Here is a 230,686-nt window from a genome sequence, read left to right as displayed (position 1 = left end):
CCCAACGAAGCAAAAATTATCGTTCAGAAAGTAGTGTTGGCTGCAAAAGCAAGACAGGCTGCGAAAAAAGCCCGTGAAATGGTTCAGAGAAAATCTCCGATGGGAGGTTCCGGACTTCCGGGGAAATTATCCGACTGTTCTTCAAAAGATCCGGCAGAATCAGAAATTTTCTTGGTTGAGGGAGATTCCGCAGGTGGAACTGCAAAACAGGGACGTGACAGATTCTTTCAGGCAATTCTTCCGTTAAGAGGTAAAATTCTGAATGTTGAGAAATCAATGCTTCATAAAGTTTATGATAATGAAGAGATTAAAAATATTTATACCGCTTTAGGAGTTTCCGTAGGTACGGAAGAAGACAGCAAAGCGCTGAATATGGCAAAATTAAGATATCATAAAATCGTAATCATGACCGATGCCGATATTGATGGTTCTCACATCTCAACCTTAATCTTAACTTTCTTCTTCAGATACATGAAGGAACTGATTGAGAACGGCTATATTTATATTGCTCAGCCGCCTTTGTACTTATTGAAAAAAGGAAACAAAAAAGTATATGCTTATAACGAAAAAGAGCGTGAAGAATTTACTTTGGAAATGTCTCCGGATGGAAAAGGTGTTGAAGTTCAGCGTTATAAAGGTCTTGGAGAGATGAATCCTGAACAGCTTTGGGAAACGACTCTGAATCCTGAACACAGAATCCTGAAACAGGTAACCATCGACAATGCAGTAGAAGCAGACAGCGTATTTTCTATGTTGATGGGAGATGAGGTTCCGCCAAGAAGAGAATTTATAGAAAAGAATGCCAAATATGCGAAAATTGATGCATAATTGAATTCAAAAAATACGATTATAAAAGACTTCAGCAATGAAGTCTTTTTTTTTCAATATGAACCATTCAATACAATAAAAAATAATTTTGTCAGTTATAAGATTTCATTATTTTTGCTAAATTTTAATAACCATGATGAAAATACTTTGTATTGGAGCGCTTTCGATGGCTTCTTTTTATTACTCACAAAATTTTCCGGTTTCTGCTATTCCTGAGACTCTGAAGAAAAACGCAGATGCGGTGATCAGGAAAGATCTTACGACGATTCAGGTTAATAAAATTGATGATATCAGATATCAGTATTATACGGTGACCACTGTTTTGAATAAAGACGGCGACTCCGATGCGCAGATTTATATTCCTTATGAAAAAGGCAATAGTATTTCAGACATCAAGGTGAATATTTACGATGAATCCGGAAAGAAAATCAAGTCATTTTCCAAATCAGATTTTGGGGATTTTGCCAATAATAATCAGGGAACTTTCTATTCGGATAACCGAGTGATGGCTTTGTCTTATACGCCTACGCAATATCCTTACACTGTGGAATTTTCCTATCAGATCACAGATGAAAACACGGTTTTCCTGCCGGATTTTATTCCATTCAGATCAACCAATATTTCATTGGAAGAAGCTCAGATGAAGATCATCAACAAATCAGGCATCGAGCTTAAAACAAAAACATATCCTTCGGCTTATAACTATACTTCAGTTACAGAAAGCGATAATGCAGGAGAAAAAATATATTCTTATAAAAATGTTCCGGCTATTGATGATGCTTTTTTGCTTCCCCAACCGATAAAAATTTTGCCAAAAGTAAGTTTTGCGTTAACGAAATTCAATCTTGAAGGAAAACAGGGGAGTATAAACAACTGGGGTGAGTTCGGATCTTGGTATTACAACAGCATTTTACAGCCGGTTTCTTTATCAACGCCTGCAATTAAAGCGGAAGTTGCAGCATTGAATTTACAGGGAACAACAGAAGAAAAGGTAAAAAAACTGTATCAGTATATGCAGAGCAAGACAAGGTATATTTTTGTAGCCTTGGGAATCGGCGGTTGGCAGCCGATGCTTCCGGATGAAGTTCAGAAAAAAGGATATGGTGACTGCAAAGGATTAACGAATTACATGAAAACTTTACTGGATGAAGCCGGAATTCCGTCTTATTATTCGGTGATCAATTCAGGTTCTTCTCCAGTTTCATTTGATAAAGATTTTCCTAAAATGGGAGGAAACCATGTTATTCTGATGGTTCCTGCTGAAAAAGGAAATATCTGGCTGGAAAATACATCTCAGCAAATAGCTTTTAACCACCTAAGTTACGGAACCACAGAAAGAAATGTGCTTTCCATCAGAAAAAACGGAATTGAATTAATTGATACTCCGGTTTATGCAGCAGACCAAAGCAAAGAAAAACAGCTTTTAAAAATAAAGCTTAATGAAGACAACAGTATTTCCGGGGAAGGTAATTTTGCGTACACGGGAATTCAGTATGATAACAATCTCGTTCTGGCAACGATGTCACCAAAAGAAAGAAACGAAGCCATAAAAAATCTTTTGGATGTTCTTCATTTTGAAAAGATTGAAATGAAAAATTTCCTGAACGATAAAGACAATGCCGTTGCAAAGTTTGATCTTGATTTTAAAGCCAATAATTATTCTAAAAACGCAGGAAGCAGCATCATTTTCAGAGCAGTACCTATTTATTCAAACAATGTTTACAAAACAGACGAAAACAGGGAATTGCCTTTCGAATTAAGACAGTCTTTTCAGGATGAATACGAAATCAGCTTTGCGCTTCCTAAAAACTATAGAATAGAGGAACTTCCCGAGAATGTAACCTTAAATTCAGAATTCGGAACCTATCAGTTAAGCTTTGTAAAAAATGGCGAAGAACTGAAAGTCAGCCGAACCATAAGAATCAATAAAGGACTTTATCCTAAAGAAAAATATAACGATTACGTTAATTTCAGAAAAAAAGCCATTAACATCGACAACTCAAAAATTTTAATTTCTAAAATTTAACATGAAAAAAATATTTCTAGTGGCTTTCTGTTCAATGAATTTCATATTTGTTGAAGCTCAGAAGCATGAATTTCTTAACTATCCTAAATTTAATGATGCAGATCTTTCAAAGCAGAAATCAGCGTTGGATGAAAATGCACCTGCCGAAATTTTATTCAAATCGCTGCATTTCAGCATTGATAACAATACCGGAAATCTCGTGAAAAAAGCTTTTTACAGGGTGAAAATTTATGATAAGGACAAAGCAGAAGACTGGTTGAATCTTGAAATTCCGTTATACCAAAGCGGAAGCGATCAGGAAACCATTTCGAAGGTAAAAGCTTTCACATACAATCTGGAAAACGGTACTTCCGTAGCAACAAAAGTTGATAAAAGTTCAAAATATAAAAGTAAAGAGAGCAAATATGTTTCCATCACAAAATTTGCATTCCCGAATGTGAAAAACGGCTCTGTCATTGAATATCAGTATGAAGTAACTTCTCCGTTTCTCTATGTGGTTCCGGAAATCATGATCGAAACAGATACACCTTCGTTATACACGGAATATGTTTTAGACAGCCCTTCAAATATTGCTTATAATGTAAATTACACAGGTTTTCTGACGCCCAAATACAGAGAAGTGGAAGAAAGATTGATGTACGGAATGAATTACAGAACCTACCGCTTTGGATATGAAAATGTGAAAGGCTTTAAAACAGAAAAATTTGTAAACAACGACCGTAATTACAGAACAAAAATAAGTGCAGAACTTCACTCAACAAACTTCAGAGAGCTTAAATTGTATTCTTCGTCGTGGGAAAAGATCAAAGACAGATTGTATGAAAATGAAGATTTCGGAGGAGAATTAAAGAAGACAAGACTGGCAAAAGACAATATGCCTGCAAATATTTCAGGAATTTCAGGAGAGATAGAAAAAGCCAATGCTGTTTTTGATTATGTTAAAAATACCTTTACATGGAACAAAGACAGAGGGATTTATACAGAAGACGGTATCAAAAAAATGCTGGAAACAAAAACCGGAAATGCGGCAGAAATCAATCTTTTTCTGGTCATGATGCTTCGTGAAGCCGGAATTAAAGCAGATCCGCTTACGATTTCTACGGTGAGCAATGGTTTTATTAACATCGCTTCACCCAATGTTTCCAATATGAATTTTGTAATTGCTGCCATTCAGACAAAAGATGGTTTCCATTTGTATGATGCGACTTCAAAACAGTCTTCAATCGATCAGTTACCGCCAAGAGACTGGAACCAGTTCGGAATTTTGATGAATAAAGACAAAGTTCAGCAATTATCCATGATCAATGCAAAAACAAGTTTTACCTATCTTACGGCGGAGGCAAAAATTAATGCAGACGGAAGCATTTCGGGAACCTATTCCGATAAAGACACAGGAACGTATGCTATTTTTGCAAAAGAGAGTTATGACGATAATGCAGAGAAATACAAAAAGCAGTATAAAGATAATTTTGCGATAGACTTTACCAATATCGATTCAAAAGTACATGAAAATGGTGATTTTGAAAGCACCATGAAGTTTTCTTCCGAAAATTTAATCGACAGGATCGGAAAGAAAATGATTATCAATCCGATGTTGTTTTTAAATAAAAACTCAAATGAATTCGATCAGACAGAAGAAAGAAAATACCTTATCGATTTTACTTCGCCGTTCACCAGAATCAAGAAAATAGTTTTGGAAATTCCGGAAGGATATGCCATTGAAGAAATGCCGAAAAACAAAAAAATTGTAACCGACGATAAAGAAATCGAATACAGTTATATTGCTGAGCAAAAAGGAAACAAGATCGAAGTAATTTCCACCACTAAAGTTAAGAGTCCGAATTATGAGAAAGAATATTATCCGGCTTTTAAACAGATTTGGGGGGTGGCTTCCAAACAGGAAAACCAGGTCATCAGTCTTGTAAGAAAACAGTAATTAAATTTTTTTTTCAAAAATAATTTCAAACCATTCATTTTTTGAATGGTTTTTGCATTGAAGAAGGAAAATCAGAATTATGAAAAATACCATTGCGGTCTTGGCACTTTCTTCTTTCTTTATTTTTTCTGCCTGTAAAAAGACGGAAAGCAATAATATAAATGAAACAGAAGCTGCAGCTCCCGAAAAGTTTACAGTAGATTCCGTGAAAATTAGCGATTCCACGAAATTAAGCGATTCTTTAACCGTTAAATATACTTCCAAAATGTTGCTGTTCCCGACAGTAAAGGATAAAAAATTATTAGACAGCATTTATTTTACAGAAAAAAATATTGGCGATTTTTCCAGAGAAGGATTGCAGAATTATCTTCAAAAAAGTAAAAACGAATATTTTAATAACATCAGAAAAGATTCAAAAGACTGGATTTCAGATATTTCATTCTCTCAGGAATGGTATTCGGATACAGCAATGAAAGTAAAATCCAATACCAATGATTATCTCCATATAGAATACTTTTGGGCTTCTTATGAAGGAGGTGCACACGATAATTATGGTTATTCCGAAAGAGTTTTTGATCTTCAAAACAATAAAAAATTAGAATTAAAAGACATTACTTCCATGCCAAAGGAAAAACTGGAAGCCCTTTTAATGAAAAATATCAACAGAACCAACAGCGGAACAACAGATGATAAAGGAGAAGTTAATAATTCTGAAATGCTTTTGGTAGACAAAATTCCGGCAACGGAAAATTTTTATTTCGATGACAAAAACCTGTATTTCCATTACAGTCCGTACGAAATTACAGCTTTTGCAGCAGGAGATATTATAATCCCTGTTTCTTGGACAGAGCTTAAAGGAACTCTTACTCCAGAATTTATGAAAAGAATGAAAATTAAATAACAATCATGCTTCCACATCGGAAGCATTTTTTATTTTTGCACTAATGGAAAAAGTCGCTTTCATCATCAATCCTTTTTCGGCGAAAAAAAATTATCAGCCTTTTCTTAACGAACTGAAAGCAAAGGTGAAAGATCCTTTGTATTACATCTCCGAATCTATTCCCGGAACCGATCAGTTTATTCAGGATCATTTTAATACCGTGGAGATTTTTGTAGCCATCGGAGGCGACGGAACCATTTCTACCGTAGCCAGAAATCTCATCAACACAGAAAAAATTCTGGCGATTTTTCCGGCAGGTTCCGGAAACGGATTTTCCAACGAAACCCAGTTCAGCAAAAATCTGGATGAATTACTGGAAAAGATCAGAACCAAAAATTCCAGAAAGATTGATACGTTCACAGTAAATGACAGGCTTTCCATCAATGTTTCCGGAACCGGATTCGATGGCAAAGTCGTAAAGGAATTTGAAAAAACCACAAGAGGATTTAAAAATTATATCAAAGTCTCTTTTAAAACCTTTTTCAGCTACAAGCCAATCAAACTGAAGTTTTTTGACGAAAAATACAAGCAGTACAACGGGAAATATTTAATGGTAAACATCGCCAACACAAGACAATTTGGAAACAACGCTTATATTGCACCTCATGCAAGTAAAAGTGATGGTTTGGTGGATATGGTTCTTGTTAAAAAATTTCCTTTCTTCTATTCCATGCTTTTTGCGTTCAGAATGTTTACCAAAAAACTGAAACAGGACGATTACATTACTTATTTGCCTGTTTCCGAAATAGAATTTAAGGTGAATACCAAAGACTGGCATCTCGACGGAGAATTCAACAAAATAAAATCTCCGGTTCATGTAAAAGTTAAGCCATCAAGCTTAAGAATTTTAATCTAAAAACCGTCATTCCGGTAAAAAAGGAATTGTTATCTATTTAATTTTAGGAGCTGTTTCGCGCTTTCGCTACTCGCTTTTTTGGATTCGGCGGCGGCCACCCCCCCCCCGAATCCAAAAAAGAGCTCAGACAGACCGCTCAATCGCGGCTAGAATGAAAGTCATTATAAAAACTAAATCTGTTTCAGATTAAACAATGTCAGGCTAAACCTCCAGTTTTTTTTCCACTTCATTCGGATGATCCAGACAATATTGAAGCTGATCTTTATCCAGTTGTTTTTCCCAATTGGCAACCACTACCGTTGCAACAGAATTTCCGATTACGTTGGTTAAAGCACGGCATTCACTCATAAACTTATCGATTCCCAAAATCAGCGTCATTCCGGCAATCGGAATTTCAGGAACAACCGCTAATGTTGCCGCTAAAGTCACAAATCCCGCTCCCGTAACTCCGGCTGCACCTTTAGAACTCAGCATGGCAACCAAAAGAAGAATGATCTGTTTTTCAATTGGAAGATGGATGTTCAGAGCCTGGGCAATAAAAAGTGAAGCCAGCGTCATATAAATATTGGTTCCGTCGAGATTGAAAGAATATCCTGTAGGAACCACCAAACCGACAATCGCTCTTGAACAGCCTGCTTTTTCAAGCTTTTCCATTATTCCGGGAAGTGCAGATTCTGAAGAACTCGTTCCTAAAACCAGCAAAAGCTCCTCCTTCATATAATACATCAGCTTAAAAATATTAAAACCGTTGTACCAGGCGATAGCGCCTAAAACCAAAACCACAAATAATGCAGAAGTTATATAAAACGTTCCCACCAAAAAAATCAGATTCAAAACCGAATGAAGTCCGTATTTTCCAATGGTAAAAGCCATCGCTCCGAAGGCTCCGATCGGCGCCAGTTTCATCAGCATATGCACAATTTTAAAAACCGGAGTGGAAAGATCCTGTAAAAAATCCGTTACTTTCTGGCTCTTTTCTTTTGTTAAAACCAAAGCCACTCCCATTAAAATCGCAACAAGAAGAACCTGCAGAATATTATCTCCAACCAACGGACTGAAAAGCGTTTCCGGAATAATATTCATGATGAAACCCGTTAAAGTCGTTTCATGTGCTTTTTGCTGATATTGCGAAACATCGCCCGAAAGGGTAGAAGGATCAATATTAAGACCATGACCCGGCTGTAAGATATTTCCTACCACCAAACCGATAACCAATGCCAACGTTGAAAACGTAAAGAAATAAATCATTGCTTTAACCGCAATTCTGCCCACTTTCTTCAGATCAGTCATGTGCGCGATTCCTAAGGTGAGGGTAATGAAAATCACCGGAGCAATAATCATTTTCACGAGTTTGATGAATCCGTCGCCCAAAGGTTTCATTTTTTCACCAAGTTCCGGATAAAATCTTCCTAAAAGAATTCCCGCAACAATCGCAATAATAACCTGAAAATAAAGCTGGTGGTAAATTTTTTTTGCTTTCAAAAGAATATTGATTTTAAAAACCGAAAATTAGTGAAATTTGCTTTAAAATAATGACAAATGTCATGAATAGTTTCGGCTCGGGCGAAGCCCGAGCCGAAACCAAACTTATTTTAAATTTTTATATAATTTTAATGAAGCAAGAATCTCAAAAAACGGTCTCAAAATCCAGATTATTTTACTCTTCCCATTTTGACGAATAAAAACATTTGATAATCAATTAATTAATATGTTTTTGAGTCAGTTTTTTTAATTAACTACAAAAACGTCAACTATTCCACCGCCACAGAATCATCACCGCGTCCGTCTGCAACCGCATGAATATTTCCATTGTCATCAATCAGAATCATTTCTGTTCTTCCGATCTGGTTCCATTTTTCAGACTTATATCCTAATTTTTCCAGATCCTTAATCGTGGTTTCGGGGAAATTCTTTTCAAAAGCAACCGTTTCAGGAAGCCACTGATGATGAAATTTTGGAGCATTGACAGAAATATTCGCATTCTGCTTAAAATCGATCACATCAACAATAGCCTGATAAACAGAAGTAGGAATCGTCGTTCCTCCCGGAGTTCCGACTACCATGTAAGGTTTTCCGTTTTTCAGAACAATCGTTGGAGTCATCGAAGAAAGCATCCTTTTATTCGGCTGAATGGAATTTGCCTCTCCGCCAACCGCTCCAAACATATTCGGGACACCCGGTTTTATGGAAAAATCGTCCATTTCATTATTTAAGAAAAATCCTGCTCCCGAAACGACAACCTTACTTCCGTAATAACCATTCAAAGTAGTGGTTACTGCTGCTGCATTTCCATCCTTGTCAATCACTGAAATATGGGTCGTTTCTGTAGATTCTTTAGGTTGTTTGGTTATTTTCCCCACTTCCGCACTCGGAGTTGCTTTACTGAAACTGAAACTTTTCCATCGGTTCTTCAGATATTCGTCAGAAATCAGATAAGAAGTTTTATCCTGAATAAAATCGGGATCGCCCATATATTCCGCTCTGTCTGCATACGCTCTTCTTTCGGCTTCCACCATCACCTGAACAGCCTGTGTAGAATTTTGCTGATATTTTTCCAGATTTTCATAAGCTGCCATTTTCAGCATTTGCGCAAGAAGAAGTCCGCCGCTCGAAGGCAAAGGCATAGAAACCACCTGATTTCCTTTGTAATCAAATTCAAGTGCTTTTCTTTCGGCAACTTTATAATTTTTAAGATCTTCAGAAGTAATAATTCCGTTTCCTTTTTTCATTTCAGAAACCAGAAGTTCAGCTGTTTTTCCTTCGTAAAAGCCTTTTAAACCTTGTTTCTGAATCAACTTTAACGTTTCAGCCAAATCCTTCTGAACCAAAAGATCTCCGGCTTTCCAGGGAATATCTTTAACAAAAACAATGGAAGACTGATTGTGCTTCTGGAAATTCTGTTTATTGTTATTCAGTAAGTTAGCTTCCTGTTCGGTAATCGCAAATCCTTTTTCAGCAAGATCTATGGCGGGTTGAATTAGTTTCTCCATCGGAAGTTTACAGTATTTTAAAGTGGCAAAAAAACCAGCCACACTTCCCGGAATTCCAACAGCTAATCTTCCGTTTTGGGAAAGATCGGTATTGGCTTTACCGTTTTTGTCGACGTACATATCGCGGCTTGCTTTTTTAGGCGCCGTTTCACGATAATCGATTGTAAATTTTTCACCATTATTTTTTACACCAACCAAAAATCCGCCTCCGCCGATATTTCCCGCCTGCGGATAAACAACAGCAAGTGCATATTGCGTAGCAACAATTGCATCATACGCATTTCCTCCCATTTTCATCACTTTTGCTCCTGCTTCGCTTGCTAACGGATGTGCAGAAACAACCACTCCTTTATTTTTAACCTTCACTTCCTTCACAATAGTAATATCTGTGTATTGTGCTGAAATTGTGGTAGAAAATAAAATAAGTGAAACAATAATCTTTTTCATTTACAAAATTTATATTCGAATTTACGATTTTGTTTTAAGATAGGGGCTAAAATATTTACTTTTGCTTTCGATCAACAAATAAAAGTTAAAAATGAAATCCCACACGGAAAGAATACTTATTACAGGTGCTTTAGGACAGATCGGCACCGAGCTTACAAACAGACTTGTTGAAATTCACGGAGCAGAAAATGTTGTGGCTTCGGGACTCGACAGATGGCAAAAGGGAATTACCGCGGCAGGTCATTACGAAAGAATGGATGTTACCAATACCCAATTGGTAAGACAGGTGATTAAAGACTACGATATTACTACCGTTTATCATTTGGCTTCATTATTGTCGGGTACTTCAGAAAAGCAGCCCATTTTCGCATGGAAATTAAATCTGGAGCCCCTGCTTCATTTTTGTGAAATGGCAAAAGAAGGACTTATCCAAAAGATTTTCTGGCCGAGTTCCATTGCGGTTTTTGGAAAAGGAATTCCTAAAGAAAATGTGGAACAGGATGTTGTTTTAAATCCAACCACGGTTTACGGAATTTCTAAAATGGCGGGTGAGAAATGGTGCGAGTATTATTTTGATAAGCATGGAGTAGATGTAAGAAGCATCCGTTATCCGGGATTGATTTCATGGAAAACTCCTGCAGGTGGTGGAACTACAGATTATGCTGTTGAGATTTTTTATGAAGCCATCGAAGAAGGAAAATACACAAGTTTTATTTCCGAAAACACAGGAATGCCGATGTTGTATATGGATGATGCCATCAACGCAACCCTGAAATTAATGGAAGCTCCGAAAGAAAATCTTACCGTAAGATCTTCTTATAATTTAGGCGGAATGTCTTTCACGCCAAAAGAACTGGCTGAAGAAATTAAGAAAGAAATTCCGGAATTCGAGATCGATTATAAACCGGATTTCAGACAGGCAATCGCAGATTCCTGGCCGGCTTCAATTGATGACTCCGTAGCGAAAAAAGACTGGGGATTAAGCTATGATTTCGGGATTTCTGAAATGACAAAAGACATGATTAAAAATTTGAAAATCAAATTAACTAAAAATTAATTTATTTCAAGTTTTAATTTAAATAAGGGTTATTTTAACATCTGATTTTTAATTTATTATAAAAAATATCTAAAATTTAATTTAAATGATATTGTTCACATTTAACATTCTGAATATTGAAGCTGACTGTATAAAAGAGCAGTTTATTTCCGATGAAGAAAGGCTGAAAATTTCAGAAGATAATACAAAAGCAATACTTAGAATTTTAGACATTCATGATGTTAAAGCAAGTTTTTTTGTAGAGATTTCGATCGCTCAGAAACTTCAGAATTTAATAAAAGCAATTTCATTCCAAGGGCATGAAATTGCTTTTTATAATAAAAATTCTACCCTTCCGGAAATTGACGATGCTAAAAAATTTACTCAGGAATTTTTAGAAAAACAGATTCGCGGAATTCGTCAGAAAGACAATAAACTTCCACAGCAGGATTTAAAATTGCTGGAATTTAATTACGTTTCCAATATAGATAATGCCAATATTCTTTTCCCTTTCAAACGTCTGAAAAGAGATACGCAGATTAATGAGGAAGATGGATTGAGTATTGTTCCGGAAAGTATTTCTCCTTACAGTCAGCTTCCGTATAACGATTTTGTATTTCAGATGCTTCCGATGAAATATTATCAGAGCATGGTTTTTGAAACCCTGAAAAAAGATGATTTTGTTCTGATTTATCTCAATTCTTGGCAGTTTACAGATTTCCAGAAATATCCGTTTGATATTCCCTTTTACAGAAGGCTGAATTCGGGCAAAAAAATGGAGGACAAATTAGATGCCCTCCTGAGTTGGATCAACGAGAAAGAAATGGCTACTTCCCGTATGAAAGATTATATTTTTTAGGTTGCAGGAATTAGGTTGTACAGCTTAGCTAAAAACCTTAAACCAAAAACGCTGAACTTTAATTTTTTATGCCAGTTCAAAAAGCGTAATTTCAGGTAAAACGCCGACTCTTCCGGGATATCCCAAAACTCCGAAACCTCTATTTACATACAGCATTTTTCCTTCGCTTTCATATAAATCTGCCCATTTCGGGTATTTGTACTGAACAGGAGACCATTTTACGTTTTTAAGATCCAAACCAAACTGCATTCCGTGGGTATGTCCTGAAAGTGTTAAATGAACATTTGCAGGGTGTTTTTTCACCACATAATCAAAATGGGTAGGATCGTGGCTCATTAAGATTTTAACGGCAGATTCTGGAACACCTTTTAAGGCATCATCTAATCTTCCAAATTGCGGAAAAGGTTTCAGTCCCCAGTTTTCAACTCCTAAAATGTATATTTTTTCTCCGTTTTTTTCAATGATTCTGTGTTCGTTTCGAAGCATATCAAAACCGGCTTGTCTTTCGTAATCAATTAAGGTATCAAGATTTTTCTTTTTGGCTTCCGGAGAATCCCAGCTCACATAATCTGCGTAATCGTGGTTTCCGAGAACGGCAAATTTTCCGTCTTTTGCTTTGATTTTTGAAAATAAGGGAATGAATGGTTTGAATTCTTCAGCAACATTATTCACCATGTCTCCCGTAAAAAGAACCAGATCGGGATTCTGTTCGTTGATTAAGTCAATCGCATGCTGAAGCTTTCCCGGATCCGCAAAACTTCCACTGTGAACGTCTGAAATCTGTACGATTTTGTATCCTTTAAAGCTTTTGGGAAGATTCGCAAAATTCATTCTTACCCTTCTTACTTTATGGCGGTATTTTCCAAAGGTAATTCCATCGATAAAAAGAGCTGAAAGAACGCCTCCCAAACCTAATCCCATGATGCTTAAAAACTTTCTTCTTTCCGGGAAAAAGTTCTCCGATGGTCGGGTAAGCCCGATAAGATAACTTCCGGTTCTGAAAATATCATCGATTAATAAAAACAAAACGATAAAAACTTTGGGCAGAATAAAAATCAGGAACAGGGAGATCATAATCTGCGCACGCATCATGCTTCGGTCTGCTCTGCTGAAGTGGGAAACTTCGTAAGCGAAAAAACCATAAACCGCTAAAGAAATAATACAGTAGCCTATTTTGATCCAGTTGTTATCTGTTAAAGTTCTGATTGCCTGGTAAATGTAAATTTCCAGAAAAATAAAAACTGCCGCAATGATAAAAAAGTTTCTTTGCATAACTAAGTGTAAAAAAAGCACAAAGAATTAATTTCCCTGTGCTTTTTTATGTTTTAAATTAAATATTGTTAAGGAAATCTGTAAACGATCGCATTGATGTTCATTCCGGCTCCTACCGAAGTCATGACAATGTTACCTTTTTCTTTAAACGATTGACCCTCCATTTTTCCTTTAATTATTAAATCAAACATGGTAGGAATTGTGGCTACGGAAGAGTTTCCGAAATCCTGAATCGTCATTGGAGAGATAGAATGGTCGTAATCTTTCACATTATAAAGCTTGTGAAGCCTTTCGATCATCGCATAATCCATTTTTGCATTCGCCTGATGGATTAATATTTTGTTGATATCTTCGATGGAAAGACCTGCATCTTCAATAGTTTCTTTAATCGCAGCAGGAACGTTTTTCAACGCATATTCGTAGATTTTTCTTCCCTGCATTCTTACAAACAGACGAGTCTGGTCAGAATCTTTGTTGATGGACGGTCCGTTGGCAAGATAATCCAGTTCCAAACCGTTATCACAAATGGTGTTATGAGCGATGATTCCTAAATTTTCCTGATCTGTAGCCTGTACTACAACAGCTCCGGCTCCGTCTGCAAAGATCATTCTGTTTCTGTCGTGCGGATCTGTTACTCTGCTTAATGTTTCAGCTCCGATTACCAAAATGGTTTTAGCAACTTTAGCTTTAATTAAATTATTTGCTAAAATCATTGCTTCCACCCAACCCGGACATCCGAAAAGCATATCGTAAGTAACACATTTTCTGTTTTTAATGCCCAGTTTGTTCTTTACTCTCGCTGCCATTGTCGGCATGAAATCTGCGTATCCGTTTACGGTAACTTCTCCAAAATTACTCGCGTAAATGATATAATCCAGTTCCTCCTGATCTATTTTTGCATCTGCAATAGCAATTTTTGCAGCTTCGTAACCGATTTTTGAGTTGGAAAGATCATCTTCTATGAATCTTCTGTTTTCTATCTCTGTAATTTCTACAAATTTTGAGATCGTTTCCTCAGCAGGCTTGTCAATCTTCACCCCGTCTTCTGAATAAAACTCTGAATCTAGAAAAAAGTCTCTTCCGATAATTCTGCTGGGAAGGTAAGATCCAGAACCAATAATGATCGTATTCGGCATTCGTTTATATGATTTTTTTTAAAGATGCAAAGTTAATAATTAATATTAATAACAGAGAATTAAAAATATTACTAAATTTGCAAAAATTGTACTTTACAATCTTATGAAAAACAATCCTTCCTTAAAAGGCTTACTTATTGCAGTTGTGGCGTTTATCGTAGCCTTTGGGATTTATTTCCTTTTTTTAGCCAAAAAAAATTACTACGTAGTAGACAATCCTACGCCAGATACATTTTACTACAAAATCAATAACGGTTCGGAAGGTGTAATTGCCGGAGGACAGACGGTTTCTGTAGATCTCAATCAGGGAAAAAATTCTATAAAAGTTTTCGACAGAAATAAAAAACTATTGTTTGATTCAGCTTTTGAAGTAAAAAAAATAAGAGGTCTTATTAATATTGCTCATCAGGATTATTATATTAACGATCAGTATTATGGATATAATCTTAAAAAAGATTCATTACTTTTGGCATTGGATAAAACGATCATCGACGGAAAACCTTACTTTGGAGGCGCAAGACGTTTCAGTAAGCTGTTTACCGATGATTTTTATTATAATGTAGACGAAGATTATGATAAGATTATCAAAAATATCCAGAAGGTAGAATCGAGATCGAAGATCTTCAGAAAGCAGGATTACCTTAATTATTATAACGAATATTACAAGTTTTAAGTTTTGACAAAAGATATTACCAAAATTACGCCTTACAATACCGACGCTACTAAAAAGAGTCAGGTAGAAGATATGTTCGACAATATTGCACCGAAGTATGATCTTCTGAATCGTGTTTTATCGATGAAAATCGATGTGATGTGGAGAAATACGCTGGTGAAATGGATGAAAAAAGACAATCCGCAGGAAGTGCTGGATGTGGCTACAGGAACGGGAGATCTGGCTATTGCAGTGGAAAAAGGAACCGGCTCTAAAGTAATTGGTTTAGATTTATCGCAACAAATGTTAAATGTTGGCGTTATTAAAATAAAAAAACTTAAATTAGACGGCAAAATTTCCATGCAAAAAGGAGATGCGGAGAAGTTACTGTATGAAGATAACAGATTTGATGCGGTTTCCGTTGCATTCGGAGTAAGGAATTTTGAAAACCTTACCAAAGGTTTGGCAGAATTAAGAAGAGTAGTTAAAGATAACAAGAGTGTTTATATACTGGAGTTTTCAAAGGTTGAAGGGTTTATGGGACCATTGTATATGTTTTACTTTAAAAACATTTTACCTGCAATTGGCAGACTGGTTTCCAAAGATAACAGGGCGTATACATACCTTCCGGATTCTGTAAATGCTTTTCCTTATGGGGAAAAGATGAGACAAATTCTTTTAGATACAGGATTTAAAAAAGTTGAATATAAAAAACTAAGTTTAGGTATAGCCACAATTTATAAAGCAACAAAGTAACCTATGAATAAATTTTTATTAAGAGCACTGGTTTTAGCCTCAGTAAATGTTGCAGTTTTAGCAAACGCGCAATTCAGAACCCGAAACAGAATGGATAAGTTGGAAGACTTTGACGAGCAGAAATTCAGTTGGGGTTTTTATTTAAGTGGTAACAGACTAGACTACCGTATTGTTCTCAATCCAAGATATGGGATGTATAACAATCAGAATCTTGTTACATCTAAAGAAAGCTACAGTTTCGGTGCAGGTTTAATTGCAAAATGGAGGCTGAATGATTTCCTGGACGTAAGATTGGAACCGGGGTTACAATTTGGGCAGAGACAGCTTACTTTCAATACGCAGACCAACGACCAGTATGCTGCAGGTACTTTGACGAACGATCCTTTCATTCCGATGAAATTAACGGATAAAGACAGAATAAGAGATATTAAAACGACTTTAATAGACATTCCTGTATTATTGGAATTCCACGGAAACAGATGGTACAATTCCAGACCTTACGTTGCAACCGGGGTAAACTATATCGTAAACCTTCAGTCTAATGCAACTTCTACTGACGACAATATGCAGCAGGTTTTCAGATCTACTACGCACAACTTTGCATGGTCTGCAGAAATGGGAATTCAGTTTTATTTCAATAAATTTAAACTGACTCCTGCTGTAAGAGGAACTTTCATCATGAACAATGAGATTGTAGCAGATAATGCAACAACACCGCCTTACTGGACGTCTGCAATGTCTACTTTACAGACAAGAGCAATCTTCTTTGTACTGAAATTCGAATAAAAATTTACTATAAAATAGATCAGGGAGATGCATTTTGCGTCTCCTTTTTTGTTTCTGGGCAAAATATAGACCGTTTTATTTTTGTTAGTATTAATATTTTGTTATTTTTGCTAATAGTTAGAATATACAAAACCTGAAATGCTTCAAGATTTAGAAAACAATTTTTCAGAATTAGAAAAAAAGATTTTGCAGTTACAGAAAAATTACAAAAATCTTAGTGAAAGATTCTCGGAATTAAATGTTGAGCATGACGAACTGAAGAAGAAATATGATGAAGAAAGAAGAAAAAATCAGGTATTAGCAGAAGAACAAAAAAATATAAAACTTTATTCAGCAATATCAGGAAATCCTGAACATAACCGACTGATGAAAAACCACATCAACAGGTTGGTAAAAGAAATAGATTTCTGCATTGCGCAGCTTCAAAACAGTGGATTATAATGGAAGTAAGAAGAATTACCATTAATATAGCCGGAAGAGTATATCCGCTGAATGTACCGGCAGCAGAGGAAGAAACTCTGCGTAAAGTCGGGAAGCAGATAGAGAATATGATTAAAGATTTTGAACAGAATTTCGATGTGAGAGACAAACAGGATGCTTTAGCTATGTGTGCCCTGAAATTGGGAACCAATGCCGAAGTAGTGTCTGCGAACTACGATAAAACAATACAATCTACCAACGAAAGATTAGTAAAAATTAATCAGTCGTTGAACAATGAAACAGGGAAATAGATTTTTTTTCCCGAAAAAGCTGCCTACAATAATTCTAACACATTAAAGGTAAACTCAACGCTAAACAATTACCGAACAAATGTCCATTGAATGGCGTGCCGGTTCTCCGGATTACAGACAGTGGAAATCAGTTCAAATCGTGTTGATTAGGAGTTTACTCTCAATCTCTGGATTATTGTGGGCTTTTTTTATGTAAAATAATTAAAAGAATATGAATACAATTAAAACTCAATATAAATTATGATAGAAGTTATAATCGGCGTTGTTTGTTTATTAATCGGTGCTGCTGCAGGGATGTTTTTTTCCAAAAGCTCATTGAATACCAAAGCAAAATTTATTATAGATGATGCACAGAAAAATGCCGAAAACCTTATAGAAAAAGCCAATGTACAGGCTGAATCCATAAAGAAAGAAAAGAACCTTCAGGCAAAAGAAAAATTCCTTGAACTGAAATCTCAGCACGACGCAGACATTCAGGTAAGAGAAAAGAAAATGCAGGAAGTAGAAAAAAGAATCAAGGATAAGGAGCACAAGCTGAACGATGAGCTTAGCAAAACAGGAAAACTTGAAAAAGATCTGGACAAGCAGATTGCTGATTATGCTAAAAAAACAGAAATTTTAGAAAGAAAACAGCATGAACTAGACGTTGCAACCGCTAAAAAAGTTGAGATTTTAGAAAAAATTGCCAACTACACCGCTGAAGAAGCAAAAGCAGAATTGGTAGAAACCATGAAGGCGGAAGCGAAAACAAGAGCTCAGGCGCACGTTCAGAGCATTATGGAAGAAGCGCAGCTTAATGCAAAAAGCGAAGCAAGAAAAATCGTTATCCAGACCATTCAGAGAATCGGAACAGAACAGGCAATCGAAAATTCCGTTTCCGTTTTCAATATCGAATCGGATGAGGTAAAAGGAAGAATCATTGGTAGAGAAGGTAGAAATATTCGTGCTTTGGAAGCCGTTACAGGAGTGGAAATTATTGTGGACGATACTCCGGAAGCAATCCTTCTTTCATGTTTCGATCCGGTAAGAAGAGAAATCGCAAGATTATCCCTTCACAGATTGGTAACAGACGGTAGAATTCACCCGGCAAGAATCGAAGAAGTTGTAGAAAAAACAAGAAAGCAGATCGAAGAAGAGATCATTGAAGTAGGAAAAAGAACGATCATCGATTTAGGAATCCACGGATTACACCCTGAATTAATTAAAATCGTAGGTAGGATGAAATACCGTTCTTCTTACGGTCAAAACCTATTACAGCACTCAAGAGAAGTGGCAAATATTGCGGCGACAATGGCGGCTGAATTAGGCTTAAATGTAAAATTAGCGAAAAGAGCAGGACTTTTACACGATATCGGTAAAGTTCCGGAGCAGGAATCTGAACTTCCTCACGCTTTATTAGGTATGCAGTGGGCAGAAAAATACGGTGAAAATGCAGAAGTTGTAAATGCCATCGGAGCACACCACGACGAAGTGGAAATGACTTCACTATTGTCTCCGATCATTCAGGTTGCCGATGCAATCTCAGGAGCAAGACCGGGAGCAAGAAGACAGGTTCTTGAATCATATATCCAAAGACTGAAAGACCTTGAATCTGCAGCATTAAGTTTTGACGGAGTTTCTTCGGCTTATGCAATTCAGGCAGGGAGAGAGTTAAGAGTAATGGTAGAAAGCGGAAAAGTAAATGATGAAGTAGCTTCTCAGTTATCGTACGACATCTCAGAAAAAATTCAAAACGAACTTACTTATCCGGGACAGGTAAAAGTAACAGTAATCAGAGAAACGAGAGCTGTGAATATTGCGAGATAAGAATCAGAAAAAGATAATTCATAAAAACCTTTCAAGAAATTGGAAGGTTTTTTATTTTTATCAAAAAAAAATTTAAACTATTTACAGAATAAACCGCAAAAGAGGCAAAAGATAATAATAAAGCAAATTTCCAAAATGATCAAAGTGCTCAAAAGAATAAAAATCAAAGATTTTTATAAACTATTGTGATCTTTTTCATTTATAATCAACACTTTGAATAAAAGTTTAGTTCATCTTTTGCTACTTTTGTGGTTAAATAAAAAGTTTAAACAGACTTAAAATTTAAAACTCCAAAATGCAAGAACTTTCCACGTCTTCAAAACTGAAGTACATTTTTTCCATTCCTGTTATCATTTCCGCGTTAGGCTACTTTGTAGATATCTACGACTTACTTTTATTTGGGATCGTAAGAATTCCAAGTTTAAAAGCTTTAGGGCTGAATCCGGATGTAGACGGAACGTTTATTCTTAATGCACAGATGATTGGTTTACTATTGGGCGGAATTTTCTGGGGAATTTTCGGTGACAAGAAAGGAAGGCTTTCCGTTTTGTTCGGTTCTATTTTAGTCTATTCTTTGGCGAATATTGCTTGTGGATTTTTACCTTACTTCCCCAAAGATCATTTGGTGTATCAATATGCTGGATTAAGATTTATCGCAGGGATTGGATTAGCCGGAGAGCTCGGAGCAGGAATTACCCTTGTTTCTGAAAGCCTGCCGAAGAATTTAAGAGCGATCGGAACGTCCGTTGTCGCCGGTTTCGGACTAATGGGAGCCGTTGTAGCTCAGTTAACGGTAGAATTAGCAGGAGGATGGAATGTTTCTTACATCATCGGAGGAGTTTTGGGAATTCTGCTTTTATTTCTCAGAATCAGTGTTTCCGAATCCGGAATTTATAAAACCATGGAACATCAGTCGGTTTCCAAAGGAAATTTCCTGTCGTTTTTCACCAATAAAGACCGTTTAATGCGATATTTAAAATGCATTGCAATAGGATTACCCACCTGGTTTTGTATCGGTATTCTGGCGGTTTTAGCCAATCAGTTTGCTACCGAGCTGGGAATTGAAAATCTTAACCCCGGAAAAGCCATCATGTGGGCGTATGTCGGGATCTCTGCCGGAGATTTGGCAAGCGGTTTTATCTCTCATTTTTTAAAATCCAGAAAAATGGCGATCTTTTATATGTTGGTTTTTACGATTGTCGGAGTTGCACTGATGCTTTTCGGAAATACCGATACCGAAACAAAATATTACATCTTCTGCATATGGCTCGGATTGGGAACAGGATATTGGGCAATGTTTGTTACGCTGGCTGCGGAACAGTTTGGAACCAATATCAGAAACACCGCAACCACCACCATTCCGAATATGGTGCGCGGATTGGTTCCTGTAATGATTTTTGCATTTGATCTTTTCAAAAAAGATTTTTCGGTCATTATAAGCGCGGCAATTGTGGGAATTATTGTTTTCGGACTGGCTTTTTATGCTTCATTAACGGTCTCCGAAACTCACGATAAAGATCTGGAATTTACAGAATAATTTCTGCTGTTTAAGAAATAATAATCTCAAATTTTCGTTATCAGTTTTAATAAGCTTAAGAGAATAAATAAATTATCAAAAATAATAGTAAATTATGCTTTGAATAATGAATATTTGTTTAACTTTGGCACGCAACTAAAACTAACGTTTAACATCAAAAATCACATTACAATGCAAAATTTTTTGAAAAAAGCAACAAAATTAAAAAAAGCCGATCTTAAAAACATTACTGGAGGCGTAAGCGGAACACCGGATCTTTCAAAATGCGGATGCAGTTGTTCAGGATCTGTAACAGGACCATTTTATTGCGTTCAGTACATTGCTTGTCCGCAGGTTTATACCTGCTACGAAGCTATATAAGAACTTATTTCAATTAGAAATAAACATTTCCACATTTAATACGCAAAAGCCTTTTGGGATCTTCCAAAAGGTTTTTGTAATTAATAGATGTCTTGTTATGAAGCAAAAAATATTTTGGAGCTTTATCTCGCTTTCCGCACTCGCTATTTTCATTATTTGTGCTGCGGCAGCGAAGCTGCCGCAGCACAAATAATGAAAATGAGCTCAGACAATTGCTCCAATCGAGGCTAGGGTTGCAGGATCTCTTACGGCCATCAGTTAAAATTTAAAATATACAGCAAACTTCCGGTACTGATAAAAATCCACAGAAATACAGACAAAGCAAGAGGTTTGAAACCGATGGTTCTCAGAGTTTGTAAAGAAAGGGTAGAACCGATAAAAAACAACGTTAAATTTAACCCTGACTTCGCTAAAACAGTAATGGAAGAACTAAGTTCACCAACAAAAGGAAAATACGTATTCAGCAAAATAGCCACAATAAAATAACCGATAAACCATGGAATTTTCACTTTAGAACCCTTACTTTTAAAAATAAACATCGTAATCACAGAAACCGGAATAATCCACAATGCTCTGGCTAACTTTACCGTAGTAGCGATTTTAAGCGCTTCATTTCCGTATTTTCCTGCCGCTCCTACCACAGAACTCGTATCATGAATGCCGATCGCGCACCATAAACCGAACTGTTCCTGTGTAAGATGCAGCAAATGACCGATGGGCGGATAAATAAACAGTGCAACAGAATTCAATGTAAATACAATCGCAAGAGCCAGTGAAATCTGCTTCGTATTGGGTTTAATGATGGGAGAAATTGCTGCAATCGCACTTCCGCCACAGATGGCGGTTCCCGCAGAAATAAGATAAGACAAAGGTCTTTCAAGCTTAAGGAATTTTCCGGCAAAATATCCTAAAATCATCACAGTAAAAATGCTCATAACCGTTAAAATAAATCCGGATTTTCCGGCCTCCAAAGCTTCATCAAGTTTTAGCCCGAATCCCAAACCTACAATGGAAATCTGCAATAATAAATGAATATACTGATGCAGACTCTTTTCAAAAGGATTTCCGAGAAAAACCGCCAGTACAAATCCCAAAAGCAATGCAACAGGCGAAGAAACAATAGGAGTGAGGCATACAACTGCCAGTAATATGAAGATTATTTTCTTGGAAGTTTCATGAAATAGTAAACTTTTCATTGATAGGAATTTTAAATTAATGATTCAAAATTCCGACAATTATCATTACAAAGTAAATCGTATTTTGTTATACAGAATAACTTAAAGTTATAATTTAACTGCTGTTTTTTGTTAAATTTAAATCTGGCTGATAAATTTTAAGAACAGGCGGATCAGTTCAGATTGTTCACCTTTGGGAAGAATAAAATGAAAATTCCTTTCAATACTGAAATTTTTAACATCAATAATCGTCAGTTGATTGTTTTTTAATTCATTTAAAATCGTACTGATCGAAAGGAAAGCCAAAGCATCTGAATGCAAAAGATATTGTTTAATACTTTCGCTGCTTCCCAATTGCATTACAACATTCAGATTTTCAATAACAATTCCTTTTTCCTTCAATCTGTTTTGGATAAACTCCAGAGAACCGGAACCCTGTTCTCTTAAAACCAATTCCAGTTCGTACAAATCATTAATATTCAGAGTTTTATTGGCTAAAGGATGATTCGCTTTTGCAACCAGTACGATTTCATCAGCTTTAAATTTCTGATAATCAAAGTAGGCAGATTGAGATTCCCCTTCAATAATCCCGAGATCGATTTTCCCTTCCTTCAGCAATTCGGAAATCATTTCCGTATTGTGCGTAATCAATTCAATCTTAAGATCTTTGTAATAAGATTTGAATTTAGCTAAAATTTCCGGTAAAATATACTGAGCAACCGTGGTACTCGCTCCGATAATCAGTTTTCCCTGATGTTTTTGATTAATCTGATGAATCTCAAATTCAAGATCGCGATAAATATTCCTGATCTTTTCAGCATATTCAAACAAAATTTTTCCGCTTTGCGTCAGTTGAATAGAAGTTCCTTTTCTGTCAAATAGTTTAGTATTTAATTGATTTTCAATTTCTTTAATATGCTTTGTGACGGCAGGCTGCGAAATATTCAGTTCTTCCGAAGCTTTGGTAAAACTCGATCTGGAAGCAACGGTATGAAAAACTTTTAATCTGTAATCAAACATTGTGGTTGTTGGTTTTTAGTTGACGGTTGATGGTTTTTAATTATAGTAAAATTACAGCGTTAATTGCTGACAAATATCAACCATAAACGACTCTACAAATCCGAGAAATTTTTATCTTGAAGATGTTCAAATCTACGGTTTTTTGCTTCACCGATCTTTTGTTTTGTATAAATGCTGTTATTTCCTGAAAACAAATACGATACGATACACGCAATTGCCACATAGATTCCACATTCTGCTCCAAAAAGTTCAATTCCCATAAGCATACACGCAAGCGGAGTGTTGGTTGCGCCCGCAAAAACAGCCACAAATCCCATTCCGGCGAGCAAACCGAACGGAAGCGGAATAAATAATGATAATGCACTTCCTAAAGCTGCCCCGATAAAGAAAAGGGGAGTCACTTCACCGCCTTTAAATCCTGCTGAAAGCGTAATGATGGTAAAAATCATTTTGAAGGCAAAATCATAAAGCGGAAGCTGTTTTTCAAAAGATTCTACAATAGTCGGAATTCCCAATCCGATATATCTTGTAGTTCCCATTGCAAAAACGGCAACAGCAACAATAATTCCGCCGACAACCGGACGAAACGGAGGATATTTTATGTTAGATTTGAAGACAGAACCCGTAAAATGAATCATCCTGCTGAAAGCCGCAGCGCAGATTCCAAATAAAATTCCTGCCAAAACACTGTATAAAATCGGTAAAAATTCAAGTTTTGGAATAAGTTCGATATGATAGTGCGTATGTTTTGCTTTCCAGAGATTGGTAACAAGATCAGCCAAAACCGCAGAAGTAAAAGCCGGAAAAATAGCATTGTAACGAATCCGTCCGATCAGGAAAACTTCAAGTCCGAAAATCGCTCCGGCTAAAGGAGTTCCGAAAACCGAACCAAAACCTGCCGCAATAGCCGAAATCAGTAAAATTTTTCTGTCGTTTTTATCAAGTTTCAGGATTTTCGTCAGTTGATCGGAAATTGCTCCCGCCATTTGAAGCGCCGTTCCTTCACGACCTGCAGAACCTCCAAAAAAATGAGTGACCATCGTTCCTAAATAAACAAAAGGTGCCATTTTTAAAGGAATAATTTCCTTCGGTTCCTGAATATTTTCCAGAAGCAAATTGTTTCCTGCTTCCACATCTTTTCCGAAATAATGATACAAAAGTCCCGTTAAAAATCCACCAACAGGCAAAAACGCAATCAGCCAGAGATGATTTTCCCGGAAATCGGTTGCCCATTGCAGTGATGTTAAAAATCCGGCAGAAGCACTTCCTGCCAAAATCCCGATAATACTACTGATAAAAAGCCATTTCAGAATATAAGGGAAAGCTGGGTATTTCCTGAAGAAAAAACCAGTGTGAAATTTTATTGTACGGCTTAAATTTCTTTGATGTTGAGACATAATTTTCCTGATCAATTACTGTTAATAATCTTTTAATCAGGCGTCATCAGCTTTTGAAAAGCGGTTGGGTAAGGAAGAACACCATTTCCTTTTGTAGTGCAAAGATAAAAATTATAAATCATTTTTCAGAAGATATTTCTGCTTTTAAATCTTTGTTTACAGAACCGTCAAAAATTCTAAAGAAAAGGCTTCATTTCATCCTCAATCTGAGTTCTTAGTTCCATAAGACGTTTTGCATACTGTTCCTGTTGTTTTTCCTCTTCTGTTTCCGGAATCCATTTCGGAACGGGAAGTTTTTTTCCGTTTTCGTCTACGGCAACAAATACAATGATGCAGTGTGTTTTTTTATCGAAATTCGGCTGTTTCAGGTTTCTGGAAAATACATTGATGGAAATATGCATACTCGATGAACCTGTGTAAATAACCTGCGCTTCCACTTTTACAATTTCTCCGATTTTGATGGGTTCGTAGAAACGGATTCCGCCAACATATACTGTTACGGAGTAATTTCCGCTCCACGTTGTTGCACAGGCATAACCAGCCTGATCAATCCATTTCATGACGCTTCCTCCATGTACATTTCCACCGTAGTTGACATCTGAAGGTTCTGAAATAAACTGAAAAGTGATCGGTTTGTTGTCCATTCTTTTTAAAATTTGAATAAAGGTATTTATAATTTTTAAAATTTTGGATTAAATCTTACTTTTGAAGAATGAAAATGTTAAAATTTTCTCTTAATCCTCAAAATAAATCTCTCAATGAAAAAAGTATTTTACCTGAATACGTGTGGTACGTGTAAAAAAATAATGGCTGAGTTTGATCTTAAAGACTGGGAACTTCGGGAAATAAAAAAAACTCCTGTTACCAAAGAAGAGCTTGCAGAAATGTATGAAAAAACAAAGTCTTATGAAGCACTGTTCAGTAAAAAATCTACCCAGATCAAACAAAGGGATATAGATGTAAAATCTCTTTCGGAAGATGGTTTTAAAGATTTGCTGCTGGATCATTATTCTTTTTTGAAACGTCCCGTTTTCATTACCGATGATAATATTTTTGTTGGAAATGAAAAGAAGAATGTGGAAGCTTTGCGGGAGTTTTTTGTAGTATAGAAGTAAGATATATTTAATGGAAAAGCCTTAATTTTTCTGTAATTATAACGACTATTTTAAATATTTTTAAGGTTCAAACCTCACAGGTTTTAAAAACCTGTGAGGTTTTTTGGGCATGAAAAAGAGTAGACTTATGGATAAAAAGTTAAATTTTCCGGTAATAACTACAGTTATTTTAAATGCATTTATATTAATTGGGGCCGGTCATGGATTTGGTTTTTTATTCGTCTATGAAATTTTAAGCCTAAACTTTATTTTTACGGATTTCACTGCTTTTAACTGGAGTCACTATGACGAAAGATTGATGCCGGTATCCTTTTTGTCTTTAATTTTTCAGATATTACTTTTAATTTGTCTGAGAATAAAAGCAGGACGGCTGAAGAGAATTTTAATAACAACTTTTTCACTTCTTCTCCTATTGATATTTTTTTTTTTAGTTCAGGATTTTTCAAGATCGAACCTAGATAAATTCTCTTTAATCGGCGCAATTCCATTCTTTATATCATCTTTATTTTTGTTATTTAAAGTAAATTTTATAAAGAAGAGTTAAACTCTTCTTATATTGTCTTTATAACTTAAATCTCACAGGTTTTTAAAACCTGTGAGGTTTTTTCGGTATACTAAAAATTGCAGGAAGTCTCAAACAATTTACGGGAAGCGAACTGCAACTGACGGAAGTCTTAAACAAAACCGTTTTCAAAAATTAACTGTTATGTAATTCTGTAAAGCGATTTTCGTATGATCTTAAATATAAGTTTCTTTTTTTTAGACCATTATTATTCATCATTTTTAATTCGTCATTCTGATGAAAAGGAAGGTTTTCGGAAAGTTTTTCGGTGAATTTCTCCATTCCTGTACAATATTGATCGAGAAATTCATATTTTTCATTGACCGTAATTATTTCAAGACCGGATTGAATTTGATCCTGCAGAAAACGAATAGAGAACGAATTTACTTCTATAATATCTGAATATTTTAGGTATTGTTTTGGCTTTGATTCTTTTTTGAAATAAAATCCTTCTGCGTTATAACTGAAAATTCCGTCTTCTGAATAAAGTCTGTTCATCTCTTTTTCTGTTGATTCATAATCTGTTGGAAAATTTCCTGTCATTATTTTTGCAATGGTAAAACAGAGCGCAACAAAACAGCCGAAAATAATGAGATAAGAAATTCCTTCACTTTCAAAAACAGGATAGAAAATGTAAACTGAAATAAGTACAATGATACAAATGGATACCATTTTTTTCATCAGGAAAAATTTTTGTAATAGTACGAAAAAATGTATTGCAATATATTATTTTAGCCCGGATAGAAACGGCATCCTTTATTTTTTTGCCGGAGCTTCGCTCCGGTAAAAAAATAAAGATAGAGTGGATAGCCGGAAACAGCTTCAAAAAAATAACCGCCTCACAAATTCTGCAAGGCGGTTTTATATTCGTTAAAAAACAATCAGTTATACAAAAGGAGCTTTTACTACTTTGGCAGGAATGTTTTTATTTCTTACCTGAATGAAGATTTCAGAACCTAATTTGAAGTGAGGTTTATCTACATAAGCAAGACCTAAACCTACTTTTTTCATTGGAGACTGTGTTCCCGAAGTTACTTTTCCGATAACGTTTCCTTCTGCGTCTACAACAGGGTAGTCGTGTCTTGGAACCCCTTTATCCGTTAATTCAAAACCTACTAATTTTCTGGTAATGCCTTCTTCTTTTTGCTTGGCAAATGTCTCTTTAGACACAAAATCTTTATCAAATTTTGTAATCCATCCCAAACCTGCCTCAATAGGAGAAGTGGTATCATCGATATCGTTTCCGTAAAGGCAGAACCCTTTTTCAAGACGAAGTGTATCTCTTGCAGCCAGTCCGCAAGGAATAATTCCTTCTTCCGCACCTGCTTCAATAATAGCATCCCAAAGTTTTTCGGCAGATTCGTTTTTAAAATAGATCTCAAAACCTCCGCTTCCGGTGTAGCCTGTGTTGGAAATGATCACCTCACTTACTCCTGCAACAGAACCTACTGTAAAATGATAGTAAGGAATTTCAGAAAGGTTGGTTTCGGTTAATTTCTGAAGAATTTCAGTCGCTTTCGGTCCCTGAACTGCCAATAAAGACATTTCATCCGAAGCATTCGTCATCTTTGCCCCGAAAGTATTGTATTTGGAGATATGATCCCAGTCTTTATCAATATTTGAAGCATTGACAACTACGAAATATTTGTCGTCTTCCATTTTATAAACGATAAGATCGTCTACAATTCCTCCGTTTTCGTTAGGAAGACAAGAGTACTGTGCTTTTCCATTTTCCAGAGCGTCTACATTGTTGGTGGTTACATACTGCAAAAGCTCTTTAGAACCTTCCCCTTCAATGAAAAACTGTCCCATGTGAGACACATCAAACAAACCTGCCTTTTCTCTTACGGCAAAGTGTTCTTCAGTAACTCCGGAATATTGTACAGGCATTTCAAAACCTGCGAAAGGTACGATTTTAGCTCCCAAAGAAACGTGTTTGTCGTACAATGCTGTTTTCTTCATATTTAATTTTTATTTCTATTTCTTTATTTTAAAACTGTCGAAAGCCTCGTTGAAAAGCTTCATATAATTTCCGTTCCAGTACTTTTGTGTGCAGTTGATGGTAACGAGAAACAAATCTTTGTCTTTCTGAAAAACTTTGGTTATCCAGTGGAGTTTTTCGTGTTCATCATCATATTCGTAAAAATATTCTGTGTATCCTTTTTTTCCGCTTTTGCTTTTTATTTTCTTCTCGTCATCCGAAGACTTGTAAAGCGCGAGAATGAATTTTTTAGTTTCCGTTTTCGGAAGATTAAGATCGTGGTATTCTGAAATCGTAATGGCCCCAATTTCGTTGCCCGGGAAAATATTGATAATATCATTGTCGTTCGTTACTTTCCAGCCTTCCGGAAGCGTGATGGAATAATTGTCGTTTTCGTACACTTTTGTAGAGACAGACTGTGCGAAAAGTAAAGATCCGGTTACCAATGAGATGATAAGAAGAAACTTTTTCATGAATGTAGATGATGTTTATATTCTTCAAGAATGATTTTAAACCATTCTGTAAAGTTATCAGGATTTTCAGAAATTTCTTGGTTGAGATTTTCGAGAGAAATGTATCGTACTTCTTCCACTTCCTCTTTATTTAGATAGAATTCGCCTTCGAAAGTTCCTGTAAAAACGTGATCAAGTTCGTGTTCCCAAAGCCCATTTCCGACATCGGCTTTATAAATAAAATTAAATTTTTCCGAAAGCTCAACATCAATTCCCAATTCTTCCTTTACTCTTCTTTTGGCTCCTTCAAGATAAGTTTCTTCACTTCTCGGGTGTGAACAGACTGCATTGGTCCATTTCAGAGGAGAATGATATTTTCCGGAAGCCCTTTTCTGCAAAAGCATTTCGCCATTGCTGTTGAATAAAAAAACTGAAAAAGCGCGATGCAGTAAGCCGTTGATGTGCGCCTGCTGCTTTTCCATCAAGCCAAGAACTTTGTCTTCAGGATTTACTAAAACTACGAATTCTTCCATTCCTACAAATGTAAGTGTAATAAATGTATTTTGGAAATTTTTGGTGAAACATCATATTTTTTGATTTTAACCTGATGTGTTTCCTTTATATTTAAGATTTTGAATGAAATACAGAGATTCAGATTTTACAAAAGAGAAAAATTTTAATTAAAATTGTAGTAAAAGCAAATTAATTATTGATATTATTCATTAAATAAATGTTTTTAACGTAAAAATTTAATATAAAGCAAGTTTAACAAGCCTTTTTGATGCAAAAAATGTAACTTTGCAGTTCAAATTTTTATGATGGAATTAGAGTACATAGAACACATTAGTCCGATTCTTAAGGACGGCGTAAAAAACTATTTAATTGATATTGACGGAACCATTACAGAAGACGTTCCGAACGAAGAGCCTGAGAGAATGGTTACCTGTGAGCCTTTTCCGGATGCTCTGGAAACCATCAACAAATGGTATGACGAAGGTCACCAGATTTGTTTTTTCACGTCAAGAACAGAAAACTTAAAGCAAATTACCATAGACTGGCTGGATAAGCACGGATTTAAATATCACAGTGTTTTATGCGGAAAACCAAGAGGCGGAAATTACCACTGGATCGACAATCATCTGGTAAGAGCAACAAGATATAAAGGAAGATTTACAGACTTGGTTGAAAAACAGGTTACGATTGAAGTTTTCAAAGAAGACGAGTAAAAAAATAAGGAAAAAGATTAAACGATTAAATATTATGATAAATAGTTTTTAATCGTATTGATTTTCTCAAATATTAAATCTATAAAAGTTTTATGAAAGTTTTAGCAAACGACGGTTTGGATCAATCCGGTATTGATGCATTGAAAGAAAAAGGTTTTGAAGTAATTACGACAAAAGTTCCGCAGGAACAGTTGGTAGATTACATTAATGAGCACCAGATCCGTACGATTTTGGTACGCAGTGCAACACAGGTGAGAAAAGACATTATCGATAGCTGTCCTTCCATCGAAATCATCGGGAGAGGTGGAGTAGGAATGGATAATATTGATGTGGATTATGCAAGAGAAAAAGGAATTCATGTGATCAATACCCCTTCTGCATCTTCAGAATCGGTTGCTGAGCTGGTTTTTGCACACCTGTTTTCAGGAGCAAGATTTTTGCAGGATTCCAACAGAAAAATGCCTTTGGTAGGAGATACTGAGTTTGCCGGTCTGAAAAAAGCGTATGCAGCAGGAATTGAGCTGAAAGGTAAAACCATCGGAATTGTCGGAATGGGAAGAATAGGGCAGGAAGTTGCTAAAATAGCTTTAGGTCTTGGAATGAGAGTAATTGCCGCAGATAATAATGTAGGAAAAGCAAGCATTAAGGTTAAGTTTTATAACAACCAGTTCATTAATGTTGATATTGAAACAGAACCGCTTTATGATGTTCTGAAACATTCAGATTTTATCACCCTTCACGTTCCGGCTCAGAAAGACGGTTACATGATCGGGAAAAATGAATTTGAAATGATGAAAGACGGAGTAGCCATTGTAAACTGTTCAAGAGGCGGAGTAATTGACGAAGCCGCTTTAATTGAAGCTTTGAATTCCGGAAAAGTGAAGTTTGCAGGTTTGGATGTATTCATTAACGAACCGACTCCTTCAAAGGAAATTTTAAATCATCCGAAAATCTCCATGACGCCGCATACAGGTGCATCTACCCTGGAAGCGCAGGACAGAATCGGGCTTTCTCTGGCAGAACAGATTTCAAGTATTTTACAGATTCAGTAATTTTTTTGATAAAATATAAAAGCTCCGGCGCAACTTTGTTGCGCCGGAGTCTTGTTTTATAACGAATTTTTTAATTCTTCTTTTTCAGCTCATCACGAATTTCCGCAAGCAATTGTTCTGTTGCAGTAGGTGCAGCAGGAGCTTCAGGTGCGGCAGCTTCTTCTTTCTTCATTTTGTTGATTGCTTTTACCATAATAAATACAACAAGTGCCAGTAAAAGGAAATTAATGGCAACCGTAATAAAATTACCATACGCAAAAATAGCGGCATCAGGCGCAATCTCTTTCGCTTTGGCTAGAGTAGCTCCAGCCGGAATATTTTCAGCTCCTTTTCCCATTGCAAAATAGATACTGCTGAAATCCGGTTTTCCTACAATGGCAGCAACAATTGGCATAATTAAGTCATCGATAACGCTGGTTACAATTTTTCCGAAAGCTCCACCGATGATGACACCGACAGCAAGATCGAAAGCATTACCTTTAATCGCAAACTCTTTAAATTCTTTTACAAATCCCATAATTTATATTTTTTTAAGTATTATTTTCATAAAATATGGGTTTAAATTACAAAAAAAAATATAAATTTTGCCTTTTCATAACTAAATATTAATTAAATATGATAAAATATAAAAGTTTCTTAATTAAGAGATCCACATAATTCTTTTCAGAGCATTTAAAAATTCTTTTTCGTAAATTGCTTTTAATACAAAATACAAGATTAAATATGAAAATTTTTACAGCGGAACAGATTCGCAATGGGGATGAATATACAATAAAAAATGAACCGGTCTCTTCTGTTCAGCTTATGGAAAGAGCTGCGCAGGCTTGTGTTGACTGGATTTTTGAGAATTGTAAAAATCATAGAAATTTTGCAGTCTTTTGTGGTAAAGGCAACAACGGAGGCGATGGTTTCGCTATTGCGAGAATGCTTCATCTCAAAGGTTTTGATGTAGATGTTTTTACCAATACCAAAGCGAAATTTTCTTCGGATGCGGGAAATAATTTCAGGGAATTAAAAGAATTTTCGGGAGTTTCCGTCAAAGAATTTAAAGAAGCAAAAGAGTATAGGTTTGATAACAGAACGGTAATTATTGATGCTCTTTTCGGAACCGGTTTATCTAAAAATATTGAAGGAGAGTTTAAAGAACTTATTGATTTCTTAAATGAAAAAAATAATCTTAAAATTTCCATTGATGTTCCTTCCGGACTCTTCGCAGATGCTGTTTCTGCTGAAAATACCACTATTTTTAAGGCAGATTATACATTGAGTTTTCAGTTCTGGAAAAAAACTTTTCTTCATCCCGAAACCGGAAAATATGCGGGGAAAGTAAAAGTTCTGGATATTAATATAAGTGATGACTATATTGCAGAAACAAAAACAGAAGATTTTGTTATTAATGAAGATATAATCAAAGATATATTCAGACCGAGAAACGAGTTTTCTCACAAAGGGACTTACGGAAAAGTAATTATTGCAGGTGGAAGTTACGGAAAAATAGGTGCGGTGGTTCTTTCTGCAAAATCTGCCCTGAAATCAGGAGCCGGACTTACTTTTACACTGGCTCCAAAATGCGGATATGAAATTTTACAGACTTCGAATCCTGAAGCCATGTTTATCGAAGGAGGACATGATTTTATGGATCATTTTGAAGCTGATGAAAAGGCAGTTTACGGAATTGGTCCCGGTTTAGGAACAAACGAAGAAACCGCGAAGAGCTTTCTAAATTTTCTGAAAAATTATTCTCAGCCTTTAATTTTGGATGCCGATGCATTGAATATCATTTCACAGGATCAAAAAAATCTAAAGATTATTCCGAAAAACTCGATCATAACACCTCATCCGAAAGAGTTTGAAAGATTATTCAGAACTACCGAAAATTCTTTTGAAAGGGTAAAACTGGCTAAAAGTAAAGCCAAAGAACTTGGAATTTATATTGTTTTGAAAGATCATCATACACAGATCATCACGCCGGAAGGAGAAGTTTTTTACAATATTACAGGAAATTCAGGATTGGCGAAAGGCGGAAGCGGAGATATTTTAACCGGAATAATCACCTCCTTTTTAGCACAGCATTACTCAGAAAAAGAAGCTGCAATTTTAGGAGTCTGGTTTCACGGCAGAGCCGCAGAATTTGCTTCTGAAAAGCACTCTAAAGAATCTGTTCTTCCCACCAATATTATTGATGAATTCGGAACTGTTTTCAAAGAACTGAATGCAAAAGTGGAAAAAGCATTATAATTCGAAGATTTTTTTTACGATAAAAAATAAAGGCAAGTCTGGATTACAAACTTGCCTTTTTATATTAGAATTTTTCGCTTATTCAGGTTTTTCGTTTTCAGCCTGAGTAATTTTGAACTTTTTAGAAACGATCATAATAATTACTCCTGCAATCATAAACGGAATAGATAAAATCTGACCGGTGTTTAATCCTCCAAACTGGATGAATTCGTCACCTTGCGGCTCTTTAAGGAATTCTACAAAGAATCTGATTGCCCAAAGAATGATGAAAAACAATCCGAATAACCATCCCTGCTGATATTTTTTGTTGGTTTTTCTGTACAGAATCCACAGTAAAACGAAAAGGCAAACATATCCGAAAGCTTCAAATAACTGTGAAGGATATCGCGGAACTGTTACACCATATTCACTGCTCTGCTGTGGGAAAAGCAATGCAAAAGGAGAGTTGGGATCAACTGGTTTTCCGATGATTTCAGAGTTGAAAAAATTTCCCATTCTCACAAAAGCACCTCCCAAAGCAACCACAATTCCTAATCTGTCGTACACCCAAAAAGGATTTTTTCTGATGATTTTAAATGAATAATAAAGGGTTGTAAAAATTAAAGCAATCGTTGCACCGTGACTCGCCAGTCCTGAAAATCCGGTGAATTTCAAACCGTTTTTCGTGCTGATCGGTAAAAATACACTCCAGAAATCTTCTTTGAAAAGTTCGGGCTGATAAAAAATAACGTGCCCCATTCTTGCTCCTAGAATAGTTCCCAGTAAAGTCCATGTGAAAAGCGGTTCTAAATATTTCTGGTTTACATTATCGATTTTAAAGATTGTGTTCATTAAAATATATCCGAAACCGAATGCAAAAATGAACATCAGACTGTAAAAATGAAGTGTAACAGGTCCCAACTGAATTCCCTTTGTGGGATCCCAGATCTTAAAAGGAGTTTCCAGGCTGATGTTGTCTGATTCTGTAAGAGGTTTTGCTGTTTTTACTGCATATTTAAAGCTTCCGAGATTTTCTTTGGTTGCCGCAACATCAATCACTTTAAAATCTTTGTCTAAAAGCTGATAATGAACAAGCTTGTATTTCGCCAGTGTCGCAATGCTGTAATTTACATAAACAGGCTCGAAATTCGACTCATTCAGAATAACAAGCACATTTTCTTTAATAGGTTTGTCTGCAAATTCATTCAGATCCTGAACTTCAGTGGTCGAATAAATTTTTACCGGAACATCGGTAGAGTTTACTTTTAAAGTTCCGTCGGACATTCCATCCGGATAATTCTGCGCAACAAGACACTGGGTAATGAACGCAAAAATGACGAGATACATTCTGAAAAAAATATTACTCATTGTTATTTTTTTAGTAGTTGTTTATTTTAAATTTTACTTTTTTGGCGGTACAGGATCATATCCGCTTCCTCCCCACGGATGACATCTTGAAATTCTTTTTGCACCCAGCCAGAATCCTTTAAAAATACCGTGAACCTGAAGCGCTTTCACCATGTAATGCGAACAGGTAGGCTCATAACGGCAGTTTTTGGGAAGCAGGGGCGAAATAAACCACTGGTAAAATCTGATGAGAATTACCAAAGGAAAAGTGATGATTTTATTGAATGTAAGTTTCAAAACAATGCAAAAATAGGGTAAAAAATTGAAAATTAGTTTAAATTTGTTAGAAGTTTCGGGACGGTAAAAGTCTGTTCGGTGGTTTGTTTTTTTAATCTCTGCCGAATTTCTGTTCTTTATTCATTCCATTAGAAATGATTATTGTTCCGGACGATTTACATTAATATTTTACTTTTTTAAATCTGAAATTTTGAACCAAAATATCCCGTTAGCTGAAAAATTAAGACCCAAAACACTGGATGATGTTCTCGGGCAGGAACATTTAACCGGAGAAAAGGGGACGATCCGCAAAATGCTGGAAAACAATTCCCTGAATTCTCTTATTTTCTGGGGACCTCCCGGAACCGGAAAAACCACTCTGGCGGAAATTATTTCCGAAAAGTCGGGAAGGAAATTCTATAAGCTTTCTGCGGTTTCTTCGGGAGTGAAAGATGTAAGAGATGTAATTGAAGACGCCAAAAAGCAGAATCTTTTTTCCGGAAAATCGCCGATTTTGTTTATCGATGAAATTCACCGTTTCAATAAATCGCAGCAGGATTCTCTTCTTCATGCTGTAGAAAAAGGCTGGATTGTTCTGATTGGTGCGACAACCGAAAACCCGAGCTTTGAAGTGGTTTCGGCTTTGCTTTCCAGAAGTCAGGTCTACGTTTTAAAAGCATTAACTTATGAAAAACTGGAAGAACTGATTGATACAGCTTCCGAAAAATTCAATCAGGATGAAAAAACATCGTTCAAAATCATTGAAAAAGAAGCTTTTATCCAATATTCGGGAGGTGATGCAAGAAAGCTGATTAATTCTGTAGAGTTGGTTTTAAATCAATATAAAAATTCCAAAAAATCAGAAATTAAAAATGAAGATGTGCTGGAAGTTTTGCAGGAAACGATTGCACTTTATGATAAAAACGGAGAACAGCATTACGATATTATTTCGGCTTTCATTAAATCCATGCGCGGAAGTGATCCGAATGGAACCGTCTATTGGCTGGCTAGAATGATCGCGGGGGGAGAAGACATTAAATTTATTGCAAGAAGAATGCTGATTCTGGCTTCCGAAGATATCGGTCTTGCCAATCCGAATGCATTGGTGATCGCCAACAACTGTTTTCAGGCAGTGAACGTGATCGGAAATCCTGAAGCAAGAATTATCCTGAGTGAAACGGCGGTTTATCTTGCGGTTTCGCCAAAAAGCAATTCAACGTACATGGCGATTAATGAAGCCTTGGCATTGGTTAAAAAAACGGGAAATCTTCCTGTTCCTTTACACTTAAGAAATGCCCCTACAAAACTCATGAAAGATCTGGATTATGGGAAAGAATACAAATACGCGCATTCTTATGAAGGCAACTTTGTAGATCAGAGTTTTCTGCCGGAAGAAATTAAAGAGGTAAAATTGTACGAACCGGGAAACAACGCCACCGAAAAGAAGATCTACGAAGAATTAAAGAAAAAATGGAACAATAAATACTGAAACTATTCATTAACCGCAAAAGAGACAAAAGACAAACATCATAAATAACCTCAGTTCGGGATAATAAATAAATTTAAAAAAATTGATTTATAGCATTGTATTAATTTATCGCAAAGAAAAACAAAAGATTTTTTTACTTATTGAAAGTTGGTAAGCTAAACAAAGGCACTTCGTTTATTTAGAAAACACAAAAATGGTATTACTTTGATAAGTTTTACGCCTTTGTATATCTTAAAAGTTGAATTCTTGATAATTGAATCTCTTTGTTTAACCTTGCGGTTAAGAAGACTTATCCTAAACTCAGGTTAAATAATAAGAATATTTAAAGTTCTCAAAAGAAAAGCTTTAAGCAATATTACTGAAAAAGGATGCTCAAATTGGGCATCCTTTTCTTTAAATATGATCTGAGAAATTACTTTTTAGAAGTCGTTACCGATACCATTTTCTTACCGTTGCTGGTAACAACCTGTGCATTGTTGATGATGTCTCCGTATACCATCGTTTTTGTATTGGTAAACTCGTATCCGTCAATAAGTACCGGTGTATCTGCAGGAAGCCCGAACTGCGCATTCAGTTCGTTTACAGGCATTCTGTCTAATACAGGCTGATTGCTTTTCAGCTTATATTCTACCAATCCGTTATCTGCAATATAATCGAATTTTTTAAGGCTTTGCGGAAGTTCTGTCGAAGATTTGTAAGCTTTAGAGCTTTGTACAGAACTTTTATAATGAGTATTAAACATATCTACCGTTCCTACAATATCATTTGCCACTGCAAATTTTGTAGCTGTATTCTTCTGAGCAAACAGCGTAGCAGAAGATAATAATAAAAAAGAGTAGAGAATTTTTTTCATAATGTTTCTTGAATAAATGACTATTAAAAACTTGATAAATATAGGTATTTTTTACAAAATGTAAATAAAAATTCATAATATTTTAACGATTGTTTATCGATAAAAGTTTTTGTAAAATTATAAATTTTCAGTTTCCGGCTTATCTTCTTTCGTTTCCACCAGACTTTTAATTATTTTCTTAAGCCTTTGAAACAGAAATGAACTTAATAATAATATGACGCCCAGAATGATAAAAGCTATAATTCTGGATACATTATCCATTTCCCAGACATCATAGAGATACAGTTTCAGGATGGTAACGGCAACCAGTGCAAAACCGATTTTGCTGTATTCTGAAATATTATTCTTCAATCCTCTGTAAATAAAAATACAGGAAAGAACCGCCCAGATAATCGGAAGATAAAGAAGACCGAAGTGTTTTCTTAAAGCTTGGATGTCTGATGTTTTTTCGGCATTCAGCAAAATATAAATGTTGTACAATTCGAAGCTTAATGCAGTGATAACAGCAAGAGAAATCATCCAGTAAGATAATTTTACAGTAAAGAAGTGAGATCGTGGCAACACTTTCACCATAATGTAAATGAATGGAACCCAATAGAGAAGATAAAGTCCGTAAAAGCCAGACGATATTTTATGCAGCAGAAAATTGGAGACAATTCCCGGACCTGAAATTACTGTATCCAATATAATCAATACACAGAAAAGATAAATAAGATTGGTTTCCGCAGGTTTCGGGATTTCCAGTTTTTTCCTGAACAGTAGAATTGCAAAAATATAATACAGCGTAAAAATCATTCCGACACTGAAGATTACAATCCACGGCTGCGCTGAAATATGATACATGATTTCCAGCAGAATCGCAAAATAGATCACGCTGTAGCTTAATATCGAAAATAAATATTCAAAGAAATCATTAATTTTTTCGTCGTGACCGGGATGTTTTCTCAGTAAAAATAAATTGAAAAATGTGGTAACCAACGTCACAGAACTTGTAAGAAATACAGGATTGAAAACGATATTCAGGCTTTTTGCATCGATATATTCTGTCCAGGTGATGATCTGTGCAATGATGACCAAAGGAAAGAGAACATTAAAGCATTTTCTGAAAATTTCAAGGTTGGTTTTCTTCCATATATATAAAAGGAGTGTTGCTTCAATAGCCCAAACACTCGTAATGAGATGGGTCTTGAACTGCAATGCAACGGCTAAAGTTAAAAGACTTACCGTAACTGCGGCGAATACAGAATAATTTATTCCGAAATTCTTCTGAGAATATTCTATGAACAGTAAAACGGAATTCACCAAAGCAAAAATCAGCGGAAAAATAATCACAGGTTCATAGCCAAGCTGATCAAAAATATAAGCGAGTCCGATGATGTTGGTAAAGTTAATTAAAACAAGCATCAGAATATCGGAGGAAGACATAACTTCTTTCCTGAAGTAATTTTTTAAGGCAAAAAAATAGAAAATAAGGTATCCGGAAATATAAAAATAAATGCTTAAAAGCTGTGTGGTCTCAAAAGTCCAGTAGAAAAGATAAACATACGTAAAGATAAAAGCGATCCATCCGATACTCTTCCAGTTTTTAAGAAAAGCAACGGCAAGCATTCCAAGATTAAGAACGGTAATGTAAGTAAACAGAAACAGATAGTTGCTGTGTCCGGAACTTACCATCAACGGCGCTAAAAATCCTCCGAATAAAGAAAAGATAATAAGAATTTCACTTTTATAATAATAGGAGAGCGCAATACTCATTAATGTAATCAGGCAGGTTACGGAAAATGCAGTATTCTGGGAAAACAGATGATATTCGCGGAAAGCGATCGTTACCGTAAAGTACAACACAGCAATTCCGCCTCCGGTAATAATGGAAGAAAATACCGAATAGTTTTTCCTCAAAAAATGACCAAGCGAAATGATGACAGCTCCTAAAAAGAATCCGATTCCCACTCTCAGCGTTTCTCCGATCCAGTTTTTATCAATCGCATATTTTACGAAATAGCCGATTCCTAAAACCAATGTGAAGATCCCGATAATCGTTAAAGCATTTTGTTTCAGAAATTCGAAAATGATATTCATCCAGTCGTTTCCTTCCTGTTCAGGAATAATATCCTGCTCTGCATGAAGTGTAGGTTCTGCATTCTGTACAGCCAAAGAAATTTTCTCGTGGTTTTCTTCTTTTACTTCCGGCTTTTCAGCATTTAATTTTGAACTCAGTTCCGAAACTCTTTCCTCCAGTCTGCTGATTTTGCTGTTCAGATGAGTAAAGATGATCAGAATACATAGAATGAGGAGAATAACGATCGAATAAATCATTTTTAGACTTTTGGTTATATCAAATATAACAATAAACTTAATACCATATAATTAATCCGCCATCATCAGATGATATGGCGGATTAATTCTAAAGTAATATTTGAACTATAAAAAAATTAATTGGATACTTTATAAATATAGAATGAACCAGTGCTTGAACCTAATAAACCTAAATCCAGCAAAGAATTATTTGTAAGTCCGAAAGATATTTTGTCTCCTGCCTGAAGAGAATATAAAGAATTAATGCTTCCTTCAGAAATTGTTAAGCTCACCAATCCCAGATTGATCCCGCTGAATTCTCTTGTATCGATAATTGTTCCTGTTCCGGCTCTGTTTCTTAAAATCGCAATACTTGGAGGTGTGGTAAGTACTCCGGACTGAAGCCCTGTTCCGTATCTGAAAGTAAAGCCAATGGCATAGATTCCCGCAGATGGAACAGTATAACTACCATCGGAATCTGAGAAAAGAGATGAGGTTCCCGTTGTTTTTTCTGCCACTAAAAAGTTAACCGGTCTGAAACCGTTAGGCAGGATTCCGATATTAATAAGAGTAATTCCTGAAGTTTTTTTCGCTGAATATACCGAAGTATTTATTCCCGAATTAATAACATAATCTGAAATAACCTGTGGGGAAACCTGTACGACCTGAGCGTCTCCACCGGTATTCTGATTGACAGCAAGAACCTGATAACCCGGAAGAGTGGGAGCAGCAGGTGTTTGTCTGATTTTCATTGTTCCGTTAACATCAAGACTAGCCTGAGGATTCGGAGTACCAATACCAACCCATCCACTTTGAGAAAAAGCTAAAGTTGACATCGTCGCTAAAAGTAAGCTGTAGATTTTAGTTTTCATGCTATAAAATTTAAATTAGTTAATGGTTTTAGTCTCAGTTAGTTATTTTCAATTTACATCAAATAGTATGCAATAAATATGTTAAATGTTATTTTTTTTTCAACAATTGATGAAAAATTATTAAAAAAAACGCATTTATAACCCTATTGTATTGCTTTTTTTTGAAGATAAATTTCAATTATATTACATTATGAAAAATATGAAAATCAATATTTTATGAATGTAATTATAGTAAAGTTAGTTTTTTTTCTGCTTACCACCAAAAATAACTTATTAAATCTCTTTAATATGAAATATTTTAAAAAATTTACAAATATGTACTTATAAATTAACTCGTTAGAATATATTCTCTGTAATTTCCTAAGAAATCTACCTCTACATTCAGTGCTTTAAGCTCTTCCAAAGCGTTTTTGTAAAGTGCTGATTCCCAGATTCCGGATACATTGATGTAAAAAAAGTAATTTCCCAGACCTGTTTTCAGCGTTCTGGATTCTATCTTGCTGAGGTTCATCTTTCTCCATGCAAAAACAGACAACACCTGATGAAGACCTCCCGCATGATCTTCCGGAAGGGTAATCAGCAGACCGGATTTTTCTCCCAAAACTTCCAGATTTTTATTATCATAAGTTTCCAGCTTTTTTGAAATAACAATAAATCTCGTATGGTTTTGTTCAAAATCCTGTATGTTCCGGTGGATAATTTTCAGACCGTATAAATTGGCTGCAAACTGATTCGCAACCGCGGCAAGATTTCTGTCCGGATGTTCAGAAACGTGTTTTGCAGCAGCAGCAGTGGAAGAAAACTCCTGTTTCGGGATCTCCTTACATGTTTTATCCAGAAAATGAAAACTCTGCGCTAAAGCCTGCGGATGAGAGTATATTTTTTCGATATTTGTTTCATCACACATTGGATGAATCATCAGATGATGCGCAATCGGCATTACGGCTTCAGCCTGTATTTTTATATCCGGTGTTTTATAAAGATAATCCAGCGTCATGGAAACCGTTCCTTCGATGGAGTTTTCCAGCGGAACAACGGCTTTTTCAACCTCTCCGGCTTCTACCGCAGTAAAGCAGTCTAAAATATTGGTTTGTGGTAAAAGTTCTTCATTCGGGAAAAGCTGGGTGGCAGCAAGCTGTGTAAAACTTGCCTGCGGTCCCAAAAATGCAATCTTCATGATGTCTCTGTTATTATTTATTTAAATATAGCGAAATTTATATAAGCCGCTCAATTTGTACTTTTAAAAGTTTAATCTTCTGTGTATGTGCTTTTGTTTGTGTTATTCCTTCCAGTTCTCCTCAATCAGTTTCATCAGATAATCCGGACACTTCACCACTTTGTTGGTTTTGGCATCTAAAAAGAATAGAGTAGTAGAAGCTTCTGTGATCTTTATATTTTCTTCGTTGAAGATTTCATATTCAAATTCAATTCTCACTCCCGGAATTTTTTTTACATAGGTATGAATTTCTAATTTTTCATCATAAAAAGCAGGTCGTAAATACTTAATTTTATACTCGGAAACAGGCAGCCAAATTCCTTGATTTTCAATCTCATTATAAGACATTCCTATGCTTCGGAAAAGCTCCACTCTTCCAATTTCCAGATACTCGGCGTAGTTGCCGTAATAAACGTATTTCATAGGGTCTGTTTCTCCGTAACGTACTCTTAATGAGTGTGTTGTGTGTATCATTTTAAGCTTCTTTATATACATACAAATATATTTTTAAATAATCAATATCCACAATATTTTTTTTTAAGATAAAAAAATTAGACCTTTGTCGTCCTTCCAAAAAGTACTAACAACTAAGAATTAATCGGGGCATCAATTATGGATGAAAATTTAATGATGATATGGCAGAAGTGCCTTCAGTTCATGCGCGATAATCTCAACGCAGCTGAAGATAATTCTGATCTGAAAAAACTTGAAAAATCTTTCGATTTACTATTCGATAAGGTTCAGCCGATCTCATTGGTTGAAAATAACCTTACGCTTATGGTACCGAGTGATTTTTACAAGGAATATATTGAGGATAATTACCTGTCCTTGCTTTCGGCTGCCCTGAAGAAAAACATAGGAAAAGGAGTGAAATTATGGTATTCTGTAATGGAAAACAAGCCTGCCGGTTTGGAAAGACCCGTTACCATGAATATGAAAGGTAAATCTGTACCTACTCCGAAAGTACAGGAAACTATGCCGCAAGGTTTTTCTGCCAATATCGTGAATCCATTTGTGGTTCCGGGAATCCGAAAAGTAAATATTGATTCCAACTTAAAATCTGACTTCTCTTTCGATAATTATGTAGAAGGAGAAAGCAACAAATTTGCAGCTACTGTTGCAAGATCTATCGCTAAAAGACCGGGCGCAACGGCATTCAACCCATTATTTTTATACGGTGGTTACGGTGTAGGTAAAACACACTTAGGACAGGCTGTAGGTCTGGAAGTAAAAAGCCAGTTTCCGGATAAAGTAGTATTATATCTGTCTTCCGAAAAATTCATCCAACAGTTTATTTCGGCAGCAAAAGCACATAAGCAGACCGAGTTTGCGAATTTCTACCAGATGGTTGATGTTTTAATCATTGATGATATTCAGTTCCTTTCCGGAAAATCTGCAACACAGGACAGCTTCTTCCACATTTTCGATCATTTGCATCAGAACGGAAAACAGATTATCTTAACTTCAGATAAAGCTCCGGCAGATATTCTTGATATTCAGGACAGGATTGTTTCCCGATTCAAATGGGGACTTTCTGCAGAGATCAAATCTCCGGATATTTCAACAAGAAAGCAGATCATCATCGATAAATTAAGCAGAGACGGAATCGTTCTTCCCGATGATATGCTGGATTTCCTTGCTGCGGAAGCAAAAACAAACGTGAGAGAACTTATCGGAATCATAAATTCTGTTATTGCTTACTCTACCATTTATAAGCAGGATCTGAGCTTAACTTTGTTGAAGGATACCATTAATAAGATTGCATCCAACCAGAAAAAAGTCATCAACATTCCTTATATTCAGGAAGTGGTTTGCGATTATTTCGGAATCAAAAAAGAACAGCTTTTATCCAAAACAAGAAAAAGAGAAATTGCACTTCCAAGACAATTGGCGATGTATTTTTCCAAAGAGCTAACCAATGCCACTTTCACAAAGATCGGTGAGGAAATGGGCGGAAAAGACCATTCTACGGTAATGTACGCTTGTGATACCATCAAAGATGTTTCCAAGATCGACAAAGAAGTTAAAAAGTATGTGAAGGAATTGGGAGAGAGAATTAAACAGTAAGAAATAATTTAATTTAAATACAGAAAATGGAGAATAATTTTATTCTTCATTTTTTATTTAGTTTTGTTACCTGAAACATTAAAACCTGAGACTGAGATGAAAATATTAATGGTATGTCTGGGAAACATTTGCAGAAGTCCTTTAGCAGAAGGAATTATGAAAGCAAAGGCTCCTGAAAATTTTGTAATAGATTCTGCAGGAACTATTTCCATGCACGAAGGAAATCATCCCGACAAAAGAGCCATTAAAACCGCTTCAAACCACGGAATTGATATTTCGAAACAGAGATCCAGACCGATAACGCAGTCTGATTTTGAAACATTTGATAAAATCTACTGCATGGATGTGGATGTTTTGGCTGATGTGGTTTCTAAAGCTAAAAATGAAGAACAGCGAAAAAAAGTGTCTTTATTTCTTGAAGTTTTGGGCGATCATGAAAATGCTGAAGTTCCCGATCCTTATTGGGGAGATATGCAGGAATTTGAAGACGTCTATCATTTGCTGGATCGTGGCTGCGATGCTGTTTTAAATAAAATTTCAAAATAATTATGAAGAAATTTTTCGTCCTTTTTCTTTTTTACAGCAGTTTTGCTTTTGCCCAGACAAAAGATGAAATCGCCATCCGTACCATGATGGATGATTTTATGAACTGCATTAAAACCAGAGATGAGGCAAAGTTTGTATCGCTTTTTCAGGATCCGGTTCTCTGGACGGGAGTATATACAGATCGTACCTACAAAAAAGTGATAACAGAATATCCCGACGAAAAAATTTATTTTACAGATAATTACAAAGCCTTCATTAAAAGTTTTAAAGACAATAAATCGGAGGAAAAATTTGATAATATGAAAATTATCGAAGACGGATCTATTGCTTCCGCTAATTTCGATTACAGTTTCTGGCATGACGGCAAAATGCTGAACTGGGGAAAAGAAATCTGGACTTTAATGAAAACCGACGGCAAATGGAAAATTACTTCCGTTTCTTTTTCCATGGATCTTACAAAATATTACCCACAACCTTCTTTAAAAGAAAGAACAAAAAAATAAAATCATGCTTTTTTTACTTCCTGCTTATCTTTCGGAAAACACCTCTATTACGCATTTTTCACCGGTGATTAAAGAGTATATCATGCAGACCGATTACTTCTTCGTGGAAAATGAAAAAACTGCCAGAAAAGTGGTTAAATTTTTCGCTCCTGAAAAAAAACAGTCGGAGCTGAAACTTTTTTTGCTGGATAAATACACAGAAAATGCAGATATTAAAGAAGCGCAGCAACTGATGCTAAAAGGTCAGGATTTCGGCTTGCTTTCTGAAGCGGGACTTCCGTGCATTGCAGATCCGGGAAATCTGATGGTGAAATGGTGTCATGAGAAAAACATCCGCGTTATCCCGATTTCAGGACCTTCATCGATTATTTTAGCGCTAATTTCCAGTGGCTTTAACGGTCAGGAATTCACCTTCAACGGCTATCTTCCGATTGATAAAAGTGAAAAGAAGAAGCAGATTCTTCAGCTAGAAAGTCTGGTTCAGAAGACAGGATATTCGCAGATTTTTATGGAAACCCCTTACAGAAACAACGCCCTTTTTGAAGATCTGACTAAGTTTTTATCACCAAACACAAAGCTTTGCATCGCCGCCAATATCAACGATGCTGAACAGGAATTTATTAAAACAAAAACCATAAAAGAGTGGCAGAAGCAAAAACCGGAACTCCATAAAATTCCTGCGGTATTTGTTTTGGGAAAATAGAAGGTTTTGTAATCTCCCGCAGATTTTGCAGGTTGTTTATCTAAAAAAGACGCTTTCTTTGGTCAAGCTCAGGATAAACTCTAGGCTCAGCATGATATCTCTAATACTAACTTTTATTTTGTAGCGGTGTCAGACTGAGCTTGTCGAAGTCTTTGTAATGATCTGATATTGAAAACATTTTTATCATTTATTTTTTCTTCCTGTTTCTCCATTTTCTCCAAAGAAATACAGCTACAGGAATCAGCAGAAAGAAAGGCCAAAGCGAAATAATTCCTAAAAGAAAAGCCACAAAACTGTTCCAGCCTTCCGTTACCGAATCTCCGAAACGGCTTCCGAAACCAACCTTCGAAGTGGCGGAAGTTCTTGCTTTTTCTTTGTATAAAATAAGGTTTAAAGTGCTGTAATTCACGCGGTCGTCTATAAAACGAAGTCTGCCTTCCGAAACATCAATTTCATCTTCCAGTTCACGGATGTTTTCCTGAATTTCCAAAATGTCTTTCGTTGTTTTTGCACTTTTCAGCATATCTCTGTATTTCTCAAGATAAATCTTTTTATTGGCAAGTTTTATGGAAACATCAGTATATTCTTCCGTTATATCATCTGAAGAGATATTTTTATACAAAACCGAACCGACACCATCTGAAAAAGAATTCACCAAAGCATCGAAATTCTGATGAGGAACTCTGATGGTTAAATCGATATTTTCCTCATTATCATTATTCTGAAACTCTTCTTTCTGAATATAGGCTTTGTTACTTTTTACAATGCTACTAACCTGATCCTGAGCTTTTTTAATGTCTCCGACCTGAATTTTTAGATCGCCGTTTTTGATGATCTTTTTGGAAATGGTTAGATTGGTTTGAGAAGAAGAGGGATTGTTGTTAGAAGCTATTTTTTCCGAAATACTGTTTGGTGGCGGTGGTGCTTCTTCCTTTAGAAATGCTTTGTCGGTGTCGTTTGCCGTAATTTCCATTGCAACTGCGGCATCTGCAATTTTTTCAGATTTTCCACAATGGATAAGGATTAAACAGAATAACAGTAGAAATAATTTTTTCATGAATAAAAGTTTCGGGAACATGATCAAAAATCATGCTTAAAATTGTTTTAAAGGATGAATTTCTAATAAATATTTAAAATAATTGAAGATAATTTATGAATTTCTATTTTTAGCCTGATCGCAAATGAAAAATTGAATTTATTTTATATTTTTAATGAATGAAAAAGAGTCTTTTAGCTATCGTTTTTTTACCGTTTATGATGTTTGGTCAGGAAATTCTGAAACTTACCGATGAAATGGCGGTGAGATTATCTGAAAAGCCGCTTCATTGTATCAATCAGGAATATCCGAACAAAACGGCGCATATCATCAATAACGAAAAAGAAGTTCCTTTAAGTCCTAAAGATCTTCATCCCAGTTTTTATGGCTGCTTCGATTGGCACAGCTCTGTTCACGGACACTGGATGCTGCTTCGGCTGCTGAAAACAAAACCCGGTCTTTCCGTAGCAAAAGACATTGAAAACATTCTAGACAATTCATTTAAAAAAGAAAATTTACAGACCGAAGCCGATTATTTCACCAAATATCAGCTAACCGGAACATTCGAAAGAACGTACGGATGGGCTTGGTTATTGAAATTGGACGAAGAACTGACAACATGGAATCATCCCAAAGCAAAAATATGGCATGAGAATCTAAAGCCTCTTACCGATAAAATTTTAGCTTCGTGGAAGACTTTTTTGCCTAAACAAACCTACCCTAACAGAACGGGAGTTCATCCCAATACTGCTTTTGCAATGGTTTTTGCACTCGATTGGGCAAGAGCGACCGGAGATAAATATTTTGAAAATCAGCTTATTGAAAAAGCGAAATATTTTTATCTGAAAAATACAAAAACACCCGCTTATCTAGAACCGGACGGATCGGATTTCTTTTCGCCAAGTCTGGAAATTGCAGATCTCATGCGACGCGTTTTACCCCAAAAAGAATTTGTCGTATGGTTAAATAATTTCTATGAAAAGCGAAGCCTGGAAAATATTGAAAAAATTCCGGTGGTGAGTGATCTATCAGATTATCAGACGGTTCATTTGGTTGGTTTATCTTTTTCTAAAGCGTGGTGCATGAAAGGAATCGCTAAATCGCTTCCTGCAAATCATCCTTTGAAACAGAAATTTGAGAAAACAGCCAAAGTATTTTTAAACAACGGATTGCCATTGCTTTTTCAGGGAAATTACGGGGGAGATCATTGGTTGGCAAGTTTTGCCGTTTATGCTCTTGAAGATTAATAAGGTTAGAAGTTTGATGCCGGAAGAGGGAAGTTTTATATGCGCGACTTCAACGGTTGAAATAACTCTTGCTGGAAACACAATATAGTAAGAGGGAAGTTGTATAGCCTGAAAACCAACTTCCATCTTTAATCATCCGTTTCAGTTATCGATCATCAATTATCATTTATCATTCATCAATCATTACAATTAATATCTGATTCCCAGTTTTTTAAGAATAAAACTCAACAGCCAGATCGGTCCTACCAAAAGGAACTGCAAATCTTTCAGGAAAGAAGGTTTTTTGCCCTCAATCTTATGTCCTACAAACTGAAAAATCCACGTTATTACAAAAACAGCGAGGTAAACCATCCACGATTTTTCTTCAAAACGGATATTGATTCCATAAGCGAAACTTTCCATTAAAATCATCACGAAAAACATAATCAGACCGATTAAAAAAGAAAGTCTGGTGTAAAAAATGGTCACTAAAGCGATGGCAGCAAAGCTTATATAGCTGATTTCGCCGATGTACCTGAAGCCAATTGATTTTGAAGGAATGATAGAAATAAAACCTAAAATTGTCCAGAAAATTAAAGGAACACAGATCCAGTGGATCAGTTTATTGGTCGAGTTTCTGTGGCTTTCGGCGTATTCTGCAAATAGTAAATCAATTTTTCTCATATCATTAATTTGGAAAACACTAAAATAATAAATTTTTGTGATCGCTCAAGAGATTGCTTACATTTGTACTATGTCTGTCTTAGAAAAATTCGGGGTTGAAATCTTTACGCAACATAATATTTTCGAGAGAATTTCTGTCGATAAACCGTTCCGTCCTGATAATCCTGCGTTTATCTTTGTGAAAACCGGAAGCATTAAGCTGAAACAGCACTTCCGCGATCTTGAGCTTTCTGCCAATATGTTTATGGTGACGGATCCTCAGACGGTGTACGAAATGATCTCCATCAGTGATGATTTCCAGTCGAGAATGGTTTCTTACAAACGTGAATTTATCTCCGCCTTATCTTTGAAATTCAACAGATTAATTACTTACCGTTACTTCAGGCAGCAGATGAACATTGGTGTTCCTTTCGAACCGGATGAACTGGAAGTGGTCTGGAAAAGTGTTAATTTCCTGAAATATATTCTCGATTCTGAGACAGAAATGACCTACAAGAAAGAAATTGTTGAACATCTTTTTTCTGTTTTCTGTTATCAGATGGCAGGAATTATTTCCAAGGAAGACAGCAATTCTATGAGCCAGATGTCCAGACAGGAAGAAATTGTTTTTATTTTCCTGAATGATCTCGCGCAACACCACACCCATGAGCGAAGCGTGGAGTTCTATGCGCAACGTCAGTCGATTACAACCAGACATCTTTCGGCGGTTGTAAAAGAGATTACGGGAAAGTCGGCAAGCCAGATTATTTCACTGATTGTGATGAACGAGGCAAAAGTACTGCTGAACTCTTCAAATAAGCCGGTTTCGGAGATTTCCGGTATTCTCGGTTTTAGTGATCCTTATTCTTTTTCGCACTTTTTTAAAAAACATCTGGGCGAAAGTCCTTCTCAATACAGAAATCAGTTCGAAAACTAAAATCTTACATTTGAACATCTTTTTCCAATTCTTAAACATTTGTTTGAGTTTGTTGCTGCCGTACCTTTGTATCCGTAAAACAAGGTAAAATGGTTAAGAACATAAAAACAGCGCTATCACTCGTGATAGCCTTATTTCCTGCGCTGTTTTTTTCACAGGAAATAAAACAGCTCACTGTAGACGAAGTTGCCGAACTCGCGGTGCAGAATCATCAGCAACTGAAAGTTTCGGCACAGAATATCGACATTGCCAGACAGAATACGGAAGTGGTAAAACTACAGAAACTGCCGAACATTACAGCTTCTACCAGTCAGTTCTACTTAGGCGATGTGGTTGCGATCGACAAAGATTTCTTAAATTCCACTAATATTCCAATGCCGCACTACGGAAGTTCGTATGCGGTTCAGGCAACACAGCTTATTTTTAAAGGCGGATTGGTGAACAAATCTATTGAAATGGCGGGACTTCGTGAGCAGCTTTCCAAACTGGATCTGGAAAAGAATAAACAGGACGTAAAACTTCTGGTCATTTCAAATTATCTGGATATTTATAAAATTTTAAATCAGGAAGCAGTTTTTCAGAACAATAAAAAACTGGCTCAGGAAAGACTGAAAAATATTCAGAAATTTTATCAGCAGGGAATGGTGACGAGAAATGAGGTCATTCGTGGTGAACTGGCAATCAAAAATTTAGATCAGGGTATTTTAACGTTAAAAAACAATAAAAAAATTCTGAATTATAATTTAAGCATTGCTTTAGGATTACCCACTGATACTGAAATTGTTCCTGTAGAAAGTTTGCAGAACAAAGAATCGGGAATCGGGATCGAGTATTATGTAAATCTCGCTCATGACAGCAATCCTTTGCTGAAATCTGCGAAAACAAATATTGATGTTGCCGATAAAAATATTGAAATTATTAAAACCGACAGAATGCCTACGATTTCAGGTTTTGGAGGATATTCTCTGCAAAGACCGATTACAACAAGAAATCCTGTTCTGGATATGTATTCCGGTGGTTGGCAAACGGGGATTTCATTAAGTTACAATATTGATAATCTTTTTAAAACCAAAGAAAAAGTGAAGCTGGGAGAGCTGCAGAAAACGCAGGCGAATGATGCCATGACTTTAACGCAGCAGAATATTGATATGGCTGTAAATGCGGCGTATACCAAATATCAGGAATCTATTCAGCAGGCGGGAATTTTAAATGATGCTAAAAAACTGGCGGAAGAAAACTATAAAATTACCGAAGCTAAATATCTGAATCAGTTGGCGGTACAGGCAGAAATGATCGACGCGCAGAACCAAAAGTTACAATCGGAGCTTGATTATGCAAATGGAGAAATCAATGTGCTGTATCAGTATTATAATCTTTTAAAATCTACCGGAACACTTTAATATTTAAAATTTGAAAAACAAAATGGAAAACAAGGAACAAGATACACAAAATACAACTCAGGCTCCTGTCAATTCAGGAGCTGCAGCCAATAAAAAAGAACGAAAGAAAAACAGAATCAAAGCTGTCATTTCCAATATCGTGGTTTTTGCCGTGATTGGTTTTGGATTGTACTGGCTGATTGCGCAATATTTTCACATCGGTGATAAAACCTATACGGAAGCGGCTCAGGTTGAGGAATTTATCAACCCTATCAATACAAGAGTTTCAGCTTACATCAAAGAGATAAAATTCATTGAGCATCAAAAGGTTAAAAAAGGAGATACGCTTGTTGTATTGGATGACCGCGAAATTTTAACCCAGATCGGACAGGCGGAAGCTGCGTATCAAAATGCTTTGGCGCAAAGAGCGGCAACAAGTTCATCGGTGAATACGGTTTCCAATAACGTGAATGTAATGGAATCTAATATTGCGGGAGCAAAAGCAAGACTCTGGAATGCTGAGCAGAATTTAAACCGTTACAAAAACCTTCTAGCTTCCGAAGCGGTGACGAGACAGCAGTACGATCAGGTGAAAACGGAGTATGATGCACAAAAAGCGGCGTATCAGACTTTAATCAACCAGAAACAGTCGGCAAATCTTTCAACTGTAGAAGTGAAAAGTAAATTCGGGATCATTGATGCGGAAATTAAACGAACTAAATCCGCATTGGATATGGCGAAAATTAATCTTTCTTATACAGTAATTACCGCGCCTTATGACGGAGTGATGGGAAGAAGAACGATTTCTGAAGGACAGTTGATTCAGCCGGGACAACAGGTTGCGACGATTGTTTTGAACGGTCAGAAGTGGGTAACTGCCAATTTTCTGGAAAGTCAGATGCCGAATGTAAAAACAGGAGAAAAAATGATGATGACAGCCGATGCTTTGGGCGGAAAACAATTTGAAGGAGTGGTTACAGCGATTTCTGCGGCTACAGGTTCAAGATATTCTAATATTCCGACGGATAATTCTACCGGAAACTTCATTAAAGTTCAGCAGAGAATTCCTGTAAGAATTGAGTTTACGCCTTCCAATAAAAAAGAAGATATCGAAAAGCTGAGCGCAGGAATGAATATGAATATTGTGATTAAAAAATAAGAAGGACAGAAAGAGGATGAGGAAAACCGAGGCTAATGTGTTTGGAAAATCATACATCTTCAGACTTTCAGCCTTCAAATCAAATTTTAAAATATGTACAACAAAGGATTATACCGAGATTGGGTACCGAAACCTGTTCAGCTTTTACTGATCGTGCTTTTACTGGCGATCGTGATGCCTTTGGGCGGTGTTTACACAGGAAACATCAGTTATATGGTGGGCGGAACCGGTGCGCTTTCGGAAAATTATATTTTTGCGAATTATGCTTCCACGATCGGAATGGGAGCGGCAATGCCGATTGTTCTTAGACTGAAAATGCGGTTTAAGATCAGGGATAAAATTACGGTTGTTCTGGTTCTTTTGGGAATTTTAAATTACATCAATGCAACCACACTTCAGCCTTCTGTAATCATCGGAAGTTCTCTTCTGATCGGTTTCTTTAAAATGATTGTTGCGATCGAATTATTTTTACCCGTTATGGCAATGATCGGAAACCGTGGTGTTTTTTACGGTGTTTTTTATTCTTTTATTCTGATTATGAACCAGATTGCGGGATATTATGCCGTAGAAGTTTCGGTTTTGTATAACTGGCAGCAGTTTTTCGTGCTGATTTCGATTTTGTGTTTCGGACTGGCTGTTTTGCAGTGGATTTTTATGCACGATCAATATTTTGCTTTAAAAGTCCCGCTTCATTATATTGACTGGTTGAGTATTCTGCTATTTGTGGCAACGTTTATGTTTTCGGCGTATGTTTTTGCTTTTGGAAAACAGCAGGACTGGCTGAATTCTAAAAATATCATCAATGCATCAATTGGTGCTTTTGTAAGTTTTGCGCTTTTGGTGACCAGACAGACGCATCTGAAAAGACCTTATTTATCATTCAAAGTTTTTTCAAAAAGTAATGTTCTTCATGGTCTGTTTATGCTTCTTTGTCTGGGAATGTTTATGGCAACGGCAACGTTACAGAATATTTTTGCCGTCGGAGTTTTGGGATACGACCAATTAACCAATGCGAAGCTAAATCTTCTGATGATTCCCGGAATTGTAGTTGCCGGAATTGTGGCGATTATCTGGTTTAAAAGAGACAAACCTGTGAAAATGTATATTTTTTCCGGATTTGCAGCAATGTTGGGATATTCAGTTATTATGTATTTCTCGATGGTTTTGGAGTTTAATTATGACAACTGGTATCTTCCTTTATTCCTGAAAGGTTTTGGGATGACGGTACTTTTTATTTCCGTTTGGTATTACACGCTGGATAAGCTTGAACTTGATGATATGATGGCTGCCATCGGACTGGCTTTGGTCTGGAGAACTTTTATTACGATCGGTTTCTTTTCGGCGGTATTTTCATGGTTTCAGTACCGTTTTCAGGTGGAAAGTTTAGGAAATCTGGCGGTTTATATGGATGGATTAACGGTGAGTTCACAAAGTGTGGCTGCCAATCTTAAAGGAATTCAGCTCAATGCCATTATTGCTGCCAATAAAAAGATTTTCGGATATATCGTTATTGCCGGTTTCGGAATTTTAGGATATATTCTTACGCATCATTTTGGAAGAGAACGTTTTGTATCCACAAGATTTATAAAAGTGTTAAGCGGAAAATCTGTAATTGCCAGAAGAAGACTTTTGGAAAGAAAAAGATTATCCGAAGAAATAAAAGACGCAGCAGGTCCTGCGATGTAAAGAACCTTGTTTTTCATTTACTGAGTCAAAGCACCATTTTAATTGTAAAGTGGGGCTTTGCGTTTTTAGAAAGTTTAAAATTTTAATGTGGAAATTCCGAATGTTTATTTTAGTATTAAAACTTGTGATAAACTAATTTCAGAATTAACCACAAAAGGGACAAAAGATAATGTTAAAGCGAATTTCCAGAATAATCAAAGTGCTCAAAAGAATAAAAATCAAAGATTTTTAAAAACTATTGTGACCTTTTTCATCAACTTGAAATAAAAATTTAGTAGATCTTTTGCACCTTTTGCGGTTAAATAAAAGTTTAAGCAGACTTTTAGTTAAGTGCGTTTTTCACAATAGATGTTCATTTAAAAATTTCAAAAAACTTATCTTTGCATCAATATATTACGCTATGAAAGATTTAATGGGGAAAGCCATTTGGGATTTTTATCACAACGAAAATCCTGAAGATCTGCAGACCGAAACTTCTATTTCCGAACTGGATGAACTTCCTGTAAAATATCTGTTCCGTGATTTTGACGGAATGAATACAATTGAGCAAAAAGCTCTGCAACTTGCAAAAGGAAAAACGTTAGACATTGGAGCAGGAGCGGGTTCTCATGCTTTATATCTTCAGAATGAAAAAAATCTGGATGTTAAGGCATTGGATATTTCTCCGAAATCCATTGAAGTCTGCCGGTTAAGAGGAATAAAGAAAGCAGTTGCTGAAAATATGCTTCATTTTTCCGGAGAAACATTTGATACGATTCTTTTACTGATGAACGGCACAGGCATTTTCCAAAGTCTTCATGTGATTGATATTTATCTGAAAAAACTTTATTCGCTTTTGAATCCGAACGGTCAGATTTTAATCGACAGCACAGATATTCTGTATATGTTTGACGAAGATGAGGACGGCGGAGTTTATATTCCTGCGGAAGGATATTACGGCGAACTCGATTATATTGTTCATTATAAAGGAGAATCTGAAGATCCGATAAAATGGCTGTATCTGGATTTCAATACCTTAAAAAATGCAGCAGAGAATAATGGTTTTAAAATAGAAAAAGTGTTGCAGGAAGAGGATTCTTATCTGGCGAGGCTGACTAAGAAATAACTGGTTTTTGTCATTGCGAGGAGCAAAGCGACGAAGCAATCTTTTTATTAATAAACTCGTTCAAATTTTTTTATCACAAAAGAAGCAAAAGATTTAAACACTTTAGTTTCTTAAGTTTAATACTTAAATGAAAAAGAGCACATAAGTTAAAAAAAAAATCAAAGATTTTTTCTCTTTGCAGACTTTTGAAATACTTTAAATAAATCCCATAAAGTCTTTTGTCCCTTTTGCGGTTAAATTTAAAATTAGTTTAAACAACTTCAATCTTAATAACATAAATCAATCTTAATGTTTTAAATTTTAACCATTAAGATTCTGTTAAGGCTTTAAGAAAAGTTAAGTCTGAATGTTATTTTTTAAGTTTGAGATTGCTTCGTCGCTTTGCTCCTCGCAATGACAAATAAAAAATCCACATGAAGTTGAATTCACGTGGATTTATTTTTTATCTCAATATCGGATTATCCGATCTCAATACCATTTTCAACATTGCTGTCATCCGGCGTTACAAAAGATAATTTTCCGTCCGGTTTTGTAGTTAAAAGCAACATTCCCTGAGATTCAATTCCTCTGATTTTTCTTGGGGCAAGATTCAATAAAATCATAACCTGCTTTCCAACAACTTCTTCCGGGGTAAAGCTTTCTGCAATTCCTGAAACTACAGTTCTTACATCCACTCCTGTATCAACAGTTAGTTTCAGTAATTTATCTGCTTTCTCAACTTTTTCAGCTTCTAAAATAGTAGCTGTTCTTAAGTCGATTTTCATAAAATCATCAAAAGTGATTTCTTCTTTCATAGGTTTTGCGTTAGGGTTTGTTTTTTTATTGTTTTGCTTGGTGTCTTCCAATTTCTGGATTTGAGCTTCGATAACGCTGTCTTCAATAGGAGTAAATAAAAGTGGAGCATTTTCAATTTTATGACCAGCTTCAATATGTATCTCGGAATTTTTTAAATCTTCCCAATTCTTTTTCTCAATATTAAAGTAGCCAAATAATTTCTCTGCTGAGAAAGGCATGAACGGCTCACATAATTGGGCAACTACAGCGGCAATTTGTGCTCCGACAAACATTGCTTGACCAGCAATATTAACATCTTCTTTTATTGTTTTCCAAGGAGCTGCATTTTGAAGATACAAGTTACCATAATCAACAAGTTCCATGAATGAATTCAAAGAATTTCTAAATTCATACTTTTCTAAGTGATAGCTAACTTTTTCTATCGCAGTTTTAATAGCAGTTCTACTTTCTTCATCTAAAACTCCGTTTGGAACTTTTCCTTCAAAATTTTTGTTTGTGAAAGAAATTACTCTATTAATAAAATTTCCAAATTTATTTACCAGTTCAGAATTATTTTTCGTCTGGAAATCCTTCCACGTAAAATTGTTATCTTTAGTTTCAGGAGCGGAAGAAAGTAAGGCATATCTTAAAACATCCTGTTGTCCCGGGAAATCTTCCACATATTCGTGCGCCCAAACCGCCCAGTTTCTCGAGGTGGAAATTTTATCGTTCTCAAGATTAAGAAATTCAAAAGCAGGAACATTTTTAGGCATGATATAATCTCCGTGAGCCTTCATCATCGCTGGGAAAATAATACAGTGGAACACGATATTATCCTTTCCAATAAAGTGAACCAAATCACTTTCCTCGCTTTGCCAGTAATCTTTCCAGTTTTTTCCGTTTTTCTCCGCCCATTCTTTCGTGAAAGAGATATATCCGATTGGCGCATCGAACCAAACGTACAATACCTTTCCTTCCGCATTCGGGAGCGGAACCGGAACACCCCAGTTCAGGTCTCGGGTCATGGCGCGAGGTTTTAACCCATCATTTAACCATGATTTTACCTGTCCGTAAACGTTGGGTTTCCAGTCGTCTTTATGCCCTTCAATAATCCATTCGTTCAGGAAATCTTCGTAATCATTTAATGGTAAGTACCAGTTTTTTGTGTCTTTCAAAATAGGAACGTTTCCGCTTAACATGGATTTCGGATTAATCAATTCCGAAGGTGAAAGGGTAGTACCGCATTTTTCACACTGGTCTCCATAAGCGTTCTCATTGCCGCAGTTCGGGCAGGTTCCGACGATGTATCGGTCTGCTAAGAATTCTCCTGCCTGTTTGTCGAAATACTGCTCAGACATTTCTTCGGTGAATTTTCCTTTTTCATAAAGAACCTTAAAGAAATCCTGACTGGTTTCGTAGTGTTTCGGAGAGGTTGTTCTGGAATATTCATCAAAAGAAATCCCTAAATCTGAAAAAGATTTTTTAATGATTTCGTGGTATTTGTCTACAATATCCTGTGGTGTAACCCCTTCTTTTTTAGCTCTTATGGTAATAGGAATTCCGTGTTCATCGCTTCCGCAGATAAACGCTACATCTTTCCCCAATCTTCTCTGAAATCTCGCATATACATCCGCAGGAATATAAACACCTGCCAAATGCCCTATATGAACCGGTCCGTTTGCATATGGCAATGCCGCCGTAATCATCTTTCTGTTTGACATTTATAGTAAAGTTTTAGGGTGCAAAGATAAGCATTATCCATGAAAATCTGATATTGTCTGTATTTTGAAGCTTTACGGGTAATTTGAGGATGTCAAATATTACATTTAGTTAAACGATTGTTTAACTTTTTGTTAATTTTAAACCAGTATTATGTATTGCATATTTTAATGCAACGAATTGAAAAATAAATATTTAACTTAAATGGATCGTTTAATATACATAAATTTATGTTAATTTTAAATAAATTTATCATAATTATAATTTTTTTATAAATTGCATCGCAAGCAGGAATGCTTATTTAACAAGAACGAAACTATATAAAAGAAATATTGTGAAAAACTTTACAACGGTATTAAAAATTGCGCCTGCATTTTTATTAGCAAGTACAATGATTCATGCTCAAACAAAAGACTCTGCTACGAAAGAAAAAAAGATAGAAGAGGTTGTTTTGATTGGGTATGGAGCTAAAAAGAAAACAGATCTTACGGGATCTATTACAGCACTATCATCAGCCGATTTTAATAAAGGTGCCGTAGCAACCGCAGAAGGGCTTATCAATGGTCGTGCTTCCGGAGTTATCATCACGCAGTCAGGAACGCCGGGAAGTGAACCTGTAATTAGAGTACGGGGAGGATCTTCCTTAAATGCCAGTAACGAGCCTTTGCTTGTTGTAGATGGTTTACCTTTGGATGGAGTTTCATTATCTACCATTAATCCTAATGATATAGAATCCTTTTCTATATTGAAAGATGCTGCTTCAACAGCGATTTATGGATCCAGAGGATCTAATGGGGTTTTATTAATCACTACTAAAAAAGGAGGTAAAAAATTAAGAGTATCATTAAATGCTTTTACAACAGTTAATACTTTAGCTAAAAAAATTAAAGTATATAATGGTGAAGAATTTAGATCTCTAATTAATCAGTATGTTCCGGGCAAGGTTTCTCAATTAGGTACAGTTAATACAGACTGGCAAGATGAAATTTTTAAAACTTCTGTAACCAGTGATATTAATGCTTCGGTTTCCGGTAGTTTATTTGGTAAAGTACCAACTCGTTTTTCAGTAGACCATTTAGATAATACAGGATTATTAATTACTTCCGGTTTCAAAAGAACAACAGGAAATATTGCTATTAGCCCGAGTTTTTTTGACGATCATTTAAAATTTAATATTACAGGTACTTATTCTTATACTTTTAAGAATAATGCTGATGAAGGAGCAATAGGTAATGCACTTTCTATGAACCCGACACAATCCGTTTATGATAGTAATTCTATCTATGGAGATGGTTACTACGAAAATAAAGGGGGTAATTTTAATGCTACGACAGGAACATACAATCCTAATGGAGTAGCTAATCCTGTCGCTCAGTTAAGGAACAAACACGATATTCAAAATTTTAAAAGGTTTTTTGGAAATGTGAATATGGAATATAAATTCCATTTTTTGCCAGAACTGAAGTTAATTGCAAATGCTGGTCTGGATAGCAAGGAGCTTGATGGTCACGTTACAACAAATAAATATTCCAGAAACGGGTATTATTCTGTAAAAAATACTTTTGCTTATTATGGCTCGGAGTCTTTTTCCGGAGAAAGTCTATTGAATAAAAATGCTAATATACAGTTGGATTATTCAAAGACTTTTGGAAAATTTAATTTTGATATTATGGGAGGTTATGAATACCAAAATTATCATAAAACAAGTTTTACCACAGGTAATATTTTCTTATATTCTTTAGATCCTGCAAATAATTTCTATAATCCTGATTCTAAACCAGATGTTAATTTGCAGGCGTTTTTTGGTAGGCTAAATTTAGGATATGCAGGTAAATATCTAATTACTTTGAATTACAGAAGAGATGGATCTTCCCGCTTTAATAAAGAGAATAGATGGGGTAATTTCGGAGGTGTAGCAGCTGCTTGGAAAATTTCTGAAGAAAATTTTTTAAAAGGAAATTCTGCAATATCAGATCTTAAGCTAAGAGCTAGTATAGGAAAAACTGGTCAACAGGATATTGGAGACTATAGATATGATTATTTTAAGACTTATAATATTTCTTCAACTTTATTTTATCAGTTTGGAAACTCATTTTATCAAATTGCAAAAGCAAATGGGTATAATGAAAACTTAAAATGGGAAGAAAGTTTAAAATATAATCTGGGATTAGATTTTGGATTTGCTAACAATAGAGTAACAGGGACATTAGACTTTTATTTAGCAGATACCAAGGATTTATTATCTATTGTTCCTGAAGGGCCTTTAGAAAATTTGAGAATTATAGGTCCTAAAAATATAGGAAGATTACAGTCAAAAGGTATTGATTTAGGTCTGGATGTTAAAGCAGTAAAAAAGGAAAATTTCACATTAAACTTTAATTATAACTTAACCTATAATACGATAAAAATCAAAGAATTAGAGCTTGATAATATAGATAAAGGAGGTGTTGGTTTAGGTGCTTTTATTCAAACATTTACTACAGGATATTCTCCATATGCATTTAACGTTTACCAACAGGTTTATGATAGTAATGGTAAGCCGATAGAAGGAGCTTATGTAGACAGAAATAATGACGGAGTAATCACTTCTGCAGATAAATATATTTATAAGAAACCTCAGGCAGATGTAACAATGGGCTTTATGACTAATGCAACTTTTGGAAAACATATAGACTTTTCAATGGCTTGGAGAGCAAGCATAGGAAATTATGTATATGACCAAATTTCAGCAGATCGAGCTCAGTTGGGGAATATTAACAATACAGTGGACGGTACAATTAATAACGCTCCTGTGGACTTTAATAACACTAATTTCACATTTACTAATAAAGAATCGGATTACTACGTTAAAAATGGAAGTTTTGTTAAGTTGGATAATATAACACTTGGTTATACTTTTAACAAATTATTAAAGAATAACGGATCCATCAGATTATACACAGGTGTAAACAATGTGCTAATCATAACGAAGTATAAAAATTTAGATCCCGAGGTATTTAATAATGGAATAGATAATTCAATATATCCAAGAGCCAGAATGTTTACTTTTGGAATTAATGCTAACTTTTAAATGTAAGGAAAAATGAAACTAAATATATTAAAATTAAGAAACTTAGCGATAGCTAGTGCATTTCTTTTATCAATAACTTCTTGTCTCAATGATTTGGATGTTAAAGTAAATGATGATGAATTATATACTTCTGAGCAATTTTATGCGAATCCGGAGTCATATAAACAATTTTTAGCAAAAATTTATGCTGGTTTAGCGGTAACAGGACAAACTTCTCCTAATGGGAATTCAGACTTAGGAGCAGAAGCAGATGGAGGACCTAACGAGGGGTTTTCACAATACATCAGAGGATATTGGCAACTGCAGGAACTAACGACTGATGAGGCAATTATTGCATGGGGAGAGTCTGATAATCCGGGGATTAGAGACCTTAACTTCAATACTTGGAATGCAGATAACAAATTTAACGAAGCTTTTTTTGCAAGAATATTTTTTCAAGTAGGTTTGGTAAATGAATTTTTAAGAGAAACGACAGATGAAAAGTTATCTTCCAGAGGTGTTTCAGCAGATTTAAAGACCCAAATAAAAATTTTTCGTGCTGAAGCAAGATTTTTAAGAGCATTATCATACTATCATGCAATCGATATTTATGGCAAAATGCCATTTGCTACTGAAGATTATGTTATTGGCTCTGGAGTAAAGCCTCCAATGCAATCAAGAGAATATGTATTCAATTATATTATTGGAGAGTTAAATGATATAGATGCAGATTTAGTAGCTCCAAAAACAAACGAATATGGTAGAGCAGATAAAGCAGCTGCATGGATGTTAAAAGCCAAATTATATCAAAATGCTAAAGTTTATACAGGAGTTGATAAAAGTACTGAAGCTTTAACAGAAATTACAAAAGTTATTGGTTCACCTTATAAAATAGCAACTATACCTTATGCAAATTTATTCAAGGCGGATAATAATATCAATGGAGCACAGGATGAAGCCATTTTTCCTATTACTTTTGACGGAATAAAGACAAAAACCTACGGAGGAACAACATTTTTAATTCTGGCAAGTTGTGTAAAATCTGTAGGAGCTACATTAGGTGTCAATGATGGTTGGGCTGGTTTTAGAGCAAGACAAGAATTTATTCAATCTGTTGGAAGTGACGCTAGGGTTATGAAAGTTTCAGGAAATACTGATCCGGCTTCGATTTCTGACTATTCTAAATTTGAAGAAGGAACAAAATTGATTAAGTATTCAAACATAAAGTCAACTGGTGGAAACGGTAGTGATGGGATTTTTGCAGATGCTGATTTTGCTTTATTCAGAATGGGCGATGCGTATTTAATGTATGCAGAACTCGCAATCGTCAATGGAAAAGGAAGTACTGCTACTGCTTTAAATTACATTAATGCTTTAAGAACAAGGGCAGGTGTTACAAATATTTCAATGTCTGATATTAATGCTCTTACTAGTACAGATGCAAAAGAAATGTTTATTCTGAATGAAAGAGCGAAAGAGTTATACTGGGAAGGTACTAGAAGACAGGATTTAATTAGATTAAATCATTATGTTTCTGGTTATACATGGCAATGGAAAGGAGGTATCCAAAACGGAAACTCTATAGCTTCTACGAGAACCTTATTTCCTATTCCTAATAAATATTTAAATTTGAATTCTAACTTGTCACAAAATCCAGGGTATTAATTTTTTAAAAGTCATTATAATGAAAAAAATAATAAATTTTCTTTTCGCAGCTTTAGCCATTATGATGGTTTGGTCTTGTGATAAAGATGAAGATCAGGCTGTTTTATCTCTAAAATCTGCACCCATACTTAAGGCAAGCGCCAATACTTTATCATTATCAAGCGCAAACGCAAACAACAATGCTATTACTTTTACTATAACACCTGCTGAATACACGCCCGCGGTAGAAATTACAAATATTTTACAATTTGCAGTCTCAGGGACTAATTTTGCTTTAGTAAAAGAAGCAGGCTTAAGCAGTGGTATATTGTCCAAATCTTATACAGTTATAGAATTTAATGCTTTGATGCTAAATCTTGGATTGCCAACAGGTGTTGCTTCAAATGTAGATGTAAGATTAAAAACAACAGTAGGTAAAGGAACTCCTGTTTATTCAGAAGTACAGAAAATTTCTGTGAATCCATATGCTCTTATTTCTTATATGTATGCGCCAGGCGCTTATCAGGATTGGGATCCTCCAACAGCACAAGCTTTAAAATCTGCAACAAGTAATGGTATCTATATAGGTTATATTAACTTTAACGACCCTCTGAAATTAGAATTTAAAATTACTCCAATGAAAAACTGGTCTAATAGTTACGGCACTAGTAATAATTCGGATCTCATATATAATGGAGGAGGAAATTTGAAAGCCTTAACTACAGGAAGTCAAAAATTAACTGTAAATACAAACAACAATACGTTTACCTTAGCACCATATTCTTGGGCAGTTATTGGTTCAGCTACTCCAAATGGTTGGAATGATCCAGATACCGATTTAGTCTGGAACAGCACAACTGAAAAGTGGGAAGTTACAGTTGTACTTACAGCAGGTGAGATTAAATTCAGACTTAACAATACCTGGGGAACAAATTATGGAGATAATGGAAATAACGGAACATTAGATGCCGGAGGTGCAAATATCCCTATTACTATAGCTGGAACTTACAAAATTACATTTGATGAAGTTAATTTAGTTTATACAGCTATTAAATTATAATTTATTCTCAAATATTTACATAGCAAAGTGTTGCTTTTCGGCAACACTTTCTTTATTTTTAAAGTCTATAAATAGTCATTATGAAGAAAATTACAGCAGGAGCAATCATGCTCTCTATGATGTTTGCGGGTGTTAATGCACAATCTTTAAAATCGCCGGATGGGAAGTTCGAAATGGATTTTCAGTTGAAACAGGGCGTGCCTTATTACAATCTTAAATATAACGGGAAAACGATCGTCGAAGATTCCAAATTGGGACTCAGATTATTTAAAGATACTTCAATAAAATTTGCCTCAGAAATTGCAAAACCGGAAGATGTAAAATTTGATCTTAACAACGGTTTTATCAAAGTAGATGAAAAGCGTGATGCTAAGAACGAAACGTGGCAGCCGGTTTTAGGAGAAAAGAAAAACTACATCAATCATTACAATGAATTAGCGGTGACGCTTAATCAGATTTCTACAGACAGAAATATTGTTGTGAAGTTTAGACTGTTTAATGATGGTTTAGGTTTCAGATATGAATTTCCTCAGCAGAAAAACCTTAATTACTTTGTAATCAGAGAAGAAGATTCTGAAATTGATTTTCCTACAGATATGAAATCCTGGTGGATTGTTGCAGATTATGATTCTCAGGAATACCAGTATCAGGAAACAAAACTTTCTGAAATTCCTGCAAGATGGCCAAAAGCTGCAGATGCAAATGCTTCGCAGACTTTAATTAAAAATGCCGTTCAGTCGCCGGTAATGTTGAAGCAGGAAGGAAAAGAACCATTATACATCAATGTTGCTGAAGCTGCCGTTTTAGATTATCCGGCTTCTCACTTAGAAGTTGATGCACAGAATTTTAAATTAAAAACACATCTTACAGCAGACAGACAGGGTGCGAAAGGTTACATTCAGACTCCTTCCGTAACTCCCTGGAGAACCATTATCGTTGCTCCGAAAGCAGAAGAGGTGATGGATTCTAAAATGCTATTTAACCTTAACGAGCCAACAAAATATACCGATACTTCTTACATTCACCCAACAAAATACATGGGAGTATGGTGGGAAATGATCATCGGAAAATCTCAGTGGGCTTACGGACAGCCGGAATCGAATGTACGTCTTGGTGTAACAGATTTTTCTAAACTGACACCTAACGGAAAACACGGAGCCAACAATACAAAAGTGAAAGAATATATAGATTTCGCGTCAGAAAACGGTTTTCAGGGACTTTTAATTGAAGGATGGAATGTTGGTTGGGAAGACTGGTTCGGTCACTCAAAAGAATTTGTTTTCGATTTCATCACTCCTTATCCTGATTTCGATATCAAGATGTTAAACGATTACGCACATTCCAAAGGCATCAAACTGATCATGCACCACGAAACTTCAGGTTCTGCAACGAACTACGAAAGATGGGCAGACAAAGCGTATCAGTTAATGAACAAGTACGGTTATGATGCCGTGAAAACAGGGTACGTAGGAGATATGATCCCAAGAGGAGAACATCATTATTCTCAGTGGACAATCAACCATTTCTACAGAATTGCTGAAAAAGCCAACGAATATAAAATCATGATAAATTCCCATGAATCTGTCCGCCCTACAGGAGAAAGCAGAACATATCCAAACTACATTTCTGCGGAAGCAGCGCGTGGAACGGAATATGAAGCTTTCGGAGGAAATAATCCCGATCATCAGACCATTCTTCCGTTTACAAGATGGATGGGAGGTTCGATGGATTATACCCCGGGAATTTTCCAGACAAAACTGGATTACTATTTCCCTGGAGACAAGCGTTTCGTAAAAACAACTTTGGTAAAACAGTTAGCGCTTTATGTGGTAATGTATATGCCTCTTCAGATGGCGGCAGATTTGCCTGAAAATTACAAAAAGCACATGGATGCCTTCCAGTTTATCAAAGATGTTGCAGCAGATTGGGACGATACGAAAATCTTATCGGCAGAGCCGGGAGATTACATCATTACGGCAAGAAAAGCAAAAGGAACTGAAAACTGGTTTGTGGGCGGAATTACCGATGAAAACAAACGTGATTACACTGTAGATTTTTCTTTCTTAGATAAAGGTAAAAAATATGAAGCTGTGATTTATGAAGATGGAAAAGATGCGGATTACATCAACAATCCTCAAAGCTATAACATCTACAAAAAAGAAATCACAAGCAAATCTAAAATTAATTTTAAAATGGTACGAAGCGGAGGTTTTGCCATCTCTATCAAACCTGTAAAATAAATAATACAGAAACTGCTAATTCCTTAAAGGTATTTTCCTTTAAGGAATTTTTTTGGCAGAAAATAGATAGATTAATTTAATTTTCATTAAAGAAACAAATAATAGCAAGTACTTAGCTGCTATTATTTATGATAATTTGATTATCTTTAATTATATGAAAAATATGAAGAAAGCAATTTTGCTGATGATGATAACAACAGGACAATTAATATTTGCACAAAGTATCAGTCAGATTCTAAAAAATGAAGGAGCATTCAGAAAAGATACTGTTTTATCGGTTAAAAGTGATTCAAAAGAAACTCATTTACCGGTAATTATAATGAAAGGAAAAATAAAAGATCCCGTTTTTACTATTGTAGCAGGAATTCATGGCTACGAATATCCTCCTATCATTGCTGTTCAGGAAGTGATAAAAGAAATTGATCCCCAAAAACTAAAAGGAACACTAATCATCGTCCCGATAGCCAATGTTGAAGGATTTCAAAAACGTACCCCATTCATCAATCCTTTAGATAATAAAAATCTAAACAATGCATTTCCGGGATCAGAAGCCGGAACACCCACGGATCAGATAGCTCATCTTATCGCCAGAGAAATAATTTCAAACTCAACCGTATTTCTTGATATTCATGGGGGAGATGCAAACGAAGATCTGCTGCCCTTTATCTGCTACTATAATCGAAAAGACACCCCTGAAAACACAAAGAAGGCTTATGATTTATCACTCCGTTCTCAAATAAGACACATAGTTTCTTATCCTTACAACCTTTCACCTTCTGATCCTGCAAAATACGCATTCAAGCAGGCAACACAGCAGGGAATAACTGCATTAAGCATAGAAGCCGGTAAACTCGGAACTGTACAGAGAGAAAATGTAGAAATCATAAAAAGAGCAGTCTACAATATGTTAGAATACACAGGGAATTATAAAGAAAAAAAAATAAAAATCCAAAAAAGAAAAAACACAATAATTCTGGATCAGCAGGATTACATTAAAGTTCCGGAAAGCGGAATTTTTTACAGCCACCTCAAAAGCGGAGACAGAGTTCGAAAAAAACAGCTTTTAGGATACATTACCGACGAATTTGGAAACAAAAAGCAGAACATATTCTCAGACTCGGAAGGAACTATTTTATACAAAGTGGGAACCCCGCCAGTAAATAAAGGGGAAACCCTCTTCTGCATTGGATATTCCGAAAAAAAATGAACAGAAAATTAATAGGATTAAATAAATTCTCAGTAAAACATATAAATGAATAAAATATATACAATCATAACATTATCCGCAGCGGCATTTGCTTTTTCACAAAAGCCTCTCGATAAAGTAGAACCTGCATTCTGGTGGAAAGGAATGAAAAACCCGGAACTTCAGATTCTGGTGTATGGAAAAGATATTGCCAAAAACGAAATTGAGCTTTCAGACGGAGTTCAGATCAAAGATATTCAGAAAGTTGAAAATCCAAACTATATTTTCGTAACCGTTAATACCAATGAAATTAACGTTCCGAAGTTTAAAATCAATATTAAAAACGGAAAGAAAAATATAGGTTCTTACACGTATGAACTGAAGCAGAGAAATCCAAATTCAGCAAACAGGGAATCTTACTCTTCCAGAGACGTGATGTACCTCATCATGCCTGATCGTTTCGCAAATGGCGATGAAAAAAACGACTCCAGCCCGAATTTAACCGAAAAAGCAAACCGAAATCTTCCTAACGGCAGACACGGAGGAGATCTGCGTGGAGTCATCAACAATTTAGATTATATTCAGAACCTTGGAGCAACAGCAGTCTGGCTTACTCCCGTTAATGAGGACAACGAAAAAGTATATTCTTACCACGGATATGCACAGACAGATTTATACAAAATCGATCAGCGTTACGGAACCAACGAAGAGTATAAAGAACTTTCCCAAAAACTGAATCAGAGAAAAATGAAACTCGTGATGGATTATGTAACCAATCATTGGGGAGTTTCGCACTGGATAATCAAAGATCTGCCTACAAAAGACTGGATTCACTGGTTCAGTGATGGAGAAAATGGTTTTAAACGTTCCAATTATAAAACAACCACTCAGTTTGATACAAACGCTTCTGAGGTGGATAAAAAATTAGCTTTAGACGGATGGTTTGATACGACAATGCCCGATATTAACCAGAAAAACCCTTTGGTTCTAAAATATTTGACTCAGAATGCAATCTGGTGGATCGAGTATGCCGAATTGGGCGGTTTTCGGGTAGATACCTATCCTTACAATGACAAAGATGCCATGGCAAAATGGGCAAAAGCCATTACAGATGAATATCCTAATTTCAATATTGTAGGAGAAGCATGGCTGTATTCCAGCGCACATATCGCAGCATGGCAAAAAGATTCTAAAATAGGAGAGGCAGCAAATTATAATTCAAATCTTCCTTCTGTAATGGATTTTATGCTGTATTCTGATATGCCGAAAGCCTTGAAAGAAAAAGACGGTTGGGATTCCGGAATGGTAAAATTATACAATGTGTTTACCAGCGATTTCCTGTACCCGAATATCAATAACCTTTTGGTGTTTTTTGAAAATCACGATACCGAAAGATTTAACGAAGTTTTCAATGGAAATCCTGCGGAATATAAACTTGCTATGACCTTAATATCAACAGTTCGCGGAATTCCACAGCTATATTATGGTTCTGAAGTGGGAATGCGCGGCGACAAAAACAAAGGGGGCGATGCAGACATCAGAAGAGATTTTCCAGGCGGCTGGAAATCAGATAAGACCAATGCTTTCAATCCTTCATCTCAGACTCCTGAACAAAAAGAATTTTACGATTTTACCCAGAAGTTGCTGAACTGGAGAAAAGGCAAAGAAGTCATTCATACAGGAAAAACAAAGAATTTTGTTCCGCAGAATAATGTTTTTGTGTATTTTAGATACAACGAAAAAGAAAGCGTAATGGTCATTTTAAATAATAATGATGCGGAACAAACGATAGACGTGAAGCATTTCGCAGAATCCCTGAACGGTTTTTCAAAAGGGAAAGACATCATTTCCGGCAAAGAATTTCCGGTAAAGGACAATTTTAAAATTCCTGCAAAATCATCAATGGTTATTGAATTGAATTAAAACTAAGTTTCACAATTAAAATCTTTGTGATCTTACCTAAGTGAAACGCCTTTGCGAACTTAAAGACAGTTAGTACTTAAAAAGAAAACTTTGAGCTCTTTGCGTTAAAAAATAAAATTAAAGGTTTATAATTAAAAATGAAAAAAACAACAATATTCTTTACATTCATCCTATTTGTATTGAGTTTTACATCCATTTCTGCTCAGTCAAAATTCGATAAAGAAAAAACAGAAATCGGAACCATGCTCGACGGATTTAATGTCGCGGCAGCAAAAGCAGATTTTAACACTTACTTTAATTATTTTGCCGACGAATCTGTTTTTATCGGGACAGATGCTACAGAAGTCTGGGACAAAAAAGCCTTTATGGTTTGGGCAAAACCCTATTTCGATAAAAAGAAAACATGGAATTTTACTTCCCTGAAAAGAAATATTTACTTCAGCAAAGACGGAAAACTGGCTTGGTTTGATGAATTACTAGATACCCAGATGAAAATCTGCCGCGGTTCAGGAGTAGTGGAAAAAATCAACGGAATCTGGAAAGTAAAACAGTACGTACTCTCTGTAACCGTTCCAAATGAAGTTGTAGACAAAGTTGTCGCTGAAAAAGCACCAATCGAAGAGATGTTAATCCAAAAACTGAAGAAATAATGGCAGAAATGGTAGGAAAAGCAGATGCAGGAAAATTTGGAAAAGTAAAAAAGCCGAATTTATCCATGGCTCAGATCATCAATATGAGCATGGGATTCTTGGGAATCCAGATGGCTTTTGGTCTGCAAAATGGAAACGCAAGCCGGATTTTGGCAAATTTCGGAGCCGATGTACATGAATTATCATGGTTCTGGCTCGTAGCACCGGTAACAGGATTAATCGTTCAGCCGATCATCGGTCACATGGGAGATAATACATGGAGTCCGCTGGGAAGAAGAAAACCTTACTTTTTAATAGGAGCCGTTTTATGCGCCATCGGATTGGTAATGCTTCCCAATGCCGCTTCTGCAACACAAATGATGGCTGCAAACGTTTTACTGATGGCGGTTATTTTCCTTGCTATGATGGATGCTTCTATCAATGTGGCAATGGAACCTTTCCGTGCTCTGGTGGGAGATATGCTGCCAAAACATCAGGCGACGATTGGTTTTTCTGTTCAGACAATTTTGATAGGAATTGGAGCGGTAATTGGTTCGGATTTACCAAACTGGCTTACCAAACTGGGAATTTCCAACGAAGCATCAAAAGGATTTGTAGCAGATAATGTCATCTATTCTTTTTATATCGGAGCAGCCGTACTTATTTTATCAATTTTATATACAATTATTACCACCAAAGAATATTCTCCTGAAGAATTTGCTTCATTTGAAGGTGGAAAAGAAATCGTAGAAGAAAAATCCAAAATGTCGGATATTTTCAAAGATTTTGCCAATGCACCCTCCCAGATGAAGAAACTGGGAATTGTTCAGTTTTTCTCATGGTTTGCATTATTTACAATGTGGGTTTTTACAACCAGTGCTTTGGCGACGCATCATTTCGGGCTTTCCCCGGAAGATACCCATTCAGCGGAATTTAATAAAGCCGGAGATTTAACAGGAAGCCTGTTCGGAAGTTATAATTTCTACGCCATTTTCTTTGCGTTTGCGCTCACACCGATTGCCAAATTTATCGGTAAAAAACAGACTCACGCGCTGGCTTTGGCAAGTGGAGGTTTCGGGCTGATTTCCATGTACTTTATAAAAGACATAAATTACCTCTGGATTTCCATGGTCGGATTAGGTTTTGCATGGGCAAGTATTCTGGCAATGCCTTACGCGATGCTTATTGACTCAATTCCACAAAAGAAAATGGGCGTTTATATGGGAATTTTCAATTTCTTTATTGTAATTCCTCAAATCATTAACGGAGTTTTCGGAGGACCAATTGTAAGCAGAATTTTCGGTAAAATGGCAATAGATTATATTGTTGTGGGCGGAATCTGTATGGTTTTAGGAGCTGTTCTCACTCTTCTTTTCGTTAAATCTGAACATGATACTCCAAAAGAAATTGAAAAAGAAATTCAGCAGGTGCATTTCTGATAAAAAGAGAAATACTTCAGTTGATTTTCTAAAATTACCCAGGTTCGGAATAAAGATTGTAAAAAACTTGTTTAAACTAATTATAGAATTAACCGCAAAAACAAAGGATAATGTTAAAGCGAATTTCCAGAATAATCAAAGCGCTCAAAAGAATAAAAATCAAAGATTTTTAAAAAACTATGGTGAGCTTTTTCATTTATAATCACCAACTTTAAATAAAAAAAATTGTAGATCTTTTGTGACTTTTGTGGTTAAATAAATTAAAATATAAAAGCAATAGCTTAACTCATTCACGTTAAATTAAGAATAATCAAAATTTAAACACTTTTTATCCCGAATTCAGGTTAAAATATAACTCTAAATCTACCGGATCCGGTAGATTTTTTTATTGATGACGGCAAAAAATCAGAAAAACTTAAAAAAATACGATCCCGATATAGAGTCTTTAGGTAAATTTTAGACATCGTATTTTTATCTCACGTTAAAATTTGAAATTCAGCAGCTTATGGAATATTTTTCTTTTAATGAATATCGTAAAAAACACTGCTTTTTATAGATTTTTGATAATTTTCGGGCGGATTTTTTATGAAAAAGTAATTGTGTATCAAAATTAGTTTATACATTTGTATCGTTAAATACAAGCAAATGAGTAACTCAATTATTATTATTCTTGTCATTTTTGTCATTATCGGATTTTCGGTGATGGGCAATGGCTTGTGATAATTTTTGAAATTGAAATAATACAGACCATTCTCATCACGAGAATGGTTTTTTGTTTAAAGACCAACACCAAAATAAAATTAAAACAATATAGAATGTATTACAATGACGACAGTGTTCTCTTCTTTGATGGAGAATATGTGAAAGCAAAAGAAGCAAAGACCGATTTGTACGGTCAATCATTACACTACGGATATGCGGTTTTTGAAGGCATTAAATCCTACAAAACAGCCAATGGAACCAAAATTTTTAAAGTAAAAGAACATTACGACAGACTGAGAAAATCAGCAGAGGCGATGCATATGCCTTTCCATTATTCTACTGAGGAAATGGTAGAGACTACTTATAAATTGTTGGAAATTAATAATCTGAGTAACGCTTACATCCGTCCTTTAGTTATCTGCTCTCCCAATATGGCCCTTTCAAAAGGACAGAAAAGCTACCTTGTTATTGAAGCATGGAATTGGGATAACGGTTATCTGTCAAATAAACTGAGAATTATGACGTCCTCTTTTCAGCGCCCTAATCCGAAAGCATTTAAAATAGAAGCTAAAGTGAGCGGACATTACGTAAATTCTATTCTGGCAAGTCAGGAAGCGAAAGATAAAGGATTTGATGAGGCACTCGTTCTGGATGAAAAAGGAAATGTAGCAGAAAGCTCCGGCGCAAATGTATTCTATGAAAAAGACGGAAAACTATATACTCCTCAAAAAGGAAACATCTTGCCCGGTATTACAAGAGCCACAGTTTTCGAAATATGTAATCAGTTAGGGATTTCGTATGAAGAAAAATTATTTACACCGCAGGAAATGCAGGGTGCAGATGCTGCATTTTTCTGTGGAACAGCAGCAGAAATTGTCGCTGTGGAGTCTTTGAATGATATTCCTTTCAGAATGAATTGGGAAGACAGTTTATCAGCTAAAATTCAGCAGGCTTACCGTCATTTGGTCGTAGAAGAAAATTATTCATACCTGAAATTAAACCTGCAAAATGTGTAATACAGAACTGAACAAATACTCCAAAACCCTTACAAAAGACCCGACTCAGCCCGCAACTCAGGCAATGTTTTACGGTATTGGTTTCCAGAAAGAAGACTTTGACAAAGCCCAGATCGGAATTGCAAGCATGGGTTACGATGGCAACACCTGCAATATGCATCTCAACAGCCTCGCTGAAATCGTGAAAAAAGGAGTGAAAGAACAGAATTTGGTGGGTTTAATGTTTCATACCATAGGAATAAGCGACGGAATGACCAATGGTACAGACGGAATGCGCTATTCTCTGGTAAGCCGGGACATTATTGCAGATTCCATAGAAGCTGTATGCGCAGGACAGTATTACGATGGTTTGATCACCGTTCCCGGATGCGACAAAAATATGCCCGGTTCCCTCATCGCAATGGCAAGACTGAACCGACCTTCCATTATGGTATATGGCGGAAGTATTGCTCCCGGACATTACAAAGGTCAGGATCTGAACATTGTTTCGGCTTTTGAAGCTTTAGGAAATAAAATTGCCGGAAAAATTTCAGAAGAAGACTTTCAGGGAGTCATTCAAAACTCCTGTCCGAGTGCAGGAGCCTGTGGCGGAATGTACACCGCAAATACCATGGCTTCCGCTATTGAAGCTCTGGGGATGAGTCTTCCGTATTCTTCTTCCTATCCGGCGCTCAGTCGCGAGAAAAAAGAAGAATGCCAATTTGCGGGACATTACATCAGAATTCTTTTGGAAAAAGACATCAAACCTTCCGATATCATGACACCAAAAGCCTTTGAAAATGCTTTGAGACTGATTATGATTTTAGGCGGAAGCACCAATGCTGTACTGCATTTTATTGCCATTGCAAAATCAATAGGATACAATTTGACTTTGGATGATTTTCAGCGGATCAGCGATCAAACACCGTTTCTGGCAGACCTCAAACCCAGCGGAAAATATCTGATGGAAGACTTACATAAAGTAGGAGGAGTTCCGGCGGTGATGAAATACCTGTTGGATCTGGGACTTCTTCACGGAGATTGTCTTACAGTAACAGGAAAAACCATTGCAGAAAACCTCGAACATGTCACCTCCATTATTGAAAGAGATCAGCATATTATTCACGATATCAGAAATCCCATCAAAGAAACAGGACATATCAGAATACTATACGGAAATCTTGCTGAGAAAGGATCAGTAGCCAAAATCACAGGTAAAGAAGGAAACTATTTCAGAGGAACAGCCATTGTATTTGATGGCGAAAAAGAATTCATCAAAGGAATTGAAGACAAAAAAATCACAGAAGGAAACGTTGTCGTGATCAAAAACGAAGGTCCGAAAGGCGCTCCCGGAATGCCCGAAATGCTGAAGCCAACTTCCGCTTTAATGGGTTCCGGCTTAGGAAAAAATGTAGCACTGATAACAGACGGAAGATTCTCCGGAGGAACCCACGGTTTTGTTGTAGGACACATCACACCGGAAGCATTTGAAGGAGGACTGATTGGTCTTATACAGGACGGAGACCTCATCGAACTCGATGCAGAGAAAAATACCATCAATGCATTGTTGTCGGATGAAGAAATTACAAAAAGAAAAGCCGGTTTTCATCAGCCTGAATACAAAGTGAAAAGCGGAGTTCTTTATAAATATGCCAAATCTGTGGCAGATGCATCGCAGGGCTGCGTAACCGACCTGTAATCACAATTAAAATTGAAACATGATGAATACACTTGAAATAAATGAACAGAAAGATACCCGAAGTGCGGAAGCCATCGAAATATCAGGTTCCAAAGCAGTTTTAGAAGCTTTATTGCAGGAAAATGTAGACACTGTTTTCGGATATCCCGGTGGAGCAATTATGCCTATTTATGATGCTTTATACGATTATTCCGAAAAACTGAAACACATTCTCGTTCGTCACGAACAGGGCGCAGTTCATGCAGCACAGGGATTTGCAAGAGTATCAGGAAAAACGGGCGTTGTCTTTGCAACAAGTGGTCCCGGAGCCACCAATCTGGTGACAGGACTTGCAGATGCCATGATCGACAGTAACCCTGTAGTTTGCATTACAGGGCAGGTCTATGCTTCCTTGTTGGGAACAGATGCATTTCAGGAAACCGATGTTATCAATATCACCACACCGGTTACCAAATGGAACTATCAGGTTACCGATGCCGCAGAAATTCCTGAAGCCATTGCAAAAGCATTTTACATTGCAAACACCGGTCGTCCCGGTCCTGTTTTAATTGATATTACCAAAAATGCACAACTTCAGTTGTTCGATTATTTGGGCTATAAAAAATGCACTCACATCCGAAGTTATCGTCCCGAACCCGAGATCAGAAAAGAATATATTGAAAAAGCAGCACAGCTCATTAATCAGGCCAAAAAGCCATTCGTTCTTTTCGGACAGGGAGTAATTCTGGGGAAAGCGGAAGAAGAATTAAAATCTTTTATTGAGAAAATTAATCTTCCGGCAGCAGCTACCGTAATGGGACTGAGCGCGTTGCCTACCCATCATAAATTGCACGTAGGAATGTTGGGAATGCATGGAAATTACGCCCCCAACGTAATGACGAATGAATGCGATGTATTGATCGCCGTAGGAATGCGGTTTGATGACCGCGTTACCGGACGTCTCGATAAATACGCAAAACAGGCAAAGGTAATTCACCTTGATATTGATCCCGCAGAAATTGATAAAAATGTAAAAACAGCAGTTCCTGTTTGGGGCGACTGTAAAAAAACACTTCCTTTACTGACGGCACTTCTCAAAGAAAACGACCACTCAGAATGGGTAGAAAAATTCCGCGAACTGGAAAAAGAAGAAATAAAAGAAGTCATACATAATGAACTGAATCCCAATATAGATGCCATGACGATGGGAGAAGTTATCAGAGTATTAAACGAGCTTACCAACGGAGACGCCATTATCACAACAGACGTCGGTCAGCATCAGATGGTTGCTTGTCGATATGCCCGGTATAACCGTTCAAAATCCAGTGTCACTTCCGGAGGACTGGGAACAATGGGATTTGGTTTGCCGGCTGCTATCGGAGCTTGGTATGGCGCTCCCGAAAAAACAGTAGTGGCAATCATCGGAGATGGCGGATTTCAGATGACACTTCAGGAGTTGGGAACTATTATGCAGTTTGGGGCAAAAGTTAAAATTCTCATCCTCAATAACGAGTTTTTGGGAATGGTGAGACAATGGCAGCAATTATTCCACGACAGACGTTACTCATTCGTAAATATTACAAGCCCCGATTTTGTGGCAGTTGCCAAAGGATATTACATTGAAGGTGAAAAAATATCCGAAAGAAAAGATTTAAAAGCTGCCCTCGAAAAAATGCTCAGTCATAATGGGGCATACCTTCTCGAAGTGATGGTAGGAAAAGAAAACAATGTATTTCCGATGGTAGCACAGGGAACCTCAGTTTCGGAGATCAGACTAAAATAAAAAGAAAATGGAAAAAAAGGAATTTACCATCACATTATACACCGAAAATTCAGTGGGCTTAATCGGCAGAATATCGGGAATCTTCTCACGGAGAAAAATCAATATCGAGAGTCTGAATACCTCACCTTCAGAAGTAGAAGGCATTCACAGATTCACCATCGTTATTCAGGAGAACGAAGAAGTAGTGAAAAAACTTTGCCGGCAATTGGAAAAACAGATCGATGTAATGAAAGCCTATTACAATACAGACGATGAAATTGTATGGCAGGAACAGGCACTTTACAAAGTACCCGCAGATGTGGTTACCGAAAAAGTATATGTAGAGCGGCTGCTTCGTCAGTATGGCGCATCAACCGTAGTCATCCGTCAGGATTATATCGTGTTTGAAACAGCCGGACATCGTGAAGAAATAGACAGATTAACCGAAGAACTTAACAAATACGGTCTCATAGAATTTGTTCGCGGTGCCAGAATCGCCATCATTAAAAACAGTGCGGGAATCCACCAAAAAGTACTTCAGTTTGAAAACCGTGAACCCTCTCCGCATATTGTAGAGAATGAATATCTCGATAAGCGGGATGATGTTTTTACCATGTAATAGATCAGTCAAAAACATTTAAATCCTGAATTGAAATTGAATACAATGTTTTATTGTTTCAAAACATTCTTTCATTGTCCGTTTATTAATCTAAAGCTTCGACAGGCTCAGCTTGACATCGCTAGAAATCAAGCGTTTAGTATTAGAGGTGTCACACTGAGCTTGTCGAAGTGCCTGTTATAAATAATTGATTTTTATATCAGTGCATAGTAATAGGTTGTTTAACGGATATTCAAAAACATTCAAAACAAAACCTAAAATAAAAATATTAATCCTGAAAAGTAGTTACAGTAAACATTTTACTTAATACTTTTTACATTTTACCCAAAAATATGGCAAATTACTTCAATACTCTATCACTAAGAGAAAAATTGCATCAGCTTGGACAGGCAGAATTTATGGACAGTACACAATTTTCCGATGGTGTAGCAGCTTTAAAAGGAAAAAAAATAGTAATCGTAGGATGTGGCGCTCAGGGACTTAATCAGGGGCTTAACTTAAGAGACAGCGGACTAGATGTTTCCTATGCCCTCAGAAAAGAAGCCATCGACGAAAAAAGAGACTCGTGGAAAAATGCCACAGAAAACGGCTTTCACGTAGGAACATATCAGGAACTCATTCCTACAGCAGATCTAGTCATCAATTTAACCCCCGATAAACAGCATACTTCCGTAATCAGCACCGTACAGCCACTCATGAAAGAAGGGGCTACATTGTCCTATTCCCACGGATTCAACATCGTAGAAGAAGGAATGCAGATCCGTAAAGACCTCACCGTAATCATGGTTGCCCCGAAATGCCCCGGTTCCGAAGTCCGTGCAGAATACCTTCGAGGTTTTGGAGTACCCACACTTATTGCCGTACATCCCGAAAATGATCCTCAGGGAAAAGGATGGGCAGAAGCAAAAGCCTATTGTGTGGCAACTGGCGGACATAAAGCAGGAGTGTTAAAATCATCCTTTGTAGCAGAAGTAAAATCAGATTTAATGGGAGAACAGACCATTTTATGCGGGCTTTTACAAACCGGCTCCATTCTTTCCTTTGACAAAATGGTAGAAAAAGGCATTGATGCTGGTTATGCTTCCAAGCTCGTTCAGTACGGCGTTGAGGTGATCACAGAAGCACTGAAACACGGCGGTGTGAGCGGAATGCTGGACCGGCTTTCCAATCCTGCAAAAATTAAAGCATTTGAACTTTCCGAAGAATTGAAACACATCATGCGACCGCTTTTCCAGAAACATCAGGATGATATCATCTCCGGAGAATTTTCCAAAACCATGATGCAGGACTGGGAAAACGGAGATGCCAACCTTTTGAAATGGCGTGCGGAAACAGGCGAAACAGCCTTTGAAAAAACTCCGGCGGGAGACGTAAAAATCTCCGAACAGGAATATTTCGATCATTATCTCCTCATGTCCGCATTCATAAGAGCAGGCGTAGAACTCGCTTTCGAAACCATGGTGGAAGCAGGAATAAAACCGGAATCTGCCTATTACGAATCCCTGCACGAAGCTCCCCTCATTGCCAATACCATCGCCAGAAAAAAACTATTCGAGATGAACCGCGTGATTTCCGACACCGCAGAATATGGCTGCTACCTCTTCGATCAGGCTTGTAAACCCCTTTTGGCAGACTTCATGAAAAAAGTAGATACAGACCTCGCAGGAAAAAACTTCAACGAAGGAAAAGACGCGTCCGTAGACAATGCGCAATTGGTTCACGTTAACGACACCCTCAGAAACCATCCGGTAGAAACGGTCGGCAGAAAACTTCGTCAGGCAATGACGGCAATGAAATCCATAAAAACCGTATAAAAATTTTTTGGGGCAGCTATTTCCGCCCTCCGTTCCCGCTTTTTTCTTTTCTAGAAAAAGAAAAAGAGCTCCACTCAGGTCGGGCTGCGAGACATTTCCGTTTTCAGGAAATAAAGACCATAAAAAACCGGTAAAATAAATGAAGATGAATAAAACACTCACACTTCCCACACTCGAATCCGTCATACAGGCAAGAAAAAGCATCGAAAACATGGTGAATTACACCCCTTTGCAATACAACGCCCGTTTGTCGGAAAAATTTGATGCGCATATTTACCTTAAAAGAGAAGACTTACAGCCGGTGCGATCCTACAAATTAAGAGGCGCTTATCATAAAATAAAAACCCTTTTCAGCGAAGGCAAAACTTCAGAAGGAATAGTTTGTGCAAGTGCAGGGAATCACGCTCAGGGAGTCGCTTTTTCATGTAAGCAGCTCCAGATTAAGGGAACCATTTTCATGCCCGTAACCACACCAAAACAAAAGCTGGAACAGGTAGAAATGTTTGGCGGTCATTTTGTAGACATTAAACTCTTCGGAGACACCTTTGATGCATCCAAAAAAGCCGCTTTGGATTTTGCAGAAACTTCCGGTGCTGCCTTTATTCATCCTTTTGATGACGTTCAGATCATTGAAGGACAGGCAACAGTCGCACTCGAAATTTTAGAACAGAAAAAAGAAGCAACAAACTTTGTTTTTATTCCGATTGGCGGAGGAGGACTCGCTTCGGGAATTTCCACCGTATTTAAAGAACTTTCCGCAGAAACCCAACTCATAGGCGTAGAACCGAAAGGAGCGCCTTCCATGAAAACATCCATAGAAAACAAAATCAATACCGAGCTTACTGAAATTGATAGCTTTGTAGACGGAGCAGCCGTGAAAAAAGTAGGAGATTTAACATTTGAAATTTGCAGGAACACACTCTCAGATTGCATTTCCATAGACGAGGGAAAAATTTGTGAAACCATTCTTCAGCTTTACAATAAAGAGGCTATCGTACTGGAACCTGCCGGAGCATTATCAATCTCTGCATTGGAGCAGTATAAAACGCAGATTAGAGGAAAAAGTGTAGTGTGCATCGTCAGCGGAAGCAATAACGATATTACCAGAATGGAGGAAATTAAAGAACGCGCTTTGCTCTACAACGGTCTTAAGCACTACTTTATGGTAAAATTTCCACAGCGTCCCGGTGCTCTTAAAGATTTTGTCCTCAATGTATTGGGAACAAACGATGATATTACTCATTTTGAATACACCAAGAAAAACTCCAGAGAAACAGCTTTGGCAATCGTCGGAATCGAGCTTTCCGATTCATCAGACTTCGAAGGACTCAGACAGAGAATGCAGAATCTGGATTATTTTGAGTCCTATCTCAACGAAAATCCCGATGTTCTCAATATGCTTGTGTAATATCAAAAACAAACAATAAATCCCCTGAAAAGGCGGATTTTGTCGTTCTTATCTTACATCAACAGTTTAGCCGTTTATCTCCTGTACATTTGTATCATAAAATAAAAACATTATGAAAACAGTATATCATAAAGCAGACACAAGAGGCCACGCCAATCATGGATGGTTAAACTCTTACCACACATTCAGTTTTGCCAATTACCAAAACCCTGAAAGAACACACTTCGGAGTATTAAGAGTATTGAACGACGATACCGTTACGCAGGGAATGGGTTTCGGAACACATCCACACAGAGACATGGAAATTATTTCCATTCCGTTGGAAGGAGATCTGGAGCATAAAGATTCTATGGGAACTACAGCAGTCATTAAAAAAGGAGAAATTCAGGTAATGAGTGCCGGAACCGGAGTAATGCACAGCGAATACAACAAAAATAAAGATCAGGCGGTAAAATTCTTACAGATCTGGGTATTCCCGAGAGAAGTAGGAGTAGAACCAAGATACGATCAGCAAAGCATTAAAGAAGGTGAAAAAATAAACGGCTTCCAGCAGATCTTATCTCCAGACAAAAACGACGACGGCGTTTGGATTCATCAGGATGCATGGTTCAATCTTGCCAATTTTACCAAAGGAAACGGCAAAAACTACACGCTGAACAAAAAAGGAAACGGAGTTTATGCGTTTGTACTGAAAGGAAGCGCAAAAATCGGAGACCGTCTTTTAAATGAAAGAGACGGCTTAGGAATCTGGGATACCCAAAGTTTCAACATTGAAGCCGTAGAAGACGCAGAAATATTATTAATGGAAGTTCCGATGGAATTACCGTCATATCTCAAATAAACCCTTAATTTTGCACAACGAAAATTCCCCTCCTTTGGAGGGGTGGCAAAAATTCAGAATGAATTTTTGACGGGGTGGTTAAAAAAAATAAAATACATTAAAAATAGAACAATGAAAGTTTTAGCAATAGCAGGAAGCAATTCCGATACATCAATCAATAAAATGCTGGTTACTTACGCAGCTTCATTAATTCCGAATGCAGAAGTGGAAATCGTAGACATGAACGCTTTTGAAATGCCGATCTACAAACACCAGCGTGAAGTAGAAAGCGGAGTTCCGCAGGAAGCAAAAGACTTTGCCTCAAAAATCGACGGAGCAGATGTTTTACTGGTTTCTTTGGCAGAACATAACGGAACTTACTCTTCAGCATTCAAAAATGTATTCGACTGGACATCAAGAATTAAAGACAGAGCAGTATGGAATGAGAAACCAATGCTGCTAATGGCAACAGCTCCGGGAGCAAGAGGCGGTTTAGGCGTTTTGGAAGCTTCAGGAAAACGTTTTCCTCTTCACGGCGGAAATATTGTAGATAACTTCACACTGCCTTTCTTTAATGATAATTTTGATAAAGCAGCTCAGAAAATTTCTAACGAAGAGAAAGACAGTGAATTAAAAGAGAAAATTCAGAAAATTTCTGCCTTGGAATCTATTCTTGAAAAATAGATTTGAAAATTAATATAAAATTAATATCTTTGCAAAAAGGAAAAAAGATGAAAATTCAGACCACTTTTAAAGAATGTTTCTCCAAGAAAGGGAATATTGTGGACTCTGAAATTCTGAGATAAAACAACGGCCGATAATCTACCAAGATTGTCGGCTTTTTTGTTTTCTGAATTTGAATAAAAAGTAAAAATAAAATGTACCAATTCAGTAATGCAGAAATTTAACAATTCAAAACATTGTTACATTGCTAAACTGATACATTGTTAGATTATTAAAATACTATGAGCAACACGTACAAATCAGCAGGAGTAGACAAAGAAGAAGGATACAAAACCGTTGACAAGATCAAGAAAGCGGTCGGCGAAACACATAATTCCAATGTGTTGAACCATTTGGGAAGTTTTGGGGCATTCTATGAGATCGGAGGATACAAAAATCCTGTATTGGTTTCCGGAACAGACGGAGTGGGAACAAAGCTTAAAGTAGCTTTAGACTCAAAAAAATACGATTCTATCGGGGTAGACTGCTTCGCAATGTGTGCCAACGATATTCTTTGTCACGGGGCAAAACCATTATTTTTCCTTGATTATCTGGCTTGTGGAAAATTAGACTCCGAAATTGCCGCTGAAATCGTTTTAGGAATGGTAGAAGCCTGCAAAGACAATAACTGTGCATTAATCGGCGGAGAAACCGCAGAAATGCCGGGAATGTATCAGCCGGGAGATTACGATGTTGCAGGATTCTGCGTAGGAATCGTTGAAAAAGATCAGATTATTGATGGTTCAAAAATCAAAGCAGGAGACAAAATCATTGCGTTGCCAAGTTCAGGATTCCATTCCAACGGATTCTCTCTGGTAAGAAAAGTGTTCCCTGATTTCAACGAAGAATTCGAAGGAAAACCTTTGTACGAAACGCTTTTGGTTCCAACAAGACTGTATTACAAAGATATTCATAAAATTCTTGAAGAAGTAGAAGTTTCAGGGATTGCGCATATCACAGGCGGTGGTTTATACGAAAATATTCCGAGAATTATCGGTGACGGACTTTGCGCTTCAATCGACGCTTCAAAAATCCAGATTCCAAGCATTATGTTAGAATTGGAAAAAAGAGGAGGAGTTGCCCGTGAAGAAATGTTCGGAACATTCAACATGGGAGTAGGAATGATCGTTGTAGTGGATGCACAACACGCAGAAAAAGTATTGCATCTTTTAGACGATGCTTACGAAATCGGAGAGATTACAGAAGGAAGCGAAAAAATCAACTTGAAAATTACCAATTAGATAATGTATTCCATTTTCAAATTAACTAATTTTCAAATTGACTCATTATGAAGAATCTTGTCATACTCGTTTCAGGTTCAGGAACCAATCTTCAGAGAATCATCGATACCATTGATAATGGAGAAATCCGCAATGCAAAAGTATCGTTAGTGATTGCCGACAGAGAATGTTACGGACTGGAAAGAGCGAAAAATCATAACATAGAAAATATTCTGATTCCGAGAGGGAAGAACTTCAGTAATGAACTGGCTGAAAAAATTCCTCAAAATACAGACTTAATCGTTTTAGCAGGATTTTTATCCATCCTAAAACCTGAATTCTGTGAAAAATGGAACGGAAAAATAATCAATATTCATCCGGCTTTGCTTCCGAAATTCGGAGGAAAAGGAATGTGGGGACATCATGTTCACAACGCCGTGATCGAAGCAAAAGAAAAAGAAAGCGGAGCAACCGTACACTTTGTAACTTCAGGAATCGATGAAGGAGAAGCCATCCTTCAGAAATCATTCGAAATTACAGAAGACGATACTCCCGAAAGCGTAGCGGAAAAAGTTCACCTAATAGAATATGAAATTTTCCCAATTGCGATAAACAAAGTATTAAATAATAATTAGACATTAATTATTAGCGATACAAAAAATTCCCCTCCTTTGGAGGGGTGGCAAAAATTCAAAGAATTTTTGACGGGGTGGTTAAAAAACTAACAACAATGAAAGGCTTCAACAAGCTCAGCCTGACAACGCAAAATCTAACCACTTAGTTTGTCATTCCGTAGGAATCTAAGCTTAGTTGAGATGCTTTCAACATGACAAACAGAACGGAAAAATAGTTAGTATTAGAGATGTAGCGCTAAGCCAAGAGTTTATCCTGAGCTTATCGAAGGAAATAAATCATCTCTTTAATGAAAAACACATTTAGATTTTATTATTTCGAAAAACAGGAAAAATCTAAGTAAAAATAAAAAGACCGGAGGTGAAAGAACCGGTCTACAGTTTGAAATAGCTGTAAAAAGTAAAAAATCGAAAGTAAAATGAGCAAAAAAAGAGTTTTAATCAGTGTTTCTGACAAAAGCGGATTAACCGAATTCGCGCAGTTTTTGGAAGCCCAAAATTATGAATTGATTTCTACAGGAGGGACGTTCAAACATTTGAAAGACGCTGGTTTAAATCCGATTCAGATTGATGAGGTTACCAATTTCCCGGAAATGTTGGATGGAAGAGTGAAAACATTACACCCGAAAGTTCACGGTGGTTTGTTGGCGGTTCGTTCCAACGAAGAACACATGAATACCGTTCAGGAACACGGAATTGGACTGATTGACATGGTAATTGTGAATCTTTATCCTTTCTTCGAAAATGTAAACAAAAACATTTCTCTTCACGAAAAGGTAGAATTCATCGACATCGGAGGACCTTCAATGCTTCGTTCTGCAGCGAAAAACTTCGATTCGGTTACGGTAATCACGGATGTTGAAGATTATGCAACCGTAAAAATCGAAATGGAACAAAACGGTGACACATACATCGAAACACGTAAAAAACTCGCAGGAAAAGTATTCAACCTTACTTCGGCTTATGATGCAGCGATTTCAAGAATGCTTTTAGAAGAAGAATATCCAACCTATCTTAATGCTTCTTACAAAAAAGTTTCTGACTTAAGGTACGGTGAAAACCCGCATCAGACAGCAGCTTACTACGTTTCTACTTTCGAAAACGGAGCAATGAAAGATTTCGAACAGTTGGGAGGTAAAGAATTGTCTTTCAACAACCTTCGGGATATGGATCTTTGCTGGAAAGTAGTGACCGAGTTCAAAGAAGAAATGGCTTGTTGTGCAGTAAAACACTCTACACCTTGCGGAGTGGCGATCGGAACTTCAGCTCTGGAAACCTATCAGAAAACTTTCGAATGCGATCCGGTTTCCATCTTTGGCGGAATTGTTGCTATGAACTACAAAATCGATGCGGCAACCGCAGAAGAATTAAACAAAACCTTCCTTGAAATTGTAATGGCTCCTGAATTTGATGAAGAAGCACTTGAAATTTTAAGAAAGAAAAAGAACTTAAGAATTATAAAAATTGTCAATCCGGTTTCAGACAAACAGACCTGGGTGAAAATCGACGGAGGAATCCTTGTTCAGGACAACGACAGCATCTTTTCAGATGACATCAAAGTTGTCACAGAAACACAGCCTACGGAAGAGCAGAAAAAAGCATTATTGTTCTCTCAGAGAGTGGTAAAATATGTAAAATCCAATGCGATTGTCGTTTCCAACGGAATTCAGGCTTTCGGAATCGGAGGAGGACAGGTAAACAGAATCTGGGCAACTCAACAGGCGATCGAAAGAGCCAAAGAAAAATTCTCCGGCGACTTAGTATTGGCTTCAGATGCATTTTTCCCGTTCCGTGACGTAGTAGATTTCTGCGCTCAGGAAGGAATTACAGCAATCATCCAGCCGGGAGGAAGTGTAAAAGATCAGGACAGCATAGATGCCGCCAACGAACACAAAATCCCGATGATGTTTACCGGAATCAGACATTTTTTACATTAATAGTAAAGCAATTCGCCATTGGCTATTAGCGATTGGCTAAAATTATATTTTGAGATTGTATTTATAGCATCCAAAATTATATATTTGTAAATTATAGACTAGTTAATTAAATAAAGTATGAGAATATTAATCATAGGTGAAGGTGGAAGAGAATCTGCTTTGGCAGCAAAACTTCAGAATGACCCAAGAATTTCTAAAATGTTTTTTGCCAACGGAAACGCTACCACTGATGTTATTGGAAAAAATGTTCATTTATCAGAGATTAAAGAACTTAGAGATTTTGCCATCAAAGAAAAGGTAGACTTAACGATCGTTGGTCCCGAAGCTCCGCTTGTAGCAGGTTTGAAGGACGAATTCAAAAAACACGACCTTAAAGTTTTTGGTCCGAATCAGAAAGTTGCAAGTTTGGAAGGAAGTAAGGCTTTCTCTAAGAAATTCATGCAGACCTATGATATCAAAACGGCAAAAGCAGTAGTATTCGATTCCTATAATGAAGCTAAAGAATATGTGCAGACGCAGAAGTTTCCATTGGTTGTTAAAGCAAGTGGTTTAGCAGGCGGAAAAGGCGTGGTAATCTGCGATACATTGGAAGAAGCTGAAGCAACGATTCATGATTTTATGATCAGAAGAATCTACGGAGATGCAGGAATCCGTTTGGTAATCGAAGAATATTTAGAAGGATTTGAAGCCTCTATCATTGCATTCTCAAACGGGGAAAAATTATTCCCTTGTATAGCTGCAAAAGATTATAAAAAAGCCGGAAATGGCGATACAGGACCCAATACTGGAGGTATGGGAACCGTAGCTCCAAGTCCCGAATTTACTCAGGAACACTACGCAGATTTCGAAAAAAATATCTTAGAACCTACCATTAAAGGTCTTAAAGGAGAAGGGTTCAGCTTCAAAGGAATCATTTTCTTCGGATTAATGGTAACGAAAAACGGAACCTATCTTTTAGAATACAACATGAGATTCGGAGATCCTGAAACGCAGGTTTTAATGGCTTTAATGGAAAACAATCTTCTGGATGTTATTCAGGATTGTATGGACGGAAAAGACATCGAGCTTAAATTTAAAGACGAAAAAGCAGTTTGTCTTGTCATGTGTTCAGGAGGTTACCCAAGAAACATCGAAACAGGTTTCGAAATCGTGGGCGAAGATAAACTGAAATACAGCAAACTTTTATACGCAGGAGCCATCAGAAAAGGAGATAAAGTAGTTTCTAACGGTGGAAGAGTACTGAACATCGTGGCTACAGGAGCAACGTATGAAGATGCCCGCAAAAAAGTGTACGAAGATGCAAGTCATGTACATTTCGATTACGGCTTCTATAGAGAAGACATCGGAAAGTTTTAAAATAATGCCCTGATTTTTCGGGGCTTTTTTTGTTAGAAGCTATTTCCCGCTTTCCGCTGTATCTTTTTTGTCATTGCGAACAAAGTGAAGCAATATTTGGAACTTCTCAGCAATCGCAATAACAAAAAAGGATACCGCTGCAATCGGGGCTATAATTTCAGACAATTTTATAAAATCATTTATCAATCATTATTCATCAATTATAAAAAATGAACAACGGTATTATCATATTAGATTTCGGATCACAGTACAACCAGCTTATCGGGAGAAGAATCCGTGAGATGGGAGTATATTCTGAAATTCTACCATTCAATACACCTTTAGAAACCATTTTAAAAAAACAGCCGAAAGGAATTATCCTTTCCGGTGGACCAAGTTCTGTAAATGCAGAAAATGCCCATTTGGTTGAAAAAGAATTATACGAGCAGGGAATTCCGGTTCTGGGAATTTGCTACGGAATGCAGTTAACAGCACACCTTTTAGGCGGAAAAGTGCACAAAGGCGTAAAAGGTGAGTACGGAAAAGCACACCTTGAAATCGTAAAAGAATCGTCTTTATTAAAAGGCGTTACCAACAATTCTATAGTTTGGATGAGCCATTTCGACGAAGTGGGAGAACTGCCTGAAGGATTTGAACTGAATGCAAAATCCGGCGTAATCGCTTCCATCTCTAATGAAGATAAAAAAATCTACTGTGTACAGTTTCACCCAGAAGTTTCCCACACCGAAGAAGGAGGAAAAATGCTGGAAAATTTCGTTTTCGGAATCTGTAATGCAGAGAAAAACTGGAAACTGACCAATTACATCGAAAAAACCGTTGCGGAAATCCGTGAAAAAGTGGGAGATCAGAAAGTAATTCTCGGACTTTCTGGAGGAGTAGATTCTTCTGTAGCGGCAGTGTTAATTCACCGTGCAATTGGCGACCAGTTGACGTGTATCTTCGTAGACACAGGTTTACTGAGAAAAGACGAAGGCAAAAAAGTAATGGACAATTATGGAGAGCATTTCCATATGAACATTAAATTAGTGGATGCTTCCGAAAGATTTTTATCGAAATTAGCCGGAGTAGATGATCCTGAAGCGAAAAGAAAAATTATCGGAAACGAATTTATTCACGTTTTTGATGAAGAATCTCATAAAATTGAAGGTGCTAAATTCTTAGCACAGGGAACAATTTATCCGGATGTAATTGAAAGTCAGTCGGTAAACGGTCCTTCTGCGGTAATTAAATCGCACCATAACGTTGGCGGACTTCCTGAAGATATGGAATTCGAATTGCTTGAGCCTTTGAGAGAATTATTCAAGGATGAAGTAAGAAAAGTGGGCGAAGAATTGGGAATTCCTCATCATCTGGTTCACAGACATCCTTTCCCGGGTCCTGGATTGGGAATCAGGGTTTTAGGAGCAGTTGATGCAGAAAAAGTTAGAATTCTACAGGAAGCAGATGATATTTTCATTGAAGAATTATACAAAAATGATCTGTATGAAAAAGTTTCTCAGGCTTTCGTGGTGCTACTTCCGGTAAAATCTGTAGGCGTAATGGGTGATGAAAGAACATACGAATACACAGCAGTAGTTCGTTCCGCAAACACGATCGACTTCATGACCGCAACATGGAGCAGACTTCCTTACGAGTTTTTAGATACCGTTTCAAGCAGAATCATCAACGAAGTAAGAGGAATCAACAGAGTAGCTTATGATATTTCAAGCAAACCGCCTGCAACCATCGAGTGGGAATAATTTTGACTTGAATTTCAGATATAAATCCTGCCTTTTGGCGGGATTTTTTGTCTACCAATCCTGTCTCAGGAAAATTAATATGCTTAAAAGATAAATCAGGATAAGAAAAACAATTCCATTTAAGATATAAAGTAGAACTTTCCGATGATGCTGATGAATAATGTAAAAGTTAATAATTAGAATTAGTAAAATAACGGGAATAAATTCAAGGAAAAACTCAAGTTGAATACATATTGATAAAATTAGATAGATCCATGATATCAATAAAATAATTACAGAAATAGTTTTCATTAGTTTAATTTTTCAAATATAAAATCAGAAAAAATTTTAGAATAATCTTCACTGAAAAAGAACATTCTGCTTATTCCATCATATCTAGCTATTACAAACTTGATGTACTTGTAAGATTGTTTTTGTATTAAATAAAAGTCATTTAAAATCTGCTTTGTATTTTTTTTGGTATTTTCGTTTTTCGCAATATGATTTCTAAGTTCGTATAAACTAATCAGCTCATTTATAGGCAATAGATGATCGGTAAATGAAATATCAAAATTTTTCATCTTTGAATCATACTTTTGGATTTTGCTATAAATTAATTCCTTCATTTTTTTAATACTAACTTTTTTCACTAAATTTAAGTAAAATTACATCAAATGCAAATAGAAACACGACCACTGACGGTACAGGATTACGATGAATTAGTAATAACAATGAAACGTGCATATCCGCAAATGTCTGAGTCCATCTGGTCTAAAAAAAGTATAGAAAAACTCACAAGAATATTTCCAAAAGGACAGATCTGCATTACAGTGGATGGTAAATTAGCTGCGGTGGCGCTTTCCATTGTTGTAAATTATAATGAATTTGGTGATGATCATACATACAGTGATATCACAGGAAATTATACCTTCAATACCCATTCCGAGACAGGCGATGTTTTGTACGGAATTGAAGTCTTTGTAGATCCTGAATACCGCGAACTTCGTTTAGGCAGAAGATTGTACGATGCAAGAAAAGAACTTTGTGAACTTCTGAATCTGAAATCAATCGTTTTAGGTGGAAGAATTCCCAATTACCATAAACACAGTGATCTGTCACCAAGAGAATACATCAGAAGAGTAAGAGATAAAGAAATTTATGATCCGGTTCTGTCTTTTCAGTTGTCCAATAACTTTTTACCCATCAGAGTTTTAAAAAAATATCTTCCGGAAGACGAATCGTCCAAAGAAAACGCAGTTTTACTCCAATGGAACAATATTTATTACAGCAAAAAACCAAACACCATGCAGGACAGCATTATTCGTTTGGGATTGGTTCAATGGCAGATGAGACATTTTAAAGATGTGAATGCTTTTTATGAACAGGTTGAGTTCTTTGTTAACGTAATGGGCGATTATAAGTCGGATTTTGTATTATTTCCTGAACTATTCAATACCCCTTTGTTGGCTCCATTCAACAAACTTTCTGAAAGAGACAGTATGATTGAGCTGGCGAAATTAACCGAAGAGATCAAGATGAAAATCTCAGATTTGGCGATCAGTTATAATGTCAATATCATTTCCGGAAGTATGCCGGTTTTCGAAAATAATGATTTGTATAATGTAAGTTATCTTATTCATAGAGACGGTAGAGTGGATGAATACAGGAAAATTCATATCACACCCAACGAGAAAAAATATTACGGAATGAAAGGCGGAAACGAAATCCGTGTTTTCGATACCGACTGCGGAAAAATTGGTCTGGTAATTTGCTACGATGTTGAATTTCCGGAGCTTCCGAGAATTTTAGCCGATCAGGGAATGAAAATTCTTTTTGTACCTTATCTTACAGACACCCAAAATGCGTATATGAGAGTTCGTCATTGCGCGGCAGCGAGAGCAATTGAGAACGAATGTTACGTAGCGATTGCAGGTTGCGTAGGAAACCTTCCCGGAGTCAATAATATGGATATTCAGTTTGGTCAGGCTGCGGTTTTTACCCCTTCGGATTTTGCGTTTCCATCCAATGCGGTGAAAGGAGAAGCCACCCCGAATACAGAAATGACTTTAATTGTAGACGTCGACCTCAATTTATTGAAAGATCTTCACCATCACGGTTCCGTTCAGGTCATGAAAGATCGGAGAAAAGATTTATACGAAACCTATCTTAAATAAAAAAACGGGATGCTTTTACAGCATCCCGTTTTAAATTTTAGTTCGGACATAAAACAGCCAGACAGATCAATCCGGGACATCTTGGTCTTCCGTCATCTGGACAGCATTTGTTTGAGCAGTTTCTGACTAATTCGCCACCTGCGATACTTTTCATTTGTTCTCTTGAAACTTTTTTTAAATTTTTCATTTTAATAATTTTTAGAGTTGGTTTTAAATATTTTGTCATGGTAAAGTTAAAGAAAAAAATGTAATAAATTCATTTAGAGCTTTTTCCCGCTATCCACTGTATCTTTTTTGTTACGGCTTCCGCTTCACTCCAGCCGCAACAAAAAAGGATGTCGTTACTATCGGGGCTATGGTTGAAAGTTGCTTCATTAACATTAGGAAATAACCACAGAGTTTGTTAATTCTTAGAAATCTGTGCGCAAATCTTTCAGTTTTATAATTCTAATACTAAGTTCAGGTTCATACAGAAAAACAAACTATATTGAAAAGATTGAACAGCTTTATTATCATTTGCTGAATGAAATCGAAGATTCGAAGTCGTCAAACGCCATTGCGAACGAAAAATATTTTCAATGTTTTTAAATAAAATCTTCGCGATCTTTGTTTTAGGAAATAGATTCTTCAATCTGCTACGTTTCTTTCTAACATATTCAAAATTTGCGATAAGAAAAAACTTGCATTACACTGCTATCATTTGCTGAGTCAAACGCCGTTGCGAACGAAAAATATTTTCAATCCTTTTAAATAAAATCTTCGCGATCTCTGTATTTAAAATAGATTCTTCAATCTGCTACGCTTTTTTCAGGATGACAAATCGTATTTAATGAAATTTAATTCAAAAATTTGGAATACGAAAAACTTGCATAACACTGCTATCATTTGCTGAGTAGAACGCCATTGCGAACGAAAAATATTTTCAATCCTTTTAAATAAAATCTTCGCGATCTTTGTTTTAGGCAATAGATTCTTCAATCCGCTGCGCTTCTTTCAGGATGACAAATCGTATTTAATGAAATTTAATTCAAAAATTTGCAATAAGAAAAACTAGCATTACACTGCTATCATTTGCTGAGTAAAACGCCATTGCGAACAAAAAATATTTTCAATCATTTTTAATAAAATCTTCGAGATCTTTGCGTTTAATATAGATTCTTTAACCTTCTGCACTTCGATTAGAATGACAAATTGAAAGGCAAATTATAAAAAAAGCAATTTAAAATAGAAAATTAATTATTATCAATAGGAACAATTTTTGAACTAAATTGCAACTACATTTCAGACTATGTTCGATAAACAGCAAAGAAAATTAAAAAGATCTGCCCGGTTAATTTCCGTGTTAAGCAAATACGGCTTCAAAGATCTGTTGGCAAGAATGAACGGCGGAAATAAAGATGAAATTCCCGCCAATTCCGATGAAGTTGTATCAAAAGGAACTGTTTACGAGAGAATCCGGCTCGTTTTGGAAGAACTAGGACCAACTTTTGTGAAGCTCGGACAGTCTTTCAGCAACAGGGAAGATCTTCTTCCGCCGGAACTTCTTCAGGAACTACAGAAGCTTCAGGACAAAGTGGAAACGGTTGAAATGAATGTGGAAGAAATACTGGAAAACGAATTCAGTATTTCGGTGAAAGATCATTTTGCGGATATTCAGAAACAGCCTTTGGCGACAGCATCGATTGCGCAGGTTTATAAAGCAATATTAACAGATGGAACAGAGGTTATTCTGAAAATTAGAAAATCAGATGTTCAGTCTGTGATTGAAGACGATCTGCTGCTTATCAAAGATCTGGAAAAACTGGTCTCTTCCTATTCCGAAATAGGAGAGAAGCTCAATCTGAAACAGGCGATTTCCACCTTTGAAAAATCTTTACTGGAAGAAGTTTCGCTGATTAATGAAAAGGAAAATATCCTGCAGTTCATAAGAAATTTTAAAAACAGCAAAGAAACCTATGTTCCGAAAGTATACGAAGAATTTTCCAACAACAATGTACTCTGTATGGAGTTTATTGATGGAATTAAAGTAACGGATACAGCAACTCTTTTACAATACAATATTGATCCCGTGAACATTTCCGAAACGGGTCTCAGACTTTTTGTTTCCCAGATTTTAGACTATGGTTTTTTCCATGCAGATCCACACGCAGGAAATATTTTGGTGAAAAAAGACGGAAAAGTGGTTTTTATTGATTTCGGTGCAGTCGGAAAAATTCCTCCGAATGATAAAGAAGTCCTTGAAAATCTTATTGTAAGTTTTGTTGCCAAAAATCCGCATAAAATTGTCCGCTACCTGAAAAAAATGGCGATCAGTTATGAGATTCCGGATGAAAGAAGATTTGAAAATGATGTGGAAGATATTCTGAATTTCGTTCACAGCACCTCTCTGAAAGAAATTAATGCACAGGTCATCATCAATAAAATGAAAGATGTGCTGAAAGATAACCGTCTTCAGATGCCGGATTATTTTTATCTTTTATTCAAAGGAATCAGTCTTATTGAAGGAGTGGGAAGAACGATAAATCCTGATCTGGATGTGGTAAAAAGCCTTCATCCTTACACCAAAAAAATATTTACTAAAAAAATAAGTCCGAAAAATATTGTAAAAACAGGAATGGACAGAATGCTCATGTTTACAGATAATGTAGACGAAATTCCCAAAGAGCTGCGTTCCGTTTTACAGAAATTAGACGAAAATAAATTCACCGTTTCCAGCGAAATCAAAAATATAGAAAAGACGAATCAACTGATAAAATCGAGTATTATCAATCTTATTCTGGCAATGGTTTTAGGCGCAAATATCATCGCAACGGCTATTGTATTTTCTTCAGAATCGGGACCCAGAATAGGAGAATTGTCTTTGGTGGCAGTTTTAGGATTTATCTTTTCAATATTTCTGGTAATTGTTATTTTACTGAGGGTTACAAGGAAGTAAAACTTTCAATTCTAAAATAAAAACCCTGCAAGTTCAGGATTTTAGCATGGACTTGCAGGATAATATGATTTTAATAATTTAAATTTTGAAATTAGTTATAGACTCTGAATTCAAATGATCCGGCTTCTCCGTAAACATCGTAGTTTGATCCGTAAGAATCTACAATATCTACGTAAATAGTATCATTATCTATTCTACCGCTTAAGCAAAATCTCTGATCTTTTCCTACTGTTTTTTGGTTTATTACACTTACCGACCAAATTTTTCCGGAAGGAAAGGCTCCGTTTAAAGTACCGATAAATTCTCCTGTGCCTTTCTTGCTCCACACAATATCTCCAACGGTATTTTCAAACACGGTGAATTTTGGCTGTGCTGTAGATTCATCAAATACCAAAGATCCTGAATAAATTTTGTATGGTTTAACCTCTTGTAAATGCTTTCTCTGAACAAAATCTGTATCACTATTGGCCGGAAATACATTAATTCCTGAAATACCTGTTCTACGGTCTATTTTAGCAATATTTGAAAGATGTACAGAGTTGATGTTTGAATTACCAATGGTTGCGGTATTGTTCCCGTTTCCTGTTGTTGCGGCTCCAATTACGATTTCATTAGTAGATGTATTCTTATCTTTAAAGCCACTTCTGTTACCTATAACAACACTTTGAAAAACATTTTTGGAATTTCCGGTTGCCTCACCTATAAAAATACTTTTTTGTGCTTCTTCTACGTTTATCCCTGCCCCGGTTCCAATAGCGATCAATTCGTTCCATATATTAATATCATAGAAATTTCCTTTGAAACTTTGTAGTGCATAACAGCCTAGTATAACTGATGATCTTAAATTTAAAGAATTTTGAGCGATATCCTGACCAACGGCTACTATTCTGTCAACAATATTACTTGCATTTTTGAAGTTGTTGTGTCCGAGTATGGTGTTGATTCTTGATTTTCTTATATTTTGAAGATTATTATTACCAAAAACAAATGTTGTTGCAATAGAGTTTGCTTTTGATAAGGAATTGGTCCCAAAAACAGCATTATCAATACCTACTGCATATTTGGACGCAGAATTTTTACCGAAAGCGATATGATTGTCATTGCTGTTTGCTGTTCTCAGCTCAAATGTTACTCCATTGTTAAAATCTCTGACTTCATAAATGGACAATTGATTTTCATTATTTTTAATATGTTGTAAGGAAACATTTATCTCTCCGGTAATACTTGTTCCTTCTAAAGAAATATCGAAAAAATTATTGATATTATCCGTTATTTCAGTTAAATGGTTGTTTACTACCCATGAGTCATCATTTCCGCTGTCAAATATAAAACCAGTTTTGTATCCCCATGTCCCGGTATTACCAATATTTGAGTTGATGCTAAACAGGTAAGATTCTCCTGGAGTTAAACCTTCAAAAAGTCTGTAATTTCCGGCGGGAGAATTTTTAAGGATTAACTTTTTTGTTTTTACATCATATGATGCATTGGAATTTGGCGGTGAAGAAACTAAAGAAAGATTTACATTCTCAGCAGGAACTTTATTCAATTCGTCTTGAATATGATTAATAGATTTTCCCTGAATTCCAAAATATTTTTCTTTAAAATTCCCTTCTACTAAAGGTCTGTAATTGAAGTCTGGGCTTCCGTTTCCGTAATGCTCGTGAGAACCGATTAACAGGTTATGACTTGCAGGATGTCTTTTCGGGTCTTTATAAAATCCAAAACCTAACATGACATCATTATCTAAATAGGAATCATGCGTTTCGCCGGGATATTTTCCACTTGCATCGTAAATATTTCCTCCCATCACCAGGGAATTAAATATATAACGGTAATTTCTTACATTATATCCTGTAATTACAGAACTATGTATATCGCCTGCCCAGATTAGATTTCCGATAGTGACGTTATTAGTCATCATTTGTCTTAAATTAAAACCATTGGAGGCTATTGCAGTTCTGTTTTGGTTGCCATAAATTCCTTTAGCATTGGCAATATTGTTACCAAAGGCTGTTATTGAATCGCCAATCGGAATATCATTCAATTCATACAAACCAGTACCGAATAAACTGTAGTTTGTTCCATCAACAAAACCTTTCCCTAGTTTTGAACCGTAGGCAATTAACGAATCATGTGCAGGGTGTTCAGGTCTGTACTCTGTATTTCCTTTAAAATCAGAGAGAATATCAGTTCCCTGTAAAATGTATCTTGAAGAATATAATTTTTCGCTCTCATCTTTCCCAATATAATTCGGTAAGACATTCCATCCTGCAATAAAAGCATCATACATTGTTTTGTTTTCATGATCTTTGTTGTTTGTAATAACCCTTCTGCCAGAGTTTGTTGTATACTGCAAATAATGATCGTTGATGTATTGTTTTGAATAGACATTTCCTGTTAATCCACTTTCAGAATTGTCTATCGTGGCAATATTTGAAGGTAACTGATTAACATTTAATTTATTTTTCCAATTTTGGACGTTCTCACTGCTTAAATTGGAAGCGTCTAATTTGGCTAAACTGTTTTCATGAGCATTAGAAGAATTAAGGTGACTATTGAAGGCTTCTAAACTTGCTGTTTGATGAAAAAGTGCAGAAAGTCCTTCAATTGATGAAAGCGGAATAGATTCGCTTTTGTGAAAAAAAGAAGACCAGGATGCTGCAAATTCCTCTTCCGTAGGTGTTTTTCCTGTCTGAAACCAATATAGAATTGTATTTAAAGGTGTTGCCATTTTTTTTAATATTTTGTTAGTATTTGGTTGATAGATTTTAATTTGTGATAATATTAGTAAGTGATTTTAAATTTCGGGAACATGTAATCGTCCTTTCGGATCTCAGGATAATAATTTTGTTCATCAGATAAATCGATCTTATAATTTGATTTCGAATAGAAATCTTTTGCTGTTTTTTGACAATTGGCGAGAATTTTAGCAATTTCTTGTAACTTAGTTATTAATATTTCCATACTTTTGGTTGATTTAAAAAAGCAAATATAAACGATTTATTTCGTATAAAAAAATAAATATGCATCAAATTTCGCCTATAAAAAATAAAATTTTACAATACATTGAATATAAGGGTATTAGCAAATATAAATTTTATCAGGAAAGTGGTATTACAAGAGGGGTTTTGGATAAAGAAAGCGGAATAAGCGAAGATAATATAGCGAAATTTATCGCTTATGCGCCGGAAGTTGATCTGTCATGGCTTTTTTTAGATCAGGGAAAAATGCTTAAAAATAAAGAAATCGAAAAAACGTTTGAAATTGCTGATTTTAAAAATGGTAAAAAGCTTCAGCCTGAAATGGGAGACATTTCCGGAGATAAGCAATATGAAAAAGTTTTTAGTAAGCTGAAATATGATGATGAAATAAAGATTGTTGAAAACGGAATTCCTTTTTACAGCTTGCCGGTAAGCGCAGGAAAGCTTAATGAACTGCTAGAATTAACAGAAACACCTACCGGATATATCAATTTGCCCGGAGTTCACTGTGATGCCTTTTTTCCCATTGTTGGTGCATCATTTGAACCTTATATTAAAGCGGGAGATATAATAGGAATTAATTTTATAGATAAATGGGAAAATCTCGATCCGGATTGTATTTATCTAATTATCACTTATGATCAGAGAATGATCAAAAGATTAATGCATCATCCTGATGACAGTACATTGCTGATATGTATTTCTCCAAACTATAAAGAATTTACTATTGATAAATTTACTATCCGATATATTCATAAAGTAACATTTTGCGGACGTCCAATCTGATTATCATAAACCGTTGGACTTAATATTTTTTGTTTTAAAAGTTTTTATTGCATTTATAGACAAATTGAAAAATAAATTATATTTGTTCTTCAAAAAAATACAAATGCAACGCAGAAAATTTATTAAGAATACTTTAGCAGGTTTTCCCCTGATATTTTTAGCGCCTTCTTTACTGGCTAACTCATGCGCTTCTTCTGAGGATGAAGCTGATGATCCTAACGGAAAATCTGTCATCGTTATTGGAGCGGGGATTTCTGGTCTTGCTGCAGCCAAAAAATTGAAAGAAAAAGGCTTTGAGGTGACGGTTTTGGAAGCACAGGAAAAAGTGGGAGGCAGACTGAGAACCAACCGAAGTCTGGGTATTGCTTTTGATGAGGGAGCAAGCTGGATTCACGGAATCAATGGCAATCCGATAACAACTCTGGCTCAACAGGCAGGAATGCAGACTTTTGAAACGCTTGATGACAGCAGAAAATCCTATGATATTGGGGGAATTCTGCGTAGCGATACTGTATTTGACAATACAGAAACCGAATATTACAATATTCTTGCTGCTTTAAAAAATAACGGTAACTCTTCGCAAAGCTTTCAGACCGTTTTCCAAAATTTATATCCGGCTAAATTTAATGACAGATTATGGAAATTTTTCCTGTCTACCTATTTCACGTTCGACAGGGGCGATCTGGATAAAGTTTCATCATTGCTGTATGATGAAGGAGAAGAATTCGGAGGGGCAGAAAAAATAGCAACTAATGGTTATGATACGATTGCCAATTTCTTAGCTTCCGGACTTAATGTTAAATTTAACGAAAGAGTCACCAAAATAGATTACAGCAATACCAAAATAAAAATAACACACAACGGAATCATTTCGGAGGCAGATTATGTGATTGTAAGTGTTCCGCTGGGTGTTTTAAAAGCCAATAAAATTGAATTTCTTCCTTCACTTCCTGCTGCAAAGCAAAACGCTATCCAAAAAGTGGGAATGAATTGTGTAAATAAATTTCTTTTAATATGGAACACCGCTTTTTGGGATGATGTACAGTATATTTCCTACACACCGGAAACAAGGGATAAATTCAATTATTTTGTGAATGTAAAAAAGTTCCATCCGAATGTAAATGCGTTAATGACTTTTGCATACGCAGATTATGCAAGACAGACGGAAACAATGTCTGATTCTCAGGTTATCTCAGAAATTATGACTCATCTGAAAGATATTTACGGAAACAGCATTCCGAATCCGTTAAATTTGCTTTGTACCAAATGGCAGAACAATGAAAATTCTTTCGGTTCCTATTCCTATACGGCAGTCGGTACAGAAATGTCTCATTTCGATGATTTGGCAGAAGAGGTAAACGACAGACTTTTCTTTGCCGGAGAACACACGGAAGCAGATTATTTTTCAACCGCTCACGGTGCTTACTTAAGCGGAATTCGGGAAGCTGATAAAATTATAGCGCTGCTTTAAATGAAGTAATGGACTTAAATTATTTCTCTCCAATCCCAAAATCTTTCATCAGCTCAAATCCGTAATTTCTTAAAGTTGAAATAATTTCGACAGCTTTTTTACCGCGTTCTGTAATGTTGTATTCAGTTCTTGGAGGAACTTCCGGAAATATTTCCTTGGAAATAAAGCCGTCTTCCAGCAGTTCTTTTAAACTTTTAGAAAGCATCCTGTCTGAAATGTGGGGAATACTGTTAGCCAATTCCGAGTAACGCCATGCTTTATCTTTCAGACGCCAGAGAATAGGCATTTTATAGGTTCCGCCTATTTTGCTCATGGCAAATTCAACAGGATTGTGAAAAAGGTGCTTATCCGAAACAAAATCAGGCATACTTACATTTTTGTTAGTTTCTTACAAAGATAGCCATTATTGATTTTCATTTCTACTCAGATTTATCTTTGTTTTATCAAAATTAGAAATTTTAAAATCAAAAAAACAAAAAATGGAAAAAGTAAAAGAAGTAAATAGCTATGTTCATTTTCACGGAGCTCCCGTAAAAGGTAAAATTCTGATGGTGGCAAGCTCGCCAAGTGTGAGTAAACAAACCAATTGGGCAATCGGTTTCTGGGCAGCAGAATTAACGCATCCTTTAAGAGTTTTTCAGGAAGCAGGTTACGAGGTGGAACTGGTTTCAACAGAAGGCGGAAAACTGGAAATGGACGGATATTCCAATCCTTTGGACGAAAGTGGTTATTCTGCGCATGATGTTATTTCACTGGGTTATCTTCAACAGGATTCTTTCAAAAATATGCTTGAAAATACAAAAAAACTAACCGAAGTTGATGCAAAAAACTATGATGCTGTTTTTCTGGTTGGCGGACAGGGACCAATGTATACTTTCAGAGGAAATAAAGATCTGGAACAATTATTTGTGAGTTTTTACGAAAGCGGAAAGCCAAGCGCAGCGGTTTGCCATTCAACCACTTTATTACTGGAAGCTAAAAAATCAAACGGTGAATTGCTTGTAAAAGGAAAAACCTGGACAGGTTTTGCAGATGCTGAAGAAGAGTTTGCAGATCAGGCAGTCGGAATGAAAATTCAGCCGTACAGAATTGAAGAAGAAGCTAAAAAATTACAGGAAACAACATTTAAAGTAGCAGCTCCATTTAGTTCCTATGCTATTCAGGATGGTAATTTAATTACAGGACAGCAGCAAAATTCAGGGGCAGCAGTTGCAGAACTGGTTGTAGAACTATTAAATAGATAATGAGGTAAATTTCACGTTAAACTAAAAAAAATGAATATAGCAATCATCGACTCCGGAAATGTTGGCGGAGCTTTGGCTCAACAATGGATAAAAGCGGGGTATAACGTTTTGATAGGAGCGCAGTTTCCTTTAAGTGAAAAAAATATTTCCCTTGCAACAAAAATCGGGGAAGATCGCTTTACTGTGATCGAAAATGCGGTGAAGCAGTGTGAAGTTGTACTTATTGCAACACCTCCGACTGCCATTTTTGAAGTAATTGAACAGTTAGGCGATGTATCGGGAAAAGTCATTATTGATGCTACCAATGCCGTAATGAAATCTCCGGAACCTTACAAAACAGTGTATCACGCTTTGGCAGACAAAACCAACGCAGAAATCGTAAAATGTTTTAACACCACAGGTTTTGAAAATATGCTCGATCCGATATACAATGGTGAAGGAATCGATATGTTTATGGCGGGAGACAGCGAAAAAGCAAAAGAAATTGCCAAAAAACTGGCTTTGGATTGTGGTTTCGGTTCCTGTATAGATTTTGGAAAATCTGATAAAGTAGAACTTTTGGAAAAATTTGCGCTTTCGTGGATCAATCTCGCCATTATGCAGGGTTATGGAAGAGATTTGGCTTTTAAGATTATTAGAAGGTAATATCTGGAAATAATTTAAGCATGAAAGTTTAGGTTTATTTTTCTCAAAAATTAATTGTCTATCTTTGCAAAATGGAAAAACTCACTTTTGCAGATTTTGACCTTCCGGTTAAAATTCTTGATGTTTTAGCGGATCTTAATTTATTTGAACCTACCCCTATTCAGGAAAAGAGCTTAAAGCCAATACTTTCCGGACGTGATGTAATGGGGATTGCGCAGACGGGAACCGGAAAAACACTGGCGTATCTTTTACCGGTTCTTAAGACTTGGAAATACAATAAATCGGGAAATCCAACCGTTTTGGTGCTTGTTCCTACCAGAGAATTGGTGGTACAGGTTTCTGAAATCGTAGAAAAACTAACGGAAAATACTACTGCAAGAGTAATCGGGATTTACGGAGGAAAAAATATCAATACCCAGAAATTATTATTTGATAACGGATGTGATATTTTGGTAGGAACTCCCGGAAGAGTAATGGATTTGGCAATCGATAATGCCATTTCTTTAAAAGAAGTCCAGAAGCTGATTATTGATGAGTTTGATGAAATGCTGAACCTTGGTTTCAGACCACAGTTGACGCATATTTTCGAAATGATGAAGGAAAAAAGACAAAATATTCTTTTTTCTGCAACCATGACGGAATCCGTTGACGAAATGTTGGATGAGTACTTTGCGAGTCCGGTTGAAATTTCACTGGCAAAATCCGGAACGCCGCTTGAAAAAATTGAGCAGACTGCCTACAAAGTAGAGAATTTCAATACCAAGATCAATCTACTGGAGCATTTGCTGAAAACCGATACCGATATGTCGAAAGTATTGATTTTCACAAACAATAAAAGAAATGCAGATCTTTTATTCACAAAAATTGATGAGCTTTTCCCTGAGCAGTTTGATGTGATCCACTCCAATAAATCTCAGAATTACAGGCTAAAAGCAATGAAAAGCTTTGAAAATGAAGAGATCAAAGGGTTGATTACCACAGATGTTATGGCGAGAGGTCTTGATATTTCAGACATTACCCATGTTATCAATTTTGAAACGCCGGATATTCCGGAGCAGTATATTCACAGAATCGGTAGAACGGGTAGAGCGGACAAAGATGGTAAAGCCATAACTTTCGTTACCAAAAAAGAAGAAACTTTAGCTCTTGACATCGAATTACTGATGGACAAGGAACTGAAATACATTGATTTCCCAGACGGAGTGAAAATAAATCCTAAAAAGATTGCTTCTGAAGAGGAAACTGTGATCATGAAAAATCCTGTGAAGATTAAGCTGAATGAAGGAGGAGGAGCTTTTCACGAAAAGAAAGCGAAAAATACCAAAGAAAACTGGGGCGGACCTTCCAAAAGAAAAGCACCTAAAAAGTTTGGGGCGAACAGAGCACAGCAGAAATCAATATCTAAATCCAAAAGAAAGAAATAAAAAAACTCCCGAATTTTTCGGGAGTTTGCTTTTTATCGGGTTAAAACCAGAACTATTTTGTCATCGATTCCGTCTCCGTCTTCATCACTGTAATCTGAAACAATATGCATTTCATTAGTCGTAAGCTTCAGAACTTCACTGGATTCGCCGTCTATAACGATTTGTTTGTTCAGCGGGTCATAAGAATAAGAAGAAGTATCTGTTCCCAGATTTTCACAATTTCCGCTCATTCCATCATCAAAAATGTTGCTTACCATTGTATTGTTCGATTTAAAATCAAATGTACTTTTTTTGTAGCAGCTTGAAGAAGGATCATTGTAAATAGTGCTTCCGTTTTTTCCGGAAACTGCCATTTCTCTGGAAGGCTTCCAGACTCCTACAACTGATGCATAAACATCGTCATCATCACTTTTGCAGGCTGTGAAAAGAAAACCTGCTGAAATAGCAAGAAATAAGATTTTTTTCATGGTTTAAACTAATTTTTAAGGCTGCAAAGAAAAGGAAAAAAATTATTATACCGAAAAATTATTAAAAAATTTACCAATAATAATGTGTTTCAGGATGTTTCTCTTTTTACTTAAATTCGATCTTATTTTTATTTAAAATCTCCTTGAATTTTTCAAGTTTACCCTCTTCCTGCATTTTTTTATAGATATAACTTATCATAGTTTCTGCATCTGTTCTGTAAGGAGATTTTTGATTGTCATAAATTCTAAGAGCTTTTGCCATGTAATCTAAAGCTTTTTCATTTTCTTTTAAAGCATTAAAATAGATGTTACCCATTCCATAATATACTTCCGGATCTTCTGGATACATCTTATCCAGATCTTTATAAGCGTCAATAGCTTTCTGATATTCCTTTTTATAAATATAAGCTATAGGAATATTTTGTAAAGCCATTTTTCCTTTAGGATCCACTTCCAATGATTTTTTATAAGCTTCTAGAGCTTTGTCATAATCGCCTACTTTTCTGTACGTAATACCTAAATTATCCCAGGCATAAGTAAATTCAGGATCAATTTTTACAGCATTTTCATAATTCTTTATAGTTTCTTTCCAATCCTCCTTTTTTGACGCTGAAATTGCCATATTGTAAAATTCCAAAGCTTTATCATTTTTTGATAGTTTTTCAGACTTACTTTCTGCAATGTTTATAGCCTTTTTCAGACTTGAACAGTTTTTCATCAGGCTTCTTTCAATGGAGTTATAGTTTTCTCTATATTTCTCAGAATCCTTATTAGTGTCTAAATTAAGGGTTATATTCTTTTTAGTATCTGAATTTTTATTCTTTTTTGAAGATTCCTCCAATTCAGACAGTAAAATTCCAAGTTGCAGTGCAAGTGTATTTTTATCGATACATTCATGAATATCTTTAATTATAGATTTTTTTTCTTTATCAAAAAGACTTATTGAATCTACGCATTTACAAGTGTTTTCAGAGAGTTCATCGATCAGCTTTTGTTTTGTAGATTTTTCCTGTGCAGAAACAGATATGCAGAAAAGCATCGAAATTAAAATGGTTACTTGTTTTTTTATCATAGTTATAGTGTTTAAAAAATTATTTCATATAAGGATTCATCACAGAAGTCCATAATCTGTAGCCTTCCGGCGTCATGTGAAGCATATCTTCCACAAACAGGTCTTTTCTCACGTTTCCGTTTGTATCCTGCATTACCTTTGTGATGTCAATAAACGCTGCATTCGGCTGTTTTTTCATGAAATCGGAAATCTTTTTATTGGCTTCCTTCATTTGTGGCCAAAGTTTTTCGCGGCTTGGAGAATATTTGATGGAAATATAATCTACTTCAATTTTCGGGAATTTTGTGCGGATTTTTTTATAGAATGCTTTAAATCTTTCCACTACAACATCAGCTTTCAATTTATCGTTGTCGGCAAAATCGTTCTCACCACAGTAAATGATGATCTGTTTGGGTTGATAAGGATTTAAAAGATCCTCTGCATAATCATTCAGATCCGTTAATCTTGAGCCTCCGAAACCTCTGTTGATGATGGTTTTATCCGGAAAATAATTCGCAACATCCGTCCATTTAGTAAAAGACGAACTTCCTACTAAAAGAATTGCGTTTTTAGCAGGAGGATTTTCCAGATTCAGTTTCTTAAAATTTTGAATGTCCTGCCAAAACATCGGTTTTTCCTGTGCAAAAAACAGGGCAAAAGTCAGCATCAGAAATGCCGAAAAAATCTTCTTCATTGTTTTAATAATTTTAGTTGAATATTAAAATTTTCTTTTCAAGAAAAAACTCCCGAATTTTTCGAGAGTTTTCTTTTTTATCTTTTGTAGGTAATATATTCCGCATCCGGTATCGTATCGCCGTCTTGATCTATATTGCCGGACAATTGCTTTATTCTCATTTCAGAGCTTGTAAGAACTACGATTCTGTACTTCACAGCACTGTTTCCTGTGTAGGTAACGGTTAAATCTTTTGTTTCAGAATTATACTCATATTTACCTTCTACTTTCGCCACAACATTACAGTTTGTACCAGTTCCTCCATATGTTGTAAAAGAGGTATAATAATCTGTTCTGAACTCCAGTTTGTCATTCACAGAACATCCTGTAGGCGTTGTAGTACCGATTACAAATTTATCGTCTTTTCCTGATATCGTTTCTTTTTTACTGATCTTCCAATCACCTTTCATCATATCCATTTCATAACCCTGGATATCATCATCGTTACATGAAGTAAGCGCTAACGCTGAAAAGGCAAATAAAAGTAATTGTTTTTTCATTTTTACAAATTTAAGAATATGCTAAAATATAAATAAATTTGAAATATCTCTAATGAAATTAAGGTTTTTTAAACGATTGATTACAGAAAAAGCAAATTGGAACAAAAATTGTAAGAGGAAAGTTTATCCCTGTCTGGTTTATTTTTTACAGCATAGCAATAAACTTCCCTCTTCGGATCTGAAACTTTCGGCTTTTAATAGCTCATTTCCACAATTTTAGAAGCATCTTGAGGTGTCAGTTTTCTGTATTCTCCCAAACCAAGCCAGTTTCTCTCTGTGAAAGTTTTTTCCACTCTTTCAGCAGTACCTTTATAATCTTCTGTATAATCAGAAAGTTTCGTATCAATATGAAGGCTGTGGAAGAATTCTTCCAGCTTTTTGATTCCCAGTTCTGCTTTTTCATCAACCGTTCCGTCTTTAATTCCCCAGACTCTTTCCGCATACTGAGCCAGTTTACCTTTTTTGGTTTCGAAATTATAACGGTAATGAGACGGAGCAATAATGGCTAAAGTTCTTGCATGATCGATCCCGAAATAAGCCGTCAGTTCATGTCCCATTGCGTGAACCGCCCAGTCTGTAATCACACCCTTCTGAATCAGTCCGTTAAGAGCCATTGTACAGCACCACATGAAATTTCCGGCTGCGTCATAATCAAATTCCTCCGCCAGAACTTTCGGAGCCGTTTCCTGTATACTGATGAGAATACTTTCTGCAATTCTTTCCTGAAGATCTGCCGAAGAAGGAGCCGTCATATACTGTTCCAGAACGTGAGTATAAGCATCCGTTAAACCATTAACGATCTGTCTTTGCGGAATCGATCTCACCACTTCCGGATCCAGAACCGAGAATTGAGGAAATAATCCGGGACCTCCCGAAGACAATTTTTCGTTGGTTTCTCTTCTGGAAATCACGTACCCCGAATTCATCTCAGAACCGGTTGCAGGAAGCGTAAGAACAGTCCCGAAAGGCATTCCTTCCCCTTCAAAAGTTCTTACAGGTTTCGTAAGAATTTCCCACGGTTCCCCATCATAATTTGCAGCAGCGGAAAGAAATTTCGTTCCGTCGATTACAGATCCGCCTCCGACAGCCAAGAGAAAAGTAATATTATTTTCTTTGATAAAGCTCAAAGCATTAATCAATACTTCATATTCCGGATTGGCAGGAACGCCTCCGAATTCATGCACTTCATGACCTTTTAAAGCTTCTTTTACCTGATCGTAAACACCATTGTTTTTGATGCTTCCGCCTCCGTAAATCATTAAAATTTTGGCATCTGCGGGAATTTCTTTTGAAATTTTAGCAATTTCACCTTTTCCGAAAAGTATTTTGGTTGGATTTTTTAGTTCGAAATTAAGCATTGTTCTTAAATTTATTTGAATTCAAAATTACGCAATACCACACAAAAACTAAGTTAATAAAGTTTTAAAATTTTAATGATTCTCTTTTATTAAAACTATTGAATTTTGATGAATTATCATTAAAAGATCACGTAAGAAGAAAATCAAAAATTTTCAAAAACTGATGTGTTTTGAGTAAAGCTTAGAAATTATTTAAAATCTTATGTGACTTTGTGTTTAAAAAACTCTTTCATTCAATCTACAACACTGTCATTTTGAGCGCAACGAAGTGGAGTCGAAAAATCTCAAAAAACTTCATATGAATAGATTCTTCATTGCAAATTGCTTCGCAAAATACCATTCAGAATGACAGAGGAATTTAACCACAAAAGTCACAAAAGATGATGATAAAGCCAAATTTCAGAATAATAAAAGTTCTCAAAAGAATAAAAATCAGAGATTTTTAAAAACTATTGTGTACTTTTTCTATAATGTTTGTTAACTTTAATTAAGCCTAAAAATATTTTGTGGCTTTTGTGGTTCAAAAATTATATGTGTTTAATATTTAAAGGTTTCATTTTCAATAAATTAATCATTGAATAATCCTTTGCGAAATTCCATTCAGAATGACAGAGGAATTTAACCACAAAAGTCACAAAATATGATGATAAAGCCAAATTTCAGAATAATAAAAGGTCTCAAGAGAATAAAAATCAGAGATTTTTAAAAACTATTGTGTGCTTTTTCTATTATGCTTGTTAACTTTAATTAAGCCTAAGAATCTTTTGTGGCTTTTGTGGTAAAAAAGTATGTGTGTTTAATATTTAAAGGTTTCATTTTCAATAAATTGATCATTGAATAAGCCTTCACAAAATTTCATTCAGAATGACATAGGAATTTAACCACAAAAGTCACAAAAGATGATGATAAAGCCAAATTTCAGAATAATAAAAGGTCTCAAAAGAATAAAAAATCAGAGATTTTTAAAAACTATTGTGTGCTATCTCTATTATGATTGTTAACTTTAATTAAGCCTAAAAATCTTTTGTGGCTTTTGTGGTTAAAAAGTATGCGTATTTAATCTTAAAAGCTGTCATTATCAAGAGATTATTCATTGCATATTGCTTCGCAAAATTTCATTCTGAATACCAAAAAAATTAAAAAACTTTAATAAGCTCCATTACTTTTTACCTCCAATTTTCCTGTTTTTCTATTGATTTTAATGAAAAAAGATTCTTTAGTTTCAGAACCATTTTTAGATTTTGAAAGATACAGTGAAATGTGCTGATTTTCAATTTTATATGCACTTCCTAGTTGATTGGAACTGTCAACCGAATATCCGAAAGTATTGGCAATTAAAATAGCTTCCGGAAGATTGTCTACAAAACCGATAAAATCTCTCAACTGCTGTTCGTTTGAAAAGTATTTCGACCGGCTTTTTTCACAGGCTAAAATATAGGAATAGCAGTTTTCGCCGAGACATTTCTGAAAAAATCCTTTTTCGGGTGTAGGATCATTCAACGTCATCAGATCAGGCATCTGACTTTCGTAAATGATGGCTTTATCGGGATTGGGATTATTTCTGAGAACGCTCCAGTATTCGTATTTTTTATCCGGAACGATAAAAGGGTAGAGCAGTTCTGTATTATCAAGGATTTCCGGAATTTTTTTGAAGTCTGAAGGAACGGTTTTCTGGCTGAATATCCAACCTGAGCAAAGCAGTAAAACCGGAAATAATACTTTCATTCTTTTATTTTTGCAAATGTAGCGAACAGAAATTTACTGGAAAATAATTTTGTAGTAGCCGTTCTCGTCTTTCACATCAATTCCAATGCCAGTAAACGTGAGTTTGTTGATCTGAAAACCATCGCAGCCTCCTTTAAATTCTGATGACTGGATCGTAAAAGTGAAATTTTTAATATTGGAAGTAAAGGTATAATTTTTCGTTCCGTTGTAAGCACCCACATTTTCCAGAATAACCATATCATCATTGGTTTTCGTAAGCTGAATATTAGTCTGGTTTTCTTCTTTCACCGAATAATTGGTAAGCGTTCCGTCCGTTATTAGATTCACATCGTTGGAATCCACAAATTTAAAAGCAATCGGTTGTGGCGCATTGTAGCAGTCTTCGCCGCAGGCGGAGAAAAGGAGAAGGGGAAGTAGGAATAGGAGTATTTTTTTCATGGGATTATGGATTGATGGTTGGTGTAGAATAGGTATTTAAATTTTTATTTCAAAATTATTTCCTAACATCTTTGAATCTTAGTATAGTAATAAGTTTTTAAATAAATATAAAATTTATAGAGTGTTTTTTTCTAAATAATTCAAAATATTGTTTTTGATTGCTAACGGTAAGCATTCGGTACTTCCGCGAAAATTTAAAAAAGGTTTATAAGTAATACTCTTATATTTTAATTTTATATTTTGCTCAATTGACATTGCTAATTCTCCGCTTAATTTTTTTTCAAAAAGTGTGGTATAGGAGTATGGAATTTCGCCTCTTGTAACTCTATCATCAACACCTTTTATTGTAACTCCAAATTTTAAAAATCTTTCACTATTTCCATAAAGCTCTAATAAATAAACAAATTTTATTTTATCTGCCCATTCACTTTTGTGAAATCCACTTTTTCCTGTTTTATCACATTCGTCACATCCTCTTCTATCTGAATAATGAGCACGAGGTCTTAATTGAAAATCTCCATGTATTTTACATACAATAGTGACTTTAGTTTCTGTTGTTTTATATACAACTTTTGAATAATCATATTTGTCACCATGTACTTCAATTGAACGTTTTAAAAAATCTTCTAAAGTTGTTCTAGCCATAATTAATATTATCTTGGTTATTGAGAACAAATTTATATAATTTTCAACTAAATCCCATTTGAATTCCACCCAAAATCCCCTACATTTGTTATATGATACACGACCAACGCGCAGAAAAATTCAGGCAGATCGTGGAAAATAAGTTCCAGATCTACAATTCATTGTTTATGAGCCTGCCTTATGATAAAATGACGAATATCGGGATGCTGCTTCCGTTCCTTTGTGAAGAAAGCAAAATCGGCTATGAAGCCGGAAAAACGCCTGAAGAAATCGTTGAAGAATTCTTTAAAAATCATACCGATTTGCAGACCGAAGAACAGAAAACAGAACTGCTTTTCAAAATAATCCAATATATTGAAAGACAGGTGGTTTTGTTTGATAGTATTGAAGATGCTGCATTTCCGAACCTTCACTCCGAAAGTGATAACGGAACGGTAACCAATATGTACGAACGTTCGCTTCAGGATCATAAATTGGAAAAAGTGCGTGAAAAACTGAAAGATTTTGCCATTAAAATTGTGTTTACGGCTCACCCGACACAGTTTTACCCAAATTCTGTACAGAGAATCCTTCACGATCTCAGAAATGCTATTACAACCGATTCTATTACGAATATCGATATGCTTTTGCAGCAGTTGGGAAAAACACCGTTCGTCAATAAGGAAAAACCAACTCCGATTGATGAAGCGTTGAGCATCATTTATTATCTGAGATATGTATATTACGATACCATCGGAGAACTTTTCACGAAAATAAAAACGACATTCGAAAACGATCATTTTCATCTGCATGAAGATCTGATCCAGCTTGGATTCTGGCCGGGAGGAGACCGCGACGGAAATCCTTTTGTAACAGCAGAAGTCACGAAAAGAGTGGCGGAAGAACTGCATACTGCAATTTTAAAAGCCTATTACAACAACCTGAAATCGGTTCGAAGAAGATTGAGTTTCAGAGGTGTTTCGGAGGTTTTAACAAAACTGAGCAACGAACTGTATTCCGCGATTTTCAGGAATGAAAAAATTACGGCAGATGATATTATCAAAAGACTGGAAGAAGCCCAAAAAATCCTCGTGGAGCAGCACAATTCATTGTTCCTTGATCAGTTGGTGAATTTCAAAGACCGCGTGAAGATTTTCGGGACACATTTTGCGACTCTGGATGTTCGGCAGGACAGCAGAATTCATCAGAAAGTAATTGATGAGGTTTTTGCTAAAGTATTCGGAGCCATTGATGCTACGCAGGAAGAAAAATTCAATAAGTTAATTCAGGTTACTGAAAAAGTAAATCCGGATGATTTTGAAGATATTGTAAAAGATACTTTGCTTACGGTTTCCCAAATTTCACAAATCCAGCAACTGAACGGATTGAGAGGAATGAACCGTTATATTATTTCGAATTCCGATGCGGTAAAAGATGTGATGAATGTGTATGCGTTTTTCAAAGTCTGCGGTTACCAGGAAGATGAAATCAATATGGATATCGTTCCGCTTTTTGAAACAATGGAAGGTCTTGCCAACGCAGAAAATGTAATGAACGAATTGTACCAAAATCCTGTTTATAAAAAGCATCTGGAAAAAAGAGGAAATCATCAGACCATTATGCTGGGTTTCTCGGACGGAACGAAAGACGGAGGTTACCTGAAAGCCAACTGGGAAATTTATAAAGCCAAAGAAGTGTTAACGAAACTTTCCGAGCAAAACGGAATTAAGGTCGTGTTCTTCGACGGTCGAGGAGGACCTCCCGCAAGAGGAGGCGGAAAAACCCACGATTTCTATGCTTCACAGGGCAAAACCATTGCGAATAATAAAATTGAATTAACAATTCAGGGACAGACGATTACAAGCATTTTCGGAAATAAAGAACAGGCAAAATATAATTTCGAGCAACTTTTAACAGCCGGAGTGGAAAATGATGTTTTCAAAAATGCGAAAAAAGAACTAACAGAAAAAGAAAGGGCGTTAATTATTGAACTGGCTGAAATCAGTTATAAAAAATATTCAGATCTGAAAGCGCATCCTATGTTTGTTCCTTATTTGCAGGAAATGAGTACGCTTGAATATTACGGAAAAACTAATATCGGAAGCCGTCCGTCAAAAAGAGGAGGCGGAAGTGAGCTTAAATTTGAAGATTTAAGAGCGATTCCTTTTGTTGGATCATGGTCGCAGTTGAAGCAGAATGTTCCGGGATTCTTCGGATTTGGTTTTGCGATGCAGCAGTTGAAAGAACAGGGAAGATTTGATGAGGTAAGAGAATTGTACAGAGGTTCGGATTTCTTTAAAACGTTGGTTTTAAACTCGATGATGAGTATGAACAAGACCTATTTTCCTTTGACGTATTATATTAAAAACAACCCGAAATTCGGTGCATTCTGGAATGTTCTGTTTGATGAATACAATCTTTCCAAAAATATTATGCTGGAATTAACAGGCTTTAAAATGCTTCAGGAGGAAGATCCGCTTTCCAGAAAATCGGTGAAAATCCGCGAAAGAATTGTTTTGCCTCTGTTGAGCATTCAGCAATATGCATTAATGAAAATTCAGAAAGGGGAAGGCGATCTGGAAGCCTACGGAAAACTGGTGACGCGTTCTTTGTTTGGAAATATTAATGCGAGCAGAAATTCGGCATAGTAGAAAATAATACCAATTAGTCATTACTTAATTTAGAATACAATTAAAAAATTTCACGATAATTCTGGTCGTAAAAACAGGACAATTATTTATTGATTTTTAATTACCATGAAGGAAGAAAATATAGAACGGCTTAATTCTCTGTTTTCCAATTTAAAAACGGAAGAACAAAAACTGCAGGAAAGTCTTGCTAAGAAGAAAAGCGAGGAAGATATGTTTATTGAAGGGTTCAGAACGCTGAGTAAAAACCTCATCGAACCGAAAATGCAGGAATTCAGAAGGATGCTGAGAGAAAACGGATTTGGCTGTAAAGTAACTTTTAATGAAGAAAATAAAAACGGTTTGGGCGTCAATTCACAAACCCATATGAAACTTCAGATTTCCAGAAATGTGGAATCTAATTTTTATGCGAATGATAAATTTCCGCACATCATGTTCGTTGCCTATAAAAATCTGAAACGCATCGGAATTCATCAGGACACCATTTTTCAGAACGGAACGGGAACCGCTGCTTTCAAAGAGCAGAAATACACTCTGGAAACAATTACCGAAGAAAATATTGAAAAAGAAATTTTAGAATCGATTGAGAATATACTCATGAACAGATAGAATAAATTACCTGTCAATTATTTTATCATAAACCTTCTACAGGCTCATTATTACACCGTTGAAAATAACAGCCTGCATCGGAGAAGTCATACTGAGTTTGTGGAAGGATCTTTTTTACTTTAAAATTTAAAACTCTAAAAATTTTTGGTATACCAGAAAACAATTATTGCAAAAACAAAGGTGAGAATAAACCAGACAAAAGCCGTCACTATAATTCCTGCCACACCATACAGAATAATACTGAAGGTTTTGTTCGCGGTTCCTGAATTTTTCAACAGGGTATAAGTTTCGCCTTTAAAGAAACGAACTGCTAAAAATATCAGAAATCCAATACAGCTAACCGTAGAAAACAGCACCCCCATTAAAGGCTCAAAAATAGGTCCGCAAGATAAAACAGTCATCATTTTTATTAATTATTTACATTCAGGTGAAAATATCTCGGATCGGGATATTGAAATTCAAAATTCAGTTCTTCCATTAATTTTGCAGGGGAAATTATCCTTCCCTTCGCTCTCCTCTCCCCTTCATAAGCCAGATTTTTCTGCGCGTTGATTATTTCTTCTTTGTTGGGATGAATCGGAGCAACAATATTATAAACTTTAGCCTGAGATTTCTGGTCTAACATCTTTTCAACAACCGAACAGATGTCTGCATAATGAATATGATTCACCAACTGATCCGGATGGGATATATTGTAATTTTTCAGCAATCTTTCACCACCCATTAAACCGCCCAGTCTCAGAATATTGGTCTGAGGGAATTTCTCCAGCATAAAGTTTTCACTTTCCACTTCCGCTGCCGGAAGATCATCCTCCGAAAACTCTTTTTCGATATCCGGGTAAACGCCTGTGGAACTTGTATAAAAAATCTGACGGTTAAAATCTCCGATAAAACGAAGCAGGTTTTCTCTTTTTCCCGTCATCAGAATTCTGGAACCTCTTAATCCTGAAAAAGGAACGGCAACAATAATGGTGTCCAGTTCAGAAGCTATTTTCCACGGTTTCATGTCAGCATCAGTTTCATCTGGAAATTTTACAAGATCCGCATGATATCCTTTAGATTTCAAAACATCCAGTTTTGCTTCCGTTGTGGTGGTAGAAAAAATTTCATAGTTTTTCGACAGACGTTCCGCCAAATGGTTTCCCAACCAGCCACAGCCGATGATCCCGAGTTTCTTCATATTTTTTATTTCCTGAAAATTACAATTTTATTATGGTTTTTCAGCGCTGAAAATTGTAAAAAACAAGCTAAATATAATCGCTTTTTTTAACCGCAAAAGATAATGAGAAAGCCCAGTTTCAGAATAATTAAAGCCCTTAAAAGCATAAAAATCAAAGATTTTTAAAACTGTTGAGTTCTTTTATTCTTATGCGTGTTAACTTTAATAAAGCATCAAAATCTTTTGTGGTTAAAAAACATACACTTACATTTTAATCTGCAACACTGTCATTTTGAGCACAACGAAGTGGAGCCGAAAAATCTTAAAAAACTACATTTTAAAAGATTCTTCATTGCATAATGTTGCGCAAAATTCCATTCTGAATGACAGAGCAATTTTATTATTTTAAATATAACACATCAATCACATGAGTTTTTGTTTATTTTCAATACTTAGAAGATCACAGAAGAAGAAAATGATAGTTTTCTTTAATCTGGAAACGGAATGTTAATTTTTGTTTTAAATAGAGCAAATCTATTACGAAGGTCTTTTTAAAATCGATTTTTAGGTCTACCTTTAGTATAGACAAATTTTAACCTTATCAATATTAAAAAAATAAAAGATTTATGAGTTCAGCAAACAGTCCGTCATTTCATGAAATATTCAAATCCGAAAACGAAATTCCCGAAGAATATAAAGTTCCCGAAATTCATCAGCGGGAATACCTTCTCAATGGCGAATTGGTAGAATGGAACGGAGAGATGCAGAATATTTATTCTCCGGTCTGTATCCGTACAGAAAATGGTCTGGAGAGAAAACTGTTGGGAAGCATCCCGAATATCGGTCCTAATGAAGCTATGAAAGTTTTGGAAGCCTGCGTAAAAGCGTATGACAACGGACTGGGAGAGTGGCCAACAATGTCTGTGGAAGGGAGAATAAAATGTATGCAGAAATTTGTGTACTTAATGATTCAGCAGAGAGATCTTGTGATCAGATTGCTGATGTGGGAGATCGGGAAAACATTGGCAGATTCTACGAAAGAATTCGACAGAACGGTGGATTACATCAACCAGACGATTGATGCACTAAAAGATCTCGACAGAGAATCTTCCCGTTTTCAGCAGGCGGAAGGTACGATTGCCCAGATCCGAAGAGCGCCGCTTGGTGTGGTGTTAAGCATGGGACCTTTCAATTATCCTTTAAATGAAATCTTCACGACGCTTATTCCTGCGTTGATTATGGGAAATACCATTCTGTTTAAACTTCCAAAACATGGTGTTTTAGCGCACTATCCTTTATTAAATGCTTTTAAAGAAGCTTTCCCGAAAGGAACGGTAAATACGTTGTACGGAAAAGGTTCGGAAATCATCACGCCGATCATGGAAAGCGGGAAAGTGAATGTTCTTGCATTCATCGGATCGAGTAAAGTTGCGAACGGATTGAAAAAACTTCATCCGAAAGTTAATCGTTTAAGAGCGATTTTAAGTTTAGATGCTAAGAATGCGGCTATTGTTACAAAACACGCCAATCTGGATGTTGCGGTGAGTGAATGTATTTTGGGATCTCTTTCTTTTAACGGACAGAGATGCACCGCTTTAAAATTAATTTTCGTTCAGAAAGAAGTGGCAGAAGAATTTACCCGCAAATTAACGGAAGCCGTTTCGGCAATGAAACCGGGACTTCCTTGGGAAAAAGACGTAAAAATTACTCCGCTTCCGGAAGTCAATAAACCTTCTTATCTGAAAGAATGTATTGAAGATGCATTATCTAAAGGTGCTAAAGTTTTAAATGAAAACGGTGGTTTCACAGAAGAATCTTTCGTGTTTCCAGCAGTGGTTTATCCTGTAAATCATGAGATGAAACTGTATCATGAAGAGCAGTTCGGGCCTGTAATTCCGGTGGTTCCTTTTGATGATATTGAAGAGCCGATTGAGTATCAGGTTCATGCAGATCATGGAATGCAGGTGAGTATTTTCAGTGAAGATGCGATGGAAGTTTCCAGATTAATTGATCCTTTTGTGAATCTGGTAAGCCGAGTGAATATCAATTGTCAGGCTCAGCGCGGACCGGATGTTTTTCCGTTCACCGGAAGAAAAGACAGTGCGGAAGGAACGCTTTCTGTTTTTGATGCGCTTCGTTCGTTTTCAATCCGTTCTCTGGTTGCTGCAAAAGTTACAGAATCCAATAAAAATCTCCTGAACACGATTGTAAGAGGTCATGATTCTAATTTCCTGAGTACGGATTATATTTTTTAATCACTGATCTTTTAACCTGATTTTGAAATTTTATTAAAAGTTAACGGGCGTAAGAGTTTTTTTAACACATAAGTCAAATAAGATTTTATAATAATTTTAAGCTTTATATCAGAACACTTTAGTTTGTGAAAATCTTTGATTTTCTTCTTATGTGATCTTTTAAGTATCTCATTAAAATAAACTTATGTGACTTATGTGTTATATTTTTAAAATAGTAAAATCACTCTGTCATTCAGAATGAAATTTTGCGAAGCATTATGCAATGAAGAATCTCTTAAAAATGACAGTCTCGCAGATTGGAATGTAGAGTTTTTAAAAGTACATAAGCCACATAAGATTTTATAATAATTTCTAAACTTTATATCAGAACACATTAGTTTATGAAAATCTTTGATTTTCTTATTTTAAACAATTTGATTATTCTTAAGCTTAGCTTTATCATTATCTTTTGAGCCTTTTGGGGTTTAATTTGAAATTAGTTAAATAAAGACCATAAAACAAAATCCGCAATCTGAAAGGACTGCGGATTATTTGATTAGTAAAAATCAAAAACATATATTTGGAAGAAAAGTTATTTTTCCGTTAAAAATCTGCTGATAATACTGTTTAAATCATCTGCGTGGGTTACATTTAAACCGTGAGGCGCACCTTCAATGATAACAAATTCATTATTGGCAATTCCCTGTGCAGCCTGTTTTCCTGCAGTATCAATCGGGACAATATTATCCGAATCTCCGTGAACGATGAGTGTTCTTACGTTAACGTTGGCTAATTCGGGACGGAAATCTGTATTTGCCCAGCTTTCAGCACATTTTATGGTGGCAATAGGATTCGCGAAAGAAGCAATTGCCCAGTCGAAATCCAGTTGTTTCTGGCTTACAGGCTTTGAAAGCATTCCGAAATTATAAAAATCTTTGTGGAAAGATTCAAGGAAAGTGATTCGGTCTGTTTTCAGCGCATTCATGATCTCGTCCAGTTTTTCCTGCGGAACTCCGTCCGGATTGTCTTCTTTCTGTTTTACAATCGGAATGATGGATGAGATTAAAGCGACTTTGTCTACATTTTCTGAACCGTAATTCGTTAAATAACGCACGACTTCTCCACCTCCCATAGAAAATCCGAAAAGAATAACATTTTTAAGGTCTAACTGTGAGATGATTTCATGAAGGTCTTTTGCCAATCCGTCATAATCGTATCCGTCATAAGTTGGTGAAGATTTTCCGAACCCTTTTCTGTCGTATGCGATCACGCGATATCCTAAATTTAAAAGCACCGGAATCTGCATTTCCCACGATTTTCCGCTTAACGGCCATCCGTGGATTAAAATAATGGGTTGTCCGGATCCGAAATCTTCATAGTAAAGCTGAACGTTCTGATCGTCCTGTTTTGTAATGTAAGGCATATTTATATTTTTGGTGTTACTGATGAATTTCAAATATTAAGCCATAAATAACAATGTGGTATGTAAAAATTTAAAACAATTATTGTAATAAAATGCAGCATTTAGAAATATTGATAGAAATAGGCTTTAATCCATTTTAATAATCAGAAAGATTTAGCTGCAGCCAAAACATAAATTCATTTTGATTTGGAATCTTTACATCAGACAGAAGTCTGATACAATTAGTAAAATACAATCATTTGAATATTAAATGCTTTTAAAGCTTTTCATGATGAAATTACGCTGTTTTAAATAAAAAAAATGTAACATTTTTATGAACGGCAAACTAATTCTATAGAGCGTAAAATTATGACCTCATTAGAACACGAATTTTTAAGAGAAATAGAAAAACATAAAGGAATCATTTTTAAGATTTCTAAAATGTACATGGACGAAAAAGAAGACCGCGATGATCTTTTTCAGGAGATCATCTATCAGGTCTGGAAAGCGTATCCGAAATTTAAAGGAGAAAGCGAATTTTCGACATGGCTGTACAGAATTGCCCTGAATACGGCTATTATTTTCCTTAAAAATGAAAAAAGAAGGAATTTTATAGGAAATGAAGATTTTTCGGAATATAAAATCATACAGGAAGAATTTGATCATGAAAAAGAAGAAAAACTGAATGCCATGTACAAAGCCATTCATCAGTTGAATCCTATTGACAAAGCTTTTATTTTCTATTATCTCGAAGATTTTTCCGGAAAGCAGATTGCCGAACAAATGGGGATTTCCGAAGGAAATGTAAGAGTAAAAATGAACCGCGCCAAAAACAAGCTGAAAGATATCTTAAACGCAAATACACAATAACATTTAAATCAGACATCATGAATATAGACGACCTTAAAAATACATGGAATGAAGATCATTCTTTCGACGAAACCCCTGAAATAAGCATTGAGCAGAAAAACAGAATCCATCTTCCGCTGGAAAAAATCCGTAAAAATATGCGGATGGAATTTTGGTCCACCGTGGCTATTTTCGTTTTTGCTTTTGCCTTAATTGCTGTCTGTGCAGGATCTTTTAAGTTTAAATTTTACATCACGATTCTTATAGGATCCATGGTTTTTGTAACGTTTTTCTTCTACAGTCAGTTTTTTAAGCTGTATAAAAACATGAGCGAGACGATGATGAAAACGTATGACAGTTTGCAGGATCTTTTGCATCAGTTTAACCTGAATAAGCAGTACTATCTTTCTTTTTATCTGTCTTTTGTGCCGTTCTTGGTCTGTGAACTTATTATCGTCCTCGAATTTATTCCGCGACCGGTTCCTTTAACGGATATGCAAATTGCCATCGCGCTGATTTCTACCATGATCATCACCATGCCTTTGCTGTTTTTACTGGGGAAAGTCTGGTTCAATGGTTTCTACGGAAAATATATTAAACAGATTGAAACGCTTTTCTCTGAACTGAAAAAATAGGTTTCGGGGTTTTCTTGGTTTTCGGCGGCGAAGCCGCCGAAAACCAAGAAAACCTTTACTGCGTATAATAAGCCGGAAATTCACGCAAAATCGAATACAGATCCCGCCATTCAAAATAAGCCGGACTTGCTGAACTTACTTCTTCAAAGCCTTGATCTTCAAACAGTTTTTTGGTTCGGGTAACATGGAAATATTGGGAAACAACGATAATGCTTTTAAAATGTAATTTGGGTTCAAGTTTAAGCGTGTTTTCAACGGTTAATCTTGTGTTATCTCCTTTATTATCAACAATAATTACAGAATCCGGAACTCCATTATTAACAAGGAAATCCTTCATTTTGTCGCCTTCATAAAATCCTTCCTTTCCCAATCCGCCACTCACGAGAATCTTTTAGATTCTGTGTTGCTGATACAACGCAATTCCGGTTTCCAGACGTTTTTCAAGCTTTGTTGATAAAGTTCCGTCTTCATTTACTTTATTTCCTAAAATCACGGCAAGATCGGCACGTTTTCCCTGATCAGAAAGACCATCGGTAACAATATAAATGGAGTGAATGATAAACCATAAAAACAGAGACGTAATTATGATTTTTAAGATTTTTAAAATACTTTTTTGCATCAGTTATGGACGTTTTTCTTTTTCAATTTCGTTGATTATCCAATCCAGTTGCGGATCTTTTTTCTCAAGAATATCCTCCATGGTTTCAGAAACTTTTATATCGGGAACAACCCCCTTTTGAGTATCAGTAAACGTAATATTGGGCTGTACCAGAAGAACTCCTATAGGCAGATCGATCTTGGAATGAGGCAGTGTTTGATAAGAGTAAAATCCGGCAACCGTCCCGTCATTGGCTCCTCCGGTTTCCTCACCTACAAGAACTGCTTTTTTATCATTTTTAAGCTTTGAGGTTAAAATAGAAGATGCTGAAAAACTCGAGCCATTAATCAGCACAAAAACTTTCCCTTTAAAAACATCATTTTTGGGTTTAGATACTTTGTCGGCTCTTGTTTTGTAATAAAATTTGCCGTCTTTTTTATAAGTGCTGAAAGTCTGTCCGAAGAAAAATGCAGGATACATCAATGTTTTGAAAGCATACTGCAAAAAACCGGATTTTCTGAAATAATTGGTTTTCAGAGGCGACGATTTCGAGATTACCTGTGACGGTTTTATCAAAGTATAAGGTTCAGAACTCAGGTAAGAATACAGATTATTAATTTCTTCAAGCGAACCGCCGTAATTGTTCCGAATATCAATAATTAAATATTTTGCACCTGCTTTTTTAATCTTTCTGAACGTTTCCTTATAAAACTTCGAAGAAAAAACACCCGAAAAACTTTTCACCTGAATGTAAGCAACCGTACTGTCCTGATCTAAAAATTTAAAATTCCGGTTATAAGAATTGCTGAAAGCAACGTAATCATTCACTTTTTTCTCCTGCGTCCGTTTTTTGTTTTCCTTGTCTTTCTTAAGATCCTCTTCAGATTTTGATTCCCGCGTTATCTCGTAAGTCTTTTTTTCTCCTTTATAAACCGTTTCCAGAGTTGCGTGGTCTTCGTAGCCTTTTTCCGCAACATAATAATTGAAGAAAACATCTTTCAGGAAATAAGGCTGAAAAGTCGTATTGAAACCATCACTGCTGATCAGTTTTTTATATCGTTTAATATATTCAGAAACAGGAACCCTATCAATCGAGAGAATTTCAGTTCCCGTCTTTATATTTTGGATCGAATCTTTATTTTCGATAATGTAAAGTCTGTCGTTTTTCACATAATATTCAAAACGGCTGAACATTCCTTTTTTCCCTTCCAGCGTTTTAATTTCCTTTTTGCTAATTCTCTTGGACGGAATTCTCAGCGAAAGATGACCTTCACGGATTTCGGCAATCACAGGCTGCAATTTAAAATAAAACTGAAGTGGCGTAAGCGGCTCCTGAATCGTTTGTTTAAGACTGTCAAACTTAAAATCCAGTGTTTCTCTGGTGATGTACCAATAAAGATTTGGGTGCGTTTCCTTCAGTTTAGAATACGCAAAATCAACATCCTCTTTCAGCTTTTCGGGGGAAATACATACTTTCTGCTGCTCATTGTGCTTTTTTACAGACACACAAGAGCATAGCGAGACAATTAATATTAATATGAAATAATTTCTGAGGCGCATTTTCAATTTTACCAATGCTAAAATAATTACTTTAACATAATGAATTGTTGACGTTTACCAAAAACAATCAAAATATTTAAAATTTTAACATATTTCAAATTAAATAAAGCATTTTGGATTTCGCCACTTTGTATTAAACTTGTTTAAACTAATTTCAGAATTAACCGCAAAAGGGACAAAAGATGATGTTAAAGCGAATTTCTAAGATAATCAAAGCGCTCAAAAGAATAAAAATCAAAGATTTTTAAAAACTATTGTGTGTTCTTTTTCATTTATAATGATCAACTTTAAATAAAAAATTTAGTAGATCTTTTGTGACTTTTGCGGTTAAATAAAAGTTTAAACAAGACTTATTATTAAAATGAAGTTCTTTAAATTCATTTTAAATTTAACCTCAAAAGGTATGTTAATATGCAAATTATTTTTTAAATTTGTGTAAACTATTTTTTGGGAAAACTATTGTTTATCCCGTTCAGACAGGCGAAACCCTGTCTGTATTTTTATTTTCTTCATAATTGATATTGAATTCTTCCTCTTTTTTCCATTTAAGTATTCAACTTAAAAAACTAAAGTGTTACAATCGTTTGCATCTTTTGCGGTAAAAAAGTTTAGACAAGTTTAATAAATGAAACGCAATTGCGAACAAAAAACATTCACAAAAACTCCGAAAAAAAACTTTGCTAATTTGACGTTATAAACAATTACTAAAAATTGTTCAGATAAAAAATAAAGGAATTTCAGTTTTAAATCGTCATAGCTTATAAAGTCATACATTTGACAATTATTTCAAGAAATGGTTTATACAATTATTGCCGTCGCAATTTTAGTGGTTTTATTATATTTTGTAATTACAGGACAGGAAGTCTTTGGCGCGGAAGCAAAAGGAGAGAGGTTAAAAAGAATGCAGCATTCCGCTCATTACAGAGATGGTCAGTTTCAAAATCTCAGTGAAACACCCTCTCTTGCAGAAGGATATTCCATGCCGAAAGTAATATTCGATTTCTTTTTTGCTAAAAAAAATCCGCTTTTAAAGCCACTGAAAAATATTCCATCCATTCATACAGATTTAAAAAATCTTCCTAAAAATGAAGATATTTTTGTGTGGTTGGGACATTCTTCGTATTACATTCAAACCGATGGCGTTTCATTTCTTATTGATCCGGTGTTAAGTTCTTACGGTTCGCCGTTTAAGTTTTTCAACAAAGCCTTTTCCGGAGCTGATATTTTTAAGCCCGAAGATATTCCGGAGCTTGATTATCTGGTGATTACCCACGATCATTACGACCATCTGGATTATCCTACGGTAAAAGCCATTAAAAATAAAGTAAAAAAGGTCATTTTACCATTGGGAGTTGGCGCACATCTGGAAAGATGGGGATATCAACCGGAACAACTCATCGAAGACGAGTGGGGAAGTGAAGTTGTTTTAAAAAATAATATCAAAATAATTTATACTCCTGCAAGACATTTTTCAGGAAGAAAAGTAAAACGAAATGTCACACTCTGGACTTCCTATGTTCTGGAAACTCCAACAAAGAAACTGTTTTTAGGCGGAGACAGCGGCTACGATACCCATTTCAAAATGATCGGTGAAAAATACGGATCTTTCGATTATGCATTTATGGAGAACGGACAGTATAATGAAGCATGGAAATACATTCATGCGTTGCCGGAAGACGTTATTCAGGCAAGTATTGAGGTAAAAGCGAAAAATATCATTCCGGTGCATTCGTCCAAATTCGCATTGGCACTCCACGCTTGGAACGAACCATTGGAAAAAGTAACGAAATTCGGAAAAGATAAAAATCTTAATATTTTAACACCCATGATCGGCGAACCTGTTGATCTGAATGCTTCAGATAATAAGTTCAGAGTCTGGTGGAAAGACTAATTTACGCGTGCCAAATGTCTTTGTAACGGGCAGGATGATTTTCAAACTGCTGTCTTACAAAATCACATTCAGGATCTACCAGAAGATCTTTTTCTTCGGCATAGCGAACAAGTTCGTCCAGAAGCATTTTGGCGTAGCCTTTTCCTTCATGCTCCTCTTCAAGTTTGGTGTAGTAGACAATTAAAAGTCTGCCGTCGATCTCAATGGACATATAGCCCGACTTTTTTCCGTCAATAAGTATCTGCAATTCATCCTGATACGGAGATACTTCAAATTTTATATTTTCCATACAATTGAGATTTTTCGGTGATTGAAAAAGATTGGAGAACTTTTCTCCTTTTAAAATTACAAATTAAAACTGAAATCTGCGAAAATTTTAAGAATTTTTAAAACCGTTAAGAAAAATTTATGAGTAGATTATAAATATTAGGAAATTAATGATTTATACTTGATTTGTTGATCTTTAAAAATTATTAAAAATATTTTGGCATTCAAATTGAAAATTTCTGTACAGTAGAATTTAAATTGAATGAAAGATAAAAAAGTTAATCATAATAATGATGTTGGTAGGAACCTTTGGTTTATCCTACGCACAGACAGATTATTATAGCGATTACAGAAGAAGCATCTCAGATGTGAACTGGCAGAGCGTAATTTCAGATCTGGTGCTTTCAACAACACAGGCAAACCAGATTTATGCACTGAACAATCGTTACAAAGATTATGATTCCTGGAACAGAGTATATGATAATAATCCTGATTGATGGAGAAATGACCGTTATGTAGAGTTGGAAAGGATTTTAGGAAGGGACAAATATGCTAAATTTAAAAACAGATATTATAAAGGACAAAATCCTGTAGCAGTTTACAATAGAAATAAAAATAATGACAAACGCTATAAACACATGGATAAAAAAGCCAAAGCTTACAGGTACAAACACGGAAAAGGTCATCATTAAAACCAATTAATCAATTATATTTAATCTTAAATGGCTGGTCGAAAGATCAGTCGTTTTTATTTTATCTATAATGATTATTTCATGATCAGATTTATGTTTGAATTTTATAATTTTGAAGCATGGAATCTAATGAAACTGTAAAAGGATTTTATCAACGCGTCGGTCTGGAGTGCATCAAAACTCCCGGAGTAGGACATTTTAATGTCTTTTCACGCGAAAACTGCTCACTCATTACGCCGTACAGCAGAAGAGATTATTATAAAATTTCATTAATCATCGGGAAAGGAAAGCTGCATTATGCTGATAAATGGATCTATGTGGATCAGCCGGCTTTGCTTTTTTCGAATCCGGTAATTCCTTATTCTTGGGAAGCAGAAGATAATGATCAGAAAGGTTTCTTCTGCCTATTTACAGATCATTTTGTGCATGACGGAAACCGTCTGGGAAATCTTCAGGATTCCCAGCTCTTCAAAATTGGCGGAACTCCCGTCTTCTTTATCAATGAAGAACAGCAGAAAACCGTTGCCGATATCTTTATTAAAATGATGAACGAAATTCAGTCCGATTATCTTCATAAATATGATATGCTGCGTGCTTACCTTCATCTTCTGATTCATGAAACGATGAAAATGCATCCTGCAGAAAATTTTGAACCTTATCAGAATGCTTCGCAGAGAGTCGCTTCCTTATTCATGGAATTACTGGAAAGACAATTTCCGATTGACAGTCCCGAAAGATTTTTAAAACTTAAAAGTCCGGTAGATTATGCCGAAAGTCTTTCCATTCACGTCAATTCATTAAACCGTTCCGTAAAGGAAATTACGGGAAAAACGACAAGTCAGCAGATTGCGGCTAGAATTATTCAGGAAGCTCATGCCTTATTAAAACATACTGACTGGAATGTTTCTGAAATTGCCTACGGATTAGGCTTTGAAGAACCTGCCTATTTTACTAATTATTTTAAAAAACAAACCGGAATGACGCCCAATGCAGTAAGAACTGCGCTTGTTTGAATTTTATAATTCTTCGTTTGAATTCTATATTGAAATCATTCAGCGGCTGTTATAATTTTGTACTGTAACTTTAAAATCACAAGCTATCATGAAATTTAGAAAATTAGGAAACACCGGAAAAGAATTATCAGCTATCGGTTTAGGATGTATGGGAATGAGCTTTGCTTACGGACCTACAGATGAGCAGGAAAGCATTAAAACCCTTCATAAATCGTTGGATCTTGGCATCAACTTTTGGGATACAGCCGATATGTACGCCAACGGAGAAAATGAAAAACTGATTTCAAAAGTTTTGGTTCCGAACCGCGACAAAATTTTTATCGCAACCAAATTCGGATTCCGTTTTAAAGACGGACAAGCCGGTCACAGCGGTGCTTCGGGAACGTATTTCGACGGTTCACCTGAATGGATTAAAAAGGCGGTGGATTTAAGCCTTCAGCGCCTGAAAATTGATGAAATCGATTTGTATTATGCGCACAGAGTGGATCCGAATATTCCTGTGGAAGAAACGGTAGGAGCAATGGCAGATTTGGTAAAGGCTGGAAAAGTAAAATATTTAGGTTTATCCGAAGCTTCTGCGGAATCAATCAGAAAAGCAAATGAAATTTATCCGATTACCGCGCTGCAGTCAGAATATTCCCTGCTTACGAAAGATGTGGAGCGTGAAATTCTGCCTGTAATCCGTGAACTGGGAATCACTTTAGTGCCCTATTCACCTTTAGCACGGGGACTTTTTTCAAATATTAATGAAGCTCAGAGCTTTACGGATGGAGATTTCAGAAAATCTTTACCGCGTTATCAGGAAAAATATCTTGAAAATAACAGAAATTTAGCTCAGGAGATCAATGATTTTGCGGCTTCAAAAGGCGTAAAAGGAACTCAGCTTGCTTTAGCATGGGTTCTGAATCAGGGAGAGGATATCATTCCGATTCCGGGAACGAAACGCATCCAGTATCTCGAAGAAAATATTGAAGCAACTAAAATTGAGCTTTCAGAATCCGACCTGAAAACAATAAATTCGATCTTAAAAAAATATCCTGACGTTGGTGAAAGATACAGCGAAGGATCAATGAAATTAGTCAATAATTAAAATTGCATGAATTCAGATTTTCAGGATCTTTTTCCGGAAATCTGGATTGTCAATTGATAATTTTTAACATCAGCAATGGTTATCCTTAAAGAAAAAAACAAATTTATTGCTACGGTTTTAGCATTTGCCGTTATTCCGATGTCCGGATTGGCAACGGATATTTATCTGCCTTCTATGCCGAGTATGGCAACGGAACTGCATCAGACGGAAAGCAATATTCAGCTTACTTTATCCATATTTTTAATCAGTTACGGCCTTACCCAGTTTTTTGCCGGAAGTATTGTAGATTCTTTCGGAAGATATAAAGTTTCCATGATTTCTCTGGCACTTTTTGTCGCTTCTTTTTTAATTACTGCCACAACACAGAACATTTTTGTGATCTATGCAATGCGTGTTTTGCAGGGAGTTTTATCGGGGTTTGCTGTCGTTGCCAAGAGAGCTTTTTTTGTGGATGTTTATGAAGGAGAAGAGCGGAAACATTATCTCAGCATTATGACGATTGTCTGGTCGGTTGGACCTATTGTTGCTCCGTTTATCGGAGGATATCTGCAGAAAAACTTTGGATGGCAGTCAAATTTCTACGTTTTGGCAGGATATAGTTTACTGCTGCTGATTCTGGAATTTATTTTTTCCGGTGAAACCCTGAAGAAAAGAAATCCATTTCATTTGGAATTTCTGATTAAAGAATATAATTCCATGTTCAAAGCTAAAGATTTTTTCTACGGAATGATTATGTGCGGCTTGAGCTACTCAATGATTATGTTTTTTAATCTTTGTGGTTCCTTTATTATTGAGCATAAAATGGGCTATTCCGAAGTTGTGGCAGGATATGTTTCTCTTATTCTGGGTTTTGCATGGATGACGGGCGGATTTTTAGGAAAAGCATTAATTAACAAAGCTTTTTTACCGAAAATAAGAAATGCCAATTTTATTCAGTTGCTTCTGATTGCTGTTATGTTTGCAGCTTCCTATTTCTCCAATAATATTTACAGTCTGGTTGCTTTTGCTTTTTTAATTCATGTGACCGCAGGATTTATTTTCAACAATTATTTTTCATACTGTATCGGAAGGTTTCCCAATTCTGCCGGAATTGCAGGAGGTTTAACGGGTGGAGTAGCCTTCATTATTACTTCAGCATTAAGCTACGGAATTGCAGCATTCATAAAACCTCAGGTTCAGCTTCAGGTTGCGGAAGGCTATTTTATTCTGGGACTTTTAGGACTGGTTATTTTAAGCATGATTAAATTCAGAAAAGCTCATGCTTAAAAGTTTATATTTATTTAAATTTTCTACGACATAGTTTTCATAATAAATCCTCTCATTTTCGGGAGGATTTGTTTTTTACTTTTCATATTTTTAATAGAAAAAGCCCCTTTAGAAAAGGAGCTTCTGTTAAGTATATTGCTAAAAATCTCTTGCTTATATTTGTGTGATTGTGTATGTTCCTGTTGCGTTAAAATTAATATTAAACTCAATCTTATAATTTTTCGGCGTAGAGGTAACATTTGGAAAATTAATTGAAGCCCCACTTAAATCAAAAGATCCATCATTTAGGTTGTCTCCCAAATCGTCAGGTTCTGGTCCGTCATCAAGACGTACATAAAACGATGAACCATTGCCTGTAGTAACACCATATACATTAATAGTAAACTTTCCCGTTGAGGTATTATAAGCTACATTGGTTGTAGGCGGATTTCCGTTTGTTGAAGTAAACTTAAGTTTAGGAACTGTGTTGATAAAGCCAACCATAACTTCAGGACCAGTATCGTGGTCTAAATAAATCTGATAAAATCCATTAGAAGTAACATTAAAATTACTTCCGTTAGCTTCAATAGCACCGATAGCACTTGAACCGTAAGTTTGAGCACCGTTTCCTGGTGAAGCTAAAAATTTTATCTGGGTGTTAGCTTGCAGATATTTGTATCCTACTTTTGGAAGTCCATTTCCTCTTAAAAGTTCTGCAGTTGATGGATTAAACGAATTATATGATCCATACATATACAAATTGGAAGGTACTGTATTTCCTGCAGAGCTGGAATTTGTAGGTAAACTTAAAGTCCCGGAATCATTCACTCCTAAAGTATAACTTGTTCCATTAGGAGAAGTTAGCGTAATTCCCTGTCCTGCACCCGTTACAACTGTCTTGCTCACTTGTGCATAAGGAACGCTCATTAGCTGATTTACCCCAACATTCGTATAATTAGAACCTCCTGCAGGATCCATTTCCACCTTTACAAATTTGGCGTTGGTTCCCCAGTTGATCGCTCCGAAGTTTCCTGTAGTAGCCGTTCCCTGTCCGATGTTCAGGTTTACCAGACCTTTAGCGTTGGTCGTTTTGTTTTGTGTTTCTGTATATAAAACCGTTCCGTTGGCTGCATTATCCAGAATGCTAATTCTCAAAGAAACGTTTCCGTTAGCAATCGGAGCTCCTGCCGCATTGAAAGCAATCGTCTGATAGCTGAAAGCCTGCGGAACCTGTGCGCTTACTAAACTTGCTAAAAATAATCCTATAGTTGCGTAAAGCTTTTTCATGTTCAAATAGTTTTTTTAAGGTTTTTTAATAATTTTAATAGGTTTGATATCGGAGTTTTTGAAAACAATCATATAAACTCCCTGCTGAAGAGATCTCAGATCCAGTTGCTCAGAATCTAACTTGGTTTTAAACACAAGCTTTCCGGAAAGATCATAAATTTCTGCACCTTCAATTTTTGATTTTGAATTCAGTTTAACGTAAATGAAATCAGCAGTAGGATTGGGATAGATTTTCACATGGTCTTTTTCAAGTTCTGAAACACCCAAAACCTGTAAAACAGACTGGTAAAACATTCCCATTGTTCCAGAATTCGCTTTGTCGGGCTCCGTAGGAATCACATAAATTTCTCCCACCGAATGCGTAAAGTTATCCGCAGAAACCGCTCCCGAGTTCATATTCCCGATCACAGACTGGGCAAAACCAAAAAAAGGAACTCCGAATAAGAATAGAGTAATTTTTTTTCTCATGGTCAATAATTTTAAGGACTGCGAATATAAATAAATTTTCCATTACAAAAAGGTTTTTCAGACTTATGTTATTTTATTTCCGGTTTAATTATTTTTTAACCATTATTTGATGGGAAAAGTTTTCTTTTTTAGCTAAATTTGAAAAACAAAAAAATAAATTATGTCAAGTATTACATTAAAAGGAAACCCGGTAAACACAATAGGAAACCTTCCGTCAGTAGGAAGTACAATCAAAGATTTTGCTCTTTTAGATGCAGGACTGAATGTGAAAACTCTGGAAACTTTTGAAGGAAAGAAAAAAGTGTTCAACATTTTCCCGAGTATTGATACTCCGACTTGCGCATCATCCGCAAGAAAATTCAATGAAGAAGCTTCAGCTTTAGATAATACTGTTGTGATCAACGTATCTAAAGATTTGCCTTTTGCTTTGGGAAGATTCTGTGCTGCGGAAGGTCTGAACAATGTAGAAACCCTTTCGGATTTCAGAAGCAGTTTTGGAGACGATTACGAAGTAACCATTACAGATTCGCCTATGAAAGGACTTTTAAGCCGTGCTGTCATTGTAGCGGATGAAAACAATAAAGTGGTTTACACAGAGCAAGTATCAGAAATTGCAGATGAACCTGATTATCAGGCTGCATTAGCTGCATTGAAATAAAAACCGATCCATAAAAAATCGGAGTCCTGCACAGTCTGCAGGACTTTTTTCTTTCCTGTTTTCCATAAAATTACTGATCACAATCATTAAAAATTAAAAACTTTCCGCTTACCTTTACACAATGAAACGTTCCGGAACCGCAGATTTACCCCTTCACTATGGCAAAGTACCGCCATGGTTGTATGAACGGATGTCGATTCTCGGGCTTTCTATTGTTGAGGTAATTCTCATGGAGAATGGAAAAGACGAAGTTCTCCGCCGACTGGCAGATCCTTTCTGGTTTCAGAGTTTTGGCGCGGTGATGGGAATGGATTGGCATTCTTCAGGAATTACAACCTCCGTGATGGGAGCTTTGAAACGATCCATCAACCCAAATTCCCAATCATTGGGGTTGTATATTTGTGGCGGAAAGGGAAAATTTTCCCGCGAAACACCTTCAGAATTACTTCAGATTGCTGATAAAACAGGATTGAACGGAAATGATCTCGTAAAAGCCAGCAAACTTTCGGCGAAAGTAGATAACACCGCAATTCAGGATGGATATCAACTTTATCTGCATAATTTTATTCTGTCGGATAACGGAAACTGGAGCGTTGTTCAGCAGGGAATGCACGAATCGGACGGAACAGCAAGACGCTATCATTGGCATTCAGAAAATATTAAATCCTTTGTGGAAGAACCACACACCGGAATCAATGGAATTTCAAGAGGAACCATTTTAAACCTTACAGATGCAGAAGCTTCCGGGAACAGAAAAGGAATTCTGGAAATTTCCCACACCGATTCCGCAGAAATCATGAGCGATTTTTCAAGGCTAATTCTTCCTAATCATCACGATGTTCAGGCTTCTGATGTAGATTTGAAACGGCTTGGAGCTCTTTTATACGTAACGCGAGAGCAACAGCCGCAAAATTTCGAAGATTTACTCATGTTCGAAGGTGTCGGTCCGCGAACCATGCAGTCTTTGGCTTTGGTAAGCGAAGTTATTCACGGTGCACCGTCAAGATTCAAAGATCCTGCGAGATTTTCATTTGCTCATGGCGGAAAAGATGGTCATCCGTTTCCGGTTCCTACCAAAGTGTATGATGAAAGTTTGCAGATTTTAAAATCAGGAATCGAAAAATCCAAACTGGGAAATTCAGATAAATTAAAAACGTTAAATAAGCTTCACCAGATTATTGAATCTACTGAAAAGGATTTTACTCCCGATTTTGATATTCAGGAAGTAATTGAAGAAGAAAGACAGAATTCCTGGCGTTTTGGAGGTAAAACCGTTTTCGGAGATGCTAAGAAACCTTCGAATCCAAAACCTATTCAGCTTTCGTTGTTTTAAAATCTTCTAGTAATCCTTACGTTTTTATTTGGGGTAAATGGAAACGGTGAAATTCAGCGTTTGATTAGTAGATCATCTCACAAAATGTTATTTTCTTAGAGATTTACTTCATCATTTCCAATAAAAATTTTATTTTTAAAGCTTTGAAAAACATTCACTTGATGAGCAATAAAGCCTTAAAAATCTGCTACGATTTTCCTTTTTTTCTGGATGATGAGCTTGAGGAAATATTTCAGGCACATGAAAAAGTTTCTTTTCATAAAGGAGATTTTATACTGAAAGAAGGAAAAACCGCCAACGAATATTATATTCTGGAGAAAGGTCTTGCCCGCTCATTTGTCAACGATTTTGACGGAAATGATGTAACGATTAATTTTTTTGTCGAAAATGAAATCATCATTGAAGTTTCTTCACTGTTTCAGAGAATTCCCACTCAGGAAAATATTGTCTGCATTACAGACTGCGAATGCTGGAAGTTTGATTTTGAAACTTTTCAGGAACTGTTTCATAAAATCCCGAATCTCAGAGAATGGGGAAGAGCCTGGATGTCTCAGCAGCTTTTCATCGGGAAACAGCGTTCCGTAGAGATATTTACCCTTTCCGCAACCAGACGTTATCTCAATCTTTTAGAGCAGAAGCCGCATGTAGTACAGTTTGCTCCCTTAAAGCAGATTGCCTCATTTCTGGGAATTACAGATACTTCCTTAAGCAGAATCCGTAAAGAGCTGGTTTCCCATCCGAAGAAAATTTAAATCTTGTCTTATGGCAAGTTGATTTTTATTTTAACTTGATAACTTTGAGTATAATTTTAACAGAAAAAACAACAAAATGAAAATCAATCAGATTTACGTGAATCTTCCGGTGAAGGATGTACAGAAAACCAAAGAATTCTGGACAAAATTAGGCTTCCCAACTAATGATGAAATGTCAAACGATAAATCCGTTTGTGTTGTTATGAACGAAAATACCTATGTGATGTTTTTAACGGAAGAGTTTTTCCAGACTTTTTCAGAAAGACCGGTTCCGAAAGGAGATACAACGCAGGTTTTGGTCGCAATCAGTTTAGATACCCGTGAACAGGTAGATCAGATGGTAAATACCGCTGTGGCGAATGGTGCAACACAGCATGAAGAACCGCAGGATTACGGATGGATGTATCACAATTCCTTTTGGGATATCAACGGACATGGCTGGAATGTAATGTTTGCAGATCCATCCCAAATGCCTAAAGACTAAAATTTAAGTCAATACAATTAATTCTTACATCAATTTTTGTGAAATAAAATTTGTGCGGATATTCTTTGTCATTTTTAACAGAAATTCTCTTGAATGATCTAATATTAAAAAAATGATAAAATAGATTCTTCCTTCGTCAGAATGACAATTATACGTTTGATAAAAATACTAATCACACAAACGCTCTACACAAATTCCACAAATAGTATTCGTGTTATTCGTGAAAAATATTAGAGCAATTTGTGTTTAAAAACATCATTAAACAAATATATCCACAAGCTCTACAAATAACATTCGTGTTATTTGTGAAAAATATTAGAGCTATTTGTGTTTAAAATATTAATACACAAATTCCACAAATATTATTCGTGGTATTAGTGAAAAAATTAGTGCTATTAGTGTTTAACTAAAAAAAATAAAAAAATCATGGCTAAATTAAATCCTTACTTAAATTTTGATGGGAAAGCAGAAGAAGCTTTCAATTTTTACAAATCCGTTTTCGGCGGAGAATTCGTTGGTGAAATTTACAGAATGGGCAATGCTCCCGGAACTGAACATTTATCGGAAGAAGAAAAAAACAGAGTAATGCACATTGCACTTCCTGTAGGCGGAGATTTGCTCATGGCTTCAGACATCGTCCCAAGTTTTGGACAACAACTGAATGTGGGAAATAACAATTACGTTTCTGTTTTTCCAGATTCCAGAGAAGAAGCCGACAGACTTTTTAAAGGGCTTTCTGAAGGCGGAAATATAGAAATGCCGATTGAAGACCAATTTTGGGGAGACTATTTCGGAAGCTTTCAGGACAAATATGGTGTTCATTGGATGATCAATTATAACGAGGAATACGTAAAATAGACTTATCTTTAAACTGAATTATATTGAAAGGGCAACTTAGAATCAGTTGCCTTTTATACACTTAAAAATAATATGATGGAACCTATTCACATTGATATTACCATTCTGGCTCCCGTTCAGAAAGTCTGGGATTATTACAACGGACCGGAACATATTACAAAATGGAATTTTGCCCACGAATCCTGGGAATGCCCGAGCTCTGAAAACGACTTAAGGGTTGGCGGACAATTTAAAAACAGAATGGAAGCCAAAGATAAAAGTTTCGGATTCGATTTTGTGGGAACTTATGATGAAGTGATTCCGTATGAGAAGATCAGGTATCATATGGAAGACGGAAGAAAAGCAGAAGTAACTTTTGATAAGATGGATGAAAATACAACCAGCGTACAGATTATTTTCAATCCGGAAACACAGAATCCTGTCGAAATGCAGCGAGAAGGGTGGTACGCTATTCTGAACAATTTTCATAAGTACGTAGAAAACAATTAAGAACGATTTTAATTTTCAGAATCATGATCAATTTAGTAATAATGGCAAAATGTTTAAGTTCCATTTGCGCGGTGAGTCATGTTGTAAGCGGAACTTTTTTACAGGGAATTCTTTCTGCACCTGCGAGAAGAGCTTTGGCGAAAGAAAAAATCGATTCTCTGGAAAAACTTTCAGATTATTCTGAAAAAGAAATTATGCAGCTTCACGGTTTCGGAAAAAATGCGATGCAGAAACTCAAAGCTTATATGAAAGAAAACCATGTTTCCTTTAAAAATTGATATTGGACACAAACTGCACCAATATCAGCATAAATTTTCACTATAAATTTGGTTAAATGCTTCATCAACAATGCAGTTTCTGTCGAACCATTCGTGATTATTCGTGAAAAATATTTGCAGCTACTCGTGTTTAAGACAAAAAAAATAAATTTAAAATTATGAACAAAAATATTTTCCCATGTCTCTGGTACGATGGAGACGCGAAAGAATCGGCAGACTTTTACTGCAAAATATTTGACGGAAAAATTACCACAGATACTCCGATGGTAATGAACATCGAACTTTTTGGTCAGAAAATGATGCTTCTGAACGGGGGTCCGCATTTCAGGAAAAATGCTTCGGTTTCTTTTATGGTCATTTGCGAAACGGAAGATGAGGTACAACGATACTGGGATCAGTTATTGGAAGGCGGAACGGCTTTAATACCTTTGGATTCTTATTCCTGGAGCAAAAAATATGGATGGCTGAAAGATAAATATGACGTAACCTGGCAAATATTTTTAGGCGAAAAACAAAGCGACCAAAAGATTATTCCTACTTTGATGTTTATCCATGAAAATAATGGTAAAGCAATGGAAGCGATGGAATTGTACACTAAAGTTTTCCCGAATTCTAAAATCGGAAGTATTTTAAGATACGGCGATGGAAGTGAAGGACATCCGACTCCCGAACCTGCTGAAAATATTCAGCATGCCCATTTTGAAATTGATGGCTATAGTTTCTTCTGCATGGACAATTCTTACGATCATCAGTTCGATTTCAATGAAGGAATTTCAATGGTTGTAATGACTGATGATCAGGAACAAACCGATCATTACTGGAATGCCTTAACGATTGACGGAGGAAGGGAAAGTATGTGTGGCTGGCTGAAAGATAAATTTGGCTTCAGTTGGCAGATTGTTCCCAAAAGACTGCTTGAATTGATGAACGGATCAGATCCGGTAAAAGGGCAAAAAGTATTTCAGGCGATGATGGGAATGCAGAAAATTGTTATTCAGGATCTGGAAGACGCTTATAATTCTTAGTATTCAAAAAAAATAAGAAAGCAGAAGGTTTGAAGCTTTTTAACCGTTTAAAAACTTTCTGCTCATCTTCTTCAAATTCTTAATTTTCCTTTTCGGCTTGCTGTTTGATGGGTATTCATAAAAGATTTGCTTATGAAGACACAGAACAAGTCAGACTCAAAATCTAAAGTTCCTAAAGACGGACTTTATCCCGAAATTATACGGAAAAGCTATTTGGGAAGTAAAAAACTTCAAAATAATAAAGCGGTAATTTCCGGAGGAGACAGTGGAATAGGACAGGCAGTTGCGGTTCATTTTGCGAGAGAAGGAGCCGATGTTGCAGTTATTTATAAAGAAAGTGACAAGGATGCGAAAGAAACACAAAAACTCGTAGAAAAAGAAGGTCGAAAATGTATTTTGCTGAAAGGGGATGTTTCAAAAAAAACTTTCAGAACAAAATGTCTGGAGAAGATCAAAAAAGACTGGAAAACAGTGGATATTCTTGTAAACAATGTGGGAATTCAGTTCCCTAAAAATGACATTGAAAAGATTTCAGACGATCAGATCCGGAAAACCTTTGATACCAATATTGTTTCTATGATTGCTTTCACCAGAGATTTTTTATCATTAATGAAAAAAGGAGGGCGAATTATCTGTACCACATCTGTTACAGCATATCGGGGAAGTGATCATTTAATTGATTATTCAGCTACGAAAGGAGCGATTGCCACTTTCATCCGTTCTCTGGCTGTAAATATTGCTGAAAAAGGAATTTTGGTCAACGGCGTTGCTCCCGGTCCGATCTGGACTCCTCTTGTGAAGGAAACTTTCGACGATCTGTCAACTTTTGGAAAAGACAATCCGTTAAAAAGAGCAGGACAGCCATCGGAAGTTGCTCCGGCTTATGTTTTTCTGGCTTCGGAAGATTCCAGTTTTATAACGGGAGAAATCATTCATATTAATGGCGGAGACTTTGTAGGAGGATAAAATCTTAATTAAAATAACAGCTAGTTTGTACAGTTTTTTATGGAAAAATTACATTTTGATATTCAGATCAATGCGGAAGCGGAAAAAGTGTGGAGTGTACTCTGGGACGATTTTTCTTTCAGGCAATGGACTTCTGCATTTACGGAAGGCTCTTTTTATCAGGGAAATTTAAAAGAAAATGAGATCATTAAATTTCTGGATCCCCAAAACAACGGGATGTTCAGTAAAATTGTTACATTAATTCCCAATCAGGAAATTAAATTTCTCCATCTCGGTGAGATTTACAATGGAGTAGAAGCGCCGCAGAATTGGGGTGAAGCCACGGAAAGATACATTTTGACTGAAGATGAAAATACAACCCATCTGAAAGTGGAAATTCAGACTTCAAAAGAGTTTAAAAGCTTTTTCGAAGAAAAATTTCCGGATGCCCTTTCCAATGTGAAGCATTTATCCGAAAACCAACTCTAAACATTTAATAAAAACAATATGGAAACTTTATCTTACGAAATCATCATCAACGCTCCCAAAGAAAAAGTCTGGGACGTTTTGTGGAATGAAAATACATACAGTGAGTGGACAAAATTTTTTAATCCGAACTCTGCTTCTTTCATGAAATCTGACTGGAAAGTAAACGGGAAAACCTATTTTACAAATGCAGAAGGGGCAGGAATGGTTTCTACAATAGACAGTCTGGAAAAGCCGGATCAGATTGTTTTTAAACATTTGGGAATGCGAGATGAAGCAGGTAACGAAGATACAGAAAGCATGGAGGTGAAACAGTGGAGCGGCTGCTTTGAAAAATATTTTTTAACCGATTTTGATGGCAAAACAAAACTTCATGCCGAAGTTCAGACTGAAAAAGATTGGGAAGAGCATATGAATACAGGCTTTACAAAAGGTCTGCAAATTGTAAAAGAACTTGCTGAAAAATAATTATTTTCGATGATTGTCTAATTATTTTAAGTTATATTTACTGGCTATAAAATTACGATTAATCATAGTGTAAATTATCTACTGAAAACAAAAAGACATCTTATGAAATTACTCACCATTCTTTTTACAACATTCGTTTTGTCTTTAGTAGCAACCAAAATTTTTCAGGGCGACTGGAATTTTTTGTTTTCAGGAAATTTGGGAATGGCTGTTTTCATCATATTTACAGGATTTTCTCATTTTAAGTTCCAGCAAGGAATGGCAATGATGATTCCGGATTTTATCCCTTCAAAACTATTTTGGGTTTATTTTACAGGAATTATTGAGGTTGCAGCCGGAATCGGATTGATGATTCCTTCCATTCGTGAGCTGACTGCCATTTTATTGATTGTTTTTTACGTCTTGGTATTCATTGCCAATATCAATTCATCCCGAAAAAAGATCAATATTTTTAAAGCGGATTTCACAGGTCCCGGAATGACTTATCTGTATAAAGAAAGAATTCCGATGCAGATTATTTTAATTCTCTGGACTTGGTACTTCGGAATTTATCTGAATTAAAACATATCATTCACAATACAAACGAAAGGCTTAGCTTTTCGTTTTTTTGTTTAAACATTAGTAATGACCAAATTTTGCTTCACGAATTTCACAATCAGAAAAGAAAATATCTTGGATAATTTGTGTAATTAGTGAAAAAAAGTTTGCGTTATTCGTGTTTCAAAATACGGATGAATAAAAGAAAATTTTAATCTCTTAAAAATTATTTTAAATTTATTAAAGTAAAACAAAATTTTCAATCGTCATAGCAATATGGAGATTGTCGAAAAAATAACAATGCCACAGAAGGAGAAGGAAAATATCATCTCACAGACCGTTTCAAAGTACGGAGGAAAGCTGATGTCGTACATTCGTCCGAAAGTGAAAAATACGGAGGATGCGGAAGATATTCTGCAGGAAGTGTGGTATCAGTTCAGTAGTCTTACCAATCTTTCTGAGATTGTGAATGTTGGCGGTTGGCTGTACAGAGTAACGGCAAATAAAATCACGGACAAATACCGCAAAAAGAAAACCGAGAATCTTGAAGATTTCGTGTACGAAGATGAAGACGGCGATTTTTCCATTAAAGATATTCTGCTCATGGATGAAAGTGCAGGTCCCGAAATCAAAATGTTTCAGGATGAGATCTGGAAAAAACTTTTTGAAGCTCTGGATGAACTGCCGGAAAAACAAAGACTCGTCTACGTGGAAAACGAACTCAATGACAAAACCCTTCAGGAAATTGCGGATGAGCATGGCGAAAACATTAAAACGATTATCAGTCGTAAAAATTACGCCGTAAAACATTTAAGAAACCGATTGAAAAAATTATACGAAGATTTAAACAGTTAGTAAATAAAAAGATATGAATCATAAACATAAAAAAGGCTGGATTTTTCTGATTCTTTGTCCGCCATTGATTTTTTTAGGCGTTACATGGATCGTAATGGCACTCTGGAACTGCCTTCTCCCTGAAATTTTGGGAGTAAAATCAATCACGTTCTGGCAGGCAATGGGAATTCTTATTCTTAGTAAAATTCTTTTCGGAGGTTTCCATTTCGGAAAAGGAATGAGGGATTGTAAAGAAAAGAAGATGAGAGAAAAAATGATGCATCTTACACCCGAAGAAAGAGAAAAATTCAAAGAAGTCTGGAGAGACCGATGTTCAACAGTTTTTTTCAACAGGCACAACAGAACCAACGAATAGTAAAAATTTTAGAAGTAGTAAAGTAAAATGGAAATCTATTCGTCTATATAAAAAACAAGAAGTAGTAAAATTTAAAATTTTGAAAAAATGAAAAATTCAGTATTAAAAGGCGCTTTAGCTGCTTTAGCCGTAGTAGGAGTTGCAGCAGTTGTTAAAAAAGCAGCGCAGAGAAAAAGATTTGTAAAGGGTATTTTTGAGGAATACGGAATCAAAGAAAAATCTCCTTTCGGATTGGCGGATAAAATCAGAGAAATGAATGACGAGCAATATCAGGAGCTGAAAGGGAAGTTTAAAAAAGAATTCGCTTCAGGATGCCGCCACAGAGGTTTTGAAAGAAAAGAAAACGCTGCGGTAGCATAATAAAAGTAACTCAATTGAAATTGTTTAATTCCGGCTCGGGAAGCTTCGCTTCCCGAGCCGGAATTTTTTACAGTCATTGCGATGAGCAAAGAAGCGATCTCAGAAAATAGGGTTTCGGTTCAGGCGGCAAAGCCGCCTGAACCGAAACATTAAAAAGATTTAAAAAAACAAGCTTGAGATATTTTGATAAATATTCTAGAGATAGCGTTCCTACGGAACGCCGAACGTCCTCTTAATATGATTTCTACACAGATAAAACTCCAAAGAGTTTTTAGGAATTTTACTCAATATGATTTTTTGTTTTAAAGAAAAAGATTAAAAGCATAACATAAAATTATTCGAGATCTTTGTGAAATTATTCGTACCATTTGCGTTTAAAAAAGAAAATAAATTCCTTATTTTTGCATAGCTTAATGAAAGATTACTACTATTTTCTCGGGATTTCTCACGATGCTTCGGAAGAAGACATCAAAAAAGCCTATCGAAAATTATCTTTAAAATATCACCCTGACAAAAATGATAACGATGATTTTTTCGCAGACCGGTTCCGTGAAATTCAGGAAGCCTATGAAACATTGAGTGATAAAAGCAGAAGACATTCTTACGATCAGAATTTAGAAAGTCATCAGAAAAGCTTCCGGTACAATATTCCGCCTTCTATTAAAACTTTTACGGCAAACAAAATTCATGCGAAAAAAGGGGAGGAGATCATCATCAATTGGCAGACTCAAAATGCCGATGTGGTGAAAGTGTTACCTTTCGGACTGGAAAAATCTTATGGAGAAAGAGTTTTTAAAATAACGGAATTTAAAGACGGTAAATTCCAGATTTTGCTTCACGCTACGAATTCACTACTGCACAAAACAGCCGTTCAGGGCATTACGATTACCGAAGTTTTCGAAAACAATTCGGAAAAATTTAAAGATAAGGCAGAGGAATTATTTAAGTCACAGCCAAGAACTGTTGCAAATCCTCATGGACAGCCAAAAATCGCGAGAATTATTATCGGGATTGCCTTACTAATTCTGGCGGTCTATTTCCTGTTAAAAAGCTTTAATTAAGCCATTTTCTTTCTTCCCGGGCACTTTTTACATCTTTTTCCCTTTTTAAATTTTTTGCAGCATGACTTCTTATCGCCGCAATACATTTCTTCGGTATTCATTGAAAAAGCAGGAGCTAATGGAGCTACTTTGAAAGGAACGATCATATTCATGATGCAAATATATTAATTTAGAATAAATCCAGATAATAAATTTTAAAAAAAATTAATGATATATATCAAAGAGATTTAAATGATTGGCAATGATAATCAATAAAAAAGGACAAACATCAAATGTCTGTCCTTAAAAGTGACCGCAGAAGGATTCGAACCCTCACTGTCGGAGCCGAAATCCGAAGTTCTATCCATTAAACTATGCAGCCTATTTGAGTTGGAGGGTTTGAGACTAAGAGAGTTTTAAATCTGAATAAATAAACACTCAAACACAAAAACTCTCCCACCCTAAAACTCTAAAACGTAATCTTCACGCCTCCCAAAATCTGTGCACCCAGAACTTTATAGCCTTTGTACGTTTGATATTTTGAGCTCAGAAGATTATTTCCAAGCGCGAAAATACTGAAATTTTTGTGAATTTTATACTCTGCCGATAAATTTAAATCTGCATAACCTCCCACTTTATCGTTGGTGTTCTCTGTAGACTGATAGAACATGGGACTTCCAACTCCCTGAATCATAAATGAATTGGTAGTTCTGTCGCTGGCAAAAATACCTTTAAAACCTAATAATAATTTTTGATCCAGCATCGTATATTTTGCTCCGATTGTTGCCGTAACCAAAGGTACATTGTAGATATTTTCGTAGTTTTTAAGATCAAACTTGGTAAATTTCACTTCTCCGTCCAACACTAAATTTGCCAGAGGAAAATACTGTAAACTACCTTTGATGTCTCCTACATTTCCGTCATCATACACCGCAGAAAAAGTATTCGCGAAATTATAGGCAGAACGGTTTAGGGTGAAATTCGTGTCAAAAAGATCATTGGCCTTAAAGAACATAATATCTCTCATTTTTCCGTACCCTGCAGAAACATCATATTTAAAAGTTTCATCAATATCTCCTCTTAAACCTACATAAAAATGATATTTTGTTTCAGTTGGTCTTAAATACTGGTCAGAAACAATAAAAGGATTCTGCTGTAGTAAGTCTGAATAGGTATTCAGCTTTAAACCTCCGTCAACTCCTCCGTAAAATTTAAACTCCTGTGCTGCAGCAACCTGAAATTCAGCTTCCGGAAACCAATAGGTTTTGTTATTTTTCATTTGCTCAGCCATCAGATCATTCTGGTTTTTACCATTCAGAAACGCAAACTGCGATCCTAATTTCAGGTAAGAATCCCCTTTTCTGAAAGTAACTTTCGGACTCAGACTTGTATTGAAAAAGTTGGACGAATTTTTATCTCTGATTGAAAATTCAGTTTTTACCGTTTCCAAACCAACGCCTAAATCTGCATTCAGACTGATACCTGATTTGCCGATTTCAACCCCATGTTTCGAGAAATTCGCCAAAACGGAAGCCTGATTTTCCTGAGCATCAAAATGGTCTTTTAAAAATGAAGATTTCACCCTTACATCATTCAGAATTTCGTTCGAATAAAAATCATAATAACCGTTTACTTTAAACTGATTGACTCTTTGATCCAGATCAACATCATTGCTTGGAGTCAGAGCATAAATTCCGTAATAATTATAGCTGTTCAAACCATATTCCGCATTCAGATTGAATTTTCCTTTATCTCCGTAAGAATTCAGGAAAGCTCCTAAAGTGGTTGAACTCTGCTTAGAATCCCAGTCATATTCCTTTTTTAAACCCTGCGTTGAAAGAAAATGAGCATCCACTCCAACCTCAATTTTATTTTCCAGCGTTTTCGAAATATTTGCATCCCCCAGAATTTTACCGAAATTTCCCATTCCGAACTGGATGTAGTTATTCTGAGCCGAACCTTCAAATTTCGGGGTCACATCTGCTCCCTGAATTGTTGATGTTTTAAAATCCGAAACTGCAGGAACATCCGTAATGTTGTACTGTACTGGATTCTGAGATTTTTCTTCCGGCGGATAATTTTTAATGGTTTCTACCGAAGTTTTCTTTTTTTCGATCTTTTTTACTTCCGGTTCCCTTTTTTTATTGAGAATCAGTTTTTCTTCTTTGATCTGGGAAAACGCTACCGACGAAAACCCTAAAAATATGATGGATAATAATTGAATTCTTTTATTCATTACTTTTTGTATTAATAATGTACCAATTTATCAATGCAGCAATCTGGCAATGTATAGTTTGATTGGTAAACTGTTACATTGATAAATTGATACATTAAATATATTTTTACTTTTTAATCTGCTTTTTAACTTCCTTCGCTTCCGCTACAATTTCAGGGAAATCTTTATAATTCTCAATGATCTGATCACAGGTATAACTTGCCTGATAATTGTCTTTCAGACCAATATAGTTTTTCGCCATCAGAACAAGAGCTTTTGCCCCCCAATATTCTTCGGAAGCATAATTATTGGCTAATTTAAAGATCGTTTCATTAGAAGATTTAAACGCTTTTCCTTTGTTTTGATAATAAGCTTTCGCGTACAGAGATTCTGCGGCAACTGAGGTGTTTGAAGATTTTTCAAGAGAAGCATAAGCCGACTGTGCGTCTTTGTCTTTTCCTGAATTCATCAGACTTCTTGCCTTAATTACTTTTGCCGTCTCAATAACCGCTGCGGAGTTTTTATTGTTGGCAATCACCGCATCGGCTAATTTTTCGGCCTGAGAAAAGTTCTTTTCATCGGCATAAACTTTCATCAGTTCAACATTGGCGTAATTTTTAATGTTGACGTCTGATGAGTTTTTAATATTTTCAAGATATTTTTTAGCTTCAGCCGTATTCCCCTGATTGACATAGATTTGCGCTAAACGGGTTTGTGCATCATCCTGATAATCGTTCTGAACATTGGCAACTTCCTGTAAAACCAACAGTGCTTTTGTAGTATCTTTGGTCTGATAATAACTTTCACCAAGCTCATATTTTGCCTGATAAAGCCCTTCTCCGGTCGGATTCTGCGTTAAATATTTCTCGTAATATGAAATCGCGTTTTTGTAATCTTTCTTCGTGAAATACTGTTTTGCAGTCGATAAGTTAATTTCATCAATTTCTGATGCATCAATATTAACCCCTAAATTTCTTGCGAAAGTTTCATAGCCTGAAACATCCCCGTTTTTCGTGAAGATTGGTTTCGCCGCCTGAACAATTTTTTCAGCATAGGCTGTATTTTTGTACTGTTCGCCAAGCGATCTCAGTTCAGATAAAGCCTTATCACTCTGGTTCTGGTCAATGTAGTTTTGTGCTCTGTAAATCGATGCATTGGCAACCAAATCTTTATCAGATGAAGTTTTAATCACTTTATTAAAGTAATCATTTGAATTACTGAAATCGTCCTGTGCTGCGTAAGCTGTACCTATTTCGTATTGTGCATCGTCATAATAATCAGAATCCGGATATATGGATAAAAGGTTTTTCAGGTTGGTAATTTTCGCCTGAGTATCACCTTTAAATCCTAAAGCCATTGCTTTCTGATACAGTGTATAATCTGTTGCGTCTTCATTTTTATCATAAATGGCAATCGCTTCGTTCAGGTTATTGTTTGCGTAATTAATATCTGCCAAACGAAGTTCAGCATCATTTTTAAACTCAGGTTTCGGATTTGCTAAATATTGCTTAAAATACGTTTCAGCCTGATCAAATTTTTTAGATTTGAAATATGCATAGCCTAAATCATAAGGAAGCTGCTGCTTTTCAGGGAAATTTTCACCCAGTAATTTTTCATAACGGGCGATTGCGGAAGGATAATTTCCTTTCTGATAATACACCTGTCCTAACCAATATAAAGCTCTGTTGTTGAATTCTTTATTGATGTTAAATCCTAAACTTCTTAAGAAATAATTTTCCGCTTCATCATAATTTCCTTTGTTGAATTCTTCCGTTCCCAAAAGATAAGAAACTTCCTGATCGATTTTATTGATTTCCGGCGTTGAGCTCTGTAAACGGTCAATCGCGTTCAGCGTTTCCTTATAATTTCCGGAATATAAATAGGATTTCACCAAAAGCGATCTCATTTCCGAAGCATTCGCGCCGTTTTGGTTTTCATTAATATAATTCTGGATTACCGTCGAAGCACTTTCAAACGGATTTCCGATGTCGTAGCTTAATTTAGCGTATTGTTCATGCGCAAGCTTTTTCACATTCTTATCATAATTCATCTGATACGCAGAACGGAAAGCAGAAAGTGCTTCCTGTTTTTTACCAACCGCCAGATAAGCATTTCCAAGCTGATAATAAGCATTCTGAGCCAATGCAGAATTGCTGTTCAGTAATTGATTGTAATAAGAAACTGCTTCGTCATACTTTTTAAGCTGAGCCGCTACAAATCCCATCTCATAAAGATCGTTTTCAGACGGATTTTGCTGAACGCTCAGATAATCTTTCAAATGTGGGTACGCCGAAGTGTAATCATCTTTCATGAAATAACTTTCACCGATGATCTTATGAACTTCTGCTTTATAGGAATCTGAAATATCTTCATTCAGTAAAGCAGTTCCTTCGGAGATCGCTTTATCATAATCTTTGTCATTGTAGTACATCTGAACATAGTAAGGACGCACCAGTTTAGAATATTTCGGCTCTTCTTTAATGGAATCAAAATAACGGAACGCTTTATCATTCTGCCTGTTAGAATAATATAAATGTCCCAACATATAAGCAATATCGCCTTTTTGAGACTGATCTGCCGTTTTATAAGCTTCTTCCAGTGCATCTGTTGCACCTTTGGAATCGCCCATCATGAATTTAGCATAGCCCAGTTTCAGAATGTACTGTGTATTTTCTTCTTTGGAAAGCTGATACTGGTTTACTTTTTTCAGAGTTTCCAGAGCTTTGGCGAAATCTTTTTTAGCCAAATAATAATCAGCCAACGGTAAATTGGCCTGTGCAAAATAAGCAGAGTTCGGATATTCTTTCATGAAAGCGGTTAATCCTTCTTCCGCATGATTTTTCTGAAGAATGACGCCGATCACGTTATCAAAAAACTGCGCAGCTTCTTTCCTCGAACGCGACAAATGCTGATTGTAGAAATATTGTCTGGCGTATTCGTATTGTGAAGCGTTGTATATTTTGGTCTGATAAAGATTTTCAGCGAGATTGAATCTGTAGTTTTCTTTTTGGGTAAAGTACTGAGACTGTTGCGCATCGGAGATCCCGAAATACATTACAGCAGCCGCTAAAAGTATTTTTTTCGATTTCATTAATTTTAAATTTTAACATGAAGAAGCCTGAAAATCAGGTTCAGATATTTAAAATTACGGGAATTTTTATCCACAATTTATCAACGAAAATATTGAAAAGATATTGTATAAGCAAGCGTTTTAACACATTGTTAGTAACCAAAATTTTTTTTAAGACTTCTTAACTTTTTGATAAGAAAGATTAAGAAAATAAAAATTATTTCGGAGAAATAATTACATTTGCTTTTTTCGAATCAAATATAGAATTGAATGAATCAACTTTTTAGAAGAAAAATCTATTCAGATACAGACACATCTACTAGTTTATTGAGGGTTTTGGGTGTTTGGGACATCGTATTTTTTGGTATTGCCGCCATCATCGGAGCCGGAAGTTTCAGCAGTTTGGGCGAAGCCGTCTTCAGAGGAGGTCCCGGTGTGATCTTACTATATTTGATTTGTGGTTTTGCGTGCGGTTTTACAGCACTTTGCTACGCAGAATTTGCGAGCAGGATCCCGACTGCGGGTTCCGCATATACTTATGCTTATGCAAGTTTCGGGGAATTAATTGCCTGGATCATCGGTTGGGCGCTGATTATGGAATATTCTTTCGGAAATATCTATGTTGCCTTTTCGTGGTCCGATTATTTTACAAGTTTCCTGCACCGTTTAGGAATGCATATTCCTGATTATCTTACGTGCAGTTATACCGAAGCTAAGAAAGCTTTTATGAGCGGTTCCGAGAACAAAGAACTTATTAATGCATGGACGAATGCTCCGTTAATCGGAAGTTTAAAATTCATCGTTGATGTTCCGGCTTTGGTCATCAACGGATTGATTACATGGCTGTGTTATGTAGGAGTTAAGGAAAGTAAAAACTTCAATAACGCGTTGGTAATCCTGAAATTAGCGGTGATTGTTTTGGTGATTTTAGTAGGATTGGCTTACATCAATACAGATAACTGGACGCCTTTAAATCCGGAAACTCAGGTTACTTCTTTCATGCCGAATGGTTTTGCGGGGGTAATGAGTGCGGTTTCGGGAGTTTTCTTCGCTTATATCGGGTTTGATGCCTTAAGTGTACTTTCAGAAGAAACAAAAGATCCTCAGAAAACGCTTCCGAAGGGAATGATTATTTCTCTGGTATTGTGTACATTTATTTATATTGCTTTAACGTTGGTTCTTACCGGAATGGTGGATTACAGGAAATTTGACGGCGTTGGAGATCCGCTTTCCTTTATTTTTGAAAAAGGAAACGCCAATGTTGCATGGATGGAGCTTGTCGTGTCGTTTGTAGCGATTGTAGCCATTACAACCGTTCTTTTGGTGTTCCAGATGGGACAGCCGAGAATCTGGTACGCCATGAGCCGTGATGGACTGATGCCGCAGAAATTTCAGGAAGTACATCCGAAATATAAAACACCATCGTTTGCAACTTTAGTTACAGGAATTGTTGTCGGAATTCCGATTTTGTTTACCGATAAATCTTTCATCCTCGATTTCACAAGTATCGGAACTATTTTCGCGTTTGTTTTGGTATGCGCGGGAGTTTTAATGCTTCCGGCAAAAGAAAAGATCAAAGGAAGATTTCACTTGCCTTACGTGAACGGAAAGCTTATTTTCCCTCTTATTTTTATTGGCGGATTAGTGGTTTTCTATTTCTGGCAGCCTGATTTTTTCCATAATTTAATGGACTGGAAAGACCCTAAAGAAGGAGAATTCAGAGCTTCTATTTTCTTTTTTATTCTGGTTAATTTACTGCTTTGTGTATTGGCATTTGTTAAAAATCTATCTCTGATTCCGTTAATCGGTTTAAGCTCATGTTTATATCTTCTTACCGGAATGAGCCATGACAACTGGTTCTGGTTTGGACTGTGGTTTGCTATAGGTTTGGTAATTTATTTCTGCTACGGATACCGAAACAGCAAACTGGGTAAAGCTTAATTGTATGATGAAATATCTGCTTGTTTTTTCGCTTCTGATATTGGGAGGCTGTAAAAAGACATCTGATCATGAAGGCAATTCCCAAAGAAACCGTACAGAAGTAAAACGGAGTTATAAGGAATGTTTAACAGCAATTCATCAAAAGACAGAAGCAGAGAAAAAGCAGTATTTTTTTAAATTTATCAATAATGATGTTCCTCAATTCTGGGCAAAAACGCCATGGTCTTTTGCAGGAACTTCCAGAGAACCGAAGAAGGGAAGTATTGCCTGCGGATATTTTGTAACGAATACTTTATCGGATTACGGTTTTGATATCAACAGAACGTATCTTGCGCAGCAGGCTTCTTCTGTAATGATTAAAAAGCTTTGTACAGAGATAAAATATTTCAGCAAAAGACAGGATCTGGAGCATTATATTTTAGGGAAAAATAAAAATCAGGTATATCTTGTAGGACTGGATTTTCATACAGGTTACATTACCCGCGAAAACAGAGATACTTATTTTATTCATTCCAATTACATCAAGAATGAAGGTGTAATAAAGGAACTGACTAAAAATTCACGTGCATTGAATGCTTCTGAAACTTTTATGATTGGAACTTTAAAGTACAAATGATCATGTCAGAAAGAATTAAAACCTTCAAAGAGTTCTATGAATTTTATCTTACGGAACACAGTAAAACAGGAACCAGAATCTTTCATTTTCTGGGTACATTGCTTGTCTTTTTCGTCATAGGATATGTTATCAGCTCCGGAAAAGAACGGTTTCTCTGGTACGTCCCGATCTTCGGGTACGGATTCGCATGGTTCAGTCATGCAGTGATTGAAAAAAACAGACCTGCAACCTTCAAATATCCGCTCTGGTCGCTGATCTCAGATTTCAGACTTTTTTTCGAACTGCTGATCGGGAAACAGAAGTTTTGGGGAGTTTCAGATAAAAAAACTGCTGAAAAGTAAATTTTAAGATCATTTCACGGCACAGTAATTGCAACCCTGTCCTAAAATTTTATTTATGAAAAATTTCACAACATTTTTAAAAGTAACGTTTTCGGCAATTTTTGTTATGATTCTTACACAATGTACAACTTCTTCCAACGTTGCTGCTGCGAACGAAAAAACATTTATTGTAGGTCCTGAAACCGCAGACTGCACCGGAGTTGCACCCATGAAATGTCTTCAGGTAAAAGAAAACGCTTCAGATTCGTGGACGAATTTTTATACCAATATCGAAGGCTTCACTTATGAACCGGGTTATGAATATGTTTTAAAAGTAAAAACAGAAAAAATAGAAAATCCTCCGGCAGACGGATCTTCCATAAAATATACTTTGGTAAAGCAAATATCTAAAACTAAAAAATAAACAATAAAACCTCCGGAATTTCCGGAGGTTTTGCTTTATCTGTTGCTGTTTGTATTGTGATCGTGATCATTCGGCGGTTTGGGATAATTTCCTTTGGTTGCTTCTCCTACGGTATTGGCAGTGGTCATGGCGGCCACAAGATCATTCAGCATTCCGCTTGCTGCGGTGGGAGAATTGGGCAGTAAAACAAGATTGCTTCTGTTGCTTGCTCCTACGGAATGAAGCGTGTCATAATGCTGCGTTACAACAATAAGAGCAGAGGCTTCGTGAGAGTTGATATTAACGTTGTTCAGCATTCTTACAGATTCTTCCAGACCTTTTGCAATTTCTCTTCTCTGGTCTGCAATACCTTGTCCCTGCAGTTTTTTAGATTCTGCTTCGGCTTTTGCCACGGCTACAATTCTTATTCTCTGGGCTTCAGATTCGTATTCTGCGGCTGTTTTTTCTCTTTCGGCAGCGTTGATTCTGTTCATGGCGTGTTTTACCTGCTCATCCGGATCGATATCTGTAACCAGAGCTTTGATGATATCATATCCGTAACTCTGCATCGCTTCCTGAAGTTCTGCTTTTACAGCGATGGCAATATCATCTTTTTTTAAGAAAACATCATCCAGTTTTAATTTCGGAACTTCGGCTCTTACGACATCAAAAACATATGATGTAATCTGGTCGTGCGGACTTTCAAGCCTGTAAAAAGCATCCGCAACCTGTGTTCTGATAACCTGAAACTGTACGGAAATCTTCATTTTCACAAAAACATTATCCAGAGTCTTCGTATCAATCATTACATCCAGTTGCTGGATTCTGAGGTTCATTCTTTTTGCGATCCTGTCCAGATAAGGGATTTTAAGCTGTAAACCTGCATGACGGACGGAATGGAATTTTCCGAGTCGCTCTACAATTGCCGCGGTTTCCTGTTTCACTGTGAAAAAAGAAGCAAATAAGGTTACCAATCCGATAAAAACAATAATTCCTAAATATGTCATAATTTGATTTTTTTATGGGGTGTAAATTTTTAATTAACTGAAAAACATTTGTCTGTGTTTGTTTAAATATATAAAAAATAATTTAAACGTTACCGCTATGACAATGAACAGTTGATTTGCACGGAGAAAAAAGAAATTTACGGTGAGTTTAGGGCATAAAAAAACTTCAACAATTTTAAATTGAAGAAGTTTCTTATTTTTAAATCCTAATAGTCGTTTTTGTATAACTAAAAAGCAATTACACCGTCATTCCGATATCAATTCCTTTGATTTTCCGGTAAAGATCGGTTGCATAATTATCCGTCATTCCTGAAACAAAATCAATTATGCCCAAAACTTTCTGGTAATCGGTTCCATCGTCGTATACAAACTGTTTAGGTAATAGTTTTAACGCTTTTTTGTCGTAAGATTTTCTTTCATCATGTGATTTTAGAATAGAGGGAATAAAATGATCCAGCAATTCGTACATTACGTTATAACCTGCATTTTCAATTTCCACCACCGCTTTATGGTTGTAGATTTTTTCTATTGAGAAAGATTCAATATCCTGTAAAGCATTATTTTCAGACTTATAAATATCCAGAAGACCTTTTTCTAAATTTCCTTCCAGAATGGTATTAAAGTTATTTTTATAAAGCTCAATCGATTTGTTGATTAATGCATTGATTACTTTGGCTCTTAAATAAGAAATCTGTTCATTTTCATTTCCTATGGAATCCAGCTTGTCTTTTACCCGTTTTATATCGTCTGTTTCAGATTTTACCAATTCAAAAAACAGGTTTTTGCAGTCCGCGGTAGAAACGATTCCCAATCGGTGCGCATCTTCCATGTCGATAATATTGTAACAGATGTCATCTGCAGCTTCAACCAGCCAGACAAAAGGATGTCGCTTAAAAATATAAGGTTCTTCGCTTTCTGAAATTAAATTCGTGCCTTTTGCAATTTCAAGGAAAATATCTTTTTCGTTCTGAAAGAATCCGAACTTTTTACGGTGAATGATTCCTTTCTTTTTAGCAATCGCTTCACACGGATATTTGGCGATACTTGCCAAAGTAGAAAACGTAAGCTGAATTCCTCCCGCATCTTTTCCCTGCTGTTGCTGCGCAAGAACCCTTATTGCATTCGCATTTCCCTCAAAATTCACCAGATCCGCCCATTCTTTTTCATTGAATTTCGGTTTTAAATCAGATTCATTTCTTTCAAAATAACTCGCAATCGCATCTTCTCCGGAATGTCCGAAAGCGGGATTTCCGACATCGTGACACAGACACGCTGCTGCAATAACATTTCCTAAATTATGAAGGTAAAAATTTTTGGAATCTTCTGTAAGATCATTTTTAAATTCGTCATGAATAAACTCACCCATTACACTTCCCAGACTTCTTCCAACGGACGAAACTTCCAGTGAATGCGTTAAACGGTTGTGTACAAAAACACTTCCCGGAAGCGGAAAAACCTGCGTTTTATTCTGCAGTCTCCGGAAAGCCGAAGAGAAAATAATTCTGTCAAAATCCCTCTGAAAATCCGTTCTTGAAGCCTTTGTCTGTGGATTGTTTCCGGTACGCTGATTCGTGAAAATCTGGTTTAAGTTCATCATTTTTCAAAATTACTTCAAATTTTATTTTTTTCGAAAGAATAAGAAGAATTTTTCTGAAAAATATCGTGTTTCCCGCTTTTGTTTTTCCGTAAAATACCTGTGACATTTTGCAGATTTTCATCGTAATTTTAGGATCATTAACTCCAAAAAACTGAAATCATGTCCGAATTTTTTAAACAAATCCTTGGAAGCACGATTGTTACAGGATTTTTCACCGCAATAATTGCTTATTTCTTTCACAAAAGAACAGAAAAATACAATTCCGTTTTGAAAAGGGAATTTGAAGCGTTATCAAAAAAAGATACGGCTTATTTTGAATGGCGGAAAAATACCGTAGAATTGTTGGGGCAGGTTTACATTCATCTGAACCGTTTGAAGCTTGCTTTTCAGAACAAATATTCTAAAATACAGGAATATGACAGATTTTATGAAGATGAAATTATTTTAAAATCCAATCAGCACATCCGAGATCTGCTCATCAATAACGGTCATGCTTTACCACCTGAATTATTGGACGAAGCCACAAAACTGATCGAACATTTCGATGTTTGGTTAACGAAATACCATCAAACAAGAATTTTGGATAAAGATTTTAATTCAAAACAAATTTACGTGGGACCGGATGGTTTCCGCTTTCCTGAAAATGCCGAAAAACTGTTCAAAGAAAAATATGTTGAAATGTTTAATGAATTGCATAAATAAAAAAATTATCAATATTATTGTTCTAAATTTTAATTGATGAAGAAAATCTTTTTGCTGTTATTTCCAGTCTGTTTGTTTTCTCAGGAAAACTGTTTTGATGACGGGCAAAAACATTACCAATCAAGAATGGGTTTTTTAAATAGTACAGATACACGGGAATCTATTCTGTTTAATAATCCTTCACATGTAAAGTTTCAGGAAAACAGAAATAATACGAGTTATGAAAATGATGAAATGTATGGTTTTGGTGACTCACTTTCTCAGGAACTATCTATCAAAAAGCAGGCAGAAAATAAGGAAGGAAAGGAAAAATTTAGTTCTTTTTTTAATAACCAATTTAGCTACATTCAGTTTCAAAAAGAGAAAAATTCTTTGTATGCTTTTGCACAAAATTCTTTTGGCTATTGGCTTTTGGAAATAAAGAATAAAAAATCGAAAGCATATTATATTGGATTCAGTAAGAATACTTTTATCAATCGAAATCAAAAAGAAAAATTCATAAAGGATAATAAACTTTATCTGGATGGAAGTTTCCTTACTGTGAAATCAAAAATTCGGTTTGTAGAAATGGAAGCCGTAAAAGATTATCTAACTTTTGAAGTTAATCTTGATGACATAAAAAAAGATTCTGATAACGACGGATACAATGATTTTTTTGAAAAATTAATTTATTTGAATCCACAATCTAAAGATACTGATGGTGATGGAATTTCTGATTTTGACGATTTAAATCCTCTGCATAAGTCTGAAAAAGGTAAATTTATAAGTCTTTACGAAGAAATTATTGATCTGGATGCAAGCATTTATTGCAATTCGGAAAATCATTATTTGTTTGAATTATACGATTCGGATTGCGAATATTTTCAAAAAGTAAATCCTCAGAAAAGAAGAGTTTTGATTCTTTCAGAAACTCAAGCATATCAACTTAACGATGATTACAGAAGCTTATTGGGCACTTTTTATGGCAGAATAAAAAAAGGATCCGATGAAAAAACATTTTATATCCCTTATTCTGAAAAATCAAGCGGTGGCAGAATAATTGCAGAATTTAAAAATGAAAAATGGTCTATTTTTGAAGACCTGCAATATAAAATTTAAAATATGCCCGAAGGTCCACCGATTGTTCTGATGAAAGAAGATCTGCAGAAATTTGCAGGCGAAAAAGTAATGGAGGTAAAAGGAAATTCGATTACAGAAACTACAGAAATTAAAGATCATATTTTACGCGAAATAAAAACCTTCGGAAAGCAGACGTTTTTAATTTTTGATAAAGCCAATATCCGAATTCATCTGCTGATGTTTGGTTCTTACAGCTTATTTGAAAGAAAAGATCAGGCGCAGAATCTTCGTCTGGGTTTAACCTTTAAGAACGGTGGAATGTATTTTTATACCTGCAATGTAAAAACGGTAAAAGACAAATTCTTAAAAGATATTGATTGGGAAGCCGATATAATGAGTGATCTGTGGAATCCCGAAAAGGCAGAAGAAAGGCTGAAAGCTAATCCTGAAATGATGGTTTGTGATGCTTTGATGGATCAGGATATTTTCGCGGGAGTGGGGAATATTATTAAAAATGAGGCTTTGTTCAGAATTGGAGTTCATCCTGAAACTTTTATTAGAAATTTACCTTCAAAAAAATTAAAGGAACTGATTGCAGAAGCCAGAAATTACAGTTTCGATTTCAAGAAATGGAAAAAAGCGAATGTCCTGAGAAAACATTTTGAAGTGTATCATCAGGAAAAATGCCCAAAATGCGGTCTGGAAATTGTGAAAAAAGATACAGGAAAAGGGAAGAGAACGAGTTTTTTCTGTGAAAAAGATCAGAAATTGTATTAGAAAAATTAATCAGCCATGAAATTCACTTATATTTTAATTCCTCTTGTGTTGTTTTCCTGCAAGCAGTATGAAATTGATAGAAACTGTTTTGAAAGCGAAAATAAAAAAGAATCTCAATACAAAGAGTTTGAGTTGGATCAACCTGAAACCATTATCAAATCCAATCCGAAACATGTAAAATTTTCTGTCGATGCAAACGTTAAAAGTTTTGAGGAAGAACAGGATGAAATTAACAGTAATTTCTTTGATGAAAAGGAAAGCAAAAAGCGGATGGATGAATATGACCTGAAATTTTCTGAACTGGAGAAAAATTTTGGTGATCAGTTTTATTATAAAAATATTCAGAAAGAAAATGGTCTGATCTACGGAATTGGTGAAAACCAGTTCGGATACTGGCTTCTTGAAATTAAAAACAATATTCCCAATGCTTATTATCTGGGGTTGAGTAAGTTTACCTATCTTAATGAAAAGCAGCCTGAAATTTTTGTTTTCGGTAATAAAATAATACTTTCCGGAAGTTTTGTAAGAATAAGCGAAAATTGGGGATATCCCGAATTTCCATCAAAAGAGGCAGTAAAAGACAGGCTGGTTTTTGAAATTGATCTGAAAGAAGTTTTAAAAGACAGCGATAAAGACCGCTTTAATGACCTGTTTGAAAAATTGGTTTTGTTAAATCCGGATTCATCAGATACGGATAAAGACGGAATAAGTGATTTTACCGATAAAAATCCCCTGTACAAATCTGAAAAATCAAAGTTTTCGGATCTGTATTCTCAAATTGTTGACATGGATTACGAACAGTTTCATTTCTCTGAAAGCCATTACTTTTTCACAGGATATTTTTCTGACTGCGATTATTTTCAAAAGATGAATCCGGAAAGTATAAAAGTTCTTATTTATCCTGAAAAAGAACAGTTTCATTTAGAATCAGATTATCGTCTCGGAATGTTTCCTGATTATATCGGAAAGATTAAAAAAACCGATGATAAAGAACGGTTTCTGATCGATTACGGAAGTGGTGCGGGCGGCGGATTTATAGAAGCTGTTTTCAAAAGCGGTAAATGGACATTAAAAAAGACACAGACGATCGTAATTTGATTTATCAATCTCTGGATCTGATTCCTCTTTATAATTGAGTGAGTTTATATATTCCGCTTTTATCATTTTCTTATACTATCCGGAAAAAATTTTGGGAAATAATTATTTTTCTTCAAAATTTCTGTTATGTTAACAGAAAATCAGAAAAAATACTATCATTTTTCGTCCTGAAAAAAGCTGTTTTTTTTCTTTAATCTAAAAATTTTTATTCAAAAAAAAATATTCTAAAATGTGCCTTGTAGAGTTTCTATGCTAACATTTCTTAATATTGCGGAGGTTAAATATCAAAAATAAGTGAGATATTATTGTCCCCGAAAATGTTATTATGTATTGCATTTTTTCTTTTTTGGATTATCAACTTTTAAATACAAGCTGTGAAATAATTAACAGATCAATAATTTTTTACATATAAATCAAAAAAAGCCTTATTATTTTTTCATTTTTATATTAATTATTTGTAAACTATTTTTATCTAAATCTTAAACAAAAACCATTTAAAACACTGATATACATCATGATTATTTATTTTGGAACATTGTTTGAAAGTCGTAATATTGCAAATGTAAAATTGATAATAAATAGTCAAATAATTAAAAATTAAACAAAATGATCACTTACATCGGAATTGCAACATGTTTAGTAGTATTCGCCTCTTATTTTGCAGCAGCAAGAAGAGAAAGAAACTAATTTAGAAAGTTCTGATCTGGAGAAATTCAGTTCCTGAACAAAAAGACGAAATTATATTGTTATATGTTTTCAATCTGCAAAGATTGACTGCTCTTTTACTCAGCGTGAGTAAAAGGGCACAAAAAACATAGGACAAGATTTTACACTAAGGAAGACAAATTTTAATTTTTATAATAGCCGATAGAAAGTCGAACATTCATTTGTTCGGCTTTTTTGTTGGATAACCTTTATCTTTGCACATAATTTCAGCAAAATGAATCTGTACAATCTTATTATTCAAGACAAAGAAGAAGTTAGCCTTAATGATGTTTTCCTTGATCCCCAAAATAAAGAACAGCTTGTACAGCTTATTAAAGAAAATACATTTTCCAAAGAGCTTCTGGAATACGGACTTCCGGTAAACAACAAAATTCTTTTTCAGGGAAGTTCCGGCTGCGGAAAAACAATGACGGCAAAAGCCATTGCCAATGCTTTGGGAAAAAGCATTATTATCCTCAATTTAAGCAATATCGTTTCCTCCAGAATCGGGGAAACTTCCCAGAATATTAAAATGATCTTTGATAAAGCGGCAAGAGAAAGATCCGTCCTGTTCCTCGATGAGCTCGACCAGATAGGAAAAGCAAGAGGGAGCGACGATAAAGATGTGGGCGAAATGAGACGTCTCGTAAATACTCTTATTCAGTTGATTGATTATTTTCCGGAAAATGCCCTGCTTTTGTGTGCGACAAACCATCCTGAAATCATTGACACGGCTTTATTAAGACGTTTTCAGCTTAGAATAGATTATGCATTGCCTTCAAAACAATTTTTAGATGATTTTTACGACGATTTGCTTAAAAAATTTCCGACAGATTTAAGAAATATAGACAGGAAATATGATGTTTCTTTTGCTGAGGCGAAAGATCATGCTTTTACGGTGGTGAAAGGGAATTTGATTAAATCATTGGAAGCTAAAGCTGAAAAGGTATAGTTTGCTAAATGAAATCAGGATTTTTTTTAGTTTTTCTGATGTTTTTGCTTTCGTGCTCTGAAAAATATAGTGGAGAAATTACTTTTAAAAACTGTAAAGTCAACTATCCTTTACATGATGAGGAAAAAGAAAGAAAAATTAATGATGAAGCTGTTACAAATCAATGGAAGTATGAGTCTGCTTTGCGCGAATTAGCACTTTGTTTGTGTGATGAATACGATCGGAAACCTACTAAGGAAATCAAAGATAAGATTATTGAAATCTACAAGTATAAATTCGAATATTATAACAGAAATGATTCTTTTGAGAAAATAAATTTTGATTCTATTTTAATGAATAGGAAAAGAATTTTTGATCCGGCAATGATCATTGATTAATAAGATATTGTTTTATATTTGGAAATTATAAATTTAAATTTCAAATAAAACTTTAACCTTATGAAAACCAAAAGCCTGTTTGTCGCTTTATCTCTATTTACGTTCAGCTCTGTATTTTCTCAAAAAATCTTTAATGCTATTGAAAGTCAGGATATCGAAAAGATAACAAAATTATTAGAGAAAGGAGAAAATATAAATCAAAAATCAAAAGAGGGTATAACGCCTTTATATTCTGCAGTCGGAACAGGAAACGTAAAACTTGTTGAACTTTTAATAAAAAAAGGCGCCGATGTTAATGTGCCTTTAGAAAGCACTGCCACTCCGCTGAATTTTGCTTCTCAGGAAGGATTTATAAAAATTGTAGAATTACTTCTAAGCAATAAAGCAAATCCAAATTTTCAGGATGTTAACGGATGGACTGCATTACGTTTTGCCACAAGAAATAACAGACTTGAGGTGGTAAAACTTCTAGTCGAAAATAAAGCTACGGTAGACTCCAGAGCAAAAGATCTTGCAACACCTTTCGCAAGCGCAATCAGCAAAGGCTATTTAAACATCGCGGAATATCTTATAAAAAACGGCGCCGATATTAATAATATCGATGCTGATCATGAAACCCCGATTATGTACTGTGCTCAGGGTGGAAATTTGGAAACGGTAAAATTTCTGCTTCAATATAAACCTGATTTAACAATTAAAAATAAGGACGGCAAAACAGCTTTGGATATGGCAAAAGAGAAAAATAACGCAGAAATTGTTAAGCTTCTACAGTAAAAAATAATATAAATGTTGAAAAAAACAATCCTTATTTTCGGGTATGTTCTTTTAATTTTCAATTCCTGCCAAAATAAATCAGAGGAAACAAAATCTGCGACAAATGATATTGTTTTTAAAGATAAAGCAGGTCACATGATTACGAAAAGCGAATTAGAAAATACAACAGGAAAAATAGATTATGAAATTATGGATAATAAAAATATTGATCCAACAGCAAGAAAACTGCATACAGAAGCTAGAGAACTCGGGCAGTCAGGAAAGTATGATCTTGCCATTGCGAAACTTGAAGAAGCCATAAAAATTCAACCCGACTGGTCATATCCTATCTATGATCTTGCTTTTACATATTTTTTAAAAGGAGATTTCGATAATGCTTTAAAATTTTATAAAAAAACTGATGATCTTTCACCCAAAGGATTTTTCACTACAAAAACAGCTTTATACACTCTTCAGGGTGAACAATCGGGAAAATTTCCTAAAGGTCTCTATTTAGCTTATCTGCAAATAGAATGGACGGATGATAAGGAACAGAAATTAGAAATTACCAAAACCCTGACCGAAAAAGTTCCTGATTTTGCTCCTGCATGGAAAGAGCTTGCTAATCTTATGGATAACAAAGCAGAAAAGTTTAACGCTATTGAACAAGGTCTGTTAAAAAATCCTGATGCAGATACCAAAGGAATTCTGGAAATAAATAAGGCAATTTTACTAGACCAAAATGGAAAGAAGGAAGAAGCCAAAAACCTTTTAGGACATCTTATTTTTTCATCTGATGCTACAACAGCCAATATTCAGCTTGCAAAATTCACTCTAAACTCAATAACTGAAAAAAAATAGCGAAATGGAATTAAAATTGATCAGAAAAGAAATCGAAGGCAGACAGATTGAAGTATATACAGAGTCGAAAAAATTTATCCTTGCCGGTAAAAAAGGGGATGTTAAAAATAGGCTTGAGAATTCTGGAGCCATAGTGAAAAAATTTAATAAAGAACAGGATGTTTATTTGCTGATCGGTCGCGATTTCTTTGTTTCCGGTAATTACAGTTACATCAACCGCAACTATCTTTTTGAAGATGAACTGCTGGAAAATCACTTGTCACTCAGCTTTTTCCCGAATCTTAAAAGAGATTTCTACAATATGATCCGTGGTCTGCTTCAGCGCGAAGATCTGTACATTCATTATTTTTCGATCGGAAAACCTTTAAGCAATGAGGATTTCGACAAATATGAGAAAAAATTAAAAAGGAAAATTCCTTCTGCTGTCAAAGAGTTTTACAGCCAATTCGGTCACATTCAAATTTTATGGGATTACAAGGAACCTTACGTGGACAGAAGAGTAAGAGCGGGTAAAGTTTGGAATTTAGATGCTTATGACAATCATATCGGATCCATTCAGATACTGCCTTTAAAAACGGTTTTGTTTGAAAAATGGGAAGAGCATTTCGACGTTGATGATGACCTGAAAATATTTGATTTTTATTCGGAATACAATATGATTGCTTTAGATCTTAATTCTGATGACGATCCAACTGTGTATAAAGGAGATAACTATGGCAATTCTTTTACAGACCATTCTACAATGAGCTTTACTGATTATGTTTCTTTAACTTTAAATCTCCATGGTTTGAGAGAAAGAGGAGGTTATTTTGTACATTTTTCCAGCAATAATAATTCAAAGACCAAATTAGGAGATGCGATTAAAAAATCATCTGAAATACCTTCACGATAAATTGAAAATCTTAGAATTATATAAAAGTTTTCATTAAATAATAGCTGAAATTAAACATTTTTAATACTTTAGGGCTCTAAATTTAAAACTAATATACCATGGCAATCAATTTTGCATCAGAAGAAGAGAAAAACGGTTTCTGGGAACTTTCCAATACCATTCAGGCAGGAAACTATGGAGAAGCTTTAAACCTTTCTAAAAATTTACTCGAAAAATTTCCCGACAATAAAGCCATCTACCATAACCAGATCGGCGCAATGATTTATCTTTCCAAGAATGATTACTGGGGTGCAACATCGCACTATACCAAAGCTTTAGAATATGGTTTCGACGCGGAAGCCTGTGAAGAAAACATCTGGGAATCTGCGGTAGATTCTTATAAATTTCTTATTGACAGTGAAGAAGGTTTCTGTTCGCTGATGATTAAAGATACGCACGAATTTATTGCCGCCAATGATTTGGTTCAAAAATACGAAAGTCTTTTCCCGAATGGAAAATATGCAGATGAAGCTAAAGAACTCAATTACATTTTTAATTTGACAAAGGAATTGCAGGGAAACAATAATTATACTTCTTCGGCATTGAAGCAAAACTATTCGGAAAACTATCCGGATGGAAAACACGGCGAAGTGATGACGGCTTTGTGTGAAATTGTAGATAGGAATATTAATTACGGATTGCTCCATTTTCATTGATAAACTCCCTTTCAGGATGAAAGGGAGTTTAATATTTATCAAAAAATAATTTTTAAACCTTACATGAATGAAAACAATTTTAACAAACAGAATATCATTCGGAATTGGTGAATCTTTTTCAACAATATTTCTAATATTATTTCTTCTATCTATTTGTGTTTTTATATATCGAGTTTCGAAAAATAAGCAGAATGAAAAATATAAATTTACACTTGTTTCTCTTTCTTTACTATTAACCTTACATTTGATTATTTTTCCTTTTATATATACCTTAATGCTCAAAAATAACCCAGCCAGTTTTGAGTTTAAAACTACTATTCACACCAATCAAAAAAAGATAGTTCTTAATGAGTGGATTAATGATTCGCGGTCTCTTCCACATGAGATTAAAGATCTTGAAGAGATTAAACTTTCGAATTATAGTATTTTAAAAATGCAAATAAAGGAATTAAAGCGATTAACTTTTACAAGAGATTATGTAATTCACTGCGACGTTAATTTCAATATCCGACGAGATTTCGTGGGAACTATTTATATATTTAATAAAGAAGGAGTTTTAAAAAACAAATTGGATACATTTTGGAAGTCGAGAAGAAATAGATTCAACTAAATTTGAAAGTGTCTTAAACAATAATATTAACTATCTTAAAAATGAACTTCAATATTATAAAGTAAAAAAGGCAGAACTTGATAGAAATAATTTTTGGACATTTGCAACAGTACTTCCTTATAGTATATCTTCAATATTTACAGGAAATATGTCTCCAATAACACCAATAGCCAATATATTTTATTCCTTTCATTATTTTATAATTTATTGTATCGGAATAGGTGTTTTTCTTCACTTTTTAATTTTGAACATCAATTTTTTAATTAGAAATTGAAAGTCTTAGGCTTCCAAACAAGATTGCTTCGTCGCTTCGCTCCTCGCAATGACATAAAAAATCCCTCTCATCACTGAAAGGGATTTACTTTATCTAAAACTTCTAATTACATATAAGCTTCAATCGGCTCACAGGTACAAACTAAGTTTCTGTCTCCGTAAGCTTCGTCTACTCTGGAAACTGTAGCAAAGAATTTGTGGTCTCTTACCCAATCTAAAGGGTAAGCTGCCTTTTCTCTGCTGTATGGTTTATCCCAAGAATCGGAGATTACCAGTTGTTCCGTGTGAGGAGCGTTTTTCAATACGTTGTTGGCTGCATCTGCTTCACCATTTGCAATCTCATCAATTTCCTGTTTGATGGCAATTAAAGCTTCTGCAAAACGGTCGATTTCTGATTTGCTTTCAGATTCAGTCGGCTCAATCATTAAAGTTCCTGCAACCGGGAAAGAAACCGTAGGAGCGTGGAAACCATAGTCCATCAGTCTTTTCGCCACATCAGCAACTTCAATTCCTAAAGATTTGAACTGTCTGAAATCTACGATACATTCGTGGGCAACTCTTCCGTTTTCGTTTGAATATAAAATCGGGAAATGTTCTGCTAAAATTTCTTTTAAATAATTAGCATTTAAAATAGCGTGTTCCGTTGATTTTTTCAGACCTGAATTTCCTAACATTTTGATGTAAGCGTAAGAAATATTCAGAATTAATCCAGAACCGTAAGGTGCTGCAGAAATACCTTCAATCGCATCTTTTGATCCGATTCTGATATTTGCATTGGAAGGTAAGAAAGGAACTAAATGTTTAGCCACACAAATAGGACCAACTCCGGGACCTCCTCCTCCGTGAGGAATTGCGAATGTTTTGTGTAAGTTTAAATGACAAACGTCTGCTCCGATGTTTCCGGGACTTGTGTATCCAACCTGAGCGTTCATGTTCGCTCCGTCCATATAAACCTGTCCTCCGTGTTCGTGAATCAAAGCTGTAATTTCTTTAATGTTGGCATCGAAGAATCCGTATGTAGACGGATAGGTGATCATTACACAAGAAAGGTTTTCAGAATGCTGTTCTGTTTTTGCTTTTAAATCTTCGAAATCGATTTCTCCGTTCTCAAGGTTTTTAACCACAACAATTTTCATTCCTGCCATTGCTGCAGAAGCAGGGTTAGTTCCGTGTGCAGACTGAGGAATTAAAACCACGTTTCTGTGACCTTCACCTCTTGAAATGTGATATTCTCTGATCACCATTAATCCTGCGTATTCTCCCTGAGCTCCGGAATTTGGCTGAAGAGAAGTTCCTGCGAAACCTGTAATTTCAGCTAAATCTTTCTCCAGTTCACGGATCATTTCCTGATAACCTCCTGCTTGGTCAACCGGTACAAACGGATGAACAGAACCCCAATTGTCCCATGAAAGCGGTAACATTTGCGTTGCGGCGTTCAGTTTCATCGTACAGGAACCTAAAGAAATCATTGAGTGGGTCAACGATAAATCTTTTCTTTCAAGACGCTTGATGTAACGCATCAATTCCGTTTCCGTATGGTATTTGTTGAATACTTCTTCCGTAAGAATTTCGTCTTTTCTTAAATTCTCTTCCGGAATGCTGTATCCTTCTTTAATTTCTAATTTGAAAGTCTGTTTGTCTTTGAACTGGGCAAAAGAAGCCATCAGATAATTTAATTTATCCAATGTTGTACTTTCGTTGATCGCAATACTTACCACTCCTTCCGTGAAGTAGTTTAAATTTAATTTGTGATCAAGCATCATTCTCATCAGCCTTCCTTTCTCATCCTCGTTCATCGTGATTTTTACCGTATCAAAGATCGGTTCTTCCACGATTTCATATCCTAAAGCTTTCAGACCTCCCTTCAAAGCGTTGGCTTTGAAATGAATCTGATCTGCGATATAATTTAATCCTTTCGGACCGTGATAAACAGCGTACATTCCAGCCATAACAGCTAAAAGAACCTGAGCTGTACAGATGTTTGACGTTGCTCTTTCTCTCTTGATGTGCTGTTCTCTCGTCTGTAAAGCCATTCTTAAAGCACGTCTTCCATACACATCCTGGGAAACTCCGATAATTCTTCCCGGAATATCTCTCTTATAATCTTCCTTACAAGAGAAGAATGCTGCGTGAGGACCACCGTAACCCAATGGAATTCCGAATCTCTGGGTTGTTCCAACAGCACAGTCAGCGCCCATTGAAGCCGGAGATTTTAACTTCACCAAAGCCATCGGATCACACGCTACAACTACCTGAAGATCTAATTTTTTATATTCAGCGATATCATCTGTATAATCTAAAACAATTCCGTTTTTACCAGGATACTGCAATAAAACTCCGAAATAGGAACCATCCAGTTCATGTGTTTTATGATTTCCTTCTACAATTTCGATTTCAAGACCTTCGGCTTTTGTTTTTAATACAGATACTGTCTGAGGAAGCACAAGATCGGAAACAAAGAATTTATTGGCTCCGGCTTTTTTCTGGTCTTTCGTTCTGTTGTTGAAGAACATATGCATTGCTTCCGCAGCAGCCGTAGATTCGTCTAATAATGAAGCATTTGCCAAGGCAAAACCTGTAAGATCACACACAACAGTCTGGAAATTAAGAAGTGCTTCCAGTCTTCCCTGTGCAATTTCCGCCTGATAAGGAGTATATGCGGTGTACCAACTCGGATTTTCAAAGATGTTTCTCTGAATAGCCGATGGCAACAACGTGTTGTGATATCCGAACCCGATGTAGCTTGTATAATCAGTGTTTTTCGACGCCAGTTCCTTAGAATGGATCAGCATTTCATATTCTGAAAGCGGTTCTGAGATTTCAAGATCTTTTTCTAAACGGATAGAAGAAGGGATGGTTTGAGAGAGAAGCTCCTCGATACTTGAAACGCCAACTTTTTCCAGCATTGCCTGTTTATCGGCTTCATTTAAGGAAATGTGACGGCTCACAAACTGTTCTGTATTCATTTTTATTTATTAGATTTTGTTTGTAAAAAAGATTCGTAAAATTACGCATTTTTAGAAAATTGTACAACTAAATTAAAATCATAAATAAATAATATAAAGTATTTTAACTTGTTTAAAATTAAAGCCTTTTTGTTGAGTTATTGAACATAAAATCTGTTAAAAAAAGCAGTTGAGAATAAATTTTACTGCCAGTTAAATTTTCTAAAATTTAAAAATAATCAATATTACAAGTACTTATTTTTAAACTCACCAGGTTTTATAATTATTTAAATGTTAAGTTTTCCAAATCTGTTTACCGAAATTCATAATATTATCAATTAAAAATCCTCCAAAATTTAAATTTGGAGGATCTATTTATAGTAAGGCAATGTTAATTTATTGAAGGTTAGGCTGTTTTATCAAATCTTCAATCTTCAAAATAACATCATCAATATCAAAAGGTTTTGGGATAAAAACATCCGCTTTGCAGGAGTTTACAACGTTTGCCGCTTTTGCATGAGCGCTGATAATCATTACGGGAATATGAGAGGTTGCGGGATTTTCTTTGATCTGGTTGCATAAATCTGTTCCCAAACCATCCGGTAATTTCACATCCATGATAAAAATATCGGGAACTACGGATTGATCTCTGTTGTTAAATGCTTCAGCATTGGCGAAAGAACGTACATCATAATTCTCAAATGACAGGAGTAGCTGCAATGCATCTCTGATGCCTGTCTCATCTTCAACGATAAAAATTGTTTTCATATCCGTTGCATCGCAAAAACAAAGCCAATCTTAAACGAAATCTTAAATTAATGAAAAATTCAAGATCAATTTTATCTGATTCGGAAGAAATCGGTTAATAATATTCATCGATATAAGTTATTTTATTAAAGGAATACTTTTTGTAATCTCTGAGAAACAAAACCACAACTTAAAATATATGAAACATTATTTTCTACCCATGTTAACTTTACTCACGTTGAGCTGTAAAGAAAATAAAAATGACAAAGCAGAAAACAACACTGCGGTAACTAAAACAGATACACTGAAGCTTCCTGCACCGGATGAAAAAAACAGCAAGACAAAATTCAGCAACGTATTGGGATGGTCTAAAGGAAAAGCGCCTGTTGCTCCTGAAGGATTTACCGTGACAAGATTTGCAGAAAATATTAAAAGCCCCAGAAATATGATTCAGGCTGAGAATGGAGACGTATTTGTGGTGTTGTCTAATTCTGAACGTACCGTTTCGGAGAAAATTAAAAACGATATTAGTGGAAAAAGTGATGCTGAAGTAGGAGGAAAATCTGCCAACAGAATAATTCTCTATCGCGATGCCAATAAAGACGGAATTCCTGAATCTTCCAGCGTATTTTTAGCCAATCTTAATCAGCCATACGGAATGCTCATCATCAATGATCAGTTTTATGTTGCTAATACCGATGGTTTATGGGTTTATCCTTACAAATTGGGAGATACGAAGATTTCAAAACCTGGGAAAAAGATCGTAAATCTTCCTGCGGGTGGATACAACAATCACTGGACGAGAAATTTAATAGCAAACAAAGACAAATCTAAAATCTATATTTCTGTAGGATCGGGAAGTAATGTCGGCGAAAACGGAATGGATAAAGAGGTGAGGAGAGCCAATATCTTAGAAGTAAATCCTGATGGAAGCGGGGAGAAGATCTACGCAGCCGGTCTCAGAAATCCTGTTGGAATGAGCTGGAATCCCGTAACCGGAGAACTCTGGACTGTCGTAAATGAAAGAGATGAATTGGGCGATGATCTGGTTCCGGATTATCTTACCAGTGTAAAACAGAATGCTTTTTATGGCTGGCCGTATTCCTATTTCGGTAAAAATGAAGATCCGAGGAGAAAAGGAGAAAGACCGGATCTTGTACAGAAAACCATCGTTCCGGATGTTCCTTTGGGAAGTCATACTGCATCTTTAGGGTTAACATTTTATACAGGATCACAATTTCCCGAAAAATATAAAAACGGAGCTTTTATCGGACAGCACGGATCATGGAACCGCTCATCTTTGGTAGGATATCAGGTTGCTTTTGTCCCTTTTAAAAACGGAAAACCTTCCGGTTCATATCAGCCTTTTCTTACAGGTTTTATAGCAAATGAAGCAAAAGGAGATGTTTACGGAAGACCGGTTGGTGTTTTGCAGATGGCAGATGGGTCTTTACTGGTCGCAGATGATGTAGGAGGAATTGTCTGGAGAGTATCTCGTAAAAATTAATGAAATTCAATAGAGTGTCAGAAAGCAGTCATTCAGGGCTGCTTTTTTATTAACCACATCGTTTTCATAGCAAATAAAAAATAGAGCCTGAATGATCAAGCTCTATTTATTTGATTTAAAAGTTCTTTTACCTTCCGTAAAATATTTTACAATGCTTTGCTGTTAAGATTGGTGTCTGCAACTTTTGTAAGCAGCTCATCACACTTTTTTTCTTCTTCTAAAGTACTTAGAAGATGCTGAAGGCACTCTTTTTCTTCCAGTAATTTTGCGAAAGCTGCTAAAGTTCCGTAGGTGGCAATTTCATAATGCTCAACCTTCTGTGCTGCGGCAATAATTCCGGCATCTCTTACAGCTCCGGGTTCTGTTTCTTCAATAATGCTTTTTCCTTCATCCAGTAAACCCTGCATCGCATCACATTTTTTAGCCTGAGCTTTTTTGCCTAAAGCTTTGAAACATTCTTCCAGTCTTTCCACATGACCTTCGGTTTCAACTATATGATTTTCTATTGCTTTTTTCAGTTTTTCATGCGTTGCATTCTTCATCATGGTAGGCAACGCTTTCAGTAAAGCTTTTTCTGCCCAGTAAATGTCTTTCAAAGAATCTTCAAAAAGGTCTTTTAGCTCTTTTGCCGCGTTTTTCTTTGCCGGAGTTTTAGAGGTTGCTTTTGTTGAAGTTTTAGAGATTGCCTTTGTTGGAGTTTTGGCATTTGATTTTGCTGCGTTTTTTGTTGGTGCTGATTTTTTCGCAGGTGTTTTTTTAGTTGCGGTTTTTGTTTCCATAATATACTATTTTAGTGTTTGGTTGCTGGTGAATCTGCAACTATAAGACCACTTTGGCTCAAAACACACAACTGTGGTATGAAAAGATCAGACAAAGATTTTTCTGTTGATGATTTTCAGATATTCCTCTTTTTCCAGCTTTTTCACAGCTCTCACCACTGTTTCAACTCTTAAGGCGGTAATAGCGGCAATTTGCTGTCGGGTTAGCGGAACTTCATAGGAATATTTCGACTGGCCTTCATAAAAACTTTTATGATAATCTAAAACCCCCACAATTCTTATTTCCGGACGAAGAGACGAATTGTTTTCCAGCATAATATATTTGTAATAAAGTCTTTCGGACAAGAATTTGTTGATGTCTCTTGAAATTTCAGGATTCTCGTCAAGAAGCTTTTCAAAACTTCTTTTTGAAAGTCTTAATACAGTACATTTTTCAAAAGTAACGGCATTTACTGGATAGGTCTGATCAATGAACAGCAAAAGTTCGCATACACTCAGTCCTCTGTCCAGAATGGCAAGAATAAGTTCCCTGCCTTCATCATTGTAATGGTTGAGCTTTATCCTGCCTTTTACAACCTGATAATAATATTTCGGTTTTTCCCCTTCATTAAAAATAGTTTCATTACGATCAAAAGATTCTTCTTCTGCACCGTAGTCTAATAAAAGTTTTTCAGATATTAACATATATAGAATTTTGTGATTTAATAATGGTATTTCAGGAACCGGATTAATTAAATTTTAAAATAAAAAATCGTACCATTATGGCGAATCACAATCTCCGCTATCTGATGAAAATTACGCTATAATTTGTATTACACGAAAAATGTAGTGTATGACAAATTAAAATAAACTGAAAATATGTAAAATAGCACAAAACTTTCAAACAAAATAAAAATGTCTGAAAGTTTCAGTAGTTTTAAAATTTTAGATTGATTATATTTCTGAGTTCCTTTTGTGGGCAACCAAATCCATAACTTTTCCAATATCTTCATTTCTATATTCCGAGTATACATGCGAGTGAAAATCATTCAGCTTCCTCAGCAATTCCAGAAGTTCGGTTTTTTCTTTGTTTTCCAGTTTTCCGGCAAGAATTCTCGACGTCATATTTACCTTTTCAACAGAACGGTGGAAATAATCTTCACCTTTTTCGGTGATATTGAGACGCTTGCTTCTTTTATCTTCGCTGTCGTTCTTTTCTTCGATTAAGCCATATTCCAGAAGACGTTTGATGATTTGGGTTCCCGTCTGTTTTTCGTGCCCGTTCCTTTCAATCAGTTGAATTTTAGTCAGATTCGGTTCATCTTTCAGTCGGTAGAGATAGGTAAATTCTTCATTGGCGAGTTCAGGAAAATCATTCAGTCCCTTTCGGATCAGTTGTTTAGAATATCGTCCCAAAAGCAGAACCTGTTTGCAGATTTCATTTTCTGTGAAAGAAACCTGATGCTGTTCATTTTTAAAAAGCTTGGTCGGGCTCTCTTTTCTGTATTTTTTATCATTCAGCCAAAGACGGAAATCCTCGACCGTAGAGTGAGGTTTATAAGCTTCGGAATTTTCAAATTCTTTAACCTGATGCAGCAAATCAATGAAAAAATCAGTATTCATAGTGCAAATTTAATCTAAGTATTTTAAATATTTTTTTATAATCTTATAAAGAGGTTTAAGAATCTAAATCCTCCAACGCTTCAACTTTCAACCCTCCAACGCTCAAACCCCTCAAACTCTCCAACCCTCAAACTCTCCAACTCACTAACCCTAAAGCTTAACACTTCCCATTCCGCCATCAATTCCGAAAACCTGTCCTGTAATCCATGAAGATTTATCCGAAACAAGGAAAGCCGTCATTTCCGCGATTTCTTCCGCCGTTCCCACTCTTTGCAACGGATGTCTTTTCGCAGACGCTTCTCTTTTCTCGGGTGTTGCTAAAAGCTGTGATGCTAAATTCGTGTCCGTTAAAGACGGTGCAATCGCATTCACTCTGATTTTCTGAGCCGAAAATTCCGCCGCCAGACTTTTCGTAAGACCTTCCACTGCATTTTTACTCGCCGCAATTGAAGCGTGAAAAGGCATCCCCAACTTTGCCGCAACGGAACTGAAAAGCACAACAGAGGCACTTTCCGACTTTTTAAGATTCGGCAACAGTTTCTGAATAATTTTAACTGCTCCCAAAACATTGATTTCAAAATCATTCTTAAAATCATCTAAAGAAAGTCGGTTAAAAGGTTTTAAATTAATGCTTCCCGGTGCATAAACCAATCCATCCACTACTTCAGGGAAAGTAATTTCATCTAAATTTCCCGAAAGAATATCCATTGTGTGGAATTCGATATTCGGATGATTCAGTTCGTGATTTTCCGTTCTGGAAATTCCAATGATTTTGTGTTGTTCTGCAAGAATTTTTGCCGTTGCTAATCCGATTCCCTTTCCGCAACCGATGATGACGATATTTTTCATAATTTTTATTTTAATGTTTTGAACACGAAGTTCATACAGTTTTATATTTTGATACACTTCGACAGGCTCAGTGTGACATCTCTAATACTATTCGTTTAATTATCTTTTAATTGTCAGCCTGAGCTTAGTTTATCCTGTCTGACGAAATAAAGTGTCTATTTACAATGCTTTTTTGCTCTTTTGCAAAACTTTATTTCCAAACAATTCTTTTGTGACTTTTGTGGTAAAATTTATCTTTTAGAAATTTTATTATTGCTGATAATTCTCTGTCTGCTGCATTTAAAGCGGTTGATTTCTTCGCTTCTTTTTTTCAGATGTTTCTGGCTCACTCCCGAATTCACTCTTTTTCTCCAAAGCTTAAAACTCGATTCTTTCAGCTCCGAACGCATCAGTTCAATTACTTCCGATTCACTGATTCCAAACTGAAATTGTATCGCTTCAAACGGTGTTCGGTCTTCCCACGCCATTTCGATGATTCTGTCGATTTCTTTTATGTTGAGGTTTTTATTCATTTTTTTTGATTTTTAACGCAAAGTCCGCAAAGATTTTTCTTTAAAATTTTGAAAATATTTTTTGTTCGCAAAGGCGTTTCACTCAGCAAAGTCTTTTTATAGAATCTTTTTTGCTCTTTTGAAAACTTTTTACCAATCAATTCTTTTGTGTCTTTTGTGGTTAAAAGATCATTTCAGATTTTCAATAAATTCCTTTGCCATTTTAAAATGCTGTTTTCGTTTCTCTTCCGGCATTTTCTCCAGTGTTCTCAGCATCATTCCCAATCTTGGATTTTTAGCAAAAAAATCTTTGTTGTCATTGATGAAATTCCAAAAAAGCGCATCCCATTGTTCCGCCCATTCTCCATCGGGATAATCGCTCATTTTTTTAATGTAATTGCTTCCGCTGATATACGGTTTCGTGCTCATCTTTCCGCCGTCTGAAAAACTGCTCATTCCATACACATTCGGAACCATCACCCAGTCGTAGGAATCAATGAACATTTCCATAAACCATTGACAGACTTCATCAGGATTGAACTGACAGAGATTCATAAAGTTGGCAAAGATCATCAGTCTTTCGATGTGATGGGCATAGCCGGTTTGCAGGATTTTCTGAAGCGAACTGTCAATCGGGCGAATTCTTGTTTTGGCGGTGTAAAAAGATTCCGGAAGTTTTTGCTTATGATTCCAGTAATTTTTATTCCGCTGATACGTTCCCTGATACACATAAACCCCGCGAACAAATTCTCTCCAACCCAAAATTTGACGGACAAAACCTTCCAGAGAGTTCACCGGAATATCGTGATCTTTTGCAAATGAAATCGCTTTTTCCAGCACATTTTCCGGCGTTAAAAGTCCGACGTTCATTAACGGAGAAAGCACACTGTGATGAAGGAAGTATTCCTTTTCCACGATGCTGTCCTCGTAAACGCCAAATTCCGGAAAGCGGTTTTCAAGAAACTGTTCCAGCCAATTTTCCGCTTCTTTAAAAGTAGTCGGGTAGAGCTGTTCATTCGTAAGCGTTCCGTAATTCTTCGCAAAATGCTTTTCGGTGTATTGTTTTGCTTCCTCGTAAAATTCATTGTTTTTCGGAAAATGAATTGCGGGCGCTTTTTTATTTTTCGGATATTTTTTCCGGTTTTCGGTGTCGTACGTCCATTTTCCGCCCAAAGGTTTTCCGGCTTTCATCAGGATATTTCGGGTAATTCTCTGCTGCTTATAAAAATCAGTCTGATGATAGGCTTTTTTACCTTCAAAATAATCTTTCAGGTCTTCTTTGCTGTTGATGAAAAGCGGACTATCCAAAATTTCGAGTTCCAGTTTTGTTTCCTTTAATCTTTTTTCCAGCCAGTTGTCGCAAACATCCGTTGTTTTTATCGTTGTAAAATTTTCTTTTTTAAGCTTCGGAATTAAATTTCGGATGTCTGAATATTTCGATGAACTTTCAATATATTCAACTTCAAAACCTGCCTTTTTTAATTCATTTTCATAAAATTTCATTGTTGCACGGTGAAACGCAATCTTCTGTTGATGGAATGAATACTGTTTAAAAAACAAAAATTCCTCTATCAAAAATACAGGCTGACTTTTATCCAGATAATCCGTATCCTCAAAAAGCTGATGCGGAAAAATCAATTGGGCGGTATGTTTTACTGTTTTAGCCATAAGCGTCTGAATTTTTGATTGGAATCATACATTTCTGCCTGTTTTTCAGGGTTGAAAGTCCGGTCACGATTATCATTTCCGACTCCGGCGAGATACATCCAATTGCCGTAATTGCTGTGAACATCATAATCAATCAGCATTTCCTCAAAATAAGCCGCTCCAATTCTCCAGTCCTGTTTCAGAATTTTGCAGAAATAGGAAGCTACATTCTGGCGACCACGATTACTCATCCAGCCGGTATTTTTCAGTTCAAGCATATTGGCATTGACGAAATCGGAATCCGTTTCTCCATCCTTCCATTTTTGAATCAATGTTTTATTGTTTTCCGCGAAATATTTTTGATGATTAATTCCGCTTTTCCAGAAAATCAAATCTTTATACTGTAAAGAAACATATCTGAAAAAATCCCGCCACAGCAATTCAAAAATCAACCAATACGTTGAATCATTGGCTCCGAATTCTTCCTCATGTTTTTTTATCTCGTGGTAAATGGTTACCGCAGAAAGACTTCCATCCGACAGCCAAGCCGAAAATTTCGAACTGTAATCTGTTCCCACCAAACCGTTTCGGGTTTGCTTGTATTGACTCAAGTTCTGCGTTTCCGAGAAATAATGATGCAATCTTTTCAATGCTTCATTTTCTCCGCCCGAAAAGGGAAAAGCAGTTCTTTCGTCCGTTTCAAAATCTTCAAAACCGAGCGATTTTAATGAAATGGTATCACTTTTAAAATGAATTTCCGGTTTATCGTACATCAAATCTTCCGATTCAAATTCAGGGCGGATCAGCAGATTTTTTTCAATTTTCTGCCGGAACGCGGTAAAAAGCATCGGAATTTTATCCAAAGTCTTAAAAACAAAAAGCGGATGAACCAGAAACTGAGAATAAGATTTTTCCCAAACGGCAGCCGGAACCACACTTCGGATTTTCATCTGAAGTTCCGTTTCCTCTTTCGTCCATTCTTCCTGACAGAAAATCTTCACGATTTCAAATTCCTCGGAAATTTCTTTAAAAACGTCTTCCGTTTTGCCGTATTTAACTAAAAAAGGAATCTTCTGTTTCGCTAAATTCTGCTTTAAATTTTCTACACTTTCCAGCAAAAATTTTGCACGGTATTTTCCGATTTTTCTGAAACCAAACTGTTTTTGAGCAAAAAATTCAGTGTCAAAAACATACACCACAAGAAAAGGCAACTCTTCCTGCATCACATTATATAAGGATTCTGAATCTCTCGTTCTCAAATCTTTGGTGAACCAGAGGATGTTGATTTTTTGTTTTTTCGGCATCTTTCGCTGCAATATTTTACTTCGTCCCAGTTTTTTTTCCACTTTTTCCGCCAGTTGAAGGGCAGTCCGCAGACTTCACAGATTTTGGAAGGTAATCCTGAAGGCATATTTTTTATATTAAACTTTAATTCAAATACAATTGTAATATTAACAGGTCGCTCCTACGGAGCTTCCTTTTTACGGCTTTCTATTTTCTATTAACAGTACATTCCTACGGAATCTGATAATGCTCCGGTAGGAGCTGACTGTTAATAGCTAACATTTTTATATGATATGAGCTCCGTAGGAGCGACCTGTTAATGATTAATTTGTTCCAACAAAATCGTTTTCAAACCTTTCGGCTCTTTTAATAACCTGTAATTCATCAAAATCTTTTGTGACTTTTGACTCCGTCGAATCTTCGATTTGCGGTTAATATTACTTACAATAATTTTTAAAATTATTAATTGCCACATCTTTCGCTTTCAGATCGTGCATCATATTATACAATCCGAAGAACGTTCGGTTCAGATAAATAAAATGTCGGGAACCGCGGTTGGTGTTCATTCCTTTCATATCACTTGCTTTCGCATATTTTTGTCCTAAATCAGCAATTTCCTGAAAGAATGACTCATCCGAAAAATCAAATTTTTCCTGATTAAAAGGTCTTGTAAACAGTTCCAGCAATTCGTAGAATAATTTGGCAAAAAACTCTTTTTCTTTTTCTGAATCTTCTGTTCGAAGAATTTCCAACGTGAATAATTTCTCACGGAAAATCTCAGGATTTTTTAAATTTTCTTCTTTCGCCAGTTCGAAATACGGAATGTAGAAATCTTCTGGAATCTCTTTGATACAGCCAAAATCGATAACCAATAATTCATTGTTTTCCGAAATCAGGAAATTTCCCGGGTGCGGATCGGCGTGAACTTTTTTCAGAATATGCATCTGATACATATAAAAATCCCAAAGTGTCTGTCCTATTTTATTCAAATCCTCCTGCGAATTCTGTTTTTTGGTAAACTCAGAGAAATGAATTCCGGACATCCAGTCCATTGTGATGATTTTCTCACACGAAAATTCAGGATAATAATGCGGAAATTTTACATTCGGAAGATGACTGCATTCTTCTGCAAAATGCTGACTTCGTTTCAGTTCCAGATTATAATCAGTTTCTTCAAACAATTTGTCTTCCACTTCCTGAAAGTAAGATTCCGAACCTTCTTTTTTGATGTTGAACATCTTCATCGCAATCGGTTTTACCATTTTAAGGTCGCTCGAAATACTTTCTCTTACACCGGGATATTGTATTTTCACAGCCAGTTTTTTGCCGTCTTTTTTTGCAGTATGAACCTGTCCGATACTCGCAGCATTAACCGATTCGGCGGAAAATTCATCAAAAATATCTTCCGGATTTTTCCCGAAATATTTTCGGAATGTTTTCTTCACCAAAGCACCCGACAAAGGCGGAACGGAAAACTGAGAAAGGGAGAACTTCTCCACATATTCCACCGGAAGAATGTTTTTTTCCATACTCAGCATTTGGGCAACTTTGAGCGCAGAACCTTTCAATTCTTTTAACGAATCGTAAATGTCTGCAGCATTGTCTTCGTTCAGAATTTTACGTGCCTCATCTTCGTCTTTCGTGATTTTATTTCCGTAATATTTCAGGTAATTGACACCAACTTTTGCTCCCGCTTTAAGCAGGCTGCTTGTCCGTTCAATTTTTCCTGTAGGAATTTTATCTAATGTTTTCATTTTTAAATTTTGTTTGTCAAATGTTTTTAACGCAATGTTGCAATGATTTTTTAATTGCTAACTGTTTTAAGTTCGCAATGGTGCTTCGACAAGCTCAGCATAATTGTTTATTTCTTAAGCTCCTTTAGGAGCTTTATCTGTGTAGCTTAAAGGATTTGTTTTTGGCGGCACTCCGTAGGAGTGCTATTTTTAATTCATCTTTGAATTTTCAGATTGAACTCCTGCGGAATTCTCTTAAACACAATTATTCGTAATTTCTAAACAGATTCCGCACCTACTGAGCGCACTATTCTATAGATTATTTTCATTCATTTTCGCAGCCGAATTGCTTCATTCTTTTATCTTTAATTTTTGAATCGGCAAATCTAGCAGCCCGACCTGAACGGAGCTCTTTTTGTAAATCAATGGCTGAGGAATCGAAGTCATTGGTTTGCAAAAAAGCGGGAGTGGAGGGCGGAAATAGCTGTCCAAATAAATATTAGCTTATTCGAAACCACAAGCCAGTTGCCAATCGCCATTCATCAACTCATTTTAAACTTTTCTTTCCACAGAAATTTTCCAAGATCAAAAACTTTTCTCAATGGTTCATTATCCATTAATTCAAAACCGGTGTCAATTGTTTTTTCGATGAAAATATCAGTCTTTTCAAAATCCGGAGAAGTGTCTTTTTTCCAGAAATCAATGGCAGAGACCAAATGAAGCCAAAGTGCTTCCTGTCTCGATTTTTCGTTGAATTTTCGGATGTCTTCTTTCGCTTTTTCAATCATTTCCCATTCGTTGAAATCGAGCGTATTGACAAATTGTTTGTGCGTTTCCTTAAGATTCTGAAGGGTTTTGATGTTCTGGAGCTTATTGCTTCCCAAAATTGATAACACTAAAGAACGGTTCATCGTCATATTTTCAAAGAAAATGTAATACACATTCAGGAGTTTTTCTTTGGTGGTGACTTCGCTCGAGGAATTTACTTCCGAAGCGAGTTCCAGAGATTTCGTGAAAAGATGATTCAATATTTCTCTTTCGATTTGCTCGAATCCTGAGAAATAATGATAAAACTCTTTCTCCTCAAAATTATTTTCTTTCGCAAAAAGGTAAACGTTTTTCGGTTTTTCTCCGTGATTCAAAAGATAATCTCCGTATAATTCAAATATTTTTTCTTGCGTGATATTGGCTTGTTCTTGCATAATAGAATTTATTTATTGACAAATTTAGTAAATAAATTTACATTTAATTAAAATAAAGTATAAATTTGTACTATATAAACCATTTAATTTTTGAATTATGTTGACAATACAGGCACAATCGAATATACCTACAGATTTTGGAATGTTTACTGTTTATGCATTCTCAGAACACGAAGAAGACTGGAATCCGCACTTGGTTTGGGTAGCAGAAAATACAGATTTCAGCAAAACGGTAAACGTGCGTTTTCATTCGGAATGCATTACAGGTGAGATTTTTCATTCTAAAAAATGTGAATGCGGACAGCAATTAGACGCGGCAATGAAATATATGTCGGAAAACGGAGGAATGATTATTTACCTTCGACAGGAAGGTCGTAATATCGGAATCATCAATAAGTTAAGAGCGTATGCGCTTCAGGAAAAAGGTTTTGATACGGTGGAAGCGAATTTAAAGTTGGGTTTACCCGCAGACGGAAGAAATTTTGATGTGGCAGTTGAAATGCTTAAGATTTTGAATGTGAAAGAAATTAATCTGCTGACCAATAATCCGGATAAACTTAAATCTCTGGAAAACAGCGGAATTATTCTCAATCATAGAGTTCCTTTGGAAATAGAATCTAACGAGGTAAACGAAAGTTATCTTTCAAAAAAGAAAGATTATTTTGGACATCTCTTAGAAAAGGTATAATTTTCTCATTACGCTGAGAAACAAATTCCAGTCACCAAAACCAATCTTATGAAAAAAATTCTGCTAACCGGAGCCACCGGATACATCGGAAAACGAATGATAAACGTAATCGCTGCACAAGGTTATCAGGTAGTCTGCTGCTGCAGAGATAAAAACCGTTTTTCTAAAAGTGTGGATATTGATGATGCCCAGATTGAAGTGGTGGAAGTGGATTTTCTGAAACCCGAAACACTGGAAAATATTCCGAAAGATATTTCGGGAGCGTATTATCTGATGCATTCGATGAGCAACAGCAACGATTATGCAGAAATTGAAAGACAATGCGCCGTTAATTTTTCAAATTATATTGAAACCACCGACTGTAAACACATTATTTATCTTTCGGGTTTGGCGAATGAAAAAGAATTATCACAACATTTGAGTTCAAGATTTGAAGTTGAAAAAATCCTGATGAAATGTAAAGTTCCGGCAACCGTTTTACGGGCTGGAATTATCATTGGTTCAGGAAGTGCATCGTTCGAAATCATCAGAGATCTGGTTGAAAAATTACCGGTGATGGTGGCTCCGAAATGGCTCCACACGAAATGTCAGCCGATCGGAATTGCCAATGTTCTGGATTTTCTGATTTTTACTTTATTTAAAGAACAGGCATATCACAGAAATTTTGATATCGGATGCGATAATGTTTTGACCTACAAAGAAATGCTTTTGGAGTTTGCCAAAATCAGAGGATTGAAAAGGAAAATTTTCACCGTTCCTGTAATGACTCCGAAATTGTCTTCATATTGGCTGTATTTCATTACTTCAACATCATACAATTTAGCTTCTGCATTGGTTGGAAGTATGAAAATTGAAGTTATCTGCAGACCGGAAAGCCTTGCGGAAATTAAACAGATTACCGGAGTTCAGCCTTTTTCTTATGATACAGCGTTAAGAAGAACTTTGGCTAAAATTCAGGACAACGAAATTGCTTCAAGCTGGAAAGACAGTTTTATCAGCAGCAGAAGCGATTCCAGCCTGAAAGATTATCTCGATGTTCCAAAATACGGCTGCTTTGTAGATTTGAGAACTGAAGAATATGATGACCGTGAAAAATGTCTCCACAGAGTTTTTTCGTTAGGTGGCGCAAATGGATGGTATGGTCAAAGTCTCTGGAAAGTTCGCGGTTTTATGGATTTATTGGTTGGCGGACCAGGATTGAGACGTGGAAGAACGCATCCCGATAAACTTCACGAAGGTGATGCACTGGATTTCTGGCGTGTTCTGTATGCCAACAAAGAAGAAGGAAAACTGATTCTTTTCGCAGAAATGAAACTTCCTGGAGAAGCGTGGTTAATGTTTAAAGTGTATAAAGGTAAACTTTGGCAAAAAGCGGTTTTCCGACCTCATGGATTAACGGGAAGACTCTATTGGTATTCTGTTTTGCCGTTTCACGGAATTATCTTTAAAGGGATGGTAAGAAGACTGGCAGGAAAAATTTCTTGATTTCAAATATATCCGATTATTTTTTAAGAATTGGCAGCACATAAGCGTGTTGCCAGTTTTTGTATGACATCTCAGCGGTAAACAATTGAGGATTATATTTTTAAGCAAATTTTAAATATTGCCTTAAACATCATATAGAAAATTTTTATTAATCTTATTTCTATATCACTTTCATAATGCTTAATTTTAAAGCTTTAAACGTTTAAACATTTACTAATACATCATCATAATGGAAAAATACAGTTATGGTATGATCGGACTGGGAGTTATGGGGAGAAATCTCCTGTACAACATCGCCGATCACGGATTTTCTATTGCAGGATTTGATCTTGATCATGAAAAAATAAAAGATTTGGAAGAACAGAAAACTTCCGGTATGAATATCAAAGGAATACCTTCTCTGGAAGATTTTGTATCGCAGTTGGAAACACCGCGAAAAATTATTCTGATGGTTCCTGCCGGAAAACCGGTAGATGCGGTATTAGAAAATCTTAAACCGATTCTGAGCGAAGGAGATATCGTAATAGATGCCGGAAATTCTTATTTCAAAGATACCGACCGACGTGTGGCAGATCTGGCTTCCCAAAAGCTTCATTTTATGGGAATGGGAGTTTCGGGAGGTGAAAAAGGAGCGAGAACGGGACCAAGTATTATGCCGGGTGGCGATCAGGAAGCGTTCGTACTTTTACAGCCGATGCTGGAAGCCATTGCAGCCAAAGTAGATAGTGATTCGTGTACAGCCTACATGGGAAAAGGTTCTGCCGGAAATTATGTGAAAATGGTTCACAACGGTATTGAATATGCCATCATGCAGCTCATCAGCGAAGCGTATGATTTGCTGAGAAAAGGAGCAAAGCTTACAAATGATGAGCTTTATGAAGTGTTTAAAGAATGGAATAACGGAGAAATGAATTCTTTCCTGATCGAAATTACAAGAGACATTTTCCAGCAGAAAGATTCTTTAACCGATGGTTATCTTGTTGATCAGATTTTAGATAAAGCAGGTGCTAAAGGAACCGGAAAATGGACTTCCGAACAGGCAATGGAAATCGGCGTTTCAATTCCGACGATTGATATTGCGGTAACGTCCAGAATTTTATCAGCTTATAAAGACGAAAGAATAAAAGCGTCGCAACTATATTCTCACAGTGAGGTTGTAACTCCTGAGAACAAAGAAATTTTCATTAAAGAAGTGGGAGAAGCTCTGTATTTATCTACACTAATCAGCTATGCACAAGGTCTGGCTTTACTGGTAAAAGCTTCTGAAGAATATCAGTTTGAAATTCCTCTGAAAGATGTAGTAAAGATCTGGAGAGGAGGATGCATTATCCGTTCTGTTTTATTGGAGAAATTCTATACTGCCTACACAAAAAATCCTCAGCTTTCCAATATTCTGCTTGATGAAAATATCGCAGCTATCGTTAAAGAAAAGGTTTCTTCATTGAGAAAAACAGCAGCTTTTGCAGTTTCAAACGGTATTTCAAGCTTAGGACTTCAGACGGCTTTAGGTTATTTTGATGCCTATACCACAGAATCTCTTCCGGTGAATCTGATTCAGGCACAGAGAGACTATTTCGGAGCACATACCTACCAGAGAACCGACAGAGAGGGAGTCTTTCATACCAACTGGGATAGTTTTAATCATTAAAATTCAGAAATGAGCGAAAATAAAGTTTTGCAGCCCACCACAATTATCATTTTCGGCGCAACAGGAGATTTAGCAAAAAGAAAACTTTTTCCTGCATTTTACAACCTGTACATAGATGGAAGAATGCCGAAAGGCTTTAACATCATCGCTTTGGGAAGAGCAGATAATTCCGACGAATATTTTAAAAATTACATCAGAGAAAACCTGAACAGCTTTTCAAGAAAAAAAGTAACTTCAGAAGACTGGGCGGGTTTTCAGGCGCACATAACGTATGTTCAGCATCAGCTTGATGAAGAGAGTTCCTATAAAAATCTTAATCAGAAGCTGGAAAGTTTTGACAAAGTCTACGGAACAAGAGGAAACAGACTTTTTTACCTTTCAATAGGTCCCAATTTTGTGGCTACTATTTCCAATCATATCAAAAATGCATCGCTGGCTTCAGATCCTGAAAAAGACCGTATTATTATCGAAAAACCTTTCGGACACGATAAACAGTCTGCCATTGAACTGAACAGCCTTTTGGCGGAAGCATTTGAAGAAGAACAGATCTACCGCATCGATCATTATCTGGGAAAGGAAACCGTACAGAATATTCTTGCCTTCAGGTTCGGAAACTCTATTTTTGAACCTTTATGGGATAATAAACATATCGAATCTATACAAATTACCGTAGCTGAAGAAGTAGGAGTGGAAACCAGAGGAAGCTTCTACGAGCAGACCGGTGCGCTCAGAGATATGGTTCAGAATCATCTTTTGCAGATTCTCTGTATGGTGGCAATGGAACCGCCTGCTTCACTGGAATCCGGAGAGATCAGGGATCGTAAAGTAGATGTCCTGAAATCTATCCGAAGAATTCCTGCGGAAAAAGTAGACCATTATGCCGTAAGAGGACAGTACGGAAAAGGAAAGTTAAATGGCGAAAAAGCGAAAGGTTACAGGCAGGAAGAAGGGATTGCGCCGGATTCCAACACAGAAACTTTTGCCGCCGTAAAGTTCTATCTGGATAATGAAAGATGGCAAGGTGTTCCGTTTTACGTAAGGACAGGGAAAAAGATGAAAGAAAAACATTCTTACATCACCATTCAGTTTAAGCCGCTTCCACATTCTACGTTTTCAGAAAGCTCGCAACAATTGTCTGCCAATCGACTGATTATCAATATTCAGCCTTTAATGGATATCAGACTCCAGTTTATGGCAAAAAAACCGGGACTTTCTCTGGTTTTAAAACCTGTAGAAATGATTTTTGATAATTTTGCCTGTCAGGAAGACACTCCGGAAGCTTACGAAACCTTATTGCTGGATGCACTTTTAGGAGATTTAACCCTGTTTATGCGTTCCGATCAGGTGGAAGAAGCATGGGATGTGGTAAAAACCATTCAGGAAGCGTGGGCAAATGAAAAAGATGCCTCTTTCCCGAATTATGAAGCCGGAAGCTGGGGTCCTGAAGAAAGTACTGCTCTGGTAGAAAGACAGGGACATCACTGGGTTTAAAATTTAATAAAGAAAAGTAAAAATGAAGATTACCGTATTTAACGATTTAGATACATTATATAAAAAAGCAGCAGACCGTTTTGTAGATTTGGCTGAAAAGTCGATTCAGGATCACGACCGTTTTGTGGTGGCATTAAGCGGAGGTTCTTCTCCGAAAGCGATCTTTAAGCTGTTGGCTTCCGGGGAATATGCAGATAAAATAGAGTGGAGCAAAGTCTTTTTTTTCTGGGTAGACGAAAGATGGGTTCCGCTGAATGACGAGAAAAGCAATGCTAAAATGACATTCGATACACTTCTTGATCATGTTTCCGTAACTAAAGATCACATTTTCCCAATGTATAAAGACGGAGTTTCTGCGGAAGAATTTGCTGCGGAATATGAAAATCAGATCAGAAATGTTCTGGGAAATGACGGAAGTTTTGATTTTATTCTGTTGGGAATGGGAGACGACGGACATACAGCATCACTGTTTCCGGGAGAAAAAGTGCTCTGGGAAAAGGAAAAGTGGGTGGATGCGTATTACCTGAAACCTCAGGAAATGTTCAGAATTACCCTTACAGCTCCAGTCATCAATAACGCTGAAAATATTTTAATCGTCACCTTTGGAGAAAGCAAAAAACACGCTCTGAATGAAGTTTTAAACGGAGTTTACAATCCCGAACAATATCCGATGCAGCTCATTGAGAAAAGAGGTTGTGTAGAACTTTTCACAGACGAAAAAGCAAAAGGATAATCATTAAATTTTAATTTATTTAAGCTCTTTATTTGAACCACAAAAAAGGACAAAAGATTGAGCTGCTGTAGTTAAAGTTAACAAAGATTTTAAAGTTTTTTAAAACAAAAATATTCTTGTTGGAAAATGCAAAGACGCAAGATTTCTATTAGTTTCAAATCTTTAAGGCGCAAGAAAATCAAAGATTTTCAATAAAGAATTGATGTTTAATTTTATCGTAGATAAAATCTTTTCTGGTTAAATTAATAATTGTTTAAATAGGTATTGCGTATATTAAGCAGCGACGGCACTTGTGCCGTCGCTGCTTTCTTTAAAACCATAGTATAAATATTTACTTACCCTTTGTGATACGGACAGCCTGATGTCGCAGCCGGAGCATTTAAGGATATATTTTCCGGAGTTTTTGTTCCTTCAAAAAACTGCTCTTCTATAATTTTTCTCTGCTCTTCAGGAATATCCTCCAGTTTTCGAAGCGTGTTCACCTGAATATGCGGCCAGCTTGTCGTTCCGCCGTCATCTCCGAAATGGAATTCAAAAAGAATAATCTGCTCATACTGAAGCTGAAGAATCTCTCTTCCGTTTTCTACCACCGTTTCGATCCACATTCTGAAATTTACCTCCACCATTGGAACAAAACGGTTTACGAAAGGAACATTTAAAATCCCGCCCTGTGCGCCGGTTTTGTTTTTGGAAGACATCTGAAGAAAAACATAATTCTTAACTTCCTGTCCGCTGAGCGTATCTCTTAATCTCAGATCCGGTCTTACCGAATAAGGATAAAGATCGTGTGCAAGAATTCTCTGCGTATAAATTTTATTTTCTCCCGGATCATTTTGGTCATTCAGCGTTTCGTGAACCCAAGCCGGAGCGGGCTCATCCAGATTGATAGGATGCGTTTCACTCGCTCCTGCTCCTCCCATCGTTGGCGAAACAGATAGAAAATCGTAATTCCATGCCTTATCGCCTTCCGGAAACTGCGGAGCTTCCTGAACAAGATAATTGGATTGGGAAGGCACGATGTCGCCCAGTAAAGTAATCGTGCTTCCGTGAGGAATCACTCCGCTTCGCGAAATAGAATAATCCGGAATAAAATACGGTCCGCGATTACCGGCTCCCGGTTTCAGTTCTTTTGCCGGAATGATCTCATAATATTCCTGTCCTTCCTTCAGTTCGCTCATCAGAATATACTGAGGATTTCCGTTTTCATCCTTCACTTGTACCAAAGGTTCATTTCTGTATTCGCCTTTGTACCCGTAGTTTTTATAATCTTCCTCATCAAAAGCATGAATTCCGCGGTCTCTTTCGATGGATTCTTTTGTAGCTGCATGATTGTAAACATCACTCAGCCAGAGATACATCCCGTTTTCTTCATGAATGGGCGTGTACAGCAAATCCGGATTATCTTTTTGGGTATTCACACTTTTAATGCTTTGCTCGTACTTTATAGCCCCGCAGAAAAGCTCATTTGCCCCGCCACGATTGCGTACACCTCCCGGAACAAGAGAAAATACCAGTTTTTCTATGTATTCTTCACATTCAAAACTGAACTTTCCCGGAATTGTTCCCGAATTGGTTCCCGGTGAAGGCATAATCGTGGTATGAACGCCGCTTCCGTTCATTGTTCTGTCGATATTTTTATTGTAATCGGCGTTGTAGCTCACCCAGGTTCCGTCCAGAGCCTTTAAAATTCCATAGTCTACATTATCTACAATCTGGTTCAGATTTTTTTCTCTGAAAGGAATCAGCGGATCATCAATCGTGAGTTTGGAATACCCTTTCATAAGGTTTTCCAGAAAACCCTGAGAACTGTCTGCGGATGTTCTCAGAAACAGGTTTTCCTGCTCAATACTTTCTTTTTGTCTTTTCAGCATGGTAATTTCGTTTTTGTAATGGTTAGTTTTTTGATTCGGAAAATGATTCAAACTTCAAAATAGAGGTCTGAATCTTTTCGGAATCATCAGTTTTATGCATCCAAAATTAATGAGTTTAAGAAACAAAAAACTCAGTAGTTTTACTTAATTCTATTGGTTGATCATAACTTGCTTTTACAATCCCTGATATCTTTTATATCCCTACATTTTACAGTAATCTCAGGCATTTTGTAGTAAAATTGAAATTATTTGTGAATTCTTGGAAATTTTTTCATCACTATTAGGCTGGAATCACCATAAAAGCTATATTTGCAGCCTAAATTTTAAAAATAATGAAAGAACTAATTGAAAAAATCAACGCAGAATTTGAAGCTTTCACAACTGAGGCAAACCAACAAGCAGAAAAAGGAAACAAGGCAGCTGGAACAAGAGCTCGTAAAGCAGCTTTGGAACTAAGCAAGCTTTTCAAGGAATTCAGAAAAGTTTCTGTTGAAGAATCAAAAAAATAGTTGTTCCCAAAACCGGCTTTTCAGTCGGTTTTTTTATTTGAATTTTTACAAAGAAATTTACTTTTTAAATAATCACATACGTCACATGAGATTTAAACACTCGTTAAGTCGTAAGAAAACATCAGTTTCTGAAAATCTCTGATTTTCCTCTTATGTAGTCTTGATTTGTGGATTGTAAATCAAAAGCGAATCTCATTCACCCTTGACTTTTTCACCATTCACAGCAACAATTCACCATCACCAAATCCTTTCTGCATTTTCCCATTTTCCAGAATCTCTTTATCTTTAACGAATCAATGATTAATATGAAGATAAACAGATTTCTTACGTTGCCTGTTATGATGGCAATGACTCAATTTTCTTTGGCTCAGAATGCCGTTCCTCAGGAAAAACTTAATCCCGTTGTTCAGAATTTCGTGAATGAGGTAAACAATAGTTCCCAGCTTGAAACGATGGCATATGAACTTTTGGACGGAATAGGTCCGCGTCTGATCGGAACTCCGGAAATGCTTGCCGCCAATGAATGGACGGCAAATAAACTGAAATCATGGGATATTGAAGCCAGTCTGCAACAGTTTGGAACATGGAAAGGATGGCAAAGAGGGATTACTCATGTGGATATGATGTTTCCGCGGATGAAAAGTTTATCGGCAACCCAGTTAGCATGGAGTCCGGCAACCAAAAAAGCAGTGGAAGCAGAAGTTGTTATTCTCCCGAAAGTCTCTTCCAAAACTGAATTTGATCAATGGATGTCTTCCGTGAAGGGAAAAGTTGTTTTGATGGCGCAATACCAGAAAATCGGTCGTTCAGACGATCAGATTAAAGAATTTGCCACGCCTGAACTGTATGAAAAGCTTAAAAAAGAGAAAGAACAGGCTTCAAAAGAGTATCAGAATTATATAAAAAGCATCGGCTATAACAATGAAACGCTTCCCGAAGCTCTGGAAAAAGCAGGAGCGGCAGGAATTGCAATTTCCAACTGGACTGGAATTATGGGAGCCAACAGAATTTTTGAGGCAAAAACGAAGAATATTCCCATGTTCGATATTGAGCTTGAAGATTATGGAATGTTGTACAGAATGGCGGAAAACGGCGCAAAACCCAAGATCAGGATGGAGATGAAGTCAAAAATCCTTCCCGAAGCAAAATCGTTCAACACCATCGGAATGATTAAAGGAAAAGAAAAACCTGATGAATACGTTATTCTTTCTGCGCATCTGGATTCGTGGGACGGTGCGCAAGGCGCTACAGACAACGGAACGGGAGTTTTAACCATGTTGGAAGCGATGAGAATTCTTAAGAAATATTATCCCGATAACAAAAGAACCATTATTGTCGGACTTTGGGGCAGTGAAGAGCAGGGACTGAACGGATCAAGAAGTTTTGTGGCGGATCATCCTGAAATTGTAAAGGGAGTTCAGGCGGTTTTCAATCAGGACAACGGGACGGGTAGAGTAGTGAACATCAGCGGACAGGGTTTTGTACATGCTTACGATTATCTTGGAAAATGGCTGAACGCGGTTCCTAAAAATATTAAAAGCCAGATTAAAACAGACTTTCCGGGAACTCCGGGTGGAGGAGGTTCTGATCATGCTTCTTTCGTGGCAGCGGGAGTTCCGTCATTCGGATTGGGTTCTTTAAACTGGGGATATTTTGGCTACACATGGCATACGACAAAAGATACGTACGACAAAATCATTTTTGATGAGGTGAAAAGCAATGTGATTCTAACGGCAACTTTAGCGTATATGGCTTCAGAAGACCCCGAATTTTCAAACAGGGAAAAAAGGGCAATGCCGCTGGACGATAAAGGACAGATTACTAAATGGCCGGAAGTGAGAAAAGCGGTAAGAGATTCTAAAGATTATTAATAAAGTTTAAGTAAAAGTTAGAAAACTCTATAGAGTTTTATCTGTGTAGAAAACATATTCGCAAGGCATTCAGCGTTCCGTAGGAACGCTATCTTTAGAAGATTCATTGAGAATTGCAGATATCAATCCTACGGATTGATTGATAGACTTATTCATATTTCTACACAGATTCTGCTCCTAAAGGAGCAAAACTTTTTTACTTTAAATTTTTAATTGATTATCCGTTAAACAACCTATTACTATGCACTGATATGAAAATCAATTATTTATAACAGGCACTTCGACAAGCTCAGTGTGACACCTCTAATACTAAACGCTTGATTTTTAGCGATGTCAAGCTGAGCCTGTCGAAGCTTTAGGTTAATAAACGGACAATCAAAATTTTTATAATAAAAAAAGCGACTCAATTCATGAGTCACTTTTATTTATAGAAAACCGGTTATGAAGAAGTTTCCTGATCTCTTCCATTTTTATTTCTTTTACAATGTAGGTTTTACAGATCTCGTTATTGAAATGCATATGAAAATCCATCCGCATGGATTTGTTTGATGATTCATTTTCAGGATGTTCATAATTGATCCAAAAAAAGAAAAGATTTGCCAGACAAAGCAAATTTCTTGCAAATGATTTCAGAATATTGGGATAGTTACCGTAATCATCAATCACTTTTATTTTAAAAATCTTTTTGCCAAGAGTACACCCGAAAAAATGTTCTGTTACTGATCCTAAAACAATTGCACACGGAATTGAAAGAATCACAGCGACAATCAGAGGTTTATGCAATATGAAAACAAAAAGCAGGGTAAAGGGAATCATGTCTATAATTTTGGAACAGAATCTGTCCCTGCGGTTCTTTTCGTAGGAAGTATCATAAGGGATTTCATATTCAAAAAATTCATAGATGCGTCTTCCTTCCGAATCAAAATTTCGGGTTGCCCTGCGTGTTGTTTTATTTTCTTTAAGCTCTGAAATTTTCATCTTACCATGTGTTTGCATTTCATTTCAACCTTTTGTGTTATGCTGAACAGAATTTTATTAGTAATTATAAAACCAAAATCATTTAAAATTCAGTTATTTTAGATTTTTCAACTCCACTTCGTTTCGCTCAAAATGACAATTTCGTAAATAAAATAACTATCTAAACAGACTTGAATTTAAAACCTTAATCATTCTTACAAAACCATACTCAGCTGAATTCTTTTTCTCGCTTCATCAATTTCCGTTACTCTTACCTGAACGTGCTGATGCAGTTTTACCACTTCATTTACATCGGAAACGAAGCCGTCTTTTAACTGGGAAATATGAACCAATCCGCTTTCCTTGATTCCCAGATCTACAAAACAGCCAAAAGCGGTGATGTTATTAACGATTCCGGGCAGAATCATTCCTGTTTTTAGATCTTTGATGCTTTTTACATTCAGATCAAATTCAAAAACCTTAGCCGCTTTTCTAGGATCCAGTCCGGGTTTTTCAAGCTCTTTTAAAATATCTTTGATTCCTAAAATTCCGATGTCTCCTGTGATGTAGTTTTCGGGTTTTATCACTGCAATTTTTTCTTTATTGGCGATCAGCTCATTGGTTTTTATGCCTAAATCTTTTGCCATTTTTTCAACAATTCCGTAAGCTTCAGGATGCACGGCAGAATTATCCAGCGGATTTTTAGCATTGTGGATTCTTACAAATGCGGCTGCCTGCTGAAAAGCTTTTTCTCCCAGTCTCGGAACTTTTTTCAACTGTTTTCTGTCCTCAAAAGCTCCGTTTTCAGTACGGTAGTTCACAATGTTTTCTGCCATTTTTTCGCCGATTCCCGAAACATAGCTTAATAAAGATTTACTCGCTGTATTCAGATTGATTCCTACAGAATTCACACATTTCATCACCGTAGAATCCAGTTCGTTTTTTAACTGAGTCTGATCCACATCGTGCTGATATTGCCCGACTCCAATGGATTTAGGATCTATTTTTACCAGTTCCGCCAACGGATCCGCCAGTCTTCTTCCGATGGAAACCGATCCGCGAACCGTCACGTCATAGCTTGGAAATTCTTCACGCGCAATTTTACTTGCAGAATACACCGAAGCTCCGGCTTCCGAAACAACGAAAACCTGTAAAGGTTTGTCGAATGCAATTTTCTTGATGAAAAACTCGGTTTCGCGGCTTGCGGTTCCGTTTCCGATGGAAATGGCTTCAATGTTATACGCATTTACCATGGAACGGATTTTTTTCATTGCCATTCCGCTTTCGTTTTGCGGAGCGTGCGGATAAATGGTCTCGTTGTGGAGCAGATCGCCTTTTTCGTCCAGACAGACTACTTTACAGCCGCTTCTGTAGCCCGGATCAATCGCCAGAATCCTTTTTTCTCCCAAAGGCGGAGCAAGAAGAAGCTGCGTAAGGTTTTCAGAGAAAATCTCAATCGCTTTTTTATCGGCTTTTTCTTTCGCTTCCTGTAACGTTTCGTTGGAGATTGCGGGTTCCAGTAATCTTTTGTAGCTGTCTTTGATCGCCAGTGAAATCTGTTCCGATGTTTCGTTATTGGATTTGATGATGGCATTTTCAATAAAATCAATGGCTTCTTCCTTATCGATCCCGATATTGGTTTTCACAAAACCTTCGGATTCGGCTCTCAACATGGCTAAAAGGCGGTGAGAAGGCATTCTGTTCAGGCTTTCTTCCCATTCGAAATACTGCGAGAATTTCTGGGCTTCTTCTTCGTCTTTTTTGGCTTTCACTACTTTTGAAGTAACCACTGCTTTTCGCTGAAACAGGCGGCGGAGATTTTTTCTCACATACATATTTTCGTTGATCCATTCTGCCATGATGTCTCTTGCGCCCTGCAAAGCTTCTTCTTCGGAGGCAACCTGATCGTTCAGGTATTTTGAAGCCAAAAACTGCAGATCCTGAACTTTCTGGCTCATAATCATTTTCGCTAAAGGTTCCAGCCCTTTTTCTTTCGCGGCATCGGCTTTGGTTTTCTTTCTTTTTTTGAACGGCAGATAAAGATCTTCAATTTCCTGAATATCAAAACTTTCTTCAATTCTCTGTTTCAGTTCCGGTGTTAAGGCATTTTGTTCTTCAATCGATTTTAAGATCGATTCTTTTCTTTTTGCAATTTCTTCAAACTGTTTACTGAGTTTCGAAATCTGTTCAATCTGTGTTTCGTCAAGGTTTCCTGTTTTATCTTTTCGGTAGCGGGAAATGAAAGGGATGGTGCAGTCTTCCGCCAATAGTTCTAAAGTGGCATTGATGCTTTTTTCGGATATATTGAGGGATTGCTGTATGTATTGTGTTGTGTTCATTGTAAATTTTAAACGGCTAAAATAATCAAAATGTCTTTTGTAAACCTATTTTAAGTTTAACTACATTATTTGTAAAAAGCTTTACTGTCTTATTTAAATTTAACAAAGACCAAGAAAGATATTGTCTGTTTAAGATTTTAAGTTTGTGATGATTAAAATTCAAATAAAGAAAAAATTGACTGTAATAATACAAAATAAGATGAATATGCTTTGCTTGAAGATAAACTTTAAACTTTTTTACCACAAAAGATGCAAAAGATTTAAACACTTTAGTTGTTTAAGTTTAATATCTAAATGGAAAAAGAGCACGTAAGTTTTAAAAAAATCAAAGATTTTTTCTCTTTGCAGACTTTTGAAATACTTTACATAGATCGGATAAAGTGTTTTGCTTATTTTGCGGTTAAATTTATAATTGGTTTAAACAAACTGGATATAAAGATTTTAAATGTATCATATCTATTTAATAATTCTTATTTTAGCGGAAAGGTCAATAATGGAAACCCTGAAATTTGATTTCTTGATGTATGATAAGATAAAAGTGTGGGATGTTTTCTATTTTTGGTTCCGGAATTTAGAAATTCAGAATAAACTTTAAAACAATTTAAATAATATGAAAAAACTAAGTGTTATTGCATTAGTTGCAGTAGGATTACTTGCAGCGTCCTGTAACAAAGAAAAATCGGCTGAAAATGCTGCAACTTCTACTGAGCAGAAAGTAGCAGAAAGCAAAGGGGAAGTTTTGCCTGTAGATACGGTAGGTTCTGTTGTAAACTGGAAGGCATTCCACAAAGGAGGAATGGCTCCGCGTTGGGGAACTTTAATGGTAAAATCGGGAGATTTAAGCATTGAAAACGGAGGCGTAACAGCAGGAAACTTTGTGATCGACATGAACTCTATTAAAGTAGATCCGGCTTCTGTAACGGAAAAAGATAAAAAACCGGCAGATCTTGAAGCGCACCTTAAAAATCCTGATTTCTTCGACACGGCAAAAAATCCGACGGCTGATTTCAAAATTACAAGCGTAGCAGATCTTAAAGACGCTCCAAAAGATGCAGTAGCAGGAGCTAACAAAACAGTAAGCGGAAACCTTACTTTATCCGGAAAAACAATGAATGTAACGTTCCCTGCAAAAGTGGATGTAACGGAAAATTCAGCGGCAATCCAAGCTAAATTCACGGTGAACAGAGCAGACTGGGGAATTAAATTCGGAACTTCCGAAGCCGATCCTGCAGAATGGATGATCAGCAAAGACATCGAAATCGCTGTAGACGTAAAAGCTAAAAAATAATATTGTTAGATATTTCAGACTTGTAAAGCTGCCTTTTTTGAGGCGGCTTTTTTGTGTTTGGGATTTTGCATTTCCCTCCTGAAATAGAAGAAGGCGAGTTGCCCCGCCTTAAATGTTTTCACAACGGAATAATCCTTATTGTGAATTGCTTTTCAAAATTATTGATACAAATATAAAAGAAAAATTCTTTGAATGGTTTACGGAAAACCTCATTTTTAATAAATTTTTTCTTCCTATTTTTATCTATTATGAAAAACTATATAGCTATGACTAAAAATATACTTGGACTGGACTTGGGAACGAACTCTATTGGATGGGCACTGGTAGAAATCGACCACATAAATAAAATAGTTAAAATACTAGGACTTGGTTCTCGTATTTTAACAATGGATGCTGCTGAAATAGCTAAATTTGAGAGTGGCGCTAAAACTGAAAGTGGTGCAGCTAAAAGAACTACTCTTCGTTCTCCAAGAAAGCTAAATGAAAGATATTTATTAAGAAGAGATAGGCTCCATTGTGTTTTAAATTTATTAAATGCTCTTCCTGAGCATTACAAATTATCAATTGAATTTGAAAATGCAAAAGGAAAACGTAGTGGGAAATTTAAAAAAGGAACAGAGGAAAAATTAGCTTATTATAAAAATGATAGTGGAAAATTTCAATTTCTTTTTAAAGATGCTTATCATCAAATGGAAAATGATTTTAGAAAAAAATATCCTGAAATGTTCTATCAAAAAAGAAATGGTGATCAAACCAAAATTCCTTACGATTGGACTTTGTACTATTTAAGACACAAGGCGGTTACGGATAAAAATTTTGAACTTACAAAAGAACAATTGGCTTGGATTACTTTAAGTTTTAATCAAAAAAGAGGTTATGAAAAAGTAATCGGGCAAGATGAAAAAGTGCAAAAAGAAGGAGAGTTGACCGATTCTTTTGTAGGTAAAGTACAAAGTATTAATATAATTGAAAATGAAGATGCTTATGAAATTGTTTTGGTAGATAACAATAATGACGCAATTGAGCTTTTTAGATACAAGGAAGAAACAAAAATTCCAATTACAGAAATTGGAGATTTAAAAGAAGTTGAAATTGTATCAAAGTATGATGATGAGGGTACAATTGATTCTAAGAAAACAGAGTATATCATCAATGAAGTTCGTGAGTTTTCGATTGTTGATGTTAGAAATACTGGAAGAAAAATAAAAGAAAACTTTATTTTTGAAATTGAATTGGAAACAGGTTGGATTAAAGAGCAACAAAGCAAGTTTACACCAAAATGGAAAGATACAAAGCGAGATTTCATCATTAAAACAAAATATGATGAAAATGGCAATAGAATATTGAAAGGTGCGGATAAAGGTAGAAATATCAATATTCCAAAGGAAGAAGATTGGACTTTAATGAAACTGAAAACAGAAACTTCATTAACTTCTTTCAACACAAAAAATAAAACCAAAGGCGTTGCTTCATTTGTTTATTATAATCTTTTACAAAACCCAAAACAAAAAATAAAAGCCGATTTAATTACTGTTATTGAAAGAGATTACTATCGGGAAGAATTGGATGTTATTTATAAAAATCAGGAACAATTTCATCCTGAATTAAAGAATAGAAATCTTTACGAGCAAGCAATTCAACTTTTGTATCCAAATAATCTCGGTCATCAAAAAACAGTTAAAGAATTAGATTTTAATTACTTGATTAAGGAAGATATTTTATTGTATCAAAGAGATTTGAAGTCTAAAAAATCTTTGATTGCAGATTGTGTTTATGAAAAAGAGAACTACGAACGTACAGATGAAAAAACTGGAAAGAAATATAAAAATCCACTAAAAGCAATACATAAAGCCAATCCGCTGTATCAAGAGTTTAGGCTTTGGCAGTTTATCAAAAGGCTTAAAATTATTAAGAAAGAGGATATAGTCAATGATGAAATTAAAATTAATATTGATGTAACTTCTCAATTACTAACAAGAGATATTAAGGAAGAATTATATGCTTTTTTGAATGACAAAGAAAATGTTACAGAAAAAGATATACTAAATTTTCTAAACAAAAAATACAAAGAATTAGAAATTAATTCTGAAATCTACAAATGGAATTTCGCATCTGAAAAAGAACCTTGCAACCCTACAAGATATAACTTTATTCTAAGGACAAAACGAATTAAAGGTTTCGATTACAAAACATTTTTAGCTCCTGAAAATGAGTATAGTCTTTGGCATTTCTTTTATTCTGTAAAGAAAAAAGATGAATTTACTAAAGGCTTAAGTAACATTATTAGTCGTTTATTAGATAAGTCAGGCTTGTCAAATGATTATCACGCAGATTTAGTGAAAAACTTTAGTTCTTTCGGAGGATATACCAATGATTATGGCACTTATTCCGAAAAAGCAATCAAAAAGATGCTGCCGTTTTTAAGATTGGGAAAATACTGGAATGGAAAGGAAGTTGAGAATATTCTATCAAAAGCAAATCAAGAAGTAAAGCAAAAGGTTTTAGATAAAGAAGAAATTAATGGAGAGTTGAAAGACTTCCAAGGTCTTTGGGTTTCGAGTGCTTGTTATTTGGTGTATGGTCGCTATTCCGAAGTTGGTGAAGTGCAGTTTTGGCAATCACCTTACGACATTGAGAATTATTTAAAAAATGAATTCATACAACATTCTTTAAATAATCCAACTGTAGAAAAGATTTTAGTAGAAACACTACACGTTGTTAAAGATATTTGGAAATACTATGGTGAAGAAATCGGAACTGATGAAGAAGGACGAACTATTTACAACAAATTATTTGACAGAATTCATATAGAATTAGGTCGGGAAATGAAAAAGAACAACAAACAAAAAGAAAAAGACGATAAGAATAACAAAGAAAACAGGAAAGCTAATGAGCGAATTGTTGAACTTCTTCGAGAGTTGAAAAAAACAAATAGTTCACTTCAAGAAAAATCTCCTTTCCAACAAGAAAAATTAAGAATATTAGAAGAAGGGCTTTTATCTTCCATTGAGTACGATAAAGATACTACGGAATATGAATTATCTAATGGCAAAATCTCAAAAAAAGAAATAAAAGATATCACGTCAAAAGAACTTTCTAAAATAAGCAGAAGTGATTTCGAACGATATAAACTTTGGCTCGACCAGAGATATCAATCGCCTTACACTGGAAAGTTTATCAAATTATCTGATTTGTTTGACCGAAAAAAATATGAGATCGAACACATATTTCCACAAGAACGCATCACGCTAAATGCACTCTATAACAAAGTAATTTGTGAAACGGAAATCAATAAAGAGAAAAAAGCGTCAACAGGTTATGGTTTTATTGCTAATTCAAAATCCAAAAAAGTGTTTTGTTCAGCCCACGATACGCAGGTGGAAATACTGAGTATTAGCACTTATGAAGAATTAGTAAAAAACAATTTTATAGGTAGAAAAAGAGATATTCTATTAAGCAAAGAAATACCAGAAGAATTTACTAATAGCCAATTAAACAACAGCCAATACATCTCTAAAATGGCTATGAAACTGTTGAGCAATATTGTGCGTGAAAAAGATGAAGATACTTACCGTTCTAAAAATGTTTTGGCAACAAACGGCACAATTACATCAACATTGAAAAGACATTGGCAATTAAATGATGCTTGGAATGAAATTATTTCTCCAAGATTTAAACGTTTGAACGAATTAACCAATTCTAATTTGTTTGGAGATTATAGAGAAATAAATGGACACCAAGTTTTTATAAACACTGTTCCAGAAGAAGCCAATAAAAATTTTGACCCGAAAAGAATAGACCATCGTCATCACGCTTTGGATGCATTGATAATCGCACTAACAACAGAAAATCACGTTAATTATTTAAACAATATTTCATCTCAAGAAGAAAATGATGAAGAGAAGTTAAAGACTAGAAAAGGTTATAAATTTCAACTAACAAACTCTCGTAAAGGTTTTAATGATGAAAAAGAATGGTACTTTTTACCACCTGCACAAATAAAAACTAAAGACGGAATTGATGAATTTGAATATCAATTTGGAGAAGCGAAAAGCAAAGTATTTAAAGAAATTGCTCAAAACGTCCTCGAAAATACAATTGCAAGCTTTAAACAAAAAAATCGTGTTATTCGCCAAAGGTGGAATAAATATTTAAAATCTGAAGATGGAAAACTCAATGTTTTAAAACAAGAAGGATTAAAAGAAGTTGTCAACTATAATGTTAGAAAACGCCTACACGAAGATACTTTTTACGGAAAAGTAAAATTGCAGAGTAAAGTGGCAACTATTAGTCTTGAAAAAGCTTTAGTTGAAAAGTTTGATATAGTTGATAATGCAATTTCTAAAGAAGTAGAAAATCTAAGGCAAAATGAAGGTAAATCAATAAAAGAAATCATTGAAACATTAAAAACAAAATATCCTAAAGTAAATGTTTATGAAAAATTTGTAGCAACACGTTTTGGAAATGAATTAGAATCTTTAGCATCTATACCTTCAGATAAAATAACTAAAGCAATTCAATCTATTACAGATACTGGGATACAAAGGATTTTGGAAAACCATTTGGATAATTACAAAGAAGTTATTGACGGAAAGACAAAATTTGATACTGAAAATGCATTTTCATCAGATGGTGTTAAAGAACTAAACAATAACATTACCAAGTTAAATAATGGTAAGTTTCATCATCCCATTTACAAAGTAAGAACAAGCGATGCAATGGGAACTAAGTTTTCTGTATCAGAAGAAGGACAAAAGAGTACAAAGTTTGTTGTTACTGCCGCGGGAAGCAATGCATTCTGTGGTTTTTACCAAAACGGAACAGATAGAAAATATTACATTCCAACTTTAAGAGAAACTATTGAAAGTTTAAAACAAGGTTTAGAGCCTTGTCCTGTTACACATCCAGAAGACCGCGAATACAAATTAATTTTTGTACTCAACCCAAGTGATTTGGTATATGTGCCGACAGAAGAAGAAATAGAAAATCCAAATTTTATTGATTTTTCAAAAATGAAAAAAGAGCAAATGAATAGGATTTATAAATTTACTGATGGCAGTGGAACAACAATGAATTTTGTGCCAGCAAATATTGCAAATTTGTTATTTAATATGTCAAACAAAGAACAAGAAAAAGCTAATATTAAATTATCTATTCAAAATGAATTGGGATTAGGTAGCCCACAATCTAAAAACCAAAACTCGCTTGATGGTACTCAGATTAAATCAATTTGTTGGAAGTTGAAAGTAGACCGTTTAGGTAACATTTCAAAAGCATAAAAAATGATCACCCGCTCCATCTACATCGGCAATCCCGCTTACCTTAAGCTCAAAGATGAGCAGTTGAAAATCCTCTGTCCGGAAACCAAAACGGAAAAGGGGAGTGTTCCTGTGGAAGATTTGGGGTTGTTGATGCTGGATCATTATCAGATTACCATTTCACACCATCTGATTCAGAAAATGATGGGAAATAATGTTGTGGTGGTGAGTTGCGATGCCCATCATTTACCGCACGGAATAATGCTTCCGCTGTATGGGCATACCGAGCATTCCGATCGCGTAAAAGATCAGTTGGAAGCCAGTGAACCGCTGAAAAAACAGCTTTGGAAACAAACGGTCGAATGCAAGATCGAAAACCAGAAAAATGTACTGATGAAACTGGGGAATTACTACGAACCGATGATTGAATATCAGAGAAACGTAAAATCTGGTGATATAACGAATATGGAAGGAATTGCGGCGCAGCATTACTGGAAATACCTCATCAGTCTGGATTTTTTGAGACAGCGTTTTGGAGATTCACCCAATCAGTTTTTCAATTTTGGATATGCCGTGCTCAGAAGTATTGTCGCAAGAGCCATCGTAGAAACCGGACTGTTGCCTGTTCTCGGCATTTTCCATAAAAATAAATACAATCCGTATTGCCTTGCCGACGATTTAATGGAACCTTATCGTCCGTTTGTTGATTTACTCGTGATGCAGTGGCTGAAAATTCATACGGATACCGAAGAGCTGACGAAAGAATTTAAAGCGCATATTCTCCAGGTTGCAACCAAAGATGTGCGTATTGATGACAAAACAAGACCGTTGCTGGTTGCTGTAAAAATGACCACGTCATCGCTTTACAAATGCTATACAGGAGAAAAACGACTGATTTCCTATCCGGAATTGATGTAATTTTTTTATGGTAGCTTTATCCGCCTGTAGTTTATCCTGAGCGAAGCCGAAGGGCTCCACTCAGGTCGGGCTGCGATTATTACAATAAACAAACAATAGTCACCAAAAATGAACGCCGAAAGGTTTAATGCATACCGAATTATGTGGGTTTTAGTATTATATGACCTCCCGACCGAAACGAAAGCAAATATGAAAGATGCAAACCGTTTTCGGAAAGCTTTGATTGATGACGGATTTACTTTATTTCAGTTTTCGATGTATGTGCGTCATTGTCCGAGCCGTGAAAATGCAGAAGTACACATCAAAAGAGTGAAATTTATGCTTCCGAAAGCCGGAAAGGTTGCCATTATGTGCATTACCGATAAACAGTTTGGAGACATCGAAATCTTTTTTGCCAGAAATAAAGAAGAACCGCCACCGACTTTCCAACAGCTCGAATTGTTCTGAATTTTAAATCCTGAAAACAAAAATAATCTACTGAAAACCAGTAGATTATTTTTTGAGGTTGTCCTTCATCACGAAGATAATAATTTTTGAAAGCAATTCACAACCCTTTGCCTGTGTTTCTATGATTGCCATAAGTTGTCCTTCATCACGAAGATAATAATTTTTGAAAGCAATTCACAACGGTGTATGCAAATGGAATTTCCTATGTGAGGTTGTCCTTCATCACGAAGATAATAATTTTTGAAAGCAATTCACAACAGGGCTTTTCAACAATTCCAATTATTGGTTGTTGTCCTTCATCACGAAGATAATAATTTTTGAAAGCAATTCACAACCATTATAAAGCCCTCCAGTTAATTGCTCTTGTTGTCCTTCATCACGAAGATAATAATTTTTGAAAGCAATTCACAACCAACGGAGGGTATGAAGTTTGGAATACGCGGTTGTCCTTCATCACGAAGATAATAATTTTTGAAAGCAATTCACAACGGCTTTCTTTGTTCCCACCTTGGTAGAATGGTTGTCCTTCATCACGAAGATAATAATTTTTGAAAGCAATTCACAACAAAGATTAGAATTAAAAAATTTCCAAGTTAGTTGTCCTTCATCACGAAGATAATAATTTTTGAAAGCAATTCACAACTCAATAACCCTATTCCCCTGAATGCACACGGTTGTCCTTCATCACGAAGATAATAATTTTTGAAAGCAATTCACAACGATATGGAACTAATAACGGCATTATATGTTGTTGTCCTTCATCACGAAGATAATAATTTTTGAAAGCAATTCACAACTACAAATTTAAAAGAATTTCTACCTTGTTGTCCTTCATCACGAAGATAATAATTTTTGAAAGCAATTCACAACGACGGACTTACCATCAGGATTGATGGAGAAGTTGTCCTTCATCACGAAGATAATAATTTTTGAAAGCAATTCACAACTCATTCATAGAAGGGCGTGAATTAATTGATGTTGTCCTTCATCACGAAGATAATAATTTTTGAAAGCAATTCACAACCTAATCCAATAATAGATATTAACAGCTTTGTTGTCCTTCATCACGAAGATAATAATTTTTGAAAGCAATTCACAACAGGAATGGAGTACGTACCCGTTAAAGGAATGTTGTCCTTCATCACGAAGATAATAATTTTTGAAAGCAATTCACAACATGTGTGCTATTGTAATCACACAATTTATTGTTGTCCTTCATCACGAAGATAATAATTTTTGAAAGCAATTCACAACGGAGCTAACGTAGAAGAATCTACTGATTTAGTTGTCCTTCATCACGAAGATAATAATTTTTGAAAGCAATTCACAACTAATTGTATTTTATTTTCTTTCCGAAGCTTGTTGTCCTTCATCACGAAGATAATAATTTTTGAAAGCAATTCACAACCAGCAGCAAGTAATGGTCTTACCACATTATGTTGTCCTTCATCACGAAGATAATAATTTTTGAAAGCAATTCACAACACGCTTTCTGTGTGGATATTATCAAAGCAAGTTGTCCTTCATCACGAAGATAATAATTTTTGAAAGCAATTCACAACATCCGATGCCGCATCCTATCTATGTTTTGCGTTGTCCTTCATCACGAAGATAATAATTTTTGAAAGCAATTCACAACATATAATGCAAATTATATTCAGGTATTCCGTTGTCCTTCATCACGAAGATAATAATTTTTGAAAGCAATTCACAACCTTATTACATCTTCATGCCCTGAGCATTATGTTGTCCTTCATCACGAAGATAATAATTTTTGAAAGCAATTCACAACAGTGAGAGGTTGATATCTTCAGTATCAAACGTTGTCCTTCATCACGAAGATAATAATTTTTGAAAGCAATTCACAACCAATATAATAATCGATTAAACTACGGAATTGTTGTCCTTCATCACGAAGATAATAATTTTTGAAAGCAATTCACAACTCAGAAAGCTGCAGTATATTATTCTATAGAGTTGTCCTTCATCACGAAGATAATAATTTTTGAAAGCAATTCACAACCTGAATGTATGAAGTGCGGCTCTCGTTATAGTTGTCCTTCATCACGAAGATAATAATTTTTGAAAGCAATTCACAACCAATATTAACCTCAAACGGGAAAAAGAATTGTTGTCCTTCATCACGAAGATAATAATTTTTGAAAGCAATTCACAACGCCATATCTCCTATGCCTCTCTGAGATCCTGTTGTCCTTCATCACGAAGATAATAATTTTTGAAAGCAATTCACAACGGAAATGTTAAAGAGGGTGTAGATGGGCTAGTTGTCCTTCATCACGAAGATAATAATTTTTGAAAGCAATTCACAACTGTTCGTGTAGACTCGTAACAGGATCATCTGTTGTCCTTCATCACGAAGATAATAATTTTTGAAAGCAATTCACAACGGAGGACAATTAGCAGCACAAAATTTAGAGTTGTCCTTCATCACGAAGATAATAATTTTTGAAAGCAATTCACAACTAGAACTGCCGATTATACATTATATTTTTAGTTGTCCTTCATCACGAAGATAATAATTTTTGAAAGCAATTCACAACTGTATGAAAACAGTTATCACTGGTACTATTGTTGTCCTTCATCACGAAGATAATAATTTTTGAAAGCAATTCACAACTCCTTGTGGTAAGTGCTACGAATGTAGAGAGTTGTCCTTCATCACGAAGATAATAATTTTTGAAAGCAATTCACAACTTCTTTCGATCTCAGTCATAAGCATATCACGTTGTCCTTCATCACGAAGATAATAATTTTTGAAAGCAATTCACAACTCGCTTTCTTCGCTTTCCTCCCTGCAAGTCGTTGTCCTTCATCACGAAGATAATAATTTTTGAAAGCAATTCACAACATGGTTTTTATACTCGTTTTTCTTTAAATCGTTGTCCTTCATCACGAAGATAATAATTTTTGAAAGCAATTCACAACCGCGCTGCCTCTAACTGCGCCTCTGTAAGTGTTGTCCTTCATCACGAAGATAATAATTTTTGAAAGCAATTCACAACTGACGGATGGAATGGAAAGCAAACAGTTCCGTTGTCCTTCATCACGAAGATAATAATTTTTGAAAGCAATTCACAACTATAGTCCCATTTGATAAAACGTATAGAGTGTTGTCCTTCATCACGAAGATAATAATTTTTGAAAGCAATTCACAACTAATGCCATTCAGTTCCAGAATTAACGGAAGTTGTCCTTCATCACGAAGATAATAATTTTTGAAAGCAATTCACAACGAGAATACATTACAGCATTCGGATTGGCAAGTTGTCCTTCATCACGAAGATAATAATTTTTGAAAGCAATTCACAACTGCCCCTCAGAGATGGGTTGAATATCTCACGTTGTCCTTCATCACGAAGATAATAATTTTTGAAAGCAATTCACAACGCAGTATCAGCATTAATATTAGACTGAGTAGTTGTCCTTCATCACGAAGATAATAATTTTTGAAAGCAATTCACAACAGAAATATCATTCTCACCAACCGCAGGCAGGTTGTCCTTCATCACGAAGATAATAATTTTTGAAAGCAATTCACAACTCAATGTGAATAGGACATTTGCAATTGTTGGTTGTCCTTCATCACGAAGATAATAATTTTTGAAAGCAATTCACAACTTATTTACCATTGACATAGTGGTGTCAATGGTTGTCCTTCATCACGAAGATAATAATTTTTGAAAGCAATTCACAACCCAGTTCCTAAAGGCTGTTCGTTAATTAGAGTTGTCCTTCATCACGAAGATAATAATTTTTGAAATCCGCTGCAGGAAAAGCGTGGGCGGATTCGGTGAACAGCGTTTGATTAAGTTAGGCTGATTTTACAGACTATAAAAAATTAGCCATAACCGAACTACAGTCGGCTATGGCTAAAAAATATTTTAGTAAAAACGAAATTAAATTCCGTCGATGATTTCATTTAAAACCGTACTTGGTCTCATGGCAGCATACGTCTTGTAAGTATCTGTTCTATAGTAACCGTCAATATCCTGAGGTTTTCCCTGAGCACCAATTAATTCTGCATTAATCACTTCTTCGTTTTCCTTCATCGCCTCTGCAATCGGAGCGAATTGTGCTGCTAATTCTGCATCAGCAGTCTGGTTTGCCAAAGCTTCCGCCCAATACATTGCCAGATAGAAGTGAGAACCTCTGTTATCGATTTGTCCCACTTTTCTTGCAGGAGATTTATCGGTAGCCAGGAATTTAGCATTAGCTTCGTCCAGTGCATCCGCTAAAACCTGAGATTTTGTATTCCCCTGAGTTTGTGCCAAATGTTCTAAAGAAGCCTGTAATGCAAGGAATTCACCTAAAGAATCCCATCTTAAATAACCTTCTTCGATGAACTGTTCAACGTGTTTCGGTGCAGAACCTCCCGCTCCGGTTTCAAAAAGACCACCTCCGTTCATCAATGGAACAATAGAAAGCATTTTTGCAGAAGTTCCAAGCTCAAGAATTGGGAAAAGGTCAGTTAAATAATCTCTCAATACGTTTCCGGATACAGAAATGGTATCTTTTCCTTCTCTTGCTCTTTTTAATGTTTCCGTCATGGCATCTTTTACATCCATGATTCTGATGTCTAACCCGTTGGTGTCGTGATCAGCTAAGTATTTTTCAACTTTTTTGATGATTTCTCTGTCGTGTGCTCTTCCTTTATCTAACCAGAATATAGCCGGAGTATCAGATAATCTGGATCTGTTTACTGCTAATTTTACCCAGTCCTGAATTGGAGCATCTTTCGTCTGGCACATTCTGAAAATATCTCCTTTTTCTACTTTCTGAGAAAGAAGAACGTTTCCGTTTTCGTCCTGGACTTCAATGGTTCCTTCTGCTGAAGCCTGGAACGTTTTGTCGTGAGATCCGTATTCTTCAGCTTTCTGAGCCATTAAACCTACATTCGGAACAGAACCCATTGTGGTAGGATCTAATTTTCCGTGTGCTTTCATATCATCAATAACAGACTGATAGAAACCTGCGTAAGATCGGTCCGGAATGATACAAACCGTATCTTCTTCTTTTCCGTCTTTGTTCCACATTTTTCCGCCGCCTCTTACCAATGCAGCCATAGAAGCATCAACGATGATGTCTGAAGGAACGTGGAAATTCGTGATTCCTTTATCAGAATTTACCATCGCTACTCTCGGACCGTCTGCCAAAGCCGCTTCAATATCTGCTTTAATATCTGCTTCCTGAGCATTTCCTTTTATTTTTTCGAAAAGATCAGCAAGACCGTTGTTTGGATTAACATCTAAAGACTTGAAGGTCTCTGCATATTTTGTGAAAACCTCTTTGAAGAACGTTTCTACAATCGCTCCGAAAATAATCGGATCGGAGATCTTCATCATGGTCGCTTTAAGGTGCGCCGAAAGAAGAACGTTTCTGTTTTTTGCTTCTTCAATAGCTTCCTGCACAAAACCTTTCAAAGCATTCAGATTCATTACAGAAGAATCAATTACTTCTCCTGCCTGAAGGTTGGCGAAATCTTTCAGTTGAGTTTCAGAACCGTCGTTTCCTTTGAAAACGATCTTAAATTTTGTAGCATTTTCTACCGTTGTTGAGGTTTCAGTTCCGTAGAAATCTCCTCCGTTCATGTGCGCAACGTCTGTTTTGCTGTCAGAAGCCCAGTCGCCCATTCTGTGAGGATTTGCTTTTGCATAGTTTTTCACGGCTTTTGGAGCACGTCTGTCAGAATTTCCTTCTCTTAATACCGGATTTACGGCACTTCCTAAAACTTTGGCATATTTCGCTTTAATCGCTTTCTCTTCATCATTTTTAGGCTCAGCAGGATAATTAGGCACTGCAAAACCTTTAGACTGCAATTCTGCAATTGCTTCATCCAATTGAGGAGCAGAAGCTGAAATATTCGGTAACTTGATAATGTTGGCATCCGGCTGAGTCGCTAACTGACCCAATTCAGCCAAAGCATCACCGATCTTTTGATCATCCTTCAAAAACTCCGGGAAGTTGGCTAAAATTCTTCCTGCCAAAGAAATATCCGGAACGGCGATCTCAATATTTGCAGATTTTGTAAAAGCTTTCACAATCGGTAAAAACGAGTGTGTAGCCAACATAGGAGCCTCATCCGTAAGGGTGTAATAGATTTTTGATTTGTCTGACATTATACTGTAATTTATTATTTGATTTTTTAAGACTCACAAATTTAGTGATTATGATTGTTTTATTTAAACATTTGCATAAAAAAAGAGGCTTTTGCCTCTTCATAGTATATTTATTTGGAAATACTATTAATTACGTTGCCTGATAATGATTGTGAATACCAATTTCCTCCTGATCCTGAGTTTTGGTAAAAAGAGTATGCGTTGGTATTGGTATAAACCATAATATTGCTGGTTGAGAAATCAGCACCTATGACAGTTCCTGATAGAGATTGCGGGTACCAGTTTCCTCCCGATCCTGAATTTTGATAAAATGCATAAGCATCAGTGTCGGTATAAATAACAATATTTTTAGCTGATGCAACAGCTCCCTTTACTGTTCCTGATAGAGATTGTGTATACCAACTTCCTCCTGATCCTGAGTTTTGATAAAAAGCATAAGCATTAGTATCAGTATAAACTACAATACAATTATCTGATGCAACAGCTCCCTTTACTGTTCCTGATAGAGATTGTGAGTACCAGTTTCCTCCTGATCCTGAATTTTGATAAAATGCATATGCATTTGTATTAGTATAAATAATAGAGTTGGTGTTAGAAGCAATCGCTCCTTTTACTGTTCCTGATAAAGATTGTGAATACCAACTTCCGTTGGAGCCTGAGTTCTGATAAAAAGCATAAGCATTTGTATCAGTATATACGATCATGTAATTACTTTTTTTCGGAATTAATTGATTGATAGGAATGTTGTTTGAATCAACAACATTTTTTGCAACCATTGCATAAGGCACACTCATCAATTGATTTACCCCAACATTCGTGTAGTTAGAACCTCCTGCAGGATCCATTTCTACTTTTACAAATTTGGCGTTGGTTCCCCAGTTGATCGCCCCGAAGTTTCCTGTGGTAGCTGTTCCCTGTCCGATATTCAGATTTACCAAACCTTTGGCGTTGGTAGTTTTGTTTTGTGTTTCCGTATATAAAACCGTTCCGTTGGCTGCATTATCCAGAATACTGATTCTCAAAGAAACGTTTCCGTTAGCAATCGGAGCTCCTGCCGCATTGAAAGCAATCGTCTGATAGCTGAAAGCCTGCGGAACCTGAGCGCTTACTAAACTTGCTAAAAATAATCCTATAGTTGCGTAAAGCTTTTTCATGTTCAAATAGTTTTTTTAAGGTTTTTTGATAATTTTAATAGGTTTGATGTCGGAGTTTTTGAAAACGATCATATAAACTCCCTGTTGAAGAGATCTCAGATCCAGTTGCTCAGCATCTAACTTGGTTTTAAACACAAGTTTTCCCGAAAGATCATAAATTTCCGCACCTTCGATTTTTGATTTTGAATTCAGTTTAACATAAATGAAATCAGCAGTAGGATTGGGATAAATTTTCACATGGTCTTTTTCAATTTCTGAAACCCCTAAAACCTGTAAAACAGACTGGTAAAACATTCCCATAGTTCCGGAATTCGCTTTGTCAGGATCTGTAGGAATCACATAAATTTCTCCCACCGAATGCGTAAAGTTATCCGCAGAAACCGCTCCCGAGTTCATATTCCCGATCACAGACTGGGCAAAACCAAAAAAAGGAACTCCGAATAAGAATAGAGTAATTTTTTTTCTCATGGTCAATAATTTTAAGGACTGCGAATATAAATAAATTTTTGATGCTGAAGATCGTTTCGGATCCAAAAACTGTTAAGTTCTGATATGATTACAACCGGAAGATTCGGAATGTTGGCAACTATGATGAAAATATTAATTTTTTTTCGGTAAATATCATTCCTCTTTACAGAGGATTTCATCCCTCTGATTCAGGATAACCAAGATTTTAACAAAAAAATTTCATAAATTTTATCGAAGAAATGAATGATTGTATTTTATCGTTTTTTCAGCTTTTCTTTTTATTAGAAAAATGAAACAATATTTTATATTTCCTCAACGTTTGAAATAAAAATTAATAACATTATTTCTTTTAAAAAAGCACAGGATGAAAAATAAACCCAACAATCCACCGTTGTATTATGAAGAGCTGATGCATACCGTTCTGGACATTTTTTCTGAAATTCTGGATACCCTCAGGAAAAAGCAGATTACCGATTCGCAGTATTATGACAGTGCCGATGTAAAAAGGCTGTTGAATATCAGCGACAGTACTTTATTCAGAATCCGGAAATCACAGAATATTCCGCATATAAAAATCGGAAAGAAAATATACTATCCGAAATCGTTTTTCAATACAGCCCTCAAAAAATGAGGGTATTTTTATGTCTTTCGTTGGTGGGATTAAAACCGGTTTCTGCGGAATGATGCGGATCGACGGTCACTCTTATGTTATTCTGAGCGCGAAACACCGCAGGATCTCTTTTATTACAATAAATAATTGTCTAACACTTTCAATTCAATACCATACTCTAAAATCAATGACTTTCTGCGTTGTCATCCTGAGCGCGAAGCAGTCGAAGGATCTCTTTTTCTTATCACAATAATCTGTTGTTTTGATTGTCGTGCAATTACTTCACGTAGATTGTGCAGATATAAAATGTAAGTTCTTAAATTACTTTCCAAGTATATCAAACAGCTAAAGATTTCTTTTTATTACAATAAATAATTGTCTAACGCTTTCAATTCAATAGCATACTCTAAAATCAACAATTTTCTGTGCTGTCATCCTGAGCGCGAAGCAGCCGAAGGATCTTTCTTATCACAATAATCTGTTGTTTTGATTTTCATCTGCAATTACTTCACGCAAATTGTGCAGATTACGCAGATATAAAAAGTTACTTCTTAAGCTACTTTTTAAGTATGTTAAGCAGCCCAAGGATTTCTTTTTACTACAATGATTGTTTAAATGGAGTAGCCGTGATATGCGCTTCGGCTTCGCTCAGCGCACGGTGGTGGGTGATTTACAATGATTTGTTTAAAATTAAGTTGTACTGAAGTACGCTGAGCGAAGCCGAAGCGAAAAATATCCGTATTACATTTTATCGGAGATAAAATCTTTGCGCCTTAAATAGATAGAGCGTTTTAAAAAATATTGCGTCTTTGCGGGTTTAAACAACTTTAAGAATTATTATTTACGATGATGTGCGCTTCGGCTCCGCTCAGCGCATGGTGGCGGGTGTGGTTTACAATGATTTGTTTAAATAAAGTTGAACTGAAGTACGATGAGCTGAGCCGAAGCGTACAAGGAAGCAGAAACTTTCATAAAATTCTCCCAGAATCCTTCGACCGTTGTTCGGTCATCCTTCGGAAAAAATCCCATTTTTCCGAAGCCGATCCGAAGAAGACCCGAACATGATCCGAAGAAATGGGTTTTCAAACCGGTCAAAACCGGTCAAAAGCAGTCAGAACCGGTCATCTTTTTCACAGGTGCCTGAAATTGGAAAATTCTGTAATACCTTAGTTCTGTTAACCAATAAAAATGCACAAAATGGCACGAATAACAAAAGGAATCCTTGGAGGATTTTCAGGAAAAGTGGGAACGGTTGTAGGGGCAAACTGGCGTGGACAGGATATTATCAGAAGTATTCCCAAACCAAACTCAAAACAGCCTACCGATAAACAGCTTCTGCAGCAGACCAAATTCAGCATGGTGATCAGCTTTCTGCAGCCGCTCAAAAATATCCAGACGAAATATTTCGGATCGGGGAGCGGCTCAAAATCAAGGGTAAATATGGCAGTTTCCTATACGATCAGCGAAGCGTTACAAATGAATGGAGATGTTCCCGAACTGGTATACAACAAGGTGCTGATTACGAAAGGGGATCTGGCAGGTTTCCAGAACGTCACTGCTGCTCCGCAAACCGGAAATACCATTGCCCTCAGCTGGGAGGACAATTCCGCACAGGGAAGCGCAGATACCACCGACAAAGCCAATGCGGTGTGTTATTGCGAAGAACTGGGAACTTTTGAAATTTTCGAATCTGTTGCTGAAAGAGGAGCACTGGCTGCTGATGTCACAATGCCTGCTTCCTACGCGGGAAAGGAAATTCAGGTATGGGTGTTTTTCAGGAATGCGAAAGAAACCCTTGCGTGTAACAGCGCGTATCTTGGGGCTTATACCTTAACTTAATTTGAATCTCCATCCGAAAGGGTGGGGATTTTTTGTGGTGGCTTTGGCTCCGCTCAGCCACGGTTTTTTTTTGATGAGGTTTTGGGTGTTGTTGGGCGGTGTGTTGTTTTTCTGTAGTGGTGGCTTCGGCTCCGCTCAGCCACCGGGATTTTTTGATGGGGTTTCTGGGTATTGTTGGGCTGTGAGTTGTTTTCTTTAATGGTGGCTTCGGCTCCGCTCAGCCACCGATTTTTTGATTTGATTTTTGGGTATTATTGGGTTGTGGTTGGTTTTTTGTAATGGTGGTTTTGGCTCCGCTCAGCCACCGTGTTCTTTGATTTGATTTTTTGGGGGTGTTGTTTGGCGGTGGGTTGTTTTCTTTAGTGGTGGCTTCGGCTCCGCTCAGCCACCGTGTTCTTTGATTTGATTTTTTGGGGGTGTTGGACTGTGGGTTGTTTTCTGTATTGGTGGCTGAGCGGAGCCGAAGCCACCTTTTGTGTTTGTATTTTTTTAAGTATTGGAAGTTAGAAATATTTCTGAGGAGATGATGAATAGATTACTGAGCGTATAACCAGGTGGCTGAGCGGAGCCGAAGCCACCTATTCATCTTTTATAAAAAACTTACTGTGGGTTTCATTCATGCATTCTGCCGCTTTTTTAAGCTCTTCGTTCCAGCCATTGATTAAAGCTTCTTTTTTTCTTCGGCTCCATCCCTGAACCTGTTTTTCGCGGTAGAAAGCAAGATCAATACGTTCAAATTCTTCAAAATAAATAAGCTTTACAGGAAGCCGCTTTTTAGTGTGATTGGCACCTTCTCCTTTTTGATGCTGCGAAAGCCGGCGTTCCAGATCGTTGGTACTGCCGGTGTAATAACTGCCGTCTGAGCAGAGAAGAATATACATCCATCCTTTTATCATTTGTATTTTTATTTTAAAGATAGTATTTTATTTGAATACGGTGGCTTCGGCTCCGCTCAGCCACCGGGATTTTTAATTGATTTTTTGGGTGTTGTTGGAGTTTGGATTGTTTTTTCTGTAATGGTGGCTGAGCGGAGCCGAAGCCACCATGCTTTTTTGATTCCTTGATATGATTTTATTTTGTAAAAAGTTTTTATTAAAATTTAGAAAATAATATCTTTAACGTTTTTAATTAAGGATAACCATGTCAGAAGAACAGAAACGTCAGTTGCAGCAGCAGCTTTGGAATATAGCGAATACTTTACGAGGGAAAATGGATGCGGACGAATTCCGGGATTATATTTTAGGATTTATTTTCTATAAATATCTTTCAGAGAAAATTCACTTTACAGCGAATAAAATTTTGCTGGATTCGGGAGAGGATATTGATTATAATGATGTGGATGAAAACACGGAAGAAGGGAAGGAAATTGTAGAAGCCATTTATGAAGAAGTGGTTGAAGATTTGGGATATTTCCTGAAACCTTCGGAACTTTTCAGTAATATTGCCAAAAAAGGACATCAGAAGCAGGAAGGGAAATCTAATTTTATTCTGGCTGAACTTACAAAAATCCTTAATAATATTGAGCAATCCACATTAGGGACAAACAGTGAAGATGATTTTGAAGGACTTTTTGATGATTTGGATCTGACTTCGGCAAAATTAGGAAGGACAGAAGACGAGAAAAATACTTTAATCTCCAAAGTGCTGTATCATTTGGATGATATTGATTTCAATTTATCAGATACCAATGCCGATGTTTTAGGAGATGCTTATGAATATCTGATTGCCCAGTTTGCCAGCGGAGCAGGGAAGAAGGCGGGGGAATTCTACACTCCGCAACAGGTTTCTACCATTTTGGCGAGAATTGTGACCAGTAGAAAAGCACAGTTAAAATCTGTATATGACCCGACCTGCGGAAGCGGTTCGTTGCTTTTGCGTGTTGCGCGTGAAGCAAAAGTAAGTGATTTCTACGGTCAGGAAATGAACCGTACGACGTATAACTTAGCGAGAATGAATATGATTCTTCACGGGGTCAATTACAGCAATTTTGACATCCGTCAGGAAGATACGCTTGAAAAACCTCAACATTTAGATAAAACCTTTGATGCCATTGTCGCCAATCCGCCTTTCTCTGCAAAATGGAGTGCGAATGAACTGCATCTTTTGGATGAAAGATTTTCACAATATGGAAAATTAGCACCGTCTTCAAAAGCAGATTTTGCGTTTATCCAGCATATGATCCATCATCTGGATGAAAACGGAATTATGGCTGTCGTAATGCCTCACGGCGTTCTGTTCCGTGGTGCAGCCGAATTGGTGATTAGAAAATATCTGATTAAAGAAAAGAATTATCTGGATGCTGTGATCGGTTTACCTGCCAATATTTTCTACGGTACAAGTATTCCTACGTGTATTTTAGTGTTTAAGAAATGCCGTGAAGCGGATGAAGATATTCTGTTTGTAGATGCAAGCAAAGAATTTGAAAAGCAGAAAAATCAAAATGTGTTGCTTAATGCTCATATCAATAAAATTGTTGATACTTACCAAAACCGTACGGTAACTGAAAAGTTCAGTCATAAAGCGACATTGCAGGAAGTGGCTGAAAATGATTACAATCTTAATATTCCTCGTTATGTAGATACTTTTGAGGAAGAGGATGAGATTGATATTCAGGCGGTAATGGCTGAAATTAAGGAGCTTGAAGCAAAGCGTTCTCAACTGGATTCTGAAATTGAAGTTTATTTGAAAGAATTGGGTCTTGTTTTTTAAGTATCCTTAATTCTTTTACTAACGAATAATAATATAACTGAGATGACAGAAGAAAATAAAAATGTGAAGAATTTTCCTACCGGAGGATATTTTGAGATTCCTAGACTTAGATTTCCTGAATTTACAGGAGTTTGGGAGAATAAACGATTAGGAGAATTATTGGAATTCAAAAATGGTATTAACGCTTCTAAAGAACAATACGGTTCTGGTATAAAGTTCATTAACGTCTTAGATATTCTATCTAATGACTTTATTACATATGATAATATTGTTGGCAAAGTTAATGTCGATGAGTTGATTGTTGAGAAATTTTCAGTAAGTTATGGAGATATTCTTTTTCAGAGAAGTTCGGAAACTAGAGAAGAAGTTGGGACTGCTAATGTCTATTTAGATAAAAACAAAAATGCCACATTTGGAGGTTTTGTAATTAGAGGAAAAAAAATTGGAGAATATAATCCAGTGTTTTTTAATAAACTTCTTAAAACCAATTCAGCGAGAGAAAATATAACTTCTAAATCTGGAGGAAGTACAAGATTTAATGTCGGACAAGAGATATTAAGTTCAGTAAATTTATATTTTCCTAATCTTTCCGAACAAGATAAAATTGCTTCATTTTTATTGTTTGTTGATGAAAGAATTCAAACTCAAAGGAAAATAATTGAACAAATAAAAACCCTAATGAAAGGGAGTCTTGAACAAATATTTTCGCAGAAATTGAGATTTAAAGATGAAAATGGAAATCATTTTTCTGACTGGAGAGTTGAATATTTAGGCAATGTTTCTACTATTACTACAGGTTCTTCAAATAGGGCAGATTCCATCTTAGACGGAGATTATACATTTTTCGATAGGTCGCAAGATATTCGAACCAGTTCGCAATATCTATTTGATAAAGAAGCTATTATTATTCCTGGAGAAGGTCAAGAGTTTATACCTAAATATTTTGTTGGAAAATTTGATTTACATCAAAGGACATATGCTATTTTTGACTTTTTAAATATCAATGGTAAATTTCTTTACTATCAAATATTAAGCGATGATAGACATTTGCAATCGCAAGCTGTTGGCTCAACAGTGAAGTCACTAAGATTACCAATGTTTCAATCAATGCCAATAAAATTGCCATCTTTAAAGGAGCAAATTAAAATAGTCAATTTCCTATCTTCTATTCAAGAAAAAATAGAAACTGAAAAACAAATTTTAGAAAAGTTAGAACTTCAGAAAAAATTTCTTTTGTCTAATTTGTTTGTTTGATAAAAAATAAGTCTTGACAAGGTTTAAAACCTTGTCAAGACTCTTCTGGAAATCCCAATCTCTTAAACAAAAAGATTTTGTAATAAATATTTTTTCTGATTTTCGTATTGAGTTAGTAACTCGTTTTCTAAGTTTATTTTTTCATCAAGCTTTGATAAGAAAATAGCCACCTTATTTTGTATAGCTAAACTTGGAATTGTAATTTTTAGATTCAATAAAGTATTTTCGTGAATTCGTTTGCTTCCAGAACCGCTAGCTATATCTTCTAACTTTTTATAAAATGATTCTCTTGAAAAAAAATAAAATAGATACTTAGCATTAACTATATCTTCGTTAATATCTAAAGCTGGAACATCTGCGGATGATAAAAAACCATCATACTTATCAGGAATTATTGCAAAAGCTCCATTAAATAGGTTTTGTTTACCATAGATGAATTGTCCTTTTTTTCTAATAAAATAGTTTGTTGCGCCTAATGATAATGAATCTGAATTTTCATTTTTATGAACACCCTTTAAATGTAGTTTTACAGTTAACAATTTTTCTTTATCAATAATATTAGGCTTTATTTTGTTTGGAATTTTTAAGAAGTCACTTAAAAGAATTGTATTTAAATCTGATAGATTTTGCTTAAATAATTTTTTAACTATAAAATTCTTTTGCGTTATTAAGCCCTCAATTATTTTCTTTTGTGATAATATTCTTTGGCTAATAAGATTCAGAAAATCACCAATTTTCTTTTGCTCTTCTAATTTTGGAATAGCAATTTGAATTTTTCCTAAATCACTTGAATTTATTGCAGGATAGCTTGTTCCCGTACACCTTTCTATAACTTTATCTACAAAGTTCTGATTGTGTAAATACTGAAAGATAAATTGTGAATTTTCTTTTGTTCTAATTTGTGCATAACCAGTTGAAGCAACAAAATCTCCATCTTTATCAAAAAAAAGGTTGTTTTTTTGATAAGGTCTAACCATTTGAAATAGAATGTCATTTTTAATTAATATTCTTTGAGCTCTACTTGGAGCTTCTTCTTTTAAAACTGTATTTTCTTTTTGTAAACTTCCATCTACAACACTTTCTAAATCAATATAGATAAATGTATTTGGCAAACTTTCGTTTTTGGGGTTTATATCACAAACATTTCCCAATTTCTTTTCCTCCCATTCCCCTTCAAACCCCAGGAATCGCAAATTAGGAAAACCAGAGTTCAATTTTCCCCAAATACATTAGGGAGAAAATTATCCCTTAATTCTTTGTAGAGGAGATAATTTCTAATCATCATTAACTTTAGGATTTTAAATAATAAATATTAAAACCAAAAAAATTATGACAAGAAAGAAAACATTTGCAGAAATCGCTGAACTGTGGAAGAATGACAAAAAGCTGTATGTGAAAAAATCAACCTTTTCGGCTTATGTGCTGTTGCTTGAAAATCATTTACTGCCTGTATTTAAAGATTACTCTGAGATTGAGGATGAAGAGGTACAGAAATTTGTGTTTCAAAAACTCGAACAGGGCTTAAGCCAGAAAAGCATCAAAGACATCCTGATTGTTTTGAAAATGGTATTGAAGTTCGGAGCAAAGAATAAATGGATTGAGTTTATCAATTTCGATGTGCAGTATCCCACAGTTCGCGAAACTCACACGATTGAAGTGTTAAGCAGAACGCATCAGAAAAAAGTGATGAACTATATTCAGGAGCATTTTACCTTTAGAAATCTGGGGGTCTACATCTGCCTTTGTTCGGGAATGCGCATTGGGGAAATCTGTGCCCTGACCTGGGAAGATATTGATACGGACAACGGAATTATCAACATCCGCAAAACGATTCAGCGAATTTATGTGATTGATGGGGGAGAAAGAAGAACGGAACTTTTGATTGATTCTCCTAAAACAAAAAATTCGATCCGTGAAATCCCGATCAGCAGAGATTTGCTGAGAATGCTGAAACCGTTTAAGAAAATTGTAAATCCTGCTTTTTATGTACTGACCAACGATTCTAAACCTACAGAACCCAGAACCTACCGAAGCTATTACAAAAACCTGATGCGCTATCTGGAAATTCCGGATATTAAATTCCACGGTTTGAGACACAGTTTTGCCACAAGATGCATTGAAAGCAAATGCGACTATAAAACCGTCAGTGTTTTGCTCGGTCATTCCAATATAAGTACAACTCTGAACTTGTACGTTCATCCCAATCTGGAACAGAAGAAAAAAGCCATCGACCAGATGTTTAAAGCGCTAAAATAGTTGCAGTTGTCTCCGATTATTTCTTACATTTGGGAAAACTAAAACAACTTTGTCAAAGTTTAAGGACTTTGACAAAGTTTTTAACCAAAACTCAGTACGAATGTCAAGCCAGCCGGAATATATTTTAGAGCAGAAATTAGTAGAACAGTTACAGCAGTTAGGACATAAAAAAGTGATGATTCGCAGCGAAGCGGATCTTATCAGAAACCTAAAAACCCAGCTCGAAGTTCACAATAAAAAAACATTTTCAGAAAAGGAGTTTGAAAAAATCCTTAATCATCTTTCTAAAGGAAATGTTTTTGAAAAGGCTAAAACGTTACGGGATAAATTTCATTTTATAAAAGACGACGGAACTTCAGAATGGATTGAATTCATCAGTCAGGATCACTGGTGCCAGAATCAGTTTCAGGTCACGAATCAGGTGGCACAGGAAGGGAATTTTAAAAACCGGTATGATGTAACCATTCTCATCAACGGATTACCTTTGGTACAGATTGAATTGAAACGCCGCGGTCTGGAAATGAAAGAGGCGTTTAATCAAATCAACCGTTATCATCATCAGTCTTTCAATTCCGGAAGTGGATTGTTTAATTATGTTCAGTTGTTTATCATCAGTAACGGTGTCAATACAAAATATTATTCCAACAACGCAAAACAGACATTTAAGCAGACTTTCTTCTGGTCGGATGAACACAACAATAACATCACGCAGCTCGACCAATTTGCACCTGCATTTTTAGAGCCTTGTCATATTGCCAAAATGATCACCAAGTATATTGTTCTGAATGAAACGAATAAGATACTGATGGTTTTAAGACCTTATCAATATTACGCGGTTGAGAAAATTGTTGACAGGGTAAGAAATACGGATAAAAACGGTTTTATCTGGCATACAACAGGCTCAGGAAAAACACTGACTTCTTTTAAAGCAAGCCAGATCCTGAAAGAAATTCCGAAAGTGGAAAAAGTTGTTTTTGTGGTGGATAGAAAAGATTTGGATTATCAGACTCAAAAAGAATTTGATGCTTTTGAAAAAGGAAGTGTGGATGCTACGGAAAATACAGCACACCTGGTTAAACAACTTTCCGATAATACTAAACTTATTGTAACGACTTTACAGAAGTTAAATACGGCAATTACCAAAGAAAAGCACGGCAATAAAATTGACAAGCTGAAAGATAAAAAGGTGGTTTTCATTTTTGATGAGTGTCACAGAAGTCAGTTTGGAGATACGCATCAGAACATTAAAAAATACTTTAAAAATGCCCAAATGATAGGCTTTACAGGAACTCCGATTTCTGAAGTGAATTCAATTGGGAAAATAGACGGCGCTCCGGCAACAACGAATAGACTTTTTGAAGACTGTCTGCATAAGTATGTGATTACAGATGCTATCCGTGATGATAATGTTCTGAAGTTTTCTGTGGAATATGTGGGAAGATACAAGGAAAAAGAAGGAAGCAATACGTATATTGACACGGATGTTGAAGCTATAGATACACAGGAACTTCTTGAAAGCCCGAAACGTCTTGAAAAGATTGCAGATTATCTCATCGCAGAATATGGAAGAAAAACGCATAACGGTACTTTTAATGCAATGTTCTGTGTAAGCAGTATTGATGTTTTACAGAAATATTATGATCTTTTTCAGAAGAAAAAAGAGGAAAACAGGCATAACTTGAAAATTGCTACTATTTTCAGCTATGGAACCAATGAAGAGTCTAAAGATGCTACCGGAATTTACGAGGAACCGGAGTTAGGAATGGTCGCAGAACCACAGGCACAATATGGAGATTCTCACAGCAGAAATGTGTTGGAAAGATATATTGGTCATTACAATGAAATGTTTGGAACCAATTTTACGACCAAAGACAGCCAGAGTTTTTACAATTATTACAACGACATTGCCAAAAGAGTCCGCAGTAAAGAAATTGATTTAATTATCGTAGTGAATATGTTTCTGACGGGATTTGACAGTCCGCAACTGAATACTTTATTTGTGGATAAAAATCTGAAATATCATGGATTGATACAGGCATTTTCACGTACCAACAGATTATTGGGCGAAAAGAAATCTCAAGGAAACATTGTCTGTTTCCGTAATCTGAAGTCTGCAACCGATGATGCGGTGACTTTGTTTTCCAATAAAGAAGCGATTCAGGAAATTATCATTCTGCCGATTGAAGATTATATTGAGCTTTTCAATTCAGCTTTGAACAGTTTAAAGATGGTTGCTCCTGAAATAGACAGTGTCAACAGTTATCAAACCGAACAGGAAAAGTTTGAATTCATTACTGCTTTCCGTGAAGTTATGCGCGTTTTGAATGTATTGAAATCATTTGCAGATTTTGATTTCAATAAGCTGGAAATAACTGAATATGAGTTTGAAGGATACAAAAGTAAATATCTTGATTTGTGGATTGAAAGAGATAAGTCACCTGAAAAAGGGAAGGACAGCATTCTCGATGATGTTGATTTTGAGCTGGAACTGATTCATCGTGATGAAATCAATGTAAGTTATATTCTCTCACTTTTAGCCAATCTTACCGATTCAAATCTAAAAGGTGATAAATTAGAAAAAAAGAAAAAAGAAATCCGGGATATCCTTTCCGGCGATGCAAAACTCCGAAGTAAAAAAGAACTGATCGAAAAGTTCATCGAAGAAAACCTTCCTCATATTTCTGACGGAGACAATGTGAATGAAGAGTTTGAAAAATACTGGAACAAAGAAAAAAACTTGGCTTTCGAAAAAATAGCAACCGAAGAATCTTTAAACAAAGACCGTTTCAGAGATGCTATTGATGATTTTCTTTTTACTTCCAAAACTCCCAAAATAAGTGACACGCTAAAGTTGCTGGAGATAAAACCAAAACTTACTGAACGTAATAATATCGGAAGAAGAATTATTCAGAAGGTGCAGGATTTTGTGGAGGTGTTTATTGATGGGGTGGCGAGTTAAGAATTTAAAAAATAAACAAAAAAAACTAATACATATGAGTGATAAAGCCATTTTAGAAATTAATCTAAATGAAGAATACAAGATAAAAATTGAAAAAGGAAATCAGTTTGAAGAGTCAATTTTTCATGAGGTATATAAAGAAGCATTAAAAAATGTTATTGAAATAGTTAGGCACTATTATTCTCACAAAGATTCAAAGTATGATGATTTTAATAATATTATTGCATTTACTGGAGAAAGAGGAAAAGGCAAATCCTCATCAATGATTTCATTTCGTGATGCTTTAGTTAATAAAGAATGTGATGATAACAGAGTTTTTTTTGAGAGACAGAATGATCCTGAGCAATATTTAAAAGATAAATCTTTTGCAGAAATTGAAATTATTGATCCTTCATTATTCAGAGGAGGTGAAAGTCTTTTTGAGATTATTTTAGCAAAAATGTTCAGAAAATTTCAAAATAGAATAAATGAAATGGATTGCAAAATTGATCAAACTCACAAGAGAGAATTAATACAGCATTTTCAGAAAACTTTTCAAAATTTACAGATTATAAATTCTGATCGAAAGGACATATTTAAGAAAGATTCTATTGAAGCTCTAAGTAAATTGGCAATAAGCAGTAATCTGAAAGAAGATTTTGATAAACTTGTCGATTACTATTTAGAGCATTTTGATAAAAAAAACTTTTTAATTATAGCGATTGACGACTTTGATGTGAATATTGAGAATGCATATAAAATGCTTGAGGATATTCGACAATTTCTTATCCAGCCAAAGGTTATATTGTTAATTTCTTGTAAATTAGAGCAATTGAGTGAAGCGCTAATGATTCATTATAAAAACATAAAAATAGAGAATCAAGAGGATAAAGCAAAAAGATATATTGACAAATTGGTTCCTTTTAGTAGACGTATTTTTTTGCCCGAGGTAAAGAAATTAGAAGATATTGAATTTAAGATACTTAATGATAAAGAATTGGTGTTTAATAATATTACAGGCAACTTTAATGAGTTAATGATAAAATTAATCTTTGAAAAATTAAATCTAATTCAAACCAATAATATTTTAAATAGCAATTTTATTTTTCCCAATACTATACGAGAAACACAAAATTTTATTAATACACTTTTAAATGTCCCAAACAATCAAAAATTAAGAAAATATATAATTAGTGAAGTTTATTTATTGGATATTAAATTCATAAATATTTTGGACGATTTAGAAAATGTATCGGATGATCTTTTTATGATAACTGTTTTAAGAAAACTTCTTAGATTAAATCGTGAGTACATAGTAAGAAGGAGAATTACAGAAGCTTATACAAAATTATCTAATGCTAGTATTAAAACTACGATCTCTTTAGGTGATATTTACTTTCTTCTTGAAGAGTTTGAGAAAAATATTAATTTAGAAGATTATGACAGTTTAAAATTTCTTGATCTTTTTAAATTATATTTTTCTTTGAGGTTATTAAATTTTAAGGGCGAACTAAATACTTTAGAAATAACAAAATATGGTTTTGTTAATAAGTACATGAATATTTTACCTAAAGAAAAAGGTTTAAAATCTCGAGATTTTCTACAATTTTTCGGCACATTAGATTGGAACTACGATTTTCTAAGAGAAGAAGAAGTATTTATTTTAGGTATGTTTGTTTTCTATCTTGGAGAAGGGAATGAAGACTATAGACATAAATTAGATAAAGATATATTTGTTGAACGCTATACACGCGGAATACTTTCTCCCTTTGCAATATGGCATAATGTTAACAACATAAAAACTTTGTCTATAATTCTTAATTTTAGTACTGAAGGAAAATTTGTTAAGCTAAATGAAGAATGGTTTAAAAATTCTTTATTCATAAAACAGCTTTATAATCCTTCTTTTACACTAAAAATATTTGAATATATCGGTGAATTCAGGCTTAAAATTGTCAAAGATTCTTTACCAGATAATTATTTCGATACTGTATGCTTACTTTTTGTTTATGGTATTATATACTCTTTAGAAAAACTTGAAGACTTATATAAATTGGAAGGATTGGTTAAAGATTTCACTAACTTTCCAATAATAAATGAAATGCTGAAATATTTTAATCAACAAATATATTTCAATAAGAAGATAAATGAATTAAATGATAAATACAAACTGAATTTAGAATATGATGAAAATAGTTTTATCACGGATGAATTAAAACATGTAATGAATGAAATATATGATTCATCAATTGAAGAAACAACTGATGAACTATCAATAAATACAAAAAGATATTTATCTGATTTATATAATGAGATTAATAAAACGAAAAAATTTACTAGTCGATTCTTAAATTATCGAATAGAAAGATTAAAAGATTTTCCTGGGACTGAAAAAATAATTGATTACTTTGAAGAAATAAAATGGAAATTTAATGAAGAAGATGATAACTTATTCAATGAATATAAAGAGGAGTTAAAAATCTATCTAAAAAACTTAATTAATGGATAATCTTCGTAAATCTATACGGTTATTATTTTCAGATTATTGTTCTGATTTTATTTTATCACAAAAAGATCCAGATAAATATATTGCTGTAAATAATTTTATTGAAAAAGGTTTTAGAATTTTTGACCATTATTCTATTGATGAAATATATAATATATATAACAAACTCGACTCAGATTGGTTTCACGATGTTCATCAGGAAAAAAACAAGAACTATTTCCATATTCTGAATCACTTTACTTCCAAAGTTTTAGTTGAACAGGATTTAGAACCGTTTGTTGTATATGAGCATTTACTAAAATGGCGCGATTTATCCTACTATATTGGAGAGGATATACTTACTACTTCTTTTTACGCTTGTTTGGATAACAGATCTCAGCGTAAAAGAGATTTTTTTGCATGGAGACCAACAGCATTCTCGGATAATAAAAGACTTCATCAGTTACTTAAAAAGGGGTTAGCCGAAAACCATTTTCATTTAAAAGGTTCGGGACCAGTTTTCGATCTAAGTTGGATCAATATAATGAATCATCCAATTTCTTTTGAAAAAGCATTCGAGGATCTGAAAAAAGAAATAAGTCTACTAACAAAAACTTCTAATGCTTCACAAAGTCCAAAAAAAGAACTCAAAGTACTTGTTTATAAAGCAGCTTATATAAGATATGAATTATTTAGATTTGTAAATAAAATCGATCAAGAGAAGCAATTTATCATAGATATTTCACAAGAAAGTAACTTTTCTGATTCTTTTGATTTATTGATGAATTTATATCAACTTTCGAACAATATTGAAGTGTTAAGGTTTGATCTCGGGCATCAGTTTGAATATAGAGGAAATGTTGAAATTATTGATTATGCAATTCCTAAAAATATTCATATACAGAATCTTGAGAAGTCTTATGTATTCTATGGAGAGAGAAAACTGCTTTATGAATGTTTTAAGCTAATATATTCAGATAATAAAGAGTTTAAATCATATATTCATTTATTTCATGCGTATTTATTAATTAAAGCGCAGTTTAGAGCTGAACTCATTCAGGTTAATGATAAAGTAGGATTTGGTAATTTTTCTATGTATCAGGATAGAAAAGAGTTTTTCTTACCTGATGATTCTATATATCATACTGCTTTTATGAATTTGGCAGTGCATGATACAAAATCGCATAGTGAAATTAGTTCTTTTGAGCTAAGAGTGGCTCCAAAGGATGATGTAATGAAATTAAAATCGAGTTTAGAAGGATATAACAAAGCGTTAGATAATCAAGTTATCTTATCAAAACAACTGATTCGTTCATTATCTGGTGATGGTAATAGATTTGATTTAAAGAAACATAAAATATTTTACACCATACATTACATTAAAACAGGAGAGACAAAAGAATATTCTGACTTATCACAAGAAATACTATGCAGGCATCATCATTTAAGATTAGAGGTTAAGAAACAATCGATAGCCATAAGTCAATTGCGGGAAAGCTATTCGGAAGTGTCAGATTTAATTCGTGGAATAGATGCTGCTTCTAGTGAATTCAAAGCTAGTCCTGAAGTTTTTGCGCAAGGATTTAGATATTTAAAGAATCATAAACTAAAAGGACAATTTAATCATTTGAAAAATAAATTGGAGGAAGCTAAGATTTACGCAACTTATCATGCGGGAGAGGATTTTTATGATTTAGTTGATGGTTTAAGAGCAATTGATGAATGTATTCGATTTTTGAATCTTTCTCAAGGAGACAGAATCGGACATGCTTTAGCTTTGGGAATTGATGTAAAGGAATATTATAACTTTAAACAATTGAAATTGATGTTACCAAAACAAATTGTTTTGGATAATATTGTTTGGTTGTTAGCTAAGATTAGAAAATTTGGTATTGGCATTCACCGAAACGAAGTCAATAGACTTGAAAAATTATATGAGAATCTCTTTTATGAGTTATATACTGCAAATTTTGGTAAAGGAAGCTTATTAGAACAAAAATACATTCATCATACAACTTATTTTGATGCTTGGAAACTAAGAGGTGATGATCCTTATTTATATTTAAGCGATTTAAAAAATGATATTTACAACAAACTGAATATAACTTATTGGGAAAGATGCCGTATTAATGAAGAATATCCGAAAAATAAAAACATTCGAGATAATATTGATATAAAAGCATTGTATCAGGAATATCATTTCAATCCCAAAATAAAAAAGGCAGGATCGCAGATAAAACAGTTTGAAATTTCTCATGCTTACATGGAATTGGTAGAAGCTGTACAATTTAACATGATGCATGAGCTTAAAAACAAAAATATCGCTATTGAAACAAACCCAACATCAAATTATTTGATTGGAACTTTCAGGAGATATGCGAAACACCCAATTACAAAATTCTTCAATTTGGGATTAGAGTTAGATCATGAGAAAATTAGAAATTGTCCTCAGCTTTCAGTTTCTATCAATACTGATGATCAAGGTATTTTTTCAACCTCATTAGAAAATGAATTTGCATTAATGGCTATAGCCTTAGAAAAAGAGAAAGATGAAAATGGTAATCTCAAATATAATTCCTCAATGATTTATGAATGGTTGGAAAGAGTTAGATTGATGGGAATTGGACAGAGTTTTAATAACTAATGATATTATGGTTACAAAAATAACTCCTGAAATAAGTTGCATAGACTTTCTTTTACTAATAAATAATATTTCTACATTCAAAAGTAAAACAGGAAATCTCTATACAATTGTTTCTTTAGATGGTTATAACTTAAGCTTTATCAGAGAGTCAACAAATGTTGAATGTGAGATGGATTTGAGAAAAGTTCATCTGGCTTACGTAGAACTGAGTGATTTTAAAACGATCAGTTTTAAACCCTATGTTCCAAGAAGGCAATCGCCAGCTTTGGGACTTCTTTTGAGCTTAAAATTATTAAAGAATTAAAAAAAACATTATGTACCAAGAATTACAAACCCAAGTCTTCAATTGGCTCAAAGAAAAACACAATAGAGATAATAACTTTACTTTTTCTGTTCGCCAAAAAGCCAATAAGGGTGCTGAACTTAATTATTTTATTGGCACTGAAAAATCAAAATACTTTTCAACAACTTTTTGGTATGTACCTGTTGCGTATCCAGGTTCATCAAGTGATTTAATGAATCTTGTTTTTACGGTTACAAAACATAAAAAAATTGAATTTCATTTTCAGTTTAACCAAACAAAAAGTCCGCACGACAATCAAAACAAATATGCTTTAGAGTTAATAGAAAGTATAAAACCTCTTTTTAAAGGCATATTTCCGAATGAATATTTTGCTCCAGATACAAATAAAATGGAATTGTTTGCAGGATATTCAAATCCTATTTATAACAATTTTGATGAGCTAAAAAATGATTTAGAGACTTTCTTGGATAAAGTTATTCCGATAGTAGACCAGCAGATAGCATTGTTCAAATCAAAATATCAAGATTTTACTGCCGATAGATATACAGTCGAAGAGCAAAAAAATATGTTTACCAAGATGGAAGAAAGGTTTAAGAAGTATAAAATCATTGAAGATCTTACAGAAGAATTGGAAGAAGAAGAGGAATTGATAATGGTTGACTCTGAAATTGATTATAATTTCCCTCTCAATCAAATTCTTTATGGCCCCCCTGGAACAGGCAAAACTTACAATACGGTTAATAAAGCTATAAGTATTGCCAATCCTGAATTTAATCTAAATCAGAAAAGAGAATTTATAAAGGCAGAATATGATCGATTGGTTGAAGCGGGACAAATTATGTTTACTACCTTTCATCCAAGTATGAGCTACGAAGATTTTATAGAAGGGATAAAGCCACAAATTGAAGAAGATACTGATGAAAATAAAACTGTAATCTATGAAATTAAGCATGGTGTTTTTAAATACATTGCTGAAGTTGCTTCTAACACTTATTTTTATGTAGGACAAAATATTGAAGGATATAAAATAGTTAATATAGGCACAGAATTGATTCAACTAAAAAAGCCGAATGCTGGTTCTATTGTACCCATCCCAAAATATCTTATTGATGAATTATATAATTTAGTTTTAAATAATATAATTACTATAAATGATATTAAAAATAAAAATGTAATAGGTAAAATGTCAAATATGACAGAAAAATATATTATTAACGGTTATCCCAATATATTTTCACGGTTAGTACAAGTACAAGTTGATAATAATAAACATCATCAAAATTATGTCCTCATCATCGACGAAATCAACCGCGGCAATGTCTCTCAGATTTTTGGTGAACTTATTACACTCATAGAAGAAAGCAAACGCATCGGGAACGAGGAAGAATTAAAAGTTACTTTACCATACAGTAAAAAAGAATTCGGAGTACCATCCAATCTGTACATCATCGGCACAATGAACACCGCAGACCGGAGTGTAGAAGCTTTAGATACAGCTTTAAGAAGACGTTTCAGTTTTGTTGAAATGATGCCGGATTTGAAAGTTGTTGAAGAAAGACAGTTTTCAGATTTTCCTAGAGTTGAAGTAATGCAGAAGATCAATCAGAGAATAGAACTGCTTTTAGATAAGAATTATACTTTAGGACATTCTTATTTTCTGAAAGATAATTTCAGGTCATCCTTCAAAAATGAGATTATCCCTTTGCTACAGGAATATTTCTACAACGATTGCGGCAAGATAGGTTTGATTTTAGGAAAAGGTTTTGTAAGAGAAAAAGAAATTTCTAAAGCTAATCAGCACAATGTATTTGCAGATTTTGATACAAGAAACGAAATTGAAATCATAAAGTCTTATGAACTGATTCCGTTTGAGGATATTGAATTTAATTCAGCAATAGAATCCTTATTGGTATAGAATGTTTAGGAAAGAGTCAATTCAGGTTTTTGAACACAGCTTCTTACCCATTGGAGAAAATGGTTTTGAAAAACGTCATTTTGTAGCGTTATCAAAAATTAACGCCCTACACAATTATCAATATTTTGATTTGAAACATAATGGAGTAGTGTTCAAACAGTTTGTCGGAGTTATCCAGGCAGATAATCTCACAATAGAGATTCTCCCAAAGATAGACCGTTACGAATCTGAAGATCAGGAAAACAAAACAAAGTGGCAAAAGGTATTAATAGAAATGTTGCGTGTTACCAAAAAACTGAAAATTCAGCAGGCCGGTCAGGCAAATGTTTCCAGACAATCTATTCATCTCTTAGATATTTACTTTGAATGGTTTCTAAATGAAGTGCAATTGCTCATTCATCAGGGTTTAATCAAACAATATTACAAAGAGAAAGGAAACGTAAAAGCATTGAAAGGAAAACTCGAATTTGCAGGTCATATTCAGAAAAATCTTGTGCATAAAGAAAGGTTTTATACCACGCATCAGGTGTATGATAAAGACCATTTAATTCACCAGATTTTAGGGCAGACTTTGGGAATTATCGCAACGTTATCTAAAGGAAATAGTCTGTACGGCAAATGCAAAACCATACAGCTTGATTTTCCGGAGGTGAAAAGTATTCAGGCAAACGAAAACACATTTAGTAAAATTCCTAAATCGAGAAAGACCGCACCTTATGAAACGGCATTATACATAGCACGGTTAATTATTCTGAATTATGCACCCAACGTTTGCGGCGGTTCTGAAAATATGCTGGCTTTATTGTTTGATATGAATAATCTTTGGGAAGAATATATTCTGGTTCGATTAAAACAAGCCTGCCAGAATAAAGACATACAAGTATACGGACAAAATTCTACAGGTTTTTGGAACGGGATAACCATCCGTCCGGATATTGTTCTGGAAAAAAAAATCAATGATACAGAGAAAGAGGTTTTAGTTATTGATACCAAATGGAAAAATATTGAGCAGTCTCAGCCATCAACACATGATTTAAGGCAGATGTATGTATACAATGAATTTTGGAAATCAACCAGAGCAATGCTTTTATACCCATCACAGATAACATCTTTACATTCAGAACGATTCATCTTGTTTGATGATAATAAACACTCCTGCTCATTAGGTAAAGTTTCAATTTTTGATGCTGATACGCTTGATGCCTTGATCGGAGAAAAAATATTAAATTTATTTAATTAGCCATAGAATGTCTATTCAATACCACATCGCCATTCTGGAAGATAACCCCAAACAACTGGAAAAACTGGAGCTGTATCTTCAGCATATTCCCAATGTTCAGATTGTTTTAAAAAGCAGAAGTTCAGATCATTTCTTTCAGGAACTTAAAACGATAAAGCCGGATATTTTACTGGCAGATCTGGATCTTGGCAACGACAGCATGACGGGAATGGAAGTGGCGCAGGAAATCAGGATTCCGGTGTTCTTTGAAAGTGTTAATACCAGAGAATACATCGAAGATATTGAGAATCTCAAGCGCGATTCCGGGATTTGTGTAGATCATATTACCAAGCCTTTTACGGAAGAAAAATTTGTTAAAAGTTTCAAAAGATTCTTACAGGAAGTGTATTTGTTTTCTAGTCTTCAATATGTTTATCTGGATTTTAATAAAACAAAAAGAAACAGGGTTCTGATTGATGATATCGTCTATTTAAGCGCAGATAAGTCTTCTGGCTCGGAATCCAACAACAAGCAGATTCATTTCATTAACCGGAAAACGGAGAATCTTATTGATTTTTCCTTTTCGAAAATGGAGGATAAAGGACTGATGAAAAGCCAGTTTATAACGATTCATAAATCTTTCAGAGTCAATAAAAAATACATTCAGTGCTATCATAAAAAAGATGAGCACGTAGAAATCATTGTATTTGATGAAAAAAACAAGACAAAATGTCATTACCTGCCTGTGTCAGAAAATTATCAGAATGACATAAAAAAACTTTTGGGCTAACCGCTCTTATTCCTCAAAAAAAAGCTTTTGTTCCTGCGTTTCCGATGATGTTTTCCGGAAACGCATTTTTTTGTTTTCCGGATGTTTTTTTGATAGATCTATCATATAACAACTAATTTAAAAACAATTATGGAAATTAAAAGAAGTCACAGAACTTCAAAATTTGCTTTTCAGAAAAATGGTAACAGTATTCTTGAAAATTATTTGCATCAGGATCTTGATCTTATTAAAAGGAAGGTGGAAGATGATATCAGGCTTAATCTTAAAAAAGAGATAAGACAAATGCTGAGTTCTCAGTCAGGTAGAGCAAATGCTGTAATTAAAAAGCTACAGATGTTGATCTCTCAATTACAGGAAGAAAATAATCTATTAAAGCAAAAGGCGGATCAGCTGGATACAAGAATAGATAAGATGAAAAATTACAGAAATGTAAGCATCAGAGTTATTGATCATGATAGAGTTAAAGATTTGGGTGCACAGCACTTCCAGTTTGAAAAACTATTGAAATATCTGCAGACTAAGCATAACATTTTTTTGGTTGGATCTGCAGGTTCCGGCAAAACTACTGCGGCAGCTAATGTTGCCAAAGCTTTGAATCTGGAATTTTACTTTACGGGGGCTATTACCAGTGAACATAAGTTAGCAGGTTTTACAGATGCTCGCGGAAGAGTGGTAAATACTGATTTCAGAAGAGCTTACAAAGATGGCGGGCTTTTCCTTTTTGATGAAATTGATGCGAGTTTTCCTCAGGCTCTGCTAGCTTTCAATGCTGCCCTGGCAAATGACTTTATGGACTTTCCGGATGGCAGAATCTATAAGAATAAAAATTTTTACTGCGTAGCGGCTGCCAATACTTTTGGGACAGGAGCGGACCGCCAGTACATAGGAAGAAATCAGTTAGATGCAGCGAGTCTGGATCGTTTCATTACGATAAACTGGGAAATTGATGAAGATCTGGAATATGAAATGGCTAAAAATCATAGCTGGGTAAGCCATGTGCAGAAAGTAAGAAGAGCTGTACAGAAAGTAGGTGATAGGGTCGTGATAAGTCCAAGAGCTTCTATACAAGGAGCAGACCTTCTGAAAATGAATATAGCATGGGAAGAAGTAGAGCAGGCTGTTTTATGGAAAGGGATAGATAAATCCAGAATACAAATGATTAAAAACAATATCTGATCATGAATAAGTATTTAAGGTTTGATAACCTGCATGACTTTTGGAGTTGTGCTTTCAGAGAAAGCACAGCATATATAAAAAGCTCAAGAGAAGCGTCTTCAGACTGGTATGGGGGAGCAGGTTGGCAGGAAGCGAAAAACTTAGCGATATGCGGATGGACAGACGTTCTGGAGGAAATAAGTAAGATCCGCGTGAACCTTTTGGAGACTATTACCGGAAAAATGGAAATACGCCTGCCGGAATATGGTATTGCTGGAGGTGTGATTGATGTCGGGGAATATCTTTGCGGATCTCCGGAATACTTTATAAAATCTGTTCCGGCAGAATATGAAAATCAGGGAAAGATTATAAGAGTGGTCTGCTCTATTGCCTGCTCAGCTGGCATTTCTCCTGAAGTAATCATAAAGAAAGGAGCTGTTATTTGTGCATTAATAGATGCATTGGAAATGTTAGGATACCGATGTGAAGTGATTGCTAATTCTACCTGTTCTTTTTACTCCTCAAGATTTGAAGTAGATGTATGCATAAAAAAAAGCTAATCAGACCCTTAATATGGCTGAAACAGTTTTTTGTCTGGCACATCCGGCGATGTTCAGACGCATGATGTTTTCTGTTAAAGAACAGGAAGGATGGTCTGACTATGCTTATGCCTATGGATATCCTGCGGATGCTAAGGACAAAGGTGATCTGTATATCAACAAAATATTCAGCCGGGAAGTTGTTAATTCAAAGGCTATTGAATGTGTAATATCACAATTAAAAAAACTTGGTGTAACAATTAATTATAACTAATTAAAATTTTTAAGCAATGAAAAAGAAAATCACTCCTGCACAAAACAGTGCTAACTTGAAAAATCCTAACAAAGGAACAAATGGTACGAACCGCCAATATGATCAGAATCAGGGAAACAGAGGGAAACAAATGAGTAATAAACAAAAGAAGGCATAATAATCAGATCCGGTAATTGCCGGACTTTTTAAATTATTAAGGAATTAGTTCAACACCTCCGATCCAAAAATCCTCACACAGTATTCACTTCCCAGAAATCTCGGATCACCATATTTTTCAGACCAGAAACCATCCAGAATATCTTTGCTGATGCAGCGGTAAACTGCCACACCCTTGTAGATTTTCAGATCTTCACCTTCATAGCGGAAATTAATAACCAGAATTCCGTCTTTATAAAATCCTATACCAGTTTGGATATGATCTCCAATCATCCACTCAGCAATGATGCGTTGGTTTTCGTCGAGGGATAAGGTGAGAATCCCATAATAAGAAACTTCCGCAGACTCTTCCTGATTACTTCCCTGAATAGAATAGCTTCCTGCTAAATCCTGTACTGTCATTTAATTTAATTAATCATACAAATGTAAATTAATATGAGATTTTACAGAGGATTCTTTACAATTATTTAGAATAAATCTGCTAAGGATATTTTTTATTCAATAAGTGTTGAAATATTTTGCAGATCTAATGTTTTTTTATATTTTTATCTCTCAAACTATAAAAAATATATCATGAAAAATCTAAAAAAGGTTTCTAGAAATGCGATGAAATCTATTCAGGGAGGTATCATTAAAGGTATGGTAAGATGTAAAGATCCAAATACATGCGTTGTTCAATGGGGATGGGGTGGAGGATCATCAAGTAACTGCGGTACTTTTGATATTATTTGTGGAGAAGCTCCTCCGCAGGATCCTTGCGAATATACTTTATGTATATAAAAAATATTTAAAGGAGTGTTTATTAACACTCTTTTTTATTTTAGATTTGCCAATGTTTTATTTTTTAACAGCCATCAATCTTTTTACCTTTATTATTTATGGAGCCGACAAGAGAAAAGCAGAAAAACACCGGCGGAGAATTTCCGAAAATGCACTTTTGGCGATTTCTTTTTTGGGTGGAACTGTCGGAGCTTTACTGGCAATGATCTTCTTTAGACATAAAATTTCGAAGACTTCATTTGTATTAAAATTCGGATGCATTGTTTTATTACAGGCTGTTTTCATTTACCTTTTTGAAAAATATTCATAGGATTGATGGTTAAAAATTTAATCAATTATTCAAAATTTTATGTCCGGAAATATTCAATAAATGCTTTAATGATAATAGTTTAAGAAACTCGCTCCGTTTAATGTACTCATTATGAATTTGTTAATTAACAAAAGTTATTGATGCATATTTCATTAAAAATCACTATTTTTGCACCCGTAAAAATCTTATATGCAAAACATTAGAAATATTGCGATTATCGCACACGTTGACCACGGTAAGACGACCTTGGTTGATAAGATCATCCACGCAACCAATATTTTCAGAGAAAATCAGGAGAGTGGGGAGTTAATTATGGATAATAACGATCTTGAAAGAGAAAGAGGGATCACGATCTTATCCAAGAATATTTCTGTTACTTATAAAGACACGAAAATTAACGTAATTGATACACCGGGGCACGCCGATTTCGGAGGAGAGGTAGAAAGAGTACTGAAAATGGCAGACGGAGTTATTTTGTTGGTGGATGCGTTTGAAGGACCAATGCCACAGACAAGATTCGTACTTCAGAAAGCTTTGGAACTTGGTTTAAGACCTTTGGTGGTAATCAATAAAGTAGATAAGCCAAACTGCCGTCCGGATGAGGTTCACGATCAGGTATTCGATCTTTTCTTCAACTTGGATGCAACTGAAGAGCAGTTGGATTTCCCAACGTTCTACGGTTCTTCTAAACAGGGATGGTTCAACACTTCATTAGAGCAGACTGAAGATATTTTACCTTTACTGGATGGTATTTTACAGTATGTTCCTGCACCGAAAGTTACAGAAGGTAACCTTCAGATGCAGATTACTTCTCTGGATTATTCTTCTTTCTTAGGAAGAATTGCGATCGGAAAAGTAACGAGAGGCGAAATCAAAGAATCTCAGTGGATCGGTCTTGCTCAGGCAGACGGAAAAATAGCAAAAGGAAAAGTAAAAGAACTATACGTTTTCGAAGGTTTAGGAAAGAAAAAAGTAACTGAAGTTCAGGCAGGAGATATCTGTGCTGTGGTAGGTTTCGACGCTTTCCAGATTGGAGATTCTTTCGTAGATCTTGAAAATCCTGAACCATTGGAAAGAACGGCAATTGACGAGCCTACGCTGAATATGACGTTCTCCATCAACAATTCACCTTTCTTCGGGAAAGACGGTAAATATGTAACGTCTAATCACTTAAAAGAAAGATTAACCAAAGAATTAGAGAAAAACTTAGCATTAAGAGTTCAGCAGACTGATGATGCAAACACGTTCCTTGTTTTCGGTAGAGGTATTCTTCACTTATCAGTTCTTATTGAAACCATGAGAAGAGAAGGGTACGAAATGACGATCGGTCAACCACAGGTTATCCTTAGAGAAATCGACGGAGTAAGCTGCGAACCTTACGAATCTTTGGTAGTAGACGTTCCTGAAGAATATGCTTCAAGAGTAATCGACCTTGCTACCCAGAGAAAAGGAGACCTTCACATCATGGAAACCAAAGGGGAGATGCAGCACATGGAATTCGAAATTCCTTCAAGAGGTTTGATCGGATTGCGTTCTCAGATGTTAACAGCGACTGCGGGAGAAGCGATTATGGCACACCGTTTCACAGAATACAAGCCTTTCAAAGGAGCTATTCCGGGAAGAAACAATGGTGTGTTGATCAGCAAAACACAAGGTCCGGCTACAGAATATTCCATCAACAAACTACAGGACAGAGGTAAGTTCTTCGTAGATCCGGGAGAGGAAATCTACGCAGGAATGATCATCGGTGAACAGAACAAACCGGGTGACCTTGTGGTAAACATCGTGGAAGCGAAGCAGTTAAACAACATGAGAGCAGCAGGTAAAGATAAAGATACAGGAGTTGCTCCGAAAATCTTATTCTCTCTTGAAGAATGTATGGAATATATTCAGGGTGATGAAGCCATTGAGGTAACTCCGAACTTCATCCGTATGAGAAAGAAATTACTTTCTGAAGAAGACAGAAAAAAAGTGGAAAGAGCAGCTAAAGCTTAATTCAGTTTTTATAATAATAAAGCTCCGGTTTTTCGGAGCTTTTTTTGTTTTAAATTTACTAATTTAGCATTAGCAAAATAGTAAGAACATGACAATTACTAAAGAAAAACTCCATAGACAGATTGATGAATTTCCGGATGAGATCAGTATTGATGAAGTAATAGAAAGATTAATTATGATCGAAAAACTGGAAATCAGAAAAAAAGAATCTGAAGATAATGAAACCATTAGTGAGGATGAGCTTAAAAATGAAATAGACAAATGGTTCAGATAAAATGGCTGAAATCTGCAAAAAATGATTTGAAAGAAATTTATGACTTCGTTAGTTTAGATTCTAAAAGATATGCGAAGTTTCAAATTGAAAAAATTCAGAATAAAACAGAAATTTTAAAGACAGGAAATATTGTCGGGAAAAAAGTTTCCGAGTTGGATGATGAAAACATCAGAGAAATCTTCGAAGGAAACTACAGAATCATTTATCGTATAGTTTCTCCGGAGGAAATTCACATTATCCTGATTCATCACGGTGCAAGAAATTTACACAATAGAGCAAAGTGATTTAAAAGAATAAGTATATCTTACATTTTCTATTTTACAATAACATTCAATAGGGGCAGACTTTAGTCAGCTTTCAGCATTATTCCTTTAGACTGGCTTTGGTCAAATGGGAAAAAGAGTACATAAGTTAAAAGAATCAAAGATTTTTCTCTTTGCAGACTTTTGAAATACCTTAAATAAATCCAATAAAGTCTTTTGTCTCTTTTGCGGTAAAATTTAAAATAAGTTTAAACATCCTATGTTACTTTCCAAATTTTAAAAGTTAATTTTTTTCTTTTTTTAAATATAATTTGGTTGATATTT

Annotated in this window: 204 protein-coding genes, 1 tRNA gene, 1 CRISPR repeat array and 1 riboswitch (1 of these 207 cut by a window edge); of the genes, 133 read left to right on the top strand and 72 right to left on the bottom strand. The window is 35.6% G+C overall.

The window, feature by feature from the left end; translation table 11 throughout:
• From gyrB to B0E34_RS15710, 5 genes are all read left to right on the top strand, one after another.
• On the top strand, positions 1-828 hold the final stretch of the coding sequence (gyrB, locus tag B0E34_RS15730; RefSeq protein WP_087710974.1) for a DNA topoisomerase (ATP-hydrolyzing) subunit B. Its footprint begins 1,107 nt before the window's first position; the window shows 828 of its 1,935 coding nt (coding positions 1,108-1,935); the start codon falls outside the window, past its left edge; its stop codon occupies positions 826-828.
• A 133-nt stretch (positions 829-961) separates the two neighbouring features.
• Positions 962-2,854: a DUF3858 domain-containing protein gene (locus B0E34_RS15725; RefSeq protein ID WP_087710972.1), complete on the top strand. Its 1,893-nt coding sequence runs from the start codon at positions 962-964 to the stop codon at positions 2,852-2,854.
• Between the two features lies 1 nt (position 2,855).
• Positions 2,856-4,790, top strand: coding sequence for a transglutaminase-like domain-containing protein (locus B0E34_RS15720; RefSeq protein WP_087710970.1), 1,935 nt, complete (start codon positions 2,856-2,858; stop codon positions 4,788-4,790).
• 79 nt (positions 4,791-4,869) lie between these two features.
• On the top strand, positions 4,870-5,691 hold the full coding sequence (locus B0E34_RS15715; protein WP_087710968.1) for an RsiV family protein: 822 nt from the start codon (positions 4,870-4,872) through the stop codon (positions 5,689-5,691).
• Between the two features lie 43 nt (positions 5,692-5,734).
• Positions 5,735-6,586: a diacylglycerol/lipid kinase family protein gene (locus B0E34_RS15710; RefSeq protein WP_087710966.1), complete on the top strand. Its 852-nt coding sequence runs from the start codon at positions 5,735-5,737 to the stop codon at positions 6,584-6,586.
• 201 nt (positions 6,587-6,787) lie between these two features.
• On the opposite strand, the gene B0E34_RS15705 is transcribed toward B0E34_RS15710, so the two are convergent.
• Together B0E34_RS15705 and ggt are read right to left on the bottom strand one after the other, a co-directional pair.
• Positions 6,788-8,068: a dicarboxylate/amino acid:cation symporter gene (locus B0E34_RS15705; protein ID WP_087710964.1), complete on the bottom strand. Its 1,281-nt coding sequence runs from the start codon at positions 8,066-8,068 to the stop codon at positions 6,788-6,790.
• 269 nt (positions 8,069-8,337) lie between these two features.
• Positions 8,338-10,023 (bottom strand): gamma-glutamyltransferase, encoded by a 1,686-nt coding sequence (gene ggt / locus B0E34_RS15700; protein ID WP_087710962.1) that lies wholly within the window; start codon positions 10,021-10,023, stop codon positions 8,338-8,340.
• A 91-nt stretch (positions 10,024-10,114) separates the two neighbouring features.
• Here ggt and B0E34_RS15695 point away from each other — a divergent pair, with 91 nt between their 5' ends.
• Both B0E34_RS15695 and B0E34_RS15690 read left to right on the top strand, forming a co-directional pair.
• Positions 10,115-11,080, top strand: coding sequence for an NAD-dependent epimerase/dehydratase family protein (locus tag B0E34_RS15695; protein WP_087710961.1), 966 nt, complete (start codon positions 10,115-10,117; stop codon positions 11,078-11,080).
• An 85-nt stretch (positions 11,081-11,165) separates the two neighbouring features.
• Positions 11,166-11,918, top strand: a complete 753-nt coding sequence (locus B0E34_RS15690) for a polysaccharide deacetylase family protein (protein ID WP_087710959.1) — start codon at positions 11,166-11,168, stop codon at positions 11,916-11,918.
• A 66-nt stretch (positions 11,919-11,984) separates the two neighbouring features.
• Here the strand turns inward: B0E34_RS15690 and B0E34_RS15685 are convergent, their stop codons facing one another.
• Both B0E34_RS15685 and B0E34_RS15680 read right to left on the bottom strand, forming a co-directional pair.
• On the bottom strand, positions 11,985-13,190 hold the full coding sequence (locus B0E34_RS15685) for a metallophosphoesterase (protein WP_087710957.1): 1,206 nt from the start codon (positions 13,188-13,190) through the stop codon (positions 11,985-11,987).
• A gap of 68 nt (positions 13,191-13,258) precedes the next feature.
• A complete protein-coding gene (locus B0E34_RS15680) occupies positions 13,259-14,326 on the bottom strand; it encodes a 3-oxoacyl-ACP synthase III family protein (protein WP_087710955.1) in 1,068 nt (355 codons plus the stop codon).
• Positions 14,327-14,429: 103 nt separating this feature from the next.
• Between B0E34_RS15680 and B0E34_RS15675 the strand changes: the two genes are divergently transcribed.
• The 8 genes from B0E34_RS15675 (at position 14,430) to B0E34_RS15640 (ending at position 20,954) form a co-directional block, all read left to right on the top strand.
• Complete coding sequence (locus tag B0E34_RS15675; protein ID WP_087710953.1) at positions 14,430-14,999, top strand: hypothetical protein; 570 nt, start codon at positions 14,430-14,432, stop codon at positions 14,997-14,999.
• A gap of 3 nt (positions 15,000-15,002) precedes the next feature.
• The gene (ubiE, locus tag B0E34_RS15670; RefSeq protein WP_076393308.1) at positions 15,003-15,734 is read left to right on the top strand and encodes a bifunctional demethylmenaquinone methyltransferase/2-methoxy-6-polyprenyl-1,4-benzoquinol methylase UbiE; all 732 of its coding nucleotides are present in this window, start codon (positions 15,003-15,005) and stop codon (positions 15,732-15,734) included.
• Positions 15,735-15,737: 3 nt separating this feature from the next.
• Positions 15,738-16,520 carry a type IX secretion/gliding motility protein PorT/SprT gene (gene porT, locus B0E34_RS15665; RefSeq protein ID WP_087710951.1) on the top strand — a complete coding sequence of 261 codons (783 nt, stop codon included), beginning with the start codon at positions 15,738-15,740 and terminating at the stop codon, positions 16,518-16,520.
• A gap of 138 nt (positions 16,521-16,658) precedes the next feature.
• Positions 16,659-16,961, top strand: a complete 303-nt coding sequence (locus tag B0E34_RS15660; protein ID WP_076393320.1) for a hypothetical protein — start codon at positions 16,659-16,661, stop codon at positions 16,959-16,961.
• On the top strand, positions 16,961-17,251 hold the full coding sequence (locus B0E34_RS15655) for a cell division protein ZapA (protein ID WP_087710949.1): 291 nt from the start codon (positions 16,961-16,963) through the stop codon (positions 17,249-17,251). The genes B0E34_RS15660 and B0E34_RS15655 overlap by 1 nt, the downstream gene beginning before the upstream one ends.
• Before the next feature lie 240 nt (positions 17,252-17,491).
• Positions 17,492-19,057 (top strand): ribonuclease Y, encoded by a 1,566-nt coding sequence (rny, locus tag B0E34_RS15650; RefSeq protein ID WP_185117464.1) that lies wholly within the window; start codon positions 17,492-17,494, stop codon positions 19,055-19,057.
• Between the two features lie 295 nt (positions 19,058-19,352).
• The gene (locus tag B0E34_RS15645) at positions 19,353-20,594 is read left to right on the top strand and encodes an MFS transporter (RefSeq protein ID WP_087710946.1); all 1,242 of its coding nucleotides are present in this window, start codon (positions 19,353-19,355) and stop codon (positions 20,592-20,594) included.
• Positions 20,595-20,765: 171 nt separating this feature from the next.
• Positions 20,766-20,954 carry a hypothetical protein gene (locus tag B0E34_RS15640; RefSeq protein WP_087710944.1) on the top strand — a complete coding sequence of 63 codons (189 nt, stop codon included), beginning with the start codon at positions 20,766-20,768 and terminating at the stop codon, positions 20,952-20,954.
• A gap of 254 nt (positions 20,955-21,208) precedes the next feature.
• Here B0E34_RS15640 and B0E34_RS15635 read toward each other — a convergent pair whose 3' ends face one another.
• The 4 genes from B0E34_RS15635 to B0E34_RS15620 all read right to left on the bottom strand — a co-directional run bounded on the left by B0E34_RS15635 (position 21,209) and on the right by B0E34_RS15620 (position 25,190).
• The gene (locus B0E34_RS15635; RefSeq protein ID WP_087710942.1) at positions 21,209-22,150 is read right to left on the bottom strand and encodes a YeiH family protein; all 942 of its coding nucleotides are present in this window, start codon (positions 22,148-22,150) and stop codon (positions 21,209-21,211) included.
• Between the two features lie 117 nt (positions 22,151-22,267).
• Positions 22,268-23,149: a LysR family transcriptional regulator gene (locus B0E34_RS15630; protein WP_087710940.1), complete on the bottom strand. Its 882-nt coding sequence runs from the start codon at positions 23,147-23,149 to the stop codon at positions 22,268-22,270.
• A gap of 92 nt (positions 23,150-23,241) precedes the next feature.
• Positions 23,242-24,546: a voltage-gated chloride channel family protein gene (locus B0E34_RS15625; protein WP_087710938.1), complete on the bottom strand. Its 1,305-nt coding sequence runs from the start codon at positions 24,544-24,546 to the stop codon at positions 23,242-23,244.
• Positions 24,547-24,576: 30 nt separating this feature from the next.
• Positions 24,577-24,644, bottom strand: a riboswitch (Fluoride riboswitch).
• Positions 24,645-24,722: 78 nt separating this feature from the next.
• Complete coding sequence (locus B0E34_RS15620; RefSeq protein ID WP_042722539.1) at positions 24,723-25,190, bottom strand: acyl-CoA thioesterase; 468 nt, start codon at positions 25,188-25,190, stop codon at positions 24,723-24,725.
• A gap of 114 nt (positions 25,191-25,304) precedes the next feature.
• Between B0E34_RS15620 and B0E34_RS15615 the strand changes: the two genes are divergently transcribed.
• Positions 25,305-25,655 carry an arsenate reductase family protein gene (locus tag B0E34_RS15615; RefSeq protein ID WP_087710936.1) on the top strand — a complete coding sequence of 117 codons (351 nt, stop codon included), beginning with the start codon at positions 25,305-25,307 and terminating at the stop codon, positions 25,653-25,655.
• 703 nt (positions 25,656-26,358) lie between these two features.
• Here B0E34_RS15615 and B0E34_RS15605 read toward each other — a convergent pair.
• From B0E34_RS15605 to idi, 4 genes are all read right to left on the bottom strand, one after another.
• Positions 26,359-26,904, bottom strand: a complete 546-nt coding sequence (locus B0E34_RS15605) for a hypothetical protein (protein ID WP_087710934.1) — start codon at positions 26,902-26,904, stop codon at positions 26,359-26,361.
• Between the two features lie 204 nt (positions 26,905-27,108).
• A complete protein-coding gene (gcvT, locus tag B0E34_RS15600) occupies positions 27,109-28,185 on the bottom strand; it encodes a glycine cleavage system aminomethyltransferase GcvT (RefSeq protein WP_087710933.1) in 1,077 nt (358 codons plus the stop codon).
• Positions 28,186-28,200: 15 nt separating this feature from the next.
• A complete protein-coding gene (locus B0E34_RS15595) occupies positions 28,201-28,677 on the bottom strand; it encodes a hypothetical protein (protein WP_087710932.1) in 477 nt (158 codons plus the stop codon).
• Complete coding sequence (idi, locus tag B0E34_RS15590) at positions 28,674-29,189, bottom strand: isopentenyl-diphosphate Delta-isomerase (RefSeq protein ID WP_087710931.1); 516 nt, start codon at positions 29,187-29,189, stop codon at positions 28,674-28,676. Before idi ends, B0E34_RS15595 begins: the two co-directional genes overlap by 4 nt.
• 285 nt (positions 29,190-29,474) lie before the next feature.
• Between idi and B0E34_RS15585 the strand changes: the two genes are divergently transcribed.
• The gene (locus tag B0E34_RS15585; protein WP_076393358.1) at positions 29,475-29,882 is read left to right on the top strand and encodes an LNS2 domain-containing protein; all 408 of its coding nucleotides are present in this window, start codon (positions 29,475-29,477) and stop codon (positions 29,880-29,882) included.
• 92 nt (positions 29,883-29,974) lie between these two features.
• Positions 29,975-30,934, top strand: coding sequence for a D-2-hydroxyacid dehydrogenase (locus tag B0E34_RS15580; protein WP_087710930.1), 960 nt, complete (start codon positions 29,975-29,977; stop codon positions 30,932-30,934).
• A 70-nt stretch (positions 30,935-31,004) separates the two neighbouring features.
• On the opposite strand, the gene mscL is transcribed toward B0E34_RS15580, so the two are convergent.
• The gene (gene mscL / locus B0E34_RS15575; RefSeq protein WP_087710929.1) at positions 31,005-31,451 is read right to left on the bottom strand and encodes a large conductance mechanosensitive channel protein MscL; all 447 of its coding nucleotides are present in this window, start codon (positions 31,449-31,451) and stop codon (positions 31,005-31,007) included.
• 206 nt (positions 31,452-31,657) lie between these two features.
• On the opposite strand from mscL, the gene B0E34_RS15570 reads away from it, so the two are divergent.
• On the top strand, positions 31,658-33,172 hold the full coding sequence (locus tag B0E34_RS15570) for an NAD(P)H-hydrate dehydratase (protein WP_087710928.1): 1,515 nt from the start codon (positions 31,658-31,660) through the stop codon (positions 33,170-33,172).
• Positions 33,173-33,250: 78 nt separating this feature from the next.
• On the opposite strand, the gene lgt is transcribed toward B0E34_RS15570, so the two are convergent.
• Positions 33,251-34,117, bottom strand: a complete 867-nt coding sequence (gene lgt, locus B0E34_RS15565; protein ID WP_087711533.1) for a prolipoprotein diacylglyceryl transferase — start codon at positions 34,115-34,117, stop codon at positions 33,251-33,253.
• Between the two features lie 435 nt (positions 34,118-34,552).
• Positions 34,553-34,795 carry a membrane protein insertion efficiency factor YidD gene (gene yidD / locus B0E34_RS15560; protein WP_076393366.1) on the bottom strand — a complete coding sequence of 81 codons (243 nt, stop codon included), beginning with the start codon at positions 34,793-34,795 and terminating at the stop codon, positions 34,553-34,555.
• A 190-nt stretch (positions 34,796-34,985) separates the two neighbouring features.
• Here yidD and B0E34_RS15555 point away from each other — a divergent pair, with 190 nt between their 5' ends.
• Entirely contained in the window at positions 34,986-36,263 is a 1,278-nt protein-coding gene (locus B0E34_RS15555; protein WP_087710927.1) for a replication-associated recombination protein A, read from the top strand.
• 412 nt (positions 36,264-36,675) lie between these two features.
• Here B0E34_RS15555 and B0E34_RS15550 read toward each other — a convergent pair whose 3' ends face one another.
• From B0E34_RS15550 to B0E34_RS15530, 5 genes are all read right to left on the bottom strand, one after another.
• A complete protein-coding gene (locus B0E34_RS15550; protein WP_087710926.1) occupies positions 36,676-37,116 on the bottom strand; it encodes a hypothetical protein in 441 nt (146 codons plus the stop codon).
• 117 nt (positions 37,117-37,233) lie between these two features.
• Positions 37,234-39,432, bottom strand: coding sequence for a DUF2339 domain-containing protein (locus B0E34_RS15545; protein WP_087710925.1), 2,199 nt, complete (start codon positions 39,430-39,432; stop codon positions 37,234-37,236).
• 116 nt (positions 39,433-39,548) lie between these two features.
• The gene (locus tag B0E34_RS15540) at positions 39,549-40,283 is read right to left on the bottom strand and encodes a hypothetical protein (RefSeq protein ID WP_087710924.1); all 735 of its coding nucleotides are present in this window, start codon (positions 40,281-40,283) and stop codon (positions 39,549-39,551) included.
• Positions 40,284-40,611: 328 nt separating this feature from the next.
• Positions 40,612-41,460 carry a prephenate dehydratase gene (gene pheA, locus B0E34_RS15535; protein WP_087710922.1) on the bottom strand — a complete coding sequence of 283 codons (849 nt, stop codon included), beginning with the start codon at positions 41,458-41,460 and terminating at the stop codon, positions 40,612-40,614.
• A 102-nt stretch (positions 41,461-41,562) separates the two neighbouring features.
• On the bottom strand, positions 41,563-41,973 hold the full coding sequence (locus tag B0E34_RS15530; protein ID WP_087710920.1) for an acyl-CoA thioesterase: 411 nt from the start codon (positions 41,971-41,973) through the stop codon (positions 41,563-41,565).
• Positions 41,974-42,111: 138 nt separating this feature from the next.
• Between B0E34_RS15530 and dnaA the strand changes: the two genes are divergently transcribed.
• From dnaA to B0E34_RS15510, 4 genes are all read left to right on the top strand, one after another.
• A complete protein-coding gene (gene dnaA, locus B0E34_RS15525; protein ID WP_076393394.1) occupies positions 42,112-43,566 on the top strand; it encodes a chromosomal replication initiator protein DnaA in 1,455 nt (484 codons plus the stop codon).
• A 96-nt stretch (positions 43,567-43,662) separates the two neighbouring features.
• The gene (locus tag B0E34_RS15520) at positions 43,663-44,112 is read left to right on the top strand and encodes a low molecular weight protein-tyrosine-phosphatase (protein WP_087710918.1); all 450 of its coding nucleotides are present in this window, start codon (positions 43,663-43,665) and stop codon (positions 44,110-44,112) included.
• Between the two features lie 2 nt (positions 44,113-44,114).
• Positions 44,115-44,615 carry a Cif family virulence factor gene (locus tag B0E34_RS15515; protein ID WP_087710916.1) on the top strand — a complete coding sequence of 167 codons (501 nt, stop codon included), beginning with the start codon at positions 44,115-44,117 and terminating at the stop codon, positions 44,613-44,615.
• Positions 44,616-44,619: 4 nt separating this feature from the next.
• Complete coding sequence (locus B0E34_RS15510) at positions 44,620-45,318, top strand: SAM-dependent methyltransferase (protein ID WP_087710914.1); 699 nt, start codon at positions 44,620-44,622, stop codon at positions 45,316-45,318.
• Positions 45,319-45,505: 187 nt separating this feature from the next.
• Here B0E34_RS15510 and B0E34_RS15505 read toward each other — a convergent pair whose 3' ends face one another.
• Positions 45,506-46,375, bottom strand: coding sequence for a DUF4349 domain-containing protein (locus tag B0E34_RS15505; protein ID WP_087711531.1), 870 nt, complete (start codon positions 46,373-46,375; stop codon positions 45,506-45,508).
• 158 nt (positions 46,376-46,533) lie between these two features.
• Between B0E34_RS15505 and B0E34_RS15500 the strand changes: the two genes are divergently transcribed.
• On the top strand, positions 46,534-47,601 hold the full coding sequence (locus tag B0E34_RS15500; protein ID WP_087710912.1) for a DUF2891 domain-containing protein: 1,068 nt from the start codon (positions 46,534-46,536) through the stop codon (positions 47,599-47,601).
• 189 nt (positions 47,602-47,790) lie between these two features.
• Here B0E34_RS15500 and B0E34_RS15495 read toward each other — a convergent pair whose 3' ends face one another.
• Positions 47,791-48,264 (bottom strand): Mpo1 family 2-hydroxy fatty acid dioxygenase, encoded by a 474-nt coding sequence (locus tag B0E34_RS15495; protein ID WP_087710910.1) that lies wholly within the window; start codon positions 48,262-48,264, stop codon positions 47,791-47,793.
• Positions 48,265-48,334: 70 nt separating this feature from the next.
• On the opposite strand from B0E34_RS15495, the gene B0E34_RS15490 reads away from it, so the two are divergent.
• The 5 genes from B0E34_RS15490 to B0E34_RS15465 all read left to right on the top strand — a co-directional run bounded on the left by B0E34_RS15490 (position 48,335) and on the right by B0E34_RS15465 (position 54,509).
• Positions 48,335-49,180 (top strand): helix-turn-helix domain-containing protein, encoded by an 846-nt coding sequence (locus B0E34_RS15490; protein WP_087710908.1) that lies wholly within the window; start codon positions 48,335-48,337, stop codon positions 49,178-49,180.
• Positions 49,181-49,269: 89 nt separating this feature from the next.
• The gene (locus tag B0E34_RS15485) at positions 49,270-50,580 is read left to right on the top strand and encodes a TolC family protein (RefSeq protein ID WP_087710906.1); all 1,311 of its coding nucleotides are present in this window, start codon (positions 49,270-49,272) and stop codon (positions 50,578-50,580) included.
• 22 nt (positions 50,581-50,602) lie between these two features.
• Positions 50,603-51,718 (top strand): HlyD family secretion protein, encoded by a 1,116-nt coding sequence (locus B0E34_RS15480; RefSeq protein WP_087710904.1) that lies wholly within the window; start codon positions 50,603-50,605, stop codon positions 51,716-51,718.
• A 93-nt stretch (positions 51,719-51,811) separates the two neighbouring features.
• Positions 51,812-53,404, top strand: coding sequence for an MFS transporter (locus B0E34_RS15475; RefSeq protein WP_087710902.1), 1,593 nt, complete (start codon positions 51,812-51,814; stop codon positions 53,402-53,404).
• Positions 53,405-53,804: 400 nt separating this feature from the next.
• Positions 53,805-54,509: a class I SAM-dependent methyltransferase gene (locus B0E34_RS15465; protein ID WP_087710898.1), complete on the top strand. Its 705-nt coding sequence runs from the start codon at positions 53,805-53,807 to the stop codon at positions 54,507-54,509.
• Positions 54,510-54,967: 458 nt separating this feature from the next.
• On the opposite strand, the gene metG is transcribed toward B0E34_RS15465, so the two are convergent.
• Entirely contained in the window at positions 54,968-57,004 is a 2,037-nt protein-coding gene (gene metG, locus B0E34_RS15460; protein WP_087710896.1) for a methionine--tRNA ligase, read from the bottom strand.
• Positions 57,005-57,336: 332 nt separating this feature from the next.
• On the opposite strand from metG, the gene B0E34_RS15455 reads away from it, so the two are divergent.
• From B0E34_RS15455 to guaA, 21 genes are all read left to right on the top strand, one after another.
• Complete coding sequence (locus B0E34_RS15455) at positions 57,337-60,072, top strand: SusC/RagA family TonB-linked outer membrane protein (protein WP_087710894.1); 2,736 nt, start codon at positions 57,337-57,339, stop codon at positions 60,070-60,072.
• 12 nt (positions 60,073-60,084) lie between these two features.
• The gene (locus B0E34_RS15450) at positions 60,085-61,716 is read left to right on the top strand and encodes a RagB/SusD family nutrient uptake outer membrane protein (RefSeq protein WP_087710892.1); all 1,632 of its coding nucleotides are present in this window, start codon (positions 60,085-60,087) and stop codon (positions 61,714-61,716) included.
• Positions 61,717-61,735: 19 nt separating this feature from the next.
• Positions 61,736-62,755 (top strand): SusE domain-containing protein, encoded by a 1,020-nt coding sequence (locus B0E34_RS15445; RefSeq protein WP_087710890.1) that lies wholly within the window; start codon positions 61,736-61,738, stop codon positions 62,753-62,755.
• An 80-nt stretch (positions 62,756-62,835) separates the two neighbouring features.
• On the top strand, positions 62,836-64,995 hold the full coding sequence (locus tag B0E34_RS15440) for a glycoside hydrolase family 97 protein (RefSeq protein WP_087710889.1): 2,160 nt from the start codon (positions 62,836-62,838) through the stop codon (positions 64,993-64,995).
• A 163-nt stretch (positions 64,996-65,158) separates the two neighbouring features.
• Positions 65,159-66,202 carry a succinylglutamate desuccinylase/aspartoacylase family protein gene (locus tag B0E34_RS15435; protein ID WP_228423096.1) on the top strand — a complete coding sequence of 348 codons (1,044 nt, stop codon included), beginning with the start codon at positions 65,159-65,161 and terminating at the stop codon, positions 66,200-66,202.
• Between the two features lie 45 nt (positions 66,203-66,247).
• Positions 66,248-68,104, top strand: coding sequence for a glycoside hydrolase family 13 protein (locus B0E34_RS15430; protein ID WP_087710885.1), 1,857 nt, complete (start codon positions 66,248-66,250; stop codon positions 68,102-68,104).
• 137 nt (positions 68,105-68,241) lie between these two features.
• Complete coding sequence (locus B0E34_RS15425) at positions 68,242-68,754, top strand: nuclear transport factor 2 family protein (RefSeq protein ID WP_087710883.1); 513 nt, start codon at positions 68,242-68,244, stop codon at positions 68,752-68,754.
• On the top strand, positions 68,754-70,172 hold the full coding sequence (locus B0E34_RS15420; protein WP_087710881.1) for an MFS transporter: 1,419 nt from the start codon (positions 68,754-68,756) through the stop codon (positions 70,170-70,172). Before B0E34_RS15425 ends, B0E34_RS15420 begins: the two co-directional genes overlap by 1 nt.
• A gap of 815 nt (positions 70,173-70,987) precedes the next feature.
• Entirely contained in the window at positions 70,988-71,890 is a 903-nt protein-coding gene (locus tag B0E34_RS15410; protein ID WP_087711530.1) for a branched-chain amino acid transaminase, read from the top strand.
• Positions 71,883-73,568, top strand: coding sequence for a dihydroxy-acid dehydratase (gene ilvD, locus B0E34_RS15405; RefSeq protein ID WP_087710877.1), 1,686 nt, complete (start codon positions 71,883-71,885; stop codon positions 73,566-73,568). The genes B0E34_RS15410 and ilvD overlap by 8 nt, the downstream gene beginning before the upstream one ends.
• Positions 73,569-73,590: 22 nt before the next feature.
• Positions 73,591-75,330: a biosynthetic-type acetolactate synthase large subunit gene (ilvB, locus tag B0E34_RS15400; protein WP_087711528.1), complete on the top strand. Its 1,740-nt coding sequence runs from the start codon at positions 73,591-73,593 to the stop codon at positions 75,328-75,330.
• A 7-nt stretch (positions 75,331-75,337) separates the two neighbouring features.
• Positions 75,338-75,928 carry an acetolactate synthase small subunit gene (gene ilvN, locus B0E34_RS15395; RefSeq protein ID WP_087710875.1) on the top strand — a complete coding sequence of 197 codons (591 nt, stop codon included), beginning with the start codon at positions 75,338-75,340 and terminating at the stop codon, positions 75,926-75,928.
• A gap of 332 nt (positions 75,929-76,260) precedes the next feature.
• Positions 76,261-77,742 carry a ketol-acid reductoisomerase gene (gene ilvC / locus B0E34_RS15390; protein WP_087710874.1) on the top strand — a complete coding sequence of 494 codons (1,482 nt, stop codon included), beginning with the start codon at positions 76,261-76,263 and terminating at the stop codon, positions 77,740-77,742.
• Between the two features lie 145 nt (positions 77,743-77,887).
• Positions 77,888-79,150: a threonine ammonia-lyase IlvA gene (gene ilvA, locus B0E34_RS15385; RefSeq protein WP_228423095.1), complete on the top strand. Its 1,263-nt coding sequence runs from the start codon at positions 77,888-77,890 to the stop codon at positions 79,148-79,150.
• Between the two features lie 112 nt (positions 79,151-79,262).
• Positions 79,263-79,991: a pirin family protein gene (locus tag B0E34_RS15380; RefSeq protein ID WP_087710870.1), complete on the top strand. Its 729-nt coding sequence runs from the start codon at positions 79,263-79,265 to the stop codon at positions 79,989-79,991.
• A 111-nt stretch (positions 79,992-80,102) separates the two neighbouring features.
• Positions 80,103-80,654 carry an NADPH-dependent FMN reductase gene (locus B0E34_RS15375; RefSeq protein WP_087711526.1) on the top strand — a complete coding sequence of 184 codons (552 nt, stop codon included), beginning with the start codon at positions 80,103-80,105 and terminating at the stop codon, positions 80,652-80,654.
• Positions 80,655-80,935: 281 nt separating this feature from the next.
• Positions 80,936-81,934: a phosphoribosylformylglycinamidine cyclo-ligase gene (gene purM / locus B0E34_RS15370; RefSeq protein WP_087710868.1), complete on the top strand. Its 999-nt coding sequence runs from the start codon at positions 80,936-80,938 to the stop codon at positions 81,932-81,934.
• A gap of 47 nt (positions 81,935-81,981) precedes the next feature.
• Positions 81,982-82,548 carry a phosphoribosylglycinamide formyltransferase gene (gene purN, locus B0E34_RS15365; RefSeq protein WP_076393470.1) on the top strand — a complete coding sequence of 189 codons (567 nt, stop codon included), beginning with the start codon at positions 81,982-81,984 and terminating at the stop codon, positions 82,546-82,548.
• Between the two features lie 416 nt (positions 82,549-82,964).
• Positions 82,965-84,482 carry a bifunctional phosphoribosylaminoimidazolecarboxamide formyltransferase/IMP cyclohydrolase gene (gene purH, locus B0E34_RS15360; protein WP_076393472.1) on the top strand — a complete coding sequence of 506 codons (1,518 nt, stop codon included), beginning with the start codon at positions 82,965-82,967 and terminating at the stop codon, positions 84,480-84,482.
• Positions 84,483-84,599: 117 nt separating this feature from the next.
• Positions 84,600-85,838: a phosphoribosylamine--glycine ligase gene (gene purD / locus B0E34_RS15355; protein WP_076393473.1), complete on the top strand. Its 1,239-nt coding sequence runs from the start codon at positions 84,600-84,602 to the stop codon at positions 85,836-85,838.
• A gap of 209 nt (positions 85,839-86,047) precedes the next feature.
• On the top strand, positions 86,048-87,577 hold the full coding sequence (gene guaA / locus B0E34_RS15350) for a glutamine-hydrolyzing GMP synthase (RefSeq protein WP_087710866.1): 1,530 nt from the start codon (positions 86,048-86,050) through the stop codon (positions 87,575-87,577).
• Positions 87,578-87,867: 290 nt separating this feature from the next.
• On the opposite strand, the gene B0E34_RS15340 is transcribed toward guaA, so the two are convergent.
• Entirely contained in the window at positions 87,868-88,182 is a 315-nt protein-coding gene (locus tag B0E34_RS15340; RefSeq protein ID WP_123956650.1) for a hypothetical protein, read from the bottom strand.
• 48 nt (positions 88,183-88,230) lie between these two features.
• On the opposite strand from B0E34_RS15340, the gene B0E34_RS15335 reads away from it, so the two are divergent.
• Positions 88,231-89,730, top strand: coding sequence for a carbon-nitrogen hydrolase family protein (locus B0E34_RS15335; RefSeq protein ID WP_087710863.1), 1,500 nt, complete (start codon positions 88,231-88,233; stop codon positions 89,728-89,730).
• Positions 89,731-89,767: 37 nt separating this feature from the next.
• Here B0E34_RS15335 and B0E34_RS21375 read toward each other — a convergent pair whose 3' ends face one another.
• A complete protein-coding gene (locus B0E34_RS21375) occupies positions 89,768-89,917 on the bottom strand; it encodes a bacteriocin-like protein (RefSeq protein WP_165763002.1) in 150 nt (49 codons plus the stop codon).
• Between the two features lie 1,101 nt (positions 89,918-91,018).
• Between B0E34_RS21375 and B0E34_RS15325 the strand changes: the two genes are divergently transcribed.
• On the top strand, positions 91,019-92,665 hold the full coding sequence (locus B0E34_RS15325; protein WP_087710861.1) for an ABC1 kinase family protein: 1,647 nt from the start codon (positions 91,019-91,021) through the stop codon (positions 92,663-92,665).
• Positions 92,666-92,756: 91 nt separating this feature from the next.
• On the opposite strand, the gene B0E34_RS15320 is transcribed toward B0E34_RS15325, so the two are convergent.
• Both B0E34_RS15320 and B0E34_RS15315 read right to left on the bottom strand, forming a co-directional pair.
• Entirely contained in the window at positions 92,757-95,396 is a 2,640-nt protein-coding gene (locus tag B0E34_RS15320; RefSeq protein WP_087710860.1) for a hypothetical protein, read from the bottom strand.
• Between the two features lie 53 nt (positions 95,397-95,449).
• Positions 95,450-95,629 carry a hypothetical protein gene (locus B0E34_RS15315; RefSeq protein ID WP_087710859.1) on the bottom strand — a complete coding sequence of 60 codons (180 nt, stop codon included), beginning with the start codon at positions 95,627-95,629 and terminating at the stop codon, positions 95,450-95,452.
• Between the two features lie 59 nt (positions 95,630-95,688).
• On the opposite strand from B0E34_RS15315, the gene B0E34_RS15310 reads away from it, so the two are divergent.
• Entirely contained in the window at positions 95,689-96,432 is a 744-nt protein-coding gene (locus B0E34_RS15310) for a S24 family peptidase (protein WP_087710858.1), read from the top strand.
• 103 nt (positions 96,433-96,535) lie between these two features.
• Positions 96,536-97,903: a flavin monoamine oxidase family protein gene (locus tag B0E34_RS15305; RefSeq protein ID WP_087711524.1), complete on the top strand. Its 1,368-nt coding sequence runs from the start codon at positions 96,536-96,538 to the stop codon at positions 97,901-97,903.
• Positions 97,904-97,922: 19 nt separating this feature from the next.
• On the opposite strand, the gene B0E34_RS15300 is transcribed toward B0E34_RS15305, so the two are convergent.
• The gene (locus B0E34_RS15300) at positions 97,923-98,270 is read right to left on the bottom strand and encodes a winged helix-turn-helix transcriptional regulator (protein ID WP_087710857.1); all 348 of its coding nucleotides are present in this window, start codon (positions 98,268-98,270) and stop codon (positions 97,923-97,925) included.
• Between the two features lie 112 nt (positions 98,271-98,382).
• Between B0E34_RS15300 and B0E34_RS15295 the strand changes: the two genes are divergently transcribed.
• From B0E34_RS15295 to B0E34_RS15285, 3 genes are all read left to right on the top strand, one after another.
• Complete coding sequence (locus B0E34_RS15295) at positions 98,383-99,147, top strand: type 1 glutamine amidotransferase domain-containing protein (protein ID WP_087710855.1); 765 nt, start codon at positions 98,383-98,385, stop codon at positions 99,145-99,147.
• Positions 99,148-99,177: 30 nt separating this feature from the next.
• Positions 99,178-99,792, top strand: a complete 615-nt coding sequence (locus B0E34_RS15290; protein ID WP_087710853.1) for an NADPH-dependent F420 reductase — start codon at positions 99,178-99,180, stop codon at positions 99,790-99,792.
• A 71-nt stretch (positions 99,793-99,863) separates the two neighbouring features.
• Entirely contained in the window at positions 99,864-101,216 is a 1,353-nt protein-coding gene (locus B0E34_RS15285) for a DEAD/DEAH box helicase (RefSeq protein WP_087710851.1), read from the top strand.
• A 32-nt stretch (positions 101,217-101,248) separates the two neighbouring features.
• Here the strand turns inward: B0E34_RS15285 and B0E34_RS15280 are convergent, their stop codons facing one another.
• The 8 genes from B0E34_RS15280 to B0E34_RS15245 all read right to left on the bottom strand — a co-directional run bounded on the left by B0E34_RS15280 (position 101,249) and on the right by B0E34_RS15245 (position 108,133).
• The gene (locus B0E34_RS15280) at positions 101,249-101,683 is read right to left on the bottom strand and encodes a lipocalin family protein (protein ID WP_087710849.1); all 435 of its coding nucleotides are present in this window, start codon (positions 101,681-101,683) and stop codon (positions 101,249-101,251) included.
• Between the two features lie 106 nt (positions 101,684-101,789).
• Entirely contained in the window at positions 101,790-102,755 is a 966-nt protein-coding gene (locus tag B0E34_RS15275) for a tetratricopeptide repeat protein (RefSeq protein ID WP_087710847.1), read from the bottom strand.
• Between the two features lie 19 nt (positions 102,756-102,774).
• Positions 102,775-103,428 carry a GDSL-type esterase/lipase family protein gene (locus B0E34_RS15270; protein WP_087710845.1) on the bottom strand — a complete coding sequence of 218 codons (654 nt, stop codon included), beginning with the start codon at positions 103,426-103,428 and terminating at the stop codon, positions 102,775-102,777.
• Positions 103,429-103,505: 77 nt separating this feature from the next.
• Positions 103,506-103,967 carry a lipocalin-like domain-containing protein gene (locus B0E34_RS15265; RefSeq protein WP_087710843.1) on the bottom strand — a complete coding sequence of 154 codons (462 nt, stop codon included), beginning with the start codon at positions 103,965-103,967 and terminating at the stop codon, positions 103,506-103,508.
• A 194-nt stretch (positions 103,968-104,161) separates the two neighbouring features.
• The gene (locus B0E34_RS15260) at positions 104,162-105,325 is read right to left on the bottom strand and encodes an iron-containing alcohol dehydrogenase (protein WP_087710841.1); all 1,164 of its coding nucleotides are present in this window, start codon (positions 105,323-105,325) and stop codon (positions 104,162-104,164) included.
• Positions 105,326-106,471: 1,146 nt separating this feature from the next.
• Positions 106,472-107,050: a hypothetical protein gene (locus B0E34_RS15255; RefSeq protein WP_087710839.1), complete on the bottom strand. Its 579-nt coding sequence runs from the start codon at positions 107,048-107,050 to the stop codon at positions 106,472-106,474.
• Positions 107,051-107,083: 33 nt separating this feature from the next.
• On the bottom strand, positions 107,084-107,488 hold the full coding sequence (locus B0E34_RS15250; RefSeq protein WP_087710837.1) for a hypothetical protein: 405 nt from the start codon (positions 107,486-107,488) through the stop codon (positions 107,084-107,086).
• Positions 107,489-107,602: 114 nt separating this feature from the next.
• Complete coding sequence (locus B0E34_RS15245; protein ID WP_087710835.1) at positions 107,603-108,133, bottom strand: DUF723 domain-containing protein; 531 nt, start codon at positions 108,131-108,133, stop codon at positions 107,603-107,605.
• Between the two features lie 92 nt (positions 108,134-108,225).
• On the opposite strand from B0E34_RS15245, the gene B0E34_RS15240 reads away from it, so the two are divergent.
• Together B0E34_RS15240 and B0E34_RS15235 are read left to right on the top strand one after the other, a co-directional pair.
• Positions 108,226-110,760 (top strand): phosphoenolpyruvate carboxylase, encoded by a 2,535-nt coding sequence (locus B0E34_RS15240; RefSeq protein ID WP_087710833.1) that lies wholly within the window; start codon positions 108,226-108,228, stop codon positions 110,758-110,760.
• A gap of 108 nt (positions 110,761-110,868) precedes the next feature.
• On the top strand, positions 110,869-111,369 hold the full coding sequence (locus B0E34_RS15235; RefSeq protein WP_087710831.1) for a hypothetical protein: 501 nt from the start codon (positions 110,869-110,871) through the stop codon (positions 111,367-111,369).
• Between the two features lie 134 nt (positions 111,370-111,503).
• On the opposite strand, the gene B0E34_RS15230 is transcribed toward B0E34_RS15235, so the two are convergent.
• Both B0E34_RS15230 and B0E34_RS15225 read right to left on the bottom strand, forming a co-directional pair.
• Positions 111,504-111,773: a hypothetical protein gene (locus B0E34_RS15230; RefSeq protein ID WP_123956648.1), complete on the bottom strand. Its 270-nt coding sequence runs from the start codon at positions 111,771-111,773 to the stop codon at positions 111,504-111,506.
• A gap of 5 nt (positions 111,774-111,778) precedes the next feature.
• A complete protein-coding gene (locus tag B0E34_RS15225; protein ID WP_087710826.1) occupies positions 111,779-112,549 on the bottom strand; it encodes a Rossmann-fold NAD(P)-binding domain-containing protein in 771 nt (256 codons plus the stop codon).
• A gap of 605 nt (positions 112,550-113,154) precedes the next feature.
• Here B0E34_RS15225 and B0E34_RS15220 point away from each other — a divergent pair.
• Positions 113,155-114,783 carry an NADP-dependent glyceraldehyde-3-phosphate dehydrogenase gene (locus B0E34_RS15220; RefSeq protein ID WP_087710825.1) on the top strand — a complete coding sequence of 543 codons (1,629 nt, stop codon included), beginning with the start codon at positions 113,155-113,157 and terminating at the stop codon, positions 114,781-114,783.
• Between the two features lie 571 nt (positions 114,784-115,354).
• Here B0E34_RS15220 and B0E34_RS15215 read toward each other — a convergent pair.
• Positions 115,355-116,185 carry an alpha/beta fold hydrolase gene (locus tag B0E34_RS15215; RefSeq protein ID WP_076394550.1) on the bottom strand — a complete coding sequence of 277 codons (831 nt, stop codon included), beginning with the start codon at positions 116,183-116,185 and terminating at the stop codon, positions 115,355-115,357.
• 348 nt (positions 116,186-116,533) lie between these two features.
• Here B0E34_RS15215 and B0E34_RS15210 point away from each other — a divergent pair, with 348 nt between their 5' ends.
• Both B0E34_RS15210 and B0E34_RS15205 read left to right on the top strand, forming a co-directional pair.
• Positions 116,534-117,034, top strand: coding sequence for an RNA polymerase sigma factor (locus B0E34_RS15210; protein WP_087710823.1), 501 nt, complete (start codon positions 116,534-116,536; stop codon positions 117,032-117,034).
• Positions 117,035-117,051: 17 nt separating this feature from the next.
• Positions 117,052-117,648 (top strand): hypothetical protein, encoded by a 597-nt coding sequence (locus B0E34_RS15205; RefSeq protein WP_087710821.1) that lies wholly within the window; start codon positions 117,052-117,054, stop codon positions 117,646-117,648.
• Between the two features lie 55 nt (positions 117,649-117,703).
• Here the strand turns inward: B0E34_RS15205 and B0E34_RS21630 are convergent, their stop codons facing one another.
• Genes B0E34_RS21630 through B0E34_RS15190 form a run of 3 tightly spaced genes read right to left on the bottom strand, consistent with a single transcriptional unit; the run spans position 117,704 to position 119,752 of the window.
• Positions 117,704-118,030 carry a YdcF family protein gene (locus tag B0E34_RS21630; RefSeq protein ID WP_087710819.1) on the bottom strand — a complete coding sequence of 109 codons (327 nt, stop codon included), beginning with the start codon at positions 118,028-118,030 and terminating at the stop codon, positions 117,704-117,706.
• A 9-nt stretch (positions 118,031-118,039) separates the two neighbouring features.
• Positions 118,040-118,267 carry a YdcF family protein gene (locus B0E34_RS21625; protein WP_087710816.1) on the bottom strand — a complete coding sequence of 76 codons (228 nt, stop codon included), beginning with the start codon at positions 118,265-118,267 and terminating at the stop codon, positions 118,040-118,042.
• Positions 118,268-118,270: 3 nt separating this feature from the next.
• On the bottom strand, positions 118,271-119,752 hold the full coding sequence (locus B0E34_RS15190) for a S41 family peptidase (protein ID WP_228423094.1): 1,482 nt from the start codon (positions 119,750-119,752) through the stop codon (positions 118,271-118,273).
• Positions 119,753-120,599: 847 nt separating this feature from the next.
• Between B0E34_RS15190 and B0E34_RS15185 the strand changes: the two genes are divergently transcribed.
• The gene (locus B0E34_RS15185) at positions 120,600-121,697 is read left to right on the top strand and encodes an MBL fold metallo-hydrolase (protein WP_087710812.1); all 1,098 of its coding nucleotides are present in this window, start codon (positions 120,600-120,602) and stop codon (positions 121,695-121,697) included.
• Position 121,698: 1 nt separating this feature from the next.
• On the opposite strand, the gene B0E34_RS15180 is transcribed toward B0E34_RS15185, so the two are convergent.
• The gene (locus B0E34_RS15180; protein ID WP_087710810.1) at positions 121,699-121,986 is read right to left on the bottom strand and encodes a GNAT family N-acetyltransferase; all 288 of its coding nucleotides are present in this window, start codon (positions 121,984-121,986) and stop codon (positions 121,699-121,701) included.
• A gap of 268 nt (positions 121,987-122,254) precedes the next feature.
• Here B0E34_RS15180 and B0E34_RS21620 point away from each other — a divergent pair, with 268 nt between their 5' ends.
• From B0E34_RS21620 to B0E34_RS15160, 5 genes are all read left to right on the top strand, one after another.
• Positions 122,255-122,461 carry a hypothetical protein gene (locus B0E34_RS21620; RefSeq protein WP_194304365.1) on the top strand — a complete coding sequence of 69 codons (207 nt, stop codon included), beginning with the start codon at positions 122,255-122,257 and terminating at the stop codon, positions 122,459-122,461.
• 24 nt (positions 122,462-122,485) lie between these two features.
• Complete coding sequence (locus tag B0E34_RS21615) at positions 122,486-122,656, top strand: hypothetical protein (protein ID WP_228423093.1); 171 nt, start codon at positions 122,486-122,488, stop codon at positions 122,654-122,656.
• Between the two features lie 119 nt (positions 122,657-122,775).
• Positions 122,776-123,669, top strand: a complete 894-nt coding sequence (locus B0E34_RS15170; RefSeq protein ID WP_087710808.1) for a helix-turn-helix domain-containing protein — start codon at positions 122,776-122,778, stop codon at positions 123,667-123,669.
• Positions 123,670-123,757: 88 nt separating this feature from the next.
• A complete protein-coding gene (locus B0E34_RS15165; RefSeq protein WP_087710805.1) occupies positions 123,758-124,759 on the top strand; it encodes an aldo/keto reductase in 1,002 nt (333 codons plus the stop codon).
• Positions 124,760-124,834: 75 nt separating this feature from the next.
• Entirely contained in the window at positions 124,835-126,025 is a 1,191-nt protein-coding gene (locus B0E34_RS15160; RefSeq protein ID WP_087710802.1) for an MFS transporter, read from the top strand.
• A gap of 153 nt (positions 126,026-126,178) precedes the next feature.
• Here B0E34_RS15160 and B0E34_RS15155 read toward each other — a convergent pair whose 3' ends face one another.
• A complete protein-coding gene (locus B0E34_RS15155) occupies positions 126,179-127,291 on the bottom strand; it encodes a DUF8740 domain-containing protein (protein ID WP_087710799.1) in 1,113 nt (370 codons plus the stop codon).
• 15 nt (positions 127,292-127,306) lie between these two features.
• Positions 127,307-127,759, bottom strand: coding sequence for a T9SS type A sorting domain-containing protein (locus B0E34_RS15150; protein WP_087710796.1), 453 nt, complete (start codon positions 127,757-127,759; stop codon positions 127,307-127,309).
• 160 nt (positions 127,760-127,919) lie between these two features.
• On the opposite strand from B0E34_RS15150, the gene tpx reads away from it, so the two are divergent.
• From tpx to B0E34_RS15070, 16 genes are all read left to right on the top strand, one after another.
• Complete coding sequence (gene tpx, locus B0E34_RS15145; protein WP_087710793.1) at positions 127,920-128,417, top strand: thiol peroxidase; 498 nt, start codon at positions 127,920-127,922, stop codon at positions 128,415-128,417.
• Between the two features lie 121 nt (positions 128,418-128,538).
• Complete coding sequence (locus tag B0E34_RS15140; protein ID WP_087710790.1) at positions 128,539-129,750, top strand: DUF763 domain-containing protein; 1,212 nt, start codon at positions 128,539-128,541, stop codon at positions 129,748-129,750.
• Between the two features lie 161 nt (positions 129,751-129,911).
• Positions 129,912-130,502: a Crp/Fnr family transcriptional regulator gene (locus B0E34_RS15135; protein WP_087710787.1), complete on the top strand. Its 591-nt coding sequence runs from the start codon at positions 129,912-129,914 to the stop codon at positions 130,500-130,502.
• A 76-nt stretch (positions 130,503-130,578) separates the two neighbouring features.
• The gene (locus B0E34_RS15130; protein ID WP_087710785.1) at positions 130,579-130,986 is read left to right on the top strand and encodes a VOC family protein; all 408 of its coding nucleotides are present in this window, start codon (positions 130,579-130,581) and stop codon (positions 130,984-130,986) included.
• Between the two features lie 426 nt (positions 130,987-131,412).
• Entirely contained in the window at positions 131,413-131,844 is a 432-nt protein-coding gene (locus B0E34_RS15125; protein WP_076394588.1) for a VOC family protein, read from the top strand.
• A gap of 75 nt (positions 131,845-131,919) precedes the next feature.
• Positions 131,920-132,333 (top strand): SRPBCC family protein, encoded by a 414-nt coding sequence (locus B0E34_RS15120; protein ID WP_087710782.1) that lies wholly within the window; start codon positions 131,920-131,922, stop codon positions 132,331-132,333.
• Positions 132,334-132,356: 23 nt separating this feature from the next.
• Positions 132,357-132,611, top strand: a complete 255-nt coding sequence (locus tag B0E34_RS15115; protein ID WP_087710780.1) for a helix-hairpin-helix domain-containing protein — start codon at positions 132,357-132,359, stop codon at positions 132,609-132,611.
• A gap of 158 nt (positions 132,612-132,769) precedes the next feature.
• Positions 132,770-133,636, top strand: a complete 867-nt coding sequence (locus tag B0E34_RS15110; RefSeq protein ID WP_087710777.1) for a VOC family protein — start codon at positions 132,770-132,772, stop codon at positions 133,634-133,636.
• Between the two features lie 132 nt (positions 133,637-133,768).
• Positions 133,769-134,602 (top strand): SDR family oxidoreductase, encoded by an 834-nt coding sequence (locus B0E34_RS15105; protein ID WP_087710775.1) that lies wholly within the window; start codon positions 133,769-133,771, stop codon positions 134,600-134,602.
• 39 nt (positions 134,603-134,641) lie between these two features.
• Positions 134,642-135,070, top strand: a complete 429-nt coding sequence (locus tag B0E34_RS15100) for an SRPBCC family protein (RefSeq protein WP_087710773.1) — start codon at positions 134,642-134,644, stop codon at positions 135,068-135,070.
• 18 nt (positions 135,071-135,088) lie between these two features.
• Positions 135,089-135,535, top strand: coding sequence for an SRPBCC family protein (locus B0E34_RS15095; RefSeq protein ID WP_087710771.1), 447 nt, complete (start codon positions 135,089-135,091; stop codon positions 135,533-135,535).
• 102 nt (positions 135,536-135,637) lie between these two features.
• Positions 135,638-136,096 carry a DoxX family protein gene (locus B0E34_RS15090; protein WP_087710768.1) on the top strand — a complete coding sequence of 153 codons (459 nt, stop codon included), beginning with the start codon at positions 135,638-135,640 and terminating at the stop codon, positions 136,094-136,096.
• A gap of 276 nt (positions 136,097-136,372) precedes the next feature.
• Positions 136,373-136,927 (top strand): RNA polymerase sigma factor, encoded by a 555-nt coding sequence (locus B0E34_RS15085; RefSeq protein ID WP_228408211.1) that lies wholly within the window; start codon positions 136,373-136,375, stop codon positions 136,925-136,927.
• Positions 136,928-136,940: 13 nt separating this feature from the next.
• Positions 136,941-137,282, top strand: a complete 342-nt coding sequence (locus tag B0E34_RS15080) for a hypothetical protein (RefSeq protein WP_087710766.1) — start codon at positions 136,941-136,943, stop codon at positions 137,280-137,282.
• A gap of 87 nt (positions 137,283-137,369) precedes the next feature.
• Positions 137,370-137,642, top strand: a complete 273-nt coding sequence (locus B0E34_RS15075) for a hypothetical protein (RefSeq protein WP_087710763.1) — start codon at positions 137,370-137,372, stop codon at positions 137,640-137,642.
• Positions 137,643-138,055: 413 nt separating this feature from the next.
• Positions 138,056-138,703, top strand: a complete 648-nt coding sequence (locus tag B0E34_RS15070; protein ID WP_087710761.1) for a J domain-containing protein — start codon at positions 138,056-138,058, stop codon at positions 138,701-138,703.
• 289 nt (positions 138,704-138,992) lie between these two features.
• On the opposite strand, the gene B0E34_RS15065 is transcribed toward B0E34_RS15070, so the two are convergent.
• The 3 genes from B0E34_RS15065 to B0E34_RS15055 all read right to left on the bottom strand — a co-directional run bounded on the left by B0E34_RS15065 (position 138,993) and on the right by B0E34_RS15055 (position 143,988).
• Positions 138,993-139,064 (bottom strand) — tRNA-Arg (locus tag B0E34_RS15065).
• 87 nt (positions 139,065-139,151) lie between these two features.
• Entirely contained in the window at positions 139,152-140,918 is a 1,767-nt protein-coding gene (locus B0E34_RS15060) for a TonB-dependent receptor (RefSeq protein ID WP_087710758.1), read from the bottom strand.
• Positions 140,919-141,024: 106 nt separating this feature from the next.
• On the bottom strand, positions 141,025-143,988 hold the full coding sequence (locus B0E34_RS15055; protein WP_087710756.1) for a tetratricopeptide repeat protein: 2,964 nt from the start codon (positions 143,986-143,988) through the stop codon (positions 141,025-141,027).
• Positions 143,989-144,237: 249 nt separating this feature from the next.
• Between B0E34_RS15055 and B0E34_RS15050 the strand changes: the two genes are divergently transcribed.
• The 4 genes from B0E34_RS15050 to B0E34_RS15035 are packed head-to-tail and all read left to right on the top strand — an operon-like array spanning position 144,238 to position 147,268.
• Positions 144,238-145,908 carry an APC family permease gene (locus B0E34_RS15050; protein ID WP_087710754.1) on the top strand — a complete coding sequence of 557 codons (1,671 nt, stop codon included), beginning with the start codon at positions 144,238-144,240 and terminating at the stop codon, positions 145,906-145,908.
• 4 nt (positions 145,909-145,912) lie between these two features.
• Positions 145,913-146,524: a hypothetical protein gene (locus B0E34_RS15045; protein ID WP_123956646.1), complete on the top strand. Its 612-nt coding sequence runs from the start codon at positions 145,913-145,915 to the stop codon at positions 146,522-146,524.
• 2 nt (positions 146,525-146,526) lie between these two features.
• Positions 146,527-146,865, top strand: a complete 339-nt coding sequence (locus tag B0E34_RS15040) for an Mpo1-like protein (RefSeq protein WP_087710749.1) — start codon at positions 146,527-146,529, stop codon at positions 146,863-146,865.
• A gap of 55 nt (positions 146,866-146,920) precedes the next feature.
• Complete coding sequence (locus B0E34_RS15035) at positions 146,921-147,268, top strand: DUF4377 domain-containing protein (protein WP_087710746.1); 348 nt, start codon at positions 146,921-146,923, stop codon at positions 147,266-147,268.
• A 35-nt stretch (positions 147,269-147,303) separates the two neighbouring features.
• Here the strand turns inward: B0E34_RS15035 and B0E34_RS15030 are convergent, their stop codons facing one another.
• Both B0E34_RS15030 and B0E34_RS15025 read right to left on the bottom strand, forming a co-directional pair.
• Entirely contained in the window at positions 147,304-148,254 is a 951-nt protein-coding gene (locus tag B0E34_RS15030) for an SPFH domain-containing protein (protein WP_087710744.1), read from the bottom strand.
• A gap of 238 nt (positions 148,255-148,492) precedes the next feature.
• Positions 148,493-149,848 carry a deoxyguanosinetriphosphate triphosphohydrolase gene (locus tag B0E34_RS15025; protein ID WP_087710742.1) on the bottom strand — a complete coding sequence of 452 codons (1,356 nt, stop codon included), beginning with the start codon at positions 149,846-149,848 and terminating at the stop codon, positions 148,493-148,495.
• A 162-nt stretch (positions 149,849-150,010) separates the two neighbouring features.
• On the opposite strand from B0E34_RS15025, the gene B0E34_RS15020 reads away from it, so the two are divergent.
• The 11 genes from B0E34_RS15020 (at position 150,011) to B0E34_RS14970 (ending at position 159,332) form a co-directional block, all read left to right on the top strand.
• Entirely contained in the window at positions 150,011-150,553 is a 543-nt protein-coding gene (locus B0E34_RS15020) for a hypothetical protein (RefSeq protein ID WP_087710741.1), read from the top strand.
• A 36-nt stretch (positions 150,554-150,589) separates the two neighbouring features.
• Positions 150,590-151,651: a hypothetical protein gene (locus B0E34_RS15015; RefSeq protein WP_087710738.1), complete on the top strand. Its 1,062-nt coding sequence runs from the start codon at positions 150,590-150,592 to the stop codon at positions 151,649-151,651.
• Positions 151,652-151,654: 3 nt separating this feature from the next.
• Positions 151,655-152,389, top strand: a complete 735-nt coding sequence (locus B0E34_RS15010) for an endonuclease (protein WP_087710736.1) — start codon at positions 151,655-151,657, stop codon at positions 152,387-152,389.
• 15 nt (positions 152,390-152,404) lie between these two features.
• Entirely contained in the window at positions 152,405-153,487 is a 1,083-nt protein-coding gene (locus tag B0E34_RS15005) for a hypothetical protein (RefSeq protein WP_087710732.1), read from the top strand.
• A gap of 940 nt (positions 153,488-154,427) precedes the next feature.
• Positions 154,428-155,144, top strand: coding sequence for an AAA family ATPase (locus B0E34_RS15000; RefSeq protein WP_087710730.1), 717 nt, complete (start codon positions 154,428-154,430; stop codon positions 155,142-155,144).
• Positions 155,145-155,152: 8 nt separating this feature from the next.
• Complete coding sequence (locus tag B0E34_RS14995; RefSeq protein ID WP_087710728.1) at positions 155,153-155,521, top strand: hypothetical protein; 369 nt, start codon at positions 155,153-155,155, stop codon at positions 155,519-155,521.
• Between the two features lie 60 nt (positions 155,522-155,581).
• Complete coding sequence (locus tag B0E34_RS14990; protein ID WP_087710727.1) at positions 155,582-156,295, top strand: ankyrin repeat domain-containing protein; 714 nt, start codon at positions 155,582-155,584, stop codon at positions 156,293-156,295.
• A 12-nt stretch (positions 156,296-156,307) separates the two neighbouring features.
• A complete protein-coding gene (locus B0E34_RS14985; RefSeq protein ID WP_228423092.1) occupies positions 156,308-157,135 on the top strand; it encodes a tetratricopeptide repeat protein in 828 nt (275 codons plus the stop codon).
• Positions 157,136-157,139: 4 nt separating this feature from the next.
• Entirely contained in the window at positions 157,140-158,027 is an 888-nt protein-coding gene (locus B0E34_RS14980; RefSeq protein ID WP_087710725.1) for an SMI1/KNR4 family protein, read from the top strand.
• A 98-nt stretch (positions 158,028-158,125) separates the two neighbouring features.
• Positions 158,126-158,722, top strand: coding sequence for a hypothetical protein (locus tag B0E34_RS14975; protein ID WP_087710723.1), 597 nt, complete (start codon positions 158,126-158,128; stop codon positions 158,720-158,722).
• Positions 158,723-158,789: 67 nt separating this feature from the next.
• Positions 158,790-159,332: a hypothetical protein gene (locus tag B0E34_RS14970; RefSeq protein ID WP_087710721.1), complete on the top strand. Its 543-nt coding sequence runs from the start codon at positions 158,790-158,792 to the stop codon at positions 159,330-159,332.
• A 380-nt stretch (positions 159,333-159,712) separates the two neighbouring features.
• Here the strand turns inward: B0E34_RS14970 and gcvP are convergent, their stop codons facing one another.
• Positions 159,713-162,571: an aminomethyl-transferring glycine dehydrogenase gene (gene gcvP, locus B0E34_RS14965; protein WP_087710719.1), complete on the bottom strand. Its 2,859-nt coding sequence runs from the start codon at positions 162,569-162,571 to the stop codon at positions 159,713-159,715.
• 375 nt (positions 162,572-162,946) lie between these two features.
• Positions 162,947-163,318, bottom strand: a complete 372-nt coding sequence (locus B0E34_RS14960; RefSeq protein ID WP_087710717.1) for a response regulator — start codon at positions 163,316-163,318, stop codon at positions 162,947-162,949.
• Positions 163,319-163,517: 199 nt separating this feature from the next.
• On the opposite strand from B0E34_RS14960, the gene B0E34_RS14955 reads away from it, so the two are divergent.
• Positions 163,518-164,804 (top strand): PQQ-dependent sugar dehydrogenase, encoded by a 1,287-nt coding sequence (locus tag B0E34_RS14955; protein WP_228423091.1) that lies wholly within the window; start codon positions 163,518-163,520, stop codon positions 164,802-164,804.
• A 146-nt stretch (positions 164,805-164,950) separates the two neighbouring features.
• On the opposite strand, the gene B0E34_RS14950 is transcribed toward B0E34_RS14955, so the two are convergent.
• From B0E34_RS14950 to B0E34_RS14905, 10 genes are all read right to left on the bottom strand, one after another.
• Positions 164,951-165,583, bottom strand: coding sequence for a YciE/YciF ferroxidase family protein (locus B0E34_RS14950; RefSeq protein ID WP_087710713.1), 633 nt, complete (start codon positions 165,581-165,583; stop codon positions 164,951-164,953).
• Between the two features lie 87 nt (positions 165,584-165,670).
• Entirely contained in the window at positions 165,671-166,267 is a 597-nt protein-coding gene (locus tag B0E34_RS14945; protein ID WP_087710711.1) for a Crp/Fnr family transcriptional regulator, read from the bottom strand.
• Positions 166,268-166,516: 249 nt separating this feature from the next.
• Positions 166,517-167,185 (bottom strand): MarR family winged helix-turn-helix transcriptional regulator, encoded by a 669-nt coding sequence (locus B0E34_RS14940; protein ID WP_087710709.1) that lies wholly within the window; start codon positions 167,183-167,185, stop codon positions 166,517-166,519.
• Positions 167,186-167,335: 150 nt separating this feature from the next.
• The gene (locus B0E34_RS14935) at positions 167,336-168,034 is read right to left on the bottom strand and encodes an SDR family NAD(P)-dependent oxidoreductase (RefSeq protein ID WP_087710708.1); all 699 of its coding nucleotides are present in this window, start codon (positions 168,032-168,034) and stop codon (positions 167,336-167,338) included.
• Positions 168,035-168,264: 230 nt separating this feature from the next.
• Positions 168,265-168,546, bottom strand: a complete 282-nt coding sequence (locus B0E34_RS14930) for a TIGR03643 family protein (RefSeq protein WP_087710706.1) — start codon at positions 168,544-168,546, stop codon at positions 168,265-168,267.
• 168 nt (positions 168,547-168,714) lie between these two features.
• A complete protein-coding gene (locus tag B0E34_RS14925) occupies positions 168,715-170,193 on the bottom strand; it encodes a cryptochrome/photolyase family protein (protein ID WP_087710704.1) in 1,479 nt (492 codons plus the stop codon).
• Positions 170,178-171,476 carry a DASH family cryptochrome gene (locus B0E34_RS14920; protein WP_087711520.1) on the bottom strand — a complete coding sequence of 433 codons (1,299 nt, stop codon included), beginning with the start codon at positions 171,474-171,476 and terminating at the stop codon, positions 170,178-170,180. Before B0E34_RS14920 ends, B0E34_RS14925 begins: the two co-directional genes overlap by 16 nt.
• Positions 171,428-171,583: a DUF2256 domain-containing protein gene (locus B0E34_RS14915; RefSeq protein WP_082423549.1), complete on the bottom strand. Its 156-nt coding sequence runs from the start codon at positions 171,581-171,583 to the stop codon at positions 171,428-171,430. The genes B0E34_RS14920 and B0E34_RS14915 overlap by 49 nt, the downstream gene beginning before the upstream one ends.
• Positions 171,584-171,893: 310 nt before the next feature.
• The gene (locus tag B0E34_RS14910) at positions 171,894-173,210 is read right to left on the bottom strand and encodes an ABC1 kinase family protein (protein ID WP_087710702.1); all 1,317 of its coding nucleotides are present in this window, start codon (positions 173,208-173,210) and stop codon (positions 171,894-171,896) included.
• Between the two features lie 521 nt (positions 173,211-173,731).
• On the bottom strand, positions 173,732-174,391 hold the full coding sequence (locus tag B0E34_RS14905) for a TetR family transcriptional regulator C-terminal domain-containing protein (RefSeq protein ID WP_087710701.1): 660 nt from the start codon (positions 174,389-174,391) through the stop codon (positions 173,732-173,734).
• A 97-nt stretch (positions 174,392-174,488) separates the two neighbouring features.
• Here B0E34_RS14905 and ribA point away from each other — a divergent pair, with 97 nt between their 5' ends.
• The 5 genes from ribA to pgl all read left to right on the top strand — a co-directional run bounded on the left by ribA (position 174,489) and on the right by pgl (position 180,436).
• A complete protein-coding gene (gene ribA, locus B0E34_RS14900; protein WP_087710699.1) occupies positions 174,489-175,079 on the top strand; it encodes a GTP cyclohydrolase II in 591 nt (196 codons plus the stop codon).
• Positions 175,080-175,127: 48 nt separating this feature from the next.
• Positions 175,128-176,564 carry an SDR family oxidoreductase gene (locus B0E34_RS14895; RefSeq protein WP_087710697.1) on the top strand — a complete coding sequence of 479 codons (1,437 nt, stop codon included), beginning with the start codon at positions 175,128-175,130 and terminating at the stop codon, positions 176,562-176,564.
• Positions 176,565-176,793: 229 nt separating this feature from the next.
• Complete coding sequence (gnd, locus tag B0E34_RS14890) at positions 176,794-178,212, top strand: NADP-dependent phosphogluconate dehydrogenase (RefSeq protein WP_087710695.1); 1,419 nt, start codon at positions 176,794-176,796, stop codon at positions 178,210-178,212.
• Between the two features lie 9 nt (positions 178,213-178,221).
• On the top strand, positions 178,222-179,703 hold the full coding sequence (gene zwf, locus B0E34_RS14885; protein WP_087710693.1) for a glucose-6-phosphate dehydrogenase: 1,482 nt from the start codon (positions 178,222-178,224) through the stop codon (positions 179,701-179,703).
• Between the two features lie 22 nt (positions 179,704-179,725).
• Positions 179,726-180,436 carry a 6-phosphogluconolactonase gene (gene pgl / locus B0E34_RS14880; RefSeq protein ID WP_087710691.1) on the top strand — a complete coding sequence of 237 codons (711 nt, stop codon included), beginning with the start codon at positions 179,726-179,728 and terminating at the stop codon, positions 180,434-180,436.
• A 335-nt stretch (positions 180,437-180,771) separates the two neighbouring features.
• On the opposite strand, the gene B0E34_RS14875 is transcribed toward pgl, so the two are convergent.
• Positions 180,772-182,307, bottom strand: a complete 1,536-nt coding sequence (locus B0E34_RS14875; protein ID WP_087711519.1) for a peroxidase, FMP-type — start codon at positions 182,305-182,307, stop codon at positions 180,772-180,774.
• 332 nt (positions 182,308-182,639) lie between these two features.
• On the opposite strand from B0E34_RS14875, the gene B0E34_RS14870 reads away from it, so the two are divergent.
• Both B0E34_RS14870 and B0E34_RS14865 read left to right on the top strand, forming a co-directional pair.
• A complete protein-coding gene (locus tag B0E34_RS14870; protein ID WP_076394683.1) occupies positions 182,640-182,816 on the top strand; it encodes a BF3379 family histone-like protein in 177 nt (58 codons plus the stop codon).
• 305 nt (positions 182,817-183,121) lie between these two features.
• Entirely contained in the window at positions 183,122-184,687 is a 1,566-nt protein-coding gene (locus B0E34_RS14865) for a M20/M25/M40 family metallo-hydrolase (RefSeq protein WP_087711517.1), read from the top strand.
• Between the two features lie 408 nt (positions 184,688-185,095).
• On the opposite strand, the gene B0E34_RS14860 is transcribed toward B0E34_RS14865, so the two are convergent.
• The gene (locus B0E34_RS14860; protein ID WP_165763001.1) at positions 185,096-185,665 is read right to left on the bottom strand and encodes an RDD family protein; all 570 of its coding nucleotides are present in this window, start codon (positions 185,663-185,665) and stop codon (positions 185,096-185,098) included.
• A gap of 194 nt (positions 185,666-185,859) precedes the next feature.
• Positions 185,860-187,983: a Tex family protein gene (locus B0E34_RS14855; RefSeq protein WP_087710687.1), complete on the bottom strand. Its 2,124-nt coding sequence runs from the start codon at positions 187,981-187,983 to the stop codon at positions 185,860-185,862.
• Between the two features lie 610 nt (positions 187,984-188,593).
• On the opposite strand from B0E34_RS14855, the gene B0E34_RS14840 reads away from it, so the two are divergent.
• The 4 genes from B0E34_RS14840 to cas2 all read left to right on the top strand — a co-directional run bounded on the left by B0E34_RS14840 (position 188,594) and on the right by cas2 (position 195,894).
• On the top strand, positions 188,594-189,271 hold the full coding sequence (locus tag B0E34_RS14840; RefSeq protein ID WP_087710681.1) for a YceI family protein: 678 nt from the start codon (positions 188,594-188,596) through the stop codon (positions 189,269-189,271).
• Positions 189,272-189,537: 266 nt separating this feature from the next.
• The gene (gene cas9 / locus B0E34_RS14835; RefSeq protein ID WP_165763000.1) at positions 189,538-194,550 is read left to right on the top strand and encodes a type II CRISPR RNA-guided endonuclease Cas9; all 5,013 of its coding nucleotides are present in this window, start codon (positions 189,538-189,540) and stop codon (positions 194,548-194,550) included.
• Between the two features lie 3 nt (positions 194,551-194,553).
• Positions 194,554-195,447, top strand: coding sequence for a type II CRISPR-associated endonuclease Cas1 (cas1, locus tag B0E34_RS14830; protein WP_087710677.1), 894 nt, complete (start codon positions 194,554-194,556; stop codon positions 195,445-195,447).
• Between the two features lie 108 nt (positions 195,448-195,555).
• The gene (gene cas2, locus B0E34_RS14825) at positions 195,556-195,894 is read left to right on the top strand and encodes a CRISPR-associated endonuclease Cas2 (protein WP_007842732.1); all 339 of its coding nucleotides are present in this window, start codon (positions 195,556-195,558) and stop codon (positions 195,892-195,894) included.
• Positions 195,895-195,951: 57 nt separating this feature from the next.
• Positions 195,952-199,610: direct repeats of the CRISPR family, unit length 47 nt; unit sequence GTTGTCCTTCATCACGAAGATAATAATTTTTGAAAGCAATTCACAAC.
• A gap of 201 nt (positions 199,611-199,811) precedes the next feature.
• Here the strand turns inward: cas2 and B0E34_RS14820 are convergent.
• The 3 genes from B0E34_RS14820 to B0E34_RS14810 all read right to left on the bottom strand — a co-directional run bounded on the left by B0E34_RS14820 (position 199,812) and on the right by B0E34_RS14810 (position 203,653).
• Positions 199,812-202,031: an NADP-dependent isocitrate dehydrogenase gene (locus B0E34_RS14820; protein WP_087710675.1), complete on the bottom strand. Its 2,220-nt coding sequence runs from the start codon at positions 202,029-202,031 to the stop codon at positions 199,812-199,814.
• A gap of 110 nt (positions 202,032-202,141) precedes the next feature.
• The gene (locus tag B0E34_RS14815; protein ID WP_087710673.1) at positions 202,142-203,185 is read right to left on the bottom strand and encodes a DUF8740 domain-containing protein; all 1,044 of its coding nucleotides are present in this window, start codon (positions 203,183-203,185) and stop codon (positions 202,142-202,144) included.
• A 15-nt stretch (positions 203,186-203,200) separates the two neighbouring features.
• Positions 203,201-203,653: a T9SS type A sorting domain-containing protein gene (locus tag B0E34_RS14810; RefSeq protein WP_087710671.1), complete on the bottom strand. Its 453-nt coding sequence runs from the start codon at positions 203,651-203,653 to the stop codon at positions 203,201-203,203.
• Positions 203,654-204,017: 364 nt separating this feature from the next.
• Between B0E34_RS14810 and B0E34_RS14805 the strand changes: the two genes are divergently transcribed.
• Positions 204,018-204,284 carry a helix-turn-helix domain-containing protein gene (locus B0E34_RS14805; RefSeq protein ID WP_087710669.1) on the top strand — a complete coding sequence of 89 codons (267 nt, stop codon included), beginning with the start codon at positions 204,018-204,020 and terminating at the stop codon, positions 204,282-204,284.
• A gap of 885 nt (positions 204,285-205,169) precedes the next feature.
• Here the strand turns inward: B0E34_RS14805 and B0E34_RS14800 are convergent.
• A complete protein-coding gene (locus tag B0E34_RS14800; protein ID WP_123956644.1) occupies positions 205,170-205,349 on the bottom strand; it encodes a hypothetical protein in 180 nt (59 codons plus the stop codon).
• A 111-nt stretch (positions 205,350-205,460) separates the two neighbouring features.
• Here B0E34_RS14800 and B0E34_RS14795 point away from each other — a divergent pair, with 111 nt between their 5' ends.
• Positions 205,461-206,102, top strand: a complete 642-nt coding sequence (locus B0E34_RS14795) for a DUF6266 family protein (protein ID WP_087711515.1) — start codon at positions 205,461-205,463, stop codon at positions 206,100-206,102.
• A gap of 578 nt (positions 206,103-206,680) precedes the next feature.
• Here the strand turns inward: B0E34_RS14795 and B0E34_RS14790 are convergent.
• Positions 206,681-206,998, bottom strand: coding sequence for a GIY-YIG nuclease family protein (locus B0E34_RS14790; RefSeq protein WP_087710666.1), 318 nt, complete (start codon positions 206,996-206,998; stop codon positions 206,681-206,683).
• A gap of 244 nt (positions 206,999-207,242) precedes the next feature.
• Between B0E34_RS14790 and B0E34_RS14785 the strand changes: the two genes are divergently transcribed.
• A complete protein-coding gene (locus B0E34_RS14785) occupies positions 207,243-208,811 on the top strand; it encodes a type I restriction-modification system subunit M (RefSeq protein ID WP_087710664.1) in 1,569 nt (522 codons plus the stop codon).
• A gap of 42 nt (positions 208,812-208,853) precedes the next feature.
• A complete protein-coding gene (locus B0E34_RS14780) occupies positions 208,854-210,065 on the top strand; it encodes a restriction endonuclease subunit S (protein ID WP_087710662.1) in 1,212 nt (403 codons plus the stop codon).
• 62 nt (positions 210,066-210,127) lie between these two features.
• Here B0E34_RS14780 and B0E34_RS14775 read toward each other — a convergent pair whose 3' ends face one another.
• Positions 210,128-211,279 (bottom strand): restriction endonuclease subunit S, encoded by a 1,152-nt coding sequence (locus tag B0E34_RS14775; RefSeq protein WP_087710660.1) that lies wholly within the window; start codon positions 211,277-211,279, stop codon positions 210,128-210,130.
• A gap of 115 nt (positions 211,280-211,394) precedes the next feature.
• Between B0E34_RS14775 and B0E34_RS14770 the strand changes: the two genes are divergently transcribed.
• The 12 genes from B0E34_RS14770 (at position 211,395) to B0E34_RS21360 (ending at position 226,741) form a co-directional block, all read left to right on the top strand.
• On the top strand, positions 211,395-212,321 hold the full coding sequence (locus B0E34_RS14770; RefSeq protein ID WP_087710658.1) for a tyrosine-type recombinase/integrase: 927 nt from the start codon (positions 211,395-211,397) through the stop codon (positions 212,319-212,321).
• A 100-nt stretch (positions 212,322-212,421) separates the two neighbouring features.
• Positions 212,422-215,280 (top strand): type I restriction endonuclease subunit R, encoded by a 2,859-nt coding sequence (locus B0E34_RS14765; protein WP_087710656.1) that lies wholly within the window; start codon positions 212,422-212,424, stop codon positions 215,278-215,280.
• Positions 215,281-215,314: 34 nt separating this feature from the next.
• The gene (locus B0E34_RS14760) at positions 215,315-217,768 is read left to right on the top strand and encodes a hypothetical protein (RefSeq protein WP_123956641.1); all 2,454 of its coding nucleotides are present in this window, start codon (positions 215,315-215,317) and stop codon (positions 217,766-217,768) included.
• Positions 217,761-220,388: an amidohydrolase family protein gene (locus B0E34_RS14755; RefSeq protein ID WP_087710652.1), complete on the top strand. Its 2,628-nt coding sequence runs from the start codon at positions 217,761-217,763 to the stop codon at positions 220,386-220,388. The genes B0E34_RS14760 and B0E34_RS14755 overlap by 8 nt, the downstream gene beginning before the upstream one ends.
• 7 nt (positions 220,389-220,395) lie before the next feature.
• On the top strand, positions 220,396-220,692 hold the full coding sequence (locus B0E34_RS14750) for a hypothetical protein (protein WP_087710650.1): 297 nt from the start codon (positions 220,396-220,398) through the stop codon (positions 220,690-220,692).
• 10 nt (positions 220,693-220,702) lie between these two features.
• Positions 220,703-222,607, top strand: coding sequence for an McrB family protein (locus B0E34_RS14745; RefSeq protein WP_087710648.1), 1,905 nt, complete (start codon positions 220,703-220,705; stop codon positions 222,605-222,607).
• Between the two features lies 1 nt (position 222,608).
• Entirely contained in the window at positions 222,609-223,847 is a 1,239-nt protein-coding gene (locus B0E34_RS14740) for an McrC family protein (RefSeq protein ID WP_087710646.1), read from the top strand.
• A 7-nt stretch (positions 223,848-223,854) separates the two neighbouring features.
• Positions 223,855-224,616 carry a LytR/AlgR family response regulator transcription factor gene (locus tag B0E34_RS14735; protein ID WP_087710644.1) on the top strand — a complete coding sequence of 254 codons (762 nt, stop codon included), beginning with the start codon at positions 223,855-223,857 and terminating at the stop codon, positions 224,614-224,616.
• 129 nt (positions 224,617-224,745) lie between these two features.
• The gene (locus tag B0E34_RS14730; RefSeq protein WP_165762999.1) at positions 224,746-225,792 is read left to right on the top strand and encodes an ATPase, T2SS/T4P/T4SS family; all 1,047 of its coding nucleotides are present in this window, start codon (positions 224,746-224,748) and stop codon (positions 225,790-225,792) included.
• A 2-nt stretch (positions 225,793-225,794) separates the two neighbouring features.
• The gene (locus B0E34_RS14725; RefSeq protein WP_165762998.1) at positions 225,795-226,331 is read left to right on the top strand and encodes a DUF7192 family protein; all 537 of its coding nucleotides are present in this window, start codon (positions 225,795-225,797) and stop codon (positions 226,329-226,331) included.
• Positions 226,332-226,344: 13 nt separating this feature from the next.
• Complete coding sequence (locus B0E34_RS21365; RefSeq protein ID WP_165762997.1) at positions 226,345-226,584, top strand: DUF7192 family protein; 240 nt, start codon at positions 226,345-226,347, stop codon at positions 226,582-226,584.
• Between the two features lie 16 nt (positions 226,585-226,600).
• Positions 226,601-226,741 carry a hypothetical protein gene (locus tag B0E34_RS21360; RefSeq protein ID WP_165762996.1) on the top strand — a complete coding sequence of 47 codons (141 nt, stop codon included), beginning with the start codon at positions 226,601-226,603 and terminating at the stop codon, positions 226,739-226,741.
• 44 nt (positions 226,742-226,785) lie between these two features.
• Here the strand turns inward: B0E34_RS21360 and B0E34_RS14720 are convergent, their stop codons facing one another.
• Positions 226,786-227,142, bottom strand: a complete 357-nt coding sequence (locus tag B0E34_RS14720) for a hypothetical protein (protein ID WP_087710642.1) — start codon at positions 227,140-227,142, stop codon at positions 226,786-226,788.
• A gap of 171 nt (positions 227,143-227,313) precedes the next feature.
• On the opposite strand from B0E34_RS14720, the gene B0E34_RS14715 reads away from it, so the two are divergent.
• From B0E34_RS14715 to B0E34_RS14695, 5 genes are all read left to right on the top strand, one after another.
• Positions 227,314-227,520, top strand: a complete 207-nt coding sequence (locus B0E34_RS14715; RefSeq protein WP_087710641.1) for a bacteriocin-like protein — start codon at positions 227,314-227,316, stop codon at positions 227,518-227,520.
• Between the two features lie 52 nt (positions 227,521-227,572).
• The gene (locus B0E34_RS14710) at positions 227,573-227,830 is read left to right on the top strand and encodes a DUF1294 domain-containing protein (protein WP_087710639.1); all 258 of its coding nucleotides are present in this window, start codon (positions 227,573-227,575) and stop codon (positions 227,828-227,830) included.
• A 189-nt stretch (positions 227,831-228,019) separates the two neighbouring features.
• Positions 228,020-229,825, top strand: a complete 1,806-nt coding sequence (typA, locus tag B0E34_RS14705; RefSeq protein ID WP_087710637.1) for a translational GTPase TypA — start codon at positions 228,020-228,022, stop codon at positions 229,823-229,825.
• An 88-nt stretch (positions 229,826-229,913) separates the two neighbouring features.
• Entirely contained in the window at positions 229,914-230,099 is a 186-nt protein-coding gene (locus B0E34_RS14700) for a hypothetical protein (protein ID WP_076389849.1), read from the top strand.
• Complete coding sequence (locus tag B0E34_RS14695) at positions 230,087-230,383, top strand: type II toxin-antitoxin system RelE/ParE family toxin (RefSeq protein WP_076389851.1); 297 nt, start codon at positions 230,087-230,089, stop codon at positions 230,381-230,383. The genes B0E34_RS14700 and B0E34_RS14695 overlap by 13 nt, the downstream gene beginning before the upstream one ends.
• Positions 230,384-230,686: the final 303 nt, after the last annotated feature.

The organism is Chryseobacterium mucoviscidosis (assembly GCF_002177115.1).
Lineage (GTDB): Bacteria > Bacteroidota > Bacteroidia > Flavobacteriales > Weeksellaceae > Chryseobacterium > Chryseobacterium mucoviscidosis.
The sequence above is the reverse complement of the archived record's forward strand: the minus strand, read 5'-3'. Positions and strand labels throughout refer to the sequence as shown.

What these genes read in the sequence shown, in the direction of transcription:
- B0E34_RS15070 (WP_087710761.1), top strand. Translation starts at nt 138,056, where the DNA reads ATGAAAGATTACTACTATTTTCTCGGGATTTCTCACGATGCTTCGGAA.
- B0E34_RS14930 (WP_087710706.1), bottom strand. Translation starts at nt 168,546, where the DNA reads ATGAATAAAAACCTCAACATAAAAGAAATCGACAGAATCATCGAAATG.
- B0E34_RS15230 (WP_123956648.1), bottom strand. Translation starts at nt 111,773, where the DNA reads ATGATGACTGTTTTATCTTGCGGACCTATTTTTGAGCCTTTAATGGGG.
- B0E34_RS15420 (WP_087710881.1), top strand. Translation starts at nt 68,754, where the DNA reads ATGGCAGAAATGGTAGGAAAAGCAGATGCAGGAAAATTTGGAAAAGTA.
- B0E34_RS14925 (WP_087710704.1), bottom strand. Translation starts at nt 170,193, where the DNA reads ATGGCTAAAACAGTAAAACATACCGCCCAATTGATTTTTCCGCATCAG.
- B0E34_RS14995 (WP_087710728.1), top strand. Translation starts at nt 155,153, where the DNA reads ATGAAATCAGGATTTTTTTTAGTTTTTCTGATGTTTTTGCTTTCGTGC.
- B0E34_RS21620 (WP_194304365.1), top strand. Translation starts at nt 122,255, where the DNA reads ATGATGTTGGTAGGAACCTTTGGTTTATCCTACGCACAGACAGATTAT.
- B0E34_RS14720 (WP_087710642.1), bottom strand. Translation starts at nt 227,142, where the DNA reads ATGACAGTACAGGATTTAGCAGGAAGCTATTCTATTCAGGGAAGTAAT.
- B0E34_RS15520 (WP_087710918.1), top strand. Translation starts at nt 43,663, where the DNA reads ATGAAAATATTAATGGTATGTCTGGGAAACATTTGCAGAAGTCCTTTA.
- purH (WP_076393472.1), top strand. Translation starts at nt 82,965, where the DNA reads ATGAGCAAAAAAAGAGTTTTAATCAGTGTTTCTGACAAAAGCGGATTA.
- B0E34_RS15645 (WP_087710946.1), top strand. Translation starts at nt 19,353, where the DNA reads ATGCAAGAACTTTCCACGTCTTCAAAACTGAAGTACATTTTTTCCATT.
- B0E34_RS15340 (WP_123956650.1), bottom strand. Translation starts at nt 88,182, where the DNA reads ATGAAGGAATTAATTTATAGCAAAATCCAAAAGTATGATTCAAAGATG.
- zwf (WP_087710693.1), top strand. Translation starts at nt 178,222, where the DNA reads ATGAGCGAAAATAAAGTTTTGCAGCCCACCACAATTATCATTTTCGGC.
- B0E34_RS14765 (WP_087710656.1), top strand. Translation starts at nt 212,422, where the DNA reads ATGTCAAGCCAGCCGGAATATATTTTAGAGCAGAAATTAGTAGAACAG.
- B0E34_RS15595 (WP_087710932.1), bottom strand. Translation starts at nt 28,677, where the DNA reads ATGAAAAAGTTTCTTCTTATCATCTCATTGGTAACCGGATCTTTACTT.
- B0E34_RS14755 (WP_087710652.1), top strand. Translation starts at nt 217,761, where the DNA reads ATGGATAATCTTCGTAAATCTATACGGTTATTATTTTCAGATTATTGT.
- B0E34_RS15105 (WP_087710775.1), top strand. Translation starts at nt 133,769, where the DNA reads ATGAAGACACAGAACAAGTCAGACTCAAAATCTAAAGTTCCTAAAGAC.
- B0E34_RS15215 (WP_076394550.1), bottom strand. Translation starts at nt 116,185, where the DNA reads ATGCCTTACATTACAAAACAGGACGATCAGAACGTTCAGCTTTACTAT.
- idi (WP_087710931.1), bottom strand. Translation starts at nt 29,189, where the DNA reads ATGGAAGAATTCGTAGTTTTAGTAAATCCTGAAGACAAAGTTCTTGGC.
- B0E34_RS21375 (WP_165763002.1), bottom strand. Translation starts at nt 89,917, where the DNA reads ATGAAAAATTTAAAAAAAGTTTCAAGAGAACAAATGAAAAGTATCGCA.
- B0E34_RS15380 (WP_087710870.1), top strand. Translation starts at nt 79,263, where the DNA reads ATGAAAACAGTATATCATAAAGCAGACACAAGAGGCCACGCCAATCAT.
- cas2 (WP_007842732.1), top strand. Translation starts at nt 195,556, where the DNA reads ATGAACGCCGAAAGGTTTAATGCATACCGAATTATGTGGGTTTTAGTA.
- B0E34_RS15410 (WP_087711530.1), top strand. Translation starts at nt 70,988, where the DNA reads ATGTATTACAATGACGACAGTGTTCTCTTCTTTGATGGAGAATATGTG.
- B0E34_RS14795 (WP_087711515.1), top strand. Translation starts at nt 205,461, where the DNA reads ATGGCACGAATAACAAAAGGAATCCTTGGAGGATTTTCAGGAAAAGTG.
- ribA (WP_087710699.1), top strand. Translation starts at nt 174,489, where the DNA reads ATGTTGACAATACAGGCACAATCGAATATACCTACAGATTTTGGAATG.
- B0E34_RS14985 (WP_228423092.1), top strand. Translation starts at nt 156,308, where the DNA reads ATGTTGAAAAAAACAATCCTTATTTTCGGGTATGTTCTTTTAATTTTC.
- B0E34_RS15485 (WP_087710906.1), top strand. Translation starts at nt 49,270, where the DNA reads ATGGTTAAGAACATAAAAACAGCGCTATCACTCGTGATAGCCTTATTT.
- B0E34_RS15680 (WP_087710955.1), bottom strand. Translation starts at nt 14,326, where the DNA reads ATGCCGAATACGATCATTATTGGTTCTGGATCTTACCTTCCCAGCAGA.
- B0E34_RS15570 (WP_087710928.1), top strand. Translation starts at nt 31,658, where the DNA reads ATGAAAATTTTTACAGCGGAACAGATTCGCAATGGGGATGAATATACA.
- B0E34_RS14950 (WP_087710713.1), bottom strand. Translation starts at nt 165,583, where the DNA reads ATGGAAACAAAAACCGCAACTAAAAAAACACCTGCGAAAAAATCAGCA.
- B0E34_RS15155 (WP_087710799.1), bottom strand. Translation starts at nt 127,291, where the DNA reads ATGAAAAAGCTTTACGCAACTATAGGATTATTTTTAGCAAGTTTAGTA.
- B0E34_RS15135 (WP_087710787.1), top strand. Translation starts at nt 129,912, where the DNA reads ATGAGCAATAAAGCCTTAAAAATCTGCTACGATTTTCCTTTTTTTCTG.
- B0E34_RS15225 (WP_087710826.1), bottom strand. Translation starts at nt 112,549, where the DNA reads ATGAAGAAACTCGGGATCATCGGCTGTGGCTGGTTGGGAAACCATTTG.
- purN (WP_076393470.1), top strand. Translation starts at nt 81,982, where the DNA reads ATGAAGAATCTTGTCATACTCGTTTCAGGTTCAGGAACCAATCTTCAG.
- B0E34_RS15375 (WP_087711526.1), top strand. Translation starts at nt 80,103, where the DNA reads ATGAAAGTTTTAGCAATAGCAGGAAGCAATTCCGATACATCAATCAAT.
- gnd (WP_087710695.1), top strand. Translation starts at nt 176,794, where the DNA reads ATGGAAAAATACAGTTATGGTATGATCGGACTGGGAGTTATGGGGAGA.
- B0E34_RS15015 (WP_087710738.1), top strand. Translation starts at nt 150,590, where the DNA reads ATGAAGAAAATCTTTTTGCTGTTATTTCCAGTCTGTTTGTTTTCTCAG.
- B0E34_RS15490 (WP_087710908.1), top strand. Translation starts at nt 48,335, where the DNA reads ATGTCTGTCTTAGAAAAATTCGGGGTTGAAATCTTTACGCAACATAAT.
- B0E34_RS15115 (WP_087710780.1), top strand. Translation starts at nt 132,357, where the DNA reads ATGATCAATTTAGTAATAATGGCAAAATGTTTAAGTTCCATTTGCGCG.
- B0E34_RS15305 (WP_087711524.1), top strand. Translation starts at nt 96,536, where the DNA reads ATGCAACGCAGAAAATTTATTAAGAATACTTTAGCAGGTTTTCCCCTG.
- B0E34_RS15270 (WP_087710845.1), bottom strand. Translation starts at nt 103,428, where the DNA reads ATGAAGAAGATTTTTTCGGCATTTCTGATGCTGACTTTTGCCCTGTTT.
- B0E34_RS15425 (WP_087710883.1), top strand. Translation starts at nt 68,242, where the DNA reads ATGAAAAAAACAACAATATTCTTTACATTCATCCTATTTGTATTGAGT.
- B0E34_RS14815 (WP_087710673.1), bottom strand. Translation starts at nt 203,185, where the DNA reads ATGAAAAAGCTTTACGCAACTATAGGATTATTTTTAGCAAGTTTAGTA.
- B0E34_RS14970 (WP_087710721.1), top strand. Translation starts at nt 158,790, where the DNA reads ATGAAAACAATTTTAACAAACAGAATATCATTCGGAATTGGTGAATCT.
- B0E34_RS15655 (WP_087710949.1), top strand. Translation starts at nt 16,961, where the DNA reads ATGGAAGTAAGAAGAATTACCATTAATATAGCCGGAAGAGTATATCCG.
- B0E34_RS15255 (WP_087710839.1), bottom strand. Translation starts at nt 107,050, where the DNA reads ATGAAAGTATTATTTCCGGTTTTACTGCTTTGCTCAGGTTGGATATTC.
- typA (WP_087710637.1), top strand. Translation starts at nt 228,020, where the DNA reads ATGCAAAACATTAGAAATATTGCGATTATCGCACACGTTGACCACGGT.
- B0E34_RS15045 (WP_123956646.1), top strand. Translation starts at nt 145,913, where the DNA reads ATGATGAAATATCTGCTTGTTTTTTCGCTTCTGATATTGGGAGGCTGT.
- B0E34_RS15150 (WP_087710796.1), bottom strand. Translation starts at nt 127,759, where the DNA reads ATGAGAAAAAAAATTACTCTATTCTTATTCGGAGTTCCTTTTTTTGGT.
- B0E34_RS14940 (WP_087710709.1), bottom strand. Translation starts at nt 167,185, where the DNA reads ATGAATACTGATTTTTTCATTGATTTGCTGCATCAGGTTAAAGAATTT.
- guaA (WP_087710866.1), top strand. Translation starts at nt 86,048, where the DNA reads ATGAACAACGGTATTATCATATTAGATTTCGGATCACAGTACAACCAG.
- B0E34_RS21625 (WP_087710816.1), bottom strand. Translation starts at nt 118,267, where the DNA reads ATGCAAAAAAGTATTTTAAAAATCTTAAAAATCATAATTACGTCTCTG.
- B0E34_RS15040 (WP_087710749.1), top strand. Translation starts at nt 146,527, where the DNA reads ATGTCAGAAAGAATTAAAACCTTCAAAGAGTTCTATGAATTTTATCTT.
- B0E34_RS15640 (WP_087710944.1), top strand. Translation starts at nt 20,766, where the DNA reads ATGCAAAATTTTTTGAAAAAAGCAACAAAATTAAAAAAAGCCGATCTT.
- B0E34_RS15290 (WP_087710853.1), top strand. Translation starts at nt 99,178, where the DNA reads ATGAATATAGCAATCATCGACTCCGGAAATGTTGGCGGAGCTTTGGCT.
- tpx (WP_087710793.1), top strand. Translation starts at nt 127,920, where the DNA reads ATGTCAAGTATTACATTAAAAGGAAACCCGGTAAACACAATAGGAAAC.
- B0E34_RS15505 (WP_087711531.1), bottom strand. Translation starts at nt 46,375, where the DNA reads ATGAAAAAATTATTTCTACTGTTATTCTGTTTAATCCTTATCCATTGT.
- B0E34_RS14700 (WP_076389849.1), top strand. Translation starts at nt 229,914, where the DNA reads ATGACAATTACTAAAGAAAAACTCCATAGACAGATTGATGAATTTCCG.
- B0E34_RS15695 (WP_087710961.1), top strand. Translation starts at nt 10,115, where the DNA reads ATGAAATCCCACACGGAAAGAATACTTATTACAGGTGCTTTAGGACAG.
- B0E34_RS15585 (WP_076393358.1), top strand. Translation starts at nt 29,475, where the DNA reads ATGGAATTAGAGTACATAGAACACATTAGTCCGATTCTTAAGGACGGC.
- B0E34_RS14770 (WP_087710658.1), top strand. Translation starts at nt 211,395, where the DNA reads ATGACAAGAAAGAAAACATTTGCAGAAATCGCTGAACTGTGGAAGAAT.
- B0E34_RS14750 (WP_087710650.1), top strand. Translation starts at nt 220,396, where the DNA reads ATGGTTACAAAAATAACTCCTGAAATAAGTTGCATAGACTTTCTTTTA.
- B0E34_RS15080 (WP_087710766.1), top strand. Translation starts at nt 136,941, where the DNA reads ATGAATCATAAACATAAAAAAGGCTGGATTTTTCTGATTCTTTGTCCG.
- B0E34_RS15725 (WP_087710972.1), top strand. Translation starts at nt 962, where the DNA reads ATGATGAAAATACTTTGTATTGGAGCGCTTTCGATGGCTTCTTTTTAT.
- B0E34_RS15545 (WP_087710925.1), bottom strand. Translation starts at nt 39,432, where the DNA reads ATGATTTATTCGATCGTTATTCTCCTCATTCTATGTATTCTGATCATC.
- B0E34_RS15125 (WP_076394588.1), top strand. Translation starts at nt 131,413, where the DNA reads ATGGCTAAATTAAATCCTTACTTAAATTTTGATGGGAAAGCAGAAGAA.
- B0E34_RS14695 (WP_076389851.1), top strand. Translation starts at nt 230,087, where the DNA reads ATGGTTCAGATAAAATGGCTGAAATCTGCAAAAAATGATTTGAAAGAA.
- B0E34_RS14740 (WP_087710646.1), top strand. Translation starts at nt 222,609, where the DNA reads ATGTTTAGGAAAGAGTCAATTCAGGTTTTTGAACACAGCTTCTTACCC.
- B0E34_RS15260 (WP_087710841.1), bottom strand. Translation starts at nt 105,325, where the DNA reads ATGCTTAATTTCGAACTAAAAAATCCAACCAAAATACTTTTCGGAAAA.
- ggt (WP_087710962.1), bottom strand. Translation starts at nt 10,023, where the DNA reads ATGAAAAAGATTATTGTTTCACTTATTTTATTTTCTACCACAATTTCA.
- B0E34_RS14960 (WP_087710717.1), bottom strand. Translation starts at nt 163,318, where the DNA reads ATGAAAACAATTTTTATCGTTGAAGATGAGACAGGCATCAGAGATGCA.
- B0E34_RS14780 (WP_087710662.1), top strand. Translation starts at nt 208,854, where the DNA reads ATGACAGAAGAAAATAAAAATGTGAAGAATTTTCCTACCGGAGGATAT.
- B0E34_RS15170 (WP_087710808.1), top strand. Translation starts at nt 122,776, where the DNA reads ATGGAATCTAATGAAACTGTAAAAGGATTTTATCAACGCGTCGGTCTG.
- purM (WP_087710868.1), top strand. Translation starts at nt 80,936, where the DNA reads ATGAGCAACACGTACAAATCAGCAGGAGTAGACAAAGAAGAAGGATAC.
- B0E34_RS15480 (WP_087710904.1), top strand. Translation starts at nt 50,603, where the DNA reads ATGGAAAACAAGGAACAAGATACACAAAATACAACTCAGGCTCCTGTC.
- B0E34_RS15445 (WP_087710890.1), top strand. Translation starts at nt 61,736, where the DNA reads ATGAAAAAAATAATAAATTTTCTTTTCGCAGCTTTAGCCATTATGATG.
- B0E34_RS15110 (WP_087710777.1), top strand. Translation starts at nt 132,770, where the DNA reads ATGAACAAAAATATTTTCCCATGTCTCTGGTACGATGGAGACGCGAAA.
- B0E34_RS15440 (WP_087710889.1), top strand. Translation starts at nt 62,836, where the DNA reads ATGAAGAAAATTACAGCAGGAGCAATCATGCTCTCTATGATGTTTGCG.
- ilvC (WP_087710874.1), top strand. Translation starts at nt 76,261, where the DNA reads ATGGCAAATTACTTCAATACTCTATCACTAAGAGAAAAATTGCATCAG.
- B0E34_RS14865 (WP_087711517.1), top strand. Translation starts at nt 183,122, where the DNA reads ATGAAGATAAACAGATTTCTTACGTTGCCTGTTATGATGGCAATGACT.
- porT (WP_087710951.1), top strand. Translation starts at nt 15,738, where the DNA reads ATGAATAAATTTTTATTAAGAGCACTGGTTTTAGCCTCAGTAAATGTT.
- gcvP (WP_087710719.1), bottom strand. Translation starts at nt 162,571, where the DNA reads ATGAATACAGAACAGTTTGTGAGCCGTCACATTTCCTTAAATGAAGCC.
- B0E34_RS14840 (WP_087710681.1), top strand. Translation starts at nt 188,594, where the DNA reads ATGAAAAAACTAAGTGTTATTGCATTAGTTGCAGTAGGATTACTTGCA.
- B0E34_RS15335 (WP_087710863.1), top strand. Translation starts at nt 88,231, where the DNA reads ATGCAAATAGAAACACGACCACTGACGGTACAGGATTACGATGAATTA.
- B0E34_RS15620 (WP_042722539.1), bottom strand. Translation starts at nt 25,190, where the DNA reads ATGGACAACAAACCGATCACTTTTCAGTTTATTTCAGAACCTTCAGAT.
- B0E34_RS15540 (WP_087710924.1), bottom strand. Translation starts at nt 40,283, where the DNA reads ATGAAAACTAAAATCTACAGCTTACTTTTAGCGACGATGTCAACTTTA.
- B0E34_RS14905 (WP_087710701.1), bottom strand. Translation starts at nt 174,391, where the DNA reads ATGCAAGAACAAGCCAATATCACGCAAGAAAAAATATTTGAATTATAC.
- B0E34_RS15715 (WP_087710968.1), top strand. Translation starts at nt 4,870, where the DNA reads ATGAAAAATACCATTGCGGTCTTGGCACTTTCTTCTTTCTTTATTTTT.
- B0E34_RS15085 (WP_228408211.1), top strand. Translation starts at nt 136,373, where the DNA reads ATGCCACAGAAGGAGAAGGAAAATATCATCTCACAGACCGTTTCAAAG.
- B0E34_RS14955 (WP_228423091.1), top strand. Translation starts at nt 163,518, where the DNA reads ATGTTAACTTTACTCACGTTGAGCTGTAAAGAAAATAAAAATGACAAA.
- B0E34_RS15280 (WP_087710849.1), bottom strand. Translation starts at nt 101,683, where the DNA reads ATGAAAAAAATCTTATTTCTTGCTATTTCAGCAGGTTTTCTTTTCACA.
- pheA (WP_087710922.1), bottom strand. Translation starts at nt 41,460, where the DNA reads ATGAAGATTGCATTTTTGGGACCGCAGGCAAGTTTTACACAGCTTGCT.
- B0E34_RS15075 (WP_087710763.1), top strand. Translation starts at nt 137,370, where the DNA reads ATGAAAAATTCAGTATTAAAAGGCGCTTTAGCTGCTTTAGCCGTAGTA.
- B0E34_RS14745 (WP_087710648.1), top strand. Translation starts at nt 220,703, where the DNA reads ATGTACCAAGAATTACAAACCCAAGTCTTCAATTGGCTCAAAGAAAAA.
- B0E34_RS15435 (WP_228423096.1), top strand. Translation starts at nt 65,159, where the DNA reads ATGAAGAAAGCAATTTTGCTGATGATGATAACAACAGGACAATTAATA.
- B0E34_RS15095 (WP_087710771.1), top strand. Translation starts at nt 135,089, where the DNA reads ATGGAAACTTTATCTTACGAAATCATCATCAACGCTCCCAAAGAAAAA.
- B0E34_RS14855 (WP_087710687.1), bottom strand. Translation starts at nt 187,983, where the DNA reads ATGAACACAACACAATACATACAGCAATCCCTCAATATATCCGAAAAA.
- B0E34_RS15675 (WP_087710953.1), top strand. Translation starts at nt 14,430, where the DNA reads ATGAAAAACAATCCTTCCTTAAAAGGCTTACTTATTGCAGTTGTGGCG.
- B0E34_RS15010 (WP_087710736.1), top strand. Translation starts at nt 151,655, where the DNA reads ATGCCCGAAGGTCCACCGATTGTTCTGATGAAAGAAGATCTGCAGAAA.
- B0E34_RS14910 (WP_087710702.1), bottom strand. Translation starts at nt 173,210, where the DNA reads ATGAAAACATTAGATAAAATTCCTACAGGAAAAATTGAACGGACAAGC.
- B0E34_RS15320 (WP_087710860.1), bottom strand. Translation starts at nt 95,396, where the DNA reads ATGGCAACACCTTTAAATACAATTCTATATTGGTTTCAGACAGGAAAA.
- B0E34_RS15120 (WP_087710782.1), top strand. Translation starts at nt 131,920, where the DNA reads ATGGAACCTATTCACATTGATATTACCATTCTGGCTCCCGTTCAGAAA.
- B0E34_RS15630 (WP_087710940.1), bottom strand. Translation starts at nt 23,149, where the DNA reads ATGTTTGATTACAGATTAAAAGTTTTTCATACCGTTGCTTCCAGATCG.
- B0E34_RS14805 (WP_087710669.1), top strand. Translation starts at nt 204,018, where the DNA reads ATGAAAAATAAACCCAACAATCCACCGTTGTATTATGAAGAGCTGATG.
- B0E34_RS15465 (WP_087710898.1), top strand. Translation starts at nt 53,805, where the DNA reads ATGAAAGATTTAATGGGGAAAGCCATTTGGGATTTTTATCACAACGAA.
- ilvD (WP_087710877.1), top strand. Translation starts at nt 71,883, where the DNA reads ATGTGTAATACAGAACTGAACAAATACTCCAAAACCCTTACAAAAGAC.
- B0E34_RS15035 (WP_087710746.1), top strand. Translation starts at nt 146,921, where the DNA reads ATGAAAAATTTCACAACATTTTTAAAAGTAACGTTTTCGGCAATTTTT.
- B0E34_RS14710 (WP_087710639.1), top strand. Translation starts at nt 227,573, where the DNA reads ATGTTTTATTTTTTAACAGCCATCAATCTTTTTACCTTTATTATTTAT.
- B0E34_RS14935 (WP_087710708.1), bottom strand. Translation starts at nt 168,034, where the DNA reads ATGAAAAATATCGTCATCATCGGTTGCGGAAAGGGAATCGGATTAGCA.
- B0E34_RS15090 (WP_087710768.1), top strand. Translation starts at nt 135,638, where the DNA reads ATGAAATTACTCACCATTCTTTTTACAACATTCGTTTTGTCTTTAGTA.
- cas9 (WP_165763000.1), top strand. Translation starts at nt 189,538, where the DNA reads ATGACTAAAAATATACTTGGACTGGACTTGGGAACGAACTCTATTGGA.
- B0E34_RS15710 (WP_087710966.1), top strand. Translation starts at nt 5,735, where the DNA reads ATGGAAAAAGTCGCTTTCATCATCAATCCTTTTTCGGCGAAAAAAAAT.
- B0E34_RS15500 (WP_087710912.1), top strand. Translation starts at nt 46,534, where the DNA reads ATGAAAAAGAGTCTTTTAGCTATCGTTTTTTTACCGTTTATGATGTTT.
- dnaA (WP_076393394.1), top strand. Translation starts at nt 42,112, where the DNA reads ATGGATGAAAATTTAATGATGATATGGCAGAAGTGCCTTCAGTTCATG.
- B0E34_RS14915 (WP_082423549.1), bottom strand. Translation starts at nt 171,583, where the DNA reads ATGCCTTCAGGATTACCTTCCAAAATCTGTGAAGTCTGCGGACTGCCC.
- B0E34_RS14975 (WP_087710723.1), top strand. Translation starts at nt 158,126, where the DNA reads ATGGCAATCAATTTTGCATCAGAAGAAGAGAAAAACGGTTTCTGGGAA.
- B0E34_RS15180 (WP_087710810.1), bottom strand. Translation starts at nt 121,986, where the DNA reads ATGGAAAATATAAAATTTGAAGTATCTCCGTATCAGGATGAATTGCAG.
- B0E34_RS14730 (WP_165762999.1), top strand. Translation starts at nt 224,746, where the DNA reads ATGGAAATTAAAAGAAGTCACAGAACTTCAAAATTTGCTTTTCAGAAA.
- B0E34_RS15635 (WP_087710942.1), bottom strand. Translation starts at nt 22,150, where the DNA reads ATGAAAAGTTTACTATTTCATGAAACTTCCAAGAAAATAATCTTCATA.
- B0E34_RS15720 (WP_087710970.1), top strand. Translation starts at nt 2,856, where the DNA reads ATGAAAAAAATATTTCTAGTGGCTTTCTGTTCAATGAATTTCATATTT.
- B0E34_RS15160 (WP_087710802.1), top strand. Translation starts at nt 124,835, where the DNA reads ATGGTTATCCTTAAAGAAAAAAACAAATTTATTGCTACGGTTTTAGCA.
- B0E34_RS15005 (WP_087710732.1), top strand. Translation starts at nt 152,405, where the DNA reads ATGAAATTCACTTATATTTTAATTCCTCTTGTGTTGTTTTCCTGCAAG.
- B0E34_RS14870 (WP_076394683.1), top strand. Translation starts at nt 182,640, where the DNA reads ATGAAAGAACTAATTGAAAAAATCAACGCAGAATTTGAAGCTTTCACA.
- B0E34_RS15285 (WP_087710851.1), top strand. Translation starts at nt 99,864, where the DNA reads ATGGAAAAACTCACTTTTGCAGATTTTGACCTTCCGGTTAAAATTCTT.
- B0E34_RS15430 (WP_087710885.1), top strand. Translation starts at nt 66,248, where the DNA reads ATGAATAAAATATATACAATCATAACATTATCCGCAGCGGCATTTGCT.
- B0E34_RS15220 (WP_087710825.1), top strand. Translation starts at nt 113,155, where the DNA reads ATGAGTTCAGCAAACAGTCCGTCATTTCATGAAATATTCAAATCCGAA.
- B0E34_RS15185 (WP_087710812.1), top strand. Translation starts at nt 120,600, where the DNA reads ATGGTTTATACAATTATTGCCGTCGCAATTTTAGTGGTTTTATTATAT.
- B0E34_RS14715 (WP_087710641.1), top strand. Translation starts at nt 227,314, where the DNA reads ATGAAAAATCTAAAAAAGGTTTCTAGAAATGCGATGAAATCTATTCAG.
- B0E34_RS15450 (WP_087710892.1), top strand. Translation starts at nt 60,085, where the DNA reads ATGAAACTAAATATATTAAAATTAAGAAACTTAGCGATAGCTAGTGCA.
- B0E34_RS15265 (WP_087710843.1), bottom strand. Translation starts at nt 103,967, where the DNA reads ATGAAAAAACAATTACTTTTATTTGCCTTTTCAGCGTTAGCGCTTACT.
- B0E34_RS15475 (WP_087710902.1), top strand. Translation starts at nt 51,812, where the DNA reads ATGTACAACAAAGGATTATACCGAGATTGGGTACCGAAACCTGTTCAG.
- B0E34_RS15550 (WP_087710926.1), bottom strand. Translation starts at nt 37,116, where the DNA reads ATGAAAAAAATTCTCTACTCTTTTTTATTATTATCTTCTGCTACGCTG.
- B0E34_RS15240 (WP_087710833.1), top strand. Translation starts at nt 108,226, where the DNA reads ATGATACACGACCAACGCGCAGAAAAATTCAGGCAGATCGTGGAAAAT.
- B0E34_RS14990 (WP_087710727.1), top strand. Translation starts at nt 155,582, where the DNA reads ATGAAAACCAAAAGCCTGTTTGTCGCTTTATCTCTATTTACGTTCAGC.
- B0E34_RS15245 (WP_087710835.1), bottom strand. Translation starts at nt 108,133, where the DNA reads ATGGCTAGAACAACTTTAGAAGATTTTTTAAAACGTTCAATTGAAGTA.
- B0E34_RS15660 (WP_076393320.1), top strand. Translation starts at nt 16,659, where the DNA reads ATGCTTCAAGATTTAGAAAACAATTTTTCAGAATTAGAAAAAAAGATT.
- B0E34_RS14785 (WP_087710664.1), top strand. Translation starts at nt 207,243, where the DNA reads ATGTCAGAAGAACAGAAACGTCAGTTGCAGCAGCAGCTTTGGAATATA.
- B0E34_RS15250 (WP_087710837.1), bottom strand. Translation starts at nt 107,488, where the DNA reads ATGAAAAAAATACTCCTATTCCTACTTCCCCTTCTCCTTTTCTCCGCC.
- B0E34_RS15325 (WP_087710861.1), top strand. Translation starts at nt 91,019, where the DNA reads ATGTTCGATAAACAGCAAAGAAAATTAAAAAGATCTGCCCGGTTAATT.
- B0E34_RS15310 (WP_087710858.1), top strand. Translation starts at nt 95,689, where the DNA reads ATGCATCAAATTTCGCCTATAAAAAATAAAATTTTACAATACATTGAA.
- B0E34_RS15510 (WP_087710914.1), top strand. Translation starts at nt 44,620, where the DNA reads ATGCTTTTTTTACTTCCTGCTTATCTTTCGGAAAACACCTCTATTACG.
- metG (WP_087710896.1), bottom strand. Translation starts at nt 57,004, where the DNA reads ATGTCAAACAGAAAGATGATTACGGCGGCATTGCCATATGCAAACGGA.
- B0E34_RS14820 (WP_087710675.1), bottom strand. Translation starts at nt 202,031, where the DNA reads ATGTCAGACAAATCAAAAATCTATTACACCCTTACGGATGAGGCTCCT.
- B0E34_RS14980 (WP_087710725.1), top strand. Translation starts at nt 157,140, where the DNA reads ATGGAATTAAAATTGATCAGAAAAGAAATCGAAGGCAGACAGATTGAA.
- ilvB (WP_087711528.1), top strand. Translation starts at nt 73,591, where the DNA reads ATGAATACACTTGAAATAAATGAACAGAAAGATACCCGAAGTGCGGAA.
- B0E34_RS15025 (WP_087710742.1), bottom strand. Translation starts at nt 149,848, where the DNA reads ATGAACTTAAACCAGATTTTCACGAATCAGCGTACCGGAAACAATCCA.
- B0E34_RS15315 (WP_087710859.1), bottom strand. Translation starts at nt 95,629, where the DNA reads ATGGAAATATTAATAACTAAGTTACAAGAAATTGCTAAAATTCTCGCC.
- B0E34_RS15050 (WP_087710754.1), top strand. Translation starts at nt 144,238, where the DNA reads ATGAATCAACTTTTTAGAAGAAAAATCTATTCAGATACAGACACATCT.
- B0E34_RS15615 (WP_087710936.1), top strand. Translation starts at nt 25,305, where the DNA reads ATGAAAAAAGTATTTTACCTGAATACGTGTGGTACGTGTAAAAAAATA.
- B0E34_RS14735 (WP_087710644.1), top strand. Translation starts at nt 223,855, where the DNA reads ATGTCTATTCAATACCACATCGCCATTCTGGAAGATAACCCCAAACAA.
- B0E34_RS15580 (WP_087710930.1), top strand. Translation starts at nt 29,975, where the DNA reads ATGAAAGTTTTAGCAAACGACGGTTTGGATCAATCCGGTATTGATGCA.
- purD (WP_076393473.1), top strand. Translation starts at nt 84,600, where the DNA reads ATGAGAATATTAATCATAGGTGAAGGTGGAAGAGAATCTGCTTTGGCA.
- B0E34_RS14895 (WP_087710697.1), top strand. Translation starts at nt 175,128, where the DNA reads ATGAAAAAAATTCTGCTAACCGGAGCCACCGGATACATCGGAAAACGA.
- B0E34_RS14790 (WP_087710666.1), bottom strand. Translation starts at nt 206,998, where the DNA reads ATGATAAAAGGATGGATGTATATTCTTCTCTGCTCAGACGGCAGTTAT.
- B0E34_RS14945 (WP_087710711.1), bottom strand. Translation starts at nt 166,267, where the DNA reads ATGTTAATATCTGAAAAACTTTTATTAGACTACGGTGCAGAAGAAGAA.
- B0E34_RS15210 (WP_087710823.1), top strand. Translation starts at nt 116,534, where the DNA reads ATGACCTCATTAGAACACGAATTTTTAAGAGAAATAGAAAAACATAAA.
- B0E34_RS15275 (WP_087710847.1), bottom strand. Translation starts at nt 102,755, where the DNA reads ATGATAAAAAAACAAGTAACCATTTTAATTTCGATGCTTTTCTGCATA.
- B0E34_RS14920 (WP_087711520.1), bottom strand. Translation starts at nt 171,476, where the DNA reads ATGCCGAAAAAACAAAAAATCAACATCCTCTGGTTCACCAAAGATTTG.
- B0E34_RS15625 (WP_087710938.1), bottom strand. Translation starts at nt 24,546, where the DNA reads ATGTCTCAACATCAAAGAAATTTAAGCCGTACAATAAAATTTCACACT.
- B0E34_RS15690 (WP_087710959.1), top strand. Translation starts at nt 11,166, where the DNA reads ATGATATTGTTCACATTTAACATTCTGAATATTGAAGCTGACTGTATA.
- B0E34_RS15205 (WP_087710821.1), top strand. Translation starts at nt 117,052, where the DNA reads ATGAATATAGACGACCTTAAAAATACATGGAATGAAGATCATTCTTTC.
- cas1 (WP_087710677.1), top strand. Translation starts at nt 194,554, where the DNA reads ATGATCACCCGCTCCATCTACATCGGCAATCCCGCTTACCTTAAGCTC.
- B0E34_RS15605 (WP_087710934.1), bottom strand. Translation starts at nt 26,904, where the DNA reads ATGAAAAAAATGGTATCCATTTGTATCATTGTACTTATTTCAGTTTAC.
- B0E34_RS15030 (WP_087710744.1), bottom strand. Translation starts at nt 148,254, where the DNA reads ATGACATATTTAGGAATTATTGTTTTTATCGGATTGGTAACCTTATTT.
- B0E34_RS15020 (WP_087710741.1), top strand. Translation starts at nt 150,011, where the DNA reads ATGTCCGAATTTTTTAAACAAATCCTTGGAAGCACGATTGTTACAGGA.
- pgl (WP_087710691.1), top strand. Translation starts at nt 179,726, where the DNA reads ATGAAGATTACCGTATTTAACGATTTAGATACATTATATAAAAAAGCA.
- B0E34_RS15530 (WP_087710920.1), bottom strand. Translation starts at nt 41,973, where the DNA reads ATGATACACACAACACACTCATTAAGAGTACGTTACGGAGAAACAGAC.
- B0E34_RS15055 (WP_087710756.1), bottom strand. Translation starts at nt 143,988, where the DNA reads ATGAAATCGAAAAAAATACTTTTAGCGGCTGCTGTAATGTATTTCGGG.
- B0E34_RS15685 (WP_087710957.1), bottom strand. Translation starts at nt 13,190, where the DNA reads ATGCAAAGAAACTTTTTTATCATTGCGGCAGTTTTTATTTTTCTGGAA.
- B0E34_RS15295 (WP_087710855.1), top strand. Translation starts at nt 98,383, where the DNA reads ATGGAAAAAGTAAAAGAAGTAAATAGCTATGTTCATTTTCACGGAGCT.
- B0E34_RS15130 (WP_087710785.1), top strand. Translation starts at nt 130,579, where the DNA reads ATGAAAATCAATCAGATTTACGTGAATCTTCCGGTGAAGGATGTACAG.
- B0E34_RS15060 (WP_087710758.1), bottom strand. Translation starts at nt 140,918, where the DNA reads ATGAATAAAAGAATTCAATTATTATCCATCATATTTTTAGGGTTTTCG.
- B0E34_RS14875 (WP_087711519.1), bottom strand. Translation starts at nt 182,307, where the DNA reads ATGCTGAAAAGACAAAAAGAAAGTATTGAGCAGGAAAACCTGTTTCTG.
- B0E34_RS14760 (WP_123956641.1), top strand. Translation starts at nt 215,315, where the DNA reads ATGAGTGATAAAGCCATTTTAGAAATTAATCTAAATGAAGAATACAAG.
- B0E34_RS21365 (WP_165762997.1), top strand. Translation starts at nt 226,345, where the DNA reads ATGGCTGAAACAGTTTTTTGTCTGGCACATCCGGCGATGTTCAGACGC.
- B0E34_RS15140 (WP_087710790.1), top strand. Translation starts at nt 128,539, where the DNA reads ATGAAACGTTCCGGAACCGCAGATTTACCCCTTCACTATGGCAAAGTA.
- gcvT (WP_087710933.1), bottom strand. Translation starts at nt 28,185, where the DNA reads ATGAAGAAAACAGCATTGTACGACAAACACGTTTCTTTGGGAGCTAAA.
- mscL (WP_087710929.1), bottom strand. Translation starts at nt 31,451, where the DNA reads ATGGGATTTGTAAAAGAATTTAAAGAGTTTGCGATTAAAGGTAATGCT.
- B0E34_RS15300 (WP_087710857.1), bottom strand. Translation starts at nt 98,270, where the DNA reads ATGCCTGATTTTGTTTCGGATAAGCACCTTTTTCACAATCCTGTTGAA.
- B0E34_RS15165 (WP_087710805.1), top strand. Translation starts at nt 123,758, where the DNA reads ATGAAATTTAGAAAATTAGGAAACACCGGAAAAGAATTATCAGCTATC.
- B0E34_RS15000 (WP_087710730.1), top strand. Translation starts at nt 154,428, where the DNA reads ATGAATCTGTACAATCTTATTATTCAAGACAAAGAAGAAGTTAGCCTT.
- B0E34_RS14725 (WP_165762998.1), top strand. Translation starts at nt 225,795, where the DNA reads ATGAATAAGTATTTAAGGTTTGATAACCTGCATGACTTTTGGAGTTGT.
- B0E34_RS14860 (WP_165763001.1), bottom strand. Translation starts at nt 185,665, where the DNA reads ATGAAAATTTCAGAGCTTAAAGAAAATAAAACAACACGCAGGGCAACC.
- B0E34_RS15515 (WP_087710916.1), top strand. Translation starts at nt 44,115, where the DNA reads ATGAAGAAATTTTTCGTCCTTTTTCTTTTTTACAGCAGTTTTGCTTTT.
- ilvA (WP_228423095.1), top strand. Translation starts at nt 77,888, where the DNA reads ATGAATAAAACACTCACACTTCCCACACTCGAATCCGTCATACAGGCA.
- rny (WP_185117464.1), top strand. Translation starts at nt 17,492, where the DNA reads ATGATAGAAGTTATAATCGGCGTTGTTTGTTTATTAATCGGTGCTGCT.
- B0E34_RS15235 (WP_087710831.1), top strand. Translation starts at nt 110,869, where the DNA reads ATGAAGGAAGAAAATATAGAACGGCTTAATTCTCTGTTTTCCAATTTA.
- B0E34_RS15495 (WP_087710910.1), bottom strand. Translation starts at nt 48,264, where the DNA reads ATGAGAAAAATTGATTTACTATTTGCAGAATACGCCGAAAGCCACAGA.
- B0E34_RS15100 (WP_087710773.1), top strand. Translation starts at nt 134,642, where the DNA reads ATGGAAAAATTACATTTTGATATTCAGATCAATGCGGAAGCGGAAAAA.
- B0E34_RS14810 (WP_087710671.1), bottom strand. Translation starts at nt 203,653, where the DNA reads ATGAGAAAAAAAATTACTCTATTCTTATTCGGAGTTCCTTTTTTTGGT.
- B0E34_RS21360 (WP_165762996.1), top strand. Translation starts at nt 226,601, where the DNA reads ATGAAAAAGAAAATCACTCCTGCACAAAACAGTGCTAACTTGAAAAAT.
- ilvN (WP_087710875.1), top strand. Translation starts at nt 75,338, where the DNA reads ATGGAAAAAAAGGAATTTACCATCACATTATACACCGAAAATTCAGTG.